General features: G+C 62.0%; 220 protein-coding genes, 5 tRNA genes, 1 other RNA gene and 2 pseudogenes (1 of these 228 running past the window's edge). 104 read left to right on the plus strand and 124 right to left on the minus strand.

All coding sequences use genetic code 11. The annotated features are described in order from the left end of the window. The first annotated feature begins 729 nt into the window (after window positions 1-729). The 3 genes from ribB to ACSSV3_RS09350 all read left to right on the plus strand — a co-directional run bounded on the left by ribB (window position 730) and on the right by ACSSV3_RS09350 (window position 3,448). Window positions 730-1,977, plus strand: a complete 1,248-nt coding sequence (ribB, locus tag ACSSV3_RS09340; protein ID WP_354324960.1) for a 3,4-dihydroxy-2-butanone-4-phosphate synthase — start codon at window positions 730-732, stop codon at window positions 1,975-1,977. A 6-nt stretch (window positions 1,978-1,983) separates the two neighbouring features. Then, window positions 1,984-2,406 (plus strand): 6,7-dimethyl-8-ribityllumazine synthase, encoded by a 423-nt coding sequence (ribH, locus tag ACSSV3_RS09345; RefSeq protein ID WP_354324958.1) that lies wholly within the window; start codon window positions 1,984-1,986, stop codon window positions 2,404-2,406. A 514-nt stretch (window positions 2,407-2,920) separates the two neighbouring features. After that, window positions 2,921-3,448: a MarR family winged helix-turn-helix transcriptional regulator gene (locus tag ACSSV3_RS09350; protein WP_354324956.1), complete on the plus strand. Its 528-nt coding sequence runs from the start codon at window positions 2,921-2,923 to the stop codon at window positions 3,446-3,448. Between the two features lie 13 nt (window positions 3,449-3,461). Here the strand turns inward: ACSSV3_RS09350 and eno are convergent, their stop codons facing one another. Next, window positions 3,462-4,748, minus strand: coding sequence for a phosphopyruvate hydratase (eno, locus tag ACSSV3_RS09355; protein ID WP_354324954.1), 1,287 nt, complete (start codon window positions 4,746-4,748; stop codon window positions 3,462-3,464). Between the two features lie 156 nt (window positions 4,749-4,904). Between eno and ACSSV3_RS09360 the strand changes: the two genes are divergently transcribed. The 5 genes from ACSSV3_RS09360 to ACSSV3_RS09380 all read left to right on the plus strand — a co-directional run bounded on the left by ACSSV3_RS09360 (window position 4,905) and on the right by ACSSV3_RS09380 (window position 7,223). Next, entirely contained in the window at window positions 4,905-5,540 is a 636-nt protein-coding gene (locus tag ACSSV3_RS09360) for a hypothetical protein (RefSeq protein WP_354324952.1), read from the plus strand. A 29-nt stretch (window positions 5,541-5,569) separates the two neighbouring features. After that, window positions 5,570-6,004, plus strand: a complete 435-nt coding sequence (locus ACSSV3_RS09365; protein ID WP_354324950.1) for a phage holin family protein — start codon at window positions 5,570-5,572, stop codon at window positions 6,002-6,004. Further along, on the plus strand, window positions 6,001-6,366 hold the full coding sequence (locus ACSSV3_RS09370) for a hypothetical protein (protein ID WP_354324948.1): 366 nt from the start codon (window positions 6,001-6,003) through the stop codon (window positions 6,364-6,366). The genes ACSSV3_RS09365 and ACSSV3_RS09370 overlap by 4 nt, the downstream gene beginning before the upstream one ends. After that, window positions 6,363-6,908 (plus strand): hypothetical protein, encoded by a 546-nt coding sequence (locus tag ACSSV3_RS09375; protein ID WP_354324946.1) that lies wholly within the window; start codon window positions 6,363-6,365, stop codon window positions 6,906-6,908. Before ACSSV3_RS09370 ends, ACSSV3_RS09375 begins: the two co-directional genes overlap by 4 nt. 84 nt (window positions 6,909-6,992) lie before the next feature. After that, on the plus strand, window positions 6,993-7,223 hold the full coding sequence (locus ACSSV3_RS09380) for a DUF4170 domain-containing protein (protein ID WP_354324944.1): 231 nt from the start codon (window positions 6,993-6,995) through the stop codon (window positions 7,221-7,223). A 138-nt stretch (window positions 7,224-7,361) separates the two neighbouring features. Here ACSSV3_RS09380 and greA read toward each other — a convergent pair whose 3' ends face one another. The 5 genes from greA to carA all read right to left on the minus strand — a co-directional run bounded on the left by greA (window position 7,362) and on the right by carA (window position 13,336). Beyond that, window positions 7,362-7,838, minus strand: coding sequence for a transcription elongation factor GreA (gene greA / locus ACSSV3_RS09385; protein ID WP_354324942.1), 477 nt, complete (start codon window positions 7,836-7,838; stop codon window positions 7,362-7,364). A gap of 116 nt (window positions 7,839-7,954) precedes the next feature. After that, a complete protein-coding gene (gene carB / locus ACSSV3_RS09390; RefSeq protein WP_354324940.1) occupies window positions 7,955-11,281 on the minus strand; it encodes a carbamoyl-phosphate synthase large subunit in 3,327 nt (1,108 codons plus the stop codon). Then, a complete protein-coding gene (locus tag ACSSV3_RS09395; protein WP_354324938.1) occupies window positions 11,281-11,646 on the minus strand; it encodes a hypothetical protein in 366 nt (121 codons plus the stop codon). The genes carB and ACSSV3_RS09395 overlap by 1 nt, the downstream gene beginning before the upstream one ends. Further along, the gene (locus tag ACSSV3_RS09400) at window positions 11,643-12,020 is read right to left on the minus strand and encodes a hypothetical protein (protein WP_354324937.1); all 378 of its coding nucleotides are present in this window, start codon (window positions 12,018-12,020) and stop codon (window positions 11,643-11,645) included. Before ACSSV3_RS09400 ends, ACSSV3_RS09395 begins: the two co-directional genes overlap by 4 nt. 32 nt (window positions 12,021-12,052) lie before the next feature. Next, window positions 12,053-13,336, minus strand: coding sequence for a glutamine-hydrolyzing carbamoyl-phosphate synthase small subunit (carA, locus tag ACSSV3_RS09405; RefSeq protein ID WP_354324936.1), 1,284 nt, complete (start codon window positions 13,334-13,336; stop codon window positions 12,053-12,055). A 143-nt stretch (window positions 13,337-13,479) separates the two neighbouring features. On the opposite strand from carA, the gene ACSSV3_RS09410 reads away from it, so the two are divergent. The 10 genes from ACSSV3_RS09410 to ACSSV3_RS09455 all read left to right on the plus strand — a co-directional run bounded on the left by ACSSV3_RS09410 (window position 13,480) and on the right by ACSSV3_RS09455 (window position 22,790). Next, window positions 13,480-13,932: a GatB/YqeY domain-containing protein gene (locus ACSSV3_RS09410; protein ID WP_354324935.1), complete on the plus strand. Its 453-nt coding sequence runs from the start codon at window positions 13,480-13,482 to the stop codon at window positions 13,930-13,932. Between the two features lie 181 nt (window positions 13,933-14,113). After that, entirely contained in the window at window positions 14,114-15,973 is a 1,860-nt protein-coding gene (gene dnaG, locus ACSSV3_RS09415; RefSeq protein WP_354324933.1) for a DNA primase, read from the plus strand. Window positions 15,974-16,052: 79 nt separating this feature from the next. Next, window positions 16,053-18,095, plus strand: a complete 2,043-nt coding sequence (gene rpoD, locus ACSSV3_RS09420) for an RNA polymerase sigma factor RpoD (RefSeq protein ID WP_354324931.1) — start codon at window positions 16,053-16,055, stop codon at window positions 18,093-18,095. Between the two features lie 115 nt (window positions 18,096-18,210). Next, window positions 18,211-18,690 carry an RpiB/LacA/LacB family sugar-phosphate isomerase gene (locus ACSSV3_RS09425; RefSeq protein WP_354324930.1) on the plus strand — a complete coding sequence of 160 codons (480 nt, stop codon included), beginning with the start codon at window positions 18,211-18,213 and terminating at the stop codon, window positions 18,688-18,690. Then, window positions 18,687-20,009, plus strand: coding sequence for a serine hydroxymethyltransferase (glyA, locus tag ACSSV3_RS09430; RefSeq protein WP_354324928.1), 1,323 nt, complete (start codon window positions 18,687-18,689; stop codon window positions 20,007-20,009). The genes ACSSV3_RS09425 and glyA overlap by 4 nt, the downstream gene beginning before the upstream one ends. Before the next feature lie 13 nt (window positions 20,010-20,022). Beyond that, entirely contained in the window at window positions 20,023-20,244 is a 222-nt protein-coding gene (locus ACSSV3_RS09435; RefSeq protein ID WP_354324927.1) for a hypothetical protein, read from the plus strand. An 8-nt stretch (window positions 20,245-20,252) separates the two neighbouring features. Then, window positions 20,253-20,714, plus strand: coding sequence for a transcriptional regulator NrdR (gene nrdR, locus ACSSV3_RS09440; RefSeq protein ID WP_354324925.1), 462 nt, complete (start codon window positions 20,253-20,255; stop codon window positions 20,712-20,714). Window position 20,715: 1 nt separating this feature from the next. After that, window positions 20,716-21,480 carry an RNA methyltransferase gene (locus ACSSV3_RS09445; protein WP_354324923.1) on the plus strand — a complete coding sequence of 255 codons (765 nt, stop codon included), beginning with the start codon at window positions 20,716-20,718 and terminating at the stop codon, window positions 21,478-21,480. A gap of 174 nt (window positions 21,481-21,654) precedes the next feature. Continuing rightward, on the plus strand, window positions 21,655-22,269 hold the full coding sequence (rpsD, locus tag ACSSV3_RS09450) for a 30S ribosomal protein S4 (protein WP_354324921.1): 615 nt from the start codon (window positions 21,655-21,657) through the stop codon (window positions 22,267-22,269). A 275-nt stretch (window positions 22,270-22,544) separates the two neighbouring features. Further along, on the plus strand, window positions 22,545-22,790 hold the full coding sequence (locus ACSSV3_RS09455; RefSeq protein WP_354324920.1) for a hypothetical protein: 246 nt from the start codon (window positions 22,545-22,547) through the stop codon (window positions 22,788-22,790). 44 nt (window positions 22,791-22,834) lie between these two features. Here the strand turns inward: ACSSV3_RS09455 and ACSSV3_RS09460 are convergent, their stop codons facing one another. The 9 genes from ACSSV3_RS09460 to ACSSV3_RS09500 all read right to left on the minus strand — a co-directional run bounded on the left by ACSSV3_RS09460 (window position 22,835) and on the right by ACSSV3_RS09500 (window position 30,914). Next, the gene (locus tag ACSSV3_RS09460; RefSeq protein ID WP_354324919.1) at window positions 22,835-23,146 is read right to left on the minus strand and encodes a chorismate mutase; all 312 of its coding nucleotides are present in this window, start codon (window positions 23,144-23,146) and stop codon (window positions 22,835-22,837) included. 53 nt (window positions 23,147-23,199) lie between these two features. After that, the gene (locus ACSSV3_RS09465) at window positions 23,200-25,224 is read right to left on the minus strand and encodes an alpha/beta hydrolase family protein (RefSeq protein ID WP_354324918.1); all 2,025 of its coding nucleotides are present in this window, start codon (window positions 25,222-25,224) and stop codon (window positions 23,200-23,202) included. Between the two features lie 50 nt (window positions 25,225-25,274). Continuing rightward, window positions 25,275-26,411 carry a tRNA guanosine(34) transglycosylase Tgt gene (gene tgt / locus ACSSV3_RS09470; protein WP_354324917.1) on the minus strand — a complete coding sequence of 379 codons (1,137 nt, stop codon included), beginning with the start codon at window positions 26,409-26,411 and terminating at the stop codon, window positions 25,275-25,277. A gap of 118 nt (window positions 26,412-26,529) precedes the next feature. Next, window positions 26,530-27,057 carry an outer membrane beta-barrel protein gene (locus ACSSV3_RS09475; protein WP_354324915.1) on the minus strand — a complete coding sequence of 176 codons (528 nt, stop codon included), beginning with the start codon at window positions 27,055-27,057 and terminating at the stop codon, window positions 26,530-26,532. A gap of 113 nt (window positions 27,058-27,170) precedes the next feature. Next, a complete protein-coding gene (gene queA, locus ACSSV3_RS09480; protein WP_354324914.1) occupies window positions 27,171-28,235 on the minus strand; it encodes a tRNA preQ1(34) S-adenosylmethionine ribosyltransferase-isomerase QueA in 1,065 nt (354 codons plus the stop codon). A gap of 101 nt (window positions 28,236-28,336) precedes the next feature. Beyond that, entirely contained in the window at window positions 28,337-29,071 is a 735-nt protein-coding gene (locus ACSSV3_RS09485) for a peptidylprolyl isomerase (protein ID WP_354324912.1), read from the minus strand. 93 nt (window positions 29,072-29,164) lie between these two features. Further along, window positions 29,165-29,677, minus strand: coding sequence for a pantetheine-phosphate adenylyltransferase (coaD, locus tag ACSSV3_RS09490; RefSeq protein ID WP_354324911.1), 513 nt, complete (start codon window positions 29,675-29,677; stop codon window positions 29,165-29,167). Between the two features lie 27 nt (window positions 29,678-29,704). Further along, the gene (locus ACSSV3_RS09495) at window positions 29,705-30,616 is read right to left on the minus strand and encodes a polyprenyl synthetase family protein (protein WP_354324910.1); all 912 of its coding nucleotides are present in this window, start codon (window positions 30,614-30,616) and stop codon (window positions 29,705-29,707) included. Window positions 30,617-30,620: 4 nt separating this feature from the next. Then, entirely contained in the window at window positions 30,621-30,914 is a 294-nt protein-coding gene (locus ACSSV3_RS09500; protein WP_354324908.1) for an exodeoxyribonuclease VII small subunit, read from the minus strand. Between the two features lie 84 nt (window positions 30,915-30,998). Between ACSSV3_RS09500 and ACSSV3_RS09505 the strand changes: the two genes are divergently transcribed. The 3 genes from ACSSV3_RS09505 to purL are packed head-to-tail and all read left to right on the plus strand — an operon-like array spanning window position 30,999 to window position 34,366. Next, window positions 30,999-31,406 (plus strand): DUF2177 family protein, encoded by a 408-nt coding sequence (locus ACSSV3_RS09505; RefSeq protein WP_354324906.1) that lies wholly within the window; start codon window positions 30,999-31,001, stop codon window positions 31,404-31,406. A gap of 1 nt (window position 31,407) precedes the next feature. Continuing rightward, window positions 31,408-32,082, plus strand: a complete 675-nt coding sequence (locus ACSSV3_RS09510) for a hypothetical protein (protein WP_354324905.1) — start codon at window positions 31,408-31,410, stop codon at window positions 32,080-32,082. Window positions 32,083-32,110: 28 nt separating this feature from the next. Further along, on the plus strand, window positions 32,111-34,366 hold the full coding sequence (gene purL, locus ACSSV3_RS09515) for a phosphoribosylformylglycinamidine synthase subunit PurL (protein ID WP_354324904.1): 2,256 nt from the start codon (window positions 32,111-32,113) through the stop codon (window positions 34,364-34,366). A gap of 42 nt (window positions 34,367-34,408) precedes the next feature. Here the strand turns inward: purL and ACSSV3_RS09520 are convergent, their stop codons facing one another. Then, a complete protein-coding gene (locus ACSSV3_RS09520) occupies window positions 34,409-35,245 on the minus strand; it encodes a Coq4 family protein (RefSeq protein WP_354324902.1) in 837 nt (278 codons plus the stop codon). 137 nt (window positions 35,246-35,382) lie between these two features. Continuing rightward, window positions 35,383-36,267, minus strand: a complete 885-nt coding sequence (serB, locus tag ACSSV3_RS09525) for a phosphoserine phosphatase SerB (RefSeq protein ID WP_354324900.1) — start codon at window positions 36,265-36,267, stop codon at window positions 35,383-35,385. Here serB and miaA point away from each other — a divergent pair. The 12 genes from miaA (at window position 36,260) to ACSSV3_RS09585 (ending at window position 48,685) form a co-directional block, all read left to right on the plus strand. Further along, on the plus strand, window positions 36,260-37,216 hold the full coding sequence (miaA, locus tag ACSSV3_RS09530) for a tRNA (adenosine(37)-N6)-dimethylallyltransferase MiaA (protein WP_354324898.1): 957 nt from the start codon (window positions 36,260-36,262) through the stop codon (window positions 37,214-37,216). The genes serB and miaA overlap by 8 nt on opposite strands. A gap of 133 nt (window positions 37,217-37,349) precedes the next feature. Beyond that, a complete protein-coding gene (gene ilvB, locus ACSSV3_RS09535; RefSeq protein ID WP_354324896.1) occupies window positions 37,350-39,149 on the plus strand; it encodes a biosynthetic-type acetolactate synthase large subunit in 1,800 nt (599 codons plus the stop codon). 26 nt (window positions 39,150-39,175) lie between these two features. After that, window positions 39,176-39,691, plus strand: coding sequence for an acetolactate synthase small subunit (gene ilvN, locus ACSSV3_RS09540; protein ID WP_354324895.1), 516 nt, complete (start codon window positions 39,176-39,178; stop codon window positions 39,689-39,691). Window positions 39,692-39,694: 3 nt separating this feature from the next. Beyond that, entirely contained in the window at window positions 39,695-40,114 is a 420-nt protein-coding gene (locus ACSSV3_RS09545) for a hypothetical protein (RefSeq protein ID WP_354324894.1), read from the plus strand. Beyond that, window positions 40,111-41,130, plus strand: a complete 1,020-nt coding sequence (gene ilvC / locus ACSSV3_RS09550) for a ketol-acid reductoisomerase (RefSeq protein ID WP_354324892.1) — start codon at window positions 40,111-40,113, stop codon at window positions 41,128-41,130. The genes ACSSV3_RS09545 and ilvC overlap by 4 nt, the downstream gene beginning before the upstream one ends. A 70-nt stretch (window positions 41,131-41,200) precedes the next feature. Beyond that, window positions 41,201-41,863, plus strand: coding sequence for a YceI family protein (locus ACSSV3_RS09555; RefSeq protein WP_354324891.1), 663 nt, complete (start codon window positions 41,201-41,203; stop codon window positions 41,861-41,863). A gap of 45 nt (window positions 41,864-41,908) precedes the next feature. Then, complete coding sequence (locus ACSSV3_RS09560; RefSeq protein ID WP_354324889.1) at window positions 41,909-43,057, plus strand: alpha-hydroxy acid oxidase; 1,149 nt, start codon at window positions 41,909-41,911, stop codon at window positions 43,055-43,057. Between the two features lie 76 nt (window positions 43,058-43,133). Continuing rightward, on the plus strand, window positions 43,134-43,598 hold the full coding sequence (locus tag ACSSV3_RS09565; protein ID WP_354324887.1) for a hypothetical protein: 465 nt from the start codon (window positions 43,134-43,136) through the stop codon (window positions 43,596-43,598). A gap of 194 nt (window positions 43,599-43,792) precedes the next feature. Then, entirely contained in the window at window positions 43,793-45,481 is a 1,689-nt protein-coding gene (leuA, locus tag ACSSV3_RS09570; protein WP_354324886.1) for a 2-isopropylmalate synthase, read from the plus strand. Window positions 45,482-45,556: 75 nt separating this feature from the next. Further along, on the plus strand, window positions 45,557-46,339 hold the full coding sequence (locus ACSSV3_RS09575; protein WP_354324884.1) for a DUF2189 domain-containing protein: 783 nt from the start codon (window positions 45,557-45,559) through the stop codon (window positions 46,337-46,339). 188 nt (window positions 46,340-46,527) lie between these two features. Further along, the gene (locus ACSSV3_RS09580) at window positions 46,528-47,589 is read left to right on the plus strand and encodes an amidohydrolase family protein (RefSeq protein WP_354324883.1); all 1,062 of its coding nucleotides are present in this window, start codon (window positions 46,528-46,530) and stop codon (window positions 47,587-47,589) included. Between the two features lie 91 nt (window positions 47,590-47,680). Beyond that, window positions 47,681-48,685 carry an NAD(P)H-dependent flavin oxidoreductase gene (locus tag ACSSV3_RS09585; RefSeq protein ID WP_354324881.1) on the plus strand — a complete coding sequence of 335 codons (1,005 nt, stop codon included), beginning with the start codon at window positions 47,681-47,683 and terminating at the stop codon, window positions 48,683-48,685. Between the two features lie 4 nt (window positions 48,686-48,689). Here ACSSV3_RS09585 and ACSSV3_RS09590 read toward each other — a convergent pair whose 3' ends face one another. The 3 genes from ACSSV3_RS09590 to ACSSV3_RS09600 form a co-directional block, all read right to left on the minus strand. After that, entirely contained in the window at window positions 48,690-49,208 is a 519-nt protein-coding gene (locus ACSSV3_RS09590; protein ID WP_354324880.1) for an AHH domain-containing protein, read from the minus strand. Continuing rightward, entirely contained in the window at window positions 49,209-49,955 is a 747-nt protein-coding gene (locus ACSSV3_RS09595; RefSeq protein ID WP_354324878.1) for a hypothetical protein, read from the minus strand. Between the two features lie 152 nt (window positions 49,956-50,107). Then, entirely contained in the window at window positions 50,108-50,602 is a 495-nt protein-coding gene (locus ACSSV3_RS09600) for a flavodoxin family protein (RefSeq protein ID WP_354324876.1), read from the minus strand. An 82-nt stretch (window positions 50,603-50,684) separates the two neighbouring features. Here ACSSV3_RS09600 and recJ point away from each other — a divergent pair, with 82 nt between their 5' ends. From recJ to phoB, 8 genes are all read left to right on the plus strand, one after another. Further along, window positions 50,685-52,493, plus strand: coding sequence for a single-stranded-DNA-specific exonuclease RecJ (gene recJ, locus ACSSV3_RS09605; protein ID WP_354324874.1), 1,809 nt, complete (start codon window positions 50,685-50,687; stop codon window positions 52,491-52,493). Window positions 52,494-52,585: 92 nt separating this feature from the next. Then, window positions 52,586-52,660 (plus strand) — tRNA-Glu (locus ACSSV3_RS09610). 121 nt (window positions 52,661-52,781) lie between these two features. Beyond that, window positions 52,782-54,041: a sensor histidine kinase gene (locus ACSSV3_RS09615; RefSeq protein ID WP_354324872.1), complete on the plus strand. Its 1,260-nt coding sequence runs from the start codon at window positions 52,782-52,784 to the stop codon at window positions 54,039-54,041. Window positions 54,042-54,156: 115 nt separating this feature from the next. Further along, entirely contained in the window at window positions 54,157-55,542 is a 1,386-nt protein-coding gene (gene pstC / locus ACSSV3_RS09620) for a phosphate ABC transporter permease subunit PstC (protein WP_354324871.1), read from the plus strand. Continuing rightward, window positions 55,539-56,822 (plus strand): phosphate ABC transporter permease PstA, encoded by a 1,284-nt coding sequence (gene pstA, locus ACSSV3_RS09625; RefSeq protein WP_354324869.1) that lies wholly within the window; start codon window positions 55,539-55,541, stop codon window positions 56,820-56,822. Before pstC ends, pstA begins: the two co-directional genes overlap by 4 nt. A gap of 17 nt (window positions 56,823-56,839) precedes the next feature. Beyond that, window positions 56,840-57,607 (plus strand): phosphate ABC transporter ATP-binding protein PstB, encoded by a 768-nt coding sequence (gene pstB, locus ACSSV3_RS09630; RefSeq protein ID WP_354324867.1) that lies wholly within the window; start codon window positions 56,840-56,842, stop codon window positions 57,605-57,607. Continuing rightward, window positions 57,607-58,275 (plus strand): phosphate signaling complex protein PhoU, encoded by a 669-nt coding sequence (gene phoU, locus ACSSV3_RS09635; protein WP_354324866.1) that lies wholly within the window; start codon window positions 57,607-57,609, stop codon window positions 58,273-58,275. Before pstB ends, phoU begins: the two co-directional genes overlap by 1 nt. Before the next feature lie 134 nt (window positions 58,276-58,409). Beyond that, window positions 58,410-59,099, plus strand: a complete 690-nt coding sequence (phoB, locus tag ACSSV3_RS09640; RefSeq protein ID WP_354324864.1) for a phosphate regulon transcriptional regulator PhoB — start codon at window positions 58,410-58,412, stop codon at window positions 59,097-59,099. Window positions 59,100-59,223: 124 nt separating this feature from the next. Here phoB and ACSSV3_RS09645 read toward each other — a convergent pair. The 3 genes and pseudogenes from ACSSV3_RS09645 to ACSSV3_RS09655 all read right to left on the minus strand — a co-directional run. Continuing rightward, window positions 59,224-59,574 (minus strand): annotated as a pseudogene (locus ACSSV3_RS09645) (PHP domain-containing protein); the annotation flags it as partial. A gap of 71 nt (window positions 59,575-59,645) precedes the next feature. Further along, on the minus strand, window positions 59,646-59,975 hold the full coding sequence (locus tag ACSSV3_RS09650) for a PilZ domain-containing protein (protein WP_354324863.1): 330 nt from the start codon (window positions 59,973-59,975) through the stop codon (window positions 59,646-59,648). 366 nt (window positions 59,976-60,341) lie between these two features. Beyond that, window positions 60,342-61,901 (minus strand): amino acid permease, encoded by a 1,560-nt coding sequence (locus ACSSV3_RS09655; protein ID WP_354324861.1) that lies wholly within the window; start codon window positions 61,899-61,901, stop codon window positions 60,342-60,344. Window positions 61,902-62,040: 139 nt separating this feature from the next. On the opposite strand from ACSSV3_RS09655, the gene panB reads away from it, so the two are divergent. Further along, window positions 62,041-62,913 carry a 3-methyl-2-oxobutanoate hydroxymethyltransferase gene (gene panB / locus ACSSV3_RS09660; RefSeq protein ID WP_354324859.1) on the plus strand — a complete coding sequence of 291 codons (873 nt, stop codon included), beginning with the start codon at window positions 62,041-62,043 and terminating at the stop codon, window positions 62,911-62,913. A gap of 29 nt (window positions 62,914-62,942) precedes the next feature. After that, the gene (locus tag ACSSV3_RS09665) at window positions 62,943-64,022 is read left to right on the plus strand and encodes a DUF475 domain-containing protein (protein ID WP_354324857.1); all 1,080 of its coding nucleotides are present in this window, start codon (window positions 62,943-62,945) and stop codon (window positions 64,020-64,022) included. Here the strand turns inward: ACSSV3_RS09665 and ACSSV3_RS09670 are convergent. The 6 genes from ACSSV3_RS09670 to ACSSV3_RS09695 all read right to left on the minus strand — a co-directional run bounded on the left by ACSSV3_RS09670 (window position 63,994) and on the right by ACSSV3_RS09695 (window position 72,938). Continuing rightward, window positions 63,994-64,974, minus strand: a complete 981-nt coding sequence (locus ACSSV3_RS09670; protein WP_354324856.1) for a bile acid:sodium symporter family protein — start codon at window positions 64,972-64,974, stop codon at window positions 63,994-63,996. The two genes, ACSSV3_RS09665 and ACSSV3_RS09670, sit on opposite strands and share 29 nt — an antisense overlap. A gap of 148 nt (window positions 64,975-65,122) precedes the next feature. Beyond that, window positions 65,123-66,607, minus strand: a complete 1,485-nt coding sequence (locus tag ACSSV3_RS09675) for a tetratricopeptide repeat protein (protein WP_354324855.1) — start codon at window positions 66,605-66,607, stop codon at window positions 65,123-65,125. Then, window positions 66,591-67,952, minus strand: coding sequence for a PEP-CTERM-box response regulator transcription factor (gene prsR / locus ACSSV3_RS09680; protein ID WP_354324853.1), 1,362 nt, complete (start codon window positions 67,950-67,952; stop codon window positions 66,591-66,593). The genes ACSSV3_RS09675 and prsR overlap by 17 nt, the downstream gene beginning before the upstream one ends. Then, a complete protein-coding gene (prsK, locus tag ACSSV3_RS09685; RefSeq protein ID WP_354324852.1) occupies window positions 67,952-70,072 on the minus strand; it encodes an XrtA/PEP-CTERM system histidine kinase PrsK in 2,121 nt (706 codons plus the stop codon). The genes prsR and prsK overlap by 1 nt, the downstream gene beginning before the upstream one ends. Window positions 70,073-70,074: 2 nt before the next feature. Beyond that, the gene (locus ACSSV3_RS09690; protein ID WP_354324850.1) at window positions 70,075-71,460 is read right to left on the minus strand and encodes a TIGR03013 family XrtA/PEP-CTERM system glycosyltransferase; all 1,386 of its coding nucleotides are present in this window, start codon (window positions 71,458-71,460) and stop codon (window positions 70,075-70,077) included. A gap of 122 nt (window positions 71,461-71,582) precedes the next feature. Next, window positions 71,583-72,938, minus strand: coding sequence for a helix-turn-helix domain-containing protein (locus tag ACSSV3_RS09695; RefSeq protein WP_354324848.1), 1,356 nt, complete (start codon window positions 72,936-72,938; stop codon window positions 71,583-71,585). Window positions 72,939-73,117: 179 nt separating this feature from the next. Here ACSSV3_RS09695 and ACSSV3_RS09700 point away from each other — a divergent pair, with 179 nt between their 5' ends. Then, window positions 73,118-74,716 carry an isocitrate lyase gene (locus ACSSV3_RS09700; protein WP_354324847.1) on the plus strand — a complete coding sequence of 533 codons (1,599 nt, stop codon included), beginning with the start codon at window positions 73,118-73,120 and terminating at the stop codon, window positions 74,714-74,716. Window positions 74,717-74,877: 161 nt separating this feature from the next. After that, on the plus strand, window positions 74,878-75,063 hold the full coding sequence (locus tag ACSSV3_RS09705) for a hypothetical protein (RefSeq protein ID WP_354324974.1): 186 nt from the start codon (window positions 74,878-74,880) through the stop codon (window positions 75,061-75,063). A 212-nt stretch (window positions 75,064-75,275) separates the two neighbouring features. Here ACSSV3_RS09705 and ACSSV3_RS09710 read toward each other — a convergent pair whose 3' ends face one another. The 4 genes from ACSSV3_RS09710 to efp all read right to left on the minus strand — a co-directional run bounded on the left by ACSSV3_RS09710 (window position 75,276) and on the right by efp (window position 78,338). Next, a complete protein-coding gene (locus ACSSV3_RS09710; protein ID WP_354324846.1) occupies window positions 75,276-76,601 on the minus strand; it encodes an amidohydrolase in 1,326 nt (441 codons plus the stop codon). A gap of 95 nt (window positions 76,602-76,696) precedes the next feature. Further along, window positions 76,697-76,781 (minus strand) — tRNA-Leu (locus tag ACSSV3_RS09715). 165 nt (window positions 76,782-76,946) lie between these two features. After that, window positions 76,947-77,765, minus strand: coding sequence for an inositol monophosphatase family protein (locus ACSSV3_RS09720; RefSeq protein WP_354324844.1), 819 nt, complete (start codon window positions 77,763-77,765; stop codon window positions 76,947-76,949). A gap of 9 nt (window positions 77,766-77,774) precedes the next feature. Next, complete coding sequence (gene efp / locus ACSSV3_RS09725) at window positions 77,775-78,338, minus strand: elongation factor P (protein ID WP_354324842.1); 564 nt, start codon at window positions 78,336-78,338, stop codon at window positions 77,775-77,777. Between the two features lie 171 nt (window positions 78,339-78,509). Between efp and ACSSV3_RS09730 the strand changes: the two genes are divergently transcribed. Further along, window positions 78,510-78,932 carry an elongation factor P gene (locus ACSSV3_RS09730; protein ID WP_354324841.1) on the plus strand — a complete coding sequence of 141 codons (423 nt, stop codon included), beginning with the start codon at window positions 78,510-78,512 and terminating at the stop codon, window positions 78,930-78,932. Between the two features lie 9 nt (window positions 78,933-78,941). On the opposite strand, the gene thiE is transcribed toward ACSSV3_RS09730, so the two are convergent. The 7 genes from thiE to tkt all read right to left on the minus strand — a co-directional run bounded on the left by thiE (window position 78,942) and on the right by tkt (window position 85,873). Then, window positions 78,942-79,589, minus strand: coding sequence for a thiamine phosphate synthase (thiE, locus tag ACSSV3_RS09735; RefSeq protein WP_354324840.1), 648 nt, complete (start codon window positions 79,587-79,589; stop codon window positions 78,942-78,944). 40 nt (window positions 79,590-79,629) lie between these two features. Then, window positions 79,630-80,520 (minus strand): fructose bisphosphate aldolase, encoded by an 891-nt coding sequence (locus tag ACSSV3_RS09740; protein ID WP_354324838.1) that lies wholly within the window; start codon window positions 80,518-80,520, stop codon window positions 79,630-79,632. A 167-nt stretch (window positions 80,521-80,687) separates the two neighbouring features. Further along, window positions 80,688-81,140, minus strand: coding sequence for a PaaI family thioesterase (locus ACSSV3_RS09745; protein ID WP_354324836.1), 453 nt, complete (start codon window positions 81,138-81,140; stop codon window positions 80,688-80,690). Then, complete coding sequence (locus ACSSV3_RS09750) at window positions 81,137-81,571, minus strand: nuclear transport factor 2 family protein (RefSeq protein WP_354324834.1); 435 nt, start codon at window positions 81,569-81,571, stop codon at window positions 81,137-81,139. The genes ACSSV3_RS09745 and ACSSV3_RS09750 overlap by 4 nt, the downstream gene beginning before the upstream one ends. 1 nt (window position 81,572) lies before the next feature. Beyond that, window positions 81,573-82,775 (minus strand): phosphoglycerate kinase, encoded by a 1,203-nt coding sequence (locus ACSSV3_RS09755; protein ID WP_354324832.1) that lies wholly within the window; start codon window positions 82,773-82,775, stop codon window positions 81,573-81,575. A 98-nt stretch (window positions 82,776-82,873) separates the two neighbouring features. After that, complete coding sequence (gene gap, locus ACSSV3_RS09760; RefSeq protein WP_354324830.1) at window positions 82,874-83,881, minus strand: type I glyceraldehyde-3-phosphate dehydrogenase; 1,008 nt, start codon at window positions 83,879-83,881, stop codon at window positions 82,874-82,876. A gap of 15 nt (window positions 83,882-83,896) precedes the next feature. After that, complete coding sequence (tkt, locus tag ACSSV3_RS09765; protein ID WP_354324828.1) at window positions 83,897-85,873, minus strand: transketolase; 1,977 nt, start codon at window positions 85,871-85,873, stop codon at window positions 83,897-83,899. Window positions 85,874-86,126: 253 nt separating this feature from the next. On the opposite strand from tkt, the gene ACSSV3_RS09770 reads away from it, so the two are divergent. The 5 genes from ACSSV3_RS09770 (at window position 86,127) to ACSSV3_RS09790 (ending at window position 88,064) form a co-directional block, all read left to right on the plus strand. After that, on the plus strand, window positions 86,127-86,342 hold the full coding sequence (locus ACSSV3_RS09770) for a hypothetical protein (protein WP_354324826.1): 216 nt from the start codon (window positions 86,127-86,129) through the stop codon (window positions 86,340-86,342). A 6-nt stretch (window positions 86,343-86,348) separates the two neighbouring features. After that, window positions 86,349-86,792 carry a cell division protein ZapA gene (locus ACSSV3_RS09775; RefSeq protein WP_354324824.1) on the plus strand — a complete coding sequence of 148 codons (444 nt, stop codon included), beginning with the start codon at window positions 86,349-86,351 and terminating at the stop codon, window positions 86,790-86,792. A gap of 11 nt (window positions 86,793-86,803) precedes the next feature. After that, a non-coding RNA gene (gene ssrS / locus ACSSV3_RS09780) (6S RNA) lies at window positions 86,804-86,976 on the plus strand. Window positions 86,977-87,234: 258 nt separating this feature from the next. Continuing rightward, a complete protein-coding gene (locus tag ACSSV3_RS09785) occupies window positions 87,235-87,813 on the plus strand; it encodes a 5-formyltetrahydrofolate cyclo-ligase (RefSeq protein ID WP_354324822.1) in 579 nt (192 codons plus the stop codon). Beyond that, on the plus strand, window positions 87,813-88,064 hold the full coding sequence (locus ACSSV3_RS09790) for a DUF2842 domain-containing protein (RefSeq protein WP_354324820.1): 252 nt from the start codon (window positions 87,813-87,815) through the stop codon (window positions 88,062-88,064). Before ACSSV3_RS09785 ends, ACSSV3_RS09790 begins: the two co-directional genes overlap by 1 nt. Before the next feature lie 68 nt (window positions 88,065-88,132). Here ACSSV3_RS09790 and ACSSV3_RS09795 read toward each other — a convergent pair. The 5 genes from ACSSV3_RS09795 to thyA form a co-directional block, all read right to left on the minus strand. After that, a tRNA-Asp gene (locus ACSSV3_RS09795) sits at window positions 88,133-88,209 on the minus strand. A gap of 117 nt (window positions 88,210-88,326) precedes the next feature. After that, complete coding sequence (locus ACSSV3_RS09800; protein WP_354324819.1) at window positions 88,327-89,640, minus strand: dihydrolipoamide acetyltransferase family protein; 1,314 nt, start codon at window positions 89,638-89,640, stop codon at window positions 88,327-88,329. Window positions 89,641-89,647: 7 nt separating this feature from the next. Beyond that, complete coding sequence (locus ACSSV3_RS09805; RefSeq protein WP_354324817.1) at window positions 89,648-90,700, minus strand: alpha-ketoacid dehydrogenase subunit beta; 1,053 nt, start codon at window positions 90,698-90,700, stop codon at window positions 89,648-89,650. Continuing rightward, window positions 90,697-91,992, minus strand: coding sequence for a 3-methyl-2-oxobutanoate dehydrogenase (2-methylpropanoyl-transferring) subunit alpha (locus ACSSV3_RS09810; protein ID WP_354324816.1), 1,296 nt, complete (start codon window positions 91,990-91,992; stop codon window positions 90,697-90,699). Before ACSSV3_RS09810 ends, ACSSV3_RS09805 begins: the two co-directional genes overlap by 4 nt. Window positions 91,993-92,105: 113 nt before the next feature. Continuing rightward, window positions 92,106-93,053, minus strand: a complete 948-nt coding sequence (thyA, locus tag ACSSV3_RS09815) for a thymidylate synthase (protein WP_354324814.1) — start codon at window positions 93,051-93,053, stop codon at window positions 92,106-92,108. A gap of 111 nt (window positions 93,054-93,164) precedes the next feature. On the opposite strand from thyA, the gene ACSSV3_RS09820 reads away from it, so the two are divergent. The 3 genes from ACSSV3_RS09820 (at window position 93,165) to ACSSV3_RS09830 (ending at window position 94,627) form a co-directional block, all read left to right on the plus strand. Then, window positions 93,165-93,241 (plus strand) — tRNA-Pro (locus ACSSV3_RS09820). Between the two features lie 106 nt (window positions 93,242-93,347). Beyond that, window positions 93,348-93,605 carry a hypothetical protein gene (locus tag ACSSV3_RS09825; protein ID WP_354324813.1) on the plus strand — a complete coding sequence of 86 codons (258 nt, stop codon included), beginning with the start codon at window positions 93,348-93,350 and terminating at the stop codon, window positions 93,603-93,605. Between the two features lie 548 nt (window positions 93,606-94,153). Next, window positions 94,154-94,627: a hypothetical protein gene (locus ACSSV3_RS09830; protein ID WP_354324811.1), complete on the plus strand. Its 474-nt coding sequence runs from the start codon at window positions 94,154-94,156 to the stop codon at window positions 94,625-94,627. A gap of 282 nt (window positions 94,628-94,909) precedes the next feature. Here the strand turns inward: ACSSV3_RS09830 and ACSSV3_RS09835 are convergent, their stop codons facing one another. After that, complete coding sequence (locus tag ACSSV3_RS09835; RefSeq protein WP_454184797.1) at window positions 94,910-95,389, minus strand: hypothetical protein; 480 nt, start codon at window positions 95,387-95,389, stop codon at window positions 94,910-94,912. Between the two features lie 219 nt (window positions 95,390-95,608). Here ACSSV3_RS09835 and ACSSV3_RS09840 point away from each other — a divergent pair. After that, window positions 95,609-95,755 (plus strand): annotated as a pseudogene (locus ACSSV3_RS09840) (DUF6445 family protein); the annotation flags it as partial. Between the two features lie 27 nt (window positions 95,756-95,782). Here ACSSV3_RS09840 and ACSSV3_RS09845 read toward each other — a convergent pair. The 6 genes from ACSSV3_RS09845 to ACSSV3_RS09870 all read right to left on the minus strand — a co-directional run bounded on the left by ACSSV3_RS09845 (window position 95,783) and on the right by ACSSV3_RS09870 (window position 101,993). Further along, a complete protein-coding gene (locus ACSSV3_RS09845) occupies window positions 95,783-96,556 on the minus strand; it encodes a sulfite exporter TauE/SafE family protein (protein ID WP_354324809.1) in 774 nt (257 codons plus the stop codon). Between the two features lie 34 nt (window positions 96,557-96,590). After that, window positions 96,591-99,029 carry a TonB-dependent receptor gene (locus tag ACSSV3_RS09850; protein ID WP_354324807.1) on the minus strand — a complete coding sequence of 813 codons (2,439 nt, stop codon included), beginning with the start codon at window positions 99,027-99,029 and terminating at the stop codon, window positions 96,591-96,593. Between the two features lie 103 nt (window positions 99,030-99,132). Further along, a complete protein-coding gene (locus ACSSV3_RS09855; RefSeq protein ID WP_354324805.1) occupies window positions 99,133-99,300 on the minus strand; it encodes a YezD family protein in 168 nt (55 codons plus the stop codon). Window positions 99,301-99,443: 143 nt separating this feature from the next. Beyond that, the gene (locus tag ACSSV3_RS09860; RefSeq protein WP_354324803.1) at window positions 99,444-99,884 is read right to left on the minus strand and encodes an RrF2 family transcriptional regulator; all 441 of its coding nucleotides are present in this window, start codon (window positions 99,882-99,884) and stop codon (window positions 99,444-99,446) included. Between the two features lie 121 nt (window positions 99,885-100,005). After that, entirely contained in the window at window positions 100,006-101,211 is a 1,206-nt protein-coding gene (locus ACSSV3_RS09865) for a type III PLP-dependent enzyme domain-containing protein (RefSeq protein ID WP_354324801.1), read from the minus strand. 224 nt (window positions 101,212-101,435) lie between these two features. Next, the gene (locus tag ACSSV3_RS09870; RefSeq protein WP_354324800.1) at window positions 101,436-101,993 is read right to left on the minus strand and encodes a LemA family protein; all 558 of its coding nucleotides are present in this window, start codon (window positions 101,991-101,993) and stop codon (window positions 101,436-101,438) included. Between the two features lie 68 nt (window positions 101,994-102,061). On the opposite strand from ACSSV3_RS09870, the gene ACSSV3_RS09875 reads away from it, so the two are divergent. Beyond that, window positions 102,062-103,030, plus strand: a complete 969-nt coding sequence (locus ACSSV3_RS09875; protein ID WP_354324798.1) for a DUF3137 domain-containing protein — start codon at window positions 102,062-102,064, stop codon at window positions 103,028-103,030. On the opposite strand, the gene ACSSV3_RS09880 is transcribed toward ACSSV3_RS09875, so the two are convergent. Beyond that, complete coding sequence (locus tag ACSSV3_RS09880) at window positions 103,023-104,216, minus strand: carboxynorspermidine decarboxylase (protein ID WP_354324796.1); 1,194 nt, start codon at window positions 104,214-104,216, stop codon at window positions 103,023-103,025. The two genes, ACSSV3_RS09875 and ACSSV3_RS09880, sit on opposite strands and share 8 nt — an antisense overlap. Window positions 104,217-104,370: 154 nt before the next feature. Continuing rightward, a complete protein-coding gene (locus ACSSV3_RS09885; RefSeq protein WP_354324794.1) occupies window positions 104,371-105,609 on the minus strand; it encodes a saccharopine dehydrogenase family protein in 1,239 nt (412 codons plus the stop codon). A gap of 63 nt (window positions 105,610-105,672) precedes the next feature. Here ACSSV3_RS09885 and ACSSV3_RS09890 point away from each other — a divergent pair, with 63 nt between their 5' ends. The 6 genes from ACSSV3_RS09890 to ACSSV3_RS09915 all read left to right on the plus strand — a co-directional run bounded on the left by ACSSV3_RS09890 (window position 105,673) and on the right by ACSSV3_RS09915 (window position 110,036). After that, entirely contained in the window at window positions 105,673-106,662 is a 990-nt protein-coding gene (locus tag ACSSV3_RS09890; protein WP_354324792.1) for a threonine ammonia-lyase, read from the plus strand. A 75-nt stretch (window positions 106,663-106,737) separates the two neighbouring features. After that, window positions 106,738-107,952 (plus strand): DUF3419 family protein, encoded by a 1,215-nt coding sequence (locus ACSSV3_RS09895; RefSeq protein WP_354324790.1) that lies wholly within the window; start codon window positions 106,738-106,740, stop codon window positions 107,950-107,952. Next, window positions 107,952-108,596: a class I SAM-dependent methyltransferase gene (locus ACSSV3_RS09900; RefSeq protein ID WP_354324789.1), complete on the plus strand. Its 645-nt coding sequence runs from the start codon at window positions 107,952-107,954 to the stop codon at window positions 108,594-108,596. Before ACSSV3_RS09895 ends, ACSSV3_RS09900 begins: the two co-directional genes overlap by 1 nt. A 69-nt stretch (window positions 108,597-108,665) precedes the next feature. After that, window positions 108,666-109,121: an MAPEG family protein gene (locus tag ACSSV3_RS09905; protein ID WP_354324787.1), complete on the plus strand. Its 456-nt coding sequence runs from the start codon at window positions 108,666-108,668 to the stop codon at window positions 109,119-109,121. Between the two features lie 10 nt (window positions 109,122-109,131). Next, complete coding sequence (locus ACSSV3_RS09910) at window positions 109,132-109,560, plus strand: MAPEG family protein (protein WP_354324785.1); 429 nt, start codon at window positions 109,132-109,134, stop codon at window positions 109,558-109,560. 92 nt (window positions 109,561-109,652) lie between these two features. Then, the gene (locus ACSSV3_RS09915; protein WP_354324784.1) at window positions 109,653-110,036 is read left to right on the plus strand and encodes a hypothetical protein; all 384 of its coding nucleotides are present in this window, start codon (window positions 109,653-109,655) and stop codon (window positions 110,034-110,036) included. Window positions 110,037-110,048: 12 nt separating this feature from the next. Here the strand turns inward: ACSSV3_RS09915 and trxB are convergent, their stop codons facing one another. Both trxB and ACSSV3_RS09925 read right to left on the minus strand, forming a co-directional pair. Then, entirely contained in the window at window positions 110,049-111,023 is a 975-nt protein-coding gene (gene trxB, locus ACSSV3_RS09920; protein ID WP_354324783.1) for a thioredoxin-disulfide reductase, read from the minus strand. A 58-nt stretch (window positions 111,024-111,081) separates the two neighbouring features. After that, window positions 111,082-111,897, minus strand: a complete 816-nt coding sequence (locus tag ACSSV3_RS09925; RefSeq protein ID WP_354324781.1) for a tyrosine-protein phosphatase — start codon at window positions 111,895-111,897, stop codon at window positions 111,082-111,084. 173 nt (window positions 111,898-112,070) lie between these two features. Between ACSSV3_RS09925 and ACSSV3_RS09930 the strand changes: the two genes are divergently transcribed. Beyond that, window positions 112,071-112,520, plus strand: a complete 450-nt coding sequence (locus ACSSV3_RS09930) for a response regulator (protein WP_354324779.1) — start codon at window positions 112,071-112,073, stop codon at window positions 112,518-112,520. Between the two features lie 14 nt (window positions 112,521-112,534). Here ACSSV3_RS09930 and ACSSV3_RS09935 read toward each other — a convergent pair whose 3' ends face one another. Further along, complete coding sequence (locus ACSSV3_RS09935) at window positions 112,535-114,178, minus strand: acyl-CoA dehydrogenase family protein (RefSeq protein WP_354324777.1); 1,644 nt, start codon at window positions 114,176-114,178, stop codon at window positions 112,535-112,537. 7 nt (window positions 114,179-114,185) lie between these two features. Then, window positions 114,186-115,352, minus strand: a complete 1,167-nt coding sequence (locus ACSSV3_RS09940) for an acyl-CoA dehydrogenase family protein (RefSeq protein ID WP_354324776.1) — start codon at window positions 115,350-115,352, stop codon at window positions 114,186-114,188. Between the two features lie 373 nt (window positions 115,353-115,725). Between ACSSV3_RS09940 and ACSSV3_RS09945 the strand changes: the two genes are divergently transcribed. The 4 genes from ACSSV3_RS09945 to ACSSV3_RS09960 all read left to right on the plus strand — a co-directional run bounded on the left by ACSSV3_RS09945 (window position 115,726) and on the right by ACSSV3_RS09960 (window position 121,521). Next, the gene (locus ACSSV3_RS09945) at window positions 115,726-118,296 is read left to right on the plus strand and encodes a TonB-dependent receptor (RefSeq protein ID WP_354324774.1); all 2,571 of its coding nucleotides are present in this window, start codon (window positions 115,726-115,728) and stop codon (window positions 118,294-118,296) included. Continuing rightward, window positions 118,296-119,150 (plus strand): hypothetical protein, encoded by an 855-nt coding sequence (locus ACSSV3_RS09950; RefSeq protein WP_354324773.1) that lies wholly within the window; start codon window positions 118,296-118,298, stop codon window positions 119,148-119,150. The genes ACSSV3_RS09945 and ACSSV3_RS09950 overlap by 1 nt, the downstream gene beginning before the upstream one ends. Window positions 119,151-119,243: 93 nt before the next feature. After that, complete coding sequence (locus ACSSV3_RS09955) at window positions 119,244-120,659, plus strand: MmgE/PrpD family protein (RefSeq protein ID WP_354324771.1); 1,416 nt, start codon at window positions 119,244-119,246, stop codon at window positions 120,657-120,659. A gap of 13 nt (window positions 120,660-120,672) precedes the next feature. Next, window positions 120,673-121,521: a nucleotidyltransferase family protein gene (locus tag ACSSV3_RS09960; RefSeq protein WP_354324770.1), complete on the plus strand. Its 849-nt coding sequence runs from the start codon at window positions 120,673-120,675 to the stop codon at window positions 121,519-121,521. Here ACSSV3_RS09960 and ACSSV3_RS09965 read toward each other — a convergent pair. The 3 genes from ACSSV3_RS09965 to ACSSV3_RS09975 all read right to left on the minus strand — a co-directional run bounded on the left by ACSSV3_RS09965 (window position 121,516) and on the right by ACSSV3_RS09975 (window position 124,772). Continuing rightward, complete coding sequence (locus ACSSV3_RS09965; protein ID WP_354324768.1) at window positions 121,516-122,820, minus strand: nucleotide sugar dehydrogenase; 1,305 nt, start codon at window positions 122,818-122,820, stop codon at window positions 121,516-121,518. The genes ACSSV3_RS09960 and ACSSV3_RS09965 overlap by 6 nt on opposite strands. 7 nt (window positions 122,821-122,827) lie before the next feature. Next, window positions 122,828-123,586, minus strand: coding sequence for a glycosyltransferase family 2 protein (locus tag ACSSV3_RS09970; RefSeq protein ID WP_354324767.1), 759 nt, complete (start codon window positions 123,584-123,586; stop codon window positions 122,828-122,830). A 64-nt stretch (window positions 123,587-123,650) separates the two neighbouring features. Beyond that, complete coding sequence (locus tag ACSSV3_RS09975; RefSeq protein WP_354324765.1) at window positions 123,651-124,772, minus strand: hypothetical protein; 1,122 nt, start codon at window positions 124,770-124,772, stop codon at window positions 123,651-123,653. 189 nt (window positions 124,773-124,961) lie between these two features. Here ACSSV3_RS09975 and ACSSV3_RS09980 point away from each other — a divergent pair, with 189 nt between their 5' ends. Further along, window positions 124,962-126,395: an NAD-dependent succinate-semialdehyde dehydrogenase gene (locus ACSSV3_RS09980; RefSeq protein ID WP_354324763.1), complete on the plus strand. Its 1,434-nt coding sequence runs from the start codon at window positions 124,962-124,964 to the stop codon at window positions 126,393-126,395. Between the two features lie 27 nt (window positions 126,396-126,422). On the opposite strand, the gene ACSSV3_RS09985 is transcribed toward ACSSV3_RS09980, so the two are convergent. Beyond that, the gene (locus ACSSV3_RS09985; protein WP_354324761.1) at window positions 126,423-127,217 is read right to left on the minus strand and encodes an outer membrane protein assembly factor BamD; all 795 of its coding nucleotides are present in this window, start codon (window positions 127,215-127,217) and stop codon (window positions 126,423-126,425) included. Window positions 127,218-127,324: 107 nt separating this feature from the next. On the opposite strand from ACSSV3_RS09985, the gene ACSSV3_RS09990 reads away from it, so the two are divergent. Continuing rightward, a complete protein-coding gene (locus ACSSV3_RS09990) occupies window positions 127,325-128,152 on the plus strand; it encodes a hypothetical protein (RefSeq protein WP_354324759.1) in 828 nt (275 codons plus the stop codon). A gap of 104 nt (window positions 128,153-128,256) precedes the next feature. Here the strand turns inward: ACSSV3_RS09990 and ACSSV3_RS09995 are convergent, their stop codons facing one another. From ACSSV3_RS09995 to ACSSV3_RS10010, 4 genes are all read right to left on the minus strand, one after another. After that, window positions 128,257-129,975: a restriction endonuclease gene (locus ACSSV3_RS09995; RefSeq protein WP_354324757.1), complete on the minus strand. Its 1,719-nt coding sequence runs from the start codon at window positions 129,973-129,975 to the stop codon at window positions 128,257-128,259. 351 nt (window positions 129,976-130,326) lie between these two features. Continuing rightward, complete coding sequence (gene lepA / locus ACSSV3_RS10000) at window positions 130,327-132,144, minus strand: translation elongation factor 4 (protein ID WP_354324755.1); 1,818 nt, start codon at window positions 132,142-132,144, stop codon at window positions 130,327-130,329. Between the two features lie 82 nt (window positions 132,145-132,226). Beyond that, window positions 132,227-134,305: a putative bifunctional diguanylate cyclase/phosphodiesterase gene (locus ACSSV3_RS10005; protein ID WP_354324753.1), complete on the minus strand. Its 2,079-nt coding sequence runs from the start codon at window positions 134,303-134,305 to the stop codon at window positions 132,227-132,229. A 191-nt stretch (window positions 134,306-134,496) separates the two neighbouring features. After that, on the minus strand, window positions 134,497-137,283 hold the full coding sequence (locus ACSSV3_RS10010) for an EAL domain-containing protein (protein ID WP_354324751.1): 2,787 nt from the start codon (window positions 137,281-137,283) through the stop codon (window positions 134,497-134,499). 196 nt (window positions 137,284-137,479) lie between these two features. Between ACSSV3_RS10010 and ACSSV3_RS10015 the strand changes: the two genes are divergently transcribed. The 3 genes from ACSSV3_RS10015 to ACSSV3_RS10025 all read left to right on the plus strand — a co-directional run bounded on the left by ACSSV3_RS10015 (window position 137,480) and on the right by ACSSV3_RS10025 (window position 141,999). After that, entirely contained in the window at window positions 137,480-139,177 is a 1,698-nt protein-coding gene (locus ACSSV3_RS10015) for a PHA/PHB synthase family protein (protein ID WP_354324749.1), read from the plus strand. Between the two features lie 130 nt (window positions 139,178-139,307). Next, the gene (locus tag ACSSV3_RS10020; protein ID WP_354324747.1) at window positions 139,308-140,171 is read left to right on the plus strand and encodes an alpha/beta fold hydrolase; all 864 of its coding nucleotides are present in this window, start codon (window positions 139,308-139,310) and stop codon (window positions 140,169-140,171) included. A gap of 61 nt (window positions 140,172-140,232) precedes the next feature. Then, window positions 140,233-141,999: an N-acyl-D-amino-acid deacylase family protein gene (locus ACSSV3_RS10025; RefSeq protein ID WP_354324745.1), complete on the plus strand. Its 1,767-nt coding sequence runs from the start codon at window positions 140,233-140,235 to the stop codon at window positions 141,997-141,999. A 12-nt stretch (window positions 142,000-142,011) separates the two neighbouring features. On the opposite strand, the gene ACSSV3_RS10030 is transcribed toward ACSSV3_RS10025, so the two are convergent. The 6 genes from ACSSV3_RS10030 to plsY all read right to left on the minus strand — a co-directional run bounded on the left by ACSSV3_RS10030 (window position 142,012) and on the right by plsY (window position 148,811). Next, complete coding sequence (locus ACSSV3_RS10030) at window positions 142,012-143,094, minus strand: DUF2855 family protein (RefSeq protein WP_354324743.1); 1,083 nt, start codon at window positions 143,092-143,094, stop codon at window positions 142,012-142,014. Window positions 143,095-143,336: 242 nt separating this feature from the next. Beyond that, window positions 143,337-143,957: a response regulator gene (locus ACSSV3_RS10035; protein ID WP_354324741.1), complete on the minus strand. Its 621-nt coding sequence runs from the start codon at window positions 143,955-143,957 to the stop codon at window positions 143,337-143,339. After that, complete coding sequence (locus ACSSV3_RS10040; protein WP_354324739.1) at window positions 143,954-144,256, minus strand: hypothetical protein; 303 nt, start codon at window positions 144,254-144,256, stop codon at window positions 143,954-143,956. The genes ACSSV3_RS10035 and ACSSV3_RS10040 overlap by 4 nt, the downstream gene beginning before the upstream one ends. A gap of 96 nt (window positions 144,257-144,352) precedes the next feature. Further along, window positions 144,353-146,941 (minus strand): type I DNA topoisomerase, encoded by a 2,589-nt coding sequence (topA, locus tag ACSSV3_RS10045; RefSeq protein ID WP_354324738.1) that lies wholly within the window; start codon window positions 146,939-146,941, stop codon window positions 144,353-144,355. Window positions 146,942-147,028: 87 nt separating this feature from the next. Beyond that, window positions 147,029-148,150: a DNA-processing protein DprA gene (gene dprA / locus ACSSV3_RS10050; protein WP_354324736.1), complete on the minus strand. Its 1,122-nt coding sequence runs from the start codon at window positions 148,148-148,150 to the stop codon at window positions 147,029-147,031. A gap of 76 nt (window positions 148,151-148,226) precedes the next feature. Then, a complete protein-coding gene (plsY, locus tag ACSSV3_RS10055) occupies window positions 148,227-148,811 on the minus strand; it encodes a glycerol-3-phosphate 1-O-acyltransferase PlsY (protein ID WP_354324734.1) in 585 nt (194 codons plus the stop codon). A gap of 116 nt (window positions 148,812-148,927) precedes the next feature. Between plsY and murI the strand changes: the two genes are divergently transcribed. From murI to ACSSV3_RS10080, 5 genes are all read left to right on the plus strand, one after another. After that, complete coding sequence (gene murI, locus ACSSV3_RS10060) at window positions 148,928-149,719, plus strand: glutamate racemase (RefSeq protein WP_354324732.1); 792 nt, start codon at window positions 148,928-148,930, stop codon at window positions 149,717-149,719. A gap of 174 nt (window positions 149,720-149,893) precedes the next feature. Further along, a complete protein-coding gene (gene hemA, locus ACSSV3_RS10065) occupies window positions 149,894-151,114 on the plus strand; it encodes a 5-aminolevulinate synthase (protein ID WP_354324973.1) in 1,221 nt (406 codons plus the stop codon). Window positions 151,115-151,198: 84 nt separating this feature from the next. Beyond that, on the plus strand, window positions 151,199-151,891 hold the full coding sequence (locus ACSSV3_RS10070; protein WP_354324731.1) for a nitroreductase: 693 nt from the start codon (window positions 151,199-151,201) through the stop codon (window positions 151,889-151,891). Window positions 151,892-152,005: 114 nt separating this feature from the next. Beyond that, window positions 152,006-152,608, plus strand: coding sequence for a cytochrome b/b6 domain-containing protein (locus tag ACSSV3_RS10075; protein WP_354324730.1), 603 nt, complete (start codon window positions 152,006-152,008; stop codon window positions 152,606-152,608). Then, a complete protein-coding gene (locus ACSSV3_RS10080; protein ID WP_354324728.1) occupies window positions 152,605-153,147 on the plus strand; it encodes a helix-turn-helix transcriptional regulator in 543 nt (180 codons plus the stop codon). Before ACSSV3_RS10075 ends, ACSSV3_RS10080 begins: the two co-directional genes overlap by 4 nt. A 302-nt stretch (window positions 153,148-153,449) precedes the next feature. On the opposite strand, the gene ACSSV3_RS10085 is transcribed toward ACSSV3_RS10080, so the two are convergent. The 12 genes from ACSSV3_RS10085 to ACSSV3_RS10140 all read right to left on the minus strand — a co-directional run bounded on the left by ACSSV3_RS10085 (window position 153,450) and on the right by ACSSV3_RS10140 (window position 165,686). Further along, a complete protein-coding gene (locus ACSSV3_RS10085; RefSeq protein WP_354324726.1) occupies window positions 153,450-154,634 on the minus strand; it encodes a molybdopterin molybdotransferase MoeA in 1,185 nt (394 codons plus the stop codon). After that, window positions 154,631-155,167: a molybdenum cofactor synthesis domain-containing protein gene (locus ACSSV3_RS10090; RefSeq protein WP_354324725.1), complete on the minus strand. Its 537-nt coding sequence runs from the start codon at window positions 155,165-155,167 to the stop codon at window positions 154,631-154,633. Before ACSSV3_RS10090 ends, ACSSV3_RS10085 begins: the two co-directional genes overlap by 4 nt. 152 nt (window positions 155,168-155,319) lie before the next feature. Next, window positions 155,320-157,374 carry an acetyl/propionyl/methylcrotonyl-CoA carboxylase subunit alpha gene (locus ACSSV3_RS10095; protein WP_354324723.1) on the minus strand — a complete coding sequence of 685 codons (2,055 nt, stop codon included), beginning with the start codon at window positions 157,372-157,374 and terminating at the stop codon, window positions 155,320-155,322. Window positions 157,375-157,460: 86 nt separating this feature from the next. Then, window positions 157,461-157,877, minus strand: coding sequence for a lysozyme inhibitor LprI family protein (locus ACSSV3_RS10100; RefSeq protein WP_354324721.1), 417 nt, complete (start codon window positions 157,875-157,877; stop codon window positions 157,461-157,463). Further along, entirely contained in the window at window positions 157,874-158,665 is a 792-nt protein-coding gene (locus tag ACSSV3_RS10105; protein ID WP_354324719.1) for a heme-dependent oxidative N-demethylase family protein, read from the minus strand. Before ACSSV3_RS10105 ends, ACSSV3_RS10100 begins: the two co-directional genes overlap by 4 nt. 108 nt (window positions 158,666-158,773) lie before the next feature. Next, window positions 158,774-159,784: a biotin synthase BioB gene (bioB, locus tag ACSSV3_RS10110; protein ID WP_354324717.1), complete on the minus strand. Its 1,011-nt coding sequence runs from the start codon at window positions 159,782-159,784 to the stop codon at window positions 158,774-158,776. After that, complete coding sequence (locus ACSSV3_RS10115; protein WP_454184798.1) at window positions 159,777-160,022, minus strand: hypothetical protein; 246 nt, start codon at window positions 160,020-160,022, stop codon at window positions 159,777-159,779. Before ACSSV3_RS10115 ends, bioB begins: the two co-directional genes overlap by 8 nt. Before the next feature lie 132 nt (window positions 160,023-160,154). Next, window positions 160,155-162,320, minus strand: coding sequence for a methylmalonyl-CoA mutase (scpA, locus tag ACSSV3_RS10120; protein WP_354324713.1), 2,166 nt, complete (start codon window positions 162,318-162,320; stop codon window positions 160,155-160,157). Window positions 162,321-162,437: 117 nt separating this feature from the next. Beyond that, on the minus strand, window positions 162,438-163,223 hold the full coding sequence (locus ACSSV3_RS10125) for an enoyl-CoA hydratase-related protein (RefSeq protein ID WP_354324711.1): 786 nt from the start codon (window positions 163,221-163,223) through the stop codon (window positions 162,438-162,440). A 100-nt stretch (window positions 163,224-163,323) separates the two neighbouring features. Beyond that, on the minus strand, window positions 163,324-163,776 hold the full coding sequence (mce, locus tag ACSSV3_RS10130) for a methylmalonyl-CoA epimerase (protein ID WP_354324709.1): 453 nt from the start codon (window positions 163,774-163,776) through the stop codon (window positions 163,324-163,326). Further along, the gene (locus ACSSV3_RS10135) at window positions 163,776-164,108 is read right to left on the minus strand and encodes a Rap1a/Tai family immunity protein (RefSeq protein WP_354324972.1); all 333 of its coding nucleotides are present in this window, start codon (window positions 164,106-164,108) and stop codon (window positions 163,776-163,778) included. Before ACSSV3_RS10135 ends, mce begins: the two co-directional genes overlap by 1 nt. 45 nt (window positions 164,109-164,153) lie before the next feature. Next, entirely contained in the window at window positions 164,154-165,686 is a 1,533-nt protein-coding gene (locus ACSSV3_RS10140; protein ID WP_354324708.1) for an acyl-CoA carboxylase subunit beta, read from the minus strand. Between the two features lie 106 nt (window positions 165,687-165,792). Here ACSSV3_RS10140 and ACSSV3_RS10145 point away from each other — a divergent pair, with 106 nt between their 5' ends. Next, the gene (locus tag ACSSV3_RS10145; protein WP_354324706.1) at window positions 165,793-166,899 is read left to right on the plus strand and encodes an NAD(P)/FAD-dependent oxidoreductase; all 1,107 of its coding nucleotides are present in this window, start codon (window positions 165,793-165,795) and stop codon (window positions 166,897-166,899) included. Window positions 166,900-166,902: 3 nt separating this feature from the next. On the opposite strand, the gene gorA is transcribed toward ACSSV3_RS10145, so the two are convergent. From gorA to pgi, 3 genes are all read right to left on the minus strand, one after another. Further along, window positions 166,903-168,255: a glutathione-disulfide reductase gene (gene gorA, locus ACSSV3_RS10150; RefSeq protein ID WP_354324704.1), complete on the minus strand. Its 1,353-nt coding sequence runs from the start codon at window positions 168,253-168,255 to the stop codon at window positions 166,903-166,905. Window positions 168,256-168,440: 185 nt separating this feature from the next. Beyond that, on the minus strand, window positions 168,441-169,973 hold the full coding sequence (locus tag ACSSV3_RS10155; protein ID WP_354324702.1) for a DEAD/DEAH box helicase: 1,533 nt from the start codon (window positions 169,971-169,973) through the stop codon (window positions 168,441-168,443). A 216-nt stretch (window positions 169,974-170,189) separates the two neighbouring features. Beyond that, window positions 170,190-171,752 (minus strand): glucose-6-phosphate isomerase, encoded by a 1,563-nt coding sequence (gene pgi, locus ACSSV3_RS10160; RefSeq protein ID WP_354324700.1) that lies wholly within the window; start codon window positions 171,750-171,752, stop codon window positions 170,190-170,192. Between the two features lie 49 nt (window positions 171,753-171,801). Here pgi and lepB point away from each other — a divergent pair, with 49 nt between their 5' ends. From lepB to ACSSV3_RS10180, 4 genes are all read left to right on the plus strand, one after another. Then, window positions 171,802-172,644, plus strand: a complete 843-nt coding sequence (gene lepB / locus ACSSV3_RS10165; protein WP_354324698.1) for a signal peptidase I — start codon at window positions 171,802-171,804, stop codon at window positions 172,642-172,644. Then, complete coding sequence (rnc, locus tag ACSSV3_RS10170; RefSeq protein WP_354324697.1) at window positions 172,641-173,336, plus strand: ribonuclease III; 696 nt, start codon at window positions 172,641-172,643, stop codon at window positions 173,334-173,336. Before lepB ends, rnc begins: the two co-directional genes overlap by 4 nt. 109 nt (window positions 173,337-173,445) lie before the next feature. Continuing rightward, the gene (gene era, locus ACSSV3_RS10175) at window positions 173,446-174,354 is read left to right on the plus strand and encodes a GTPase Era (protein WP_354324695.1); all 909 of its coding nucleotides are present in this window, start codon (window positions 173,446-173,448) and stop codon (window positions 174,352-174,354) included. A 13-nt stretch (window positions 174,355-174,367) separates the two neighbouring features. Next, window positions 174,368-174,997, plus strand: a complete 630-nt coding sequence (locus ACSSV3_RS10180; RefSeq protein ID WP_354324693.1) for a hypothetical protein — start codon at window positions 174,368-174,370, stop codon at window positions 174,995-174,997. A 212-nt stretch (window positions 174,998-175,209) separates the two neighbouring features. Here the strand turns inward: ACSSV3_RS10180 and dnaN are convergent, their stop codons facing one another. The 4 genes from dnaN to ACSSV3_RS10200 form a co-directional block, all read right to left on the minus strand. Next, entirely contained in the window at window positions 175,210-176,337 is a 1,128-nt protein-coding gene (dnaN, locus tag ACSSV3_RS10185) for a DNA polymerase III subunit beta (protein WP_354324691.1), read from the minus strand. Between the two features lie 162 nt (window positions 176,338-176,499). Next, the gene (gene fabG / locus ACSSV3_RS10190) at window positions 176,500-177,264 is read right to left on the minus strand and encodes a 3-oxoacyl-[acyl-carrier-protein] reductase (protein ID WP_354324689.1); all 765 of its coding nucleotides are present in this window, start codon (window positions 177,262-177,264) and stop codon (window positions 176,500-176,502) included. Next, window positions 177,264-178,223 (minus strand): ACP S-malonyltransferase, encoded by a 960-nt coding sequence (locus ACSSV3_RS10195; RefSeq protein ID WP_354324971.1) that lies wholly within the window; start codon window positions 178,221-178,223, stop codon window positions 177,264-177,266. Before ACSSV3_RS10195 ends, fabG begins: the two co-directional genes overlap by 1 nt. A 51-nt stretch (window positions 178,224-178,274) precedes the next feature. Continuing rightward, window positions 178,275-179,105, minus strand: a complete 831-nt coding sequence (locus ACSSV3_RS10200; protein WP_354324688.1) for an LD-carboxypeptidase — start codon at window positions 179,103-179,105, stop codon at window positions 178,275-178,277. Window positions 179,106-179,161: 56 nt separating this feature from the next. Here ACSSV3_RS10200 and ACSSV3_RS10205 point away from each other — a divergent pair, with 56 nt between their 5' ends. Beyond that, window positions 179,162-180,589 carry a glutamate ligase domain-containing protein gene (locus ACSSV3_RS10205; RefSeq protein ID WP_354324686.1) on the plus strand — a complete coding sequence of 476 codons (1,428 nt, stop codon included), beginning with the start codon at window positions 179,162-179,164 and terminating at the stop codon, window positions 180,587-180,589. Then, on the plus strand, window positions 180,586-180,855 hold the full coding sequence (locus ACSSV3_RS10210; RefSeq protein ID WP_354324684.1) for a hypothetical protein: 270 nt from the start codon (window positions 180,586-180,588) through the stop codon (window positions 180,853-180,855). The genes ACSSV3_RS10205 and ACSSV3_RS10210 overlap by 4 nt, the downstream gene beginning before the upstream one ends. Before the next feature lie 41 nt (window positions 180,856-180,896). On the opposite strand, the gene ACSSV3_RS10215 is transcribed toward ACSSV3_RS10210, so the two are convergent. After that, window positions 180,897-181,538 carry a glutathione S-transferase family protein gene (locus tag ACSSV3_RS10215; RefSeq protein ID WP_354324682.1) on the minus strand — a complete coding sequence of 214 codons (642 nt, stop codon included), beginning with the start codon at window positions 181,536-181,538 and terminating at the stop codon, window positions 180,897-180,899. Between the two features lie 10 nt (window positions 181,539-181,548). Further along, window positions 181,549-182,496 carry a DUF808 domain-containing protein gene (locus tag ACSSV3_RS10220; RefSeq protein ID WP_354324680.1) on the minus strand — a complete coding sequence of 316 codons (948 nt, stop codon included), beginning with the start codon at window positions 182,494-182,496 and terminating at the stop codon, window positions 181,549-181,551. A gap of 211 nt (window positions 182,497-182,707) precedes the next feature. On the opposite strand from ACSSV3_RS10220, the gene rpsF reads away from it, so the two are divergent. The 4 genes from rpsF (at window position 182,708) to ACSSV3_RS10240 (ending at window position 185,507) form a co-directional block, all read left to right on the plus strand. Then, window positions 182,708-183,073, plus strand: coding sequence for a 30S ribosomal protein S6 (gene rpsF / locus ACSSV3_RS10225; protein WP_354324678.1), 366 nt, complete (start codon window positions 182,708-182,710; stop codon window positions 183,071-183,073). Then, on the plus strand, window positions 183,073-183,297 hold the full coding sequence (rpsR, locus tag ACSSV3_RS10230) for a 30S ribosomal protein S18 (protein ID WP_354324676.1): 225 nt from the start codon (window positions 183,073-183,075) through the stop codon (window positions 183,295-183,297). The genes rpsF and rpsR overlap by 1 nt, the downstream gene beginning before the upstream one ends. 13 nt (window positions 183,298-183,310) lie before the next feature. Continuing rightward, on the plus strand, window positions 183,311-183,922 hold the full coding sequence (gene rplI, locus ACSSV3_RS10235) for a 50S ribosomal protein L9 (RefSeq protein WP_354324674.1): 612 nt from the start codon (window positions 183,311-183,313) through the stop codon (window positions 183,920-183,922). Window positions 183,923-184,070: 148 nt separating this feature from the next. Continuing rightward, a complete protein-coding gene (locus tag ACSSV3_RS10240; protein ID WP_354324673.1) occupies window positions 184,071-185,507 on the plus strand; it encodes an AMP nucleosidase in 1,437 nt (478 codons plus the stop codon). 6 nt (window positions 185,508-185,513) lie between these two features. On the opposite strand, the gene ACSSV3_RS10245 is transcribed toward ACSSV3_RS10240, so the two are convergent. The 21 genes from ACSSV3_RS10245 to ACSSV3_RS10345 all read right to left on the minus strand — a co-directional run bounded on the left by ACSSV3_RS10245 (window position 185,514) and on the right by ACSSV3_RS10345 (window position 202,395). Continuing rightward, window positions 185,514-185,909: a RidA family protein gene (locus tag ACSSV3_RS10245; protein WP_354324671.1), complete on the minus strand. Its 396-nt coding sequence runs from the start codon at window positions 185,907-185,909 to the stop codon at window positions 185,514-185,516. A 36-nt stretch (window positions 185,910-185,945) separates the two neighbouring features. Further along, window positions 185,946-186,851, minus strand: coding sequence for a 30S ribosomal protein S6--L-glutamate ligase (gene rimK, locus ACSSV3_RS10250; RefSeq protein WP_354324670.1), 906 nt, complete (start codon window positions 186,849-186,851; stop codon window positions 185,946-185,948). Window positions 186,852-186,875: 24 nt separating this feature from the next. Continuing rightward, window positions 186,876-187,331, minus strand: coding sequence for an ATP-dependent zinc protease family protein (locus ACSSV3_RS10255; protein WP_354324669.1), 456 nt, complete (start codon window positions 187,329-187,331; stop codon window positions 186,876-186,878). Then, a complete protein-coding gene (locus ACSSV3_RS10260; RefSeq protein WP_354324667.1) occupies window positions 187,328-188,389 on the minus strand; it encodes a Vgb family protein in 1,062 nt (353 codons plus the stop codon). Before ACSSV3_RS10260 ends, ACSSV3_RS10255 begins: the two co-directional genes overlap by 4 nt. After that, entirely contained in the window at window positions 188,347-190,218 is a 1,872-nt protein-coding gene (locus tag ACSSV3_RS10265; RefSeq protein ID WP_354324666.1) for a M2 family metallopeptidase, read from the minus strand. The genes ACSSV3_RS10260 and ACSSV3_RS10265 overlap by 43 nt, the downstream gene beginning before the upstream one ends. A gap of 66 nt (window positions 190,219-190,284) precedes the next feature. Continuing rightward, the gene (locus tag ACSSV3_RS10270) at window positions 190,285-191,046 is read right to left on the minus strand and encodes an alpha/beta fold hydrolase (protein WP_354324664.1); all 762 of its coding nucleotides are present in this window, start codon (window positions 191,044-191,046) and stop codon (window positions 190,285-190,287) included. Next, window positions 191,043-191,525 (minus strand): GFA family protein, encoded by a 483-nt coding sequence (locus tag ACSSV3_RS10275; RefSeq protein ID WP_454184799.1) that lies wholly within the window; start codon window positions 191,523-191,525, stop codon window positions 191,043-191,045. The genes ACSSV3_RS10270 and ACSSV3_RS10275 overlap by 4 nt, the downstream gene beginning before the upstream one ends. Next, window positions 191,489-192,136 (minus strand): 2-hydroxychromene-2-carboxylate isomerase, encoded by a 648-nt coding sequence (locus ACSSV3_RS10280; protein ID WP_354324660.1) that lies wholly within the window; start codon window positions 192,134-192,136, stop codon window positions 191,489-191,491. Before ACSSV3_RS10280 ends, ACSSV3_RS10275 begins: the two co-directional genes overlap by 37 nt. Before the next feature lie 10 nt (window positions 192,137-192,146). Further along, window positions 192,147-192,713 carry an aspartate-semialdehyde dehydrogenase gene (locus tag ACSSV3_RS10285; protein WP_354324658.1) on the minus strand — a complete coding sequence of 189 codons (567 nt, stop codon included), beginning with the start codon at window positions 192,711-192,713 and terminating at the stop codon, window positions 192,147-192,149. A 3-nt stretch (window positions 192,714-192,716) separates the two neighbouring features. Then, on the minus strand, window positions 192,717-193,742 hold the full coding sequence (locus ACSSV3_RS10290; RefSeq protein ID WP_354324656.1) for an aspartate-semialdehyde dehydrogenase: 1,026 nt from the start codon (window positions 193,740-193,742) through the stop codon (window positions 192,717-192,719). 144 nt (window positions 193,743-193,886) lie between these two features. Then, the gene (locus tag ACSSV3_RS10295) at window positions 193,887-196,109 is read right to left on the minus strand and encodes a S9 family peptidase (protein WP_354324655.1); all 2,223 of its coding nucleotides are present in this window, start codon (window positions 196,107-196,109) and stop codon (window positions 193,887-193,889) included. A 182-nt stretch (window positions 196,110-196,291) separates the two neighbouring features. After that, complete coding sequence (gene rplS, locus ACSSV3_RS10300) at window positions 196,292-196,660, minus strand: 50S ribosomal protein L19 (protein ID WP_354324653.1); 369 nt, start codon at window positions 196,658-196,660, stop codon at window positions 196,292-196,294. Then, window positions 196,657-197,535 (minus strand): tRNA (guanosine(37)-N1)-methyltransferase TrmD, encoded by an 879-nt coding sequence (gene trmD, locus ACSSV3_RS10305; protein ID WP_354324651.1) that lies wholly within the window; start codon window positions 197,533-197,535, stop codon window positions 196,657-196,659. Before trmD ends, rplS begins: the two co-directional genes overlap by 4 nt. After that, window positions 197,536-197,841 (minus strand): hypothetical protein, encoded by a 306-nt coding sequence (locus tag ACSSV3_RS10310; protein WP_354324650.1) that lies wholly within the window; start codon window positions 197,839-197,841, stop codon window positions 197,536-197,538. It lies immediately after the preceding gene. A 133-nt stretch (window positions 197,842-197,974) separates the two neighbouring features. Further along, on the minus strand, window positions 197,975-198,724 hold the full coding sequence (locus tag ACSSV3_RS10315) for a TIGR04222 domain-containing membrane protein (RefSeq protein ID WP_354324648.1): 750 nt from the start codon (window positions 198,722-198,724) through the stop codon (window positions 197,975-197,977). 172 nt (window positions 198,725-198,896) lie between these two features. Continuing rightward, entirely contained in the window at window positions 198,897-199,400 is a 504-nt protein-coding gene (gene rimM / locus ACSSV3_RS10320; RefSeq protein ID WP_354324647.1) for a ribosome maturation factor RimM, read from the minus strand. A gap of 122 nt (window positions 199,401-199,522) precedes the next feature. Then, window positions 199,523-200,149, minus strand: coding sequence for a 30S ribosomal protein S16 (gene rpsP / locus ACSSV3_RS10325; protein WP_454184800.1), 627 nt, complete (start codon window positions 200,147-200,149; stop codon window positions 199,523-199,525). Between the two features lie 48 nt (window positions 200,150-200,197). Beyond that, entirely contained in the window at window positions 200,198-201,643 is a 1,446-nt protein-coding gene (gene ffh / locus ACSSV3_RS10330) for a signal recognition particle protein (RefSeq protein WP_354324645.1), read from the minus strand. Beyond that, a complete protein-coding gene (locus ACSSV3_RS10335; RefSeq protein ID WP_354324644.1) occupies window positions 201,636-201,791 on the minus strand; it encodes a hypothetical protein in 156 nt (51 codons plus the stop codon). Before ACSSV3_RS10335 ends, ffh begins: the two co-directional genes overlap by 8 nt. Before the next feature lie 120 nt (window positions 201,792-201,911). Then, window positions 201,912-201,987: transfer RNA gene (locus ACSSV3_RS10340), tRNA-Ala, on the minus strand. 87 nt (window positions 201,988-202,074) lie between these two features. Continuing rightward, complete coding sequence (locus ACSSV3_RS10345) at window positions 202,075-202,395, minus strand: TIGR02300 family protein (protein WP_354324643.1); 321 nt, start codon at window positions 202,393-202,395, stop codon at window positions 202,075-202,077. A gap of 172 nt (window positions 202,396-202,567) precedes the next feature. Between ACSSV3_RS10345 and aroA the strand changes: the two genes are divergently transcribed. The 6 genes from aroA (at window position 202,568) to ACSSV3_RS10375 (ending at window position 208,739) form a co-directional block, all read left to right on the plus strand. Then, entirely contained in the window at window positions 202,568-203,887 is a 1,320-nt protein-coding gene (gene aroA / locus ACSSV3_RS10350; protein WP_354324641.1) for a 3-phosphoshikimate 1-carboxyvinyltransferase, read from the plus strand. Then, the gene (locus ACSSV3_RS10355; RefSeq protein ID WP_354324639.1) at window positions 203,884-204,153 is read left to right on the plus strand and encodes a CBU_0592 family membrane protein; all 270 of its coding nucleotides are present in this window, start codon (window positions 203,884-203,886) and stop codon (window positions 204,151-204,153) included. Before aroA ends, ACSSV3_RS10355 begins: the two co-directional genes overlap by 4 nt. Then, entirely contained in the window at window positions 204,150-204,776 is a 627-nt protein-coding gene (locus tag ACSSV3_RS10360; protein ID WP_354324637.1) for a (d)CMP kinase, read from the plus strand. The genes ACSSV3_RS10355 and ACSSV3_RS10360 overlap by 4 nt, the downstream gene beginning before the upstream one ends. 396 nt (window positions 204,777-205,172) lie before the next feature. After that, window positions 205,173-206,879, plus strand: a complete 1,707-nt coding sequence (rpsA, locus tag ACSSV3_RS10365; RefSeq protein WP_354324635.1) for a 30S ribosomal protein S1 — start codon at window positions 205,173-205,175, stop codon at window positions 206,877-206,879. 119 nt (window positions 206,880-206,998) lie between these two features. Beyond that, window positions 206,999-207,754: a hydroxyacylglutathione hydrolase gene (gene gloB, locus ACSSV3_RS10370; protein WP_354324633.1), complete on the plus strand. Its 756-nt coding sequence runs from the start codon at window positions 206,999-207,001 to the stop codon at window positions 207,752-207,754. A gap of 4 nt (window positions 207,755-207,758) precedes the next feature. Then, on the plus strand, window positions 207,759-208,739 hold the full coding sequence (locus ACSSV3_RS10375) for an NADPH:quinone oxidoreductase family protein (RefSeq protein WP_354324631.1): 981 nt from the start codon (window positions 207,759-207,761) through the stop codon (window positions 208,737-208,739). 64 nt (window positions 208,740-208,803) lie between these two features. Here ACSSV3_RS10375 and ACSSV3_RS10380 read toward each other — a convergent pair whose 3' ends face one another. The 8 genes from ACSSV3_RS10380 to ACSSV3_RS10415 all read right to left on the minus strand — a co-directional run bounded on the left by ACSSV3_RS10380 (window position 208,804) and on the right by ACSSV3_RS10415 (window position 215,387). Further along, window positions 208,804-209,370, minus strand: a complete 567-nt coding sequence (locus ACSSV3_RS10380) for a F0F1 ATP synthase subunit B family protein (protein ID WP_354324630.1) — start codon at window positions 209,368-209,370, stop codon at window positions 208,804-208,806. Next, window positions 209,363-209,857 carry a F0F1 ATP synthase subunit B family protein gene (locus tag ACSSV3_RS10385; protein ID WP_354324628.1) on the minus strand — a complete coding sequence of 165 codons (495 nt, stop codon included), beginning with the start codon at window positions 209,855-209,857 and terminating at the stop codon, window positions 209,363-209,365. The genes ACSSV3_RS10380 and ACSSV3_RS10385 overlap by 8 nt, the downstream gene beginning before the upstream one ends. Window positions 209,858-209,935: 78 nt before the next feature. After that, entirely contained in the window at window positions 209,936-210,163 is a 228-nt protein-coding gene (locus ACSSV3_RS10390) for a F0F1 ATP synthase subunit C (protein WP_354324627.1), read from the minus strand. A gap of 43 nt (window positions 210,164-210,206) precedes the next feature. Further along, window positions 210,207-210,986, minus strand: coding sequence for a F0F1 ATP synthase subunit A (locus tag ACSSV3_RS10395; RefSeq protein WP_354324970.1), 780 nt, complete (start codon window positions 210,984-210,986; stop codon window positions 210,207-210,209). A 53-nt stretch (window positions 210,987-211,039) separates the two neighbouring features. Further along, window positions 211,040-211,375, minus strand: coding sequence for an AtpZ/AtpI family protein (locus tag ACSSV3_RS10400; RefSeq protein ID WP_354324968.1), 336 nt, complete (start codon window positions 211,373-211,375; stop codon window positions 211,040-211,042). Between the two features lie 132 nt (window positions 211,376-211,507). Then, window positions 211,508-211,891, minus strand: coding sequence for a YdbL family protein (locus tag ACSSV3_RS10405; RefSeq protein WP_454184803.1), 384 nt, complete (start codon window positions 211,889-211,891; stop codon window positions 211,508-211,510). Window positions 211,892-211,920: 29 nt separating this feature from the next. Then, entirely contained in the window at window positions 211,921-212,091 is a 171-nt protein-coding gene (locus tag ACSSV3_RS10410; protein ID WP_354324965.1) for a YnbE family lipoprotein, read from the minus strand. Between the two features lie 107 nt (window positions 212,092-212,198). After that, complete coding sequence (locus tag ACSSV3_RS10415) at window positions 212,199-215,387, minus strand: intermembrane phospholipid transport protein YdbH family protein (RefSeq protein ID WP_354324626.1); 3,189 nt, start codon at window positions 215,385-215,387, stop codon at window positions 212,199-212,201. Between the two features lie 37 nt (window positions 215,388-215,424). Between ACSSV3_RS10415 and radC the strand changes: the two genes are divergently transcribed. Then, window positions 215,425-216,195, plus strand: a complete 771-nt coding sequence (gene radC, locus ACSSV3_RS10420) for a RadC family protein (protein ID WP_354324624.1) — start codon at window positions 215,425-215,427, stop codon at window positions 216,193-216,195. A gap of 7 nt (window positions 216,196-216,202) precedes the next feature. Here radC and ACSSV3_RS10425 read toward each other — a convergent pair whose 3' ends face one another. Beyond that, the gene (locus ACSSV3_RS10425; RefSeq protein ID WP_354324623.1) at window positions 216,203-218,422 is read right to left on the minus strand and encodes an FAD-dependent oxidoreductase; all 2,220 of its coding nucleotides are present in this window, start codon (window positions 218,420-218,422) and stop codon (window positions 216,203-216,205) included. A gap of 193 nt (window positions 218,423-218,615) precedes the next feature. Here ACSSV3_RS10425 and purB point away from each other — a divergent pair, with 193 nt between their 5' ends. The 9 genes from purB to ACSSV3_RS10470 all read left to right on the plus strand — a co-directional run bounded on the left by purB (window position 218,616) and on the right by ACSSV3_RS10470 (window position 226,502). Continuing rightward, entirely contained in the window at window positions 218,616-219,926 is a 1,311-nt protein-coding gene (gene purB / locus ACSSV3_RS10430; protein WP_354324622.1) for an adenylosuccinate lyase, read from the plus strand. A 76-nt stretch (window positions 219,927-220,002) separates the two neighbouring features. Next, entirely contained in the window at window positions 220,003-220,404 is a 402-nt protein-coding gene (locus ACSSV3_RS10435; RefSeq protein ID WP_454184801.1) for a hypothetical protein, read from the plus strand. Continuing rightward, the gene (pyrF, locus tag ACSSV3_RS10440; RefSeq protein WP_354324619.1) at window positions 220,401-221,075 is read left to right on the plus strand and encodes an orotidine-5'-phosphate decarboxylase; all 675 of its coding nucleotides are present in this window, start codon (window positions 220,401-220,403) and stop codon (window positions 221,073-221,075) included. The genes ACSSV3_RS10435 and pyrF overlap by 4 nt, the downstream gene beginning before the upstream one ends. 12 nt (window positions 221,076-221,087) lie before the next feature. After that, window positions 221,088-221,723: a phosphoribosylanthranilate isomerase gene (locus tag ACSSV3_RS10445; RefSeq protein ID WP_354324617.1), complete on the plus strand. Its 636-nt coding sequence runs from the start codon at window positions 221,088-221,090 to the stop codon at window positions 221,721-221,723. Then, window positions 221,720-222,934: a tryptophan synthase subunit beta gene (gene trpB / locus ACSSV3_RS10450; RefSeq protein ID WP_354324615.1), complete on the plus strand. Its 1,215-nt coding sequence runs from the start codon at window positions 221,720-221,722 to the stop codon at window positions 222,932-222,934. Before ACSSV3_RS10445 ends, trpB begins: the two co-directional genes overlap by 4 nt. 219 nt (window positions 222,935-223,153) lie before the next feature. Further along, entirely contained in the window at window positions 223,154-223,408 is a 255-nt protein-coding gene (locus ACSSV3_RS10455) for a hypothetical protein (protein ID WP_354324614.1), read from the plus strand. Then, entirely contained in the window at window positions 223,405-224,184 is a 780-nt protein-coding gene (gene trpA, locus ACSSV3_RS10460) for a tryptophan synthase subunit alpha (RefSeq protein ID WP_354324612.1), read from the plus strand. The genes ACSSV3_RS10455 and trpA overlap by 4 nt, the downstream gene beginning before the upstream one ends. A gap of 119 nt (window positions 224,185-224,303) precedes the next feature. After that, window positions 224,304-225,155, plus strand: a complete 852-nt coding sequence (accD, locus tag ACSSV3_RS10465; RefSeq protein ID WP_354324611.1) for an acetyl-CoA carboxylase, carboxyltransferase subunit beta — start codon at window positions 224,304-224,306, stop codon at window positions 225,153-225,155. A 96-nt stretch (window positions 225,156-225,251) separates the two neighbouring features. Next, complete coding sequence (locus tag ACSSV3_RS10470; protein ID WP_354324610.1) at window positions 225,252-226,502, plus strand: bifunctional folylpolyglutamate synthase/dihydrofolate synthase; 1,251 nt, start codon at window positions 225,252-225,254, stop codon at window positions 226,500-226,502. 3 nt (window positions 226,503-226,505) lie between these two features. Here the strand turns inward: ACSSV3_RS10470 and ACSSV3_RS10475 are convergent, their stop codons facing one another. Continuing rightward, window positions 226,506-227,300: the 3' portion of an AmpG family muropeptide MFS transporter gene (locus tag ACSSV3_RS10475; protein WP_354324608.1), read on the minus strand. The gene runs 624 nt beyond the window's last position; 795 of the gene's 1,419 nt are visible here — the last part of the coding sequence; its start codon lies beyond the right edge, outside the window; the stop codon is at window positions 226,506-226,508.

Raw genomic sequence — 227,300 nt, forward strand, 5'->3', positions numbered from 1 at the left:
CCAGCCATCCAAAGCCCTTCGTCTGGAAGGCGGACCCCGACGAAATCATCGCCGCACGTAACCGGGGGTTCCAAACGTTGGAGTCAATCCACTAGGCGCGGTGATGCTTGTTCTAATTCTCAGAGAGCAACACGAGTGGTCACTACTACCGGAAAGGCTGTTTGCAGATCGACCGAGTGTGCCGTCTGTCCTTCCAACAGGAGGCTGGATTGTTCGCTTTCAGAATCTATCCAATCGCAGATCATGGCCAGTTCAAACCGGCTTACTTATTGTTCATGGTGCTGCGCTGTGGCTTTTAACTCCTCGCTCACTTGATGCCAGCATCACGCATTGGTTCTTTTTCGCGTGTATCGGTTTCGGATTTTTGGGATTGATTTACGGATCGGTTTGGAAATATCGGCAGGCCACCTAAGCAATATCCCATAATGGCCGCTTCCAAGTGCCATCTTCCCCCCAACGGCGAAGGGTGGCGGCCACATCGATTATATCGGCACACGACAAGCGGCCCGCCTCAATATCCGGAAGCACCATCACCTCAACGAACAAGTCAAACGATCCGAACATATACGCCTCGCTTACCCTGACCGCGCCCATGCGTTTATTTAGTACCGAGCGCCGTCCGCAGATTCTCCGTTGTCGGTGCTGGCGTTGCCCCTACCGTAGGGATACCGACCGTGCAATGTGTCACGCCATACTTGCAATCACATTTCACTGTGATACTAACATGGCATGAACACATCATCTATCACACGCGTGCGTGAACTCGTCACATCCGGTGCAATGACTAAGGCCGGGCTCGCCCGTGCCGCTGGTCTCCACGCCAACACCCTGCGTGATTGCACCGAGGATACGTGGAACCCCACCGCCGAAACCCTCGCCAAGCTTGAAGGCTTTCTTATCGCGAATGACGAACGCCCCGTGCTCGCCAGCATCGAGGAAATCATCGATGAGGCGCGGAACGGGCGGATGTATATCCTCGTCGACGATGAAGACCGCGAAAATGAAGGCGATCTGATCATCCCCGCGCAGATGGCGACCCCGCAGGCGATCAACTTCATGGCCACGCATGGCCGCGGGCTGATCTGCTTGGCGCTTGCCAAGGCACGTGTCGATCACCTCAACCTGCAACCGATGAGCCGCAACAACAAGGAATCGATGCAGACCGCCTTCACCATCTCGATCGAGGCAAAGGAAGGCGTGACCACCGGCATTTCGGCGGCTGACCGTGCGCGCACCATTTCGGTTGCGATTGATGCTGCCAAGGGGCCTGACGATCTTGTGACACCGGGACACGTTTTTCCGCTGATGGCACGCGAAGGTGGAACGCTGGTGCGCGCCGGGCATACCGAGGCAGCGGTCGATATTTCACGGCTGGCCGGGCTCAACCCTTCGGGCGTGATCTGCGAGATCATGAACGAGGATGGGACGATGGCCCGGCTCGATGATCTGGTGACATTCGCCCGGCGGCATGATCTCAAGATCGGCACGATCCGCGATCTGATCGCCTACCGGATGCGCAATGATCATCTGGTTGAGCGGTTGAACGAACGCGCTTTCACCTCAGATTACGGCGGCCAGTGGCGCATGATCACCTATCGCGACCGGGTGGCCGGTAATGAGGCCTACGTTCTGCAAAAAGGCCACGTCGTGCCTGGCGAACCCACCCTCGCCCGCGTTCACCCGATTTCGGTGTTTGACGATGTGCTGGGCCAGCCCGGCCCGCGAAAACGCACGCTGCAACGCGCGATGCAAGCGATTGGAGAGCATGGCTCGGGCGTAATCGTGATCCTGACTGGGCGCGTGGGCACTGGCGAATGGCAGCACGACGAGGAACTGCGCAATATCGGTATCGGTTCGCAAATCCTTGTTGATCTGGGCGTCAGCGACATGGTGCTGTTATCGAACAGTCGCCCTGATCTCGTTGCGCTTGAAGGTTATGGCCTTACCATCACCAGTCACCAACCCATTCCGGAGTAAGCTTGCATGGCCCGTATCCTGATCGTCGAAGCACGGTTCTACGCACACCTTAACGATATGCTGATTGCCGGGGCCAAGGCCGCGTTGGCGGGTGCCGGGCATGAGGTCGAGGTGCTGACTGTGCCCGGAGCGCTGGAAATCCCCGGCGCCATCGCAATGGCTGCGGAAAGCGGCGGATATGACGGCTTTGTTGCCATCGGCGTTGTGATCCGGGGTGAAACCTATCACTTCGAAATCGTCGCCGGTGAAAGCGCCCGCGCGATCATGGCCTTGACGATGGACGGGATTGCCATCGGCAACGGCATTCTGACGGTGGAAAACGAGGCACAGGCGCTCGAACGCGCTGACCCTGCGCAAAAGAACAAGGGCGGCGAGGCGGCCAAGGCGGCACTTGCGTTGCTCCAGTTGCAAAAGCGGTTCGGGCATTGAAGCGCTGACCCGTAGGGTTCTGGTTTCACGGACATAAACTGTCCCATTTTGACCGACTACGTAGTTTCCCTCTGTTGATTTCCGTAAGCTATTAACGCGATACCCGACCAGATTAAGCTGTTGCTCGCCGGTCGCACGGGATAGCAGTTACGTGCAGCCAGCTTCAGGATATCACAGTGACAAATGACAAAGCCGCGTTATAGGAGCAACCCGACCTGCATCACATTATCGCCAAACTGGAAAAACAGCTCACCGAGCTAGATCGGATGGGTGCTCTTATTGGTGCCGCGCATCTCGATGCGGCGATCCAGCACCTCAGACTTGGACAAACGCGGCGATCAGTGCTATAGATTTAGTCCCAATAAAATCGGGGTCTTACAGGGCCAGATTTACGGCGGGAAAAGAACGCAATGCGTATTTCCCCTTAAAGCCAAGCACGGCTAGCCACGCTAGCTCTGATCCGTGTTCCAACGTAGTTCTTTTGCTTCAACGGCTCCGGCACGGAGACTGGCATATGGATAACCCCATAGCGCCTGACAGCGTCGATTCTGATGGATCGGTCACCGCCGTTTCGGCTTTCAGATTGCAACCGCTGGCAGATGAGCTGGTGGCAATTGCCGCAAGGTTGCGTGATGTGGCTGACTCCGCCCCGGAGGCAGGCACTACGCCGGCCAGCGCACAGGATCGTGCGCCGCGTTCGGATCGTCGCCATCTCGTGCTGGCCCGGAAAACCTATAGCCTGCGCCGCAAACGCGCCGTGATTTTCGGCAACCCCGAATTATTCGGTGAACCGGCCTGGGATATTCTGCTCGACCTCTTCATCGCGCAGGCAGAGGGCAAGCCGGTTTCGGTTTCGAGCGCGTGCATCGGATCAGCTGCGCCAGCGACCACTGGGCTCCGTTGGCTCGGGGTGCTTGCCGATGAAGGGCTGATCGTGCGTGAGAATGACTCCGGGGACAACCGCCGCGTGCTGGTGCGGCTGAGCAACACCGGCGTTAAGGCGATGGAACGGTTTTTTGACGCGGTTGAGGCGAGCCTGTAAGCCCTCCCCGAAGTCAGCACCGCCCGCCGAAACAGCCCTTGCCCGCAAATGCTGCGCTGTCGCCCAGTTCTTCCTCGATGCGGATCAACTGGTTGTACTTGGCAAGCCGATCCGAGCGCGCCAGCGATCCCGTCTTGATCTGTCCGCAATTGGTTGCCACCGCGAGGTCAGCGATGGTCGCGTCTTCGGTCTCACCCGAACGGTGGCTCATCACGCAGGTGTATCGCGCGCGGTGCGCCATATCGACCGCCGCGAGCGTCTCGGTCAGCGTCCCGATCTGATTGACCTTGACCAGCAGCGAATTGGCGAGACCCTTGGCGATACCATCAGACAGGCGCGCGGGATTGGTGACGAACAGATCATCCCCCACCAGCTGAACCTTGTCGCCAATCTTGGCAGTCAGCGCCGCCCAGCCTGCGAAATCATCCTCGCTCATGCCGTCTTCAATCGAACGAATCGGGTAATCGTCACACAGCTTGGCAAGGTAATCGGCCATTTCTTCACCCGACAGGCTCAGCCCCTCGCCCGAGATTTCATAGCGGCCGTTTTTGAAGAACTCGGTGGCCGCGCAATCCAGCGCCAGCACCATGTCCTCACCCGGGGTAAACCCGGCCTTGGTGATCGATTCCATGATGAAATCAAGCGCCGCACGGGTGCTGGCGAGATCGGGCGCGAACCCGCCTTCGTCGCCAACGCTGGTAGCCAGGCCTTTTTGTGCGAGGCCTTTTTTCAACGTGTGGAACACTTCCGAGCCCCACCGCACGGCTTCGGCGATGCTGTCCGCACCGACCGGCATGATCATGAATTCCTGAATGTCGATCGGGTTGTCGGCGTGTTCGCCGCCATTGATGATGTTCATCATCGGCACCGGCAGCAGGTGAGCAGACACACCGCCAAGGTAGGAATAGAGCGGCAGGCCGCGCGCATTGGCCGCCGCCTTGGCGACTGCCAGACTGGTGCCAAGGATGGCATTGGCACCAAGCCGCGCCTTGTTGTGCGTGCCGTCGAGAGCGATCAGCGCAAGGTCGACATCGCGTTGATCCTCGGCATCGAAATTGTCGATCAGCAGGTCGCGGATTTCACTGTTGACCGCTTCGACCGCCTTCAACACGCCCTTGCCGAGATAACGCGCAGCATCGCCGTCGCGCAGTTCAACCGCTTCGTGCGCCCCGGTCGAGGCACCCGATGGCACCGCAGCGCGCCCAAAACTGCCGTCTTCCAGCAGCACATCAACCTCAACGGTAGGGTTTCCGCGGCTGTCGAGAATCTCGCGTCCGTGCAGGTCGATGATGGCGGTCATGTTTGGCTCCGGCAGGAATGTGTTGTAGAATGATAAGACACTTTGCACGGCATGATTCTGCGATTTGCCGCGCGTATGAAGCCCCTAAGCGCCTGATCGAAAGGGCGCAAGCGGGCGGCGCTGAGCAGCAGGACGAAATGGAGATTGGACAACCTTATGGCTGATACGACCCCTCAGAAACCGACTGACCCGAAATCGACCGCCGCGAAGGCGCGCAAGACCCCGGCTAGCCCGGCCAAAGGCGGCGCTACCAAGGCCAAGGGCCCGACCAAGGCGGCACCGCTCAAAACCGCGGCCACCGCCAAAAGCGCTGCCCCGGCTGCTGAAGCGAAAAGCCGTTTCAACGCCGCGCTCGAAGAAGCAAAGGCTGGCGCTGCTGCCCTGCGTGCCGAGGCCGAAACCCGGCTCAGCACTGTCGGCGAACAGGCCAAGGGCAAAGGCACCGATCTGGCCGCCGAGGCCAAGCACTATAGCGAACAGGCACTGAGCAAGGCGGGCGAATTGGCGGTCGAAGGCAAAAAGACCGCCAGCGATGCTATCGCCTCGATCGGCAAAGTGGTGGGCGATAGCGCGGTGCAGATCGACGAGAAGCTGGGCGAACAATATGGCGATTATGCCCGCAAGGCCTCGCGCACACTGGCTGAAACCTCGGCCAAGCTCGAAGCCAAAAGCGTTGAGGAACTGGGCGAAGATGCCCGTGAAATGGTGCGCAAAAGCCCCGGCGTGGCGGTGGGCATTGCCGCCGTGGTCGGTTTTTTCATCGCCCGGCTGTTTCGCGGAAAGCGGGGCTGATCGCGGGTTGGTGCTGGCGGTAGCAGGTCATGGACAATCCCGAACCCGGCCCGCTGCCTTCGCCACAGGATGATAGCGCTGATCCGGCCACAAGCCCGGACGGCGATCCCGGCGAAGACAGTAACAGTTTCGACAGCCTGCGCGATGACATCACCGCGCTGGTCGATGACGCGCGCACCTATGCCGAAGCGGAAATCGTCTTCCAGAAAACCCGCGCTGGTCTGGCGAGCCGAAAAACGGCCCGGGCGCTGGCGCTGTTGGTGCTGGCATTGGTGCTGCTCCACATCGCCCTGATCGCGCTGGCCGTGGGCGCGGTGATCGCGCTGGCTCCGCTGGTGACGATCTGGGGCGCGATTGCGATTGTCGTCGGGGTGCTGCTGGCAGGCGTTGCTGCGCTGGTATGGGCCGCGCGCGGCAATGGCAAGGCCGTGGCGGCGATGTTCGTATCGGACGGTGGCGCATGACCGACCTACCCGATCGCTACATCGAAGACCGCGCGCTGCGCGATGCCGCCCGCGCTGTGGTGCTTGCGGATATTGAGCGGCTGCGCGCCAGTATTGGTGAAGAAGGGATCGCCAGTCGCGTGTCATCGGGGGTCAGTTCGACCATTTCTGGCCGCATCCGGGCCGGCGCGCGCGATGTGCTGGCACAGGCCACGGCGCAAGCCAGCGATCACAAGGGCGCGCTGGCGCTGCTGCTGGGCGCGATCATCCTGTGGTTTTCGCGCGGGCCGATCCTCGATTGGCTCGACGATTTTAACAGCTCAGACGAAGACAGCGAAGCCGAGCCTGCCCCCGTGGCAGCTTCCGAAGGAGACCCCGAATGACTGATCAGCCCAGCATCCTTGCCGATAGCAAGCGCGATAGTCTGCGCGCCCGGATCGAAGCGGCCGAGCGTCGCAATGCCGAACGTTCGCTGGCTGACAATGCCCGTGCGGCGGCGACGGCTGCGGCGGATTATACCCGCGCCCATCCGCTTGCGGTGATCGGCGGCGCGCTGGCGATTGGCCTTGCGATCGGATTGCTCACCCCCCCCGGTCGCCGAGCGGTCAGCAACGCGGCGGCGAGCGCGACTTCCGGCATCAAGACCATGACGGCGCGGGGAGGATCGCAGATCGGGACATTGCTGGGAAAGGCGGCGGTCGGCTATATCATGGCGCTGATCGATGATGCGGTGCAGACCGCCCGCACCGGGCAGGAACGGGCCGGTGAGTTGGGCGATGCCGCATCGGCGCAGGCCCGCAAATTGAAGTCAGGCGCAGCGCAAGCCGCTGGTGCAGCGGCGGGAAAATCGCGCAGTCTGGCACGCGACACCCGCAGCAAGGCCGGGCGCATGGTGAACGACCTGCGCACCAAGACCAAAGGGTAGAAGCCCCCTCCCCAGCTTGCAGACTTGTCCCTGTCGCTCGAAGCGTTAAAGGGGGCACAACCTTCCTCCCCAAAGGCTGATATCATGGCAGAAACCACCCCCGACCAACGGCTCCACCTCGTGATGGGCGGCCGCGTCAAAGACCCGCGCGGGTTTGAATTCCAGGACCCGGAAAGCCTCCACGTCGTCGGCGTTTTCAGTTCTTATGACGCCGCCGTCGATGCGTGGCGCGCTCAGGCCCATCGCACCGTCGACGATGCCGAAATGAAATATGTGGTGGTGCACATCCACCGCTTGCTGACGCCGGAAGAATAAGGGCGCAGGGTTCCCCCTTGCCAATGTTTCACGTGAAACACGCTGCCCGAACGCCCCAAGAAGGGGTCTAGCATGGGTCTAACCCACCTCAACGCCCCCCAAACCCGCGCACAGGCAGGCCGCTGCGCCGACAAGCCCTCAGATGAACTCGATCTTGTCGACGTGGTAGAACCGCTCACCCGATGGCACGGTGACTTCGATATCGTCACCCACCTGCCTGCCGATCAGCGCACGCGCGAGTGGTGAGCTGTAGGAAATACGCCCCTTTTTCGCATCGGCTTCGGTCTGGCCGACGATCTGGTAACGGATCGGCTTGTCCTCTTCATCGAGCAAGGTCACGGTCGCGCCGAAGATGATCTTGTCACCCGACAGGGTCGCGGGATCGATGATCTGCGCCCGGCTGACCATGCCTTCGATTTCGCCGATCATCGCTTCGACCTGGCCCTGGCGTTCCTTGGCGGCGTGATATTCGGCGTTTTCCGAAAGATCGCCATGGGCGCGCGCCTCTTCGATGGCTTCGACGATTTTCGGGCGTTCCTCACGCAGCACCTTGAGGTCGGCAGTCAGCCGCTCATACCCCTCGGCCAGCATCGGAACCTTTTCCATCGTCGCCATCTTTCTGTTCTTTCTCTTCGTTTCTCGGACACTTGACCTGCGATAGAGAAGAAAAGCCTGTTAGCCGCCCGATCCGCACGGCTGAAGGCTCTTTCAATTTCGGGGAGCAGCGTCAGTTATTGGCTATAATAGTCCTGCATTGATCGGACTTCAAGCTGATCGGGATGGATCGCCGAAATCGCCGCCGCCACCGCCACCGATGCGGCCGCCGTGGTGTAATAGGGCACCTTGCCCGAAAGCGCCGCCATGCGGATCGATTTGCTGTCCATCAGCGATTGCCAACCTTCGGTGGTGTTGAAGATCAGGGCGATATCGCCATCGATGATCTTGTCGACGATATGCGGCTGGCCTTCGGCCACCTTGTTCACCCGTTCAACTGGCAGCCCCTGTTCGGCAAGGTAGCTTTGCGTGCCGCCGGTAGCGATGATGCGGAAGCCCTGATCGATCAATTGCCGCACCGCCGGGACAATCACGGCCTTGTCGGTGTTCTTGACCGAGACGAACACCGTGCCTGAACGCGGCGGCACCATGCCTGCGCCCAATTGCGATTTGAGGAAGGCTGCTTCGAAGCTGGTATCAATCCCCATGACCTCGCCCGTCGATTTCATTTCCGGGCTGAGCGCCGGATCAGCGCCGGGGAAGCGTGCGAACGGGAACACCGCTTCCTTCACCGCCATGTAGGGCAGATCGCGCTTGAACGGCGGGAATGCGGCGAGCTTTTCACCCGCCATTACCCGCGCGGCGATTTTCGCGACCGGCTGACCGATGGCTTTGGCGACAAACGGCACGGTGCGGCTGGCGCGCGGGTTGACCTCGATCAGGTAAACATCACCATCCTTCACTGCGAACTGGATATTCATCAGCCCAACCACGCCCAGCGCGTGCGCCAGCGCTTCGGCCTGGCGCTCCATCTCCGCGATAATTTCCGGCGGCAGCGAATAGGGCGGCAGGGTGCAGGCGGAATCGCCCGAATGGACGCCCGCCTCCTCGATATGCTGCATCACGCCCGCGATCCGCACTTCATCGCCATCGCACAGCGCATCGACATCGCATTCGATCGCGTCGCGCAGATATTGGTCGATCAGCACCGGGCTATCCCCCGACACGTTCACCGCAGTAGCGATGTAGTTATCGAGCTGCGCTTCTGAGTCGACAATCTCCATCGCCCGCCCGCCGAGCACGTAGGATGGGCGCAGCAGCACCGGATAGCCGATGCGGGCGGCCACCGCCGCGGCCTCATCGCGGCTGCGGGCTATACCGTTATCGGGCTGGCGCAGTTTCAGCTTGTTCACCAGCTTGGCGAACCGTTCGCGGTCTTCGGCCAGATCAATCGCATCGGGCGATGTGCCAAGGATCGGGATCCCCGCATCCTCCAACGCCTGCGCCAATTTGAGCGGGGTCTGCCCGCCAAACTGCACGATCACGCCCACCAGCTCGCCATTCTGCTGTTCGACGCGCAGGATTTCGAGCACGTCTTCAGCTGTCAGTGGTTCAAAATACAGCCGGTCTGACGTGTCGTAATCGGTCGATACGGTTTCGGGGTTGCAGTTGATCATGATCGTTTCGAACCCCTGTTCCGCCAGCGCGAAACAGGCGTGAACGCAGCAGTAATCGAACTCGATCCCCTGTCCGATCCGGTTCGGCCCGCCGCCAAGGATCACGACCTTGCGCCGGTCTGACGGGGCCGCTTCGCACTCAGGCTCGCCAAAGCTGGGGGCTTCATAGGTCGAATACATATAGGGCGTGATCGCCTCGAACTCGGCGGCGCAGCTGTCGATCCGTTTGAACACCGGGGTGACGCCCAGCTTGCGGCGCAGCGCGCGCACTTCGTCCTCGCTGGTCGCGCCCGCCATGGCTTGCAGCGCATCGTGGAGCAGGCCAGACCGCTTCGCCTGCGTTTCGCCCATGCCCCCCGCCACGCCGACCGAACGCACGGCGAGTGTGGCAAGCCGCTTGTCGGAAAAGCCCATCGCCTTCAACCGCCGCAGGCCCGCCGCATCGCGCGGCAAGCCATCGGCCTGCACTTGCGCTTCGGCGGCGATGATCGCTTCGATCTGGCGCAGGAACCATGGGTCGTAAAAGGTAACGGCGGCGATGTCTTCAACGCTCATGCCTTCGCGGAACGCTTGGCCGACCTTGAGCAGCCGGTCAGGCGTGCGGCGCGACAATGCGGCGGTGATCACGTCGCGCGGCTGGCCTTCCAATTCGGGCACGCGGTTGAAGCCATCAAGCCCCGTTTCCAGCCCACGCAGCGCCTTCTGCATCGATTCGGCAAAGCTGCGGCCAATCGCCATCACCTCGCCAACCGATTTCATCGCGGTCGCCAGATCGGTCGCCGCGCCCTTGAACTTTTCAAAGGCAAAGCGCGGGATTTTGGTGACGACGTAATCGATGGTGGGTTCAAAGCTGGCAGGCGTTGCCCCGGTGATCTCGTTGGTCAGCTCATCCAGCGTATAGCCAACCGCCAGTTTCGCCGCGACGCGGGCGATGGGGAAGCCGGTGGCCTTGGACGCCAGCGCGGATGAGCGCGACACGCGCGGGTTCATCTCGATCACGATCAACCGCCCGTCCTTGGGATTGACCGCGAATTGCACGTTGGAACCGCCGGTTTCCACCCCGATTTCGCGCAGGCAAGCGATGCTCGCATTGCGCATGATCTGGTATTCCTTGTCGGTCAGCGTCAGCGCCGGGGCGACGGTGATGGAATCGCCGGTGTGCACCCCCATCGGATCGACGTTTTCGATGGCGCAAATGATGATCGCGTTATCCTTGCGGTCGCGCACCACCTCCATTTCAAACTCTTTCCACCCGAGCAGCGATTCTTCGATCAGCACTTCGGTGGTGGGCGAGGCATCGAGTCCTTCGCGCACGATCTGGTCGAATTCAGCCTTGTTATATGCAATCCCGCCGCCGGTGCCGCCAAGGGTGAAGCTGGGCCGGATGATCGATGGCAGGCCGGTGCGTTCAAGGATCACGCGCGCTTCTTCAAGCGTGTTGGCGATGCCGCTGCGTGCGCTTTCCAGCCCGATGGCAGTCATCGCATCGCGGAACCGCTGGCGGTTTTCCGCCTTGTCGATCGCGTCGGCCTTGGCCCCGATCATCTCCACGCCATATTCGGCCAGCACGCCCATTTCATCGAGCTTGAGCGCGCAGTTCAGCGCGGTCTGTCCGCCCATCGTCGGCAGCAGCGCATCGGGCCGTTCCTTGGCGATGATCTTGGCGACGATATCGGGCGTGATCGGCTCGATATAGGTGGCGTCGGCGAATTCCGGATCGGTCATGATCGTCGCCGGGTTGGAATTGACGAGGATGACGCGGTAGCCCTCCTCCTTCAACGCCTTGATCGCCTGCGTGCCGGAGTAATCGAACTCGCACGCCTGCCCGATGATGATGGGCCCGGCGCCGATGACGAGGATCGAGGAGATGTCGGTTCTTTTGGGCATTAGTCGCCTTTAAACAGTGCTACCGCGCTAACAAAAAGCGCAAAAAATGAGATCCAATCACTTCTTGGAATTGCAGATATCTTCTCTCTCCATGTCAAAGAGCGGCTGCTTTCCATAAGGTTGTCTGCCAAAGCGATCCCGTCGTCGGTAATGCGCAAGAGAGTTGCACCGGGACGATCATCGTCTCTGACGATTAATGCGAGTCCGTTAGCGTGTAGGCGACGGGCACTCGAAAGACCTTCAGAAGGTCCAAGGTCGCCAATCGCTTGGTTTAAAAGCTGCCCCACTTCCCCGGGGTTTGCTTTGAAGTGATTGCCTTTCCTAAGTGCGATCAAGAGCGCTTTGTCGTGTATATTCAGGTTCATGTCGCCCTCTCTGCAAAACCACGATACACCCAACGAATAGCCAGCCCGACGATGTACAAGAGAAGAGCAACCATAGAACCCTGCCAGGCTCCCCAGATCAGACCGCGATAAGTGGTGCAGCTAAAACGGGCTTCCCAGCCAGCTGGAGCTGGTTCATCAAACACGAAATTTGGGGGTGGCGGAGGAACTCCAGCTTCAGCTTCGCCATTATAAGCGGCGGCATCTGATAGCGTCTCTTGAACCACCCCTTCTTTTGCACATCCTGCATCGTGTTCAATTTTAGTCCTAGATTCATTTCGGTTGAAGACCGTCTGAAAATCACTCTCGGTCGATGCGAGGCCAACGAAAACAAGAATCACGAGTCCCGTCGCCACGATCCAGCTTCGCGCCCAACCCCCGAGCCGCCTCACCCCAGCCCCCCCACAAACTTCTCGAACAGGTAGAAGCTATCCTGCGGACCCGGCGAAGCTTCAGGGTGATACTGCACGGCAAAGGCCCGCTTGCCCTTGATCGCAATCCCGCAATTCGTCCCATCGAACAGTGACACATGGGTCTGCTCGACATTCTCCGGCAGGGTTGCCGCATCCACCGCAAAACCGTGGTTCATCGAGGTGATCTCGACCAGACCCGAAGTCTCCCCCCAGCCCTCGCCAACCCTCTGCACCGGATGGTTTGCGCCGCGGTGGCCCTGGTGCATCTTGATCGTCTTCGCGCCTGCCGCCAGCGCGAGCAGTTGGTGGCCCAGACAGATGCCGAAGATCGGCATGTCAGCATCCAGCAGCGCCTTGATCACCGGCACCGCATATTCCCCCGTCGCCGCCGGATCGCCGGGGCCGTTGCTGAGGAACACGCCGTCGGGTGCCAGCGCCATTACCTCGTCAAACGAGGTCTTGGCCGGCACCACCGTCACCCGCGCACCGGCCTTCACCAGATTGCGGAAAATATTGTCCTTCGCCCCGTAATCGATGGCGACCACGTGGGGTAAATCTGAACCCGTTCGTGCTGAGCCTGTCGAAGCACCGTTCTTTTCCTCAGAAGAAAAGGACGACCCTTCGACAAGCTCAGGGTGAACGGCGGTAATGGCGGGTTTTGACCAAGGTGCGCGGCCATAGCCCTTGCCCAGTTGCCACGCGCCGCCGCCCCACTGCTCTTCAGCATCGCGGGTCACACGCACCGCCAGATCCATCCCCTCAAGCCCCGGCCATTCGCAGGCGCGCTTTAGCAGCGCTTCGATATCGAACTTTCCGTCCGGCGCATGGGCGATCACCGCGTTGGGCGCGCCCGATTGGCGGATGCGGCGGGTCAGCGCGCGGGTGTCCACGCCTGAAAGGCCGATCTTGCCATTGCGGGCCATCCATTCAGCGAATTTCTCGATAGAGCGGAAACTGGAAGGCTCGGTCACGTCCTCACGCACCACGCAGCCGACTGCGCCTTCAACCTTGCTCTCCACATCTTCGGCATTGGCGCCGACATTGCCGATATGCGGGAAGGTGAAGGTGACGATCTGCGCGGCGTAGCTGGGATCGGTCATCACTTCCTGATAGCCGGTCATCGCGGTGTTGAAGCACACCTCGCCCACCGACGATCCAACCGCGCCAAACCCCCGGCCCCAGATCACCGTGCCATCGGCCAGCACAAGGCAGCCCGTCGCCCCGGAAGGTTGCGCGCGGAAAGATGCGGGGTCGGCCATTGGGGGCGCTCCGTTCCAGTAAAAAGCCAGCGATGTTGCTAAGTTTTGCCCGCTAAGCCCCCCAGCCCTCCGCGTCAACCTAGGCGTGGCAGTTGATTTGCGTTAGAGGCGCGGCGCTTCATTCCATCCACAGGAAACACGCCATGATCCGTGATGACATCAAATCCGCCACCATCGCCGCGATGAAAGCGGGCGAGAAAGACCGCACCGCCGCGCTCCGCCAGATTTCCGCAAAGATCAAGGATCGCGATATCGAGGAACGCACGTCTAACAAGCCGACCCCGGATGATGAACTGGTGGTCAGCGTGCTCCAGAAAATGGCCAAGCAGCGGCGCGAATCGATCGAGATGTATGTCGCCGGCGGGCGTGAGGAACTGGCGGCGGTGGAGCGCGCCGAACTCGCGGTGATCGAGGAATTCCTGCCGCAGATGATGAGCGAGGCCGAAACCATCGCCGCGATTGAGGCTATCAAGGCCGAAACCGGCGCTTCCACCATCAAGGATATGGGCACGGTGATGGGCGAACTCAAAGCCCGCCACGGCGCGGTGCTGGATGGCAAACTGGCGAGCGGGCTGGTGAAAGCGGCGCTTTCCTGATCTCTCATTCCGTTCGCCCTGAGCCTGTCGAAGGGCTGCTTTTCCTTTTTAGACGTCGGTTGGAAAAAGAAGGACAGTGCTTCGACAAGCTCAGCACGAACGGATGTTGTTTCCACACCGGGTGCACATGATCCTGGTGCCTCACCTCGACACGAACGGAAACGGGGATCAATAGTCGCCCATGGCCATCACCCCGCAATGGAAGGACGAACTGCGCGCGCGGATCACGCTGTCCACGCTGGTGATGCGCAGCGTCAAACTGACCCGTGCGGGGCGCGAATGGAAGGGTTGCTGCCCGTTCCACGACGAAAAGACGCCGAGTTTCTACGTCAACGATCAGAAACAGTTTTATCACTGCTTTGGCTGCGGGGCGCATGGCGATGCGATCAGCTGGATGGTCGATCACGCCGGGCTGCAATTCATGGACGCGGTCAAGGAACTGGCGGCGCAGGCCGGGATGGAAGTCCCCGCGCCCGATCCGGTACAAGCCAAACGCGCTGAACAGCGCGCCAGCCTGATCGACGTGACCGATGCCGCGCAGGCGTTCTATGTCGAAACCCTCGCCGGGCCGGGCGGCAAGGCGGCGCGCGACTATCTGGAACGGCGCGGGTTCGCACCTGCGGTATGCCGCGAATTCGGATTTGGCTGGGCACCCGATGACCGGCAGGCATTGCCCAACGCGCTCCCTCAATTCGGCGAGGATATGCTCGAAGCGGCCGGGATGCGCGCCGCCAACGAAGCGGGCGAGCATTACGACCGGTTCCGCGGTCGGGTGATGCTGCCGATCCACGATGCGCGCGGGCGGGTGATCGCGTTCGGCGGGCGGATCCTCGACAAGCGAGAAGGCGTGGCGAAATATTTGAACTCGCCCGACACCGAATTGTTCGACAAGGGCCGCACGCTCTACAACCTCCACCGCGCCGCGCCCGCTGCGCGCCAGAGCGGGCGGGTGGTGGTGGTTGAAGGCTATATGGACGTGATCGCGCTCGCCAATGCGGGGATCGCCGATGTGGTCGCCCCGCTCGGCACGGCGCTTACCGAAATGCAGCTTGAGCTGTTGTGGCGCATGGTCGATGCGCCAGTGCTGTGTTTTGACGGCGATGCGGCGGGCCAGCGCGCGGCGATGCGGGCGGTTGCGCGGGCGCTGCCGATGCTGGCACCGATGCGTTCGCTGAGCATTGTGCGGCTGCCGAGCGGGCTTGATCCCGATGATTTGCTCCGCGCGCAGGGCAAGGGCGCGATGGAACTGCTGCTCGATAACCCCGCAAGCCTGATCGAAACGCTGTGGCAGTTTGAACGCGATGCGCAGCCGCTCGCCACGCCAGAGGCGAAGGCGGGGTTGAAGGCGCGGCTGATGGCGCATGTTGAAACCATCGCTGATCCCGAGGTCAAGGGCCTCTATCGCCGCGAACTTGGCGACCGGTTTTCAGCCTTTGCCTATCCGCCGCGCGCGCCGCGCCAATCGCCCCAACCCGGCCAGCGCGGCCCGTGGCGCGGCGGTCAGCCAGTGCCGCAGCGCCTGTCTGATGATGCGCGCGCGCGGCTTTCCGGCATGATGGCGGGCGGCCAGCGCCAGGGCCTGCTCACCGCTGTCATCGCGGGGCTGACCCGCCATCCGCAAGAGATATCCCGCCATGCCGAGGCCCTGTCGCGGCTCGCCCGGCATGACCGCGAAGCCGCACCTTTGATCGAATCGCTGTTCGAACTTGCAGAAACGCTTGATTCGGACGGCGCACTCGCCATATGCAGCGCGCAAGGTCAACCTGCCCCGCCGGCAGATATCCGCTACGCCTTCCTTGATGAAGGCCATGATCCCGGCGCCGCGTGCGAGGAACTGGCTGAAGCTGTGTCGCTGCTGGTCGAAAAACCAGCCTTGGAGGCTGCGCTTGCGGCCACCATTGCCCGTTTCGACAATGATCCGGAAGGGTCGTTTGTCGAACAGACCCGTTTGCGCGCGCAGCTCAGTGCAATTGAAGAACGCCTCAAGGCCTTCGGACGCCGGAAAGCGGCTCCGCTGGCGACGGGTGAAAACACCGCCTGAACAGCGGGTATGGGATTAACGGGCGGCGCCGCGCGACCACACAGCGCGCAACCGCCGGGCAACGGATTGATATTGAAATATGGCCGAAAAAGAAGACGCCCCGCTGATCGATCTCAACGAGGCTTCGATCAAGAAGTTGATCAGCAAGGCAAAAAAGCGCGGCTATGTCACCTATGACGAGCTGAACGAGGCGCTGCCATCGGGCGAGATGAGCCCCGATCAGATCGAGGATGTCCAGACCGCGCTCAGCGAAATGGGCGTGCAGATCGTCGAAAATGACGAGGATGCCGAAGCTGAATCCGATGGCGAGGAGTCTGAGGTCAAAGGTATCGCCGATGACGATAATGATGACGACGACGACGATGATGACAGCGACAAAAAGGGCCCGAGCAAAGACGCGCGGGCGGGCAACAAAAAGCTCGTAACCGGCGAACGCACCGATGATCCGGTGCGGATGTATCTGCGCGAAATGGGCGCGGTTGAACTGCTCAGCCGCGAGGGCGAAATCGCCATCGCCAAGCGGATCGAGGCCGGGCGCGACATGATGATCATGGGCCTGTGCGAAAGCCCGATCACCTTTCACGCCATCATCCAGTGGTCAGAAGCGCTGAACAATGGCGATATGCAACTGCGCGAAATCCTTGATCTGGACGCGATGCTGTCCAAGGAACCGCCCGCCGACAAATTGGCCGAGGGCGCCGAAGATGATGACGACGACGGCGAAATCTCCGAAGCCACCGCCGGCCCGACCATCCGTGAGGACGACGAGGTAGAGGACGAGCCCGAAGCATCCGACGATGATGACGAGGACGGCGAAGGTAGGCCCAAACGCGAAGAGGAAGAGGAGGAAGACAACACCCTCTCCCTCGCGCAGATGGAAGCCGCGCTGAAGCCCGAAGCGCTTGAAACCTTTGCCCGCATCACCAAGCTGTTCAAGGATTTTGAAAAGCTCCAGCGCGACCGGGTCGAAACTCTGGCGGAGGGCGATGATTTCCCGAAAGCCAAGGAAAAGAAATACGAAACCTTGCGCGAAGACCTCACCGCCGAGGTTGAAAGCGTGCAGTTCCACGCGACCAAGATCGAATTTCTGGTCGACAATCTCTATGCCTTCAACCGCCGCCTGACCACGCTGGGCGGGCAGATGCTGCGTCTGGCCGAACGTCACAAGGTCAAGCGTATCGACTTTCTCAACGCCTATGTCGGCAACGAGATGGACGATGGCTGGATCAAGGAACGCGCCAAGAAGGACAAGAAATGGGCCGCCTTTGCCGAGCGCGAAGACGCCGCGATTGAACGCATCCGCGCCGAAATCTCCGATATCGCCGCACAGACCGGGATGAGCCTCACCGAGTTTCGCCGCATCGTCAACATGGTGCAGAAAGGCGAGCGTGAGGCGCGCATCGCCAAGAAGGAAATGGTCGAGGCAAACCTGCGTCTGGTGATTTCGATCGCCAAGAAATACACCAACCGCGGCCTGCAATTCCTTGATCTTATTCAGGAAGGCAATATTGGACTGATGAAGGCGGTCGACAAGTTCGAATACCGCCGGGGTTACAAGTTCAGCACTTACGCGACGTGGTGGATCCGGCAGGCGATCACCCGCAGCATCGCCGATCAGGCCCGCACCATCCGCATTCCGGTGCACATGATCGAAACGATCAACAAACTGGTGCGCACAAGCCGCCAGTTCCTGCACGAAGAAGGCCGCGAGCCGACGCCTGAGGAAATGGCCGCGCGTCTTTCCATGCCGCTGGAAAAAGTGCGCAAGGTGATGAAGATCGCCAAGGAGCCGATCAGCCTTGAAACGCCGATTGGCGACGAGGAGGATTCGCACCTCGGCGATTTCATCGAGGACAAGAACGCGATCATCCCGGTCGATGCCGCGATTCAGGCGAACCTCAAGGAAACCGTCACCCGCGTGCTGGCGTCCCTCACCCCGCGCGAAGAACGCGTGCTGCGGATGCGGTTCGGGATAGGGATGAACACCGATCACACGCTCGAAGAAGTCGGCCAGCAATTCAGCGTGACCCGCGAACGTATCCGCCAGATTGAGGCGAAAGCGCTGAGGAAGCTCAAACACCCGAGCCGCAGCCGCAAGATGCGGTCGTTCTTGGATCAGTAATAATGAAACGCCCCGCTTCGGCGGGGTTTTTCATGTCTCGCACACATCAGCGATTTCGTCGAAAAGCCGCCCCCTAGGGGTGGAGAATCGCTGTCTCAGCGCCTATGTGCCTTGCATGCGTATCGCCATAGCCTCTGACCACGCCGCCATTGAGCTCAAGACCGAGCTTGTCGAATGGCTCATCGAAGACGGGCACGAGGTCGCTGACCTTGGCCCCGAACCGGGGGTCAGCGTCGATTACCCCGATTACGGCTACCGCCTCGCGGAAGTTATCGCCGAAGGGGCGGCGGAATTCGGCGTTGCCTTATGCGGCAGCGGGATCGGCATTTCGATCAGCGTCAATCGCCATCCGCAGGTGCGCTGCGCTCTGGTATCAGAGCCGCTCTCAGCCGCCCTTGCCCGCGAACATAATGATGCCAATTGCATCGCATTAGGCGCGCGGCTGATCGGGAGCGAGATGGCCAAATCCTGCGTCGCCACCTTCCTCGACACCGAATTTGCCGATGCAGGCGACCCTGCCGGACGCCATCAGCGCCGCGTCGGCAAGCTTGGCAAGCCCCCGTTCCTGCCCGATCATATCGAGACCCATCAATGAGCACTGCCCCTGCTGATTTTGCCGCCCGCACGACGACCCTCATGGACGGGTTCTGGCACAATGATCTTGCCACCGCCGATCCGGAAATCGCCGCTGCGGTTGCCAAGGAGCTCGCCCGGCAGCGCGACAAGATCGAACTGATCGCGTCGGAAAACATCGCAAGCCGCGCGGTGCTTGAGGCAGCGGGCAGCGTGTTCACCAACAAATATGCCGAGGGCTATCCGGGTAAACGCTATTACGGCGGCTGCGACTATGCCGATGTGGTCGAAACGCTGGCAATTGACCGCGCCAAGCAATTATTCGGCTGCAATTTTGCCAATGTGCAACCGAACAGCGGCTCGCAGATGAATCAGGCGGTGTTCCTCGCGCTGCTCAATCCCGGCGATACCTTCATGGGACTGGATCTCAACTCTGGCGGACACCTGACCCACGGTTCGCCGGTCAATATGAGCGGCAAGTGGTTCAACCCGGTTTCTTACGGCGTGCGTCAGGATGACGAGCGGATCGACATGGAAGCGGTTGCCGCCACCGCGCGCGAGCACAAGCCGAAGCTGATTATCTGCGGCGGCACGGCCTATTCGCGCACCTGGGATTTCCCCGCCTTCCGCGCGATTGCGGATGAAGTGGGCGCGGTGCTGCTGTGCGATATGAGCCATATCTCCGGGCTGGTTGCAGGCGGCGCGCATCCATCGCCCTTCCCGCATTGCGACATCGTTACTTCGACGACGCATAAATCCCTGCGCGGCCCGCGTTCGGGGATCATTCTGTGGAATGACGAAAAATACACCAAGCCATTGAACATGGCGGTGTTCCCCGGCCTGCAAGGCGGCCCGTTGATGCACATCGTCGCGGCCAAGGCGGTGGCATTCCGCGAGGCTTTGCAGCCCGAATTCAAAACCTACGCCCACCGCGTGGTCGAAAACGCCCGCGCGCTGGCGGCCAGTCTTGAAGACAACGGGTTGAGGATCGTGTCGGGCGGCACCGATAACCATTCGATGCTGGTCGATCTCACCGCAAAAGACGTGACCGGCAAGGATGCTGAAAAGGGCCTCGACAGGGCGTGGCTCACCTGCAACAAGAACGGCATCCCGTTCGACACCCGATCACCCTTCGTCACCAGCGGCATCCGGCTCGGCACTCCGGCAGGCACCACCCGCGGTTTTGGCCCGGGAGAGTTTCGGACCATTGGCAAGTTAATCGCCGAAGTGGTTGATGGACTCGCCAAAAACGGCCCCGAAGGCGATGCGCAGATCGAACAAAGCGTGCGCCAGCGGGTCAGCACACTGTGCGCCGCCTTCCCCGTCTATCCCGGCCTGTGAGAGGGCACCGACCATGAACGAGTCTGATCCCCGCAAGACCCCCGATTGGGTCGAAGATGCCAAGGCTGAAATCTCTGGCATGGCTAAGGAAGGCGTTCACCATCCTTCGACCAAGCCGGTGCTGACCGGCGCGGCGATCGGCGCTGTCGCCGGGATGATCCTGCCGGTGGTGTCGTGGCCGTTGGGACTTGCTGTTGGCGCAGGCTTTGCCTTCTACCAGCGGATCAAGAAGTAACCATCTGAATGCGCTGCCCCTTTTGTGCCCATGATGATAGTCAGGTCAAGGACAGCCGCCCGACCGAGGATAACGCCTCGATCCGGCGGCGGCGGCAGTGTTCGTCTTGCGGGGCGCGCTTCACCACCTTTGAACGGGTGCAACTGCGCGAGGTGGTGGTGGTCAAATCCGGAGACCGCCGTGAACCGTTTGACCGGTCGAAACTGGAACATTCGGTCGCGCTTGCCTGTCGTAAGCGCGGGATTGAACAGGAACGGCTCGATCAGCTGATTTCAGGCATTCAGCGGCAGGTTGAAACCTCGGGTGAGGCGGAAGTGCCATCGGCGCATATTGGCGAGCTGGTAATGGAAGGCCTGCGCCAGATCGATTCGGTCGCCTATATCCGCTTTGCCAGCGTCTACCGCGATTTCTCCGAAGCGCGCGATTTCGAGGAATTCGCCAGCACGGTGCAGGACGCGGCGAGGGACTGACGTGCCAAAAACTGACAGGACTGGCAGCCTCAACACCCCGGTGATCGTGCTCGTGCGCCCGCAATTGGGCGAAAATATCGGCAAGGCGGCGCGCGCGATGCTCAATTTCGGGCTGACAGAGCTGCGGCTGGTGACTCCGCGCGATGGCTGGCCCAATCCTTCGGCTGGCCCGGCTGCTGCGGGGGCGGACATCGTTCTGGAACAGGCCAGGGTCTATACCACCACTGCCGAGGCCGTCGCCGATTGCGCCCATGTCCACGCCACCACGGTGCGCAAACGCGGCGTGACCAAACCGGTGATCGGCCCCGATGAGGCCGGGCGGCAGGTGCACGCGCTGGCCGGACGCCACGCGATTTTGTTCGGGCCGGAACGGTCGGGGCTGGAAACCGAAGACGTGGCGCTGGCCCGCAATATCATCACGGTGCCGATCAATCCCGAATTTGCCTCCCTCAATCTGGCGCAGGCGGTGATTCTGGTGGCCTATGAATGGTCGCGGATGGGGCGCGAACTGGCGGGCGCGGATGCGGCGCTGGTGCAGCCCACGGTCGAAGATGTGCTGCCCCCCGCCCCGCAGGAAGAACTTGACGGGCTGATCGCGCATTTTGAGGAATTGCTTGAACCGCGCGGTTACTTCCTGCCCCGAGGCCGCGCGGAAACGACCCACCGCACCTTGCGCGGGATGCTGACGAAACCGGGCTGGAACCATCTGGAAGTGCGCACCTTGCGCGGCATCCTCACCACGCTGAGCCGCACCCGGCGGGACTGATTGCACCCGCGACAAGGCTTGACCTTGCGCCCCATCCTGCTATGCGCGCGCCTTCGCAATTGGCCCTGCACCCCGGTGAAGCAGTGGCCGCGTCAGGCATCTCGGTCTGGCGGTGCGATGCCGGGTTGAACGCTCACCAATGGGGTGGGCCAGCAAAATTGAAGGATACGACTTATGTCGAAGCGCAAAAGCGCCAAGTATAAACTTGACCGTCGGATGGGCGAAAACATCTGGGGTCGCCCCAATTCTCCGGTGAACAAGCGTGCCTACGGCCCCGGCCAGCATGGTCAGCGGCGCAAGGGCAAAATGAGCGATTTCGGTCTGCAGCTGCGCGCCAAGCAGAAGCTGAAAGGCTATTACGGCGACGTCACCGAAAAGCAGTTCAAGCGCACCTATTTCGAAGCGTCGCGGATGAAGGGCGATACCAGTCAGAACCTGATTGGCCTGCTCGAACAGCGGCTCGACATGGTGGTGTACCGCGCCAAGTTTGCACCGACGATCTTCTCAGCGCGTCAAGTTGTAAGCCACGGACACATTTATGTGAACGGTGTGAAGTGCAACATCGCCTCGCGCCGCGTATTGGTGGGCGACGTCATCAGCCTCGGCAGCAAGGCCAAGGAAATGGCGCTGGTGATCGAAGCGCAAAGCCTGGCTGAACGCGACGTTCCCGATTACGTCATGCCCGATGGCACGGACAAGGTGACTTTCACCCGCGTGCCCAAGCTCGACGAAGTGCCTTACCCGGTGACGATGGAACCGAACCTGGTGGTCGAATTCTACTCGCGCTGATCCGCAGACTTCACGCCAATCGCTTTGCATGGGGCGGCCCTTTGGGGCCGCCCTTTCGCGTTTGGGGAGCGCTTGATACTGATGTCAACACGGGCCTTGAGCATTTCCAGCGCTTGATGCGTCAGTATCTCAGCGCGCTGGTAAAATGGGCGCTGGTTGCCCGCGCTCTGTTTGCATGTTAGCGGACGCAACAAAGGAGACATTAGTTGCGTAATTTTCACGCCCTATCGGCGACCCTGATTCTGCTTGCGTCCGCAACGGCTTTAACCCCCGGTTTGGCCCAATCCGACGGAAGTCAGGAGAATGATTCGAAATCTTCCAGCGAGCCATCCAAGGTGGAGGCCGAGGCGAAGGACGATGAAATGGTGTGCCGCAAAATCGCGTTAACCGGAACGCGGGTGGGGCAGCGGGTCTGCCGGACCAGAGCGCAGTGGGATGCCGTGGCAAAAGCCGCTCGTGAAAGCGCCAACACGCTGAAGGATGCCGGCGGGGTCAATACCACTCCTTCGCCCGGCAATTAATCCGCGCGCTTCGCGGCATTCTCTGACCCTAGGGTCAGGATCTATTAACCCCTGATCCGGTCCCATTCGGCCAATTCATAGGCGATCGAGCCTTCGACAAGCCGTTCCCAGATGTCCGCGATCACGTCACCGGGCAGCCCGCGTGCTTCACCCTCGGCCACGGCGGCGGCGATGACGCTGGCCTTGCGCGCTTCATCCCTCACCGCATCGCGGCTGTCCTTGATCCGGGCGGCGGCGCGCATGTAGCCAAACCGGGTCGCCAACAACGCCACCAATTCACGGTCAAGCGCATCAACCCCAGCGCGCACTTCGATCATGGTGGTGTAGTCTTCAGGGCTTACGCAGGTTTCGTTCATCGCATAGGCCCTAAGCGGTGCAGACCGGATTTGTCGAGTGCCTTCCGGCACATTCAACCGCCGCGGCCAAGCGCCTCATCAAGAAAGCGGCCAATCGTGGCAAGCATGTCGGTGCGGGCCTTGCTGTCGCCAAGTCCGTGCTGGAGATCCTCGTATTCGTGATAGATGACCGGCCGGCCCGCATCCTTCAGCGCTTTTTCCATCGCCTGTGAGTGCCGCACATCAACATTGAGATCGCGGGTGCCGTGGAACAGCGCCACGGGAGCCGCGAATTTTTCGGCATGGCGGAGCGGGCTGCCCGCAGCGACATGCGGCCCCTCCCCGATAAAATCGCTCACCAGGCGGGAACTGGTATAATGGCGGGCGTCGTTCTGGAGGTAGGCCAGATCAGTCACCGGCGCGATAGCCACCACCGCCTTGAACAGTGAGGGATCGAGCACCTGTGACTGTAGTGCGGCATAGCCACCATACGACCATCCGGCGATGGCCAGTTGATCGGGCGCGGCAATGCCTTCGCTGACCAGCCAGCGCCCGGCGTCATTGACATCGCCGATTGCAACATCCCACGCTTTGAAACCGTTGCGTCCGTACCAGTCCTCGCCATAACCTGACGATCCCCGGTAATTGGGCTGGAGCACGGCATAACCGCGCGCGGTGAAGAACTGTACCAGCCAATCAAACCCCCATTCGTCGCGCGCCGCAGGGCCGCCATGCGGCATGACAATGGCGGGCAGGTTCTTGCCATCAGACCCCGGCGGCAGGGTAAGATAGGCCGGGATCTGCGTTCCGTCCGCCGCCGGATAGGTCACCGGCTGCATCCGGCCCATCTTGCGGTCAGCAAGGTCGCCGCGCACCGACAGGATGGGTTCGAGCGTGCGCTTGCCCTTGTCGAACAGGTAAACCATGCCCGGTTGCGTGTCGCTTGAAGCGATCAGCAGCAATTGCTGTTCGTCGCTGCTCGCGCCAACGATGTTGATGATCGGCTGATCGGGCAATGCCTTGCCAAGGTCGGCTGCCAGCTTGGCGAGTTCCGGGCTGAAATAAGTAATCTGACGCTTTTCGGTGGCGAAGCTCGCCCCCACCACCCGGCGCTGACGTCCGATGCGGATCAGCGCGTCAACATCGACATCATCGCGCGCCATCAGCAGCTTGCCCTGCCCGCTGCCATCGAGCGCAAATTCGGCGATGGCATTATAGCCATTGTTGCCGACGAAGCCGATCGCGACGTTGCGACTGCTGTCGACCGACAGCGGCGAGAACCACGCGACGCCCTTTCCCTCGATCGCAAGATTGTCGAACGCCTGCCAGCCACTGCTGCCCTGCGACCGATAGAAATAGTCATACTTGCCCGTCAGCCGCCCGTTTCCATCGTAGCGCGCGCGCACCTTGACCCGCACCTGACCAGTCTCGTCGGCAATATAGCGCTGCGCGGCGGGGTCGGGTCGTTCGCGCGTGCGGCGCTTGGCCGAGGTAACATCAACCAGATCAACGCCCAGCCCCGAATCGCGATTGGCAGTCCGCGTACCGGTGGAAAATTCCTCAACCGATTGGCGTGACATCAGAATTTGGCCCTGTTCGCCGCCGACATCGAGCGCGAGCACATCTCCGCCCTGCTGCACAAAGGCGAGCGCCGCGCGGGATTGCCGTTTGCTGAGTTCCCTGATTTCACCGCCATCGGCGTTGATTGCGAACAGCCGGTCAAAGGGAACCAGAATGCCGTCGCCACCTTTGGCCATGCCTGAAACCAGGCAGACAAGGCGGGTGTCGCTGGCCCATTCGCACTGTTCGAGATCGCCGATCTTCTCGGAATTGACAACAATCTGCCTGACCTGCGCATCGCCTTCCAGGTCAATGACGTTCAGCAGCTCGATGTGTTCCGGCCCGGCGGCGACAAAGGCAATTTTGGTCCCTGACGGCGAAAGCGAAATATCGAGCACGGTTTCGCGCGCGCCGAACAGGGCGGCAACCGCATCCACATCACTACCCTGTGCCGTTGCCGGGGCTAGAGCACCTGCGATACCGCCAAGAACCAAAGCTACGCTAATCGCCAGTCTGCTGGCCCTGCGTTGTATCCTCATGATGATGCCCCCTTATTCGCGGGGCGAGGCTAACCGATCCTGCGCGTGGTTCAACCCTCTTGGCGCAAGTAATCGCGGAGGAATCTTCTGGAGAAGCTGGCAAATCGCCTTTCGGAAATCGCATCGCGCATGGCCTGCATCAAGGCCTGATAGAAGCTGAGATTATGCTCCGTCACCAACATTGCACCCAGCATTTCGCCAGACTTGACGAGGTGGTGGATATAGGCGCGCGTATAGGTGGCGCAGACCGGACAGGTGCAGGACACGTCCAGCGGCGCGGTATCCTCGGCGAACCGCGCATTGCGCAGGTTCATCGGGCCATTCCAGGTGAACGCCTGCCCGTTGCGGCCTGACCGGGTGGGCAGCACGCAATCGAACATATCGATCCCGCGCTCCACCGCGCCGACCAGATCATCGGGCTTGCCCACCCCCATCAGGTAACGCGGGCGGTCGGCGGGGAGCATATCGGGCGCATAGTCGAGCACGCCGAACATCGCCTCCTGCCCCTCCCCCACGGCCAGCCCGCCGACGGCATAGCCATCGAAGCCAATGTCGGTGAGTGCATCGGCGCTTTCCCGCCGCAAGTCTTGATGCAGCGCGCCCTGCTGTATCCCGAACAGCGCGGCGCGGGCGGCGTGTTCCCCTCCGCTGTCAAACCCGTCACGGCTGCGTTTGGCCCAGCGCATCGACAATTCCATCGACGCAGCTATTTCATCGCGCGAACGATCAGCGCGTGGGCATTCGTCAAACGCCATGACGATATCGGAACCCAGCAACCGCTGGATCTCCATCGAACGTTCGGGGGTGAGCATATGCTTTGACCCGTCAAGGTGGCTGCGAAACTCCACCCCCTGTTCGGTCAGCTTGCGCAATTCTGACAGGCTCATCACCTGATAGCCGCCGCTATCGGTCAGGATCGGGCGCGGCCAGTTCATGAAGCGGTGCAGGCCGCCAAGCCGCGCCACGCGTTCTGCACCGGGGCGCAACATCAGGTGATAGGTATTGCCAAGGATAATGTCGGCACCGGTCGCGCGCACGGCTTCGGGCTTCATCGCCTTGACCGTGGCTGCCGTGCCGACCGGCATGAATGCAGGCGTACGGATTTCGCCGCGCTGCATCGTGATGGTGCCGGTGCGGGCCTTGCCGTCGACGGCGTGCAGGGTGAAGGAAAAACGGGGGGAAGTCATCGCGCTCGCGCGCTAGCGCCGCGACAGCGGATTGTCACGCGTCGGCGCGCGGGCGCACGAAAATGGCAGGAGCAGCGTAGGTGCTGCTCCTGCCATAATTTGCCGAGCAGAAGCTGGCTCAGAAGGCGTAAAGCACGCCAATCGTCGCACGGGTGGAATCGAACGCGATGGTATCAACCCCGGCGCGGAACCGGATCGGGCTTTCCCCCAGACCGAATTCGACACCTGCACCGACGAGGTAATCGCCATCAGTATCATCGAGCCCGACCACTGCCGGAGTCACGAAATTGCTGAGGTCAAAGTCGACTTCCTGATAGCCGCCACGCACGAACAGCTTGGCATTGTCACCAACGCGCACACCTGCGCGAACGGCGGCACCATATTCGCTATCAATCGCACCATCGCCAATGTGGAAGTTACCTTCCGCGCCAACAAAGAACGTGTTGCCGACCGGGAAATCGACCCCGGCAATAACGCCGTAAATGCCGCCATCATCATCGGGCAGGCCGATACCAAGATCGTGAATACCCGCCGATGCGCCGATATAGACCTCGGGCTTGGCTTCGGAGTTGGACTGCGCGTGGGCAGCGGCCGGAAGGGTGATCGCGGTCAGCGCTACGAGCGCTGAGAATGCTATTTTAGTCATGTTTTTTCCTTTCATTGACCTGCCGAATGGGGGGAGCAGCAGGTGCCGCAACCCCTAGGAAAAACAGACTTTCTATCGGATGAACCGATAGGCAGGGCGCCGTTCAGTTTCGGCTATTGGCAACTTTCGCCAGCCCTGCCATCAGGCAGCAACAACGAGGAATCGCCGTAGGAATAAAAGCGATAATCACTGGCGATCGCGTAGGCATAGGCTGCCATCATCCGGTCACGCCCCATCAACGCACTCACCAGCATCATCAGGGTCGATTTGGGCAGGTGAAAATTGGTCATCAGCCCATCGACCGCGCGGAACCTGTAACCCGGCGTGATGAAAATGGCGGTGTCCCCCGCGAATGGCAGGATGGTGCCATCCTCCGCCGCCGCGCTTTCGAGCAACCGCAGTGAAGTTGTGCCGACGGCGATGATCCGGCCTCCGGCAGCGCGCGCTGCGTTCAATTGCTGCGCGGTAGCGGCGCTGATACGTCCGAATTCGGCGTGCATCTGGTGGTCTGCGGTATCATCGACTTTTACCGGCAGGAAAGTCCCGGCGCCGACGTGGAGGGTCAGCATTGCCCGGCCAATCCCGCGCGCATCCAGTGCATCGACCAGCCTTTGGGTGAAATGCAGCGATGCGGTGGGCGCGGCGACCGCGCCTTTTTCCGCCGCGAACATCGTCTGGTAATCGTCCCGATCCTGCTCATCGACCCCGCGCCGCGCCGCGATATAGGGCGGTAGCGGCATCGTGCCTGCGCGGTCGAGCAGCACTTCGACAGGCTCATCGCCTTCGAACAATAGCGTGATTGAGCCATCTGGGTGGCGCGCCTCCGCCCGCGCGGTAACACCGCCGCCGAACACCAATTGATCGCCCAGCTTCACCCGCTTGGCATTGCGGATGAACGCCTGCCAGCACCGCAGATCGATCCGCTTGTGCAAGGTCGCGCCGATCCTTGCCTCACCATCAGCGCGGCGGCCTTCGAGCTGCGCGGGGATCACGCGGGTGTCGTTGAACACCAGCACATCGCCGGGGTTCAGCAGATCGGGCAGATCGCTTACCCCGCGGTCTTCGAACGGGGCATCGTGTCCGCGCACCACCAACATCCGCGCGGCATCACGCGGACGCGCCGGGCGCAGGGCAATGCGATCCGTCGGCAGATCGAAATCGAACAGGTCAACTTTCATGGCACGCGCGCCTAGCGCATTCCCGCGCAGTCGGGAACCTTCGGCAGATCAGTGGTAAAACCGCATGAGGCCCCCGCCTTCGCGGGGGATCACGCATATCATCACCCGATTGGCGCACTCAGCATGTCAGCGGAAATCGGAGCCTCTTCCACCGGCGCGGGCGGCGGTGGCGGCGGGATGTTATCGCTTGCAATCGAAGCCTGCAAAATCCGCGTCGGATCAGCCGGTGGCTCGCCCCGATTGATCGCGTCAACCGCATCGATGTTCTCAATCACCCGGCCGAAATTGGTGTAGCGCTTATCAAGGCTGAAACGCGGGTAGAACACGATGAAAAACTGGCTATTGGCGCTGTCTTCATCAGCCGCACGGGCCATCGCCAATGATCCGCGCACATGCGGCATCGGGTTGAATTCGGCCTTAAGGTCAGGAAGCTCGCTGCCGCCCTGCCCCGTGCCCGTAGGGTCGCCGCCCTGTGCCATGAAGCCATCGATCACGCGGTGGAAGACGACTCCATCATAAAATCCGCGCCGCGTCAGTGTCTTGATCCGTTCGACATGGGCAGGTGCCCAGTCGGGCATCAGGCGGATTTTGACACGCTCACCATTCGACAGGTCGAGCACCCAGATGTTTTCCGGATCAACCGATGCGTCATAGTTGATCGGTTGATAGACGCGCGGGGCGGCAACAACTTCCTCACCGTCTTCATCGGTCTCTTTTACATCGTCATCCGGCGCGGCCGCGGAGTCCCCTTCAGGTTGCTCCTGCGCAAACGCCATATGCGGCGCGGCGAACAAAAGCAGGGCGGCAAATGCAGGTTTGAGCGTGGCTGTGATCATTGTTCCATCCGAATTAGGCCCGCCGTGTAGCCACGCCCGGCTGACGTTGCAATGAATGAAGGAATGAAGCGTGACTTTGGAGGCAGGCTGTCCTCAGTAATCGCCTTTCAACCCCAATTCGCGCACTCGTGCAGCAACTTCATCGCGCACCGGCGGACTGACAAACTTGCCAATATTGCCGCCATAATTCGCGATTTCCTTGACCAGTCTGCTGGCGATGGGTTGCAGGCTGACGTCTGCCATGAGGAAGATCGTCTCGATCCGATCATTAAGCTGCCGATTCATGCCCGTCAGCTGGTACTCGTATTCGAAGTCGGTCACCCCGCGAATACCGCGGATCACGACCGAGGCCCCCTGCGCCTCAGCGAAGTCCATCAACAGGGCGTTGAAGCCGACCACCGCGACATTGCCGATCCCGAGCGCGGCAACCTCGCGCTCGACCATCGCCATACGCTCGGCATCGGAGAACATCGGCGTCTTGGCGATGTTGGTCGTGACCCCGATAATCAGGTGATCAACCAGTTTCGCCCCGCGCCGGATGATATCGGCGTGGCCCAGCGTGATCGGATCGAAGGTTCCGGGGTAAATGCCAATGCGGCGTGTCATGGTGTGGTCCTCTCTTGTGCGCTGGGCCTAGCTCTCGCGCTCAACGATGTAGCGAGCGAGCGAGCGCAGAATATCAGCCTCGGCCCCGTGTCCGGCAAGACGAACAACCGCCTGATCAACTAACGCGCGCGCCTGTTCGCGGGCTTTATCGACCCCCATCAGCGTCACGAAGGTCTGCTTGCCCTGCGCTGCATCCTTGCGCAGCGCCTTGCCCGCCTTGTCCGCATCACCTTCGACATCGAGCAGATCGTCGGCAATCTGGAACGCCAGACCAATGTCGCGGGCATAGGCGCGCAAATGGGTTCGGCCCTCTGGATGCACGCGTCCCAGAATCGCGCCCATTTCCACACTGGCGCTCAACAGCGCGCCGGTTTTCAACTGTTGCAGCCGGGTGATGCTGTGCAGATCATAGGTCACGCCCTCTTCATCGGCGGCCATGTCCATCATTTGTCCACCCGCCATGCCGTGCATACCCGACGCTTGCCCAAGCGTTGCGATCAGCTCGCTGCGGATGAACGGGTCTTCGCTGGTATCACTGCCAGCCAAAATCTCGAATGCAAGCGCGTGGAGCGCGTCTCCGGCGAGCACGGCGGTCGCTTCGTCAAAGGCTTTGTGCACCGTTGGCTTGCCACGCCGTAGATCGTCATTATCCATACACGGCAGATCATCGTGGATCAGCGAATAGACATGGATCGCCTCGATCGCCGCGCCTGCCCGCAGCGCCGCATCGCGCGATACGCCGAACAGGCTGGCGGTGCTGACAACCAGCAGCGGGCGCACCCGCTTGCCCCCGCCGATGGCAGCATAGCGCATCGCTTCAACCAGACGCGCACTGGTATCAGCGGGCACGGGCAGCAAGGCATCAAACAGCGAATCAATATCGGATTGAATGTTTGAGATCGCGTCGCTCAGCCGATCCCCGATGGCCCCCACCTGCATTACTTCAGCTTTCCGTGTCGAACGCTTGGGTGCCCGATGTGCGGCCATCAGCGGCAGTGACGATCTTCTCGATCCGCGCCTGCGCCGCATCAAGCCGCCGCTGGCACGCCGCGCGCAAAGCCTCCCCGCGTTCATACAGGCTGATCGACTGATCGAGCGGCACGTCCCCACGCTCAAGCTGCTGCACGATCCCTTCGAGCGCGGCGAGCGCCTGTTCGAAAGTCATCTGCGAGATATCCGGCCCGGCGGCTAGTGATGCGGCCAGTGATGCGTCTGGTGATGTTGTGCCCTCGTCCATACCCGCGAGCATTGACGGGACGTGCGAGCGCGGTCAAGGCTACCGATCAAGCGCGGCAAAATCGAAACAGGAAATTGCACCAATATGCTGAAGTGGATCATCGCCTATGGGACTGCGGCGGTTGCCTTTGGCGTGCTGGATGCGATCTGGCTGCGCTGGGCGTCGGGCAATCTCTATCGTCCGGTGATTGGCGATATCATGGCCAAGGATTTCAACATCGTCGCGGCAGGCGTATTTTACTTCATCTACCTTGCGGGGATGACATGGTTCGCGATCAAACCCGGCATTGAAAGCGGCACAGTGCAAGCTGCGTTGCTCAACGGCATCCTGCTCGGCGCATTGTGCTACGCCACCTTCGATCTGACATCGCAGGCTGTGTTCAAGGTCTGGGCAACGCATATCAGCGTGCTCGACATCCTCTGGGGCGCTTTTGCGACCGGCGTGGCGAGCGCGGTTGCAACATGGGTCGTCCTGCGTTTCGCGCCCGCCTGATATGTTCATCGGTCACTTCGCCCCGGCGTTTATCGCCGCCGCTGTCAGCCCGCAAAGCCCGCGGCTGGGAACGCTATTTGTTGCCGCGCAACTGGTTGACTGGGGTTTTTTCGCGCTAGCGTTGATCGGTGTGGAAAAGTTGCGGGTCGATCCCGAGGCGAGCGTGATGGTGCCGCTCGATCTTTACCATATGCCCTATACCCATAGCCTGATTGGGGCCGGGATCTGGGCGCTGGCGTGCCTTGCTGTGGTGGCGATCCTGCACCGCAATGTGTTTGCCGGACTGATGGCGGGGCTGGTGGTGGTATCGCACTGGCTGCTTGATTGGGTGGTGCACGTGCCCGATCTGACGCTGAACGGGCAACCACCCAAATTCGGGCTGGGGTTGTGGGATTATCCGTGGGTGGCGATCCCGCTCGAACTCGCGCTGACTTTGGGCGCATTCGCATTCTATCTGCGCCGCACGCGCGGGCCTGCGGGGCCGCCAGCGGTGTTGCTGGGCGTGTTGCTGCTGCTTCAGGCGGTCAACTGGTTTGGCCCCCACCCCGAAGCGGCAGGCCCGTTCCTGTTTGTGCAAGCGTTGATTGCGTTCGCCATTCTGACCGCGTTGGCGGCCTGGGTGGGGGAGAATCGCTGGCTCAAGAAACGCGGCGACTTGGCCTTCGCGCTCCAGTAATCTAGGGCGCTGCGCAAGGAGCCCCAGCATGACCGCAATCACCCCCGAAATCGTCGAACAGCACGGCCTTTCGCCGGAGGAATATGCACGAGTGCTCAGCGCGCTGGGGCGAGAGCCGAACCTTGTCGAACTCGGCATTTTTTCGGTGATGTGGTCTGAACATTGCAGCTACAAATCGTCGCGCCTGCATCTGAAGAAACTCCCCACCGAAGCGCCTTGGGTGATCTGCGGGCCGGGCGAAAACGCGGGCGTGATCGACATCGGGGACGGGCCTGATGGACAAAAGCTGGCGGCGATCTTCAAGATGGAGAGCCACAACCACCCCAGCTACATTGAACCCTATCAGGGCGCGGCGACCGGGGTGGGCGGCATTCTGCGCGATGTCTTCACCATGGGCGCGCGCCCGATCGCCAATGCCAATGCACTGCGGTTCGGGCGGCCCGAACATCCCAAGATGAAACATCTGGTGCAGGGCGTGGTCGCGGGAATCGGCGGCTACGGCAACTGCGTCGGCGTGCCGACAGTGGCGGGGGAAACCAATTTCCACCCCGCCTATGATGGCAATATCCTGGTCAACGCGATGACCGTCGGCGTCGCCAATGCTGACAAGATTTTCTATTCCGCCGCCACCGGGGTCGGCAATCCGATTGTCTATGTCGGTTCCAAGACCGGGCGTGACGGGATCCACGGCGCAACCATGGCCAGCGCCGACTTTGGCGACGATACCGAGGCCAAGCGCCCCACGGTGCAGGTTGGCGATCCCTTCACCGAAAAGCTGCTGATCGAAGCCTGCCTCGAACTGATGGCGACCGATGCGATTGTCGCGATTCAGGATATGGGCGCAGCGGGCCTCACCTCCTCTTCGGTCGAAATGGCCACCAACGGCAAGGCTGGCATCCGGCTCGACATGAACATGGTGCCCTGCCGCGAAGCAGGCATGACGCCGTATGAAATGATGCTGAGCGAAAGCCAGGAGCGGATGCTCATGGTGCTCAAACCCGGCAAGGAACCAATGGCCGAGGCGATCTTCCGCAAGTGGGAACTTGATTTCGCGGTGATCGGCGAAGTTACCGATACCGGACACATGGTGCTTGAATTCAATGGCGAAGTCGTGTGCGACATCCCGCTCGGCCCGCTTGCCGCTGATGCGCCGCTGTATGACCGGCCTTATCTCTCCAAAGAAGAATACAAAGTCTGGGCCGGGGTCAAACCGCTCGCCGAAGTGCCCGCCAGCGATGATATCGCGGCTGACCTGCTGGCGATGATGGGCTCGCCCGATCTCGCCTCGCGCCGCTGGATTGCCGAGCAATACGATTCGCAGGTGGGCGGCGATACGCTCCAGACCGGCGGCGATGCGGGCGTGGTGCGGGTGCATGGGACGGGTAAGGCGCTCGCCATCACCACCGATTGCACCCCGCGTTACGTGTTTGCCGATCCCTACGAAGGCGGCAAGCAAGCCATTGCCGAGGCCTACCGCAATCTGTGCGCAGTTGGCGCGCGGCCGTTGGCGGTGACCAATTGCCTCAACTTCGCCAATCCGCAGCGCCCCGAAATCATGGCGCAGATCGTCCACGCCCTCGAAGGCATGGGCGATGCCTGCCGCGCGTTGGATTTCCCGATCGTGAGCGGCAACGTCAGCCTCTACAACGAATCGAAGGCGACCGGCGGCGGCTCTGCGATCCTGCCCACCCCGGCGATTGGCGGGGTCGGCATCATCAATGATCTGTCAAAGATGATGACGATGCATTTCAAACAGGCAGGCGATGCGATCTATCTGGTCGGGCCGGAGTTCTGGGCCAAGCCCGATCCGACCCGCTCGCATCTGGGGCAGTCGCTATGGCTGCGCTTGATCAAAGGCCGCGAGGAAGGCCGCACCCCGCCGACTGACCTGACCATCGAGCGCAATGCCGGCGCGATCATCCACGAATTGATCGCCGATGGGCTGGTCAATGCGGTGCATGATCTCAGCGATGGCGGGCTGGCAGTGGCGCTGGCCGAAATGGCGCTGGCGGGCGGGATTGGTGCGGACGCCGATCTGGCGGGCAACCCCGATTACACCCCCGCGCAGTGGTGGTTTGGCGAGGATCAGGGCCGCTATCTCGTGACGGTGCCCGATGTCGAAGCGTTGAACGCGGCGCTCGCCAAGGGCACACGCGACGAAGACACCGCGCAGATTGGCTTCCAGCGCATCGGCACGGTTGGCGGCGATCATGTGCTGGGCGTGCCGCTCAACGAATTGCGCGCGGCGAACCAGCGGTTTTTTGCAGAATGGATGGAGGGGTAAGAACTGTATCCTCGACCGCTTGCGGAGCGACCGGAGCGCCGCTTATGCAGCGACCAATTCGCCCTCGTCCCGCTTGGTGGCGAGCAGATCATAGGGGTCAATCCCCTCGGCCTGCCAGATGCGGTGACATTCGCGATATTTGGTCGGCTGCGGGATGCGCAAGCTTGCGCGGACATCCTCGAGCGGGCGGGTCAGCAATTCGCGGATCGGCTGCGCCATCAACGACGGCGCGCCCTTGCCAGTGCGATGCGCCTGACGCACGGCCCCAAACACCGGGGCATCGCTGCCCTTCACCATCTTCTTGATATTGGCCGCGCCCGCATAGCCAATCAGCAGGTGCCCCTGACTGGGTGATTGGCCGTGCGTGAACAGCAGCACACATTGTTCGCCCAAGGCATCGCGGCCATAGCCGGTCAGCACGTGGAACAGATCATGCGTGTCGCGCGAACGGTTGATGAACCATTCGACCAGATCGGGATATCTGGGCCGCCCGAGCCGATCGGATTCGGCCACCAGACCCGCTGCAGACAGGCCTTCGGACTCCATGAAATCGCAATAGGCGTGGGCCAGACTGCCCTTGGCAGTGCGCCTCAACGTCGCGTGATCGTCAAGGATTTCAGGCAGGTTCGGTTCGGTGCTGCGCAGGTGTTCGCCGTGTGGCGACATGGTGAAATCACGCACGCGTTCCATAAACCCGCGCGATGGCAGCGATTCGAAAATCTTGAAGACAAGGCTGGTGTCTTCCTTGTCCTTCAGCAGCGCCTGAAAACTGCGCACCGCGCGCAGCGGGCGATATTGCGCCTGCGGGCGATCAGGGTGCCGCAAAACGGTGCCATCAGCAGCGAAGATATTGCTGTATTTGTCTGAAGATGCGGTCATTTGCGGTCTGTTCCTGCGGGTCAGTTATTGCGAGCTATCGATACAGACTGCCAGAGCCTGCTTACATTTGTGTAAATAACAGATTCGCGTCTTGTATCAAAACCCTTTTTGCACCCCATGCCGACGCGCCCCCGAAATCAGACCGCCCGCCAGTCAGAGCGGGGAATGCCGAGCAGGCTCAGCACCGCAGTCAAATCACCGCGATCGACCCGGCCATTGGCAGCACTGCGCGCCTTGGGTTTGGCGCGGTAGGCAAAGCCGTAGGTCGCGGCCGCGATCAGCGGGATATCATTGGCGCCGTCACCGGTGGCCAGACTATGCGCGCCCTCACCCATCGCCGCCAGTTCGTCGCGCAAGACAGCTGCCTTGACCGCGCTATCGGTGATCGGGCCGATCAGCCCGCCGGTGAGCCTGCCGCCTTCAACCGCCAATCGATTGCCCACCACCCGTTCAAACCCCAGCATTTCCGCGACCGGGTCAGCGAAATGGTGAAATCCGCCCGTCACCAGCACCGTTCGCGTGCCCAGCGCCGCCAGCGTTGCGACCAGCGTGGCCGCACCCGGCGTTGGCGTGATCCGCTCGGCAAGGCACTTGCGAATCGCGCTTTCATCGAGCCCTTCGAGCAAGGCGACCCGTTCGCGCAGCGCCGCCTCGAAATCGATCTCGCCCTGCATCGCGCGTTCGGTAATCGCGGCGATCTGCGGTTTGATCCCGGCGTAATCGGCCAGTTCATCGATGCATTCCTGCCCGATCATGGTCGAATCCATGTCGGAAACGAACAGGCGTGGCACCATAATCGGGGCATCGCTGACCAGCATATCGGCAGGCGCAAACACTTGATCAATCGCGCCCAGCACCGCCGCCGCGTCGCCGCCATCAAACTGCAATTCCAGCACATTTCCGCCGTCGGCTGGCAATGCCGCGGCGGTGAGCGGCATCCCGGCCTCTGCCAATTGCACAGCCAGCGTATCGAGACGCGTTTCACATTCGTCCGTCTCTGCTATCAGCCGCGCAATGAGCATTCTGTCTTCTCCATCAGCACCGGTCGCGCTCATCGCAGGGCCGACCGCCAGCGGCAAGAGCGCGATTGCAGTCGCCCTCGCCCATCGTCTCGCACAGGCCGGGCGGCGCGGCGTGGTGATCAACGCCGACAGCGCGCAGGTCTATGCCGATCTGCGCGTCCTGTCCGCCCGCCCCTCCGATGCTGAGATGGAGGGCGTCGAACACCGCCTGTTCGGCGCGTGGGACGGGGCAGAGGCGTGTTCGGCAGCGGCGTGGGCCGCGCGCGCCAAGGCCGAAATCGAAGATTGCCATGCGGCGGGCGCGGTGCCCATTCTGGTCGGCGGAACCGGGCTGTATCTCAGGGTGCTGCTCGAAGGGATTGCCCCGATCCCGCCGATTGATCCCGATGTGCGTGCGATGGTGCGCGCCCTGCCCGATGATGGCGCTTACAAGCTGCTCCAGATCGAAGACCCGTTGCGCGCCACCGAACTTGCACCGGCTGATCGTCAGCGCATCGCCCGCGCGCTGGAGGTCAAGCGTTCGACCGGGGTGACGTTGGCCGATTGGCAAATGGCCAAGGCGGGCGGGATTGGCGATGATATCGACCTGCACCCGCTGGTGCTGATGCCCGACCGAACGTGGCTATATGAAAGGTGCGACCTGCGGTTCGCGGCGATGTTGCAGGCGGGCGCGGTGGCCGAGGTTGAGGCGCTGCTGGCGCGCGGGCTTGACCCCGATCTGCCGGTGATGCGTGCCATCGGGGTGCCGGAAATCGCCGCATTTCTGGCCGATCAGTTGACCCGCGAAGCGATGATTGCCGCCGGGCAGCAGGCCACCCGCAATTATGCGAAGCGGCAATTTACCTGGTTCCGGCGGCAAGTGCCCGAAGATTGGGCGCGGGCGAATATCGGCCATGAATCCGAAACTGTCGATATTGAGCCTTATTTTGCATCATTATTGCGTAATTAATGGTTGACTTATCAGATTGTAACCGATAGCGCCACCTGAAATCGGTCCGGTGCGGTCCCCTGCATCGGGCCGGTTTCTTTGTTAAGGCCGCGCCCCTCGCCGCTAAATCACGCGCATCGCAATGGAGTTTCCCGTGTCTGCCTCGCCAAATTCTGCATCATCGCCGCCCGCCCCCCTCAGCGGCGCGGCCATTCTGGTGCAGAGCCTGGTCGAACAGGGGGTCGAATTCGTGTTCGGCTATCCGGGCGGCGCGGTGCTGCCGATCTATGATGAGCTGTTCGGCGATGCCCATGGGCCGGGGCATATCCGTCACATCCTTGTCCGCCACGAAGCGGGCGCAGTCCACGCGGCAGAAGGTTACGCCCGCGCCACGGGCAAGCCCGGCGTTGTGCTGGTCACATCCGGCCCCGGCGCGACCAATGCGATCACCGGAATCGCAGATGCGTGGATGGATTCGATCCCGCTGGTGGTGATCACCGGCCAAGTGCCAACCGCGCTGATCGGCACCGACGCATTTCAGGAAGCTGACACGGTCGGCATCACCCGCCACTGCACCAAGCATAATTATCTGGTCAAAGACCCGGCTGATCTGGCCGCGACGATCAAGGAAGCGTTCCTGATCGCCACCACTGGCAGGCCCGGCCCGGTGGTGATCGATATTCCCAAGGATGTGCAGATCGCGGTGCCATCGCAGCGTCGCGCGCTGGCGCGGGCGGGCGCGCATCGTTACGCCCCGCAGACCGTCGCCCCGCCCGAACAGATTGTCGAAGCGGTCGAGATGATCGCCAAGGCAGAGCGCCCGATTTTCTATACCGGCGGCGGGGTGATCAATTCCGGGCCTGAGGCGAGCCATCTGCTGCGCCAATTGCAGGATATCACCGGCGCGCCCGTCACCTCTACGCTGATGGGGCTTGGCGCGTTTCCCTCAAAGCATCCCGATTGGCTGGGGATGCTGGGGATGCACGGCACGTTTGAAGCCAATATGGCGATGAACAAGTGCGACGTGATGGTGTGCATCGGCGCGCGGTTTGATGATCGTGTGACCGGCAGGCTCGACGCGTTCTCGCCCAACTCCAAGAAAATCCACATCGATATCGACCGTTCTTCGATCAACAAGACGGTGCCGGTCGACATGGGCATTGTCGGTGATTGCGGCACGGTGCTGGCGCAGATGATCGAGGCTTGGGGCAAACGTCAGGCGCAGGATCTGGGCGAATGGAAGGCGCGGATTGCAGGCTGGCGGGCACGCGAATGTCTTGCTTACCCCGAACGTTCGGCCAAGCATCCTGGCATGATCATGCCGCAAAAGGCGGTTGAGCGGCTCTATGCCCTCACCCACGAACGCGCGCCGATCATCACCACCGAAGTTGGCCAGCATCAGATGTGGGCGGCGCAGTATTTCGGATTTGAAGACCCCAACAAATGGCTCACCTCTGGCGGGCTCGGCACGATGGGTTACGGCCTGCCCGCCGCCATCGGCGCGCAATTGGGCCACCCCGATGCGCTGGTGATCGACATTGCGGGCGAAGCCAGCATTCAGATGAACATCCAGGAACTCGGCACCGCGTCGCAATACCGCCTGCCGGTCAAGGTGTTCATCCTCAATAACGAATACATGGGCATGGTTCGCCAGTGGCAGGAACTGACCTATGAAAGCCGCTATTCGAACTCCTATTCTGACAGCCTCCCCGATTTCGTCCGCCTAGCCGAAGCCTACGGGTGGAAAGGCATCCGCATCCACGATGAAAGCGATCTGGACGAAGGCATCGCCGCCATGCTGGCCCATGATGGCCCGGTGATGGTCGATTGTCTGGTCGCGCAGGATGCCAACTGCCTGCCGATGATCCCATCGGGCGCAGCGCATACCGAGATGATGCTGTATGGCGACGCGGTTGGCGGCACCATGGATGACGAAGCCAAGGCGCTGGTCTAGGCACCGCTTCAGGGAAAGTTTGTAGCATGAAAATCACCGAAGCAGCCTCGGAACGCCACGTGCTCGCCGTGATGGTCGATAATGAGCCGGGGATCCTTGCCAAGATCACCGGGCTGTTCACCGCGCGCGGGTATAATATCGACAGCCTGACCGTGGCCGATATTACCGAAGATCACGCGGTCAGCCGCATCACCATCGTCACCAACGGCCCGCCGCAGGTGATTGACCAGATTGAAGCGCAGCTGGAACGGCTGGTGCCGGTCCACAAAGTCACCGATCTCACCACCGCCGGGCCTCACGTTGAGCGCGAACTCGCCCTCATCAAGGTCACCGGCACAGGCGAAAAGCGCGTCGAGGCGCTCCGCCTCGCCGACATTTTCCGCGCGCGCCCCGTGGACACCACCACTGAAAGCTTCATCTTCGAAATCACCGGCCCGCCCGACAAGGTCGACAGCTTCATCGCGCTGATGCGCGAACTGGGGCTGGTCGAGGTCGGCCGCACCGGGATTGTGGGCATGATGCGCGGGGCGCAGGGGGCCTGAACAGTGCGTAAAGTTATCTGCGTTGTAGGGTTTTTATTGGTCGCTTGCGGACAGACTTCTCAAGAAGAAATCTTCAAAAAAGAGGTTGAGACTGCAATTTTACTCGATCTGAAGGATCCAGATTCGGCTCAGTTTCGCTACGGCCCGTATGACATTTTTCCCGAACTGAAACTCGCGTGCGGGGAGGTGAACTCCAAAAACTCGTTCGGCGGCTATACTGGATTTCAGCGATTTGTTTTCGACAACGGATCGATAGCCTTTCAGGAAGGCGACACTGACGTATTTGTGTCACAGCTGAATAAATGCACCGACGCCGTAAAGAGGCAAACAGAACAGACGCTCAACAACCTTGATAAAACCGATCCAGAGGCCGCAGCTAAATTGCGGACTGAAAACGAACAGACCGGAGAAACTAAGAAATGAAAGTCTACTACGACGCCGACGCCGATCTCAATCTGATCAAGCCCAAGAAGGTCGCGATCGTCGGCTATGGCTCGCAGGGCCACGCCCACGCCCAGAACCTGCGCGACAGCGGCGTGGCCGAAGTCGCCATCGCCCTGCGTGAAGGCTCGGCCACCGCGAAGAAGGTCGAGGCTGCAGGCTTCACGGTGCTGTCCAACACGGAAGCGGCCAAGTGGGCCGACCTCATCATGATCCTCGCGCCCGATGAACATCAGGCCGCGATCTGGGAGAACGACATCAAGGGCCACATGAAGCCGGGCAGCGCGCTCGCTTTCGCGCACGGCCTCAACGTCCATTTCGGCCTGATCGAACCGCCCGCCGATATCGACGTCATCATGATCGCGCCCAAGGGCCCGGGCCACACGGTCCGCAGTGAATATGTGAAGGGCGGCGGGGTGCCCTGCCTGATCGCGATCCATCAGGACGCGAGCGGTGCGGCGCATGATGTGGCGCTGGCCTATGCCTCTGCCGTTGGCGGCGGGCGTTCGGGTATCATCGAAACCAACTTCCGCGAGGAATGCGAAACCGATCTGTTCGGCGAACAGGCGGTGCTGTGTGGCGGGATCACCCACCTGATCCAGGCCGGGTTCGAAACGCTGGTCGAAGCCGGTTACGCCCCCGAAATGGCCTATTTCGAATGCCTGCACGAAACCAAGCTGATCGTCGATCTGCTGTATGAAGGCGGCATCGCCAATATGCGCTATTCGATCAGCAATACTGCCGAATATGGCGACATCACCACCGGCCCGCGCATCATCACGGCTGAAACCAAGGCTGAAATGAAGCGCGTGCTTGACGATATTCAGTCGGGCCGGTTCGTGAAGAACTTCGTGCTCGATAACCGCGCCGGACAGCCGGAACTGAAAGCCGCTCGCAAGCGTGCCGAGGCCCACCCGATCGAACAGACCGGGGCAAAGCTGCGCGCGATGATGCCGTGGATCAGCGCCAACAAGCTGGTCGACAAGGCGAAAAACTGAAAGGCCCAGCGCGGCATATTTGTGTTACATCGGGAATTGGGATTGAGAATCAACAGGAGGCCGATTCCCGATGAAACGCTTTACATTTGCCGCTACAGCCGCCGCCATCCTCGCCGTTGCAACCGGCGGCGTTGTGGCTGCGCCCGCGATCTTTGCGCAGGGCGCATCGCAAATGCCCGGCGTGCAGGACACCGCGCGCGTCACCGCAGGCACCTATGCGGTTGACCCTGCGCACACGCTGGTCGGCTGGAATGTCAGCCATTTCGGCTTCAACGATTATTTCGGCCTGTTCGGCAATATCACCGGATCAATGGTGATTGACCCGGCCAATATCGAAGCCGCGACATTTGATATTGCGATTCCGATTGCCGAAGTGACCCTCGCCAGTGAAGGCCTCAAGAACCACCTGCTGCGCCCGGGCAAGGATGGGGCTGAACCCGATTTCTTCGGCGCAGAACCGGGCATGGCCAAATTCACCTCAACCAAGGTGGTGAAGACCGGCGACACGTCGGCCAATGTGGTGGGCGACCTGACGATCAACGGCAAAACCGCGCCGGTCATGCTGGCGGTTGAGTTTGTCGGCGCAGGGGCCAACCCATTCAACAAGAAAGAAACAGTCGGCTTTCATGCCCGCGCGGTGATGGATCGCACCCAGTGGGACATCAATTACGGCGCTCCGTTTGTGGGCACGGACGTGGAACTGACCATCAGTGCCGCGTTCGAAAAGCAGTAAGCCCCCCTCGACAGCATCCCGGCAATCGGGCAGTCCATCGCGACGATGCGCCTGTCCGATTGCCACAATATCGATGATTTCCGCAGGCTGGCACAGGCGCGCCTGCCCTTCCCCGTTTTCGATTATATTGACGGCGCGGCGGATGATGAATTGACCAAGGCGCGCAACACGGCGGCGTTTGATACGGTCGATCTGGTGCCTGATGTGCTGGCGGGTGTTGGTGAAATCGACACCTCCTGCACCATCCTTGGCCGCCGTTCGGCGCTACCTCTGATGCTCTCCCCCACCGCCGTGCAGCGCGCGTTTCACTGGCAGGGTGAAACCGCCGTTGCCAAGGCAGCAGAGAAGTTCGGCCTGTGGTTCGGCATTTCCAGCCTCGCCACCCGCAGCATCGAGGAAATCGCGGCGCTGACCAGCGGGCCGAAGCTGTTCCAGCTCTATGTCCACAAGGACAAAGGGCTGAATACCCACATGATCGAACGCTGTCAGGCCGCGAAGTTCGATGCGCTGGCATTGACGGTCGACACCATCGTTTCGGGCAAGCGCGAACGGTGCCTGCGCAGCGGCTTCACCACCCCGCCGCGCTTTACCCCGGCCAGCATCATCAGTTACGCCGCCCGCCCGCGCTGGACACTGGATTATCTGCTGCGCGAAAAGTTCCGCCTGCCCAACCTCGATACTCACGTGCGCGAGGGCAGCAGCGAAGCGCTGAGCATCGCGGATTATTTCAACACCATGCTCGACACCGCAATGGATTGGGACACAGCCGCCGCGATCCGCGAACAATGGGGCGGCACCTTTGTGCTCAAGGGCGTGATGAGCGCAGGGGATGCGCGCCGCGCGGTTGAAATCGGCGCGGATGCGATCATGGTATCGAACCACGGCGGAAGGCAATTGGATGGCAGCCGTGCGCCCTTCGACCAACTTCCCGAAATTGTTGACGCCGTGGGCGGCCAGATCGAGATAATCTGCGATGGCGGCATTCGGCGCGGCACCCATGTGATGAAGGCATTGTGCAGCGGCGCGGGCGCGGCATCGGGGGGCAGGCTCTACCTCTACGCGCTGGCAGCGGCGGGTCAGGAAGGGGTCGAGCGCGCTCTAGGCATCCTCAAGGACGAGATCGAGCGCGGGATGCGGTTGATGGGCGTGACGCGGGTGGATCAGCTCACCCATGATCGACTGCGCCAGCGATAGTGCATGGTTGAATGTCATAAATGGGTAACGCAAGACGCGCTTTGACGCTGACGCCGTTTCAACAGGGAACCACCCCATGACCAGTCTTGCCGATATTCTGCGCGCCGCACCCCTCGCCCTCGCCGTCATCACGCTCGGCGCGTGCGGAAGCAATGCCGATCAGCCCGCCAATGATGCCGATAGCTTTGCCGCGCGGATTGGCAGCGGAGAGGCTGGCCCTGCCCCAGCCCCCAACCCTGCCGCGACCGTCGCGCCAACCATCGCTACGCCTCTGCCCGGAGCGGCCCCCGGCCCATTTGCTCCTGGCACGCTGACCGATCCTGCCTCGGCCAATTGCGGCGCAAATCTGATGGGGCCGTTCATTGGCAAGCTCGCCGATCAACCGACGCGGGTGGAAATCATCACCGCGCTGGGCCGCAACGACAATCTGCGCTTTGTCCCCTTTGGCAGCATTGGCACCGTCAACCCCGATCCCACCAACCCGCGCCTTTCGATCATGCTCGATGCGCAGAACATCATCCGCGATGCGCGCTGCGGGTAATTTGCACAGGGACAATCCCGGCTTGCACAGGCAGGGATTATCGGCAAAGAATGAAATCATGACGCGGAACGCATCGCTGCTGCTTCGACTTATGCGCCCTTGGGCGTAGGTTGCCGCGCGCACGGATGGCGCGGCGCCCTTCCCAAGGGTAACTGCCGCAGCTTTCCTATCTCTCCCGCGAAAAGCCTTTTTTCATGACCATGCTCAAAAATCCTGCCGTCAAATACTGCCCGTTCGGCCAGATCAACCTGCCCGACCGCCAATGGCCTTCGCGCCTGATTGATAAAGCCCCGCGCTGGCTTTCGACCGATCTGCGCGATGGCAACCAATCGATCATCGACCCGATGGATGCGGTGAAGAAACGCCGGTTCTTCGATCTGCTGGTCGAAATCGGGGTAAAGGAAATCGAAGTCGGCTTCCCCAGCGCTGGTGCGACCGAGTTCGATTTCATATCCGGCCTCGTCCAATCGGACGCGATCCCCGAAGATGTGATCGTTCAGGTGCTGACCCAGAGCCGCGAAGACCTGATCCGCACCAGCTTTGCCAGCCTTGCAGGCGCGCGCACCGCCATCGTCCATCTGTATAACGCAGTCAGCCCGGCATGGCGCGACATCGTGTTCCGGATGAGTAAGGACGAGGTGAAAGCCATCGCCGTAGCCGGTGCCAAGGTGATGCGCGACGAAGCCGCCCGGCGCCCGGATACAGACTGGCATTTCCAGTATTCACCCGAAACATTCTCCACCGCAGAGCTCGATTTTTCGATCGAGGTTTGTGCCGCGGTGATGGAGGTTCTGGCCCCCACGCCCGAACGCCCGATCATCCTCAACCTGCCCGCCACGGTTGAGGCGGCGACGCCCAACATCTACGCCGATCAGATCGAATATTTCGCCCGCCACCTGCCGAACAGGGAAAGCGCGGTGCTTTCCTTGCATACCCACAATGATCGCGGCACCGGGGTCGCGGCGGCGGAATTGGGGCTGATGGCGGGGGCCGACCGCGTGGAAGGCTGCCTGTTCGGCAATGGCGAGCGCACCGGCAATTGCTGCCTCGTGACAATGGCGCTTAACCTTTACACCCAAGGGGTCGACCCCGGCCTCGATTTCTCCGACATCGACCGGGTGATCGAAACGGTGACCTATTGCAACGACCTGCCCGTTCACCAACGCCACCCCTATGGCGGCGAACTGGTTTACACCGCCTTTTCCGGTAGCCATCAAGACGCGATCAAGAAGGGTTTCGAAGCGCGCGAAACCCAGAATGACGAAGGCTGGCGCGTGCCCTATCTGCCGATTGATCCGGCTGATCTGGGCCGCAATTACGAAGCGGTGATCCGCGTCAATTCCCAATCCGGCAAAGGCGGGTTCGCCTGGGTGCTGGAGAAGGATCAGGGCCTCAAGCTGCCCAAGAAAATGCAGGCCGATTTCTCGCGCCACGTGCAGCAGGTTGCGGATGAGCTGGGGCGCGAATTGAACGCCGCCGATATCTGGGATGCGTTCCGCCGTGCCTATCATGTGCAAACCCACCCCAAGCACTTCCAGCTTGTGCGCTACGAGGAAAGCCGCGCATCCGATGGCACGCGGATATTCGCCGGAACAATCGCGGTGAGCGGTCAGGAACAGAGCGTTTCGGGGCGCGGCAACGGGTTGATTTCCAGCGTGATGGGCACCCTGCGTGAAGCCTTCGGGGTGGATATCGAAGTGGTCGATTACACCGAACACGCGCTGGGAACAGGGACTGACGCGCGCGCGGCGGCTTACCTTGAATGCCGCGCGGTAGATGGCCGCACCATCTGGGGCTGCGGAATCGATGAAGACATCGCCACCGCCAGCGTGCGCGCGGTGCTTTCCGCGGCCAATGCGGCGGTTGTCACGCCCACCTCCTGATCGTCCGGCCGCTTGCGCCGCGACGATTTTGCGCGCAACTATTGCCGGGTTGACCACTGGGAGGAGAGGCCCGCGATGGAGACGCTGGAACAGGACGAGGCTGCGCCCGCCCCCGCACCGCCGCAGGTTGCAGATGATCTGGCCTGGGGCGATCTTGCCCATGCGCTTGCCGCCGGTTGGCGTGATTTTCTGGCCATGCCGCAGTTCGGCCTGTTTTTCGGCGGGGTCTATGTGCTGGCCGGCCTTGCGATTGGCTGGACAGCCTTATCGGCAAGCGAACCTGGCTGGCTGATCCCGGCGATAGCGGGCTTTCCGCTGATAGCGCCGTTCATCGCGGTCGGCTTTTACGAGGCAAGCCGCAGGCGGGAACTGGCAGAGCCGCTGTCGTGGCGCGCAGTGTTCGGCGCGCTCAGGGGCCACGGTGATGAACAGATTCTGTCGATGGGGGTGATCGTATTCGTCGCCTTTTCGTTCTGGATGATCGTGGCGCACGGCATCTTTGCGGTGTTTATGGCGGAAAGCGGAATGGGCGGCGAATCGATAGCGGCGCTCGTCACCCCGGCGGGGCTGATGATGCTGGCGGTGGGCAGCGCGGTCGGCGCGGTGATGGCCTTTGCCTTTTACGCGATGACGGTGATCAGCCTGCCGATGCTGGTGGAACGCCAGGTCGATTTCCTCACCGCGATCATTGCCAGTTTCAAGGTGGTGCGCAGCAATTTTGCCGTGATGATCGGCTGGGCGGCGATTATCGCCGCGCTGTTGTTTGCGGCGATGGTGCCGGTATTCCTCGGCCTGCTGGTGGCGTTACCCGTGCTAGGCCATGCCACTTGGCATATTTATCGCCGCGCCGTGATCTGATTTCCTACCACAGCCCGCGCCGTTATAGAATGGGGCATGACGCAGCGCCTTTTTCACCTTAGGGATGACCAAAATCACTGGCGCGGGCGCGCTTGGGCGGGGCATATGGCAGGGCCGCTTTTTACGGCCAGGACTGTGTCACATGTGTCTCCAACACACTGCGTGTGCGCCGGGCAAGGGAGAGAGCAATGACACCTGCGAATCGCAACGCCGAGGATATCCTCGAACCCGATTTGGCGATCATCGACCCGCACCACCACCTGTGGGATCTGCGGCCGATGATCCCGATGTTTCCCGAGCCGCACCATCCCTTTATCGCCACACTGGTCGATAATGCGCACTACACCTTCGATCAGCTCAACGCCCACCTCGCCAGCGGGCACAACATCATCGGCACGGTCTTCATGGAATGCGGCGCGTTTTACAACGCGGCCTATGGCGATGCGTTGAAGACGGTGGGTGAGGTGGAATTCGTCAATGGTGTCGCGGCGCAATCGGCGAGCGGGCTGTATGGGCCGGGCCGGGCCTGCGCGGGGATTATCGGCCATGCTGATCTGACGCTGGGAAGCGGCGCGGGCGAAGTGCTCGACGCGCTCACCACGGTCGCCCCGCACCGGTTCCGGGGCATCCGCCATCAAGGCGCGTGGGATGCTGACCCGCAGGTGCTCGGCCCGCCATTCCATGCACCGCAAGGGCTGTACCGGGACGCGACCTTTCGCGCAGGGTTTGCCGAACTGGGCAAGCGCGGGCTGACGTTTGATGCCTGGGTGCTCGAACCGCAGCTACCTGACGTGATCGATCTGGCGCGCGCCTTTCCCGATCAGCCGATCTGCCTTGACCATTGCGGAACGCCGTTGGGGGTGGCGGCTTACAAGGGCAGGCTGCACGAAAGGTTCGACATCTGGCGTCGCCATATCCACGAGCTTGCACAATGCGAAAACGTGGTGGTCAAGCTTGGCGGGCTGGCGATGGCGTTCTGCGCCCTGCCCGAAGATGGCCCGGCAGCAGGCCACGGGTCGGAACACCTCGCCGCCTTGTGGCGTCCCTATATCGAAACCTGCATCGAAGTCTTCGGGCCGCACCGCGCGATGTTCGAAAGCAACTACCCGGTCGATTACTGGGGCGCGGACTATGCGGTGCTGTGGAACGCCTTCAAACGCCTCACCCGGTCAGCCAGCGCGGACGAAAAGGCTGCGCTGTTTGCGGGGACAGCGGCGCGGTTTTACGGGATCGAAGACCTGCTCGCCTGACGCGCAAGCTCTTTTCCAAATTGCTACTTGGCAGCCCCGCAACCGGCGTTAGAGACGGGGCCTGCAAGAATTACGTTTTCAGGAGAAACCGATGCCGCTTCCCGCCCCGTTTGATTGCCTGCGTCTTCCGCTGATCGGATCGCCGCTGTTCATCGTTTCCGGGCCGGAACTGGTTATCGCGCAATGCAAGGCCGGGATTATCGGCAGTTTCCCCGCGTTGAACGCCCGCCCGCAGACGTTGCTGGATGAATGGCTGCACCAGATCACCGAGGAACTGGCCAAGCATAACCGGATGCACCCGGATCGCCCGGCTGCGCCATTTGCGGTCAACCAGATCATCCACAGAACCAATGACCGGGTCGAAGCCGACATGGCCACCTGCGAAAAATGGCAGGTGCCGCTGGTTATCACCTCACTCGGCGCGCGTGAGGAGATTTTCCAGGCGGTGCGCAACTGGGGCGGGATCACGATGCACGACGTGATCAACAACCGCTTCGCCATGAAGGCGATCGAAAAAGGTGCCGACGGGTTGATCCCGGTCGCCGCCGGGGCTGGCGGTCACGCGGGCGCGTTGTCACCCTTCGCCTTGATGCAGGAAATCCGCGAATGGTTTGATGGGCTGGTGGCCTTATCGGGCGCGATTGGGCACGGGGCGAGCATTCTTGCGGCGCAGGCCCTGCGCGCTGACTTTGCCTATGCCGGAAGCGCCTTCATCGCCACCAAGGAAGCCAACGCCACCGAAGATTACAAGCAGGGCATCGTCGAAGGTTCGTCAGAAGGCATCATCTACTCCAACCTGTTTACAGGCGTGCACGGCAATTACCTGCGCTCATCGATCGAAAAAGCGGGGCTTGATCCTGACAACCTGCCCGAAAGCGATCCCAGCAAGATGAACTTTGGCAGCGGCGGCAACACCAAGGCCAAGGCGTGGAAAGACATCTGGGGTTCGGGCCAAGGCATCGGCCCGATCAAGCAGGTCGGCAGCGTTGAAGACCTCGTCGCCCGGTTTGAACGCGAATACCACGCCGCCAAAGCGCGGATGCTGGCCAATTCGGATTATACCGCGTGGGCCGCGCTCATCGAAGCTGCGGAATAGGCGGCTATTTCGCCAGCCACAGCGCCTCGGCCATTGTGTCGAGTTCGCTGAAGTCAAATCCGGTGCCGAGCGGGTCGTTGCGACTGAGCATCACCCGTCGGCGTTCGGCCAGCAATTGCCGTCGCAGCGCGCCTTGCAGCACGCGCAGACGCAGCAATGCTTCGGTCAGCGCCAAATCGGCATCCTGATGGCGCAGGTGTGACCAGCGCTCCTCAATCCGCCCGACCCGCGCCATCACCACTTCATTGTAACGCCGGTGCGGCCCGCGATGCAGCGGCATCCCGGTGCGGATCGCCGCCCGTTCTGTTGCTGGCAGCAACAGTCCATTGGCGCGGAAATCTTCAAACCCGACGCGGCTTCGCCCGACGGCTTCGAACAGCCCTCCGAAACACCGACGCGACAATAACTGCCGCGGCAGCAGGTGATGGCGTTGCAGGCCGGGGTCATATCCCGCCGTACCGGGACAATTGACCGAGCGAAAAGCAATCACGGCAGTGGAAGCGGTGCGACCCAAAGCCTTCATCTATTCGCGCCGCACTATGATCAGCGCGGGATCGCGCGAAGGGCGTAGCACTAACCGGGTTCCGTCGGGCGCGATGATCCGTTCATCGTTGTCCAGTCTGCCTGCGAGCACAAACTGGTTCACGAGCCGGATCCCGAGCCGCGTTGCTGCCACCCGGTCGGCGCTCAAAGGCGGTTCAATCCGCAGTTCCTGTCCGATCCAGAAATCGAGCCCTACGCTGTGCAGCGCACCATCCGCGCTTTGGGCAAAGGCAGTGAGGCCGAGCGCGGGAAACGGCCCGCCATCAAGCCATGCGGAAATGACCGATTCGAAAAACCGCCGCCCGATTGCGCTGCGCGACGGGGCCCAGCACACCGCCGCAAGATCATCGAAACACAAGGCCAGATCACGCGCCAGCGCCAGCATCGCCCGCACCACCGGTAAGCTGCGCCCACCAGCCGCAATATGCGGCCCCGGTATAACCGAAAGCGCATCGTAGCTGGCAGCGGTTGGCATTTCAGCCAGATCAAAACGATGTTCGATGACCGGGAAAGCGCCTGGCTGACCGGGGGCAAGTCCGCTGAGATCAAAGGTCAGGCCGTCACACAATAATTCAGCCCAAACCATCTGATCGGGCCAAGCCGCCGCATCCAGCAGATCATCATCACTGATAGGGTCATGGCTGAGGTCAACCGCTTGCTGGCGCGCGGCAAACGCCCTGATCGCATCGCAACTGGGCCGTTTGCCCTTGGCAAACAGCAGGTGCAATTGTGTGATATCGGCACGCTGCGACTGTGAAATTGTCCAGCCCCCTATTCTAACGCGCCCGAAAGAGCCAAAATACTTTCATCAACTTAGGCGAGTTTACAGCCCATCGTCGAGTCCTCAATCAGCAGACATATCCCGTTTTGGATCAATCGCTAAAACACGCCAAGACGCAAGCCCTCAGCCAAGGCCTCCCCCATTTCATGACACTGTTGCAGAACCTCGTCCGGCACCTGTTTCGGCGCGGCGATGGCCTCGGGCGTTTGCGCGTCAAGGTTCACGATCAATGGCTCAGCTACCCGGCGCAGACGCCATCCGGTCGCGATCCGGTCAATCTGGCGCTGCGCCCCCTCCCCATCCGAACCAGCGGCGATCAGCGTGGCATAGGGCCGCCCTTCGATCCGACCGAGCACCGGGTAATAGGCGCGATCAAACATTTCTTTCATCAGCCCGCTCATGCTCGCGAGGTTTTCTGGGCAACAGAAAATGTAACCATCGGCCGACAGCAACATTTCGGGCAATGCGTCAGCGGCAGTCACCAGCAACCCGGTCGCGCCCGCGCCCTCAGCCACCGCGCGCGCCATCGCCGCACTTGCGCCGGTGCGGCTGTGCCAGATGATCAGCAGGCTGGGCGCGGTGTTTGATGACATGGCGCAAGACTTCCCCGCACGCCTGTCGATTGTCAATCGCATCCGCCTGTCGGTTGTGCGGGGATTGGGCTAGGAAGCAGGCATGGCCACTATTTCCCAACCATCCCCCGCGCTCGCCCCCGTGCTTGGCGTCACGTCATCGCTTTCGGGCAAGGCGTGGCGGTGGCGCGGCGGCAATATGGAGCTGGATGACGGGCAGGCAGCAAGCGCGCACGGGCTGGATCGCACGATCCTCGATCAATTGCTGCTGACCCGCGGTGTGGCCGACGATGATCTGGAACGCCACGCCCGCCCGACCATGCGCGCGTTTCTGCCCGATCCGTCGGTCTTCCGCGACATGGACACCGCCGCCGAACGCCTCGCGCAGTGCGTCATCACCGGCGAGCAGGTGACGATCTACGGCGATTATGATGTCGATGGCGCCACCAGCGCGGCGTTGCTGGTCGAACTGCTGGGGCAATTGGGGCACACGGCGGGCTATTACATCCCCGACCGCCTGCTTGAAGGTTACGGCCCCAGCGGCGAAGCGCTGGTCAAACTAGCCGAAAGCGGTTCGCGGCTGATCGTCACGGTCGATTGCGGCGCTATGGCGCATGAAGCGCTGGGCATGGCGCGGGATGCGGGGGTGGATGTGATTGTGGTCGATCACCACAAATGCTCGGCCGACCTCCCGCCCGCCGCCGCGCTGGTCAATCCCAACCGGCTTGATGAAAGCGACGTGGGCGCGGCGCACGGCCATCTGGCGGCGGTGGGCGTGGCCTTTCTGCTTGGCATTGCGCTGGTGCGGAATTTGCGCGCCAAGGGCTGGTTTGCTGATCGGGCTGAGCCTGATCTGATGGGGCTGCTCGATCTGGTGGCGCTGGGAACCGTGGCCGATGTCGCCGCGCTCCACGGCCTCAACCGCGCATTTGTGGCGCAGGGACTGAAAGTGCTCGCCCGGCGCGACCGGATCGGGATGGCGGCGCTGATGGATGCAAGTCGCCTTACCCGCGCACCGCAGGCCAGCGATCTCGGCTTTTCACTCGGCCCGCGGATCAACGCGGGCGGGCGGATTGGCGAATCGACTTTGGGTGTGCGGCTGCTGACCACCACTGATCCAGACGAAGCCCGCGCCATCGCCGCGCAGCTCTCTCAGCTGAACGAAGAACGGCGCGCAATCGAAGCCGAGGTGCAGGAAGCCGCCGAAGCGCAGCTTGCCGGGCAGCACAATATGGCGGTGCAGGTATTGTCAGGCCACGGCTGGCATCCCGGCGTGATCGGGATTGTCGCGGGGCGGATCAAGGAAAAGACCGGCAAACCGGCGGTGGTCATCGCGCTCGATGATGCGCAGGGCAAAGGCTCGGGCCGGTCGATCAGCGGCGTTGATCTGGGCGCGGCGATCATTGCGGCGCGTGAGGCGGGATTGCTGGTCGCGGGCGGTGGTCACGCGATGGCGGCGGGGTTGACGATTGATCCTGCCCGGCTCCCCGATTTTGCCGAATTCCTCGACACGCGGTTGGCGCGCGATGTCGATCATGCTCGCGCCGGTCAGGCGATGCTGCTCGATCTGGCGCTGACCCCCGGCGGGCTGACCCCTGAACTGGTTGAAACGCTGGAGGCTGCCGGGCCATACGGGGTCGGCTGGCCCGCCCCACGCATTGCGGTTGGGCCGGTGCGGATCATCAAGGCGGACATCGTCGGCAAGGATCACCTGCGGTTGATCGCGTGCGGCATGGACGGGCGCAGTTTCAAGGCGATTGCCTTTCGTGCGGGCGAAACTGAAATGGCGCAAACCCTGCTTCACCGCAGCAATGGGCGGCGTTTTCACCTTGCGGGCCGCGTGAAGCTTGATGACTGGGGCAACCGTCCGGCGGCTGAACTGCATCTTGAAGACGCCGCTTTCGCCGATTGATCGCAGCGGTGGGTGTTTTTCCGCGCGGGCAACCAAACGGGACTTGACCGACCCCATCCACCCCCCTAAGTGCGCGCTCTCGCAACCGAGATGGCCCCTTCGTCTAGCGGTTAGGACGCGGCCCTTTCACGGCTGAAACACGGGTTCGATTCCCGTAGGGGTCACCACTTCCGTTGCGGATGAACAGGGCGGCAGGCTTAGGCTTGGCCGCCCTTTTTCATGTCCGCGCCTAATCTGTAGCGCGCCTGCTTCCCACCACCCGCGCAAGGTTGTAAGGGGGCTCTCATCATGGGCAGCGGCCAGAACATCCCGATCGCCGGCATCCTGCTCGCGGCTGCTACCTTTGTGGCTATGCTGTTGACCGGGGTCGATCCGGTGATTGCCTTGGCAGTGGTGGCAGTCTGGGTTGGCTCGCTGCTGGTGGCCGGGGGACGACCGCCCGAACCACCCAAGGTCAAGGTGAAGCCAAGCGTCACGGTCGATTCGATTCGCGACCTGATCGAAAATTCTTCCACCCCGCTGCTGATTACCGAACGCAGCACCATCGCCATCGCCAACCGTGCCGCGCGCAAGCTTTTGGGCCCGCATGTTATCGGCCAGGACGCCCGCGTTGCGCTGCGCCAGCCCGAAGCGGCATCGCTGCTCAACGAAAACCGGGAAGGCGAGGCGATTGTTCGCGGGCTCGTGCGGCGCGGCGATATCTGGCAGATCAACCGGCAGGCAATCGATGATCGGCTGGCGATGCTGGAATTCATAAGCCAGACGGCCGAGGCCGATATCAGCCGCGCGCACACCGATTTCGTCGCCAATGCCAGCCACGAATTGCGCACGCCGTTGGCCGCGATTCTGGGCTATGTCGAAACCCTGCGCGAAGGCGATGGCGGCATTGAAACCACCACCGCGCAAAAATTTCTCGGCATCATCGAACGCGAAGCGCAACGTATGCAGGCGCTGGTCAGCGATCTGATGAGCCTGTCACGGGTCGAGGCGGAAAAGCATGATCTGCCGACCGAGCGGATCGACCTGCTTCCGCTGGTTGAACGCGCCGCTCGCGACGCTGCCGGATCGAACCGCAGCGATCGATTGCAGATGGAATTGCACGCTGACGTTTGCGTTTTGGGCGATCGCCAGCAGCTAGAGCAGGTGGTGCGAAATCTCGTCGACAATGCGCTTAAATACGGTGCTCCTGACAAGCCGGTCACTGTGGCGCTCGATCTGGGGCAGGCTGGCCACGCGCGGATTACGGTGGCCGATCAGGGCGAAGGTATTGCGCCTGAACAGATCCCGCACCTGACCCGCCGGTTTTACCGCACAGATCCGGGGCGCAGCCGCGCGTCAGGTGGCACCGGGCTAGGCCTCGCCATCGTCAAGCATATCGTGGAACGCCACCGTGGACGGCTCGACATCACCAGCGAACTTGGCGTAGGCACAAGCGTGGTGTTGCGGATTCCTGTGGCCGAACCAGAACCGGAACCGGACGCCGAAAATTACGCCATTCATGACAATGATGTAACCCCGCACGAAGCTGAAACCCAACAACTGTCATAGTAGTGTCTTATTTCTTCAACATGCGCTGGGCATGACATAATCGCTGGGGCTTCGCGGCTGTGCCAGCTCGTTTCAATAAATTGCGCACCCCGTGCAGGAACCACAGGTCTGATTGATGTCGCCGATCACGTTGATCCTGATTGCTATGGGGCTAGGCCTTGCAGGTTGGCTTTCCGGCCGGGCCAAGGCGTGGAGCTTCCAATCGAGTGACCCGGCGCTGCGCTCAGCCTCGCGTCCGGTCTATCATGCCTGGTATGTCGCATTGTGGGTGGTGATCCCGGTTCTGGCATTCATCACCATATGGTCGGTGCTGGCGCCGCAACTGGTGATGCAATCAGTGCTGGCGTCGCCCGCCGCGGCCCAGCTTCCCGCCTTCGGGTTTGAACGCGACGCGTTTATCGGCGAAGCGCGCGCGGTGGCGCAGGGCACTGCGCCGGCAGTTTTCAATGTCGAGGCCGAAGCACTGGTCGCCCCGTTCAGGGAGGCGATCAGCCGCTACAAGATCATCGGCATAATCGTGACTGTGCTGATTGCTCTGGCTTGCGGCGGGCTTGCCTTCCTGCGGCTGCGCCCCGATTTCCGCGCCCGCACCCGGGTTGAACGCACGGTGATGATGATCCTGCTGCTGGCCTCGCTGGTGGCGATCCTTACCACGCTGGGCATTTTCGGCAGCCTGGTGTTTGAAACCTTCCGGTTTTTCACCTTCGTTTCACCGGTGGATTTCCTGTTCGGCACTTTCTGGGGGCCGGATACGATGGTCAGCCCCGAAGCGACCGACCCTTCGCGTTATGGCGCGGTGCCATTGTTCTGGGGGACGATTTTCATTGGCGCGATCATTGCGATGATCGTGGCGATCCCGCTTGGCTTGATGAGCGCGATCTACCTTACCCAATATGCCCACCCGCGCGTGCGCAGCTGGGTCAAGCCGTTGCTGGAGATTCTCGCCGGGGTGCCGACGGTAGTTTATGGCTATTTTGCCGCGCTGACGCTGGCTCCGATGATCCGCGATGCCGCCGTCGCAATCGGCATCACCAGCGCCTCGACCGAAAGCGCGCTGGCGGCCGGTATTGTCATGGGGGTGATGATCATTCCCTTCGTATCATCGATGGCAGATGATTCGATGGCGGCCGTTCCCGGTGCGATGCGCGATGGCAGCCTGGCGATGGGGGCGACCAAGTCCGAAACCATCCGCAGGGTGCTGTTCCCAGCTGCCCTGCCCGGCATTGTTGCCGGGATCATGCTGGCGGTCAGCCGCGCGATTGGTGAAACCATGATCGTGGTGATGGCAGCATCGCCTGCCGCCAATCTCACCGCCAATCCGCTTGAACCAATGTCGACCGTGACGGTGCAGATCGTCAAGCTGCTGACCGGCGAACAAAGCACCGATCACCCCGCCACGCTCAGCGCCTTTGCCTTGGGATTTGTGCTGTTCATGGTGACACTAGCGCTGAACTTCATCGCCCTGCGCGTCGTCAAGCGTTTCCGCGAGGCCTACGAATGAGCAGCATTGTCCTCCCCACGTCAGACGTGAATGCCGATTCCTCGCGGCCAACGCGCACACCCACGTTCGAAAAACGGCTCGCCAAGCGGTACCGTGATGAACGCAACTTCCGTCTGCTCGGCCTTGCTGCTGTCGGGTTTTCGGTGGCGGTTCTGGTGTTCCTGCTCGGCAATATGCTGGTGAACGGAATCGGCGGGTTCCAGCGCGCCGAACTCGCTGTCACCATCGACTTTCCCGAAAGCGGAATAAGCGGCGATGCAGTATCGCTGACGGCGCCCAGCGCGACGCAGACGCTCGAAATGCAGGGCCTGCCCGATGTGGTGGCGTTCTATGCCGAACAGCAACTTGGGCCGGATGCAGCCGCTGAGCTGTCATCGGAAGGCTGGCGTGATCTGGCCGCCGCGCTGGCCGCCGATCCCACGCTGATTGAACGCAGCGCGACGTTTCAACTGGCGTCTTCCTCGGCGCTGGCGGCCGGAATGCGGGGTGAAGGCCCACTGGAAATGCAGGCATTGGCTGCACGGTTGGTGAACGAAGGTAAGCTTGCGCGGAATTGGGACTGGGGCTTCCTCGCCCGTTCGGATGCGACCAGTCCGCAGGCGGTGGGCATATGGGGGGCGCTCAAGGGCACCATGCTGACGATGTTGGTCACGCTGGTGCTGGCCTTCCCGATCGGGGTGCTGTCAGCGCTTTACTTGGAAGAATACGCGCCCAGAAACCGCTGGACCGACCTGATCGAAGTGTCGATCAGCAATCTGGCTGCTGTGCCATCGATCATCTTCGGCTTGCTTGGCCTCGCGATCTTCCTTTCGCTGTTTCCCAACCTGCGTTCCGCCCCGCTGATCGGCGGGATGACGCTGGCACTGATGACAATGCCGGTGATCGTGATTTCGGGGCGCAACGCGATCAAGGCGGTGCCACCGTCGATCCGCGACGGCGCGCTGGCGATTGGCGCTTCGCCGGTGCAGGTGGTGTTCCATCATGTGCTGCCGCTGGCGATGCCGGGGATGCTGACAGGAACGATCATCGGCATGGCCCGCGCGCTGGGTGAAACCGCGCCGCTGCTGCTGATCGGAATGCGCGCCTTTGTCGCCACCCCGCCCGATGGCTTCACTTCGCCCGCCACAGTGCTGCCGATGCAGATTTTCCTGTGGTCTGATGAAATTGATCGCGGCTTTGTGGAACGCACCAGTGCAGCTATTATCGTGCTGCTGGTGTTCCTGCTCGCCATGAACGGCCTCGCTATTTACCTCCGCAACAAATTCGAGAAACGCTGGTGACTGTGATCCATCCCAATATGACCGACGAAAGCGCCAAAATCCGCGCGCGCGACGTTTCGGTCTTTTACGGCGACATCAAGGCGATTGACGAAGTGTCGATCGACATCTCGCCCAATTACGTCACCGCCTTTATCGGCCCGTCGGGCTGCGGCAAATCGACGTTTCTGCGATGCTTCAACCGCATGAACGACACGATCAGCACGGCCAAGGTGAGCGGGTTGATCGAGCTTGATGGTGAGGACATCCACGCCGACCGGATGGACGTGGTGCAACTGCGCGCGCGGGTCGGGATGGTGTTCCAAAAGCCCAACCCTTTCCCCAAATCGATTTATGAAAACATCGCCTATGGGCCGAAAATCCACGGCTTTGCCGAAAAGAAGGCCGATCTTGATGTGGTGGTCGAACGTTCGCTTACCCGCGCGGGGCTGTGGGACGAGGTCAAGGACAGGCTCGACGATTCGGGCACCGCGTTGTCGGGGGGGCAGCAGCAGCGCCTGTGCATCGCGCGCGCCATCGCGGTTGACCCGGAGGTGATCCTCATGGATGAACCGGCAAGCGCGCTCGATCCGATCGCGACCGCCAAGATTGAGGAACTGATCGATGAACTTTCTGGCCGATACGCCATCGTGATCGTCACCCACTCGATGCAACAGGCCGCCCGCGTCAGTCAGCGCACGGCATTTTTCCACCTCGGCAAGATGGTGGAATATGGCCCAACCTCGGATATTTTCACCAATCCGATCGAAGAACGCACCAAGGACTATATCACCGGAAGGTACGGCTGATGGCTGAACATACCGTCAAGGCCTTCGACGAAGACATCACCCGGCTGCGCGGCCTGATCGCGGAAATGGGCGGGTTGGCTGAAGTCGCCATTGCCGAATCGCTTGATGCGCTGGTGCGCGGCGACGTGGCGCTGGCCGAAAGCGTTGTGGCCCGCGACAAGCGCATCGACGCGCTGGAGACCGAGGTTGATAAGCTGGCGGTGCGAATCATCGCCTTGCGCGCGCCGATGGCTGATGACCTGCGCGAAGTGATCGCTGCACTGAAAATCGGCGGGGTGATCGAGAGGATCGGTGATTATTCCAAGAACATCGCCAAGCGGGTCGGCATGATCGAAGGTCGCGGCCGTTTTGAACCGCTGACACTGCTGCCGGCAATGGGCGAGTTGGCGGGCGATATGGTGCACGACGTGCTTACCGCCTATGCCGCGCGCGATCCCGATCTGGCCCGCGAAGTGATCGCCACCGATGCCAAGGTTGACGCCTTTTACAACAGCATTTTCCGCAATCTTGTCAGCCATATGGTCGAAAATCCTTCGACCATTTCGAGCGCAGCACAGCTATTGTTCGTCGCCCGCAATATCGAACGCATCGGCGATCACGCGACCAATGTGGCGGAAATGGTGCACTTTGCGGCGACCGGTGTCTATCCGCCCGAAGGGGACCGGTGAAAGTAAGATATGACGGGCGATGCGTAACGCCCGTGTGGAAAACTTGTCGCATTCCGTTTCATCAAACTGTCGCGTAGATGACACATAGCACTTGTCAGCGCCCGTCTGTGCGGGCTTGAGGAGGCATCTTGCCCATGTCCGCTGCCAAATTACTGCTGGTTGAAGATGATCCGGCGCTGTCCGAATTGCTCGAATATCGTTTCCAGAACGAAGGCTATTCCGTCCGTTGCACAGGCGATGGCGACGAGGCCTTGATTCTCGCCAGCGAGGAAGTGCCCGATCTCATCATCCTTGACTGGATGATCGAAGGCACCAGCGGGATCGAGGTTTGCCGTCGGCTGCGCCGCGACAAGGAAACCGCACACGTCCCGATCATCATGCTGACCGCGCGCGAGGCTGAGGATGACCGGGTGCGCGGGCTCGAAACCGGGGCGGATGATTACCTGACCAAGCCGTTCAGCCCGCGCGAACTGCTCGCCCGGGTGGCGGCGGTGATGCGGCGTATCCGCCCGGCGCTGGCGGGTGAGACGATCGAGGTTGGCGATCTCAAGCTTGATCCGGTGGCGCACCGGGTGCAGCGTCGCGGCCGCGCGCTGCAACTGGGGCCGACCGAGTACCGCTTGCTCAAGTTCTTCATGGAAAGCCCGAGCCGGGTGTTCAACCGCGGGCAATTGCTTGACGGGGTGTGGGGCACCGGCTCCGACATCGAGTTGCGCACGGTCGATGTCCATATCCGCCGCTTGCGCAAAGCAATCGGGATCGACGGCGCGAAAGACCCGATCCGCACGGTACGATCTGCCGGATATGCGCTTGAGGCGAGCTGAAGTTTACTCGCTAACCCTAATGAAAATCGCGTGATTTTGGCAATATCCGGTGGTCGCGCGGGTGGCCGCTTGGCCCGTGCTCGAACATCAAGCGGTTGGCCTCGTCGGCGCGGGCCAGCGGAGCGCTCAGCAGATGCATCCGCCCGGCACTGATGAGGCGGCATAACCGGCCATAGGCGGCACGATCTTCAGGATAAGCGAGAAAGGCCAGCCCCTCCACCGTCTCGATCCGGCAGCCGATCACCGGGCGCAGCTTGAGCGCCTTCGCCTCGGTATGCAGGCGCACCACGCCTGCCAGTGAATTGGCATCGGCCAGCCCGATTGCATCATAACCGTGGGCGTGCGCGGCCAGCACCAGATCAGCCGCGTGCGACGCGCCGCGCAAAAAGCTGAAACAGCTGACGATTCCGAGTTCGACAAAGGCGCTGCGCAGGGGCAGCACATCATCAGGGGTTTCGATCGTTTTCTGGGGCATTGGGAACCTTAGGGAACACCTTTATGTTCCTTATATGTTCCGCGCCAAATGCAAAGCTTGCAAGTAGGTAGTCAGACCCTGCGGCGTTGCGGGGCAGCCAGCTTTGCGCCGCCCTGTTCACACAGATAATCGATCACAGCGGGATGCATTGCGCCTTCGAAAGCGACGCCCGCGATTGGCCCTTCAATCCAGGCGATGTTGCCGAGCGGCGCGTTGATGCCGTTCACCCTCATCGTCACCCGGTCGCCCATCTCGGCAAATCCCGGTTTTCCACGGATCTTGCAACCGCCTTCGGACAGGTCGATCAGATCGACGAACACCACGCGCGAGCGCACCCGGCTTTTCACCATCAGGCTTATCGGTCGGCGATCAGACGCCCGCGGGATCGAATCGAGGTTCATGGTCTGAACTTCGCATAAACACGTAAAGGAACTCTAAGCAGGCCTATAAGGAGGCTTAAAGGCAACACCTAGGCTCAGGGCCCTAGGCATACAGCCCCGTGCAGAAACCAATCGGGCACCCCGCCGCGCCCGTCGCCTGCGATCCCTTGGCGGTAAATCCAGTAACGCCAGTCGCCAGCGCGATTCCGGGGGTACGCGAAGCACAGCGCGGGCAGATGAAAGGTGCGAGGACATAGCTGAACGACTCATCTGTTCATATTATGTTCCATTTGTGAGCTTGGCAATCGCTTCGTCAACCAACAAAAAAGGGGCGCCTGAACCAGGCGCCCCTCTAATTGTCTCAAACGGCATTGATCAAAAACCGGATTAGCCCTTAGGCAGGAGTGTTTCCTCTCCCAGCACATCATCAACCACTTCCACGACCCCGCGTCCCAGATGACTGCGGCTGCGGCCATAGGCGACATACATGAGCACCCCGGCCACAGTCCATGTTGGCAATACGATCATTGCTTCGAACGGCAGATTGAAGAACAGGAACAGACAGCCTGCCATCGCCGCAGGGGCAATGACCCACAAGCCCATAACCCGGAATGGCCGCTTCACATCAGGCCGCTTACGCCGCAGCACCATCACCGCCAGCGCGACCATCGCAAAGGCGTACAGTGTTCCGGCATTGGCAATGTCAGCCAGCTTGCCCACCGGCAGGAACGCGGCACCAACCGCCACCGCCGCGCCGGTGATCATCGTCACCACATGCGGGGTCTGCCACTTGGGGTGAACCCGGCTAAGCACATCGGGAAGCAAGCCGTCACGGCTCATCACGAAGAAGATGCGGGTCTGCGCAAACAGCAGCACCAGGATCACCGATGGCAAGGCAATGAACGCGGCATAGCCCAGCGCATTACCGATCCCCGAATAGCCGATCTGCCGCAGCACATGGGCCAACGCTTCATCCGAACATACCAACGCAGCGGAATAGGCCGGCATGGCGCATTGCCGTGCAAGTTCTTCTGAACCGGCCGGGAACGGAACGCCGCCCGGGCCCATGATCGGCTGACCACCAATCGTGCCAATCGCCCCGGCTGCCACCAGAATGTAGAACACCGTGCAGAACAACAGCGAACCGATCAGCCCGATCGGAACGTTGCGCTGCGGGTTTTTGGTTTCTTCAGCTGCGGTCGAAACCGCATCGAAACCGACATAGGCGAAGAAGATCGTCGCCGCAGCGCCGACCGCGCCGACACCCGTGCCCCAACCGCCAAAAACGCCAGCCGGCAGGAACGGGTTGAATTTATCCGCATCAACTTCGGGCAGGGTCAACACGATGAAGATCGTGAGCGCAGTCACCTTGATCGCCACCAGCACCGCGTTGACCTTGGCGCTTTCGCTGGTGCCGATCAGCAGCAACCAGGTAACCAGCAGTGCGATCACGAAAGCAGGAAGGTTGATAATACCTCCCTCGACCCCGCCAAACGCCAGCGGCCCACCCGAAAGCGCGGCTGGCAGGTGTATCCCGAATGTCTCATTGAGGATTGTGCCGACGAAATAGCCTGACCACCCCACAGAAACGGCGCTCGCCGCGATCGCGTATTCGAGCACCAACGCCCAGCCCACTGTCCAAGCGAGAAATTCGCCCATCGTCGCATAGGTGTAGGTATAAGCCGAACCCGATACCGGAATGGTCGAGGCGATTTCAGCATAGCATAAAGCCGCGACAATACAGATCAGCCCCGCAATGGCGAAGGCCAGCATCAGACCCGGCCCGGCTTTCTGCGCCCCCGCAGATGTCAGCACGAATATCCCGGTGCCGATGATACTGCCGATGCCGAACAGCATCAGTTGCAATCCGCCGAGCGTGCGCTTGAGCGATTTCTTCTCCGCTGCTGCGAGGATCGCATCAAGCGGCTTTACCCTGTCAAGAAACATCTGGAATAAATCTCCCACTGATCGCAAGCAGATCCCCCGCGCGATCGTCGGGGACGGAAGCTAGCGTAACACCGGCGCAACACAAGTCGAAAGCGCGCTCTTTCCCCAAGCGCAGACAATCGCTAGACGCGGGGACATCATGTCAACGACCTTCCAGCTAGATACCAGCACCAGCCGTGCCAACCCCACCCCGCAGCCGATGCGGCGGTTTACCGTTCCCGGCATCCGCAACCGCAAACAGGATGGGGTGACGGCTGAACCGCTGGTGATGCTCACCGCCTATACCGCGCGGCAGGCGCAATTGCTTGATGCGCATTGCGATCTGCTGCTGGTCGGGGATTCGCTGGGGCAAGTGATCTATGGCCTGCCCTCGACCATTCCGGTGACGCTGGAGATGATGGCAAACCACGGCGCAGCGGTGGTGCGCGGTTCCTATCATGCGGTGGTGGTGATCGACATGCCGTTCGGCTCTTACGAAAGTTCGCCGCAGCAAGCGTTTGAAAGCGCAGCTTTCCTGCTCAAACAGACCGGCGCGGCTGCGGTAAAGCTCGAAGGCGGGGCAGCGATGGCACCGACCATCGCGTTCCTCAACCAGCGCGGCATCCCGGTGATGGGCCATGTCGGCCTGACCCCGCAGGCGGTCAATGTGCTCGGCGGATATGGCGCGCGCGGGCGTTCCGACGCCGAGGCCGAGAAGATCGTCAGCGATGCTAAGGCGCTCGACGACGCCGGGGCCTTTGCCATCGTGATCGAAGGCGTGGTTGAACCGATCGCGATTGCCGCAACCAAGGCGGTGTCCTGCCCCACCATCGGCATTGGCGCTTCGGCGCAGTGCGATGGGCAGGTGTTGGTGACTGAAGATATGCTCGGCATGTTTGAACGCGTTCCGCGCTTCGTGAAACGCTACGAAGACGTCGCCGGATTGATCGACCGCACCGTTGCCCGCTATGCCGATGAAGTGCGCAGCCGCGCCTTCCCCGGCGAAGAACAGACATATCAGCCCAAGGGCTGACCCTCTCCTATTCAAGGCCTCTTTCTGTCATGCAGACTTTGCTGCGTTTCTACACATTTTCGCTCGGCTTCACGGCTGTCTGTTTTGCGCTGGCAGCCTATTATGGCTGGGTCAGCAGTGGCAATCTTGCGGGGATGCTGTCGGTTCTATGGATCGTGTTTGTGCTCTCGATCCTCGAAATCTCGCTCAGCTTTGATAATGCGGTGGTTAACGCCACGGTGCTGCGTGAAATGGACCCGGTATGGCAGCAACGCTTTTTGACTATCGGCATCCTGATTGCGGTGTTCGGGATGCGGATCGTGTTTCCGATCGCGATTGTTTCAATCGCGGCGCAGATCGGCCCTTGGGATGCGATCCAACTCTCACTTGGTGATCCGCAGGAATATGAGCGTATCGTTTCAAGCGCACATATCGGCATTGCCGGGTTTGGCGGCGCGTTCCTTGCGATGGTCGGCCTCAGCTTCTTCTTCGATTCTGACAAGGAAGTGCACTGGATCGCATCGGTCGAACAGGCGATCAACCGCTTCTCGAACGTCCCGGCGGTGGAAATCGGATTGGTGCTGTCACTGGTCTATGGCGTTTCGACAATGCTTGCCCCCGATGATGCAAACACATTTCTCACCGCAGGCATCCTCGGCCTTGTCACCTATATCGGGGTGAATGCGCTGGGGGCGATCATCGAACAGCGCGAAGCCGCCAAAAAGGCCAGCGGCGCTATCGTGCGGTCAGGGTTAGGCGGGTTTCTGTATCTCGAAGTGCTCGACGCCAGCTTCAGCTTTGACGGCGTGATCGGGGCGTTTGCGCTGTCGAACAACATGATCGTGATCGCCATTGGCCTATCCGTAGGCGCGATGTTCGTGCGCTCAATGACGATCCATCTCGTCAAAGCCGGAACGCTGGCGCAATATCGCTATCTTGAACACGGCGCGTTCTGGGCGATTATCGTGCTGGGTGGGATCATGCTGATATCGGCGCGCTATCACATTCCTGAAACCTTCACCGGATTGATTGGCGCGACCCTGATCGGGCTGTCGCTGGGGTGGTCAATCCGTCACAACCGGGCGGAACGCCGGGCCGAAGCTATTGGGCAGTCCGCGCCAGACGCGTAGCCAGCGGCGCGGCCACCACCAGTTGCGCAAGGTGATAGAGTAGCAGCGGGGCAATCACGAACCCGGCGCTGGCGGGTGGAAACAGAATAGCAGCGAGCGGCGCGCCGATGGCAACGCTTTTCTGCGACCCTGCGAACAGAAATGCGATCCGGTCAGCGCGCGGCAGGCCCAGCGCGCCGCCGCTGCCCCATGCCCCGGCCAGCGCCAACCCCAGCATCGCCAGCACCAGCCCGATCAGCACCAGCCAATCGGCAGGCGCAAACATCGCGCCCAGCCCGTGCTCGACCGCGCCGGAGAACGCGACATACACCGCCATGCCGATCACCGCCCGGTCAAGCCACACGATGCGCGCACGGTGGGCGGTGATACGATCGAACACGCGATCCTGTACCACCTGTCCGATCACGAACGGCAATATCAGGATCAACCCGATCCGGATGATCGCCTCACTGCCGATCTCGCCCGCGCTGCCCCCGCCCAGCAGTGCGAACAACGGCGCGCTTATAAACACCCCCGTGATATTGATCAGCGCCGCGCCGACCACCGCCAGCGCCACATTGCCATGCGCCAGACTGGTATAGGACGTCGCCGATTGCACCGTTGATGGCAGGCTGCCAAGATAGACAAACCCCAGCGCCACCAGCGGCGGCAAGGCGTTTCCTGCAAGGCTAGCAAACCCCACCCCCGCCAGCGCCATCGCGCCAAACACGAACAGCATCAGCGGCGCGAAATAGCGCCAGTTGGCCAGCCCGCGCGCGATCTCGCCGCGCCGGATGCGCATTCCGTTGACGAGGAACAGCACGAATATCCCGCCATTGGAAACGGCACTCGCAAAGCGGCGCGCTTCTCCGGTGGCGGGCAGCAACAGCGCCAGCGTGGTCGCCGCCAGCAACACGGCGACCATCGGATCGCTGAATAATGGCAGGCGCAGGAGGGATCGAGGTTGGGACATTGGCAAGCCGCCCTGCCCCGCGCTTGCCCGCTTGTCGAGCCTGTCGCTAGAGCGGGCTGCGTTAAATCTGACGCAGGTCGCCCGCTCTAGCTTTTGTTGTCGCATCGTAAAAAGCTGAAAACCGGTTCCCACTTTTCAGCACGATGCTCTAATGCTGCGCCAAGGTGCCCGGCCTGATGTGAGCCAGCAACCGGGCGAAATGCTGCGCATCGGCGGGCCGATTCAGCGCCCGAGCGGCCTCCACGCGCAAGCTCAGCAGCGCAGGATCATGCCCGCCGCCCAGCCTGATCGCATGGTCGAGCAACATTGCAACCCGCGCCCAGTCCCCCCGTTGGGCTTGGACATCGGCCAATTCGACCAGTCCGCTTATCGCCAATGGCTCGCCCGCAACATGACGCGCCAGTAAGGCATCGGCTGCCTCCGCGTCTCCGGCCATGCGCGAGGCAAACGCGATCTTTCGGGTCATCGGCCAAGGGCGTTTCACCCTGGCGGCCAGCGCATAGGCGGCAAGCGCCGCACGAATATCTCCCGCGCCATAGCTGGCATCACCGGCAAGGCTCGCCACATCTGCCGATGCCGCAAAGCGAACGCGCAAATCCTGCGCCTGCGCCTGCGCGCCTGTCCAGTTTCCAGCCAACGCATCGGAACGCATCGAAGCGGTTGGCGGCGGCAGGCCGGGACGATCTGCCAGTGCGATCGGTGTGCGCCGCGCGCCGCCATAGGCACGCGCCAGCAGCGGTGCCGCTCGCGCCCGGTCGCCCAGTCGTTCATGCGCCCGCGCCACCAGCATGATGAGATAGGGCGAGGCTTCTGCCAGCTGCGTTTCGGCACTGAAACGCGCAACCAGATCCGCCTCGCGCCCCGCCAGCAGCAAGGCTCTGGCGAGCAATTCGCGCGCACGGGCGTTGCCCGGTTGGCGCGCGGTCAGCGTTTCAAGCGTCACGGCTGCGCTATCGTAATTGCCGTTGGCAAGGCTCAGCACCGCGTCAAGCTGCATCGCCGCAGGCACCTCGCGCGCGGCCAGCCCGCTACGCTGCAACAGGCTGCGGGCGAGCGCGGGGTTATCGCCGCGCGCGGCCAGCACGGCTTGCAAATAGAACACCCGCGCATCATCGGGCGCAATTTCTGCCAGCCTGCGAACCGCCCGTAGCATCGCCCGGTTGCGTCCGCTATCGCCAAGCGTCGCCGCGTATTCGGCCCACACCTCGGCATTATGCGGATCAGCTGCCAGCGCCGCCTCGAACCACGCCAGCGCCTTGGCTGGCCCATGCGCATCGCGCACCATCAGCGCCCGCATCAGCAGTGCGGGCGCGTGACGGGGGCCAAGTTCCAGCGCACGGTCTGCCGCTTCGAGTGCGGTGAAATGTTCGCCGCCACGAAACCGCAGCCGGGCAATCGCAACCCACAGATCAGGATCATCGGGCGCAAGCACGCGCGCTGCGTCAAGCTTGCTACCCGCTTCGGCCAACGCGCCCTGCGCCATTGCCGAATCGGCATCGTCCAGCAGGATCGCAACCGCCGGATCGCGCATCGCGGATGGGTCTGGCGCACCCGTGTCGCCCTCCCCCGCACAGCCCGTCAGCGTCAGGATCAGAGCGGCTAGCGCAGCGCGGGTTTCACGCCTGCAAATCATACTGCTTGAGCAGGTCATAAAGCGTCGGGCGGCTGACCCCGAGCAGCTTGGCGGTGCTGGAGATATTGCCTTCACTGCGCGCAAGCGCGTGGCGGATCACCCGGCGATCCGCTGCCTCCCGCGCGGCTTTGAGGTTGAGGACATTGGCGTCTTCCTCCTCCGTGCCAAAATCGAGGTCATCGGCATTGATCAGCTTGCCATCGGCCATGATCACCGCCCGTTTCACCCGGTTTTCCAGCTCGCGGACATTGCCCGGCCAGTCATGCGCATCAATCGCGGCGAGGGCATCGGGAGCAAAGCCGGTGACGCCGGGGTTCATCTCTGCGGCGAAGCGTTTGAGGAACACTTTCGCCAGCAGCACCGGATCGCCGTGGCGTTCGGCAAGGCCGGGAATGCGCACCACGATTTCGGCAAGCCGGTAAAACAGGTCTTCGCGGAAAGCCCCAGCCGTGATCATGCTTTCAAGATCCTGATGGGTGGCACAAACAATCCGGGTGTTGACCGCAATCGCCTTGCGTCCGCCGACGCGTTCGATGGTGCGTTCCTGCAGGAACCGCAGCAGCTTGACCTGAAGGGGGAGCGGAATGTCGCCGACCTCGTCAAGGAACAGCGTGCCGCCATTGGCGCTTTCGATCTTGCCTTCGGTGGTCTTGATCGCCCCGGTGAACGCGCCCTTTTCATGCCCGAACAGCTCGCTTTCGAGCAGGTTTTCAGGGATAGCCGCGCAGTTAATCGCGACAAACGGCCCGTCAGCGCGGTCGCTGGTATCGTGCAGGCCTTGGGCAAGCAATTCCTTGCCCGTCCCGCTGGCACCCAGCAACATCACCGACACGCTGGTTTTGGCGACACGTTCGATGGTGCGTGCGACCTTGACCATTTCTGGCGCGGCGGTGATCAGGCGGCCAAGCACGGTCTTGTCGGCGCTGTTGCTGGCAATCAGCCTGCGGTTTTCCTGTTCGATTGCGCGTAGGTTGAACGCGCGCCGGACGATCAGGCCAAGCGTCGCGATATCAATCGGTTTCTGGTAAAAATCATAGGCCCCGCGCGCGATCGCCTCCAACGCGCTTTCACGCGCGCCGTGGCCGCTGGCGACGATTACCTTGGTGTCGGGCTTCAGCGCCATGATCGCATCGAGCACGGCAAAGCCTTCGCTGGTGCCGTCGGGATCGGGCGGCAGGCCGAGATCGAGCGTGACCACGCCGGGAACCTCCGCCCGCAAGGCTGCGAGCGCGCTGTCACGGTCACCCGCGATCACGACTTCGAAATCATCATAGGCCCATTTCAGCTGGGCCTGCAGGCCGGGATCATCCTCGATCACCAGCAGTACGGGTTTCTTGTCAGACATCAGGCGACCTCTTGTGATGGTGGTTCAGGCGCAGTTTGGCCGGCCAGCAGCCGCGCAGCCTCGGCAATCGGCAGCGTCACGGTGAAGCGCGTGCCCAGCCCTTCGCGCGATTCCACCGCAACCCGCCCGCCCATCGCCTTGACGAGTTCGCGGGCTTCAAACGCGCCGATGCCGAACCCGCCCTGTTTCGATGATGTGAAGGGTTTGAACAGGCCGGTGCGGACGAATTCGGGGGTCATGCCTTCTCCAGTATCAACCACTTCGATAACGCCATGCAGCCCATCTCCAGCGACATCGAGGAACACCGGCGCGCCCACTTCACTCGCATCAATCGCGTTCTGAACCAGGTGGATCAGCGCTTGTTCAAGACCTTCGCGGTTTCCCATCACCTCTACTGGCGTCTCTCGGGTCAGCATTACCGGGTGCACCGTGCGGAACCGCTCGGCAATCGCGCGAGCAAGCGCAGCAAGATCAATCGGCGCAAGATCGTGCACCTGTCCCGATCCATAGCGGCCCAGCCGAGCAAGCAAGGCCGAAAGCTTATCCGCCGAATTGCGCAGCGTAACCAGCATATCGGCGCGGAACGCGGGGTTATCAGCGTGCTTTTCGGAATTGGCCGCCAGCAGCGACAACTGGCTGACAAGATTCTTGATATCGTGCATCACAAACGCGATGCGACGGTTGAATTCGTCGAACCGGCTGGCGTCCATCAAGGCCTGTTGCCCGGCCTGTTCGGCCAGATAACTGGCAAGCTGCTGACCTGCGACGCGCAGCAGATCGAAATCTTCCCAGTCAAGCTGGCGTTCAATTCGCGGCCGCGCGAGCACAATCGCACCCACCAAGCGATCAAAATGGAGCAACGGCACCAGCGCCCACGCATCCTCGGCCTCGATCAGCCACGCAGGCACCAGCGGCAGTTCCCCGTGATGATCGATGCCCCCGCGCGCCTCATCGAAGGCGAGCACCAGGTTATGCTGTTCGATCAGGCCCGAAAACCCATAATCTGCCGCCGCGGCAGGCACCGCAATCGTCGGCCAGTTCCAGCGCGCGGTCAATTCCAGCAGCGCTTCTTCGTTAGGCATCAACAACAGCCCTGCCGGGCTTTCGGTAATGTCAGCCAATGCCTTGATCGCACGTTCGTGCAAACTTGCGGTGCCTGCCCCGGCGTGGCCGATGGTGCGGGTAAAGCGCAGCCATTCCTCGCGGTAATCGTAACGGTGCTGGAACAGATGCTTGGTCGCCATGACCCGCAGCCAGCCCCTGACCCGCGCCGATGGCAGCGCGATTCCCGCACCGACAATCGCCAGCACCACAAACATGATCTGGCTCACCCGGGCGATATCTCCGCCGATCAGCGCCAGTGATTTGGTCACCAGCACCATCAGCGCGAAGTAACCGCCGATCAGCAACAGCGAGAGGGTTCGAAAAGTCACCGCGCGCGACGGATTGAACTGCACCCGCGGCCCTGAAGCGTTCATGCCAAGTGCAAACAGCCCCGCCATGATCCCGGCAAACAATCCGCGCAGATCCGTAAGCCCAGCCGGGTTTTGCCCGCTGAGATAGCTGATCGTGCTGAGATTGAGATCATAGGCAAAAATGCCGGCCAGCGCGATTCCTGTCCAGCGCAGGATCGGGCGTAGGTTATTTGCCGCCCCGGCATAGAGATTGTGAAGCAACATCAATGCCCCAATCGACACCAGCATATCTATGATGAGGCGCACTTCAAACGCCGCGCGGGCGATGCCGGGAACTTCGCTCGCCCGCCACTGGAACAACAGCACCACGGGTTGCAACAGTTGCACCAGCACCAGCGCAATGATCACCGGGCGGATAGGTTTGAGGCTGTCGGCTCGTCCATCAGCAGAGAACAGGCAGAATATCGCCGCGATCAGCGCCAGATTGCGGGCCATTGCCGCAGTGATTGCAGCACCGTGGTCTGGCCCAAGCCCGGCTGTCAGCGAACACCACACGGCGCTGCACCCAGCCGCCGCGAGCAACGCGCCGCGATCCGGCCGCGCACGCTCACCATGCTGCCACAACCACAGCATTGCGCCCGCGCTCAACACCGCGCCCGCCAGCCATGCCAGCGATGTCGCCAAAGGCATGATGGTGCCGGCCATGATCACCGTGCACCCTCCGGCCACAGGATCACGCGCATAGTCTGCAACAGAATCACGAAGTCGAGGAAGGGCGTATAATTCTTGGCGTAATAAAGATCATATTCCAGCTTGCAGCGGCTGTCTTCAACCGACGCGCCATAAGGATAATTGATCTGCGCCCAGCCGGTGATGCCGGGTTTGACCATGTGCCGTTCGCCATAGAACGGGATTTCTTCTTCCAGACTTTCGACGAAAGACGGCACTTCGGGGCGCGGGCCGACGAAACTCATCTGGCCTTTAAGCACGCTCCACGTCTGCGGCAGTTCATCGATCCTGACCTTGCGGATAAACCGGCCAAGCCGGGTGATGCGCGGGTCGTTTTCCTCGGCCCACTTGGCCCCGTCTTTCTCGGCATCGGTGCGCATTGACCGCAGTTTAATCAGCGTGAACGTCTGACCAAACAGACCCACGCGCTGCTGACGGAAAAACGCCGGGCCTTTGCTGTCGATCTTCACCAGAGCCGCAAACAGCGCAATAAGCGGGAGCGTCAGCGCGAGCAGGATGACGCTCGCGGTGATATCGAACACGCGCTTGACCGCGCTCGAAAACATCCGCCCACTGGAAAACCCGTCAGAAAAAATCAGCCAGCTGGGATTGATGGTGTCGAGATCGACGCGCCCGGTCTCACGCTCGATAAAGCTGGAAAAATCATTGACGTGGACGCCCTTGGTCTTGATCCGCAGCAGGTCTTTCAGCGGTAGGGCATTGCGGCGTTCCTGCAGTGCCAGCACCACTTCGCTCACGCCGAGGTTTTCGACGAACCGGCCCAGATCGTGGATCGCCGAACGCGGGATCGCTTCTTCGACAACACGCGTGTCGTCGCTCATCGCGATAAAGGCGACGATCACGAAACCGGTTTCGGGTTTTTCGGCCAATTCGCGCAGCCGCTGCGCCCGGTCGCCCGCGCCCAGCACCATTACCCGGCGGCGAAAGGCGGAGGAGCCGAGGAAGCTGTTGAGCAGCAAACGATCCGCCACCAGCACAAGGATGGCGAAGCCCATCGTGTAAAGCAGCGTTGAACGCCAGAACAGGTCGCTCGGGATGATAAAGTCGATCACCGCCAGCGTGATGATGCCCAGGCTGATCGCCACCAGCACCCGCGCGCCCGCAAAGCGCAAACTGCGCAGCGCATTGGGGCCGTAAACACCGACCGAAATCATCGCGAGCCAGATCACCGCCGCAGTCCCGATCAACGCAATCCACCGATCGGCGAGGCTGCCCACATCCATGCCGATCTGATGCGCGCGCAATTGCCACGCCGCTTCGCTCGCCAATATCAGCAAGCCGAGATCAAGCAGACCGAGCAGCAGCACGGCGTGTGGGATATAATGCTTGAACAGGCGGATCATGACAGGGCGGGCCTTTGGTGCTTGGCTGCGCCCGGTTTTAACGCTGAGACCTTAAGTGTCGGTAAACTTTACACCGTTTACTGACTCGCGGTTTTCTGCTGCATATGACGGTTAATACCGCGTCAGGAACCGGGCCGCAGTCGTGGTAATACGCTCGCCAAACGTGCCGGTGCGGGCGTCAGGCATTCCGTCCGCCCACAACGCAGGCAAGGAGTGCCCAGCGGCACCGCATCCGCGCGGTCCAGAGAAACACCGCGCGCGTGGGCCAGATCGCCCGCGAAGCGCGCTTCGATCCCCAGCACCACGGAGCTGCGGCCCGCGCACATCACCCCGTCGCCATCGACCGTGCGGGTGATGGTAAACCAGTGCCGCGCCGTGCCTTCGCCTTCCCCGAAAGTCACTGCCTGCGTCAGCACCGTGCCGGGCCGTTCAAAAGCCGCGAACGGCACCCATGCTGGCCATAGCGCGCCTTCGAGCGGGTAAATCGCGCCGCTGCCGCCCGCCGTGAAGTGGGTCAACCGTCCGGCGCGATCAATCGTGGCGGTGAAGAACGGCAGCCCGCGCTCTCCCACCCGGCCCAATGTGGTCAGGCGCTGCGCCACCTGATCAAAGCTGACAGCAAAGCGGCGTTGCAGCACTTCCAGATCATATCCGGTCGCCTCGCAAGCCCGCATAAACCGGCGGTAAGGCAGCAGCAGCGCGCCCGCCAGATAGTCGCTGATGTGCTCACGCAAATGGTCGCGCGCTTCGGTCGATGCGAGGTTCGCACCTGCCACCAGCGCTTCAATCGCCTCACGCATTTCGAGCGTGCCGACCTGCCGCGCAATCTGGAATCGCCGCGCCGCGCCGGGCAGCATCTCGGACAATTGCAATTGGCGCGCATGCAGGTCGAGCCGGTGCACCTGCCCCGGCATCACCTCTGCCGGGAGGATGCGCACCGACAACTGGTGCCTTTCGCGCAGCCGTTCGCTCAGCGCGGCGCTGATTTCCCCGCGCGACAGGCGCAGTTCGTCAGCAAGGGCTTCGGCGGCGTGATCGAGATCGGCAAAATGGTTCTGCCAGCGTTCGATCACCCGGCGCGCAGCCGCGGTGGCATCTTCGGCCTCGGCCCGCCCACCACTTCCACTACTGTCATAAAGCCGAGCAAATGCTGCTGCAATCTGGGGGGCGGCGGACAGGAACTCCTGCACTTCCTCGCGGTCGATTCCCAGATCGGCAAAGCGTTTATCCGCCATCCGCCGGATCAGCCCGTCGATGCCGCCAATCGCATCGTCCTCACGCAGGGAACGCGGGTCAAAATCAAACCGTTCGATCACCCGCACCAGCACTTTCGCCGATAGCGGGCGCTGATTGCGTTCGATAAGATTGAGATAGGATGGAGAGATGCCCAGCGCGGATGCCATCGCGGCTTGGGTAAAGCCTTCGCGCTTGCGCAAGCGGCGCAACGCCGGGCCAGCGAGGAGATTGGTGTCGGACATGGTCACGCTGTAAATAACTTTACTGATTTACACAAGATCAGGGCCAAAAGTCCGCATAGCCACACGATTTTCTGTAAGTTTTCCTGTTATGCTGCGCCGCACCATGGCACAGCCTGCTCATCCGAAGGTGCAAGCCCTACCAGGCCCGCACCACTGCCCAGAACGGACAGGAGAAGCATATGACCTACCACAACACCATCACCCACATGCGCGACATCGTCGCCGCCAATGGGCCAAGCTGGGCCGCAATCGATCCCGAAAGCGCCGCGCGCATGGCGACCCAGAACCGTTTCGCCACCGGGATCGACATCGCCAATTACACCGCCAAGATCATGCGCGCCGATATGGCGGCCTATGATGCCGACCCGGCGCAATACACCCAGTCGCTGGGCTGCTGGCACGGCTTCATCGCGCAGCAGAAAATGATCGCGATCAAAAAGCATTTCGGCACCACCAAGCAGCGTTACCTGTATCTGTCGGGCTGGATGATCGCCGCGCTGCGCAGCGAATTCGGCCCGCTGCCCGATCAATCGATGCACGAGAAAACCTCGGTGCCTGCGCTGATTGCCGAACTCTACACCTTCCTCAAGCAGGCTGACGCGCGCGAGCTTGGCGGGATGTTCCGTGCGCTCGACGCGGCCCGTGCGGCAGGTGACGCGGTCGAAGCCAAGCGGCTCGAAAACGCGATCGACAATTACGAAACCCACGTCGTGCCGATCATCGCCGATATCGACGCAGGCTTCGGCAACGCCGAGGCGACCTATCTGCTCGCCAAGAAGATGATCGAGGCAGGCGCCTGCGCGCTCCAGATCGAAAATCAGGTGTCGGACGAAAAGCAGTGCGGCCATCAGGATGGTAAAGTAACCGTGCCGCACGAGGATTTCCTCCAGAAAATCCGCGCCTGCCGCCATGCCTTTCTCGAACTGGGCGTGGACGACGGGATCATCGTTGCCCGCACCGATTCGCTCGGCGCTGGCCTGACCAAGCAGATCGCATTCTCCAAGGAACCGGGCGATCTGGGCGACCAGTACAACGCCTTCCTCGATGCCGATGAAGTTGACCCTGCCAACATAACCAATGGTCAGGTGTTCATCAGCCGCGATGGCAAGCTGCTCGCGCCCAAGCGCCTGCCTTCGAACCTTTACCAGTTCCGCCCCGGCACCGGCGTGGACCGCGTGGTGCTCGACTGCATCACCAGCTTGCAAAACGGTGCCGATCTGCTGTGGATCGAGACCGAAAAGCCGCACGTCGAACAGATCGCCGAAATGGTTGATCGCATCCGCGAAGTCGTGCCGAACGCGAAGCTCGTCTACAACAACTCGCCCAGCTTCAACTGGACGCTCAACTTCCGTCAGCAGGTGTTCGATGCCTGGGCCGAAGCAGGCAAAGACGTGTCGGCCTATGACCGCGCCAAGCTGATGAGTGTCGATTATGACACCACTGAACTGGCCGCCGAAGCCGACGAGAAGATCCGCACCTTCCAACGCGATGGTGCAGCGCGGGCGGGGATTTTCCACCACCTCATCACACTGCCGACCTATCACACGGCGGCACTCAGCACCGACAACCTCGCCCGCGAGTATTTCGGCGAACAAGCGATGCTGGGTTACGTAAAGAACGTGCAGCGTGAAGAAATCCGTCAAGGCATTGCCTGTGTGAAGCACCAGAACATGTCCGGCAGCGACATCGGCGATGATCACAAGGAATACTTCGCCGGTGAAGCCGCGTTAAAGGCCGGCGGCGCGCACAATACGATGAACCAGTTCGAGGCGGCATAAACGCAGCCTCACCGCAGGTGGAATGCTGCATGGCCGCAGATGACGGTCAGCAGCAAGAGGATGCCACATGACAGCCAACCGGAAATCGCGCTTGCCGCCTTCCGGTTGGCTGCCGAAACGCCTAAGCGCGCAAGGGTGCAAGCCGCCCGAGGAGACTGATGATGAGCGATACTGATACCCCCAAGACCGAGCCCGCCCGCGCCCGCGCGCTGCTGTCAACGGCCGACATGAAGCTGCTGCGCCGCGCGCTGGAAAGCCACGCCCGCGCGACCGAAGACCGCGAGGAGCTGGCGAAGATCAACGCGCTGCACCACCGGCTCGGCACCTACGTGCCGGATTCGGAATAACCCCGTTCAACAATTCTCCTGGGGAGGAGAAACGGCCGCCGGAATGCTCCTTCGCTGGGGCGATCCGGCGGCTGAATTTTTTTAAATGTGCCGATGCCTACGAACTGAAGCACAATCGGTTGCGCAGCAACCGCAAGGGCGACCGGCCGCCCGCAGCGACCAAAGGGAGCGAGGATTTCGCATCGCGGAAGCGATGCGGAACACAAAAACTCCTATCCCCCAGATTTCGCCATCAGATCAAGCGTGGTCGCGGTCAGCGCCTCAGTTGCAGTCGCGATCACCACCGGGGCGTCGGGTGCCCAGAATGGTGAGTGGAGCGAGGGAAGTTCGATCTCGCCGCGTTCCGATTTCGCCCATTCGCCCGGCCGCACACCGCCAACCCAGAAGATCAGCGATTGGACATTGTCAGGATCAGCGCGACGGAACTGGCTGAAATCCTCACCCCCCATCACGCTCGGCGCTTCAAACACGCGGCCTTCGAACCGGGTTTTCAATCCTGCCATGACCTGATCGGTGAATTCGGGGTTGTTGTATGTCGCCGGGGTATAGGGATCTGACACAGTGACCTTGGGCAGCTTGTCGTCGGGCATTCCGGCGGCCAGCGCCTCTCCCCTGGCGATCCGGGCGATCCCGTCGAGCAGCTGCTTGCGCGCCTCGTCGGTGTAGCTGCGCACGGTGATTTGCAGCCGTGCTTCATCGGGAATGATGTTGTGCTTTGACCCGGCCTGAAAGCTGCCGACTGTCACCACCCCCGGTTCAAGCGGGTTCAATTCGCGGCTCACCAGCGTTTGCAACCGGCTGACGATGCTGGCGGCGATCACGATCGGGTCTTTGGCGGTATGCGGATAGGCACCATGTCCGCCGACGCCGGGAACCACCACATCGACGCTGTCGACATTCGCCAGCGCAAAGCCTTTCGAATAGGCGATCACCCCAGCAGGGGCCTGCGCCGCATCGTGGAAGGCCAGCACGTAATCAGGCTTCGGGAAACGGGTGTAAAGCCCGTCTTCGATCATCGCGAGTGCGCCTTCGCCGATCTCCTCGGCCGGTTGCAGGATCATCACCAGCGTGCCCGACCATTGATCGCGGCGTTCGGACAGCAATTGCGCGGTGCCGATCCAGGCCGCCATGTGGGTATCGTGGCCGCAGGCGTGCATCACCCCGGTTTCGATCCCGGTGGCAGGCACCGCGCGGCGCGTTGAGGCATAGGGCAGCCCAGTCTGTTCGATCACCGGCAATCCGTCCATGTCGGCACGCAGCATGACGGTGGGGCCATCGCCGTTCTTCATCACCGCAACCACGCCGGTTTTGCCGACGCCTTCGGTCACTTCAAACCCCAGCGCACGGGCGCGGGCGGCGAGTTTCTTGGCGGTTTCAAACTCCTGGAACGACAATTCAGGGTTGGCGTGCAAATCCTGATAAAGCGTCACCAATTCGGGCAGATCAGCGGCCACCGCTTCGCGCAAATCGTCAGCCTGCGCCGGTGCCGCCAACAGCGTCAGCGCGCTTGCCCCGGCTAGGATTGTCTTTAACCGCATAACGTTCCCCTCAATGGCAGGGCTCGAACGTGACCCTTGGCGAAGGCTACCCAATTTCGTGGGGCCTGCACAAGCGGTTTATGGGAAAGCGGCGGTGGTGCCCCTGGCCAGACTCGAACTGGCACTTCTTTCGAAACTCGATTTTGAGTCGAGCGCGTCTACCAATTCCACCACAGGGGCGCCTGCGCGGGAGCGGGCCTGTTAGCGAGGTGTGCGATCCGCATCAAGCGTCAAGCGGCATTGTTTCACGTGAAACATTGGTCTGGATGGGGCCTAGCAGGGGTCTAAGTGGGGTCTAGCAGGGGTCTAGCGCCACCTAGGCAGGATCTGGAGCGCTCGGAAACCTTACCGCAGCGCCCCCGCCAACAGCTTATGCAGCCGTGAATGCAGCACATCATTGGCCGCCAGCACCTGATCAGCATGGATCGGGGCTGACCGCCCGCGGAAATCGGATACGAATCCGCCCGCCTCGCGCACCAGCAGGCACCCGGCTGCGGTGTCCCATTCCGACAGGCCGCTTTCCCAGAACCCGTCAAACCGGCCCTGCGCGACGTAAGCCAGATCGAGCGAGGCGGCGCCGAACCGGCGGATGCCCGCAACCTCCGGGCCAATCGCGCCGAAAATCCGGCTCCATTCGGCAAAGTCACCGTGTCCGAAGAACGGCACCCCGGTGGCCACCAGCGAATCGGCCAGCCGTGAACGCGCCGAGACCCGCAACCGCGCGTCCTGCAACCACGCACCGCGCGATTTTTCCGCCCAGAAGGTCTGATCGGTGATCGGCTGATAGACCACGCCCGCCACCACATCGCCCCAGCCGCTGCCATCGGGCTTGGGTTCCTGCGCGGCGATGGAAATCGCGAAATGCGGGATGCCGTGGAGGAAATTGGTGGTGCCATCAAGCGGATCGACGATCCAGCGCGGCATTCCGGGATCACCTTCGATCACGCCGGCTTCCTCCATCACGAAGCCCCAGCCGGGCCGCGCGGTGAGCAGTTCGTCATACAGCGTGCGTTCGGCGCGGATATCCGCCTTGCTGACGAAATCAGCCGGGCCTTTGCGGCTTGCCTGCAAATGTTCGACTTCGCCGAAATCGCGCCGCAAACGCCCGCCCGCCTTGCGCGCGGCGCGTTCCATTACGCGGATCAGGCCGGAAATAGCTGCCATCAGTTTTGCTCAGTTCGCCTTGCCGACATAGGCCTGTTCATAGACATCGACGATGATCCGCGTGCCGCTGCCGATATGCGGCGGCACCATGATCCGCACGCCGTTATCGAGGATCGCGGGCTTATAGCTCGACGAGGCCGTCTGCCCCTTCACCACCGCGTCCGCGTCGACAATCGTTGCTTCGATCTGCGCGGGCAGTTCGACCGAGATCGGCCTTTCGTCCCACAGTTCAAGATTGACCTGCATCCCGTCCTGCAAAAACGGGCGCGCATCGCCGAGCAGATCGCCGGGCAGCGTGATCTGTTCGAAGGTGTCATTGTCCATGAACACCAGATCATCACCCTCGGCATAGAGGAACTGGAATTCCTTGGTGTCGAGCCGCACGCGCTCAATCGTGTCGGCGCTACGGAACCGCACGTTGGTTTTGCGGCCATCCTGCAGGTTCTTCATTTCGACCTGCATATAGGCCCCGCCCTTGCCCGGCTGGGTATGCTGGATCTTGGCGACCTTCCAGATGCCTTTTTCATATTCAAGGATATTGCCGGGGCGAATATCGACGCCGCTGATCTTCATGGGGCTATTGGCCTTTGTGCAAGGAAGTGGTGAGAGCGCACCGCGCCGAAACGCAAGCGCCCGAAAATGATGCGCGCCCATAGCCGAGCCTGCCCGTCCCGGCAAGCGCGGGCAGAAGCCTGCTGAAAGGCTTGGCCTTCGCCGCTGCTGGCTGATAGAGGCGAACCCATCATGAAGACCCGTTACATTTTCCTGCTGATCATCAGCGCCGCTGCCGCCGCCGCCTTCCTGCCGGGAAGCGCCTACGGGCAGGATCGCGCAAAATCACTCCCGCCTAACCGCGACGATAGGCCTTCGTCCGGGGTGCTCGGCATTCTCCAGCATGGGAACTACGAATGCGCGCTGCCGGGTGATGCCGGCAGTGTGGCCTTTGATGTCGTGGCCGAAGAAGGCTTTCGCATCGGCGCCGCGTCAAGCTACGTCAACGCCGAAGGCAACGGGATTTACCTGATGCGCGGGGATGAAGTGTTGTTCACCCGCGGCCCCAAGAAAGATCAGCGTTTCCGGCGGCTTGGCGATAACACCTTGCAAAAATTGAATGCCGACGGGAGTCCGAGCAAGCTGATCTGCACCCGGCTCGGCTCGACGTTTTAGCGCGCCGTTTCAACGCGATTCGGCGATCGCCTTGGCGAAGGCTTGCACAGCAGCGACTTCGTCCCCGCCCCATACCGCGCCCGACACGGCGAGAAAATCTGCGCCAGCCTCTATCAGCGGGGCGCAATTGTCGGGGGTGATCCCGCCAATCGCGACGCAGGGAATTTCGAAGATCTGGCTCCACCATTGCAGCAGTTCGAGGTCAGGCCGTTCAGCGTCCGGCCCTTTATCCTTGGTGGTGGAGGGATAGAACGCGCCGAATGCGACATAATCGGCCCCCGCCTCGCCCGCATCCATCGCCTTGTGGCGGCTGGCATGGCAGGTCACGCCGATCTGCGCCTCACGCCCCAGTTCTTCGCGCGCTTCGCGGGGTGATCCATCGTCCTGCCCCAGATGCACACCATCCGCCTTCAACCGCTTGGCCAGCGCCACCGAATCGTTGACGATAAAGGCGACATCATGCGCGGCGCAGATCGCCTGCAAGGGCGCGGCGAGCGCGGCGGCTTCGTGGTTGTCGAGGCCCTTCACCCGGAACTGGAACGCGGTGACAAGCTGGCTTTTCGGCCCCTTGCCCGCCGCCAGCGCGCGTTCGAGCCGTTCGGGAAAGTCGCCGGTCACATCAAGCGGCGAAATGAGATAAAGCTGAGTTTCGGTCATGCCATGCGCGCTAATCGCTCGCGCGGCATCTGTCACCTGTTCAACCGGCGACGCTGGCGCTGGCGATCTGGTCGATGGCCTTGCCCAGCACCGCGTCGAATTCCTTGTCCGACTGACCTTTTCGCAGATCCTGCAACAGCCCGCGGCTGAAGCTGGCGATCATGCCGGGGTTCCGGGCTAGCTGCGAACAGGCATCATCGGTCGAAAATCCGCCCGACAGCGCGACCACGCGCAGCACCTTGGGATGCTGCGTCAACGGCGTGTAAAGGCCTGCGGTCGCCGGGATCGACAGCTTGAGCATCACCTGCTGGCCATCGGGCAGTGCTTCAAGCTGCCTGGAGATTTCGGCCAGCAGCATCGCTTCCCCGGCGGGGCGATCGGCGGCGGTTATGTCATATTCGGGCTCTAAAATCGGCATCAGCCCAGCGGCAATGATCTGCCTTGCGACGTCGAATTGCTGCGCCACGATGGCGGCGATCCCGGCCGGATTGGCGGATTTGATGACCGACCGCATCTTGGTGCCGAACATCCCGGCTGCGAGGGATTTTTCGAGCAGTTCTGGCAGTTTGGTCAGCGGCTTCATCAACTGCACGCCATCAGCCTCATCCGAAAGGCCTTGATCCACCTTGATAAACGGTACGATCCCGCGCGCCTTCAGCGCATCGCCGGTCGATACCCCGTCAACCACACCGTCCATCGTTTTTTCAAACAGAATCGCGCCGATCACCTTGCCGCTGCCGAAACAGGGCGATGTGATGACACGCGCGCGCATCGCGTGGATTTGCGCGAACATTTCATCTTCGCTCGACCAATCGCCATCCGCGACACCGTAGCCATGCAGCGCCTTGGGGGTGGAACCACCCGACTGATCGAGCGCGGCGATAAAGCCCTGCGCTGAGGCAATACGATCAGTCATGGTTTGCAAGTTCATTGCGGCGTTCTCCGATGACGCAACTGGGTGGGCGGGACTTGTTTTCGAGGTTTCTGCATACCTATGCATAACTCTCGTAAGTGCCCTTAGCGACGAGATCGACGCGCTGCAATATCAATGCTGCATCTGCACACAGGTGGATTGCGCGCGGAGCTACCTCGCAGCGATCAACGTCGCGACAAGCGCCTGATAATGCCGGTAAAGCTGAGCGCAGGCTGACCATCGCCTGTCACCATTCCGCGCACAAAGATGGTCTTGCCCCCGCCGCGGGTCACCTCACCGCGCGCCTCAACCAGCGCGCCGGGGTTGACCGAACCGAGGAAATCGCCCGCAAGGTTGAGCGTAACGGCATGATCGCCGGCCAGTTCATCGGTGGCGATGGCAAACAGCGCGAAATCGGCAAAGGTCAGCAGGCAGCCGCCGTGCATGAACCCGCCGCCGTTCATGTGCCGCGCTTCGGCACGGAAGGCGCTGACATAGGAACCATCCGGCTCGCGCTTCATGAAGAACGGGCCGGAACGGGTTTCGAACGGATCGCCCTGCCAATATCGCCACCCGGAAAATTCGCCCGTTTCCACCGTTGTCAGCGTGCCGTAGCTGGTTTCAACTGCCTCGCTCATGCCTGTTTCCACAATTGCAGGCCGCGCACTGCATCGGCGATGCGGTCGCCCTCTTCCAGCCGCGCGAGGCTCATGTCGTTAAGGTTCCAGTTGCGCGAGATACTGCCGCGCCGCCACAGGGCGGACAAAAGGAAAGGCCCTGTCCACACCTTCCCGCCAAGGCGCAATTCAAGCTCCGCTCCGGCGATGAACCATGCGCTCTTGCCATGCTGGCGAACGAACACTTCGCGAAAGGCGAATTTGGTGCAGGCAAAGCCGCGCTCCATCGCGGCGATAAAGCTCGGCCGGTCGAGCAATTGCGGTGGCAGCGTGCCGACCATGAACATGAAATCGCGCGCGGTCAGTTTCTTCATCGCCTTGGCATCGCCCGCCACCCAGGCGCGCATCGCGCCCAGCGCCAGCGCCTCGATCTCGGCACTAACATCGGCCATGTCAGGCCTCCAGCGCGGCCACGCCGGGCAGGACGCGGCCTTCCATCCATTCGAGGAATGCCCCGCCAGCGGTTGAAACATAGGTGAAATTATCGCCCGCGCCCGCTTGTGCCAGCGCCGCAACAGTATCCCCGCCGCCCGCCACGCTGATCAGTGATCCTTCCAGCGTCAGCGCCGCCGCAGTCCGCGCCAGCGCCACGGTGGCCGTATCAAACGGTTCGGTTTCAAACGCGCCCAGCGGCCCGTTCCACACCAGCGTGCGGCAGGTCTTGAGCACATCGGCAAGCGCTTCTGTCGCCTGCGGGCCAAGGTCGAGGATCATCTCGTCATCGGCGACTTCATGGACGTTGCAAGTGCGCAAGGATGCCGGATTGGCGGCGAATTCCTTTGCTACGACAACATCATAGGGCAGGTGAACGGTGCATCCGGCATGATCGGCCTCGTCCATGATCCGGGTGACGGTGGCGGCCAGATCATGTTCGCACAGGCTTTTGCCGACATTGACCCCGCGCGCGGCGAGGAAGGTGTTGGCCATGCCCCCGCCGATGATCAGGTGCTGAACCTTGCCCACAAGGTGTTCGAGCACGGCGAGCTTGGTCGAAACCTTCGCCCCGCCGACCACTGCCGCGACCGGCGTTTCGGGATTGCCAAGCGCGGCATCCAATGCCTTCAATTCGGCCTCCATTGACCGCCCGGCATAGGCAGGCAGGTGATGCGCCAGCCCTTCGGTGGTGGCATGGGCGCGGTGTGCGGCGCTGAAGGCGTCGTTGACATAGAGCGTGCCGTGCGCGGCAATCGCCTGCGCCAGCGCCGGATCATTGGCCTCCTCGCCCGGCCAGAAGCGGGTATTTTCGAGCAAGCCGATATCGCCGCCGCGCAGAATACCGATCGATTGTTCCACAACTGGCCCGGTGATTTCGGGGATGAACATCACCTCCTTGCCCAGCACATCCTCGACATCGCCCACCACCATGCTGGTCGACAGCACCGAGGAACGCTGCCCGCCCGGACGCCCGAAATGCGCAAGCAACAGCACCTTCGCGCCCTTGCCCGCGAGTTCGAGGATGGTCGGCTTTACCGCCACGGCCCGCGTCAGATCAGTGGCCGATCCATCCTTCATCGGCAGGTTGAGATCAACGCGCACCAGCGCGACCTCGCCGGTCAGGTCAGCGGGCAGATCATCGAGAGTCTTGAACTTGGCCATCTTATTCACCCGTCATTCCGGCGTAGGCCGGAACCCAGAGGCTCCGGCCACGCTCATTCGCTCTGGGCCCCGGCCTGCGCCGGGGTGACGAAGCTCGCTTACAAAAACTTCGCCATCACTCCGGCGGTATCGACCATCCGGTTGGAAAAGCCCCATTCATTGTCATACCAGCTGACCACGCGGGCCAGTTTGCCATCCATCACGCTGGTTTCGAGGCTGTCGACCGTCGAACTGGCGGGGTAGTGGTTGAAATCCGAGGACACGAGCGGCTGATCGGTGAAATCCAGCACGCCCTTCATCGGGCCATCGGCCGCCGCCTTCAACGCAGCGTTGATTTCATCAACACTGGTTTCGCGGCTGGGCACGAACACCAGGTCGACCATGCTGACATTGGGGGTCGGCACGCGCACTGACGATCCATCAAGCTTGCCCTTCAGTTCGGGTAGCACCAAACCAACCGCACGCGCCGCGCCGGTGGTGGTCGGGATCATGTTCTGCGCCCCGGCACGCGCCCGGCGCAAGTCCTTGTGGATCTGATCGAGCATCTTCTGATCGTTGGTGTAGGAATGGATCGTGGTCATGAACCCGCGTTCGATCCCGATCACATCATTCAGCACCTTCGCGACCGGGGCGAGGCAGTTGGTGGTGCAGCTGGCATTGGAGATGATCACGTCATCGCCCGTCAGCGTGTCGTGATTGACCCCGTAAACAATGGTCTTGGACACGCCGGCCGCGGGCGCGGAAATCACCACGCGCTTGGCACCGGCAGTAATATGCGGGCGGCTGGCTTCGTCGGATTGGAAGAACCCGGTGCATTCGAGCACGATGTCCACGCCCATCGCGGCGTGCGGCAGTTTGCCCGGATCACGCTCTGCGGTGACGGCGATACGTTTGCCATTGACGATGATCGCATCGCCATCGGCGGTCACTTCGCCAGCGAAGCGCCCATGCACTGTATCATAAGCGAACAGCAGCGCATTGGACTTGGCATCGGCCAGATCATTGATCGACACGAGATCGAGATCATGGTCATCGCGTTCGAGGATCGCGCGCGCAACCAGACGTCCGATGCGACCAAAGCCGTTGATGGCAACTTTTGTAGCCATGATAAAAACTCCTGCTTAGTTGTTCAGTTTATTCTGGATTTGCGGAACAATTGTGTCAGCGATGAGGCCGAAATGGGCGAACAGGTCGCCCGCCGGGGCCGAAGCGCCAAAGCTGTCGATCCCGATATTCAGCCCATCGCGCCCGGTGTAACGCTGCCAGCCAAAAGTGCTTGCGGCTTCAATCGAGACGATCAGCGCATCATCGGGCAGGATATCGGCGCGGTAGGCTGCGCTTTGTTGGTCGAACAATTCGGTGCAGACCATCGACACCACATCAGTGCCCACGCCCGCCGCTTCAAGCTGCGCGGCGCATTGGGCCGCCAGTGAAACTTCCGATCCGGTAGCGATGATGACGACCTTGCGCGGGGCAGCCGCCGATTGGATCCGGTATCCGCCGCGCGCCGACAGGTTTTCACCCGGCTCAAGCCGCAATTGCGGCAGGTTCTGACGGGTCAGCGCCAGCACGGTCGGGCGGTCTTTCTGCGCCAGCGCGATTCCCCAGCATTCGGCAGTTTCCACCGCATCGGCCGGGCGCATCACCAACAGGTTCGGCATCGCCCGCAGCGACGCGAGGTGTTCAATCGGCTGGTGCGTCGGCCCGTCTTCACCCAGCCCGATGCTGTCATGCGTCATCACGTATATCACGCGGCAATGCTGCAAGGCCGAAAGCCGGATCGCACCGCGTGCATAATCGGTGAACACCAGAAAGGTGCCGCCATAGGGGATCACGCCGCCATGCAGCGCCATCCCGTTCATCGCCGCGGCCATGCCAAATTCGCGGATGCCGTAATTGACATAACGGCCCGCGTAATTGTCACGGTTAAAGGTAACGATTCCGCCGGCCAGCGTGTTGTTCGATCCGGTCAGATCGGCGCTGCCGCCGATGGTATCGGCCAGCGCCGGATTGATCGCCGCCAACGCGATTTCGGACGCCTTGCGGGTGGCGATTTTCTGCGGGGCGGCGATCAGGCCCGCGATGTGGTCATCAAGGTTGAAACCTTCGGGCAGGTCGCCCGCCATGCGGCGTTCAAAATCCGCCCGCTGCGGGGACGCCGCTAGCCGCCCCGCCCATGCCCCATGCGCCGCGCGGCCCGGTTCGGCTGCCCGGTGCCAATCGGCGGCGATGTTGCCGGGGATCACGAAAGGTTCAGCCGTCCAACCCAATTCGGCGCGCGCAGCGGCAACCTCTGCCGCGCCGAGCGCCGCACCGTGGGTGGCGCTGGTGCCCTGCTTGTTCGGCGCGCCCTTGCCGATCACTGTGCGGCACGCGACCAGCGATGGGCGCGGATCGGCCTTGGCCTCAGCCAAAGCGCGGTCGATATCGGTAAAGTCATGCCCGTCGCACTCCGTCACGTGCCATCCGGTCGCAGCATAGCGCGCCTTGATGTCCTCGGACGTGGAAAGGTCAGTCGCGCCGTCGATGGTGATGCGGTTATCGTCCCACAGCACGTTCAGCCGCCCCAGCCCAAGGTGCCCCGCCAGCCCTATCGCTTCGTGGTTGATGCCTTCCATCAGGCAGCCATCGCCCGCGATCACCCATGTGCGGTGGTCGACGAGAGCGTCGCCATAAACGGCGTTCAGGTGCCTCTCGGCCATCGCCATGCCCACTGCCATCGCCACGCCCTGCCCCAGCGGGCCGGTGGTGCATTCCACCCCATCGAGCAGAAAGTTTTCCGGATGGCCCGCACACGGACTGCCCAGCGTCCGGAAATTGCGAATGTCATCAATGGTCGGCGCGGCATAGCCTGACAGATGCAGCAGGCTGTAAATCAGCATTGACCCATGGCCCGCCGACAGCACGAAACGATCCCGGTCAGCCCAATGCGGCGCGGCGGGATCAAACTTCAGGTGCCCCGTCCACAGCACGGTAGCGACATCGGCCATGCCCATCGGCATTCCCGGGTGGCCCGAATTAGCGGCCTCTACGGCATCCATCGACAGGGCGCGGATGGCATTGGCCATGGGTTGAAGGCGGGCGACGTCGATGCTCATGAGCGCAAAATTCTCCTGCTGCGGCACCGCAAACTGATGCGGCACGGCCCGTTGCCCGCCCGGGGACAAATCTTGCAGTGCAGCGCGATTCGATGCCGGAAGGTGGCCGCCGTGCCATTGCCGAGCCGCCGGGGTAGGTCAACCTTGCGTCGCTATACCGTGATCGCGGCCCGCGCGCGCCAATCGCGCCCACTTATCAACAGCCTCGCCCAAACCTTTGCGTGGCCTTCGCTATCTTGGTAATGTCATTTATATGACCGCCGATCGTATCGCGACCGCCATAACGCGTATCGAGGCTGCAATGCAGCGGATCGACGCCGCGCGCGAAGCGGGGGCGAAGTCAGGCGTGGCGGCTGGTGCTGGCTCAGCCCGGGTGGTCGAACTGGTCAACAGCCATGAAAAACTGCGTGAACACGTCGCGGAAAGCCTTCGCGAACTTGACGATCTTCTGGGCAAGCTGGAGGAATAGCGCGCGATGAGCACCGTCACGCTCACCATCGGCCCCAAAAGCTACACCATCACCTGTGCTGAGGGTGAGGAAGCGCATATTTCAGCGCTGGGCGCGATTATTGCGGAAAAATATGCACAATTGGGGGCTGCGCGCGCGCCTCTGGAGGCGCAAAATCTGCTGTTTGCCGCGCTGTTCCTTGCCGATGAACTGGCCGAGGTTCGGAAAGGCAATGCCCCCTCACCAGCGCCCGCACCTGCGCCTGACCAGCAAGCGATAGAGGCCCTGCGCGCGGCGATTGCCCAGCTTGAAGATGATCTTGCCGCCGCGCGCGAAGCTGCAGATGCGCCAGATGCCGACCTGTCCGGAGGCGCAGACGCGTCCGATGCGCTTGCCCAGCAGCTCGAAGCGCTGGCGACCTGCGCTGAAGCCACGGCAAGCGCGCTTGAAGCGGCGGCTGCAAGCGCCTAGATACTAACATGGCGGGACTGCCCGGCACGAGCCGATTGAATATCCCTGAGGCTATAAGCAATCCAATGGGAACTGTCCCTGCCCTTGCCTACTGGTTCGTCCGGGAGGTTTGGGCATACGGCGCCCACCTGACGTAAGACGCGTCAGAGGATTTCTAGCGCAAACGACCCATGGTGGTTCCGCCACGTTTTTGTTCAGCCTCAAGCGCCGGCGCGCGCATCCGCGCGCTTGGCTTTCCTGCGGGGGCCCGGCCCCTTTGGGGCCACCCCTTCGGGCGGGCGGTCGCCCTTGCGGGCCGTTGGCCCGTTTTTGTTGCCCTACCGCTTCGCTGCTTGAGTGCGTTTTTTGTTTTCGATCCTCGCTCATGCTGGCTGCGCCAGCTTCGCTGCGGGCGGGCAGTCGCCCTTGCGGGCCTTTGGCCCGAGGGCTACCGCTGCGGCGCATGATTGATCCAACCAAATCCGACCTCCGCCGCCAATTGCGCGCCACGCGCCGTGCGCACGTTGCTGCGCAGCCGGATGCGATCCGCGCGTTGTTGTTCCACCGGCCACCTGCTCCGGTTGTTGCGCAAATCGCGCCTGATGCGGTGATCGGTCTGTATCATGCCGGGCCGGACGAGGCCCCGGCGCATGGCTATGCCCGGTTCTTCCACGATGCGGGCCACACTATCGCCCTGCCGCACTTCACCGCGCACGACGCCGCGATGACCTTTCGCCGTCACAGCGACCCCTACGACGATAGCGACCTTGCCCCCGGCCCGTTCGGCATGATGCAACCCGGTGCGGAGGCAGAGCCGCTCACCCCCGACGTGCTGTTCGTGCCGTTGATCGGCTTTACCGCCGCGCTTGATCGTTTGGGCCAAGGCGGCGGGCATTATGATCGCTGGCTGGCAGAACATCCCGGCGCGCAAGCGATCGGGCTGGCATGGGACGCGCAAGCTTGCGACACCCTGCCGAACGAGCCGCACGACCGGCGGTTGAATGCGGTGATAACTCCCACCCGGATTTACGGAAGCTTCTGATGCGTGAAACCCCGACCTGGCGAATTCCGTTTGGCATCATTGGCCTGTTTATCGCGCTGATCATCTACGCCGTGATCATCGCGCGCTATGCCCCCGGCCTGATCGGTCAGTGGAACGGCCTTGCGCAAACGGTGGTCTATGTGGTGCTCGGCCTGATCTGGCTGTTGCCGCTCAGGCGGTTCCTGATCTGGATGGAAACCGGGCGGTGGAGCGCGCCGCAGGGGGCGCAGACAAAAGAAAAGGCGGACTGACGCCCGCCCCTATTCAATGTTCTGTTCGATGTCTTGATGTGAAGCCACTTGACCCTCTGCGAGGAAAGTGGCGCGAGTGACGGGACTTGAACCCGCGACCTCCGGCGTGACAGGCCGGCGCTCTAACCAACTGAGCTACACCCGCGTATTTCATTCCGTTGAGCGTTCAGGCGATGCCATCCCGTTCGTTGGAGCAGCGCCATTAGGGCTGGCTTCGAAAGCTGTCAACGCTCTCGTCACCAGCCTTGCCGCGAATTTTTCATCAATCCACCAGCAGCAGTGCCGGAGTTTCGATCAGCCGCTTGATCCCCTGAATAAAGCTGGCGGCATCGTGCCCGTCGACCACCCGGTGATCGCAGGAAATCGAGATGTTCATCAGCTTGCGCTTGGCGATTCGTTCCCCGCCCATGCCATCAGGCACGAACATCGGGCGTTCGACGATGCGATTGGGGCCGATGATCGCCACTTCGGGCCGGTTGATCACCGGCGTGGTCGCCACCCCGCCCAATGGGCCGAGCGAGGTTATCGTGAGCGTTGAGCCCGACAGTTCTTCGGACGTTGCCTTGCCGGTGCGCGCGGCTTCGGCCAGGCGGCCAATTTCCCGCGCCAATTGCCACAGATTGCGGCTTTGCGCGTCGCGAATCACGGGCACCATCAGTCCATTATCGGTCTGCGCCGCCATGCCCAGATGCACGCTGCCATAACGCGTCACCACGCCCGCTTCGTCATCATAGCGCGCGTTGATCATCGGGAAGTCCGGCACCATCTTGCAGATCGCGGCAATCAGCAGCGGCAGCATGGTCAGCTTGGGCCGATCCCCGCGCGCGGCATTCAGTTGCGCGCGCAAGGTTTCCAGATCGGTGACGTCGCATTCCTCGACATAGGTGAAATGCGGAATGTTGCGCTTGGCGGCCGCCATGTTCTGCGCGATGCGTTTGCGCAGGCCGATGACCTTGATCGCCTCATCACTGCGCGCCTGGCCCGCCGGGGCGAAGCCACTGCCGGCGTTGTAAGCGAGAAAGGCATCCAGATCGCCGTGGCGCACACGGCCATCCTCGGCAGGCTTTACCTGCGCCAGATCAACGCCAAGGTCGCGCGCGCGCTGGCGCACAGCGGGGGAGGCGAGGACTTTGGCCTCTCCCCCTCCCCTTGGGGAGGGGGTTGGGGGGTGGGGGTTCGAGGGTGCGGGGGGACGACGCACCATTTCAGGCGTTGAGCCCCCATCCCCAACCCCTTCCCCTTGGAGAAGGGGCTTTTCAGGCGCATCGGACATTTCGTCTTCGATCTGCTCGGCTGCGGCCTCAGCCTCAGCCTCAGCCTCCTCCGAAACCTCGCCCTCAACCTCGATCACCAGCAGCATCGCTCCGATGGCGATCACATCGCCAGCCTCGCCTGCAACCTCGGTCACAATGCCTGCCACCGGGCTTTCAATGTCGATCGTTGCCTTGTCGGTCATCACGTCGACAAGGTGCTGATCCTCCTCGACCCGATCGCCGATCTTTACGTGCCATTCGACGACTTCCGCCTCGGCAACGCCTTCGCCCACGTCGGGCATATTGAATGTGAACTTCGCCATGGTGCGCTTACTCGCTCAAAAGCTTGTCGATGGCCTCGCCAATGCGGACTGGGCCGGGGAAATAGGCCCATTCGAGGCTGTGGGGATAGGGCGTGTCAAACCCGGTCACACGTTCGACCGGGGCTTCGAGATGGTAGAAACAGCGTTCCGTCACCAGCGCCGACAATTCCGCGCCGAAGCCGCTCGTGCGGGTCGCCTCGTGCACGATCAGACAGCGGCCGGTTTTTTCAACCGAAGCCTCAATCGCCTGAATATCAAGCGGCACCAGCGTGCGCAGGTCAAGGATATCGGCATCAATGCCCTTGGCCTTGCACACTGCCTCGGTGACGTGAACCATCGTGCCATAGGCGAGCACGGTCAACGCCTCACCTTCGCGCACGTGCCGCGCCTTGCCCAACGGGATGCGGTAATAGCCTTCGGGCACCACGCTATCGGGGTGTTTCTTCCACGGTTCGACCGGCTTGTCGTAATAGCCGGAAAACGGCCCGTTATAGATCCGCTTTGGCTCAAAGAAGATCACCGGATCATTGTCTTCGATGGCCGCAATCAGCAGTCCCTTGGCATCGTACGGGGTCGAAGGGATCACGGTTTTCAGGCCCGAGACATGGGTAAACAACGCCTCGGGGCTTTGGCTGTGGGTCTGCCCGCCAAAAATCCCGCCGCCGAACGGCGAACGCACCGTCAGCGGCGCGATGTAATCACCCGCCGAACGATAACGCAGCCGCGCGGCCTCGGAAATCAGCTGATCGAGGCCGGGATAGATGTAATCGGCAAACTGGATTTCCGGCACCGGGCGCAGGCCATACGCCCCCATCCCCACCGCCGCGCCGATAATCCCGCATTCGCTGATCGGGGTATCGAACACGCGGGTTTTGCCGTGTTTGGCCTGCAAGCCTGCCGTGGCGCGGAATACCCCGCCGAAATAGCCGACATCTTCGCCCATGATGATCACATCGGGATCGCGGGTGAGCATGATATCGAGCGCTTCGTTGATCGCCTCGATCATGTTGATCCGGCGTTCTACAGTCGCTTCGGTCATGGTGTCAGGGCTCTCGCTCATCCGAACGGCCTTTCGCTGCCGAATTTGGTGATGCGTTCGCGGATTGCCTGATCTGCCTGTTCTTCAAGGTGCCAGGGCAATTCCTCGAACACATCTTCGAACATGGTGTGGAACGGGTGGTGCAGGCCGTGGCCGAGGATGCCGTTCTTTTCGGCTTCCTTGGTGGTGGCTTTGACCAGCTCAGCGCATTCAATGTCCATCGCCGCCTGCCGGTCCAAATCCCATTCACCAATCGCAATCAGGTGCTTTTTCAACCGCATCACCGGATCGCCGAGCGGCCATTCCTCCCGTTCCTGCGCGCTGCGATAACCGCTGGGATCGTCCGAGGTAGAGTGCCCTTCGGCGCGGTAGGTGAAATATTCGATCAGTGTCGGCCCATGATTGCCGCGCGCGCGGTTGGCGGCCCATTGCGCAGCGGCATAACAGGCAAGCGCATCATTGCCGTCTACCCTTAGCGCGGCAATGCCATAGCCCAGCCCGCGCGCGGCAAAGGTGGTGCGTTCGCCGCCCGCAAACCCGCTGAAGCTGGAAATTGCCCACTGGTTGTTGATCACGTTGAGGATCACCGGCGCGTTATAAACGGCGGCAAAGGTGCAGGCGGCGTGGAAATCGCCCTCTGCGGTGCTGCCCTCACCCACCCAGGTCGCAGCAATCCGGCTGTCGCCCTTGATCGCGCTCGCCATCGCCCAGCCGACCGCCTGCGGGGTCTGCGTGGCGAGGTTGCCCGAAATGCTGAAAAAGCTGTGCTCGCGGCTTGAATACATGATCGGCAGCTGGCGGCCTTTCAGCTTGTCGGCCCGATTGGAATAGATCTGGTTGATCATATCCAGCATCGGATATCCGCGCGCGATCAAGATGCCCTGCTGGCGATAGCTGGGGAACACCATGTCATCGCTCGCCAGCGCCATTGATGACGCAATCGAGGTCGCCTCTTCACCGGTGCACTTCATGTAAAAGCTGGTTTTGCCCTGCCGCTGCCCGCGAAACATCCGTTCATCAAAGGCGCGCACCATCGCCATGTGGCCGAGCATCGTGCGCAGGGTTTCGGGATCGAGCCGGGGGTTCCACGGCCCGTGCGCCTGATGATCATCGCCCAGCACTCGCACCAGACCATAGGCCAGATCGGCCATCTGCGACGGGTGGCAGCTTTCATCCGGGCGCGGCTGCGCGCCGGGGCTACCCACGTCGATATGCGAGAAATCGGCCTTGTCGCCGGGGCGATATTTCGGTTCGGGAACGTGCAGCGCGAGCGCCGGGCGGTTGGTGTCAGCCGGGTTTGCAGGTTCAGCCATCGGGCGCTCTCCCCCTTGCCTGGCACCGTGCCCAAAGCCGGTGCAATCATTGCTAGGAAGTGTATTTTTATTTCAACGCCGGGGAGCGGTCAAGCGCGGTGCATCATCCCGCCTCATACCGCAACAGGGGCGCTGATCGGGGGCAGCGGCGCGTAATCATGCACCACGAAATCATCGATCCGGTAATCGAATATTGTTTCGGGGGTGCGGGTAATTTCCAGCGTCGGGCGGCCCTGCGGCTGGCGAGTGAGCTGCTCCTCGATCAGATGCGCGTGGTTGAGATACAAGTGCACATCCCCGCCCATCCACACCAGCTCACCGGGAAGCATCCTCACCTGCTGCGCGATCATCCGCGTCAGCAACGCCGCCGACCACAGGTTAAACGGCAGGCCCAGCGCGACATCGCAGCTGCGCTGGTAAAGCAGGCAATTGAGCCGTGCAGCGCTCCCTTCTTGGGCGCCATCCCCCGCAACATGAAACTGATAGGTCTTGTGGCACGGGGGCAGCGCCATGCGGTCAAGCTCGGCCACGTTCCAGCCTTCGATAATATGGCGGCGGCTGCCGGGGTTGGTGCGCAGGCTTTCGATCACGGCCGCGACCTGATTGATGCCCTCACCCTGTTCATACAGCCCGTCAGGCCGATAACGATAGGTCGGCCAATCGACCCACTGCTTGCCATACACCGGGCCAAGTTCGCCCCAGCGCAGCGCGAAGGCTTCGTCAGCGGCGACGCGCGCGACAAAATCATCAAGACTGATCGCATCGCCCGTATCTTTAACGTAGCGCGCGTGCGGCCATTCGTTCCAGATTTTCACTCCTTGCAGCACCAGCGGGCGGATATTGGTGCTGCCGGTCAGAAACCAAAGCAATTCCCGAGTCGCGGTTTTCCAATAGACCCGCTTGGTCGTCAGCAGCGGCATCGCACCGCCCGCCAGATCGAACCGCAGCACCGCCCCGCACACCGACCGCGTGCCGATACCGGTGCGATCGATCCGCTCGCTGCCAGTTTCCCAGATGGTGCGCATCAGATCGAGATATTGCTGTTCGGGATGGTCAATCATGACCTGTGCCTAGCGCGAAATTGCCCGCTTGCCACCCCGCTCATCCACACCTATAGGGCGCGCCTTGCCTCGACCTGCGTGGGGCAATTTTCCGCGCAGGGCCGACACGGTCGGGGAGTAGCTCAGCCTGGTAGAGCACTGTCTTCGGGAGGCAGGGGCCGGAGGTTCGAATCCTCTCTCCCCGACCAATTATCCTTCATTGCATTGAAAGATAGCCTTGCGCATCCGCGCAGGGTGGTGCGCAGCACTGCGGCCGAATTGGCGAGCGAGGCCTCCCCTTCAAGGCGACCATTGATGCGCAGCATCACTGTCCCGCTTTGCTGCATCACCAGCGGGATAAGCTGCGTGCCTGTCAAACTGCCGATCCATTGTGTGCCACCCGCATTGGCGCGCCGCAGGGGAATATTTACCAGCCTGCCGGAAAAGTTCCACGTCATCGTCAACGCGTTGTCGCGTGCGGGTTTGTTGAGCAACATCGCCATGAACGGCTTGCCGCCTTCGCAATACAGGCTGAGAGATTCGATGTTTGGCGATCCCGCCGCGCTCACATAAGCAATCGGCGCGCGCCCCTGCACCGGAACCACTTCCCAAGGCGTTCCGGGCAGCGCCACTGCCGTTTCCGGCGGGCTGTTGTCCAACATCGTTTTGATCTCTGGCGCGACCGGCATTCGCCTGCCCGTGGCAGGGGGATAGACAGTCAGCTTGCCCCGTTCCCAAAGGCCTACCTGCACTTCCCGGCGGGCCGGGTCGATCATGACATAGGCCTGTTCTTCGCCGCCTTGATGCGGCGCGTTGCCTGACAGGTAAAAATAGTTCCCGGCGCGCTGCAATGGCGAAACGACTGACAGATTTTTCCGCAGTGCAGCCATTTTCGGGCCCATCCGCGATTTCAAAACGGCGGCCACGGCACCCTTTTCAAACAGGTCGATATTATCCTTGGCGTAGCTGCCCGGATATTTGCCGACAAGGCTGGCGAGGTTGTTCCATTCCGCAGGGATGCCTTGCACGGCAACCGCCACTTCCGGCTGCGGCGGCGCTGGAGTGCCCGCAGGAGCGCTGCCTTGACAAAGAGTGAACAACCCGCCGCCGGTGAATGACGCATGGAACGGATCGGGGCGCTGACCCGGCGCAAGGTCGGGCTCAAAGCGGATGACCCCCGGCTTCTCGTCATCGTTGACGAACATCAGCACGCGGCCAAAATCATTATTGCTTACCGGAAAGGGGAAGAAAACCGACATGATGCCGTCATAGCGCTGACCCATAAAGGTAAGCGCATATTCCACCCTCGGGGGCTTTACCTCGCGGCCATTGGCGCGGAACGTCATGCCCTTTTCATCAATGGTCACGCGCGGTTCTTTTGCGCAGTCACCGCGCGGGGCGTAGCTTCCATAAATATGGTCGATGCCCTGATCTTTGAAACTCGTCAGCGGAAGCGCCTGTGCACTTGCGGCTGCAAATGCGCCCAATGCACAAACGCCAAGGGCCGCGCTGACCCGACCAATCGTGGATGGTTTGAAAGGATGCCAATCCATGCCAATTCCCCCCGGAACAGACGTTTCCCAAAAGCCCGCTGACTCGCAACCGGATCAGAGACTGCACCAGCGCGATAACGCAAGCGCCCCATTTTGTCGCGCCTGTTTTGGGCCTTGGCGCTCACCGCGTCCGCACTCGCGCTGAGCCGGGGGTTTGGGGCGTGGTCAACTCGCAAGCGATCAAGATGGGTAATGGGCGGGAAGCTGCCAATCCGCGCACATCGTCACCCCCGCGCAAGCTGGGGCCTTGGGCTTTCAAGCGCCGTGTTTGCCGCCTGAGATCCCAGCTTGCGCTGGGATGACGGATAGTAGCGGGTTTTGGGCTTAGCGCGGATTGGGGGGATTGTCTGTGCCGCGGCAGGAGATCACCTTCTCGCCCGCCGCGAAACCTTCCACGCCGGTCATGTCGTAGGCTATGGCGTAGAAGCCTGCTGGCATCGCTCCCGATGGCAAATCGACGTTGAGTATCGTCGCTTTTCCGAGCTTGCGCCCAGCTTCAGCTTGACCTGCATCAGAATCGCCTGCGTTCAAGATCACGCCTTGCCCGTAGGCGCGATTATATGAGTCCATTGCAAGGATGGATAAAAACAGATTCCGATCCGCACCGCCGCACAGCGATGGGTCAGGCCTGACCGATGGCTGCCCTTCTCTGCACGCCGCGTTCTGCATCAGACGCACGTGATACCCTGCAGCATCCCCGTCAGTATCCGAACGCAGCAGCGCAAACAGCACCTTGTCATTGGGAAGAGGCACGGCAACAGCCTCGCCTTGCAAGCCATACCGCACCCCGCCCGCATCGCCCATCCGCACGCCCGTGCTCATGGTCGATTCCAGTACGCTTGCCCGGTTGCAAGCAAGGTTTCCGATACCCCTGCAGATATTCCAGCCATGAACCCCGCAACGATGGTGACAGGCGTGCGACACGTCCATCCTTTATCAATGCCAGCAAGCAAGGGAGTGCTCCCGGGCGTCAGTTCGAACGGCCCCGTGTAAAGATCGCCGATCGCTTCGGGCGCGCAGTGTATCCCGCATATCGATGATGTCGCACCGGGCAGCTATGCCATGGTTCATTATCTGGCCCACACCGCATTCGGCGGAACCGCATTTTACCGTCAGCGAAGCACTGGTTTTGCACAAATTGCAGCAGCGCAGCACCGCGCATATGCTGCGGCGTCTAAAACAGTTTCCGGAGCGGTTCTAGCCGAGCAGCCATGCCCTGTAGATGCTGTAGCCACTGGTCACGATCAGCACCACAGCGACCGCAATCAGCAAGGCGCGCGGCTGCACGCGGCTGGCAAGGATCGCTCCGAACGGCGCGGCGATCACCCCGCCGATGATCAGCCCGACTGTTATCAGCGTGAAGGCAGCAAAGCCGAGTGACGCGATAAATGCGATCGAGATCGCCAGCGTGAGCAGGAATTCGGCCGAATTGACCGTGCCGATCACCTTGCGCGGATCACCGCCTTGAATCAGCAGGTTGGAGGTGACCACCGGCCCCCACCCTCCGCCGCCTGCTGCGTCGAGAAATCCGCCTGCCGCCGCCAGCGGACGGGTATAACGCGGGTCTTCGAACCGGGGCTTCGACAGGCGTATGGCCCGCCACAGCAAGTAGAACCCGATGCCGGTAAGATAGAGCATCACGAAAGGGCGGGCAGCCGCGGCATCAATGCTCGACAGCAGATAAGCCCCGGCGACCCCGCCCAGCACGCCAAACGGCACCAGCCGCCAGAACAATCCCCAATCGACATTGCGATGCCAGATATGGCTCGCCCCCGAAGCCCCCGTGGTGAACAGTTCGACCAGATGCACGCTCGCCGAAGCCGTGGCGGGCGGCACGCCGAGCGCGCTCACCAACAGGGTTTGGGTGATCACACCGAACGCCATGCCCAGCGCCCCATCGATCATCTGTGCGGCCATGCCGATCGCGATGAACGGCGCGATGGTGATGAGCAGCTCGGTGAAATCAGGCATGAGGTATGTCCTCTCTGTGAAACGGACGGAAAGATCAGAAACGGGTGCTGATTGTTCCGCCCCAGGTGCGCGGATCGCCCGGCAGCCCTGCGATCAGACCGGTCTGGCCCGGCCCGACAAACAATTGCTGGAAGAAGTTCTTGTCGAAGGCATTCCTGACCCAACCAAAGATGTTGAGCCCGGAATCGGTTCGGAAGCCAAAGCGGAAATTGGATAGGTGATACCCTTCGATCCGCGTCGCCTCGGACGGTGAGGCATTGGAGAAAAAGTCTGACCGGGTGCTGCCATCATAGCCAAGGTAGACCTCACCATCGCGGTCAAGCAGGCGCACCGGGACATTGCCCTCGGCGCCGAACGAGAAAGCCACCTTGGACACGCCCGGCAGGCGCTGGCCGGAAATGTCGCAGTTGGCAGGACTGATCCCGCCGGGCGTGCCGGGGGCGGATGGGGTCTGGCCCGGCGCGGCAGTGGTGCCGCCGCGCAATTCGACCGGGCATGGCGCGTCGACGAAGCGGACATATTTCGCATCGGTGTAGGCACCGCTGATGTAAGCGTTGAACCGTTCGCTGGGCCTGATGGTGAAATCTGCCTCAAGCCCTTGCGAGCGGACCTTATCCGCATTTGCCAGAAACCCGCGCAACACGCCGAACTGGCCATTGGTCACGGTCGCCTGAAAGTCGCTAATGTCGGTGCGGAATGCCGCGAGATTGAGCGTCGCGCGGCGACCCCAGAATTGCGTTTTCAGCCCCAATTCGAAGTGATCGACTTTTTCCGGCAGGATCGAACCCGCTTCTTCGATCGGCACGCCATTGGCATCGGTGGGCAGGCCATTTTGGTTGATCCCGATGGTCTTGAAGCTGCGCGCATAGGTGCCGTAGGCCCGCACATCGGGCGCAAGTTCATAGTTCAGCGTCAGATCATAGGTGAGGTTCCAGTCGGTATCCTTGGGCCCGCTGACTTGCGGGGTAAACACCGCCAACTGCGCTCGGCTGCGGGCATCGGTTTCGGTTCCGAGCAGTTCGGTGCCATCCCCGGTAAACACGCGCCGCTGGAAAAAGCCCTCTTTCTCATCATAATTTAGCCGCACGCCGGGCTGAATCGTCAACGCGTCTGTCACCCGCGAGCTCAACTGCCCGAACAGCGCAAGGCTGGTGCTTTCGAGAAACTGCGTGTTGCGCGCAGTGAGCCCGTCAAGCACGGTGGGATCGTTCGACAGCGGGTTGCTCGGGTTGATCGTCCAGCGGCTTGACGCTGGCCCGTGCCCTTCCAGTCCCTGTGTGTCGATCCGCTGATCAAAGGCGAAAGCCCCGACCACAAAGTCGATCTTATCGCCATCATAGGCGTAGCGGAATTCCTGCGTGTATTGATCCTGCTGCGACGGGTTCTGCGACAGAGTCACGATCGGCAGGCCGGTAAAGTCACGGTCGTTCTCGGGCTTCCAGTCCCACGTCCGCCATGCGGTGATTGATGTGAAGGTGCCCGGCCCAATGTCCCAGTTGATGCGCAAAGCAAGCCCGCCGATCGTGTTGCCCGCGTTGAGGTTGGCATCGAGATCGCTCAGCCGATCAAATGGGTTTGTGCTAGGCGGTGCATAATTTTGCGCGGCGGCAAGCGCAGCAAACTGCCGGTTGAGCGGGCGCTGGGTGGATACGGTGCGCACGAACACCGATCCGCAGCAATTGGCATCCTGCTTGTTATAATCACCCGCCAGCGTCACCCGCAGATTATCATTGGGCTGCCACAGCAACTGGGCGCGCAGGCCGATATTGTCGAGGCTCTGGAGGTCTTGCCCCGTGGTCACATTGAACAGGGTGCCGGTCCGGTCGGTCGTGGACACCGCAACGCGCGCGGCCAGTGTATCCGACAGCGGGCCGGAAATGGCGGCGCGCGCCTGCTTGAAGCTGAAATTGCCGACGCTCACCTCGGCGCTGCCTTCCAGATCGAAGGTCGGTTGTTTAGTCCTGATGTTGATCGCGCCCGCTGTGGTGTTTTTGCCATAAAGCGTGCCTTGCGGGCCGCGCAGCACCTCCACTTGGTCAATATCGACAAAGTCGAACGTGGCTGAGGCAACGCGGGCGTAATAGACATCGTCGATGTAGATGCCGACGCCCTGTTCGAACCCGTCGCTGGTAAGCCCGAATGGCACGCCAAGCCCGCGGATATTGACCGCGGTGTTGCGCGGGTTCGACGAAAACAGCTGAAGCGTCGGGGCGAGCTGCTGGACGCGGTCGATATTGAACGCCCCGGTCGATTCGATCTGCGGGCCGCCGATGACCGATATGGCGAGCGGGATTTCCTGCGCGGTTTCGGAACGGCGCCGCGCGGTAACGATGATGTCGTTGCCTGATGAGGCCTGTGCTTCTGAGCCGGCATCATCGGACGCCGCCTCGTCCTGCGCGAAGGCCGCAGCGGGAGTGATCGCGGCCAACGCCGCGCCAAGCAGCAAAGTGCAGCGGAGAGAAATCGGATACATGGTTTCGCCTTTGCAAGCGGGCATGCATCCGGTGGTCCGGTCTGCGGGTCCCTGTTTGTGTTAAGTTCATGGTATTGGTGATGATCGGCTGCGGCTGGAGCCGTCAGTCGTTCAGACGCTTTCTTTCGGTCACGTCGATCTGCATCACCCGGCCGTCATGGACGGTAAGCTGGATTGCGCCATAGCGCAGGCGCGACAGCGCTTCGCTGACCACGGCCAGCGCCTCGGGCAAAACCCCCTCGCGATCACCGTGTTTCTTGTCATGGTCCATTATCGGGCCTTTCCTTGCGCGAATTGCGTTTGCAGCGCAGGAATTAAACCCAAGTGAATTAATTGACAATAGGGTAAGGCAAAAGATTTTCTGTCCGGCGGTGAAAGGTTGGGTTTGTAGGCCGGAGCGATTGAAAGCTTGGCTCAGGTGCCGTCCTGGGAAAAGGGCGCCACCGGCATAATCGGATCAGACAACCGAATGGCGTCAAGGATCTGGGCAGTCCGGTCGCGCACATCCAGCAGCAAGGCGCGCGTCCGGCATTCGCCTTCGTCTAGGCAATTCTTGCACTTTTCATGGGCATAGCGACTGGCGCAGGGCACCAGCGCGAGCGAACCGCGCATATGGCGGATCAAATCGCCATAGGTGATGTCCACCGGAGCAATCGCCAGCCAATAGCCCCCATCACGTCCACGGCGCGAAGCAACGAGACCGTAGCGGGTAAGTTCGGACAGGATCACGGTCAGGAATTTGGCCGGGATGTTCTGCTTTTCGGCGATGACGGCGAGCTGAATCGGGCCCTCGCCGTAGTGGTCGGCAAGATGCTGCATCGCGCGAATGGCATATCGGGTTTTCTGCGACAGCATGGCCTTTTATCCATCTGCCAAGTAGGCAATGAGGTCAAGTCGCTCCACAAGCGACCCTGGCGCGTCACGCTCAATGACCGAAACGGGGTCGAAACCATCCCGCAGCGCGGAACGGCATCCCTTACCGCAAGCTCACCACGTTATCGCTGGCTTCGCGCACGCGGGTGCCGTTGAACAGGCTCATCATCGGCTCGTCGGCCACGGTCACCACCTGCGCCGCGCCATAGCCGTTGAAGCCGGTTTTCATCGCGGCACCATACGCGCCTATCATGCCGACTTCGATGTAATCGCCCGCCTGAATGTCGGCCGGCAGCGCGAAGGGGCCTTTCATGTAATCGGCATCGTCGCAGGTCGGGCCGTAGAAGGCGAAATCCGCGTCGGCTTCGATCAGATCATCCTCAAGCGCGCGCACCGGGAAGCGCCACGCGACGTGCGCGGCGTCATACAGCGCGCCGTAGGCACCGTCGTTGATGAAGAGTTCTTCGCCGCGGCGCTTGTTCACTTGCACGATCATCGAACTGTATTCCGCGCTCAGCGCCCGGCCGGGTTCGCACCACAGTTCGGCGTTATAGGCGATCGGCAACGCCTCGAAATGCTTGGCGATGATCGCGAAGTAATCTTCCATCGGCGGCGGTTCGAGGCCGGGATAGGCGCTGGGAAAGCCCCCGCCCACGTCGATCATGTCGATCACCACCGATGCTTCCGCAATCGCGGCGCGGGTGCGGTCTAGCGCCTGCACGAAGGCGAACGGCGTCATCGCCTGACTGCCGACATGGAAACACACGCCCAGCCAGTCGCAATGCTGGCGGGCCTGCTGGAGCAGCCCAGGCGCTTCGATCAGGTCGCAGCCGAACTTGCTGGCCAGCGAAAGCTCCGAATATTCGGACGACACCCGCAGCCGCACGCACAGGCGCAGGTCGCGCGGCGCTTCGCCGGTTTCGGGATGGCGGCAGGCGTCGACGATCTTTTCCAGTTCCTCAAGCGAATCGAGGCTGAAGGTGCGCACGCTGTGCTGGAAATAGGCTTCGCTGATCGCCGCCGGGGTCTTTACCGGATGCATGAAGCACAGCACCGCCTGCGGCAAAATCGCGCGCACCAGCCGCACTTCGGCAATCGAAGCGACATCGTAATGGGTCACGCCTGCATCCCACAGCACAGAAATCAAATCAGGCGCGGGGTTGGCCTTCACCGCATAGAGCACCTTGCCCGGAAACTTCTCGACGAAGAAACGGGCGGCGCGCCGCGCGGCGTGCGGGCGGTTGAGAATTACGGGTTCGTCCGGCGAAAGCGCGCGAACTACAGCCTGAGCGTCGGTATAGATGTGCAACTCAAGGGACCCCCGAAACGGTTTGTGAAAACCATAAAACGACAAGCTGCCTTGCGGTTAGGAAGTCCCCTTGGGGCAGCGGGAACGGCGCAAATAGGGCTTGCGGGCCGAATTGCAATCGAAAAATGGGCCGCACCGGGGCGGAATGTTGCTTTTCTGAGGCAACCCTACAAACACGACCGGAATGTGACTTAAACCTGCGGATTTTGCAGTTTCCCGCGCGTTCAGAAGGTTACGCGCGGCACCTGATCGACGCTACCCTGTTCGCTGTCATCGAGCCGGTGGAAATCCGCCTCGGCGAAACCAAGCGCGCCGGCAAACAACACAGCCGGGAACGATTCGCGCGCGCTGTTGAACCGCGCCACGGCAGCATTCAGCGCCCGGCGGGCAGCCGCGAGCTTATCCTCGACATCGCCGAGTTCGGTCTGGAGCGACTGGAAATTCGCGCTCGCCTTAAGATCGGGATAGGCCTCTCCCAAAGCCAGCAGATTATCGAGCGCGACCCGCAGCTTTTGCTCGCTGCCTGAAGAAGGCTCGCTATTTGCCGCCGCATTGCGCGCGGCGATCACTGCTTCGAGCGTTGACGCCTCATGTCCGGCATAGCCTTTGACCGCCTCAACCAGATTGGGGATCAGATCATGGCGTTGACGCAGCTGCGCATCGATATCGCCGATGCCTTGCCGCACACTCTGCCGCAGGCCGACGAGATTGTTGTAGATCCCGATCACCAGCAAAGCCAAAAGGGCTACGACCGCTAAAACCACCCAGACCATAAAATCCATTGTAACCCCCTTTAACCACTATCCGCTACTATGGAGCCGACAGGTTAAAGAATCTCGCGGGAGACGCAATGCGCACCAACATTGATACCCTAATGCAAGGTCAGCTGGGCGAATGGCTCGCAGGGCAGGCAGAGATGCGCGCTTCGGCAAAGGCAAAGGCCAGCGCGCGCTGGGTGTGGGGCGCGGTGATCCTGCTGCCCGCGCTCGCGTTCGTGTGGTTTGCCCCCGACCTGCCAACCGGGCTCAAGGCACTGATGACCTTCGGCGGTATCATGTTCGCCGGTATCTGGGGTTATCAGCCGATTGCCGAAGCGAAAAAGGCGATCAAGATCGGGATCAATTCGGCCATCGCGGAAAGCTTCGGCGTTTCTTACGACCATGAAGTTGAACCGGGCGCGGAGTTTGAGGCGGCCAAGACCTATGGCTTGGTTCCCGATTTTGACCGTTCCGGTTTCGAGGACCGCTGGCATGGGACTCTCGAAGGGCACAGCTTCAACCTTTACGAAGCGCACCTCGAAGAGCGCCGGGGATCGGGCAAGAACCGCCGCTGGGTGACAGTTTTTCGCGGGGTGATCATCCAGATGGGGTTTGGCCGGCCGTTCCGGTCAACCACCCTGCTGCAACGCGCAGGCAAGCATCGCAAATGGCTCGGGCTTGGCGGGGCAAGCGAGTATGTGAGCTTTGATGGTCATCGGCTGGACAAGGTGGATCAGGTGCACCCAGCTTTTGGCGAGGTGTTCACGCAGTTCAGCGATGATCAGGTCGAGGCGCGCGTGCTGGTGCACCCCGGCTATGTCGAACACCTGTTGCGGCTGGAAAGCGCTTTCGGCGCGAAGGAGCTGCGCGCCTTGTTTCGTGCAGGCGAGGTGATCATCGCGGTCGAAGGGCGCAACCTGTTCGAAAGCGGCGCGATTGACGCCAGCGGCGATCATGCCCGCGCCGAAGAAGCTGCGCGCCAGTTCAGCGCGCTGGCGGGGCTAGCGCTGGCAATCAACCAGAACGAGCGCGGACGGGTGCTGAAACCCGGCTCTAGCTGAGGCGATCCCTGAAATCGGCGTAATCGAACCGTTTGATGCAATCGAGCGCGTCGCTTTCACTGTCCCACATCCAGATGCTCGGCAATTGCACCCCGTTGAAGGTGTTGGTCTTGACCATCGAATAATGCGCCTGATCGAGAAACGCGAAACGTGCGCCGGGCTCCGCAGGCACCGGCAGGCGGTAATCGCCGATCACGTCGCCCGCGAGGCAGGATGGCCCACCCAACCGGATCGGGATCAGGTCGGGGTCAGCGATTTCGCCCAGCATGGCGGGGCGATAGGGCGCTTCGAGCACATCGGGCATATGGCAGGTGGCCGAAATATCGGTGATGCCGACGGGAACTTCGTTGAACATCGTATCCAGCAGCGTGCCGACCAGAATCCCCGCGTCGAGCGCGACTGCTTCGCCCGGTTCTAGGATGATCTGGCATCCGGTATCTTCGGCCGCGTCTTTCAGGAACTCCACCAGTTCATCGCGCTGGTAATCGGCCCGCGTGATGTGGTGGCCGCCGCCCATGTTGATCCATTTAAGCTGGCCGAAGAACGGCTCGATCACGTCAAACACCCGGTCCCAGGTGGCCTTCAGTGGTTCGAAATCCTGTTCGCACAGATTGTGAAAATGGATGCCCTCGACACCCTCCATGTGTTCTTCGGTCAGCTGGTCGAGCGGGAAGCCGAGGCGTGATCCCGGCGCGCTGGGGTCGTACTTGGCGACCTCGCCGGTGGGCACTTGCGGATTGATGCGCAGGCCAATGCTGACGCCCGCTCCGTTGGCAGCGGCGTGATCAAGGATCAGCCGCGCGCGTTCATGCTGGCCGGGGGAATTGAAGATCACGTGATCCGACAGGCGGCAGATTTCTTCTAGCTCCTCCGGCTTGAACGCGGCGGAATAGGTGGCTATTTCACCGTCGTAAAATTCGGACGCGAGCCGCGCTTCCCACAGGCCGGAGGTGGAGACGCCGTCAAGATATTCCCCGATGATCGGCGCTGCCGACCACATCGAGAACGCCTTCAATGCAGCGAACACCTTGATATCCGCACCATCAGCCGCCGCCGCATCGCGCACGTCCGCCAGCACGCGGCAATTGGCACGCAGCTTGGACGCGTCCACCACGAAAGCGGGGCTATCGACGCGCGACAGGTCAAAATGGGCAAAGGCGCCCGGATCACCGGCTTTGGTTTGCATTTTCACTCACTCTCGTTCGTCATTGCGAGGAGTCCCGAACTCGTTTCGGGGCGACGCGGCAATCCATTGTCTGACGCTGCAATCACGCGAGATGCCCGAAGCTGGATTGCTTCGCTACGCTCGCAATGACGAAGTGGCGTGAGCCTTGTCAAAATCAGAACCCGACCGGCCCGGCCATTTCCTCGACCGTCCACGGCAATCCGTGCGCGTTTAGCATTTCCGTGAAGGGATCGGGGTCCATTTCCTCCATATTGAACACGCCTTTCCCCTGCCAGTCACCACGCACCATCATCGCCGCGCCGATCATCGCAGGCACGCCGGTGGTGTAGCTTACCGCTTGGTTGCCGGTTTCCTCATAGGCTGCTTCATGCGAGCAGATGTTCTTGATGTAGAATGTCTTCTCGCCGCTGCCGTCCAGTGCTTCGCCTGTCGCGATCACGCCGATATTGGTGTTGCCCTTGGTCGTTTCGCCCAGCGATTCGGGCTTGGGCAGCACCGCGGCGAGGAATTGCAGCGGGATGATGTCGCGGCCCTGATACTTCACCGGATCAATCCGCGTCATCCCGACATTCTGGAGCACGGTGAGGTGGGTGATATATTGATCGCCAAAGGTCATCCAGAACCGCGCGCGTTCCAGTTCGGGGACGAACTTGGCGAGGCTTTCCAACTCCTCGTGATACATCAGGTAGGCGTTCTTCTTTCCTACCGCTTCGAAGTCGAATTCGGTTTTGACCTGCATCGCCGGGGTTTCCACCCACTCCCCATTCTCCCAGTGGCGCGCAGGGGCGGTCACTTCGCGGATGTTGATTTCGGGGTTGAAGTTGGTGGCGAAATGCTGGCCGTGATCGCCGCCGTTGCAATCGAGAATATCAAGCTGGCGGATGGTCTTGAGCTTGTGCTTCTTGAGCCACATGGTGAACACAGACGTCACGCCCGGATCAAAGCCCGACCCCAGCAGCGCCATCAACCCTGCATTCCTGTAACGGTCGTGGTAAGCCCACTGCCAGTGATATTCGAACTTAGCCTCGTCCTTGGGTTCGTAATTGGCGGTGTCCATGTAATCGACCCCCGCTTCAAGGCAGGCGTCCATGATCGGCAGATCCTGATACGGCAGCGCGAGATTGACGACTAATTCTGCGCCGGTCTTGCGGATCAGGTTGACCATCGCGGGCACTTCTTCAGCGTCGATTTCATAAGTGGCGATGTCACGCCCGCAGCGTTCCTTCACCGAAGCCGCAATCGCATCGCATTTCGATTTGGTGCGGCTGGCCAAGTGGATTTCAGGGAAAATATCCGCGTTGAACGCCATCTTGTGGACGCAGACCGAACTGACCCCGCCCGCACCGATGACGAGGACTGGTTTGGGAACCGTGCTGGATTTTGCTGCCGACATGATAGGAACCTTTCGTAATGCGAATCTTGCGCTGCGCTTACGCGAATGAATGGATGGGGACAAATGATCCAGGCTGATGTCAGAATACCGACCGGCGAAGGGGTTGTCGCCGCCGCCGATGCGATTGCGGCGATCCTGCCGCCGACGCCGCTGTTGCCGGTGACGATCAATGGCGTGCAGGCCTGGGCAAAGGCGGAAGTGCTGCAACCCGTCGGCGCGTTCAAGATCAGGGGCGCGTGGTGGCGGTTGATCAACCTCTCGCCGGAAGAACGCGCGGCAGGCGTGGTGGCGGTATCATCGGGCAATCATGCGCAGGGCGTGGCGTGGGCAGCGCGACGGTTGGGTATCCGCGCGGCCATCGTGATGCCGCATGATGCCCCGCAGGTGAAGCTCGACAATACCCGCGCGCTCGGGGCGGAGGTAGTGCTGTATCAGCGCGCTCCCAAGGAACAGGGGGGCGAGGATCGCGATGAAGTGGCCGCCAATTTGATCGCAGAGCGTGCCAAAGACGCAAAACCCACACTGGTTCACGCATTCGGCGATCCGTGGGTGATCGAAGGGCAAGGCAGCGCCGCGATTGAGGCCGCCGCGCAACTTGGCCGCGCGCCCAGCCGTATCATTACCTGCTGCGGCGGCGGCGGGCTGGCAGCAGGTCTCGCATTGGGTGCGCCGACAAGCGCGATTCACCCTGTCGAGCCCGTCGGCTGGGACATGGTGGGTCAGTCGATGGCGACGGGTGCAATCGTCCACGCCGCGCCCGATGCGCCCAAAACCATCTGCGACGCGCTGCAACCCAATGCGACCAAGCCGCTCAACCTCAGCCTGCTGCAAGGCCGGGCCGAGCCGGGGGTGGCCGTAACCGATGCCGAAGTGCGCGATGCGCAGCGGTTTGCCTTTTCCCATCTGCGACTGGTGGTTGAACCCGGCGGCGCGGCGGCGCTGGCAGCGGCGCTGGCGGGCAAGGTGCCGGTGGACGATGGCACGGTCATCATGCTGACCGGCGGCAATGCCGATCCGGCGGCGTTTGCCCGCACCCTTGCCGGGGCTGGCTAGCTGTGGATACCGTCACATTGCCGACACGCGGGCAAAATATGGCAAGGGTCTCACGTGACACAGGAACCAGACCACATGGCCACACAGGCAAAGCGCATCATCGAAGACGCGGTGATCCGCAAGGATGCAAGGATGGGCGATAAACTGTTAGACAAGGCATTTGCGCTGGCGTTCAACGGCCTCGTCTATGCCCAGATCTGGGAAGACCCGGTGGTCGACATGGAAGGCCTCGCCATCCAGCCTGACAGCCGCGTGATGTGCATTGCGAGCGGCAGTTGCAACGCATTGTCCTATCTCACCGCGAACCCCGAAAGCGTGACGGCGGTCGATCTCAACCACGCCCACGTGGCGCTGGGGCGGCTCAAGATCGCGGCGATCAGGCATCTGCCCAATTACGAACGCTTTCACCGCTTTTTCGCCCATGCCGATCACAAGGAAAACAACGCGGTCTATAAATCCATGATCGCCCCACACTTGGACGCGGAAAGCCGCGCCTATTGGGAAAAGCGCGACATTCGCGGACAAAGGCGCATTTCGTATTTCACCAAGGGCATCTACAAAAAGGGTTTGCTCGGCAATTTCATCGGCCTCGCCCATGTGTTTGCCAAACTCTACAAGATCGATCTGGGCAAGGTGCTTGAAGCGCAAACGCTGGAAGAACAGCGCGATGTGTTTGAACGCGAGTTGGCCCCGTTATTCGAAAAGAAGTTCATCCGCTGGCTGACCGATCAGCCCGCCTCGCTGTTCGGCCTCGGCATCCCGCCCGCGCAATTCGAGCATCTCGCCGGCGATCAACGCATGGCCGAAGTGCTGCGGCGGCGGCTGGAAAAGCTCGCCTGCGATTTCGAGGTGAAGGACAATTACTTCGCCTGGCAGGCATTCGGGCGCGGATATAGCCGGGCCGAGGGCGCGCCGCTGCCGCCCTATCTGCAGCGCGCCAATTGGGAGGTGATGCGCGAACGGATCGGGCAGATCGACGTCACCCGCGCCAATATGGTCGACTGGATCGGTGAGCGGGACGAGGCCAGCATGGATCGCTTCGTGCTGCTGGATGCGCAGGACTGGATGAACAACGCCCAGCTTGACGGATTGTGGAGCCGGATCACCCGCGCCAGCCGCCCCGGCGCGCGGGTGTTGTTCCGCACGGCGGCCGAACCCAGCCTGCTGCCCGGGCGGCTGAACGATGCGATCCTGTCGCGGTGGCGTTATCTTGAGGAAACCTCCGCCGATCTCACCCGCCGCGATCGTTCGTCGATCTATGGCGGCGTCCACGTTTACGAGTTGGCCTGATGGCGAACGCAGGTGCGCCTTCGGGTCATGCCGCGCTGATGGACGAGGTTTATCGCGGGCAGCGGCATATTTATGATTTCACGCGCAAATATTACCTGTTTGGGCGTGATACGCTGATCAAAGGTCTGGCGGCGCAGCCGGGGATGCGCGTGCTCGAAATCGCCTGCGGCACCGGGCGCAATCTGGCCAAGATCGGCAAAGCGTGGCCGGGCGTGCGGCTCTACGGCCTCGATATTTCGGCGGAAATGCTCAAAAGCGCGCGCGCCGCCTTGGGAGCCGAGGCACGGCTGGGCGAAGGCGATGCCTGTTCGTTTGACGCAGCGGCGCTGCTGGGCGAACCGCAGTTTGACCGGGTCGTGCTGTCCTATTCGCTGTCGATGATCCCCGATTGGCAAGGGGCGCTGGATCACGCCGCAAGCCTGCTGGCCCCCGGCGGCGCGTTGCACGTGGTGGATTTCGGCGACCTAACGGGCCTGCCGCGTCCCTTCGCCGGATTGCTGAGGGCATGGCTCGCCAAGTTCCACGTCGCACCGCGCGATGACATGGGCGCGGTTGCAGTGCGCATCGCCGCCGCACGCGGTCTGCAGCTCACCAGCACGCGCGGCGCGCTCGGCTATTTCCAGCTGCACGTCCTGGCCGCATAATAGGTGCAATTGACAATCCATCGCCGCGCTCGCAGGTATCGGCTGGAACTTTTGAGAGGGGATCCGACGATGCAAGCGCAAATGCTCGCGCCCGCTGCCGTGCTGGTGGTGTGGACTTTGATAGTATTGTTGTGGATCATTCCCGCGCGGTTCGGGGCGATTGCCAAGATTGAAGATAAATCACTGCTCGCCGCCAAACCGGGCGCGCGCGGCAGTGATCTGGAAGGCGTCATCCCTGACAAAGCCAACTGGCCCGCGCATAATCACACCCATCTGCACGAACAGCCGACGTTGTTTTATGCGACGGTGCTGATCTTGGCGGTAATGGGGCCGGGCGCGCTCGATGTGACGCTGGCATGGGTGTATGTCGCGCTGCGGATTGTGCATTCGCTGTGGCAGAACCTCGTCAACGCGGTGCCGGTGCGGTTTGCGCTGTTCCTGGCCAGCACGATCGCGCTGATCGTTCTGGCAGTACGCGCGGTGATGGCGACGTTGCTGGCCGACCCTTCCGCATTGCCGGTTTAAGGAAAACACCATGATCGGAATGGATATCTTGCAGCCCGTCGTCGCGCTGCTGGCGTGGACGATGGTGATGTGGCTGTGGATGTATGCCACCCGCATCCCGGCGATGAACGCCGCCGGGATCGACTCCAAGAACCTGATCGGCGGCGACGGGGGAAGCCTGCGCGCCAAACTGCCCGATACCGTCAGCTGGAAGGCGGACAATTACAACCACCTGCACGAAGCGCCGACGCTGTTTTACGCGGTGGCAATCGTGCTGGCGATCATCGGACAGGGCGACGGGTTCAACACCATGCTCGCCTGGGCCTATGTCGCCCTTCGGGTGGCGCACAGCATCGTGCAGGCGACGGTAAACCGCGTGATCGTGCGGTTTGCGCTGTTCGCCCTGTCATCGCTGGTGCTGATCGCGCTGATCCTGCACGCCGCGCTGGCGGTATTCTAAGGTCAAGACCCGATAACCCGCGCCGTTTGGCATTGCGACTGCCTCAGGCTCGGATAATTACCGCAAACGCTCAAAAAAGGGAGCAAGTCATTATGTTAAAGCAAAAATATCGTTTTGGTGTGCTACTTGGTGCACTTGCACTTGTTGGTTGCGGTGAAAGCGATTTTTCCAGAGGTGTGTGGACATCTCCCCAAATGGCCGAATTCACGTGCCGTGGAAATTTAATGGTGCTTGGGGTCGATAGCGACCGCGTTCAACTTGCGTCCCTAGGATCCGTCGCGGAAGAATGGCCAAACCTCAAGACCCAATTCAGAGAGGGGGGATCTGTCATTGTTAAGGGCCGCGCCGGCGACGTTTTCAGATTCAGAGACGAAGGCGATGGCACAATAACACTTGAAGAAGCCCCGGATACCTTGGAGGCATATTTCATAACACCAGCGGAGTTGGTCAATTGCGCGAACTTCAAACAAGGTTAGCTTGCGATAACCCTACACGGCCACCTTGCTAACCTGCTCTTTTCCGTAGGACAATGAGGCGAGATAGCGTTCGCCGTCGAGCGCCGCCATGCAACCCATCCCTGCTGCGGTGACCGCCTGCCGGTAGACATGATCGGTCACGTCCCCGGCTGCAAACACGCCGGGGATCGCGGTTTTCGGGGTGCCGGGTTCGGTCAGCAGATAGCCGCCTTCGTCCATCGGTAGCTTGCCCTTGAACAGTTCGGTCGCAGGCGCATGGCCGATCGCGACAAACGCACCGTCCACTTCGATGGTGGACGCCTCACCCGTCGCCGTATCTTTGAGCGCGAGGTGGTGGAGCATGCCATTATCGCCAGCCACAAAGCTTTCTACTGCCTTGTTCCACAGAACTTTAATCTTGGGATTGGCGAACAGGCGTTCCTGCAGGATCTTTTCCGACCGCAGGCTGTCACGGCGGTGGATCAGGGTCACGTCGTCGGAATGGTTGGTGAGATACAGCGCCTCTTCCACCGCCGTATTCCCGCCGCCGATCACCGCCACCTTCTTGCCGCGATAGAAGAACCCGTCACACGTCGCGCAGGCGGATACGCCTTTGCCGCCCAGTTCCATCTCACCCGGAATGCCCAGCCACTTGGCCTGCGCGCCGGTGCAGATCACCAGAGTTTCGCCAATATATTCATCGCCGCTGTCGCCAATCGCGCGGAACGGCGGGCCGTTTTCGAGGTCAACCGAAACGATGGTGTCCCACATCATCCGTGTGCCGACGTGTTCGGCCTGCGCCTTCATTTCCTCCATCAGCCACGGGCCTTGCACCACCTCGCGAAAGCCGGGGTAATTTTCGACATCGGTGGTAATGGTAAGCTGGCCGCCGGGCTGAAGTCCTTGAACAACAATGGGTTTCAGCATTGCGCGCGCGGCATAGATCGCAGCGGAATAGCCCGCCGGGCCGGAACCGATGATCAGCATTTTGGTGTGGTGGGTGGCCATTACGATTTGCCTTCCAGTGAATAACAGACCCGCGATATGGGAGCACGCAGCGCGATTGTCACGCCACCAGCTTTGCTCTGAGGCGCTGTTTCCGCGCCTCATCCACACCTAATTTCTGCGCGAGATAGGTGTCGAGCGAACCGTAATCGCGCGTTATCTCTGCAATATAAGTATCTATATACTCTGGTAAAACGCCCATAAGATTGTGCAACGCCTCGGGCTCGATGGCGCCATAATACGCCTCCATCCGGGGGAGCGACTGGCGTTCGAGCACATCGCGGGTGGGAGCATCATTGGTGCGCAGAAATTCGGCCACCACATCATCGTGGTGGACGCCGAGCGTGTGGAGTAGCAGGCTGGCGGCGATCCCGGTGCGGTCTTTTCCGGCAAAGCAATTCACCAGAGATCCGCCTTCACGTTCATCCAAAGCATTGAAATATCGCGTAAACATCGCAATCATCGCAGGGTTGACCGGCATCCGCCGATACACCGCCAGCATCCGCTGCCGCGCCTTTTCGGGGGTCATCACCACCTGCCCGCCGCCGCCTTCGTGGGGTGGAGAATTGGTTGTTTCACCATCAAACACAATCACTTGCGCGGCAAAGTTCGGATGGCGTCGACATGGAAAGCCCTCCCGCTCGCTCACCCCGCGCAGGTCGATCACCGTGCGGATATCAAGCGCGTGGATCAGCGCAAGATCGGCGTCGCTCGCCTCCATATGCTGGCCCGACCGGAACAGCACCCCGCTGCGCACCCGCGCCCCGCCGGGCACTGCATAGCCGCCATAATCCCTAAGATTATGAATGCCTTGCGTAATATAAAACGGGCCGGATCGGGCAATGTTGGGCGGATCGCCAAGGTTTTCACGAATCATCACCCCGACACTGACAGGGTGCCAAGACGGGGGCAAGGCCGGTCTAAGAGGGGTCTAGGTGGGGTCAAGCCAGGGTCTAGGGAACTCTACGAGGGGTCAAGCCAAGCCCGCCGGAACCCGCCATAGTTAATGGTGCATTTTCCAACACACCCACTTCGCAAAAGCCCGCACCTATGGCCCGAATCCTGATTGCCGATGATGATGAACTGATCGCCGGACTCGCCAGCGAAGTGCTGATCGATGCCGGCCATGCCTGCGGCTGGGTGACCAGCGCCGAGGCAGCGTGGGATTGCGTGCATCGCAAGCGGCCCGACGTCCTACTGCTCGATCAGGCGATGCCGGGCGAATCCGGCCTTTCGCTGCTGCGCCGCTTGCGCATTTCGCCGTTGCTGTATGATTTGCCGGTGGTGATGTTCACCACCATCAGCGGCGAGGAGGATGAGGCGCAGGCGATTTATGCCGGCGCGCAGGATTTCCTGACAAAACCGTTCGATCCGTTCGTGCTGGTCACGCGGATAAACCGGCTGCTGAAACGCCGTGGGGATCGCCCGCGCCATGTTGATCTTGTCCACGCGGTGCTGGCCCAGCCGGTCACAACCCAGCCGTTACGGCGCGCGATTTAAGGCGCCCCCTCCCGCTATTGTTGGCCGCCCAACAGGCCGCGGCCGATCACCTGCGCCTGAATCTCCGCCGCGCCTTCGAAGATGTTGAGAATCCGCGCATCGCACAGCACCCGGCTGATCGGGTATTCCAGCGCATAGCCATTGCCGCCGTGGATCTGCACGGCATTATCCGCCGCGCTCCATGCCGCCCTCGCGCCGAGCAGTTTGGCCATCCCCGCTTCGATATCGCAGCGCGCACCGCGATCCTTGGCCCGCGCGGCATAGTAGGTCAGTTCGCGCGCCATCACGATTTCTACTGCCATCAATGCCAGCTTGTCCGACACGCGCGGAAACTGCGTCAGCGCCGCGCCAAACTGCTTGCGCCCCTGCGCATAATCGAGCGCCAGATCAAAAGCGTTCCACGCCACACCGATGGCACGCGCGGCTGTTTGAATGCGCGCGCCTTCAAAGGTGCGCATCAGCTGTTTGAAGCCCTGCCCTTCCGCCCCGCCCAGCAGGCCATCCGCGGCGACCGCAAAGCCATCAAACCCCAGCGCATATTCCTTCATCCCGCGATAGCCGAGCACGGCAATCTCGCTGCCGTCGATCCCGGCATCGGGGAACGGCGCGGCTTCGCTGCCGCGCGTCTTTTCCGCCAGCAGCATCGAAAGGCCCGCATAGCCGGGGCGCGAGGGGTCACTGCGCACCAGCATCGTCATCAAATCAGCGCGCGCGGCGTGGGTGATCCAGGTTTTCGCCCCCGTAACCCGCCAGCTGCCATCGGCCTGCCGTTCGGCGCGGGTGCGAACGCTGGCAAGATCGCTGCCGGTATCGGGTTCGGTGAACACGGCAGCGGGCAGGCACGATCCATCGGCGATACGCGGCAGAAACCGCGCCTTTTGCTGCGGCGTGCCATTGGCCGCGATCAGCTCGCCTGCGATTTCGGATCGCGTGCCAAGCGATCCGGCACAAATCCACCCGCGCGACAATTCTTCGGACACCACCGCCATCGCCAGCTTGCCCAGCCCCAGCCCGCCGTGGTCTTCGGGGATGCAGATGCCGAACACGCCAAGCGCGGCCATTTCCGCGATCACCGCATCGGGGATCAGCGCATCGGCAAGGTGCCACTGATGCGCGAAAGGCGTAATTTGCTGCGCGGTAAAGGCGCGAAATTGCTGACGAATCAGATCGAGCGTTGCGTCCCCCAATCCCTCATCCGGGCGCACGCCATCGGCCAGCAATGCAGTAAGCGCGGCGCGGGTATCGGGCGTGCTGCCATCGGCCAGCAGGCGCGCAACTGCCGGATACGCTGACAGCGCGCGCGCCTCAGCCCCGGTGCCGAACGCCGATGGGCGCACCACCTCGCTCGCGCTCATCGGCAATCCGCTGGCAATCTGCGCGAGGTATTCGCCAAACCCGATCCGCAGTGTCAGTTCTTCGGCCTCGCCAAACTGCCCCGCCGCATCGGCCCGCACGGCCCAATCGAGCGTCGCCTCCAGCGCAGCGATGCTTGCCGCGATCCACGCAAAGCCATGCACGCCGTGCTGTTCGCGCGCCATCAGCGCAGGCTGCGGCGCGCCGTCAGGGGCAACCGCGTACAACACTGCTGCCCGCACCGCCTCGGCATAATCGCGCGCCGCGCCAAGGCTGGCGCGCGCTGTATCAATCCATTCGCTCATGCCCGGATCATTCCCGCGTGCCCAGCAATTGGCGCGCCACCACCCAGTTATGCACCTCGCTTGGCCCGTCATAGATGCGCATGGTGCGCAGTTTGTTGGACATGAGGTAAAGCGGCAATTCGCGGGTCATCCCCATCGCGCCGAACATCTGCATCGCGTGATCGACTATCTCGTAAGCGCTTTCGATACAGAAGCTCTTGATCATCGAGATTTCGCTGCGGGTATCGCGGCCTTCGTCGATTTTCCACGCGCAGTCATAGGTCATCAACCGCATCGCGTGGATTTTGGTCGCGGCGTCGCTGATCCAGTTCTGCACCGTCTGACGCGCCGATAATGGCTTGCCAAAGGTGGTGCGCTGCGGGGCGTAATCCACCATCATGTCGAGCGCGCGGCTGGCCATGCCGATCGCCCATGATGCCATCTCGATCCGCCGCGTGCCCAGCCGCACCTGCATCGGCGCAAACCCCTGCCCGCGCGTGCCGAGCAGTTTCCACCCCGGTACGCGGCAATCCTCCAGCACGATTTCATAGGTCGCGGTGCCATCGATCATCGGGATCTTGCGCAGCACGTTGAAGCCGGGGGTATCACGGTCAACCAGAAAGGCCGACATCGCGTTGCGGCCATTGGGGTTCTTGTCGGTCACGGCCATCAGGATGGTGAAATCCGCCTCTGCCCCGCGGGTGATCCAGATCTTGCGGCCATTGATGATCCAGTCATCGCCGTCCTCAACCGCCAAGGTGGTCATGCCTGCCGGATCGGCCCCCGCGCCGGGTTCGGAAATGCCGATGGCAGAGATGGTCTCGCCGCGCACATAGGGTTCCAGATAGGCGGCGCGCTGGCGTTCATCGGCGGCGACCATCAGCATCCGCAGATTGGGGGAATCGGGCGGCAGGGTATAGGGCACAGCGGTGCGGCCCAATTCCTCGTTCACGCCAACCATCGCCACCATCGGCAGGTTCATGCCTCCGACTTCCTCGGGCGCGTCGAGCCCCCACAGGCCCAATTCGCGCGACACCGCATCAACCGCAGCGGTTTCCTGTGGGGTGAGATAGCTGCCCTGCCCGGCGGATTCGCGCGCCAGCACGCTGGCTTCGAGCGGCATCAACTGGTCGCGCACAAACTTGCCGACCAGATCTTTCAACATGGTGTGTTCGTGGCTGAGATCAAAATTCATCTGCGGTGTGTCCCCGGCTGCGGTTGGATGCCATGCCCCCTGACAACACACAATCCGGCGCGTGTCACCCGCAGGATTGCGCGGTGGAGGTAAAAATTGGGGGGTGCACGGGGTCGCTGTCAATTATTTGTCGTAAATAAAACCTGACAGAAAACTTACAGAATTGTCATTTTTGACTCACGTTGAAACAATAGTTTGCCATTGCTGCGATCAGTCATGAATGATCCGGCATTCAATTTCATAAAACATTCACTGATTTGCCACGCCTGCGCAAAAATAGCCGCATAGGTGCCCCTGCGTATTCGGAATGTCGGTTCAACCGGCAGATAGGGGAAATCAGATGAAGGCCTATTTATTTGCAGGTGTGTGCTCAGTGGCGGCCCTTGCGGCCCAGCCAGTCTATGCGCAAACGACCGATAATGCTGACGATCTTGCAGAAACCGACGAAGGAATCGTCGTCACCGGCTTTCGCCAGAGCGAAGAGCGCGCGATTGAGGCCAAGCGCAAAGTCTTTGTGGTCAGCGATGGGGTTTCGGCTGATGACATCGGCCGCCTGCCCGATCTCAACACGGCGGCAGCGCTGCGGCGCATCCCCGGTGTGGCGGTGCGCAATGACCAGAACGAACCGCGTTTCGCGGTGATACGCGGTCTGGCACCAACCTATAACCGCACCCAGATCAACGGCGCGATCGTCGCCTCGGCCGACCTTGGCGGATCGCGCACGATCCCGCTCGACGTGATCCCCTCATCCATCGCCAGCGAAATGGCGGTGCTCAAGACCCTGACCCCCGATATGGACCCCAACGCGATTGGCGGGATCATCAACATCAAGACCAAAAGCGCGTTCAGCGAAAGCCGCCCGTTCCTGACCGGCACGGCGGCCTATACTCTGTTTGAACAGCAAAATGATGTCGAGCGTGATGCCCTGTCGTGGCGCGCCAACATGACCGGAGGCACCCAGTTGGGTAGCGATGATCAGTTCGGCGTGGTGCTCGCGCTCGATTATTCGCGCCGCAATTATGACATCACCCAGTTCGAAACCGCCAACCCCAGCTTCAATGAATTCACCGCCGCCGGCACGCCGACCACACTCGGCAGCCCGACCGGCAATGGCATAGCGGTTCCGCTGGAACGCCGCCTGTTCCTGTATAACAACGTGCGCGAGAGGTTCGGTTCGGCCTTGTCGCTGGAATGGCAGGCCAACCCCGATCTCTACATGCGGCTGTTCGGCACCTTCAACCGGTTTGACGATGATGAAACCCGCCACGAAAACCGGTTCCAGCAGCGCGGCAATATCACCAATCAGACCCCGACCAGCGGCACCTTTGAACGCGCCCGCAACCAGATAGGGCTGAACACGCCGCAGCAACGCCAGGAAATCTGGAACGCGCAGTATAATCTGGCCTGGGGCGGCGAAGGCCCGTTGCGGGTGGATGTGGACGCCATCTATTCGGGCGCGCATGGCCGCCAGCGCAATGCGTCCGAAGCCTTCCGCACGCCAACCGGCACCGATTTCGGGTTCAATTTCGACAGCAGCGATTTCTTCTTCAACTTCTTCCCGATCAACCCGAGCGCGATTGCCGATCCGGCCCGCCACATCCATGTCAGCCGCAATGAGACGCTCGCGACCGTCGATCAGGATGTGTATGAATTGCGCGGCGCGTTGACCTATGCACAGGAAAGCGGCAGCTTTGATTACGAAGTGAAGGCTGGCGGCCTCTATCGCCGCACCGATCACGTCAGCGATCAGGATCAGACCACCTTTACCGTCGATCCGGCCTCGGGCCTGGTTTACACGCTCGACGGAGCATTCACCCGCAATCCGATGGAGGTAATCGGCGGACAGCGGTTTGATCTGGTGGTTGACCGCACTTTCACCACTGCGTTCTTCAACGCCAACCGGTCTTCGTTCCGCGCGGTTGAAAACAATATCGTGTCCGACTTTACCGTGGACGAGGATATTTACGCCGGTTTCCTTCAGGGCCGCGTGACCACCGGCCCGGTAACGCTGCTGGGCGGATTGCGTTATGAACGCACCGAAACGTCGAGCGCCGCATCACGCGTGGTCAACGGGGTGATCGAACCGGCCAATGCCGATGGCTCCACCAATGATTGGCTGCCCAGCGTCCATCTGCGCTGGGATGTCACCGACGATTTCGTCATCCGCGCGGCCTATACCACCACCATCAGCCGTGCCGATTTTGGCAGCGTGACCGCCGCAGAAACCGTCAGCTTTGCCACCGGGACGAGGCCCACGGTCAGCCGCGGCAATCCCGGCCTCAGCCCGCGCAAGAGCGACGGGCTTGACGCGTCGCTCGAATATTTCACCGGCAATGGCGGGCTGGTATCGCTCGGCGTGTTCTACAAGGATATTTCGAACGAGATTTTCACCCTCACCGTGGTGGAAACGCTCGATGTCGGGCGTGGGCCGGAAGAGGTTGAAATCTCGCAGCCGTTCAATGCCCAAAGCGCCGAATTGCTGGGGGTTGAAGCCGCTATCCAGCAGCCGTTGACCTTCCTGCCCGCGCCGTTTGACGGGCTCGGCGTCAACCTCAACGCCACCTATGTCGATAGTGATCTGACCGTGCTGACCGCCGCCGGGCCACGGAACCGCGGGTTTTTCTTCCAACCCAAATGGACGACCAACGCTGCGATCTATTTTGACAAGGGGCCGATCCAGGCGCGCGTCGCCTATAATTACACTGGCGGCTATCTGGAAACGATCAATTCCACCATCCCCGATGCCGACCAGTTCTGGAAATCACGCACCACGGTGGATGCGCAATTGCGCTATCGCCTGACCGATAATGTCGAAATCTTTGTCGAAGGCGAAAACCTGACCGATAGCGGGCGAATCGAACTCACCGGGCCGAACCGTGATCTGTTGCAGGAAGCGGCGGAATTTGGCCGGGCGTTCTCTATCGGCGTATCGGCGAAGCTGTGATGCGGGGGTTGATTGTACTGGGCGCGCTGACCGCCCTCACCGCCCCGGCCCACGCGCAGGACAGCGATGCTGAGCAGGTGCGCCCGCCGGTATCCGCGCCTGCCACCGTGTTGCACAGCTGGCAGGCACCCGAGGCGCGGCAGGGCGCGGCGGTGGATGATGCGCATTTCTATGCCATCACCAACGCGCGGATCGGCAAATATCGCCGTTCTGACGGGGCGAAAGTCGCCGAATGGGTGGGTGATGCGGATGCCGCACGCGGCGGGCGGCGCATCGTGCACATCAATAGCTGCGCGGTGATCGCGGCTGAGCTGGTATGCGCCCATTCCAACTTCCCGCATCTGCCGATGGCGAGTTCGGTTGAGGTGTTCGACACTGCCACCTTGCGCCATATCCGCTCGATCCCGCTGGGCCTGCGCGCGGGATCATTGACCTGGCTGGTTCGGCACGAAGGCCATTGGTGGGCGGGCTTTGCCAATTATGGCCAGCGCGGCGGTGAGCCGGGGCGCGATCACCGTTTCACCCGGATCGCGCAGTTGGACGACAATTGGCAGGAAATTGCCAGCTATGCCCTGCCCGCCGATGTTCTGGCGGCGCTCGCCCCGATGAGCGCATCGGGCGGCGCATTCGGGCCCGATGGCTTGCTGTATCTGACCGGGCATGATGAACCTGAAATCTATCAGCTGCGCTTGCCGCAACAGGGCGCCGTGCTCGAATGGGTCGGCACAATCCCCGCGCCGCTCGCCGGGCAGGCGTGGGCGTGGGATCCCACATCGTTGGAGGGGCGCTGGCGGATTTTCGGGATCAGGCGCGCGACATCCGAAGTGATCGAATTCCAGCTTCCGGACAGGTGACGTTACCGGCGCAATGCTTGTGCAATGAGCGCGGCATAGCTATCGGCCCTGCGACTGTGCACAAACGGGCGCAACCGGGCCGAGGCGAACAACGTGAACACCAATCCGCTTGATATCTATGGCGCATGGATTGCTGACGTGCCGGATCGCTGGCCTGACGATGCGCGCGACTGGGCGCACCGCGAATTTGTCGATACGCTGGCGGTGATGGTGCCCGGCGCGGCAGAACCGGTGGCGCACAAACTGTTCGCCACCCTCGCCCCGTGGGGCAGCGGGCCTTGCACCGTGATCGGTCAGCCGCAGATGCTGGCTGCACCGTGGGCCGCGATGGTCAATGGCACGATCGCCCACGTGCTCGATTTCGATGACAATTTCGATCCGCCAAAGGCCCACCCCACCACCGTGCTGCTGCCCGCGATCATGGCGATTGCCGAGCAGGAACGGCTTTCGGGCGCGGCCTGCATTGATGCCTATATTGTCGGGCTGCAAATCCTTGGGCGGATCGGACAGGGGCTGAACCCCGCGCACCGCAACCGCGGCTGGCACGCCACCGCCACCGTCGGGGTGATGGGGGCCACGGCGGCGGTAGCGCGGCTGATGAAGCTTGACGCCGCCGCCTGCGCGCGCGCGCTGTCGATTGCCACCAGCATGTCGGCCGGGTTCATGAGCCAGTTCGGCACCGAGATGAAGCCAGTTCACGCCGGGCTGGCGGCCAAGGGCGGGATCATGGCGGCCAGCATGGCGCGCGCCGGGATCACCGCCGGGCGCGATACGCTGGACGGGCCCACCGGGATGAACCGGCTGATGGTGGGGCCGGATTACGAAGAATTGCGCGATACCATCACCCATATCGAACATGGTCAGAACCTGCGGTTTGAACTCGACAATGTGGGCGATCCGCTGCTGATCACCGCGCACAAGTTCCGGGTGAAGCGGTTTCCCACCTGCGGCGCGATCCACCGCGCGATGGACGGGGTGCAGCACCTGATGCAGACCCACGGGTTTGGCGCTGATGCCGTCGCCAGCGTGGATCTGCATATGCCGCGCGTGCATTTCAACAATGTCTTCTACACCGATCCGCAAACCCCGCTGGAAGCGAAGTTTTCCGCCGAATATGCGGTCGGCTGCATCCTTGCGCGCGGCGATTGCACGCTGGCGGATTTCACGCCTGAACGGGTGATGGGCGCCGATGTGCGCGGCCTGTTCCCGATCATCCACCGCCACCCGGTGGACAGGCTGGAGGGCGAATTTCCAACCGAGGTTCACATTACCCTCAAGGATGGGCGGCGCTTCACCTCGGTCAATGAATGGCCGCTGGGCAGCAAGGCCGCGCCGTTTACCTGGGCGCAATATTGGGGCAAGTTTGACGCCTGCAGCGCCGGGGTCATCACCGCGCAGGCCCGCGATCATCTGCGCGCCGCTCTCGAACAATTCCCCGCCCTTGCCGACGCGGGCGACGTGATGCGCCGCGCCGGGCAGGCCTTCGCCCCGCCCGCTGCCAACGGATAAGACAGGACAGATCATGCCAAGCCAGACAGTTACGCATCCCCAAACGGCCGGGCAAAAGCCAGCCGTGCTGGTGATGGCCGCCAGCCGCCGGGGGGTGGATGATCCGGTCGCAAAATTGCAGGGCAAGGCGCACAAATGCCTCGTCGAGATCGACGGGCAGGTGATGCTCGAACGGGTGCTGGAAGCGCTGATCGACAGCGATTGTTTTGATCGCATCCACGTCTCGCTCGACACGCCCGATGTGCTGGAGGCGACCCCGCGGATGCAGGCATGGGCGGCGGCCGGCACCACGGTTTTCGTCGCCGCGCGCGGTAATCTGGCGGACAGCGTGATCGCGGCGGTTGAAGAAATCGACAACCCGCTGCCGCTCGTCATCACCACCGGCGACAATGCGCTGCACACGCCCGAACTGGTACGCGATTTCGTGAACGGGTTTCTGGAATGCAGCGAAGACGTGGCGCTCGGCCTGTCGAGCGAGGAAGTGGTGCTGCGCGAATTCGCCAATTCAGGTCTGGCGTTTCACCAGCTCAAGGATGGGGGATCATCATCGTGCAACCTCTATGGCCTGCGCAATGCCCGCGCGCTGAGCGCGGTGAAGGTGTTTGAAGGCGGCGGCCAGTTCGGCAAGCGGCATATGCGCATCCTGAAGGCATTCGGGGTGTGGCCGTTTGTGCTCTACAAGCTGAAACTGACCACGATGCGCGGGCTGATTACCGCCATCGGTCGGCGGTTGGGGGTGACAATGGCCCCGGTGATGCTCGATTACCCGTTCGGCCCGATCGATGTCGACCACAAGCATTCGTTCGAGATTACCGAGGCCGCGCTGATCCGCCGCCGCATCGCCGCTGAAAAGGCTCTATAAGCGCTGATCAGCAGCGCCCTTCGGCAGCGCGGCTTTGACATCATACAGTGCCGCCCCCGGCTTACCCAGCGCGCGAATGGCCTCTGCCCCCATCGCGACAATATCGCCGTGCGCCACTGCAAGGATGATCCCGTCATATTTGCCGGGTCCCAGCGTGGTCAGCGGGCGGATGCCATATTCACGCTCGCATTCATCGCCATCGACCCAGGTGTCATAGACATCGGCGGCAATGTCGAATTCACGAAGGTGCTCCACAATGCTCGCCACTTTGGTGTTGCGGTGATCGGGGCAATCTTCCTTGAAGGCAAAGCCCAGCACCAACACCCGCAGATTATCGCGCAATAACCCCTTGCGCCCCATCAGGCGGACGAACTGGTTGACCACATATTTGCCCACGCGGTCATTGATCCGGCGCCCGGCCAGGATCACTTCGGGGTGGTGGCCGATTTCTTCGGCCTTGTGGGTCAGGTAATAGGGATCAACCCCGATGCAGTGCCCGCCGACCAGTCCGGGGCGCACCGCCATGAAGTTCCACTTGGTGCCCGCCGCCTCCAGCACTTCGGTGGTGTCGATGTCGAGCAGGTTGCAGATCATCGCCAATTCGTTGGCGAGCGCGATGTTGAGATCGCGCTGGGTGTTTTCCATCACCTTGGCCGCTTCGGCCACGCGGATCGAGCTGGCCCGGTGGGTGCCTGCCGTCACCACGCTGCGATACAGCGCATCGACGAAATCGGCCGCAGCCGGGGTCGATCCGCTGGTGATCTTGAGGATATCGGGCAGCTTGCGCAGTTTATCGCCGGGGTTGATCCGTTCGGGGCTGTAACCGCAGAAAAAGTCGCGATTATAGGTCAGGCCTGACAGTTCTTCCAGAATCGGCACGCAAAATTCATCGGTGCAGCCGGGATAGACCGTGCTTTCATAAATCACCACATCGCCGCGTTTCAGCACCATACCGATCGCGCGGGTGGCGCTTTCCAGCGGGAACAGATCGGGATGGTTGTGATCATTCAGCGGGGTCGGAACGGTGACGATGAACACGTTGCACGCCGCCATGCTGGCCCAGTCGAGCGTGAAATCAAGCTGGGTCGCGGCGGCCAGTTCTTCAGGCGAGGCTTCGCGGGTTTCATCATGCCCGGCGCGCAGGTTTTCAATCCGTCCGGCGCGAATATCGATCCCGACTGTCGGGTATTTCTGTCCGAAGGCGACCGCCACCGGCAGGCCGACATAGCCCAGCCCGACGACCCCGATCCGCGCTGCATCCAGCGTCAGCGGAAACCCTTGCGATTCGTGCTGGCTCATCGGCGTGTCAGCGTTCGGTGGTTTGCAGCGGCCAATAGCCGGACAGGATGCGTTCACCACCCTCCCCGCGCTCAACCTCGGCGATCACACGCTTGCCAATGCCTGACAGATTGCCTTCGTGCATCCGGTAGGAAAACAGCGCTTCGGGGATATGCAGCCCCTTCCAGCCATTGGCGATGATGCGTTTCCACTTGTGGTGTTTCGTCCCCTTGCGGATGGTTTCATCATAGGGGGCGGTTTCCATCACCGGCGCAGCCAGACACATCGCCGGTTCGGGAATGAAGGAATAGCGTTCAATCAGCGCCGGATCGAACGCGGTCGAGCGGCCCCGGTCAAGCACTTCGCCGGTCTGCGAAATCAGCGTGCAATCGGAATAGACGATGGCAATGGCAGGGTCTTCAGCCCGCGCAGCTTCGAGTTCAGCTATCGTCCGTTCTGCATAGCCGGGGCTGAGCAGATCGTCGGAATCATGGATCACGAAATAATGCCCGCGCGCATGGGGCATCCCGCGATTGAGCGCGCCCAGTTTGCCGACATTTTCGGGCAGTGCGATCAGCTGGGTCGAAAACAGCCGGTCGGCTGCCGCATCAAGCGCGGCGCGGATGACCTCCACCGAATTATCGGTGCTGGCATCATCCACCACGATCAGTTCGATCGGGGCATAGGTCTGATCGGCAATGCTGGCGATGGATTCGCTGACAAAGCGGGCGTAATTGTAGTTCGGGATGACGACGCTCAGCAGGCCGTCGGGGAGAGTTTCGGTCAATGGGTGTTCCACTTGTCAATGGGGCCGCGTGGCGCGATGGCGCGCTTTAGCCCGATTACGGCGATTATGCCAAGGCCTGCGCGCGCGGAAAGAGATTTGCGGGCGATGAATCGAGCTGCGCCAGCGCATCGCCGCAGATTTCCGCCACGCGCCGCCGGTCTGCTTCGGAAATGGACGCACGCTTTTGCGCGCTGTCCGATGTGAACTGCTGCTGGTTGTTATCGTCTTTGGAATGGAAGTTGAACTGTTCGAGCATCAGCGCAAGCTGGTCTGCATCGGGCCTGAAATTCAACCCGCGCGCCAGAATATCAGCGAATTTTTCGGGCTTGATGTCGGTGTAATTCACCAGCGCCGCCCGCCCTTCCATCTGCGCGGCAAACCGCAAATATCGGGCAAAGCAATGCGCCAGATATTCGATTTTATCCATCGCTGCGGTGCTGCGCCAATCCTGCCCGGACAGGAATCCGGCCTGCCGACGCCCCTTGGCCCACACCACGGCAGAGGTTTCACGCAGCACCGAGGCGATGACTTCCACCGGATCGCGATAGAGAAACAGCGCCGGAACCTGCGGAAACGCTGCCAGCGCAAAATCCATATACAGCGTGTTCCACGAAATGAACTTGATGAACGCGCGTTCTTCCTGCGCAAACCGGCGGCGGGTCATCGCTAGCACCAGATTGCGAAACGCATGCAGATTTTCCGCGCTTGGGACGGCATCTTCGGCCCAGTCGCGCGTGATCGTGGCCCAGAACCCGCGCTGCAACGGCGCGCCCTGATTGATCACCAGATGGCGCGGGCTGCGGGCCAGCGCCTTGCCGGTCAGGGTCGAACCGCAGCGCGAAATGTGGAACATGAAACCGCTCGGATCGATCGGATCGGCAAGGATGCGGTCGTCCTGCAAAATTGCAAAATCGGTGACGAAAGACGCACGCAAAACGCCCTGCTCGGCCAGCGTGCTGATGGTGAAAATATGCTGCCATTCGCGATAGGGATAATCGCCAATGTCAGCCCAGAACACCTTGCCACTGCCGCCGCTGTCAACCTCGGGATCAATCGCAACCGGGATCATTCCCGGCGCAGCGTGGATCGCCGCAATGGCATCCTCTGCGCCGAGGGTGCGGCTGGCGATCCCCGGAATCAGGCCGGAGACCACTTCGTGATCGGGCAAGGCGTAAAGAGCGGTCAAAGAAAATCCGTCGGCTGGGTTGCATCATCCGCAGCTTCGCGGACACGCGGCCCTAAGGTTCGCGCCGCCGCGCTGTCAACCGCTGGCGCAATAATCGCGCTCGGCCCTTTTCAAGTCCGGGCAAAATCGGCACAGCACCACGCGAACAGCACAGCGGGCTTTTCACGCTGGCGCAGCAGGCAAGGCGACATGACGAAACTCTTTTCGATGCTCAACCCCGATGCGATTGACGATGCAGGCGGCCTGGCGGTGATGAACCCGGCCACGGGCGCGCTGCTGGCCAAGGTGCGCACCTACTCCGCGCAGGAAATTGACGGCATCATCCACGCCGCTGAAGCCGCCCGGCGCGATTGGGCAGGCGAAACCGCACGCGTGCGCGCCGCCCGGCTGCGCGACTGGTTCAACCTCATCGTGGCCCAGCGCGAACAGCTCGCGGAAATCTGCACGCTCGAATGCGGCAAACCGCTGGCCGAAGCGCGGGCCGAGGTCGATTATGCCGCCAGCTTCGTCGAATGGTTCGCCGAAGAGGCCCGCCGCGCTTACGGCGAAACCATCCCCAGCTTTGCTCCCGGCAAGGAGATTCTGGTGCGCAAGGAGCCGGTCGGCACCTGCGCCGCGATTACCCCGTGGAACTTTCCGCTGGCGATGATCACCCGAAAATCCGCCCCGGCGTTGGCAGCGGGTTGCGCGATGGTGATCAAACCGTCCGAACTCACCCCGCTCTCCGCGCTCGCGCTGGAAGCGCTGGCGCATCAGGCCGGCATTCCCGCCGCAATCCTGCGGATCGTGCCGAGCAATCAGCCCGCCGAAGTCGGCCAGCTGTTCTGTTCGCACCCGGTGATCCGCAAGATCAGCTTCACCGGATCAACCGCGGTGGGCAAATTGCTGCTCGAACAGGCGGGGAGCACGGTCAAGAAAGCCTGCATGGAACTGGGCGGCAATGCACCGTTTATCGTGTTCGACGATGCCGATCTGGATGCGGCGGTGGACGGTGCGATGATCGCCAAGTTCCGCAACGCCGGGCAGGCCTGCATCGGCGCCAACCGCCTGCTGGTGCAGCGCGGGGTGCATGATCGCTTTGCCGCCGCGCTGGCTGAGCGCGCAGGCGCACTGAAGGTCGGCAACGGGATGGATCCTGAAAGCCAGATCGGCCCGCTGATCAACACCCGCGCGCTGGAAAAGGTCGAACGGCTGACCGATGCCGCGATGGCGAGCGGGGCCAGCCGGCTGTGCGGCGGCGGCAGGCACAATGCCGGGGCGCAGTTCTATACCCCCACCGTGCTGACCGGGGTAACGCAAGCCATGGACATCGCGCAGCAGGAGGTGTTCGGCCCGGTCGCCTCGATCATCCCCTTTGCCGACGAAGCAGAGGCGATCCGCATCGCCAATGACACCCGCTCCGGCCTCGCCAGCTATTGCTACACCAGCGACCATGCGCGCGCGTGGCGGGTGATGGGGGCGCTGGAATACGGGATGGTCGCAATCAACGAAGGGTTGCTCGGCACCGAAGTCGCGCCGTTCGGCGGGATCAAGGAATCCGGTTTGGGCCGCGAAGGATCACGCCACGGCATGGACGAATATCTCGAACTGAAATATGCCCTGATGGGCGGCTTGCGGGGCTGAACTCGCTGCGAAGGCTCGGCTGATGGCCTAGGAGGCGGTCACGTCCTGCGCGTGCTTGTCGATCAGCTTGAACGCGCGTTCGTACCAAACGCTGCCGGGATAATTCGTCCCCAGCACCGCCGCATATTTGACCGCTTCGTTAGGCAGGCCAAGCGCGAGGCTGCTTTCGGTCAGGCGAAACAGTGCCTCTGGCGTGTGGCTGGTGGTATCGAATTTTTCGACCACATTGCGGAACCGCATATCGGCGGCCAGCCACAGGCCCGAACGCTGGTAATGCCGGCCGATCTCCATTTCCTTGCCCGCAAGGTGATCGGCCACCAGATCCAGCTTCAACCGCGCATCGGCGGCATATTCGGTCTGGGGAAAGCGGCGGTTGACTTCGCGCAGCGCGGTCTGCGCCTGCTCGGTGATTTTCTGATCGCGGTTCACATCGCTGATCTGTTCGTAATAACTCAGCGCGATCAGGTAATGCGCATAGGGCGCATCCTTGTTGCCGGGGTGGATCGACAGGAACCGCTGCGAATTCTGGATCGCCTTGTTGTAATCGCGCGCGATGTAATAGCTGAACGCACTCATCAACTGCGCCCGGCGGGCCCAGGGGGAATAGGGGTGCTGACGCTCCACCTCATCAAACAGCGCCGCCGCCTGCAAGGTGTTGCCCCGGTCAAGCCGCCGCTGTGCCTCGGCATAAAGCGTTTCGACATCGCGCGCGACGTAGGCGACGTCCTTGCCCTCGGTGCTGCCAGCGCAGGCCGACAGGGTGGCAAAGGTCGCCGCAATCAAGGCTGCGCGCGCGATACGGGAGGGGAGTGTGGTTGTCATGCGAAGCCCTATAACCAGCCCCGCGCTGAACGCCAAGTGAAGCTGCACACCATGTGCGCAGCCGCCCACATTTTCCTACCTTGAGGTTTTGTGCTGCACCTTACCCCATGACCAGACGATCAGACCCCCGCACCGCCCGCCTCCCCGTTCCAGTGGGAGAGCTGCCCGCCTTCAACCCCGTCCCGCGCCAATGCGAACGCCACGACGGCTGGACACCGCAGCGCCAGATCGCCTTCATCGAGGCGCTGGCCGATACCGGATCGGTCGCGGCGGCGTGCAAGGCGGTCGATATGAGCCAGCCCGGTGCCTACTACCTGCGCCGCCAGCCGGGGGCGGAGGAATTCCGCGCCGCGTGGAACAAGGCGCTCGACCTCGGCGTGCAGCGGATCGAGGATGTGGCGATGGACCGCGCGCTGAACGGCGTGGAGGAACCGGTCTATTCCTATGGCGCACTGATCGGCACCCGCACCCGTTACAACGACCGGCTGCTGATGTTCATGCTGAGAAACCGCGCCCCGCACCGCTTTGCCGATGGCGGCAGCAAGGCAATGAACGCGGTCGACGCGATGCAGGTCGAACGGCTGAAAAAGCAATGGCGCAAGGAATGGGAGAGCGAAAGCGGCAACCTCTCACCCGAAGAAGCGCGCGCCAGCATCGACCGCAAAATCAACGCAATCCGCTGCCGGGTGGAGGCCAAGCAGGCCGCCGCATGGGCCAAGCTGTCAGACGAAACGCGCGCCGCATGGGCGCGGTTTGCGGAACTGCGCAACCGCGACCTCGAAGCCGCCGCCGCCAGCGAAGCCGAACGCGCGCTGGTCAACGTCACTCCGACGCACGACTGGCCCAACATGGAACCGCCGGGGCCGAGAAAGCCGCCGGAGCCGAGACCGCCGAAGACGGTTTGGACGTTGACGGATGATGGGTTTGGGCCGTGATGCGCGGTAATCCTCCCCCATTGGGGGAGGGGCGGATGCGGGTGTTCTCGACGGTAGCAAGGCCAAGCTGCAAGCCGGTGCGCACCATCCCCAACAGTGGCAAATTATCCTTTATTGTTCGCGAGTTCGCGCGCCTCCCGCAAATCAATTTTTGCTTTTTGGCCATGACGTTCCATCATGTGCAGCAGATTGGCCCCGTTCATCAATGTTATGGGCTTGCCGTTAGCAAAGCTATAGGCGTCAGGCCCATAGTCGGCAGTTGTCACCAATATGCCTCGTGACGCGCCTTCGTTCATTACTGTCCCGTAAAGGTCACGAACGGCCGAAACACCAACCGTTCGAGTATATCGTTTCGCCTGAATGACGATCTTGCCACCCGTAATCGGATCGGGATCAAATGCGACAGCATCGACCCCGCCGTCACTGCTTGATTGAGTCACTTTGACCTCGCCTCCACGGGACTCGAATTCGCGCTCAAAGAGTTCGCGCACCAAATGTTCAAAGTCCTCCCAGGAGATAGAGGCAAGGTTCGTTTCAGAGTTTATCGTCGATCCGACCTCACGAGCTTCAATAAACCGGCGATCCTCTGTATCCATCTCCATCACTGGCGGAATAGCAACCAAGGTTGAGAGTGATGCTGCCGAAACCCCCTTAAGCGATTTGAAGCATACCTTCGGCTCGACACGAGCGAGGTCGATTGCGGAAAAAATTTGCTTTCCAACCAATACAGAAAGAATGCAAACTCGTTGCTCAACCCCTTTTGCGGGATCAACGAAATTTACAAAACCATTGAACAGAATTTTTTCAATATTGTTGAATTCATCCGCTTCGAATATTTCGTGTAAGGTTCTTAAGCAAATCTGATAACATACTTTTTCGAAATTATTCTTCTTGTCCCTTTCTGAAATATGGCTTTCTCGCAATTCACCCGTCACCTTTACGAACTTGACTTGTCGCACACTCGGGAGTGCATCCGGTGCGGGCAGATCGTAAGCCAACTTGATGAGCTTTTGCTCACTATTATATTGAATTAAATATGATTTTTCAAATAAGCCCCTGTAGTCTGACGCCTCAAGCACCAAAGACGCATGCTCGATGACGGCATCCTCGTTACCTTGGGCGACTTCGGTTTTTAGGCGATCAACTTCCGCATGTGATGCAGCCTGCTCAACCTCAAATTGCTCCCTTTTTGCCGAGTGGTCAGCCCAAAAGGTAGCCCTGCTTGCCTCCCATGCGACGATTGCATTTGCGTGATTGGAGGCACGCTGCTTTTCACGCACCTCCCAATCGGAAATTGTCGCTTGGTGGCTCTGTTCAGCGGCCGCAAGGAGACTTGATTTCCGCCCAAAGACGACATCAAAAAAGCCTATCTTCGGCTCGCTATAGACAGGTTTAACCTCAGGCCGAGAGGTGGGTTTTGAATCTGGAAATGACTTAGGATAATTATATTGACTCTTATCCTTTAATTCTTCCCAATTAATACGATCATCAACATTGAGTGTATATTGAAGAATTGTATCGAGGCCATCTAACTTATGAATTGCGTCTGCCGTCATTTCTTCAGCAGCAGCGTGCCCAGCAACAATGTTATTTTTCTTGGTCAGATGCTCGAATTTATCATCCCATGACGCCATAAGCGCGTCCATTTTGCTTTGCAGGATGAAAATTTCGGGTGCGCTCACTTCCTTGTGAACGTTGAGATGCTTGTGACGAACGTCAATATAGTAACGAAGAATGCGGTCACCACGCGCACTCCACTTCACATTCAACTCACCTACGACGAGGTTTTCCAGGTTTGTGGAATGAATGGTGATGCCCGCCATATTCGCCCCGCTTCAATATGTTAATGGTTATACGGAAGCTTAGAGCAGACTGTGCTGGCCCTCAAGTGCGCTTGTGCGCACGTCGCCCTCCGGCTCGCAGAAGGGGGAAGTGCGACCACTCTTTAAAAAACCGTTCGTGCTGAGCTTGTCGAAACACTGCACTTTCTTTGAACCGAGGAAAGAAGTGAAGGACAGCCCTTCGACAAGCTCAGGGCGAACGAGACGTGGGGTTACTCCTCCCCCATCCGCAGCGCAGCAATAAACGCCTCCTGCGGAATGCTCACATTCCCCCCGGCCTTCGCCGGGGCAGGCCGCCGTTCGGGCGCTCCCGCATCCTCAGAATGAGAGAGATCACTCTTCACCCATACGTAGAGCGGCAATGAAGGCTTCCTGCGGGATTGAGACGTTTCCATACTCCCTCATTCTCGCCTTGCCCTTCTTCTGCTTGTCGAGCAGCTTCTTCTTGCGCGAGATGTCGCCGCCGTAACACTTGGCGGTCACGTCCTTGCGCATGGCGGCGATGGTTTCGCGGGCGATTACCTTGCCGCCGATCGCCGCCTGAATCGGGATTTTGAACAGGTGGCGCGGGATCAGGTCTTTCAGGCGTTCGCACATCCCGCGGCCGCGTTCTTCCGCCACGTGGCGGTGGACGATCAGCGATAGCGCGTCGACCGGCTCTCCATTGACGAGGATGTTCATCTTCACCAGATCGCCTTCACGCGTGCCGATCTGTTCGTAATCGAAGGAGGCATAGCCTCGCGAAATTGATTTCAGCCTATCGTAAAAGTCAAAAACCACTTCGTTGAGCGGCAATTCATACGTCACCTGCGCGCGGCCACCGACATAGGTGAGTTCGGTCTGGATGCCGCGCCGATCCTGACACAATTTCAGGATGCTGCCGAGGTATTCGTCGGGCGTGTAGATCACCGCCTTGATCCACGGTTCCTCGATCACGTCGATGCGGTTCACGTCCGGCCAATCGGCGGGGTTGTGAATGTCGATGGTCTTGGCATCCTCGGTCTTGGTATGGCCAAGGTGGATGCGATAGACCACCGATGGCGCGGTGGTGATGAGGTCGAGGTCGTATTCGCGGGTCAGGCGTTCCTGAATGATTTCAAGGTGCAACAGCCCGAGGAACCCGCAGCGGAAACCGAAACCGAGCGCGGCGCTGCTTTCCATCTCGAAAGAGAAACTCGCATCGTTCAGCCGAAGTTTGGCGATGCTCTCGCGCAGTTTTTCAAAGTCCGCCGCGTCCACCGGGAACAGCCCGCAGAACACCACCGGCTGCACTTCCTTGTAGCCGGGCAGCGGGGTGTCCGATCCGTTTTTGACCGTGGTGATGGTGTCGCCGACGCGGGCCTGCTCCACCTCCTTGATCTGCGCGGTGATGAAGCCGATTTCGCCGGGGCCGAGTTCATTCAGGTCGGTGCGCTTGGGGGTGAAGCAGCCCACGCGGTCAACCAGATGCTGCGTGCCGCCCTGCATGAAGCGGATGTTGAGGCCCTTGGTCAGCTTGCCGTCGATCACCCGCACCAGGATGACCACGCCGAGGTAGGGGTCATACCAGGAATCGATCAGGCTGGCGGTGAGCGGGGCGTCAATCTTGCCCTTGGGCGGGGGGATGCGGGTGACGACGGCTTCGAGCACGTCTTCGATCCCGATGCCCGATTTGGCGCTGGTGAGCACCGCGTCGGATGCATCAAGCCCGATGATCTCCTCGATCTCGGCCTTGACCTTTTCGGGGTCGGCGGCGGGCAGATCGATCTTGTTGATGACGCAGACGATCTCGTGGTCGTGTTCAATCGACTGGTAAACATTGGCGAGGGTTTGCGCCTCGACGCCCTGCGCGGCGTCAACGACCAGCAGCGCGCCTTCGCACGCGGCGAGGCTGCGTGATACTTCGTAGGCGAAATCGACGTGGCCGGGCGTGTCCATCAGGTTGAGCTGATAGGTGTCCCCATCCTTGGCGGTGTAGTTGAGCCGCACGGTCTGGGCCTTGATGGTGATCCCGCGCTCTTTTTCAATGTCCATGTTATCAAGCACTTGCTCGGACATTTCACGCGCAGTCAACCCGCCGGTGAACTGGATCAGCCGGTCAGCCAGGGTGGATTTGCCGTGGTCAATATGGGCGATTATCGAAAAATTGCGGATTTTGGAGAGGTCGGTCATCGCCCGCGACTTAGCGCCGGGTCAAACAGATGTCATTCGAGAAAAACGCAACACCTTGCGCCTCAGGCCGGGCGCCCCGATGCTAGCCCAGATCGGCGCGGGGCGGCATGGCGTAACCGAACTTGGGAATTGCTCCGCTTTGTTCGATCCCGTGAAAGTTGCCGGGGCCAAGCGCCGCGAGCGGCGAACCGGCGGCGGCGATTGCATAGGGTGACACCCGGTTGCGCGTGCACAGCCCGCCCGCCCCATCTTCGATCAGCGATTGTTCGAACTCCAGCCCCTGAACATCGCCATTGCTGCGGATAACAGTCGCCACCGCCAACTGCCCGCCGCCCAGATCGACAACGAATTGCGTTCCTTTCGGCACGTCCGCCAACCCCTGGATCAAGGCCCCAGTCTTGGACAGGTTGCGCAGAGTCACTTCGTAGGCGTAATCATCATGGATGACTTGAATCTTGCGGAACACCGTTCGCCGCCGCGCGCGGCGGGAGCGGTCGGCACCGGGCACGATCTTCCACGTGCCCCCGGCCATTTCCTCTTCGATGGTATCGTAATCGACCGGTTCGCTGAAGATCGGCCCGCCAAGATAGCGAACCCCGCAATCCTTGAGCGATTCGAGCAAGACCGCGCTTTCGATGCCGTTGGCGATGGTATCCATCTGTAGCGCCCCGGCCAAAGCGACGATGGCGCGCACCAGTCCCAGCTCGCGATTATCGTCCCGCCCGGCTTCGGCCACCAGTTTTTCATCGATCTTGATCGAATCAAATGGCGCCCGGCGCAGGTAAGCAAGCGAGGAATAGCCGCTGCCAAATTCATCGAGGGTCAGGCGCACGCCCAATTTGAACAGCGCGGCGAGCGCGTGATCGACGATGTTGGCATCGCCAAAGAACACCGCTTCGCTGATTTCAAGCTCAAGGCGAGCAGGAGCAATGCCTGCTGCGTTCACAGCCTGCGCCACGTGTTCAACGAAATCGTCGGCAAGAAAAAGCGACACCGGCACATCGACTGCCACCCACACGCTTTCAGGCCATAGCGCGGCGCGCTGGCACGCCTCGGCGACGGCCCAGCGGCCGACATCGCCGGCCAGGCTCGAACCTTCGACGATTTGGGCAAACTCCTCCTCGTCGATGATCCCGCGCTCGTCATGATCCCAGCACACATGGGCTTCGAGCGCGCAGACCGATTGCGAGGCTGCGTCGACAATCGGTTCGAACCGCAGAAACAATTGTTCCTCGCTCAGTGCAGTCCCAAGGTTCTGCTCGAGCCGCCTGCGGAAGATCGTTTCGTTTTCAAGCTCGCCAGAGAAAAAGCGATATTGCGCGCGCCCGCCGTTCTTAGCGGCATAAAGCGCAAGGTCGGCGGAACGCACGACCTCTTCCCGGGTGACACCATCATGCGGCGCAATCGCAATCCCGACCGATGCGCCGATGACGCAGCGCCCTTCTTCGAGGCTGTAGGGCTGGCGCACCATGGTAATGATCTTCATCGCCAGATCGCCCAGCACGCCGCGATCGTCGATATCGGGCAGCATGACCTGAAATTCGTCGCCGCCCAACCGGCCAATCTCGCATTCGCGATCAATCGCCCGCCCAAGCCGTGCGGCGACCTGTTTGAGCAGTTCGTCACCCGCCGCGTGGCCAAGCGTGTCGTTAACCTGCTTGAAGCGATCGAGGTCGATCATCATCACCGCGCAATTGCGGCGCGCAGCCTTGAACGCGGTTAGCGTCGCATCGATATGCTGCGCCATGCGGTAGCGATTGCTAAGGCCGGTGAGCGTGTCAAACCGCGTCAGGCGTTCGGTTTCCGCCTCGCGGTGATATTCATCGGTAATGTCCGCGCCGGTGCCACGAAATCCGGCAAACTGCCCGTCCGGCGTAAACAGGGGGTGCCCCGCCAGCCGCAGCACAGCGCCGCCCTGACGCCGCACGGCGTGCACTGCCATTCCGGAAAACGCCTTGTGTGCGGCCAGCATCAGCGGCAACGACTTGCCGCGCCCTTCCCGGTCTGCGGCTGTAAAAATCGAAACCAGCGGCTGACCCAGCAACTCGTTGAGAGGCAGTTCCAGCCGGGATGCAATCGCACTTGAAAGATAGGTCAGTTGGCCGCTGGCATCGCTTGCCCAGAACCAGCCAAGCCCGGATTGTTCAAGTTCATCGAGCATAGCCAAACGATCGCCATCGGACAGAGCCGAGGCGACCGGAGCACGCAGCAAACGCGATGCTGCACTGTTGCGCAAAGACAAGAGACCCTTGAGGGACATCTCGTGCAAGACCTCCAAACATCGAATGCGACAACCATGCGTGGCCGCCAGTCGTCATTCGGCAGAGGTAAACCCCGATGGTTATTTTTATCCTAATTTGCTTGCTTAAAGATTGCCCCTCTGCGCCGCGAACCCGTGGCTTGCGTGACACTTGGCAAATGGTCGGCGGATGGGGTGCCTTTACCATGCGAGGGGCCGAGCGCCTCAAACGAGCCATCGGCGCGGCGTTTGAGCGGTTCGTGGAATTCCACCCCGGCGCGGCTTTCGCGCGCCCAGCGAACTTTGCCGGCAACCATTTGGCCCGGGCAAAATGCGATCTGCACCTCGCATCCCTCCGGCACATTCCACAGGCCATCGATCATCGCGCCGCTTTCGGCAATATTGCGCAGCGTCGCATCGTGCCGAACGCCATTTTCCAGCACCACGACACGGCGCAGCAGGTTCTGACGAGGGGCGCGCGCTGATTGCGGGCCATCTGGCTGAACGGTGAGGTTGCCCGACGCCAGCACGGCCGCATCGTCAGCAGTCATCGGCTTGAAATAGATATGCCCCTGCACGTGGCTGCAACCCAGCAGCCGCACCAGTTCCAGTTCGTCAAGCGTCTCCACCCCTTCAGCGGTGGTTTCCATGTGCAGCGCCTCAGCCAGACTCGTGATCGAGGCGATGATCGCGCCGTTGCGGCTGTCTTGATCGGTCGCACCTTGCACAAAGCTACGATCGATCTTGATCTTGTCGAACGGCGCTTTCTTGAGATAGCCGAGCGATGAATAGCCGGTGCCGAAATCATCGAGCGCCAGCCGCACCCCGACGCGCTTCAACGCCGCGAACATCGCATCGGTTCCAGCGTTGTCGTTCAGAAACACGCTCTCGGTAATTTCAAGTTCAAGCCGCGATGGCGCAACCCCGCTATGCGCCAGGGCATTGGCAACGATGGTGGGCAATTCCGGGTTGGCAAATTGCAACGCCGAAATATTGACGGCGCAGCGGATCGGGCTGGGCCAGCGCGCAAGATCGGCGCAGGCGGTGCGCAGCGCCCATTGTCCCAGCCGATCGATCAGGCCCGCATCTTCGGCAATCGGCACGAACTTGGCGGGTGAAAGCCAGCCACGCGTGGGGTGGTTCCATCGCATCAGCGCCTCAAACCCGACAATCTTCTCGGTCGCGGCGCAGACCACGGGCTGGTAATGCAGGTCAAGCTCGCCGCGAACCATCGCGTCGCGCAGATCCTGTTCCAGCTCGGCGCGTTCTTCGGCTGCGGCGTGGAGATTTTCGGCAAAGAACCGGAACACACCGCGCCCCGCGTCCTTTGCGGAATAGAGCGCCAGATCGACATTGCGGATCAGTTCTTCGCTGGTCGAACCATGCTCGGGCGCGAGCGCAATCCCGACCGATGCGCCGATCACCACGCTTTGCCCCAGAACCGCATAGGGTTGCGACAGCGCAGCGATAATCTCGCGCGCGATATGGCCAAGTGTGGTGCGATCCTGCTGGCCGGGCACGATGACCTCGAATTCATCCCCACCCAGCCGGCCGCACCGTCCCGCGCCATCAATCACCCGTTCGAGCCGCTGCGCCACCTGTTTCAGCAAGGCATCGCCCGCCGGATGGCCGAGCGTATCGTTGACCTGTTTGAAGCGGTCAAGATCAAGCATCAGCACGGCGCAGGCCCGTTCACGCGCGCTCGGCGCGGCAAGGATCTGTTCAAGCACCTGGCTCATCTGCACCCGGTTTGCGAGCCCGGTCAGCGAATCAAAATGGGCCAATCGCGAAACTTGCTGTTCGCTGCGACGCTGTTCCGTAAGATCGGTGCCGTGGCCGCGAAAGCCGCAGAAATTCTTGTAGGAATCATATACCGGCCGCCCAGTCAGCGCCCACCAGCGTTCTTCGTTATCGGTCGCGGCGCGCAGTTCGACATCACGGAAAGCGGAACGCGCCGACAGGTGAAAGGAAAGCGTGCGCGCGGCATCATGTGTTCCGGCGCCGGAATGGAAAATCTCGCTCAACGGAAGCCCGCACAGCGCGTCGGCAGTCTTTCCCAGAGCCAGCGCGGCCCTGGGCGAAATATAGGTGATCAGACCGCGCCGGTCGATTTCCCAGAACCAGCCCTGCCCCGTCTCCTCAAAGCTGCGCAAGATATCCTCGGCCCGCGCGGCGACACGTTCACGCGCCTCACGCTCCAGCCTATTCCGCTCGGAAACTGCCCATTGGAACCGCGCGATCAACGCCAATGCGATTGCCGCACCGGTCAGGGCAGCAAATGTCAAAGCGCCGGGGGCAATGACAGCAAACCCCGCCCAACTGGCAATCTTGGCGAAAAACAGCGACGTGATGCGCGCCTTGAACAACAAGGCCGAAGCCGCGTTGATGCACAGCAGCGTTGCCGCCGCCCATTGCCACGGCAGGCCCTCGCCTACCCACGACGCCAAGGCATAGCCCGCGCAGGCCATTGGCAGCACAATTGCCGCCAGAACAACCAGCATACACGCAGCGTGCGATCCCTCGGCCTTGCGCTCAATCGCGGCAAACAGCGGCCCGCAGGCGATCATGGCCACGGATACCAGTGCCGCTGCGCCCGTCGTTGCCGATGGCAAACCCTGCGCCACGCCAGCCGCGACCGCAAACGCTGATAGCAGACACACGGCCATGCCGCCGGACTGAAGTGGCAGGTTGAACAGGCGACGCTCCGCAGGCAATGTAATCGCGCGGGTCAGCCCATCGAGTTGTTCGGTGCGATTGCGATCAAACCCGCGTCGTTCGCTGCGTCCGCGCAGGTTAACCTCAATCGGCTCATTGGTTAAAACATCGCGGATTCCCGGCGCTCCGCCGGAGGGAACAGGGTCGACAGATTCGACTTTTCGATTGAGCTCCCCGACCATCATCGAGAATCTGCCCAAAACCTTTGAGAGAAGCGTTAATCGCAAAGGTAAACATTTTGTGGACGCGAACGAATCTGATCAGTCATCACCGCCTGCGCGCGCTTGCAACTTGGCGCGGCTCGCGCCATTCTGCTGAAAATGGCTCCGTTAACCGATGGCACGCCAGGCCAGCGGGCGGAAGCCAGACACGGGGGAACCTATGGCACGCAGCGAAGTGAAGCTCGAAAACGAAGCAGCCCAGTCCACCAATGCGCTTGGCCCGCTGATCGGTGTGGCGCGCGAGGATTTCGTCAGCGCGGTTGCGCTGCTGCTGCGCGAAACCGCATCCGATCCAACCCGGTTGATCCGCCACTCTACCGCGATGGCTCAGGACATGGTCAAGATTCTGACCGGCAAGAGCGAACTGGCGCCCGATCCCAAAGACAAACGGTTCATGGACCCGGCCTGGGCCTACAACCCGTTTTTCCGCGCCGGGGCGCAATATTACCTTGCGGTGCAAAAAGGAATGCGGGGCTGGCTGGACGAACTGGAACTGGATGAACTGGAACGCAACCGTGCCAACTTCATCGCCAACATCATCCTTGATGGCCTGTCGCCCACCAACACCCTGGCCGGCAACCCGACCGCGCAGAAACGGGTGATCGATTCAGGCGGCCTGTCGCTCATCAAGGGGTTACAGAACGCCTATCACGACATCGTCCACAACAAGGGCATGGTCAGCCAAGTCGACAAGCGCCCGTTCAAGCTGGGCGAGAATGTCGCAACGTCCAAAGGCGCGGTCGTGCTGCGCACCGAAATGATGGAGCTGGTCCACTACGCGCCCACCACCGACGAAGTGTATGAAATCCCGCAGCTGACCATCCCGCCGCAGATCAACAAGATGTATATCAACGACCTCAGCCCCGATAAGTCGGTGGTGAAATGGCAGGTCGATAACGGCATCCAGACCTTCGTCATATCATGGCGCAACCCGACCAAGGAGCAGGGCCGCTGGGGCATGGCGGATTACGTCCATTCCTGCCGCGAAGCGATGGAGGCGGTCGCAGCGATTACGGGCGCGAAGAAGGTCAATGTTTCGGCCGGGTGTTCGGGCGGACAGACCGCCGCGATGGTGGCGAGCAAGCTGGCCGCCGAAAAGTCCGACCTGCTCGGCACGCTGACGCTGATGGTGTGCGTGCTGCACCCGAAGGCAACCGACATCGAAGCCGGGTCGCTGGTCAGCGAAAACGGCATGAAACTCGCCCGCCAGCGCGCCAGCAAGGCCGGTGTGATCAAAGCCGATGATCTGGCGCGCGGCTTTGCATGGCTGCGCCCCAACGACCTGATCTGGAACTACGTCATCAACAACTACCTGCTCGGCGCCGATCCGCCAGCATTCGACGTGCTGTTCTGGAATGCGGATGCCACCAACCTTTCCGCCAGCCTGATGGGCGATTTCCTCACCGTGTACGAAACCCTCGCCTTCACCAAGAAAGGCGAGGTCGAGATGGTCGATCACAAGATCGATCTCAGCAAGGTGACATCCGATCTGTTCATCCTTGGCGGGGTGACCGATCATATCACCCCGTGGAAGGCGACCTATCGTTCGACCCAGCTGTTCGGATCGAAGGATGTGACCTACGTACTCAGCCAATCAGGGCATATGCAGGCGATCCTCAACCCGCCGACCAATCCCAAGGCCAAGTATTTCGTGCAGGCGAAAAAGGGCAAGCTGCCCGCCACCGCGGATGAATGGCTGCAAGGCACCGAAGAGGTCAAAGGCAGCTGGTGGCCGCTGTGGATGGAATGGGTGCAGGCGCGCTCGGGCAAGAAAAAGCCCGCACCCACCGAACTGGGCAACAAAGCCTATGCCCCAACCGATCCGGCACCGGGACTCTACGTCCGCGAAGAAGTCTGATATTGCGGTGCAGCGCAAATGCTGCCTAACGGGCAGCACAGGCGCGAAATTATTATCGGCTCGCTCGTTCAAGGATTGACGAACGCGCCTGACCCGCGCCGCAGCAGGCGCACAGAAAGGACTGGTTTTCGTGGCCAATGCAATGGACGGCGCTGTCGTCACAATGGAACAGGTTGGCGGCCGGACGCTACGGGTTGCGGCATGGCGGCTGGATATGCCGTCGGACCATCTGCCAGTTCTGTTCTTCAACGGCATCGGCGCGAATATCGAAGCGGTCGCCCCGCTCGCCGCAGCCATGCCCGAACGCGGCTTCATCATGTTCGATATGCCGGGCACGGGCGAATCGCCCGATCCGCTGATCCCCTACAACCCCTTCACCATGAGCTGGACGGCGGCGCAGCTGCTGGGGCGCTATGGGCTTGATCAGGTTGATGTGATGGGCGTTTCATGGGGCGGCGCGCTGGCGCAGCACTTTGCGCTCCAGCACCCCGGCCGCACCCGGCGGCTGACGCTGATTGCGACCACGCCGGGAATGCTGATGGTGCCGGGCAACCCCGCCGCCTTCACCAAAATGGCCGATCCGCGCCGCTATATTGATCCCGAATTCATGAATGAACACTTCGCCACGCTGTATGGCGGGGTCGACAAGGACGGGGCGGAACACCAGAAAGACAGCCATATCGGCCGGTTAAAGCCCCCTTCCCCGCGCGGGTATATGTATCAGCTGATGTGTATGCTCGGCTGGACCAGCCTGCCCGCCCTGCCCTTCATGTCCAAGGAAACGCTGATCATGATGGGCGAGGACGATCAGATAGTGCCCGTCATCAACGGCAAGATTTTGAAAGCGATGATCCCCAAATCGCGGCTGGTGACATTCGCGGGCGGCGGGCATCTGTTCCTGCTGACCCACGCCGATGAAAGCGTCGCCGCGATCCGTGCATTCCTGAATGAACCTCACACGGAAAAGGAAGCGCGGCGGATGGCTGCGGCATAATCCCGCCGCTGGACAGCACGCCCGCTTTGCGACATTCTCCCGCGCAAACGGGAGAGAGAATATGGCGCAATTTGATCTGATCATCCGCGGCGGCACCATCGTTGATGGCAGCGGCGCACCGGGCTTTGTCGGCGATGTTGCCGTGAAAGACGGGCTGATCGCTGCGGTCGGGCAGATCGCGGGCAGCGCCGATCAGGAAATCGACGCGACCGGCAAGATCGTCACCCCCGGTTTTGTCGATATTCACACCCATTATGATGGGCAGGCGACCTGGGACCAAGAAATGGCCCCGTCAAGCTGGCACGGGGTGACAACCGTGGTGATGGGCAATTGCGGAGTCGGCTTTGCCCCCGCCAAGCCTGACCGCCACGAATGGCTGATCAGCCTGATGGAAGGGGTGGAGGACATTCCCGGCACCGCGCTGGCCGAAGGGATGACGTGGGATTGGGAAACCTTCCCCGAATATCTCGATGCCTTGGAAAAGCTCCCCCGCACGGTCGATATCGGCACCCACGTGCCCCACGGCGCGGTGCGCGCCTATGTGTTGGGGGAACGCGAACAGCCGGGCGCCGTGCCCACGGCCGACGACATCGCCGCCATGTCAGCCATTGTCGAAGAAGGCGTGCGCGCCGGTGCGCTCGGCTTTTCCACGTCGCGCACGGTGCTGCACAAATCGGTTGATGGCGAGCTTGTCCCCGGCACCACTGCTACGCCCGAAGAACTGATCGCGATCGGCAAGGCGATGGGACGCGCTACCGCAGCAGGTGGCCACGCGGTGTTCGAAATGGCGAGCGACCTGAAACGCGAATGGAACGAGTTCGAATGGATGGGCAAGCTCAGCCGCGAGGCCAGGATCCCCGTCACCTTCGCCGCGCTGCAATCGATCGCCAAGGAAATCCCGCTCGACGAACAAATCGCGCTGATGCGCGCCGAAAACGACAATGGTGCCAATATCGTCGCCCAGATCGCGCTGCGCGGGAACGGCATCATCATGGCGTGGCAGGGCACGGTGAACCCCTTTGCCTTCCGCCCAAGCTGGCAGGAAATCAAGGAATTGCCGTGGGAAGCGCAGAAGGCGAAACTGCTCGATCCCGCGTTCAAGGCGCGGTTGCTCGCTGAACCGAATGATTACTCCGCCGCGCCGCAGGATATCCTTGGCGTGGTGATGGTCATCTCCCAAGGCTGGGCGCTGCAATATGAAATGGACCCCGATTTCGATTACGAGCCGCAGGCCGATGCCAGCATCAACGCCCGCGCCGCTGCCGCCGGGGTTGATCCGCAGGAATATGCCTATGACCTGTTGTGTCGTGATGACGGCAAGGGCTTCATTTACCTGCCAATCCTGAACTACGCCGATGGCAATCTCGATTTTCTTGTGCCCCTCCAGCACGCCGATGACACGGTCAATTCGCTGTCCGATGGCGGCGCGCATTGCGGGACGATCTGCGATGCGGCCTCGCCCACCTTCATGCTCGAACATTGGGTGAAAAGCCGCAAGCGGGGGGCAAGGATCGGTCTGGAACAGGCAATCAAGCGCCAATGCCGCGATACGGCGCTGCTTTACGGGCTGGAGGATCGCGGGGTCATCGCGCCGGGCTATCTTGCCGATCTCAACGTGATCGACATGGATCGGTTGAAGCTCGGCAAGCCGTGGCTGGCATTTGATCTGCCCGCTGGCGGAAAGCGGCTGCTGCAAAAGGCCGATGGCTATGTCTGCACCATCAAGAACGGCATGGTGACGTTCCGCGATGGTGCGTGGACGGGCGCGACCCCCGGCGGGTTGATCCGTGGGCCGCAGCAGGTGGAACTGGCCGAAGCGGCGGAGTGATCCGCCGCTAATCTAAGGCTCGATCACGATCCCCTTGGCCGGGTCGACCTTGCCCGCCAGCATTTCGAGGAACACCGCGCGCGCCGCTTCGAGGCCCTTGTGGCGCTCAATCGCGATGCTACCGTCCGCTGCCGCAAGAAATTCGCGCCACGCCGATGCGACCAACTTGCCACCTTCCTCGGCCCCGTGCGCCTTGAAAAAGGCAACCGCGTGATCGGGCGCGAAAAACAGCGCGGGCTTTGGCCCCGGTAACGGCGCGCCGCCGCCCAGAGTGGATCGGGCCTCAACATGGGTCGCGCCGACCAGCGCGGAATGGGCGAGGTTTTCGCCAAAGTGTCGGTGCAACCGCGCCAGCAGATCGGCATTGCCGGCAAAATCAACGCTGACCGTGGATGCACGCGGCAGGCTTTCAAGGTCATCATAGGCGACCACCTGATCGTAAAGCCCGCTCGCCGCGACAAATGCAACATTGCCGTTCGATGTCAGCCCGATGCGCCGCACCCCCGGCGATAATTGCCGCGCCACGCTAGCCAGCCCCATCGCGGTTTTGGACGACGCGCTGGTAACGAGCAACTGCTGCGCCCCGAACCACCCTTGCGCCCGCAGGAAATATTCGATCAGGAACCCGGTACGGAACAACGGGCCAAAGATCATGCGCTCGCCTTCGTGCGCCGGATCATGTTCGGGATCAGCCGCAAGCCGCGTATAGCTGTTGTAAACCGGGCTCATCGGCTGGCGATAATCGGTTGTGTCGAGAAAGCCGCCCGCGCTCACCCTGCCCGGCAATACATCAAGGTGGCTGGCCATCGGCAGGTAGCCATAGACCCGCTCACCCAGCGTAAAATCGGGATGGCGGCTTTCGATCACCCGCGCATGGCCCCACATCGGAACAATGCCGAACCCATCGGGTGCGGGGAAGAAATCCCAGTATTTGAACCCGTCACCCACCACGGCATAGGTGATGTTGTTGGCGGTGACCGAGAAACTTTCGACCGCCAGCCGAACCGCGCCTTCAGCAAGGGGTGCGAAGGGCAGTTCGGCTAACACGGCGTCGCTCAGCGCGGATTTGCGGACGTGGACTTGGGTGGTGGTCATTGGTTTTCTCCTAAGCCCAGCCTGCATTTTATTGTTCAAAATTACAAATGTCGCGGCTTGCCGATTGTTGGAAACCGCTAACCCCGATGCGGCATTGATGGGAGTTCACGGATTGCCGCGTCCCCCGGATCAAGCCCGGTGTCTTCGCAATGGCGATGGTTCGTTATCCCGGCGCAGCTAGATAGGTCGGCTGTTTTCCGCACTGGGCCCCGGCCTGCGCCGGGGTGACGAATGGTGATGAGTTACCCCCGCGCCAGCTTTTCAAGCTTGGCCTTCAGCGCGGCCTCGTCGAACGGCTTGACGATGTAATCGTCGGCCCCTGCGGCGATGCCATCATGAATGTCCTTGGCCTCGCCGTTCGATGTGCAGAACACCACCACCGGTTCCTTGGGCGTGGGGATGGCGCGGAGTTTCTCCACGAACTCGATCCCGTCCATTTCCGGCATGTTCCAATCGGTCAGCACCAGATCGGGCATCGATTTCTTGCAGCGCGCCAATGCTTCTTCGCCGTTTTCCGCCTCGATCGGAACATAGCCGAGGCTAAGCGCGATTTTGGAGGAAACCTTGCGAATCACGCGGCTGTCATCGACGATCAGACAGGTTTTGGCCGTTGCGGCTGGCGCGGCGGAGCCCGCATAGCGATCGCGCATCGCCTTGGCCGCAGCGACGATTGAATCGGTGTCGTCAGCGCCCGCCATCGGCGCGGTGGGTGCGCGGGATTGCATTTCGTCATGCTGCGCGGCGACCGGGGCGGCTTCCCGCGCGGCCTCGCCCTGTGCCAGCTTTTCAGCCAGCGTCTTGCCTTCGATGCCGGTGCGGCGGTTGGGGCCGGAATTGCGCTTGATCAGATTTTGCACGTTCATCGCCCCCCGCCCAGCGTCGCGAACCCGGCTTCATGGCCACGCGCGGCGAAATCATCGGAGTAGGGATCTTCTTCGTCGAGCGTGCCGACACCCTCGCCCGGGGTCATGCGGATATGCAGGTAAGGCATCCACACATCGCCGAACTCGGCCTTCTGATACCACACGTCGAGCACATCGTAGCTCGCCCACATTCCGTCGGGCGCGCGCAGGCGGATGCCCTCACCGATACGCGGCACCGCAGCAAAGCGGATGCGATCCTGCGTCTGGTGGGTTTCGTTCTGGACTTCGATTTCTATCACGGTGCGGTCCCTGGTCCTGGGACTCGGTGATAGGTCGCAAAGCTTTATGATTTACCAACGCGGCGCGAAAGGCAGTGATGGCCGCCCGCGCCCGCATCAATCCGTCGCCGGAGCCGCTTTCTTTTTGGCAGGGGCTTTCTTTTTTGCAGGCGTTTTCTTCGCGGCGGGCTTTTTGGCGGCAGCCTTTTTCGGGGCGGCTTTTTTCCTGCCCTTTTTGGCTGGCGGGCCTTTGGCAATGCGCGCGTCGATAAGGGCGATGGCGGCGTCAATCGTCACATCTTCGGGCTTTGTGTCTTTGGGAATCGTGGCGTTGGTGGTGCCGTCGGTGACATAGGGGCCATAGCGACCCGGCATCACCTTGATCTCGCCCCCGCTGGTGGGATGCGCGCCAAGTGTGGCGATGGGTTCGGACGCAGCGCGGGTGCCTGCGCCCCGGTTGGCGGCCTGTGCCAACAGATCAACCGCGCGGTTCATACCGACTTCGAACACCTCGCGGGTATTGGTCAGCTTTCCGTATTTGCCATCGTGGCGGAGATAGGGGCCATAACGCCCGATATTGGCTTCGATTTCCTTGCCGGTGTCAGGGTGCGCGCCGACAATGCGCGGCAGGTCGAGCAGTTTGACTGCCCAATCGAGGTCGAAATCGTCGAGATCCTTGGGGATGCTGGCGCGTTTGGCGTCCTTGCCCTCACCCATCTGAACGTAAGGGCCGAAGCGTCCGGTCTTGCGATGAATATCTTCGCCGGTTTCGGGGTGCTGGCCCATCACGCCATCATCCGCGCCGTCCGCGCCCTCGCCGCCCGGCTGAGCAAAGCGGCGGGTAAACTTGCATTCGGGGTAGTTCACACAGGCCACAAACGCGCCGAACTTGCCACCGCGCAAGGACAGGCGGCCATTGGCGCGGCCTTCGCTGGCGCAAAGCGGGCAGGCGCGCGGGTCGCTGCCGTCTTCGCTCGGGGGGAACAGGAAGTCTGAGAGGTATTCGTCCAATGCCTCGGTCACTTCCGAGGGCAGCTTCTCCATCACCTCGTCGGCCTTGGGCTTGAAATCCTTCCAGAACCGCGCGAGCACCGCCTTGTAATCCTCGCGCCCATCGGAAACGATGTCGAGTTCATCCTCCATGCCGGCGGTGAAATCATAGGCGACATAGGTGGGGAAGAACCGTTCGAGAAAGGCGGTCAGCAAGCGGCCGGATTCTTCGGCGAAGAAGCGGTTCTTCTCCATCCGCACATAGGCCCGGTCGCGCAGGGTCTGGATGGTCGAGGCATAGGTCGATGGCCGCCCGATGCCGAGTTCTTCGAGGCGTTTGACCAGCGACGCTTCGGAAAAGCGCGGCGGCGGCTGGGTGAAATGCTGGGTCGCATCGACGGCGCGCTTGGCCGGGCAATCGCCCGATTTCATCACGGGAAGCAGGCTGCCGTCCTCGTCATCGCTATCGTCGAAACTTTCCTGATAAACCGCAAGGAAGCCGGGGAAGCGCACCACCTGCCCGGTGGCGCGCAACTCGTGCTGCCCGGTCGCATCGCGGAAGGTGACGGTGGTGCGTTCCAACTGCGCGGTCGCCATCTGGCTCGCCATCGCGCGTTTGAAGATCAGGTCATACAGCTTGCCCTCGTCACCGCTCGCAGCGCGTTCGCGGGTGAAATCGGTCGGGCGGATCGCCTCGTGCGCTTCCTGCGCGTTCTTTGCCTTGGTGCTGTAGAAACGCGGCTTTTCGGGGCGGTAATCTTCGCTGAAACGCGCGGCGATGGCATCGCGCGCGGCCATAATCGCGCTCATATCCATCTGCACGCCGTCGGTCCGCATATAGGTGATCGCGCCCGCTTCATACAGCGATTGCGCCAGCCGCATGGTGTGCTGCGCCGAGAAACCCAGCTTGCGCGCAGCCTCCTGTTGCAGCGTCGAAGTGGTGAACGGCGGCGCGGGATTGCGTTTGAGCGGCTTGGTTTCGACGCCTTCGACGGTGAAGCGCCCTGCTTCAACCGCGGCCTTAGCTTCCATGGCAATGCCGGATGCGCCGAGGCTCAGCTTCTCCAGCTTCTCTCCGCGGAACTTGACGAGGCGGGCATCAAACTCGGTGCCATCGTGCATCATCCGTGCAACGACGCTCCAGTATTCATCCGCACGAAATGCCTCGATCTCGCGCTCACGCTCGACGATCAGGCGCAGCGCGACCGATTGCACCCGGCCCGCGCTTTTCGCGCCGGGCAGCTTGCGCCACAGCACCGGCGAGAGGGTAAAGCCGAACAGGTAATCGAGCGCGCGGCGGGCGAGATAAGCGTCAATCAACGGCTGATCGAGCTCGCGCGGTTTCGCCATCGCTTCGGTCACGGCGGTTTTGGTGATCGCGTTAAAGGTGACGCGGTCAACCAGCGACGGCACGCTTTTGCGCTTCTTCAGCAGCTCCAGAACGTGCCAGCTGATCGCCTCGCCCTCGCGATCAGGGTCAGTCGCCAGCACAAGCCGGCTTGCGCCCTTGGCCGCATCGGCGATTTCCTTGAACCGGCTCTGCTTGTCGCGGTAAAGTTCCCACTCCATCGCGAAATCGGCGTCCGGATTTACGCTGCCATCCTTGGGCGGCAGATCGCGGACGTGGCCGTAGGAGGCGAGAACCTTGAAGTCCTTGCCCAGATATTTCTCGATAGTCTTCGCCTTGGCGGGCGATTCAACGATGACAAGCTGCATGATAGTGCCGAGGTGTCCCTTACGTGTGTACGCGCGAGGGTGGAGCGCGGCCTCATACGGCGTCAAGCGGGTTGTGCAAGAGGGAGCTTACCCCGCCCGCCGCACCAGCCCGCCCGCTTCGCGCGCCAGATCGCCCGTCAGTTCGAGTTCGAGCAGCGCCATGTGCACCGCCGCCGCGCCGCTGCCCGATTGGCGGATCAGCTCGTCAACGCTGACCGGCGCGTTGGAAAGCAGCGCGGCGATGGCGTCGGTGCTGGCCGCATCCCACGCGGCCTCAGCCAGTTCGGCATAGTCGAAATCCGCTGCGCCTTCACTCACCCGAAAGCGGGATCGCGGCGCGCCGGTGAAGCTTTGGAGCAGTTCCACCACCTCATCGGGCGTCTGCACCAGCACTGCGCCTTCGCGGATCAACTGGTTGCACCCCAGCGCGCGCGCATCGAGCGGGGAGCCGGGGATCGCCATCACCTCACGCCCCGCCTCACCCGCCAGCCGCGCTGTAATGAGGCTGCCCGATTGCGGCGCGGCCTCGATCACCAGCGTGCCGGATGCGAGGCCAGCGATGATGCGGTTGCGCGAAGGGAAATGCCGCCCGCGTGGCTCGGTGCCGGGGGGTTGTTCGGCGATCAGCAGCGCCTCTGCCGCGATGCGTTCCTGCAAGGCTTCGTGCTGCGGCGGATAGGCGATGTCGATCCCGCTGGCGATCACCCCGATGGTGGCGCGAGTGTGGTGGCCCAGCGCGCCTTCGTGCGCCGCGCCGTCGATACCGCGAGCGAGGCCGGAGACGACGGTGAACCCCGCCTCCGCCAAGGCCGCACCAAAATCACGCGCCAGCTTCACCGCTGCCGCGCTGGCATTGCGCGCCCCGACCAACGCAACGCAAGGCTGCGATGCGAGTGCCAGCTTTCCCCGGCAGGTGAGGATCGGCGGAGCAGAATCGAGTTCGGCCAGCAAAGCAGGATAATCGCTCTGATCGTGGAACAGGTAACGCGCACCCGCCTTGCGCACCGCCGCCACCTCACGCTCGATGCTGTCGGCAGGTGCAGGGCGATACGGCCCGCGCCCCCTGCTGGCGAGATCGGGCAAGGCATCCAGCGCCGCTGCCGCTTTGCCGAACCGCGCGATCAATTGGCGATAGCTGACCGGGCCGATATTGGGCGAACGCAGCAGGCGAATCCGCGCAAAGGCTTCGGTTTGGGTCAATTCAACCATCTGCGATTCCCCGCGCAGGCGGGGACCTCCTTCGAGTTCACGCAAAGTCGCAGGAGGTTCCCGCCTTCGCGGGAATTCACGGCGTTTTCTTCCCCACCCGCGGCTCCTCACCGCGCATCAACCGTCCGATATTGGCGCGGTGCTGCACCAGCACGATGGCGGCGATCGCCAGCAGCGGGACGATGACCTGCGGATAGCCCAGTGCCCACGCCGCAACCGGCGCGGCAATCACCGTCACCATCGACGATACCGAGGATATCCGGCTGAGATACAGCGTCGCGGCCCAGATCGCGGCGCAGGCCAGCATTGCGGGCCACGCCAGCGCCAGCAACGCGCCCGCCGCGCTGGCGAACCCCTTGCCGCCCTTGAACGCCAGCCACGGGGTGAAGCAATGCCCCGCCACCGCCGCGACAGCTGCGATACCTTCCGTCCCCGGCCAGAAATGCCCCGCCACCAACACCGGCACCGCCGCCTTGGCCGCGTCCAGCAGCACGGTTGCCGCTGCCAGCCCCTTGTTCCCGGTGCGCAGCACATTGGTCGCGCCGATGCTGCCGCTGCCGATATTGCGCACATCGCCAAGCCCCGCTGCGCGGGTCAGGATCAGGCCAAACGGGACGGAGCCAAGCGCAAAGCCCAGCAAAGCGGCGAAAAACAATTCCATAAGTCCTCATCCCGCTCATGCCGAGCTTGTCGAAGCATCGTATTTTCTTCTAATGCTGCGATAGTAGCAAGAACGACCCTTCGACAAGCTCAGGGTGAACGGTAATAAGGATTTTCGTGCCATCCTCCCCCATCCTGCTGTTCGATTCCGGTGTTGGCGGACTGTCGGTTTATGATGCCTTGCGCAAAGTCCTGCCCCACGCCCCGGTGATTTACGCCGCTGATCTGGCCGGCCTGCCCTATGGCACCAAGACCGAGGCGCAGATTGCCGCGCGGGTTTCTGGCCTGCTGGGGCGGATGGCGGAACGATACCAGCCGCGCCTCGCCTGTATTGCCTGCAACACCGCCAGCACCATCGCGCTGGGCATGGTGCGCGATGTGCTGGAGATTCCGGTGGTGGGCACGGTGCCCGCGATCAAGCCCGCCGCTGCGCTCACCAAAACCGGCACCATCGGCCTGATCGGCACTGACGCGACCATCCGCCAGGCCTATGTCGATGATCTGGAGGCACGGTTTGGCAATGGCACGCGGTTGCTGCGCATCGCCGCCCCCGGCCTGGTCGCTGCGGCTGAAGCGAAACTGCGCGGGCACGGTGTCGATCCGGCATTGATCGCGGACATTCGCGCGCGGCTTGCGGCGATGCCCGGCGGCGATAGGATCGATACGTTGGTGCTCGCCTGCACGCACTTTCCGCTACTGGCCGATGAACTCGCTGCCGCGTTTGGCGACCAAGTGGCACAGGTTGACGGCGCGCAGGGCATCGCGCGGCGCATCGCAGACCTGCTTAAAGGACAGGATTTCGCCGCGAGCGGCCCCAATCGCTTTATCACCACCGGGCCGCTCTCAGGCGCAGCCGGGCTGGAGGCCGCGCTCACGGCACGCGGGTTCGGCGCTGCGGAGGCGTTCTGAACACCGCCGATTCCCTTGCGAAACGCTCGCAAAGATCGTGGTGGCAAAACCGATTACCCTGACCTAAAAACCCGCGAAACATTTACTCCACTTGTGGGTTATGAACGCAAACGTTCGGAACAATGGGCGGGACGGATCATCCATCCGCACCGCCCGCAACACAAAGAGCCGCGTGTGAATTACGATCAGATTTTCGACCAGGCGATTGACCGCTTGCACGAAGAAGGCCGCTACCGGGTCTTTATCGACATCATGCGGAACAAGGGCGCCTATCCCAACGCGCGCTGTTTCCACGGGCACAACGGGCCGAAACCGATCACGGTGTGGTGTTCCAACGACTATCTGTGCATGGGCCAGCACGAAAAGGTGATCGCCGCGATGGAAACCGCGCTGCACGATGTTGGCGCAGGGTCGGGCGGCACCCGCAATATCGGCGGCAACACCCATCTGCATATCGAGCTGGAACGCGAACTGGCCGACCTGCACGGCAAGGACGGCGCGCTGCTTTTCACCTCGGGCTATGTCTCGAACGATGCGACGCTGTCCACGCTGGCGCGGTTGCTGCCGGGCTGCGTGATTTTCTCGGACGAGCTGAACCACGCCAGCATGATCGCAGGGATCCGCAATTCGGGCTGCGAGAAACGGGTATTCCGGCACAATGATGTCACGCATCTGGAAATGCTGCTCGCCGCCGAAGACCCTGACACGCCCAAACTGATCGCGTTTGAAAGCGTTTATTCGATGGATGGCGATGTCGCCCCGATCCACGCGATCTGCGATCTGGCGGATAAATACAACGCGCTCACCTATATCGATGAAGTTCACGCGGTCGGGATGTATGGGCCGCGCGGCGGCGGGATTTCCGAACGTGATAACGCCGCGCACCGGATCGACATTATCGAAGGCACGCTGGGCAAGGCGTTCGGGGTGATGGGCGGCTATATCGCGGCGAGCACCAAGGTGATCGACTGCATCCGCTCCTATGCGCCGGGCTTCATCTTCACCACCTCGCTATCGCCTGTGCTGGTGGCGGGCGTGCTGGCATCGGTGCGGCACCTGAAAGAGAGCAACGTCGAGCGCAACGCGCAGATGCGCGCCGCCGCGATGCTCAAGCTGAAATTCGCCGAGGCTGGCCTGCCGGTGATGGATTCTGTCACCCATATCGTCCCGCTGATGGTGGGCGATCCGGTGCGCGCCAAAAAGATCAGCGATATCCTGCTGGCCGAATACGGCGTCTATGTGCAGCCGATCAACTTCCCCACCGTGCCGCGCGGCACCGAACGCCTGCGCTTCACACCCGGGCCGCATCACAGCGAGCCGATGATGGACGAGTTGACGAGCGCGCTGGTGGAAATCTGGGACAGGCTGGAGCTGGAACTGGCCGAGGCGGCGTAATCCCGCCCGCGCCGTGCCGTAACGTCCTTTGACGCGCCGCGCGGCTGGGCTAGGCACTCTCCCGATCAGATTCGGGAGAATATAGTGAGCGGGACGCCAGATCAGACTTACGCCGAGGTCGTTCTCGGCCGCCGCAGCATTCGCGGCTATCTCGACAAGCCGGTGCCGCGCGCGCTGATCGAGGAAGTGCTTGCCCTCGCGATGCGCTCGCCATCGTCAATGAACACCCAGCCGTGGCATTTCCATGTCATCACCGGCGAGCCATTGGGCCGCATCCGGCGCGGCAATACCGAACGGATTTTGGCGGGCGAGCCCGACAGCCGCGAATTTCGCCGGGGGGAGCCATTCGCAGGCGTCCACCGCGACCGGCAGGTTGAGGTTGCCAAGCAATTGTTCGGCGCAATGGGGATTGAACGCGATGATAAACCCGCCCGGCAGGACTGGGTGCTGCGCGGCTTCCGCCAGTTCGACGCGCCGGTCTGCGTGATCGTCACCTACGACCGCGAATTGTCCGGCAGCGATGATACCGCGTTTGATTGCGGCGCGGTAACAACCGCGCTGGTCAACGCGGCGTGGAGCCGGGGTCTGGGCTGCGTGATCAACAGCCAGGGCATCATGCAAAGCCCGGTCGTGCGCGAACACGCGGGCATCCCCGACGATCAGGTAATCATGAAAGCCGTCGCAATGGGCTGGCCCGACCCGGATTTCCCCGCCAACGCCGTCGTGTCCTTGCGCAAAAGCGTTGACGAAGCCGCGCGGTTTGTGGGGTTTGACTGATCGCTCTGGCGGCATAAGCACCTGCTTATTGGCACCATCTAAGCGCCGCTCCAATGGAAGCGGGCGCGGGTAGCGTTCAGGTTTCCTTTGCAACCGACTGCAAAGGAACCTGTGATGACCGTACACACCCCGACCCGCCGCTGGGATCCGCTGGTAAAAATCACCCACTGGGGCGTGGCTGCGGTGGTGGTGGTCAATGCGCTGATCGTTGGCGAAGGTTCGATCGCGCATATCTATGCCGGCTATATTCTGGCGGCGTTGCTGGGCCTGCGCATCTTATGGGGCTTTATCGGCCCATACGCCGCGCGGTTCAGTTCGTTCACGCCCAACCCGGCCAAGGCATTTGAGCATATTGGTGACATCAGGGCGGGCCGCCACGAAATCCACAAATCGCATAACCCGTTGGGGGCGTTGATGGCCTATGCGCTGTGGGCCTGCCTTGCGGTGATTATCGCCAGCGGTATCGGCATGGCCGGAGCGCCGCCTGCCATCGACGCATCAGTCAGCCCTGCCGATTTCGTTTCGGATGAATACCGCGAAGCCGCCGACAGCAGCAAAGGCGAGGAAAGCGCGGCCACAGAATTGTTCGAAGAAGTGCATGAAGTTGCCGTCAACCTTCTCTATCTGCTCATTGCGCTGCATATTGGCGGCGTGGCCTTCGAAACCGTGCGCAGTGGCAAGCGCACGCTCACCGCGATGCTGCCAGGAGGAAAGTGACCAGCACCCTCAAACCAACCCCGCAACGCGGCGACCACCGGATCGCGGTGGTTGGCGCGATCGTGGTGGTTCAGGCGATTGCGGCTGTGTTCTTCATTGCCGACGCAGCGGTTGATATCGCGTCGGAAGAATGGGGTCTGCACATCCTTGCCGAAGTGCTGATCGCGCTGGCCTTATTGGCCGGGGTGGCATTGGGGGCGTGGCAAACCCGGCGGATGATCGAGATCGCACAGCGCAACGAACAGGCCCTGCAGGTTGCGCGCGGCGCAGTCGCCGAGATCATGGCCAGCCGGTTTTACGCATGGCGTCTGAGCGAAGCCGAAACCGAAGTCGCTCTGTTTGCGCTCAAAGGCTTCGAGACAACCGAAATCGCCGAACTGCGGCAAGTTGCCGAAGGGACAGTAAGGGCGCAGTTGACGTCAATCTACGCCAAGGCGGGGGTCTCATCCCGCCATGCGCTTTCCAGCCTGTTTCTCGAAGACCTGATCGAAGTGTCCGCGAGCAAAGGCGGCCCGCCAAAATGCAGGGATGCAGATTAACCCCAAGGTTCGATGCGCCTGACTCATCGACCCTTCGTTAAGTCCGTGCGGCATTCGAGCATGTCCAGCGCGTGATGTGTCAACATCTCGGCGCGCTGGTGTTACGCGGGCTTACCGCATGATCGCTGGCTTCGCACGCGGGTTGCGCCGCGCATCGCCTGTTTCTGGATGGCGGCAGGGATCGATGAGTTTCTCGACCGTGTCGAGGCTGAAGGTTCGCTCGCCTTCGCGGAAACAGGCCGCGGTGATCGCTGCCGGGGCGACCGCGAGCGTGCGACGTATGGACGCGGTCGCAATATGTTTCAGAAATCGAGCGCCATTACCGGATCGCCCGCTTCCGCTGCGGGGGAGCCGGGCGGACGGCGGATTAGCCAGTCGGCCCGCGCCAGCGCCGCCTGCGCGCCGCTATCCTGATTGGTGATCGGTTCCAGCCCCGCCTCGCCCCAGCGCGCACGAAGGAAAGTCTCACGATCGCCGGTGGCGGTGATACTGGCCGCCAGCGGAATTGTCCGCCAAGCCAAGGTTTCGCGCAAGCATTGCCCCTGCAAACCCGCCAGCAGCGGCACCAGAAACAGGCGCGCTGTAACCATTGCCGAGGTCGGATTGCCGGGCAGGCCCAGCACCCATTTGCCCTTTGCCCGCCCCAGCCACACCGGCTTGCCCGGCTTCAGGGCGACCTTGGAAAACAGCACTTCCAATCCGTGCGCTTCGAACATCGGCTTGGCAAAATCGCGCTCGCCCACCGAAGCGCCGCCGGTGACAATCACCACATCGGCCTGTTGCAACATCTCCCCGGCCAGTTGTTCAAGCGCTGGCAGACTGTCCTGCCCGATCATCCGGGCGACCACCCTGCCCCCTGCCCGTTCCGCCATGGCAGCCACGCCGAAGGTCACACTTTCGGGAATGGCATCGGCCCGCAGATGCGCCATGCCCGGCGGTGCCAATTCATCACCGGTGCCGATGATTGCCACGCTGGGCCGTGCGGCAACGGTGACGCTCGCCCGGTCGGCAGCCGCCGCAGCAATCATCGCGCGCGGGGTAAGGCGGGTGCCCGCTGGTAACAGGATATCGCCTTCGCAAATGTCGCTTCCGGCCGCGCGCACGTGCCCGCCGGGGCCATAGCCATCGGCAAAGCACACGTCATCGCCTTCGCGGCTGGCGTATTCCTGCATGATGCAGCGATCGGTGCCCGCTGGCATCGGCGCGCCGGTAAAGATGCGCACAGCCTCACCCGGCCTGACAGGCTTGGCGAAGCTCGCCCCCGCGCGTGCCTCCCCGATGACGCGCAGAACCGCACCGGGGCGCGTGGCCGCATCCGTGACCGCATAACCATCCATCGCGGCCGTCGCGGTGCGCGGGTAGGTGCTGCGGGCGATCAGCGGCGCGGCGAGCACGCGGCCCGCCCCCTCGGCCAGCGGCATTTCCACGCTTGCGAGCGGCGTGACCGCACCTTCGAGCAGGGCCAGTGCTTCATCAACGCTGATCACGCGCAAACGACCCTGAGGCGCGGCAATGCCCCCGCAATCGAGCACGGCTTGTGGCGACTGTCGAATTCCAGTTCGAGCAATCCATCCCACGCATCGCGGCACGCCCCCGTCGATCCCGGCACGCAGAAGATAAAGGCATCGCCCGCCTGCCCGGCAAAGGCGCGTGATTGCATGGTGGCGACGCCCACGCTGGTCAGGCTCTTGTTGTGGAACGCGACGGAAAATCCGTCCATCTCGCGGCGCAGCAACGGCTTGACCGCTTCGGGGGTGTTGTCGCGCGGAGAAAAGCCGGTGCCGCCGGTGGTGAGGATAATTTCGATCTGCGGACGCGAGAGCCAATCTTGCAACTGCGCGCGGATATCAGCGATCTCATCCCTCACAATCGCGCGGTCGATCAGCCGGTGCCCCGCAGCCTGCAAGCGATCGCACAGCAGCGCGCCCGAGGTATCGGTTGCCAGACTGCGGCTATCCGAAATGGTCAGCACCGCCATGCCGAGCGGGTGAAACATCGCCTCTGTGTCAATTCCAGCCATCAGGCCTTAGCCTCCTATTGATGCAAGATGCGGGGTTGCCCCGCTATTACCATCATGCAGGCGATGCGGGGGAGCCTTGGTTGCAACAAGCCCGCGAATATGCGCAATCAACGGCTGCGGATTCACTCGCCCCCGCCCGCAGGAAGCTGGTGCTACTCCAACTCCAGAATCACCGCGTCGACCGCTAGGCTTTCGCCTTCTGCTGCGTTGATCTTCGCTATCACGCCTTCCTTTTCGGCGCGCAGGATGTTTTCCATCTTCATCGCTTCGACCGTAGCGAGCGGCTGACCCGGCTGCACCGTTTCGCCTGCCGCCACGTGCAGCTTCACCAGCATCCCCGGCATCGGGCAGATCAGGAAGCGCGACAGATCGGGCGGCACCTTTTCGATCATCAGCGATTCGTGCCGCGCCAGCCGCAGCGGCAGCACCAGTGCAGTATGCGCCGCGCCGCGCGTCGTGACCTTCCAGCGGTTGCCGATCCGATCGACGATCAGGCCAAAGCGGACTTCATCGCCATCCCCCACCTTGCCGGTGGCAGTCGCTTCCACCATGCCGGGCAACCAGTCGCAGGTGCCGTCCACCCGCACCCCGTCAACCATGGCATGGCCATCGCCCAGAACCACCTCGAACCGCTCATCTCCCAGCTTCACCAACCATTCGCCGGAGACCGGCAACGGCCCGTCAAGCTGGCCCGAAATGTGCCGCGCGCGCGCCTGCAGGCTGAATTCGTTACCCGCACACACGGCGGCGAGGATGCGGCGGAAATCCTGCGAAGTCGCGGCCCCGTGGAAGCCATCAGGATATTCCTCGGCGATGAAGCCCGTCGTCAACTCGCCCGCACGAAAGCGCGGGTGCTGCATGATCGCGCTCAAAAAATCGACATTGTGCCCCAGCCCCTTGATGCGGAAATTGTCGAGCGCCTCGATCTGCAAATCGGCTGCTTCGTCGCGGGTGGGTGCCCATGTAATCAGCTTGGCGATCATCGGGTCGTAGAACATCGACACCTCGCCGCCTTCGTATACGCCGTCGTCAACTCGCACCGAGCCATTGCCGCGCGCCACCCCGCGCCGCGCCTTGCCTGCGACGGTTTCATCTTCGCTCCATCCGGGCAGCGGCGGCGAATAGTGCACCAGCCGCCCGGTCGAGGGCAGGAACCCGCGATAGGGGTCTTCGGCATAGACGCGGTTTTCAATCGCCCAGCCGTCAATCCCGATATCATCCTGCGTCATGCTGAGCTTTTCGCCGTAAGCGACGCGGATCATCTGTTCGACCAGATCAATCCCGGTGATTGCTTCGGTCACAGGGTGTTCGACCTGCAAACGCGTGTTCATTTCGAGGAAGTAGAAACTCTCCCCGCTCGGGTCGGCGCCGCTGACGATCAGTTCGACCGTGCCCGCCGAATAATACCCCACCGCGCGTGCCAAGGCGACGCATTGCTCGCCCATCGCCTTGCGCATTTTTGGCGTGACAAACGGCGACGGGGCTTCTTCAACCACCTTCTGGTGGCGGCGCTGGATCGAGCATTCGCGCTCGTTCAGGTAAAGGATATTGCCGTGCTGATCGCCCAGAATCTGGATTTCGATGTGGCGCGGGTTGAGGATGAATTTCTCGATGAACACGCGGTCATCGCCGAAGGAATTAAGGCCTTCGCGCTTCACGCTTTCAAAGCCTTCGCGCACGTCGGCCTCGGAATAGGCGAGCCGCATTCCCTTGCCCCCGCCGCCGGCGCTGGCCTTCATCATCACCGGATAGCCGATCTCGTCCGAAATCCGCACCGCGTGCTCGGTATCGTCAATCTCGCCGACAAAGCCGGGGACGACATTGACGCCCGCCTGCATCGCCAGTTTCTTGCTTTCGATCTTGTCGCCCATCGCGGCGATTGCGCCCACGGGAGGGCCGATGAAGGCGATGCCTTCCTTCGCCAGCGCCTCAGCGAAAGATGTGCGTTCGGACAGGAAGCCATAGCCGGGATGCACGGCCTCGGCCCCGGTCTGCTTGGCTGCGGCGATGATCCGTTCCGCGATCAGATACGATTCAGCAGCAGGCGAAGGCCCGATATGCACCGCCTCGTCAGCCATAGCCACAAACGGCGCGCGGGCATCGGCATCGGAATAGACCGCGACGGTCTTGATCCCCATTTTCCGGGCGGTGGTAATGACCCGGCAGGCGATCTCGCCACGGTTGGCAATCAGGATTTTCGAAAACACGGCGGAACCTCTCGTACAAACGCGTTATCTTGTCACCGGGCTATGCCGCCTGATGGCGCAGCCTGCAAGCTAGCGGATTTGAGGCTTCAACCCTCGGTTTCGACCAGTTCGCGCAATTGATCGGTGCGCATCCGGGTGAGCCGCGCCTTGCAGGTGGATATCAGCAATGGTTCCAGGCTGCCGCCGCGTGCATAGTACCCCTCAACCCGGCAATGCGCGTCGCGGTAGCGCAGCCAGCCGCGCTGGGATTCGAGCAGGCTTTCGAAATAGCCTTCGCGGGTGTCGCGTTCACCCGCACCGTGGGCCACAAATGCGGCATCGCGGGCCTTCATTGCGGCGGCGGTGATCGGCCACTGCGCATTGAGGCGTTCATCCGCGACTTCGAAATCGCGCGCGGCGCACCAGTTCATTTCCTGCTGCATGATCGGATCATCGCAGCTCCAACCGGGCACGGGGGCTTCAGCGGCTTGCGCGAACAGCGGGAGTAGCAGCGCGGCGATCATGGCGCGTTCCTTTGGGCAAAACCGATCAGGCTATCAGCGTAGGCGGGCGCGCCGCGCCTGTCACCCTCCCCGCTGACGAGGGTTTGCACCGCCTTCCCAAGCATGGCGATATTGGCGGGGGAGAGGTTGCCGAGCGGCTCAACGTAAATGCCGATGCCGAACAGGATCGCGCCCGTCTGCGGCAGCCGCCGCAGCGTCTGGCGTTCGGAGCGGACAAACAGGGTTTCGCCAGCGTTCTCGGGCGTGACATGGGCGAAGGCCTCTTGCGGCGGGCGGTCGGGCAGCCAGCGGCGTTCTCCCGTCGCGGCGATGAACCAGTTGCAGCGGGCATAGATCGGGCCGGGGCGCAGGGTTGCCATGAAGCGGTCGACCCCGGTGGCGAGTTGCTCCTCATAGCCCGCGATGGGCGCATGGAGCGCGCGCAGGGGCAGGCCGATTTTGTCCGCCGGGTGCCAGTCCGATGGCCATGCGACCGCCGCACCGATCAGGCGATACACCTCCTCGCCTTGGCGCTTGGTGAGCAGGCACAGGTCTTCGTGGGTGGCGAGCGCAGCTTCGGGCAGCGCGCCTTGGGTGCCGAGCATCGCCGCCAGCTCGCGGCCCGGCGCGTGAGCCTCGGGGGTGAGTTGCACGCCCTGCGGCCATTGCGCAAAGCCTTCTGCCCGCGCCGCAAGGTCAGGCGCAGGCTGGAGCCAATCGCGCTCCTCCAGCTTGACCAGCCCCATGCGCAACTGCCCACCCCCGCGCGCCTTGGGGAGCAGGGTATCGACGGAGAAACCCAAACTCACCCTAATCCGTCTTGCCGGACTTGATCCGGCATCCCGCTATCTTTGTCCCCACGTGCCCGAAGGAAGCGGGACCCCGGATCAAGTCCGGGGCGACGGATGGGCGCGGGTTCACGCCCCCACCACCGCCGCCTTGCATGCCCGTGCAGGTTCCTCACCCTTGAGCGCGGTCAGCCCCAGTTTGGCAAACAGCGCGCCATCGCTGTCGTCACCCGCATTGGGTGCGGTCAGCAGCTTGTCGCCGGTGAAGATCGAATTCGCGCCTGCAAGGAAGCACAGCGCCTGAGTCGCCTCGGACATCGATTCGCGCCCCGCCGACAGCCGCACCATCGAACGCGGCATGGTGATCCGCGCGACGGCGACCGTGCGGACGAACTCGATATCGTCGATTTTGGCGAGCGGGGTGTCCGCTAACATATCGCCCAGCACCGTGCCCTTCACCGGCACCAGCGCGTTGACCGGCACGCTTTCGGGATGCTGCGGCAGGGTGGCAAGCGTGTGGATGAAACCCACCCGATCCTCGCGCGTCTCACCCATGCCGACGATCCCGCCGGAGCAGACATTGATCCCCGCCTTGCGCACGTGATCGAGCGTATCCAATCGGCACTGGAAATCGCGGGTGGAAATCACGCGCTCGTAATATTCGGGGCTGCTGTCGATGTTGTGATTGTAGTAATCGAGCCCCGCCTCGGCGAGCATTTCGGCCTGATGCGGTTCGAGCATCCCCAGCGTCATGCAGGTCTCGAGCCCCATGTCGGCTACGCCCTTCACGATCTCCACGATCGCGGGCATGTCGCGGTCCTTGGGATTGCGCCACGCCGCGCCCATGCAGAAGCGCTGCGAGCCCGCATCCTTCGCCTGCGCCGCACGCTGCAGCACGGCCTGCACGTCCATCAGCTTGGTGGCTTCGACGCCGGAGTCCGCCTTCACCGATTGCGAGCAATAGCCGCAGTCCTCAGGACACCCGCCGGTCTTGATGCTGAGCAGGGTGCACAGCTGGACCTCGGTGGCGGGGTGGTGCGCGCGGTGTATGGTGGCGGCCTGAAACAGCAACTCGGTGAAGGGCAGGTCGAAGAGGGCCGCGATTTCGGCGCGGGTCCAGGTGGTGCGGATTTCAGTCATTTGATGCTTCACCGACCTTCTTGATGATTTTCCGCGCAAACCAATGAAACACGAAGACGCATATCACCGCGTAGATAATTGCCGGCAGCGAGCCGGACAGCCAAATTCCCCATTTTGATGGCTCGACGTTTCCCGTGATCTGCTGCTGGATTCCAATAATCCCCTGCACGGTCAACCAGAACAGGACTGAAAAGATTGCAAAACCAATCGAGACCAAACGAACGAAACGACCCATCACTCCACTACCTCCTTCGTCGTTGCGAGGAGCCGCAGGCGACGCGGCAATCCAGATACCGCCGTATCCTCGCGGCGCGACGTCAGAAGCTGGATTGCTTCGCTTCGCTCGCAATGACGAGGGAGTAGAACGACCCTACTCCGCTGCATCGTCCAGCCCCTCGCCCCCCAAGTCTCCGGGCGGCGGCATGTTGTGGCCGAGCAGCACCAGAATATCCGCCGCGCATTCGACCACGTTGCTGCCGGGGCCGTAGATCCCCTGCACCCCCGCCTCGCGCAAATAATCGTAGTCCTGTGGCGGGATCACGCCGCCTGCCGTCACCTTAATGTCGCCGCGCCCGGCTTCGCGCAGGAGCCGGATCAGTTCGGGGATCAGGGTCTTGTGGCCTGCCGCCAGCGAAGACGCGCCGACCACGTCGACGTCCTTCTCCAGCGCCATAGCGGCGCTTTCTTCAGGCGTCTGGAACAGCGGGCCGCTGATCACATCGAAGCCCATGTCGGAAAACGCCGACGCGATCACATTCGCACCGCGGTCGTGCCCGTCCTGGCCCATCTTGGCGATCATGATGCGCGGCGCGCGGCCCAAGCGGCGGCCCACGGCTTCGACGCCGTCCGTCACTTGCGCCCATCGGCGGTCGAATTCGTAGGCGCTCTTGTAAACGCCGCTGACCGGCGCAGGCGTGGCATCGTGGCGGCCGAACACCTCTTCCATCGCCGAGGAAATCTCGCCCAAAGTGGCATCGTGGCGGGCGGCTTCGACGGCGAGGGCCAGCACGTTCTCGCCCGCAGCGCAGCCCGCCGTCAGCGCCGCCAAGGCCGCCCTGCACGCCGCCTCGTCGCGCCCTTCGCGCACCTTGGCGAGCCGCGCAATCTGGCCGGTGCGCACCTTCTGGTTATCGACCTCCAGCGTCTCCATCGGGTCTTCGCTGTCTTTGCGATATTTGTTGACCCCGACGATCACCGTCTCGCCCTTGTCCACGCGGGTCTGCTTTTCCGCCGCCGCGCGTTCAATCGCGGCCTTGGGCGCGCCAGTCGCGACATAGGCGGTCATGCCGCCTGCGGCGTCCACATCGGCCATCATCGCCTCGGCCTCTGCCACCAGCGTCGCGGTCAGCGCCTCGATATAGTGCGAGCCGCCGAGCGGATCGACCACATTGCAGATGCCGCTTTCCTCTTGCAGCACCAGCTGGGTGTTGCGCGCGATCCGGGCGCTGAAATCGGTGGGGAGCGCGATGGCTTCATCGAGCGCATTGGTGTGGAGCGACTGCGTGCCGCCCAGCACCGCCGCCATTGCCTCCACCGTGGTGCGGATGACGTTGTTGTAGGGGTCCTGCTCCTGCAAGCTGACGCCGCTAGTCTGGCAGTGAGTGCGCAGCATCTTGCTACGTTCGTCCTTCGCCCCCAACCCGTCCATAACGCGATACCACAGCGTGCGCGCGGCGCGCAGTTTGGCGATTTCCATGAAGAAGTTCATGCCGATGCCGAAGAAGAAGCTGAGGCGGCCCGCGAAGGCATCAATATCCAGCCCCGCCGCCATCGCCTTTTGCGCATATTCCTTGCCATCAGCGATGGTGAAGGCGAGTTCCTGCACCGCCGTCGCCCCGGCTTCGTGCATATGGTAGCCCGAAATCGAAATCGAATTGAATTTTGGCATGTTGGTCGAGGTATAGGCGATGATGTCCGCAATGATCCGCATCGAAGGTTCGGGCGGGTAGATATAGGTGTTGCGGACCATGAATTCCTTAAGAATGTCGTTCTGGATCGTGCCCTCAAGCTTATCCTGCGCCACACCCTGACGTTCGGCTGCGACGATGAAGAACGCCAGCACCGGGATCACCGCGCCGTTCATGGTCATGCTGACGCTCATCGCATCGAGCGGGATCTGGTCGAACAGAATCTGCATATCCGCGACCGTATCAATCGCCACCCCCGCCTTACCGACATCGCCGACCACGCGCGGGTGATCGCTGTCATACCCACGGTGGGTGGCAAGGTCGAAGGCCACCGAAAGGCCCTTTTGCCCCATCGCCAGATTGCGGCGGTAGAAGGCGTTGGATTCCTCGGCGGTGGAAAAGCCCGCATATTGCCGGATCGTCCACGGACGGCCCGCATACATCGAGGCTTTCACCCCGCGCGTGAAGGGCGCGAAGCCGGGCAGGCCGGGGTCGAACCCGGCATGATCCTCCGCTGTGTAGAGCGGTTTTATGCCGAAACCTTCGGGCGTTTGCCACGTAAGGTCGCGGCCTTTCACCTCTTTATCGGCGAGGGCTTTCCAGTCAGCGAGGGTGAGTTTTTGGGTCATGTCTATACAATCCCGTCATGCTGAACTTGTTTCAGCATCCATGGCGCGGCATCCGGCCAAGGCTGGTGGGGCAAAATGGACCCTGAAACAAGTTCAGGGTGACGAAGTGGGGGAGGCCTACTCCCCCTTGAATTCCGGTTTGCGTTTCTGGAGGAACGACATCCCGCCTTCCGTTGCATCGGCTGTGCCGCCAGCAACGCGCTGCGCTTCTGCCTCGGCTAACAGCACCATTTGCAGGTTGGTGTCGAGCGCGACTGCGATGTTGCGTTTCATCTGGGCGTAGGCAATCGTCGGGCCGTTCGCCAGTTTGGTCGCGAGCGCGCGGGCATCGGTCATCAGGTCGGCATCATCGACGCATTTGTAGATCAGGCCCCATTCCTCGGCCTGTTCCGCCCCGATTTTCTCGCCCAGCATCATCATGCGGGTGGCGCGGGCGCGGCCGATGGCGCGGGTGAGCAGCCAGGTCGATCCGCCATCGGGGACAAGACCGATATTGACGAAGGCTTGGAGGAAATAGGCGCTCTTCGCGGCGATGGTAAAATCCGCCGCCAACGCCAGCGAACAGCCGACACCAGCCGCCGGGCCGTTCACAGCGCAGATCACCGGCACGCTCGCGCGGATCAGATGGCTGATCGCGGGGTTATAGTGATTGTTCAGCGCCTTGTGGCTACCGCCCTTGCCCGTCACCACGCTGTTATCACCGCGCGCAGACAAATCCGCGCCCGAACAAAAACCCTTGCCCTCTCCCGTAATCAGCACCGCGCGCGCGTCCCCAAGATCATAAAACGCCAGCCCGATTTCATCGGCCATTTCCGGGGCCATGGCGTTAAGGCGTTCGGGGCGGTTGAGGGTGATGGTCAGCAGCGGGCCGTCACGGGTGACGCGGATGGATTCGTAGGACATTTTTTCAACCTTTCTCATTTTCGTCATTCCGGCGAAGGCCGGAACCCAGTCCCGCCTTACCGCTTCTGGGCCCCGGCCTACGCCGGGGTGACGAGGTAAGTTAATTCGACCAATGCGCATCCTCGCGCGGCGTCTCCATGATCTCGGTCAGCATGCCGCCCATGTCCTTGGGATGGACGAAAAAAATCGGGGTGCCGTGCGCGCCGATCCGCGTGGGGCCGAGGATGCGCTTGCCTTGTTCCTCGAACTCGGCGCGGGCCTCGGCGATGTCGGGTACTTCAAAGCACAGGTGATGCTGCCCGCCGAGCGGGTTCTTGGCGAGGAAGCCGGCGAGCGTGGAGTTTTCCCCCAGCGGCTCGATCAGCTCGATCTGGGTGCCGTTCATCGCCCCGTCCGCACCGGGGGTGTCGACGAAACAGACCTTCACGCCCTGCTCCTCAAGATCGAACGGCGTATGGATCTTGGTCGCGCCCATGACGTCGCGGTAGAACGCGATCGAGTCCGCCATGGAGGGCGTGGCGACCCCGATGTGGTTGAGACGGCCGAGTTTCATTAGCCTGCCTTCCGACAAGGAAAAGCTCGTGCCAGCGCCTCACCCACTAGTACGTTAGCTGTTTCGGTTCCTCTTTCGTAACGGGTCGCAAGATATCTGCGGACGATGCCCCGCAGCTCTGCGCTTGAGACTTCCGAGTAAATACAGAAGATACCGTTTGCCGCGACGTTCTCTGATCGCAAACTTTCATGATCAATTACACCGTGGATATAACCAACGCAGAGCGCAAGGTTCACCTCATGTGAGATTTCGGTCGATGGCGTGTTGCAAACTACATTCAACTTTTCAGCGGTCGTGGCAGATGCTGGCGACGCAAACGCTATTGCGCTCATCGCTGCGGCTGCGGCCAAGAATAACTTTCGCACCAAACTTATCTCCTAGAGCGGAATATTGTCATGCTTCTTCCAAGGGTTCTCCAACTGCTTCGTCCGCAGCTTCCTTAGCCCCAGCGCGATCCGTCGCCGGGTCGAGTGCGGGTGGATCACCTCGTCGATATAGCCGCGCGATGCCGCCACAAAGGGGTTGGCGAAGCGGTCATCGTATTCCTTGGTCTTCTCGGCGATCTTTTCGGGGTTGTCGCGGTCTTGGCGGAAGATGATCTCCACCGCGCCCTTGGCGCCCATCACTGCGATTTCCGCCGTCGGCCAAGCATAGTTCAAATCGCCGCGCAGGTGCTTGCTCGCCATCACGTCATAGGCGCCGCCGTAAGCCTTACGGGTAATGACGGTGATTTTGGGCACGGTCGCCTCGGCATAGGCGAACAGCAGTTTCGCGCCGTGCTTGATGATCCCGCCCAGTTCCTGCGCGGTGCCGGGGAGGAAGCCGGGGACGTCGACAAACGTCAGGATCGGGATTTCAAACGCATCGCAGAACCGCACAAACCGCGCGGCTTTCTTCGATGAATTGATGTCGAGGCAGCCGGCCAGCACCATCGGCTGGTTCGCCACAACGCCCACCGTGCGCCCCTCAACCCGGCCAAATCCGCACAGGATATTGCCCGCGTGCGCCGGTTGGATCTCGAAGAAATCGCCTTCGTCCAGCACCTTGGCGATAACTTCGTGCATGTCATAGGGCTGGTTGGCATTGTCGGGGATCAGCGTGTCGAGGCTCGGCTCATCGCGGTCCCACGCATCACCGACCGGCAGCACCGGGGGTTCTTCCCGGTTCGACAGCGGGAGGAAATCGACAAACCGCCGCGTCGCCAGCAGCGCCTCGATATCATTGTCATAGGCGAGATCGGCCACAGATGTCTTGGTAGTGTGGGTGATCGCCCCGCCAAGCTCTTCCTGCGTCACGACTTCGTTGGTGACGGTTTTCACCACCTCTGGCCCAGTGACGAACATATAGCTGGAATCCTTCACCATGAAGATGAAGTCGGTCATTGCGGGCGAATAGACCGCCCCGCCCGCGCACGGCCCCATGATGAGGCTGATTTGCGGCACCACGCCGCTGGCCAGCACATTGCGCTGAAACACCTCGGCATAGCCGCCCAGCGAAGCGACGCCCTCCTGAATCCGCGCCCCGCCCGAATCGTTGAGGCCAATCACCGGCGCGCCGACTTTCATTGCGGTGTCCATCACCTTGCAGATTTTCTCGGCATGGCGTTTCGACAGGCTGCCGCCGAACACGGTGAAATCCTGGCTGAACACGTAAACCAGCCGCCCGTTGATCGTGCCGCTGCCAGTCACCACCCCGTCGCCGGGAATGCGCTGGGTTTCCATGCCGAAATCAATGCAGTCGTGTTCGACGTAGGCATCAAGTTCCTCGAACGAGCCTTCGTCGAGCAGCACGTCCAATCGTTCGCGCGCGGTCAGTTTACCCTTGGCGTGCTGGGCTTCGATGCGCTTGGCCCCGCCGCCCATGCGGGCAGCTTCGCGGCGGCGTTCCATTTCGGCGATATTGGCAGACACACTCAGGTCCCCTGTTGTTTTCCGGTTCCAGATGCGTTGCCTTAGGCGACCGGCAGCGTCAACGTGGCAAAAATGGCGGCAATCATGCAAAGGCAAGTATCATATCATGGTGCAACAGGCGGACATGGTGGTGATCGGTGGCGGGATTGCGGGGCTATCGATGGCTGCGCGGCTGGCGCGGCATGGGCGGGTGGTGGTGCTGGAAGGCGAAAGCGCACCCGGATACCACGCCTCGGGCCGCAGCGTCGCCTTTGCGCATTACGGGTTGGGCGAGCGGATCGTGCGGACGCTGACCGCGCTGAGCCTGCCCGACCTGGCGGCCCACGCTGCGCGGCACCCGGCGCTGCATATTGCTTCGGCAGAGCAAGCGGCGGCGCTCGATGCGCTGGAGGATGTGCATCGGCAATTCGGCTGCGACTATGCGCGAATCACGCCGGATGAGGCGCGCGCGCTGGTGCCGGTGCTGAAGCCCGAAGCCTACGCCGCCGCGCTGGTCGATCACGGGTCGCTTAAGCTGGACACCAACGCGATGTTACAGGCCCACGTGGCCGATCTGCGCGCCCACGGTGGCGATCTGGTATGCGGCGCACGGGTCAACGCGATCACGCACGAAGGCGGTGGCTGGCGGGTCGCAACATCGGCGGGAGCCTTCACTGCGCCGCTGCTGATCAATGCAGCGGGCGCATGGACGGATGAGATCGCGCGGATGGCAGGCGTCACCCCCATCGGCATCGAGCCGCGCCGCCGCACGGTGATTTCCTTCGCCGCGCCCGAAGGCGTGGACGTGCGCGCTTGGCCCTTTACCAAGACTGTCGGCGAAGGCTTCTACCTGCTCCCCGAAGGCCGGGGACAATTGCTGGCGTCCTCGATGGATCAGACCCCCAGCGCCCCTTGCGACGCGGCGGCAGAAGAACTGGACATCGCCATCGCGGCTGACCGGGTGGAGCAGGCTACCACGCTTGCAATCAGGCGCATCAGCCATAGCTGGGCGGGCCTGCGCAGCTTTGCACCCGACGAATTGCCGGTGATCGGCCACGCAGCCGGCGCGCCGGGGTTTGTGTGGTGTGCCGGCCAAGGCGGGTTCGGCTTCCAGACCGCGCCCGCGCTGTCACGGATTGCGGCAAGCGCGGCGCTGGGCCTGCCCTTCCCCGAAGATTGCGCGGCGGCGGGCCTTGCTGCGGAATTGTTCAGCCCGGCGCGGTTGGGGGCATAACCGCTATTTAAACAGCACCAGTTCTTCCGCCATCGTCGGGTGGATAGCAACGGTCGCGTCGAAATCGGCCTTGGTCAGGCCCGCCTTCACCGCCACCGCCGCCGCCTGCATGATCTCTGGCGCTTCGGGGCCGATCATGTGCAGCCCCACGATCCGGTCGTTCGCGGCATCGACGATCATCTTGTAAAGGCTGCGTTCGTTGCGCCCCGACAAGACGTTTTTCATCGGGCGGAAATCGGCATGATAGACCTTGATCGTGCCAAGAGTGTCGCGCGCTTCGCCTTCGGTCATGCCGACCGCAGCGATGGGCGGATGGCTGAACACCGCGCTGGGCACGCAGGAATGATCGACCGCGTAAGGTTCAACCCCGCCGAACACTGAATCCGCAAACGCCTGCCCTTCGCGGATGGCGACCGGGGTGAGCTGCACGCGGTCAGTCACATCGCCGACAGCATAGACATAATCGACATTGGTGCGGCTGAAAACGTCAACCACAATTTCGCCCCTGCGCCCGGTGGCAACGCCGATGTTGTCCAGCCCAAGGCCTTCGATATTGGGCACACGGCCCGTCGCCACCATCACCGCGTCAAACACCCGCGCATCCTGCCCGGTCAGCTTGACCAGCAGGCTGCCATCATCCTGCCTTTCGACAGATTCGAATTCTGTGTGGAAACAGAATTCGATCCCCTTGGTCAGCGAGATTTGCAGCAAGCGGTCGCGCACGCTTTCATCATAGCCCCGCAAAATCGTGTCCGAACGGTTGGCGATCGTCACCTTGCTGCCGAATGCGTTGAAGATTCCGGCAAATTCATTGGCGATATAGCCCCCGCCCACGATCAGGATGCGGCGCGGGATGGCGTCGAGATGGAACGCCTCGTTCGAGGTGATGACGTGCTCATTTCCGGGAAAGTCCGGAACCATCGGACGCGCGCCCGTGGCGATCAGGATATATTTGGCGGTGATGACCTTGCCGCTCGCCAGCGTGATCTGATGATCGCCGGTGATGGTCGCGCGTTCATCATAGACAGTGACATTGTGGTTGCTGAGCGTCTGGCCATACAGGCCTTCGAGGCGGCTGACGTCGGCTTGCACGCTGTCGCGCAGCTTGACCCAGTCAAAGCCTTTGCCCTCGATCGTCCAGCCGAATTGCTTGGCGTCTTCCAGATCCTCGGCAAAATGCGCGCCGTAGACGAGCATCTTCTTGGGAACGCAGCCGCGGATCACGCAAGTGCCGCCGACCCGGTATTCCTCGGCCACCGCGACCCGCGCGCCGTGCGCTGCAGCGACCCGGCTGGCGCGCACGCCGCCCGATCCTGCCCCGATGGTGAAGAGATCATAGTCAAATTCGTCGGCCATTGCGCTGCTCCCGTAGGTCACGGGCCGCATATGGCGAAGCGCGTCGATGGCGGCAACCATCGACGCGCAAAAAGCTGTAATTTCTTTTATTTAGAGCATCGTGCTGAAAAGTGGGAACCGGTTTTCAGCTTTTTACGATGCGACAACAAAGGATGGAGCGGGAAGGCCACGGCCCCCCACAGCAATCAGGCGTTGACCGAGCGCGGACGACCGCCCCCGCCGCCGCCGGGACGACCACGGCCACGGCCGCGATCACCGCCGCCTCCGCCATTGCCAGACGGACGCGCACCGCCGCCGGGATGACGGCGATCACCACCGCCGCCATTGCCGCCGGGACGGCCTGATCCCGTGGCCTGCTGCGGCTTGCGATCACCTTGCGGACGACGCTCCCCATCAGCGCGGCGTTCACCTTGCTGCGGGCGACGTTCGCCATCCGGGCGGCGTTCTCCCCGATTTTCACCATGAGGCTTGCGATCACCCTGCGGACGTTGGCCGAGCGGGCGCGGGTTGACGCGCTTCATCGGAACACGAGCGGCAGGCTTGGTCGGCCCTTCGCCTTCCACCACGGCGCGGAAATTATCCGGCAGCGGCAAGCGTTCCAGCTCTGCGCCGGTGACCTTGCGAATATCCTTGAGATAGGCGCGTTCATCCTCGGCACAAAAGGCAATCGCTATCCCGTCCTTGCCCGCGCGCGCGGTGCGCCCGATGCGGTGGACATATTGTTCGGCCACGTTGGGCAGTTCGTAGTTGATGACGTGCGAAACGTCCGGAATATCGATCCCGCGCGCGGCCACGTCAGTCGCGATCAGCACCGGCACGCGGCCCTTGCGGAATTCGTCGAGCGCGCGCTGGCGTTGCGGTTGCGATTTGTTGCCGTGGATCGCGTTGGCCTCGATCCCGCCTTGCTCCAACCGCTTCACCACCCGGTCCGCGCCGTGTTTGGTGCGGGCGAAGATCAGCACGCGTTCAATCGCGCCGGGAACGGTATGCCGCCCCTTGAGGATCATTTCGAGCAGGGACAGCTTTTCGTCCTGCTGCACCATGAACAGATATTGGTCGATGCGCTCGGCGGTGGTGCTCTGCGGCGTGACCGAAACCTGCACCGGATTGTTGCAGAACCCGCTCACCAGTTCCTTGATCGCCTTGGGCATGGTCGCGCTGAAAAACAGCGTCTGGCGATCCTTGGGGGTGATGTCGCGGATCTTGCGCAGTGCGTGGATGAAGCCGAGGTCGAGCATCTGATCCGCTTCGTCGAGCACCAGCACTTCGATCCCATTGAGGTTCAGCGCTTTCTGATCGATCAGATCGAGCAAGCGGCCCGGCGTGGCAACGAGGATATCGGTGCCGCGATGCAGCTTGTTACGATCCTTGCCGACGGACGTGCCGCCGACGATGCATTGCACCTTGAGGCCGGCGAGCGCGCCGTAATCCTTGGCGCTATCGGCGATCTGCACCGCCAATTCGCGGGTCGGTGCCAGCACCAGCATCCGGCAGGATTTGAACGGGATCTGCTTGTCGGATTCGCGCAGCCGGTCAATGCTGGGGAGCATGAACGCGGCCGTCTTGCCGGTGCCGGTCTGGGCAATGCCGAGCAGATCGCGGCCCTTGAGAACGGCCGGAATGGCCTGTTCCTGGATTGGGGTGGGGGTAGTATAGCCCTTCATATCAAGGGCCTGGAGCACGGGCTGCGACAGCCCGAGTTCAGCAAAAGTCGTCATGTAGATAAAACTCGCAAATAATCTGCGGCGCGCGAAACCCATAGCGGGCGCGCGGCGCGGGGGTTGAAACCGCCCGCGTGAAAAGGGAAGTCTTGGGTAGAACCGAGGCGCGGCCGGGGCGGATGCTTTTAGTTTTCCGCCGCTTCACGCATGGCTAGCGCGCTTCGATGGGGGCCATGTGGGCGCGGAGCCTCGGAAAGTCAAGCAGTTCCCGCGCTACCCCAACCCCGCCGCCGCCATCAGTGCCTTCGTCGAGGGATCAAACTCGCCCTCTCCGCTGTCGATCTGTTTGGCGATGGCCTTGCCCAGTTCCACCCCGAACTGGTCGAAGGGGTTGATCCCCATCAGCACCGCGCTCGCAAAGGTGCGGTGTTCGTGGAATGCGATCAGTGCGCCCAGTGCCGCCGCGTCGCAATCGTCGAGCAGAAAGGTGGTGGAGGGCCGATCACCCGAATAGGCGCGCGCCGGATCGTCTGACGGCTTGCCCGCCATCAGCGCCGCGCCTTGGGCAAGGCAGTTCATCAACAGCGTGCGGTGATGCGCCGGGTCCAGTTCATCCCCCGGCGCGATGCTGGCGATGAAATCGACCGGGATCAGGTGCGTGCCCTGATGCAGCAGTTGGAACACGGCATGCTGCGCGTCGGTGCCCACCCCGCCCCATGTCACCGGCGCGGTCGGCCCGTCCACGGGGGTGCCATCCACGGTCACGCTTTTGCCGTTGGATTCCATCTCCAGCTGCTGAAGATAGTCGGGCAGCAGCGCGAGGCGTTCATCATAGGCGAACACCGCGCGGGTCTGGCAGCCCTTTAACCGGGTGTAGAACTGATCCACAAACGCCGCGAGCAACGGGGCATTGGCGCGGCCTTCGGTGTTGCGGAAGTGATCGTCGACCGCCTTCGCGCCGGCCAGCATCGCGCGGAATTCATCCATCCCCACCGCCAGCGCAATCGGGAACCCGATCGACGAAAACAGCGAATAGCGCCCACCCACGCTTTCGGGGAACGGCAGCACGCGGGTTTCATCGACGCCCCATTCCACCGCCTTTTCGGGCGCAGCGGTCAGCGCGATCACCCGCCCGCCGGGGTCTTCCACACCGTTATCCGCCAACCACTTCAGCGCGCTGTTCGCATTGGTCAGCGTTTCGATGGTGGTAAAGGTTTTGGACGCGAGCGCGATCAGCGTCGTTTCGGGGTCGCAGGCAGCAAACGCCTGTTCCAGCGCGAGGCCATCAATGTTCGACACCACATGGACATCGACCAGCGCCAGATCGCGGGTCAGCGCGTCAATCGCCAGCGCCGGGCCGAGCGCCGATCCGCCGATGCCAACCGCGATGCAGTGGCGAATTTCGCCCAGCGCACCTTCATGGATCGCCTCAACCAGCATCCCCATGCGCGCGAGCAGCGCTTCGGCTTCTTCGACCTGCGCAGGCGTGCCGCTGCCGCGCAGCGCGCCGTGGGTCGCGGCGCGGCCTTCGGTGACATTGACGATCCCGCCATCGAAGAGCGCATCGCGCGCAGCCGCAAACCCGCGCGCCTCGGCCAAAGCCTCAAACGCGGTCAGCGCGGCATCATCCAGATGGGTTTTGGAAAAATCGATCCTCATGCCCGTTTCCGCCGCGCTGCCGGGCGCGATTGGCCAGCTGATTTGCTGGGTCAAGGCTGCGGGCCGCGCCGGATCAGCGGCGAACAATTGGCCGAGCGTGCGCGGTTCCAGCGAACGCAGCCGCGACCAGGCCTCGCCCACTGCTGGCTTGCCGTTTGCTTCGCCCGATCCGTTCATCACTGTTCTCCTTTGCGCAGGTGTGCGGAGCCGAGTAAGGGCATGGGCGATGGATGTTAAGACCCAATCTCTCGGCAATGTGTTGCCCGATAATGCCGACGCGGCGGCGCCTGCGCGCGATAGCTGGGGCAGTTTCGTCTGGTTCCTGGCCAAACTGCTGCTGGTGGTGCTGGTGTTTCGCACCCTGGTGTTCTCGCCGTTTTCGATCCCGTCGGAAAGCATGCTGCCCCGCCTGATGAACGGCGATTACTTGCTGGCGGCCAAGTGGCCCTATGGTATTTCGCGCCATTCGTTGCCCTTTGATCTGCCACTGCCCGATGGCCGCCTGTTCGCCAGCACGCCCGAACGCGGCGATGTGGTGATCTTCAAACACCCGGTCGACGGACGTGATTATATCAAGCGGGTGATCGGCCTGCCGGGTGATGCGGTGCGCATGGTGGGCGGGCAGGTGGTGCTGAACGGCACACCGATACCGCACGAACCTATGGCTGATGCGCTGATTGCCGAATCGCCCAATACCGGGTGCGCATGGGGCCGCGCGCCTGTGCAGTTGGATGATGGCAGCGCGGCCTGCCGCTACGCCCGTTTCCGTGAGACTTTGCCGGGCGGCAAAAGCTACGAAGTGCTCGATTTCGGGATGACCCCGGCTGATGCGCTTGCCCCCGTCACAGTCCCGGCGGGCGCGCTGTTCGTGATGGGCGACAATCGTGACAATTCGCGCGACAGCCGCTTTCCGGCAGCCGCAGGCGATGCGGTGGGATTTGTTCCGCAAGACCTGCTGGTGGGCCGCGCCAGCATCATCGTGTGGTCGACCGATGGCAGCGCCGATTGGGCAAATCCGTGGACCTGGTTCACCGCCGCACGCTGGCACCGGATCGGAGACGCACTGTGAGCGCGCTTGACCCGGCGACGCGTGAATGGCTCGAAGCACAAGGCTTTGCCGTGACGGATGAGGCCGCCTGGATCGAGGCGCTGACCCACGGCAGCTTCAACGGATCGGGCGGCGCGGCGGCGGTAACTTCCAAAGATTACCAGCGGCTTGAATTTCTGGGCGACCGGGTGCTTGGCCTGTCGGTGGCGAGCTGGCTATTCCGCGCGGGCGACGCGCCCGAAGGCAAGCTGTCACAGCGGCTCAACGCGCTGGTCAGCGGCGCCACTTGCGCACGGATTGCCCGCGCCATCGGCCTGCCCGCGCATATCCGGTTGGGCAAGCAAGCGCGCGATGATGGCGGGGCGGATAGCGACAAGATCCTTGGCGATGTGATGGAGGCGCTGATCGGCGCGTGTTTTGTCCAGCACGGGTTCGATACCGCGAAGGCGGTCATCTACCGCCTGTGGGCGAGCGAGTTGGAAGGCGACTTGGGCAGGTCGAAACATCCCAAAAGCGCGCTGCAGGAATGGGCCGCAGGCAACCGCCGCGCCACCCCCGTTTACGAAGTGGTGGGGCGCAGCGGGCCTGACCACGCGGCGCGATTTACCGTGCGGGTCAGCGTCCGCAATGTCGGTGAGGCCGAGGCCACCGCCACCAACAAGGGCGAGGCTGAAAAGCTGGCCGCGAAGGCTTTTCTGGAGCAATTCGGTTGAATGATTTAGTGAATTTGCCACATCGAAACCGACAGGTTTCGCAAGGCCAAGCGGCCGCCCGCAGCCGCTTTGGAGCGAAGCGGAAAATCAGCGGCGAGGAAGTCATGAAATGACCAAACAAAAATGTGGCATGATCGCCGTGATTGGCGCGCCCAATGCGGGCAAATCAACTTTGGTGAACCAGCTTGTCGGCCAGAAGGTCGCCATCACCAGTGCCAAGGCGCAGACCACCCGCGCGCGGATGCTGGGGATTGCCTTGCACGAACTGGCAGGCACGCGGGTGCAGATGATTCTGGTCGACACCCCCGGCATCTTTGCCCCGCGCCGCCGGTTAGACCGCGCGATGGTAAGCGCCGCGTGGGAAGGTGCCGAGGCGGCGGACGCGGTGCTGCTGTTGGTCGATCCGATCAAGCAACGCCGCCACGAATTGGAGCCGCTGCTGGAGGCGTTGGCGAACCGCCCTGAACGCAAGATTCTGGTGCTCAACAAAGTCGACCGCGCCAAGAAAGAACCCCTGCTGGCGCTGGCGCAGGAACTGGCGGGCAAGGTCGATTTTGCCGAAATCTATTTCGTTTCCGCGCTGAATGGGGACGGCGTGCCCGAGTTGAAAGACGCGCTGGCGGGCATGATGCCCGAGGCTGAATGGATGTATCCCGAAGATCAGGTGTCAGACGCTTCAGAACGCCTGCTCGCCGCCGAAATCACCCGCGAACAGCTTTACCAACAGCTCCACGAAGAACTGCCCTATGACAGCGCAGTGCGGCCCGAAAGTTACACGGTGCGCAAAGACGGCAGCATCGAAATCCACCAGCAGATCGTGGTCGCCCGCGAAACCCAGCGCGCCATCGTGCTCGGCAAAGGCGGCGCGCGGATCAAGGCCATCGGCGAAGCGGCGCGCAAGGAATTGTGCGAGGTGCTGGGAGTAAAAGTGCACCTGTTCCTCCACGTCAAACAGTCGGAAAACTGGGCCGAGGACAAGGAGATTTTCGAGGAAATGGGGCTGGATTGGGTGCGGTGATGGGGTCGTGACTATGCCGAACCAGAGCCAAAACTCATTGGAGCGCTACATCCGAAAGACATCGGTTTACTTCATCCGTAGCGCATACGCGGTCGAGGTTACGCCTTGGACCACGAAAACCGATGTGGAAGCAGCCCTTTTTTTGCGGGGTGTGATTGTTTCAGCGCACGCGAGTATCGAAACACGCCTTGCTGAAGCCTGTGACCGCTTTGCTCAGTTTGAGACGGCTCAAGAGACCGTCAAAATCCCCTATTCCTTGAAAGACAAAATAAGCTACCTTCAACGCTTCTTTCGCCAACCACCTTTCGATAGCCATAAAATGACGGCTGAACGTTTCTTTCAAAGAGTTTTATCGGGAGCAGAGCTTCGGCATCAGATTGCCCACGCTAGAATGGAAGTCACAGATATCAGGTGGGGAGTGGATTTTTACGACTTCGTCACCCCCAAGAAGATGCCAACCGAATGCCGGCACTTGCGTCTATCTGTTGATGTGCTTGAAAAGGAAGCTTGGAGAGCAGCCCGCTTAAGCCGAATTTGTCAAATGCTATTGGGGCACTTGGACAGTCTTGATATTCTACCACCCTTCATTCCAGACGACTTCAACCGTCGATCAAAGGCTGCGTTCGAGCAGTCGATGCAGTGAAAAGCGTCGAAATAATCACCCCCGCCCCAGCTTCTCCATCCCTACTTCGTCATCGCGAGGCCCGCAGGGCCGTGGCGATCCATTAATCGAGGCGTACATTCAGCGGCCAAATTGCCACGGATCGCCGCATCCCCCGGCCCAAGTCCGCCGACCGCGTCTCCGGCGTAAAGCCTGTCCTCAAAGCCAGCCGCCATCGCGGAGCATTCAAACGGTCACACCCGCATCGGCATCAGCACATAGAGCGCCGGGCTTGCCTCGTTTTCGCGGATCAGCGTCGGCGCGCCTGCGTCGGCCAGATGCAGTTCGACCGTGTCGGCATCGATCTGGCCAAGGATGTCCTTGAGGTAATTGGCGTTAAAGCCGATCTCCAACGCTTCGGCGCGGTATTCTGCTGCCAGTTCCTCAGCCGCGGTGCCGTTATCGGGCGATGTCACCGACAGCGTGACGCGGTCCTGATCCAGCCCGATCTTGACCGCGCGGGTTTTCTCCGTCGCGATGGTCGCCACGCGGTCAACACCGGCGAAAAACAGTTTCGGATCGACTTTGAGCAGCTTGTCATTGCCGGTCGGGATCACGCGGCTGTAATCGGGGAAGGTGCCGTCGATCAGCTTGCTGGTCAGCACCACCCCGCCTTCACCGCCCATGGTGAAGCGAATCTTGCTGGCCGACAGGTCGATCAACACGTTACCATCGAGCGCTTCTTCGAGCAGCTTGCGCAGTTCGCCCACGGCTTTGCGCGGCACGATCACATCGGGCATCCCGGCGGCGCCTTCGGGCCGCGCCAAGGTGAACCGCGCGAGCCGGTGGCCATCGGTGGCGGCGGCTTTCAGCAGCGGTTCGTTTTCATCGGTCACGTGCAGGAAAATGCCGTTGAGGTAATAGCGCGTTTCCTCGGTCGAAATCGCGAAGCGGGTGCGGTCGATCAATTCAGCCAGCACGCGCGCGGGCAGTTCAAAACTGGTCGGCAGGTCGCCTTCGACGATCACCGGGAAATCATCGCGCGGCAGAGTCGGCAGTTTGAAGTTCGAACGGCCCGCCTTGACCTCAAGCCGGTTGTCGCTGGTGGTCAGGCTGACCTGACTGCCTTCGGGCAGTTTGCGCGCAATATCGAACAGCAGATGCGCCGACACGGTAATCGCGCCTGCCTGTTCGACCGACGAAGCCGACATTGATTCGACCACCTGCAGATCAAGATCGGTCGCCATTACGCGAACATTGCCGCCGTCGCTGGCGTCGATCAGCACGTTCGACAGGATCGGAATGGTGTTGCGCCGTTCAACCACCGACTGCACGTGGGAGAGGCACCGCAGCAGGGTCGCGCGTTCAATCGTGGCCTTCATCGCTTGTCCCTATCGTTCCCTTGTGTGGCAGAAGGACGAAGGAATCGCCCTCAAGCGCCAGAAAGTGCGTAAAACCTTAGCGCCGCTGACAATACGGGCAAGTTGGCGGCTTTGCGAGGGGCGTTTCCGCTGGGGATAAGGGGCCAAAACACCGCCCGCTGATCAGCCCAGCATCGCCATCCCGCCGTTTACGTGCAGCGTTTCACCCGTGACATAGGAGGATTCGCGGCTGGCAAGAAACGCAACCGCAGCGCCGATCTCGCTGCCTTCACCCATGCGGCCCATCGGAATGCGGCCATTGATCGCGGCCTGTTGTTTTTCATCGAGCGCTGAGGTCATCGCGGTGCGGATGAAGCCGGGGGCGACGCAGTTGGCGGTGATCCCGCGGCTGGCGACTTCCTGCGCAAACGCCTTGGTCATGCCGGTCAGGCCAGCCTTGGCCGCGCAATAGTTCATCTGGCCCGGATTGCCGGTCGCGCCGACCACGCTGGTGATGTTGATGATCCGCCCGAACCGCGCCTTCATCATCGGCTTGGCCGCGGCGCGCATCAGGCGGAACGCGGCTTCTAGGTTGATGCGGATCACCTGATCCCATTCATCATCCTTCATCCGCATCCCCAGATTATCACGCGTGATCCCGGCGTTGTTGACGAGGATGTCCATCGTGCCGAGCGTATCGAGCATCGCCGGGATCAGTTCTTCGACCTGAGTAGCGTTCCCCAGATCGCAGGTAATCTCGACATGGCCATCGTGATCGTGATGCGGATAGGATTCGTTGAGTTCATCGCGAAACGCCCGCAGTTTGGCCGCGTTTGATCCCGACAGCGCAAGCCGCGCGCCCTGGCTGGCGAGCGCGTGGGCGATCGACGATCCGATCCCGCCGCTCGCACCAGTGACCAGCGCATTCATGCCCTTGAGTGAAAACATCACACCAATTCCTTCGCAAACGCTTCAATATCCTGCATCGTCACCAAGCTTGCAACCTGCGCTTCGCGGTCGATCCGGCCAACCATCGGGCCGAGCACCTTCCCGCCCAGTTCGACGAAGCTTTCCACCCCATCGGCGCGCATGGCAAGCACGCTTTCGCGCCAGCGCACCCGGCCAGTGACCTGTTCGATCAGCAATCCGAGTTCTACTTCGGGATCGGTGACGCGCGCGGCGGTGACGTTGGCATAGAGCGGCAGGGTGAAGGCCGCGGGCGGGGTTTGGGCCAGGGCCTCAGCCATGCGTTCGGCGGCGGGTTGCATCAGCGCGCAGTGGAACGGCGCGGACACCGGCAGCAGGATGCCGCGCTTGATCCCGAACTCCTTGACCAGCGCGACGGCGCGCTCAATCGCCGCGGTGTGGCCGGAAATCACCACCTGCGAAGGATCATTGTCGTTCGCTACCTCACAAACGCTGATTGCGCCTCCCGCGTGGGGCCCCTGCGCCGCGGCCTCAGCCAGCGCCTTGGCCTGATCAATATCCGCCCCCAGCAGCGCCGCCATTGTTCCTTCGCCCACCGGCACGGCGGATTGCATCGCCAGCCCGCGCAGTTTGAGCAGCCGTGCGGTGTCGGAGAGGCTGAACGCACCAACCGCACACAGGGCGGTGTATTCGCCCAGCGAATGGCCCGCGACGCAGGCGCCGTGTTCGGTCAGTTGCACACCGAAATCGCGTTCCAGCACCCGCAATGTCGCCATCGCGTTGGCCATGATCGCAGGCTGCGCATTTTCGGTGAGGGTCAGGTCGGCTTCCGGCCCTTCGCGCATCAGTGCTGAAAGCTTTTGCGACAACGCCTCGTCCACCTCGCCAAACACCTCGCGCGCGGCCGCGCTTGCGTTGGCGAGATCTGCCCCCATGCCGATTTTCTGGCTGCCTTGACCCGGAAAAATAAACGCGCGCATCATGTGATCCTGTGCTGGTTTTTGGCCCCATTCTTGGTTTGGGGCGCGCGGTTAAGTCCGCGCGGGCGGGCTGGCAAGTCCGAAGGGCACAACCCTGTTGGCAGAATTGTGCCCGATCAACGCGCGCCCCAGATAGGGAATGCCCGCGCGCGAACACCAGAAACGGGCGATATCTTCTTCGTTCTGGCCGAATTCGACATAGTTTTCGGGCACGTCGGTGATCGCGCCCAACCGCAGCCCGGCAAGCCGGGGAAGCGTTCCGGCGAGATGAAAAAACATCCGGTCGATCGCGTAAAGGTGTTCGGACACCTCCTCAACCATCACCACATGGCCGGTCAGGTCAGGCATCAACGGCGTGCCCGCCAGCATTGCCAGCGTGATGAGATTGAACGCGGCAGCAGGCGTGGTGCCATCCAGGCTCGGTTCAATCCCGCTGGTATCCCCGCCGAGCCAGTCCAGCACCCGCCGGATCGCCGCGCGCCCACCTTCCGAACGCGCGCTGACCGGCATCGAGCCATGGACGCTCTGCCCGATTCCGGCGCGGTAGAGCGCCGCCAGCAGGTATCCGCAATCGGAAAAGCCGACATAAGTCTTGGCCCGCGCGGATGCGTTCATCTGTGCAACCGCAGCTTCGGCAATGCGGTTTGAACCGTAACCGCCCTTGGCAAACCATACGACATCGAACGCCGGATCATTGGCGCATTCGAGCAGCGCGGTCAGTCGCCGCAGATCATCCCCGGCAAAATGCCCGGCCCGTTCAAAAGACTGATCGTGAAACGTCACGCGGTGCGAGGGATATTCCGCCGCCACCAGCGCCAAGAGCGCATCGCGGTGCTCATGGGTGATCGGGGTCGCAGGCGCACAGATCGCGATATTCGTCATGCGCGGCAACCTATGGCGCTTGTCAGTGATGGCGCAAGTCAATAACCACGCCTGCTATGGATAACGGGATCGAGCCAGGGACGCAGCCGGAGCGCCCGCTATTCTTTTGCGGCATTGGCGGATCGGGGATGCTGCCGCTGGCGCAGATTGCGCGCGGGCTTGGCTATCGGGTCGCCGGATCGGATCGCAGCCGCGATCAGGGCCGCACGCCTGAAAAATTCGCATGGCTGGACGCCAATGATTTCGCGCTGTTTCCGCAGGATGGCAGCGGCATTACCTCCTCAGATCAAGTGTTGATCGCGTCAGCCGCGATTGAGGACAGCGTGCCCGAAGTCGCCCGCGCGCGCGAACTTGGCTGCGCACGATTGAGCCGGGCGGAGCTGCTATCGCAGTTGTTCAACCGCGCCGCGTGCTCGATTGCGGTTGGCGGCACCTCGGGCAAATCGACCGTCACCGGGATGATCGCGTGGATCATGCACCACGCCGGACGCGATCCCACGGTGATGAACGGCGCGGTGATGAAAAACTTCATTACGCCTGCCGATACCTATGCCAGCGCAAAAATCGGGCAAGCCGATATGTTCGTGAGCGAGGTCGATGAAAGCGATGGATCGATTGCGCTTTACCGCCCAACCATCGGCGTGCTGCTGAATGTCAGCCTCGACCACAAGAGTATCGAGGAACTGCGCGTTCTGTTCGGGGATTATATCGCCGCATCGCAAACAGCGGTAATCAATCTCGACAGTCCCGAGGCTGCTGCGCTTGCGGCGCGCGCGCGCTCCGCAGTTACCTTTGGCATCACCGCGTCCGGTGCCGACATTACCGTGGAGCCGGATTCGATCGAACAGGGCGCATTCGGCATTCGCGCAGTCGTGATCGACAACCGCAAGCGCGAGGTGCTCCCGCTGATCCTGCCGATGCCGGGCCTGCACAATCTTTCGAACGCGCTGGCAGCGATTGCCACGGCGAGCGCCGCCGGGATCGGCGTTTCCCAGGCCGCCTTTGCCTTGCGCAGTTTTGCAGGATTGGCGCGGCGATTCGATGTGACCGGCACCAGTGCGCAGGGCATCACGGTGATCGATGATTTCGGCCATAATCCGGAAAAATGCGCGGCCACCTTGCGCACGCTGAAGGCGACGCCCGGACGGGTGATCGCGTTTTTCCAGCCGCATGGCTATGGCCCGCTGCGCCAGATGGGGGCGGAACTGGCGCAGACCTTCGCCCGCGAATTGGGCGCGGATGACCTCACGATCCTGTGTGATCCGGTCTATTTCGGCGGGACGGTTGATCGCAGTGAAGGCAGTGAACGGATCGTCCAACTGATCGCGCAGGCCGGCGGTAAAGCCGAACACATCCCGGCGCGCGAAGATTGCGCGCAACGCATCATCGCCATTGCCCAGCCCGGCGACCGGATCGTGGTGATGGGCGCGCGCGATGATACGCTGACCCAGTTCGCCCAATCAATCCTCGCCCGCTTGCCATGACGCTTTATCGAAATGCGGTGCGCCACGCATGGCGGATGATTGCGGCGTTGGTGATTGCGGTGCTGTTGGTGGTGGGGGTTGACCGGTTTTACGGCCATTCCACCATCGCCTTTGCAGCGGCGATCATGCTGCTGTTGATCGCCAATGCCCCGATGCTGCGGTTTAACTGCCCGCAATGCGGCAAGAACGCGTTCTTCCGGGGAATCCTGGTTGTCCTGTGGCCCAATCGGAACTGCACCCGCTGCGGGCATGATCTGGATACTTAACCGACCGGCCGAAACCACGGGTTCCGGCACCATCACAAAGGCTATTTTTCGAGCGTCAGGCGCCCTTCCCCCTCCCGCGCGATCGCCCGCTGGTATGCGGGGCGCGCGGTCAACCGGGCGCGGTAATCCTTGAGGCTTTGCGGCACGCCATCATCCAGCCCCACGCTTTCAGCCAAAACCAGCGCATAGCCGACGCAGATATCGGCCACGGTAAAGCGATCAGCGCACAGGAATTCGCGGGCTTGAAGCCGCTGTTCAACCTTCACCAACCGCTTGTGGAACCACTTGGCATAGGCGTGCCCAGCCTCGGCCCAGCCCTTGTCCTTCTCGAAGATGGCAAACCGCATATAGACCGTCTGCGGAAAGGTGATCGTGGCATCGGCGTGGTATGTGTAATCGCAATATTCGCCGTAATCGCGTTCCCCCGGCGCGATGGCCAGCGGGGTGTAACCATCGCGGGTGGCAAGGTAATGCGCGATGGCGCAGCTTTCGGTCATCCGCGTGTCGCCATCCACCAGCAGCGGCACGGTGCCCAGCGGGTTCAGTTCCAGAAACTCTGGCGCCAGATAGCGCGGCGGAAACGGCAGGATGTTGAGGTCGATATCGACACCCGCTTCCTCTGCGGCCCATGTCGCGCGCAGGCCGCGTGACCGGGCGCAGGTGTAAAGGGTTGGCTTTGTCATAAGTGCAGACCTAATGCCCCTCACCAGCGCCGACACCCAGCACTTTGTGCAGGATAAAGGCAATCGCTGCGCCCAACACCAGCCCGATCGCCGCCGACAGCGCGGCATAGGTCAGCCAGCCTGCCACCCCGCCCAGCGCCCCGGCAGCAGCGGCCACAGCGCCCTCTGCCCCGTGGATAATGTCATAAATCGCATGGAAGCCCACTTCGTGGGTGCCGTGGACGATGATCCCGCCGCCAACCCACAACATCGCCGCCGTGCCCACCACCGACAGCGTGGTCAGCAGCCGGGGCACGAACCGCAGCAGGAAATGGCCGATGGACTGCTTCCAGCCATCCACCTGTCTGGTCAGGTGCAAGCCGATGTCGTCGATCTTCACGATCACCGCCACAGCGCCGTAAACCGCGACGGTCACGACGATGGCGACAAGCGCCAATGCCAGCCCGCGTTCCCACCACACGTCAAGGTCAATCGCCGCGAGCGTGATTGCCATGATTTCCGCCGACAGGATGAAATCGGTGCGGATCGCGCCGCCCACCCGCTCGTTTTCGAACGCCACCGGATCGGTGATTTCGTCCTCAAGCGTTACCCCGTGTTTGGCCTGCCCCAGCTTTTCCAGCACTTTTTCAGCGCCTTCGTAACACAGGAACGCCCCGCCGATCATCAACAGCCAGATGATCGCTCCCGACAGAAACTCCGACAGGATCAACGCGCCCGGCAGCAGGAACAACAGCTTGTTTTTCAGGCTGCCCTTGGTGATTTTCCAGATGATCGGCAATTCACGCGCCGGTGAAAGCCCGGTGACGTAACCCGGCGTGACCGCCGCATCATCGATGACAACGCCTGCGGTCTTGGTGCCAGCCTTGCCCGCAGCAACGCCGATATCGTCAATTGAGGCCGATGCCGCCTTGGCGATCACCGAAATATCATCCAGCAGCGCAACCAGTCCTGTAGGCACGTTCCATCCCCCTCAACGCGAATCGCGTTATCCAAACCCTGCGCCTGCCCGTCCGCTTCATCGCCGACAAGTCTTGCAATCACCAACGAAAGCTGTAAGGGGCCGCGCTTCGCATGGGAACCGCCCAGCGATGTATCGAAGAAAGCCGGAGGGGCCCCGTTCAGTCGGAACGGATCAGCCAGCGATCGGCAGGGAAGTGAAAGGACGCGAGATGGCTCTTTACGAGCACGTCTTTCTCGCACGTCAGGATCTGAGCCAGGCTCAGGTTGACGCGCTGGCAGCGCAAGCTACCGAAATCATCGAAGCCAACAGCGGCAAGGTCACCAAGACCGAAACCTGGGGCCTCAAATCGCTCGCCTACAAGATCGAGCGTAACCGCAAGGCGCATTTCGTGTTGCTCAACATCGATGCCCCCGGCTCGGTGGTTGCAGAGCTTGAACGCCAGACCCGTATCAACGAAGACATCATCCGCTACATGACCATCCGCGTGGACACCCACGAGGAAGGCCCCTCGGTAATGATGCGCAAGAACGACCGCGAGCGTAAGCGCCGCGAAACCCGTGAGGAGCGCGACTGATGGCCCGCCCGTTTTTCCGCCGCCGCAAATCCTGCCCGTTCGCGGCCAAGGATGCCCCCCAGATCGATTACAAGGACGTGCGCCTGTTGCAGGGCTTCATGTCCGAACGTGGCAAGATCGTGCCATCGCGCATCACCGCCGTTTCCGCCAAGAAGCAGCGCGAGCTCGCCCAGGCGATCAAGCGCGCGCGCCAGATCGGGCTGCTGCCCTTCATCGTGAAGTAAGAGGAGAAAGAACATGGATATCATTCTCCTCGAACGGATCGAGAAGCTTGGGTCGATTGGCGACGTTGTCAGCGTGAAGGACGGCTACGCCCGCAACTTCCTGCTCCCGCAGAAAAAAGCGCTGCGTGCCAACGACGCCAACCGCAAGGTGTTCGAAGCCAACCGTGATCGGCTTGAAACCGAAAACGCCGAACGTCGCGCCGGTGCTGAAAAGCAGGGTGAAGCCGTGGCAGGCGCAGAAGTGGTGCTGATCCGCGCCGCATCGAATGCGGGCCAGCTGTATGGCTCGGTCAGCGTGCGCGACATCGTTGCCGGCCTTGCCGATCAGGGTCACACCGTTGACAAGCGCATGGTCATCCTTGGCGCGCCGATCAAGAATATCGGTATGCACAATGTCACCATTGCCCTTCACCCCGAAGTGCGCGTGACGGTGAAGGCCAATGTTGCGCGGTCGGACGACGAAGCCAAGCTGCAGAGCGAAGGCGTGGACGTTCTGGCGCAGATGTTCGAAGACGAACAGCGCGAGATCGAAGAACAGGCCGATGCCACCCGCATCGACACCAGCCTCGAACCGGGTGAAATCCCCGCCGAATTGCTGGAAGAACGTGACGGCGACGACGCCTGATTGCTGGCGGCCTCAAGGCCACCACACATCACGCCACACATAACAAGGGCGCGGGGATCGGATCGATCCTCGCGCCCTTTTTGTAAACGGGGTTGGCCCGCGTCCAGCCTGACTTTGAACTTTCCCTTCAAGGAGCTATGCTGCTGCCATGATCGATATTCCCAGCATTCTCGCCCAGCTGCAGCAGCATTATGACCAATCCGTGCGCACCTTGCGCGACGATGTGATCGCCTTTGGCCGGGCAGGCACGATTCCGCCGCAGCGCAAGCGTGAGGATGGCAGCTATTCCTATCCGCAGATCACCTTGCGCTATGCCGGAATTGGCGCCCCGGTTGATCGCAGCCGGGCGTTTGGGCGGCTGGAAATGCCGGGCACCTACGCGACCACCATCACCCGGCCCGATCTGTTCGCCGGATACCTCACCGAACAGCTGCAACTGATCGCCAGCGAATACGAAATCGAAGTTTCGGTGGGCCGTTCGCGGCAGGAAATCCCGTTCCCCTACGTGCTTGATGGAGAGGCGGGTGCGGCGATGGTCGGCATTTCCGCGCAGGACATTGCGAAACACTTTCCCTCGACCGATCTTGCGCTGATCGGCGATGAGCTTGCCGACGGGATCGAGCTTGACGACGCGCGCGACATGCCGCTGTCGCTGTTCGATGGCCTGCGGACAGATTACTCGCTCGCACGGCTCAAGCACTATACCGGCAGCGAAGTCAGCGATTTTCAGGACTTTATCCTGTTCACCAACTATCACCGCTATGTCGATGAATTCGTGAACTGGGGCGCGCAGCAGATCGGCACGGATGGCTATGTCGCGCTGACCGGGGCAGCCGGGCTCGATATCCGCGAACCCGCTGCGAACGCGCAGGATCAACTCAACGACACCGCGTGGCGCCGCCACCAGATGCCCGCCTATCACCTGATCCGTGAGGATGGGCGCGGGATTACGCTGGTCAATATCGGCGTCGGCCCATCCAACGCCAAGACGATCTGCGATCACCTCGCGGTGCTGCGTCCGCATGCGTGGCTGATGATCGGCCACTGCGGGGGCTTGCGCTCCACCCAGAAGATCGGCGATTTCGTGCTCGCCCACGCCTATTTGCGCGATGATCACGTGCTCGATTCGGTGTTGCCACCCGAAATCCCGATCCCGCCGATTGCCGAAGTGCAACAGGCCTTGGCCGGGGCGGCAGAGGCGGTTTCTGGCACGCAGGGGGCCAATCTCAAACAACGGCTGCGCACCGGCACGGTGGTGACGACCGATGATCGCAACTGGGAATTGCTCTATTCCAGCAGCGCCAAACGTTTTTCGCAAAGCCGCGCGATCGCCATCGAAATGGAAAGCGCCACCATCGCCGCGCAGGGTTATCGCTTCCGGGTGCCCTACGGCACGCTGCTATGCGTCAGCGACAAGCCGCTGCATGGCGAAATCAAGCTGCCGGGGCAGGCCAACCAGTTCTACGAAGAAGCCATCGCCGCGCACCTGCAAATGGGCATCGTGGCGTGCAAACGCCTGCGCGACGAAGGCGACCGGCTGCATTCACGCAAATTGCGGGCGTTTAACGAGCCGCCGTTTCGGTGAGTATGGTCAGGCGACCGCCGTTGCCTCCAACTCGATCATAATCGCGGGGTCATACAACCGCGCCACTCCTAATAGAGTGCAGGCAATCTGCGCACCTGCCTCTATGTGCAACGCAGTCGTCTGCTCCGCAGTCGCCATGAAGGCATCAACATCGGTGGTGTAGATATTCATCCGCACAAGATTGGCCGGAGTCATACCCGCCGCGTCAAGCGCATCCACGAGGCAGGCCCACGCTGCCTTGTATTGCGCCACGATATCGCCCGGATGCAGCGCCGCGCCGTCCGCGTCCGAAGCGGTCTGCCCGGAGAAATAGACCGTGCGGCTGGCCCCGCTGACCTCTACCGCATGGTTCAACCCAAAGTGCTGAAGCCACGGCGTCGGATTGTGAGTTTTGATCTGCATTTTTCTGTCCCCTCCCTGTCAAATATCATGCCAGACCTAACCCGTCCCCTTGGTCTTGGTCTGCCCATCCTTGGCATTGGCCGCGATGAAATCCACAATCATCCCGGCGATATCCTTGCCGGTCGCGCTTTCGATGCCTTCCAGACCGGGCGACGAGTTCACCTCCATGATCACCGGGCCGTGATTGCTGCGCAGCATATCGACCCCGCACACGTTCAGTCCCATCCGCTTGGCCGCGCGCACTGCGGTTGAGCGTTCTTCGGGGGTGATCTTGATCACATCCGCGCTGCCGCCGCGGTGGAGGTTTGAGCGGAAATCATCGGGCGCGCCGGTGCGCTTCATCGCGGCGACCACCTTGCCCCCCACCACCAGCGCGCGGATATCGGTGCCGCCCGCTTCCTTGATGAATTCCTGCACCAGAATGTTGACGTTGGCCCCGCGAAACGCCTCGATCACCGATTTGGCGCTGCTCATCGTTTCGGCCAGCACCACGCCGATGCCTTGGGTGCCTTCGATCAGCTTGATCACCACCGGCGGGCCTTTGACCGCGCGAATGATCTCCTCTGCCTGCTTGGGGTCGTTCGCATAGGCCGTCAGCGGCAGGCCCAGCCCATGCTTGGCGAGAATCTGCAAAGACCGCAGCTTGTCGCGGCTGCGGCCAATCGCGACGCTTTCGTTCAAAGACCAGCTTCCGCGCATTTCAAACTGCCGCAGAATCGCGAGGCCATAATTGGTGATTGATGCCCCGATGCGCGGGATCACCGCGTCATAGGCCTCAACCGGCGCGCCATTATAGAACACCTGCGGCCGGTGGCTGGCGATGTGCACGGTGCAGCGCAGCGTGTTGAGAATGTCGAGCGTATGACCGCGCGCCTCCGCCGCCTCTTTCAGGCGCCGGTGCGAATAAAGATTGGCATTGCGCGCCAGCATCGCGATTTTCATGGGATACCTTTCAGTTCCGGCATTCTACCGGACGTTGCGCCCCTTATCCCCAATTGCCGGTGATTGCAGCCACGAATGTCCGCTATCAACCACCATCCTTCGTCTTAGTGCGGTGCGCCCGATCAGCATCGGGAATTGCATCTGGGAACGATCCGCCAGGCTGATTTCCGCCCGGAAGGTGAGATTACCGATGGTCAGCGGCGTCTTGATGACAAACCGTTCCTGCCGATCGCCATTGGAACTGGTGATGCCGCGAATATCGACGTGCACCGCCTCGCATTGGTGGCGCACGCCGCCCCAATCGACCGCGAACCGGACGAAGCGTTCGCCGTCACGCGAAAAATCGTCGAGCACGATGGCCTGCAACGACGAAGTGCGCGCGCCGGTATCGATCTTGGCCGGAATATCGTTCAGCCCAAGTTCGGGCAGGCTGACAAGTTCGCGCCAACCCACCACCGGCAATGTGCGAAGGCCGTTCAAGGCAGGATCGCCATCCCGTCTCCGCCTTCGCCAACCTTGAGGCGGCGCAGCACCATGCCGCTGGCGTAATCAACCTCGGCCACGGTATCGCTGGCGGTTTCAGCAACGTAGATGCGCTCCCCGTCAGCCGACCACAGGATCGTCACCTGAAACCGCGCCTGCGCTCCCTCAGCGCCGGCAACGGCGATGGTGCGGATCACTGTGGCACTGGCGGTGTCGATCACGCTGAGGCTGCCATCCTGCAGATCAGAGGTGATCGCCACATCGCCCTGCGGCCTTACCGCAATGCGCAGCGGGAACCGCCCGGTCGCCGCCGTCTCGCGCACTTCCATCGTCACCGGGTCAAGCGCGAAAGCCTGATTAGAACCGCGCGCGGATACCCATAGCGTGCTGCCATCGGGCGAAAGCGCGATGCCCTCGGGCTGTTCGCCCACCGCCACCGACAACGGCGCGCGACGGGTCAGCAGATCAACCCGCGTGACGGTGCGCGAGCCAAGATCAGTCGTCCATGCAATGCGCGCATCGGGCGACACGGCGAGCATATGGCTGCCGTCTTTCCCGGTGCCGAATTCAAACAACTCGCGTGCATCGTCCAAGGGATTGCGAATCCAGAATAGTGATCGCCGCCCCTCAGCCGTCACATAGAGATCGCCGTTATCGTGCCAGACGATCCCGTGCGGGCGGGCATTGTCACCCAGTTCGATGCTGACCGCAGGTTCAAGACTGCCGGTGTCGAATATGTCCACGCTCGTCCCGCCATAACAGGCGAGCGCGACGTGGCGGCCATCGGGCGAGGTCGCGAGTTCGTGCGGGTTGGTGCAGCTGGGCAGGCGCAACACTTCCTTGCCGGTGGCCAGGTCGACCTTTGACAGGGTGTTGCCGCGCTTGGCCGCGACAAACAGCGTGGGCGGCATTTCCCCCGCCGCCGCCGCTGTCTGCGCAACCTCGGCCATCGGCGCGCAGGCGGTCACCGCCAGCAGCGCGCCCGCCGCGATGATGCCGCCCCCGCTACGCATCACCAGCCCGCCTTCTCGCCCTTGTTCTGTTCTTCCAGCCATTTCATCAGCGGGGCAAAATATTCGACCATCGCGGTGCCGTTCATCTGCCGTTCGCCAGTGAAGGCTTCGAGCGCATCGGGCCACGGCTTGGACGCGCCCATTTCGAGCATCGCGTTCAGCTTCGCGCCGACATCCTTGTTGCCATAGAACGAACAGCGGTGCAGCGGCCCTTCCCATCCGGCGGTATCGCAGGCGGCCTTGTAGAACTGGAACTGCAACAACCGCGCGAGGAAATAGCGGGTGTAGGATACGTTGCCGGGAATGTGATATTTCGCGCCCGCATCGAACCCGTCGGCGCTGCGCTCAACCGGGGGGACAACGCCCTGATATTCAGCGCGCAGGTCGTTCCAGCCGGTGTTGGTCGCGGTTTCGGGGATGCTGCCATCGAACAGCCCCCAGCGATAACGATCCAGCAGCAGGCCAAACGGCAGGAAAGCCACCTTGTCCATCGCCTGACGCAGCAACAGCCCGATATCCTTGTCGGCGCTGGGCACCTGATCGGGTTTCAGCATATCGATCTGCACAAGATATTCGGGCGTGATCGACAGCGCGATCATATCGCCGATCGCTTCATGGAAGCCATCATTCGCGCCGTCCATATGCAGCAGATCCTGCTGGTTATAGGCGCGCTGGTAGTAATTATGGCCAAGCTCGTGGTGGATGGTGGTGAAGTCGTCGGCGTTCTGTTTGATGCACATCTTGATGCGCAGATCATCGACATTGTCGATGTTCCAGGCCGAGGCGTGGCACACCACTTCGCGGTCAGCCGGCTTGGTGAATTGGCTGCGTTCCCAGAAGGTTGCAGGCAGCGGCTCGAAACCCAACGAGGAGAAGAACTGCTCGCCCACCTTGGTCATGCCAACCGCGTCAAGGTTCTTCTGCGCGATCAGATCGGTCAGGTCATAGCCGATATCGCCTGCGCCTTCGGGGGCGACCAGCGGATAGATATTGCCCCATTCCTGCGCCCACATATTGCCGAGCAGATCGGCGCGGATCGGGCCGGTGCGCGGCTGCACTGCGTCGCCATACTTGTCGTTCAACTTCGCGCGAACATAGGTGTGGAGCGCGATATAGAGCGGTTTGACCTCCTGCCACATCCGCTCGGTTTCGGCAGCGAATTGATCCGGGCTCATGTCATAGCCCGAACGCCACATCGCGCCCAGATCGGCAAAACCAAGCTCCTTTGCGCCTTCATTGGCGATGCCGATCATGCGGGTGTAATCTTCGCGCATCGGCGCGCCGACATTGTCGTGCCAGCTCGCCCACATTTCCTGCAGCTCTTCGGGCGACCGTTCGAGATTGCCCATCTCGGCCTCGATATCCGATCCGTTGATCGGTTCGCCGTTCAACGTCCCCTTGCCGCGCCCATAGGCAGACCCCAGTCGGGTGGCGATATCGTTCATTTCCTCAGCCGCGCCGGGGGTGCCAGGCGCGGGCATGGAAATGCCGTTGCGCAGCATATCCAGCTTGCGCGCGGTTTCATCGTCCAGCCCGGCGACCTGCGCATAGCGTGCGGCCTCGTTGGCGTAGGCGACCCGCTTCAAGGTCAGCTGCGCGCCATATTTGGCCGCCATCACATCGCTGTCATGGTTGATATAGGTCGCGTTGAGCCACGAGATATGCCCATATTCTTTCGAAAACGCAGCAAGGTCCGCCTCAACTGCGGCGATCCACGCCTGCGCGCCTGCGGGCGTAAGCGGATATTGTGCACTTGTTTGTTCGGCAGTGTCCGGCGTTGCTTGCGCGGCGAGCGGCGTGGCAGCGGCAATCGCAAGTGCGGCAGCAGCGCCCTTGAGCATCGGGCGCAGCAGCGGGGTAGAAAGTTTCATGGCAGGGGTTCCCATAAGTCGATTCAATGACAATGGGACGCGGTGTGGACTGCCACGCCGCCTGAATCAAGCCATCAGAAAGCGCACAATCCCCTCACCCAGTTCAGGCTTGGTCGCCGAATCGAGGTGCCCGCCGGGGATTTCGGCATAGGTCGCGTTGGCCAGCAGCGCGGCGAGATCCTGCGAAGAGCCATTATCCTCATCCCGATCGCCGCTAATCACCAGCGCGGGGCAGGTGATGTTGGCAAGAGTGGCAAGGTCAAGATCCTCAAACGCGCCCAGCAACAGCCGCGCCGCCGTCCGGTCAACGCCTTGGGATTTGAGGAACTGGCGCGATAACCACGCCGGATCATCACGGGTGATGGTGTCGAATTCGTCGATCACGCGGGTAAAGAACCCCGCGCGCCGTTTCCAGTCGGCCAGGCCCGATACACCCATCCCGGCGATTACCAGACGGCGCGGGGCGAACACGCCAGTGGCGCAGCCATGCACCGCCGTGCGCGCGCCCAGCGAAAAGCCGCCGAGGTCATATTCACCCTCACCCAGCCCCAGATGATCGATCAGCGCGGCTATATCGCGCACCAGCACTTGGCGTGGGTAGGCAGCCGGATCGTGCGGGGCATCGCTATCGCCGTGCACCCGGAAATCGGGCATGATCACCCGAAACCCAGCCGCTGCCAGCCGCGCATCGTGGCCCCACTTGATCCAGTTCATCTGTGCGGAGGAAAACAGCCCGTGCAACAGGATGACAGGCCGGCCCTCGCCCGCCGTGTGGACGGCGATGCGGGTGCCGTCGAAGGAGGCGAAGTGATCACTACGGATGTTCATGCCAGCCCCACAAACTGCACCCATTCCTGCGCGCTACGCGGCTGTTCGTCCATAACCTCTGCGCCTTCCGGCAAACCAATCCAAGGCTGCTTACTCTTGACCCAAACGTGCGCAGCCGGAACGAAGGACGCGCTATTGTCGAGTGTTCCACATCTCAGGCTTGCCATTCCTTCCCGAGAATCGTTCGTCGCGTAGATCCGCGCCTTGCACTTCGCACAACCAAAGATACGCGAATGCGCGCCGCTTGGTTGGCGATATTCGCCCGTGTCGAGTTCGCCAGTAATTTCTAGGTCGGAGAGCGTAAACAACATGTGTTCGGAAAACGCGCTACCCGTGCGGCTCTGACAATCGGTGCAATGGCAAGCATAGGGATTGAGGCGCACACCGGGATTGAGTTTGTAACGCACAGCGCCGCATAGGCACCCTCCCAGCAATTCGCCCTTCATCGCCGCGCCAACCCCTGCTGCTCCATCCGCCATTTGACCATGTCGATCCGGTCCTGCCCGAAAAACGGTTCGCCTTCGAACACCAGTGTCGGCACGCCCCAATGGCCCGCTGCTTCCAGCGCGGCCTGATTGGCGGCGATTTCTGTGTCGAGCGCATCCGGCTCAGCCGCGACCTCGGCTTCGAGCTTCGCCCAGTCCAGCCCGGCGCGCGCGGCTGCATCGGCAAGGTGCGAACCCTCGTGCCAATCCACCGCCCCGCCCCAGATCAGCTGCGCGGCCTCATGCGCGAACACCAGCCCCTTGCCCTGCCGCGCGGCGGCCTGCGCAAGACGGGTGATCCGGCGGATATAGGGTTGTTCGGCGGCAATCTTGCGGGTCGCCATGTCCTGAACAATCGGATCGGGGCGCGGCGGGCCGAAGGGAATGCCATGGAACTGCGCCACACGAAACATATCGCGCATTGTGTAGCCCAGCCAGTTCGGGTGGTTGCGCTCAAAGAAATCGGGCTGACGCAGCGCCAGCGGATAGACCGGGCGCAGCGCAATTTCGAGGTCATATTCCTCGGTCATCGCGCGATACCGCCCGACCGACAGATAGGAATAGGGCGAGCGGAAGCTGAAATAAAGTTCGGCGTTCAATGTCATGCGTGTGACCTCACCGGAAAAAACATTGCGTGCCTGCATACAGCATCGCCACCGCATCGACTTCAATAAAGCCACCGATCCGATCCCCGAGCGCAAATTCTTCGCCAAGGGTGCTGTCAGCGACCGGCGCGAACCCCGGCGCGGCCTGCGCCGCGCTGCGCGGGCTGCCCAATTGCACATTGCCTGCCACACGGACGGTTCCGCTCGCCGGGGCATCGCCATCCTGCGCGCCGTGCCAGTTCCAGCCGACCAATCGGCCTTGCTGGAAATGCGCGGTCAACCCGCCGGCAAAATCGGTAAAGGTGATCGGCCCCGCGCCGCATTCGTCGTTGGAACCGGTGCGCAATGGCGCGCCCAGCGCCCGCGCGAGCGCGGCCTCAACCTCGGCCTGACCGGCAGCGAAAAAGAACGCCTCCGGCCCAGCGGCCAGCCCTTCGGAACGCAGTTCGACGACATTGGCGGGCACAGCCTGCACCGCCACGTCGCCCTGCTGCCGTTCAGCCGGGCTCGGCACATCGCCGCTGTCACAGCCAGCAAGGGCGAGCACGCCAGCAAGGGTAACAACAGCAAGCCGCATCGTTTACGCCTTCTTCAAATGCCGCCGTCCTAGCAGTTCCGCAATCTGCACCGCGTTGAGCGCAGCGCCCTTGCGCAGGTTGTCGGACACGCACCACAGGGTGATGCCGTTTTCGACCGTCGGGTCTTCGCGCACGCGGCTGATGAAGGTCGCGGCGTCGCCGACGCATTCGACCGGGGTGATATAGCCGCCGTCCTCGCGCTTATCGATCAGCATCACGCCGGGGGCTTCGCGCAGGATATCCATGGCTTGCTCAGCGCTGATCTCGTTTTCGAACTCGATATTCACCGCTTCGGAATGGCCGACGAACACCGGCACCCGCACGCAGGTGGCGCTGAGTTTGATCTTGGGGTCGAGGATCTTCTTGGTTTCGACCATCATCTTCCATTCTTCCTTGGTCGAACCATCATCAAGGAAACTGTCGATGTGCGGGATCACGTTGAAGGCGATCTGCTTGGTGAACTTGGAAGGCTCCACCGGATCACCGACAAAGATCGCGCGGCTCTGCTGGAACAGTTCGTCCATGCCCGCCTTGCCCGCGCCGGACACCGATTGGTAGGTCGAGACAACCACCCGCTTGATCGTGGCGAAATCGTGCAGCGGCTTCAATGCCACCACCAGCTGCGCAGTCGAACAGTTGGGGTTGGCGATGATATTGCGCGCGGTGTAGCCATCGATCGCGTCGGGGTTCACTTCGGGCACGATCAGCGGCACGTCCGGGTCCATGCGGTAAAGCGAGGAATTGTCGATCACGATGCAGCCCGCAGCCGCCGCCTTGGGCGCATATTCCTGCGCCGGGCCGGAACCTGCAGCGAACAGCGCGATGTCCCATCCGGCCCAGTCGAAATGCTCGATATTCTTGCATTTGAGCATCTTGCCGGTGTCACCGAATTCGACTTCGCTGCCGACCGAACGACTCGATGCGACGGCTGCCACCTCGTCGCACGGAAACGCGCGCTCGGCGAGCACCTGCATCATTTCGCGCCCAACATTGCCGGTCGCGCCGACCACTGCCACCCGGTAACCCATCTCGACTCCTGACCATCATTTCCGCCAGCCCGTCACCCTGAACTTGTTTCAGGGTCTATCCAGCCGCACACACCGAGGCTCTATGGTGCGGGATGGATGCTGAAACAAGTTCAGCATGACGAATAGCTATGTTTTGCCTCGCACCTATTCCGGCGGCGTCACCCCGTGGCTTTCCAGAAAGCGGAAAATACTGTTCCAGACGTGCGGCCCGACCTTCTCTCCCGACACGCGGTGGGTGTAGCCGGGATAGAGCATCATTTCGAACGGCACGTTGTTTTCCTGCAGCACGCCGATGAGTTCCGACGAGTTTTCAAACACCACATTGTCATCCGCCATGCCGTGGATCAGCAGCAACGGATCGCTGATTTTCGTGGCATCGGGAATGGCGCTGGCCTTTTCGTAAGCCTCTGGCACCTCACGCGGATCACCCATGTAGCGTTCGGTATAGTGGGTGTCGTAAAGTTCCCACCGCGTCACCGGCGCGCCCGCGATGCCCGCCGCATACAGGCCGGGGTCAGCCTGCAACTGTTTCAGCGTCATATAACCGCCATACGACCAGCCGTAGATCGCGATCTTGGCCGGATCGACGAAATCGAGGCCTTTCAGAAACTCCGCCCCCGCCTTCTGGTCGCGCACTTCGACCCCGCCCATCGCGCGGTAGATCGGCTGTTCAAAGTCCACGCCGCGATTGGCCGATCCGCGATTGTCGAGCACGAAGTAGATATAGCCCTTGTCGACAATCGCCTGTGCCAGCGCCCCGCCCCAGCCTTTCGTCACCATCTGCGGCCCCGGCCCGCCGTAATGGCTGAAGAACACCGGATAGCGCTTACCCGGCTCCATCTTGGGTTTGATCATCATCCAGTGCAGCGGGGTTCCATCCTCAGCGGCAATCGTGCCGTATTCGGGGGTGGTGCGCCCGGCGAGGAAGGGCGCATAGGGATGTGTCCCCGCAACCGCGTTCTCCTCGATCCAGGCGACGCGCTTGCCGTCTGGCGTCACCAGATAGGACTGCGGCGGTTGATCGGGCTTCGACCGCGTGATGTAGAGCATTCGCGCTGCCCCATCCATGCCTGCCGCATTGGTGAAGGCGGGGTCGGTGAGCAGTTCGGTTTCGCCCGTTCCATCCAGCCGCGCGCGATAAATCTGTTGGGTGAGGACGCCCGCCGTCGCCTGATAGGTGAAGGTTCCCGCCGCCTGATCAACCCCGACCAGCGCGGTGGTGGGCGATGTGCCGCGCGTCAACTGCGCCCACTGCCCATCGGCATAGCGATAGAAATGCCCATAGCCGCTGCGCTCGGACCACCACAGCAGGCTGCCGTCCTTGAGGAAGCGGTAATTGTCCGACAGGTTCACCCAGTAATCGGGGCGCGCGGCTTTTTCGGTGAACAGCACCATGCTCGCGCCGGTCGCCGGGTCAACCCGCAGCACATCGATCCGCGTCTGAGCGCGATCCTGCCGCTGGACATAAATCGCGCTGCCATCGGGCGCCCAATCGACGCGGGCGACGTAAATATCGAGATCGAGGCCGAGATCGACCTTCACCTGACCGCCCCCATCCGGGTTCATCACGAACAGTTCAACCACGGCATTATCGGTGCCCGCCGCCGGGTAGCGTTGATCGAACACCTTGGTGCCCTTCGCCCCGATCGCCGCACGGGTGACGATACCGACGCTGGCTTCATCGGTGCGCTGAACCACGATGCGGCTGTCATCGGGCGACCACCAGTAACCCGCCAGCCGCGCCATTTCTTCCTGCGCAACGAATTCGGCTTCGCCCCAGCGGATGGTGTCGCCTTCCTGCGGGGTGATCGGCACAGCCTCACCGCCCACCGGGCCGACCCACAATCGCCGGTCGCGCACGAAACTGACTAAACCGCCCCGGCTCGACAATTTGGGGTTGAGTTCGGTGCCCTCGGTATCAGTCAACTGGGTGACGGTGCCATCCAGCCTAGCGAGAAACAAATCTCCGTCCAATGGCACCAGCACGCCAGAACCGTCGCTGGCCCACTGATAGTTGATGATCCCTTTCAGACTGCCAACCCGCGCGCGTTCACGCTGCATCTTTTCGTCTTCGGACAATTCGCGGCCGCTGCCCAAGCCTTGCGAATCGACCAGCATCCGCCATTCGCGGGTTTGGATGTCAAAGCCCCACAGATCGTAGCGGTCGCGATCATCGGCGCGGTTGCGCAGCAGGGTGAGGAAGCGGCCATCGGGCGACAGCTTCACCTGACGCGGCGCAGGGCCATCAAGGCCGGGGCTGGCGAACAGGCGTTCGAAGGTGAGAGTGGGGGTGTCAGTGGTCATCGCGTCCTCCGCGAACGCAGGGAAACTGAGCAAAACCGCAGCAGCAGCCAGTATCGAACGCATCCAAAGCTCACCTCGTCATTGCGAGCCGCCCGAAGGCGGCGCGGCAATCCAGTGGCGGACGTCGCCGCGCTGGATTGCTTCGTCGCTGTGCTCCTCGCAATGACGAGCGCGAATGGCAAGGGTCACAAAGCAAAAGGGCGGCACCTTGCGGCACCGCCCCGAAATTTGCTGGCTGGAAAGCCTTACGCCTTGGGCGTGTTGTCGCGCCGTTCAACGATACGCGCGCTCTTGCCGGTGCGGCCGCGCAGGTAATAGAGCTTCGCACGGCGCACCACGCCGCGGCGCACCACGGTGATGCTTTCAACGATCGGCGAATAGAGCGGGAAAACGCGCTCCACGCCTTCGCCAAAGCTCATCTTGCGCACGGTGAAGTTTGAACCCATGCCGCGGTTCGAACGGGCGATCACGACGCCTTCGTAGTTCTGAACACGCTCACGGTTGCCTTCCTTCACCTTCACGCCAACGCGAACGGTGTCGCCTGCGCGGAAAGTCGGGATGTCCTTGCCGGACTTGGCGATTTCTTCGGCTTCAATCTGCTGGATCAGGTTCATGGCCTGCGTTCCTTGTCTTTTCGCTGCGCGCCAGAGGCAGGCTGGACCCGAGCGCCCTCATGGCGCTCCCACAAGTCCGGCCTGCGTGACCGTGTGTCTTCCTCGCTACGCAGCTTGCGCCAAGCAGCGATTTTCGCATGATCCCCCGATCGCAGCACTTCGGGGATCGTGCGCCCTTCCCATTCCTGAGGTCGGGTGTAGTGCGGGTATTCGAGCAGGCTTTGTTCAAAGCTCTCCTCATCCCCGCTGGAAGCCGCGCCCATTACGCCGGGAAGCAGCCGAATGCAAGCGTCAAGGATGGTAAGCGCAGCCATCTCGCCGCCGGACAGGACGATGTCGGCAAGGCTGACCTGTTCGATCTCCGGGCGGGCGTCGAACAGGCGTTCGTCAAAGCCTTCAAACCGCCCGCACAGGATGATGACGCCGGGGCCGCTGGCGAGTTCGCGGATGCGGGCTTGGGTGATCGGTTTGCCGCGCGGAGTCATGGCGAGGATGGGGCGCAGATCCTCCCCGGAACGGGGAGGGGGACCATTCAAGGCCTTGGCCGCAGAATGGTGGAGGGGACTCTCGACCGGGCGCGGCGCCTGAGGCGACTCCCCTCCGTCAGCCGCCTGCGGCGTCTGCCACCTCCCCGTTCCGGGGAGGATGGCATGGTCCAAAGCCCGCGCCAGCACATCGCACTTGAGCACCATCCCCGCCCCGCCGCCTGCGGGCGTATCATCGACGGTGCGGTGCTTGTCGGTGGCAAAGTCGCGGATTTGCACCGTTTCGCAGGCCCACTTGGCCTCGGCCAGCGCACGGCCCGCGATAGAATGCCCAAGCGGCCCCGGAAACATCTCGGGATAGAGCGTGAGGATGGTGGCGGCGAAGGTCATTTAGTCGAAGACCGAATAATCCGGTTGGGCCGGTTTGCGTCTCGTCATTACCAGCGCGAGCGGGAAAGCTACAGCCGACAAGATTGCCGTGGCCACAGCGACCCCAACAATCGAAACAATTTCCGCACCCTCATCGATAAGCGCAGCATACGCTGGGATAGTGATCAAGACACCGAGTGTGGCCGCCGCATAGAGCGCCCGGCGGGCGGGCGAGCTTCGCTTAAAAGCAAAATTCGCGATAAATCCAAACAGCAACGCCAACCCTGCAAAGACGGCGAATCCCATAAACCACGAAATCAGTACCATGCTACACCCTCGCCCGCCTGCACAATTACGCGCACATCGGGGGCAAATTGACCGATATTGAGCTGAACTCTGTTCATCCCCGCCGCTTACGCGCAGCGCTTAGCTACCGCAACCGCCGCCGCCGTAACTGCAGCTACGCCTTGCTGGCCTTGTGGCGCAGCGCATGAACGGGTTCCCACGGGGTGCCGACCAGCACTCCGGTGCCGAACAGCGCCACGGCCATCGCCGCCTCACCGGCTGGCGGCGCGCTGCGCAGGTGCGGCGCATTGGCGCGCAAGTCCTTCACCGCCTCGATCCCGGCGGCGGTGCGCCGGTCGAACCTGACCCAGCGGAACACTGCCAGTGCCACCGTCAACACCAGAAGCGCCGCAAGATACTCGGTCGGCTCGCTCAGGGTGCTTCCGGCGCGCAGACGGTAAATGCCGAACGCGAGTAACGCGCCGAAGGGGGCAATCGAAAGCCAGCGCAGGCGATTGAGCTGATCGGGCCGCATCATCATCCCCTGACGTCGCAGCCGGGCCGCCACCCGGATGGCGTGAGCGGCAAGAAGATCCTCGGCCTCAGATCGGCTGAAAGGTTCGCGCAGCCCAAGCAGCGCCCGCCCCGCAGGGCTTGCGGGCAGGCCCGGATCGGTGACGCCAAGTGTGCCCTTGCCGGAATCCTTCAGCCCGCCGCGCGCGTAAAGATCGGCGATCACCGAATCGGTATGGGTGGCGCGCCCTCCTGCCAGCATGGCGAGGTCTTCGGCATCAGGCGATTCGCCGCGACGCCCGGCGGCGCGCAGATGCGCCGGGATCCAACATGCCGCACACGTGCACAACACCAGCAGCATGATATAAAACAGCAGGAAATCGCTGCCCGTCCAGGACGAGAACAGCTGCATTCTATTAACCTTCCTGCGAGCCAACCCGTTACGAAAACGAGAAAGCCCGGCGCCAGCGCGACCCGGCGTGGAAGGAAGATACCATCAGACAGGTTAATAGGCACCTGATATGGGCTGCTGTGCAGTTGGGCGGCAATGCGGTGCCACAAAGCGCCGTTTGTGCCGGCAGCGCCTATTCCTCGGCGTAAGCGTGAGCGATCACCAGCCGTTCTGCATCCCATGCAATCACCGCTGCCGGGATCATCGGCACCATGAAGGTCTTTGGCCCCTTTTCAGGCGCCGGTTCGCGGGTGATTTCGATGATGTCGGTCGCGCCGAAATTTTCGATCGCGAGCACGCGGCCAACTGCCTCGCCCGTGTCAGTCACAACCGGCAGGCCAAGCAGGTCAGCGTGGTAAAATTCGCCCTCAGCCAGCGGCGGCAGCGCCTCGCGCGGCACGGTCAGCGCGGTGCCGCGCAAACGTTCGGCATCGGCGCGGCTGCTGCATTCGGCAAAGCGCGCAACGCCGCCGCCCTTGCCGTCATCGCGGATTTTGAGCAGCGTCAGCGCGCCATCGTTGAAACTTTTGTGATGGGAGAGCGCAGACACGCCCTCCCCGAACAGCTTCAACCGCACTTCGCCCGCCACCCCATGCGCGCCCGCGATGGCGGCAAGGGTGATGGGTTTGCCGGTCATATCCCACCCCCGTTCGGGCTGAGCCGGTCAACGCCCTGCACTTCTTCCGGCAAACTTGCCGAGGAAAAATGCAGTTCTTCAACCGGCTCAGGACGAACGGAGTTTGGCATCAGCGATCAGCCTTAGGCCTGCTCTTCGCCAGCGGCTTCGTCCGCAACGGGAGTTTCCTCAGCGGCAGCAGCTTCTTCTGCTGCGGGCGCTTCTTCTGCGGCGGGCGCTTCTTCTGCGGCGGGCGCTTCTTCAGCGGCAGCGGCTTCTTCAACGGCAGCTTCTTCTGCAACCGGAGCTTCTTCAGCGGCGGGCGTTTCCTCGGCAGCCGGGGCTTCCTCAGCGGCGGGCGCTTCTTCAACGGCCGGCGCGGCAGCTGCAGCCTTGGCTTCTTCTTCTGCAGCGCGAGCGGCTTCTTCGGCCTCAACGATCTTGGCGGCCTTTTCTTCGGCGCGATCCTTGGCCTTTTCGCCCGGTTCACCCTTCTTCGGGTTCACGCGCGCTGCGCGCTCCTTGATACCGGCGGCGTCAAGGAAACGCGCCACACGGTCGGTCGGCTGCGCACCAACGCCAAGCCAGTAACGCGCGCGATCTTCGATCAGCTTCACCCGTTCCGGGCTGTCCTTGGCCAGCAGCGGGTTATAGGTGCCGATCTGTTCAAGATACTTGCCGTCGCGCGGACTGCGGCTGTTAGCAGCCACGATGCGATAATAGGGGCGCTTCTTGGAACCGCCGCGTGAAAGCCGGATGGAAATCGACATGGAATTTTACCTTTCGAATTGAATTGATGAAAAACGTTGAAATCAAACTTATTTCTTATTGCGCGGTGGGCCGCCAAGACCGGGCAAACCGCCCCCGGAACCCATTCCGCCAAAACCACCGGGGCCGCCAAGGCCGGGCATCCCGCCAGCACCGCCGCCGCCGAACATTGACGCGAGGCCTTTAAGCCCGCCCAATTTCTTGATCTGTTTCATGGCGCGGGCCATTTCCTGATGCATCTTCAGCACCTTGTTGACCGTCTGCACATCGGTGCCACTGCCCGCCGCAACCCGCTTTTTACGCTTGGCATTCATCAGATCGGGATTGGCGCGTTCCTTGGCGGTCATCGATCCGATGATCGCTTCCATATGGATCAGCACCTTGTCGTCCATGCCCGAATTGGCCATCGCGGCCTTGGCCTTCTTCATGCCCGGCATCATGCCAGCGAGCATCCCCAGCCCGCCCATCGACCGCATCTGCTTAAGCTGCATCGCGAGATCGCTGAGGTCGAACTTGCCCTTTTCGATATTGCGGGCGAGCTTTTCGGCGTCTTCTTCCTTGATCGTCGCGGCGGCGCGTTCGACCAGGCTGACAACGTCGCCCATGCCAAGGATGCGATCAGCCACGCTGGCGGGGCGGAACGGTTCAATTGCGTCGAGTTTCTCACCCGTCCCGGCAAACTTGATCGGCTTGCCCGTCACCGCGCGCATCGAAAGCGCCGCGCCGCCGCGTGCATCGCCGTCCATCCGGGTCAGCACCACGCCGGTCAGCGGCACTTCGCCGCTGAAGCTCTGCGCGACGTTGACCGCGTCCTGACCGGTAAGCGAATCGACCACCAACAGCACTTCGGTGGGGGCTGAAACGCTGGCGACGGCCTTCATTTCGGCCATCAGCGCATCATCAACGTGCAACCGGCCCGCGGTATCGAGCAGCAGCACGTCAAAATTCTGGAGCCGCGCAGATTCCATCGCGCGGCGCGCAATATCGACCGGCTGCTGGCCCGCGACGATCGGCAGGGTGGCAACCTCAACCTGTCCGCCCAGCACCGCCAGCTGTTCCTGCGCCGCCGGACGATTGACGTCGAGCGAGGCCATCAGCGCTTTCTTGCCGTGGCGTTCGCGGATCAACTTGGCGAGTTTCGCGGTCGTGGTGGTCTTGCCCGAGCCTTGCAGGCCGACCATCATGATCACCACTGGCGGCTTGGCGTCGAGGTTCAGCCCTTCGGTTTCCGCCCCGCCCAGCGTTGCGATCAATTCGTCATGAACGATCTTGATCACCTGCTGACCCGGCGTGACCGAGCGCAGCACGTCCTGACCCACGGCCTTTTCAGTGACCGCATCGATGAAACGGCGGGCAACCGGCAATGCAACGTCAGCTTCGAGCAGCGCGATCCGCACTTCGCGCATGGCATCGCGCACGTCCTGCTCACGCAGCGCGCCGCGGCCTTTCAGCTTGTCAAATACGCCGCCTAAACGGTCGGACAGCGTGTCAAACATAACGATGCACTCCGCCGACTGAGGCCGCTTTTCTGTGATCGGCGCGTTTGCGAACCGGAAAAGCGGTTCCCACTTTTCCTGCAAACACGCCACGGCCTTTCAGCTTGTCAAATACGCCGCCTAAACGGTCGGACAGCGTGTCAAACATCGCCAGCAACTCCTTGCGAACGCAGCAGCATCCGCATCATGCGAAAAACGCCGGCGGACGAAACCTCGTCGGCCAGCGTTGCGGACTTCACCATCGAAGCACCGACTTTGTCTGAATGACTGGTGGAGCCTAGCGGGATCGAACCGCTGACCTCAACACTGCCAGTGTTGCGCTCTCCCAGCTGAGCTAAGGCCCCGAACCAGTCATCATGCGAACCCGGCTTTGCGCCCAGTTCGCGGGAGGCGGCCATTATAAGGGCCGCCCGCCGTTTGCAAGAGAGAAATCAGGATTCGTGCTCGTCGTCGTCCCCGGTGGTGGCAACACCCAGATCATCGTCACCGCCAAGATCAACGTCATTGTCGGGCGAATCGCCGTCCTCGTCGAGATCCTCAAGTTCGTCGTCGCCGCCAAGATCGGCGTCAGCTTCGACGTCTTTCTTCTTTTCTTCCTCGAACGGAATCGGCTGCTTGGATTTGAGCACGGGTTCGGGCGACCACGTCTCTCCACATTCGATACAAGTCACCGGGGCATCCTTGCCCAGATCGTAGAATCGTTCCCCGCACTTGGGGCAGGTACGCTTGGTACCCCATTCAGGCTTCGCCATTATCATTCCTCAAAACACGCCGACCCCAAGACAAGGGCGGGCAGAACGGCTGAAAAATCGTTGGTGGATTGATCAAGAAATTGGGTTCCGGCAAGCCCTTTATCAAGAGCGCGGCCAGTATGCGCGGCGCGCCTTGCCAGAAGCGCGGGGCGCTGTCAAAGACCGCCGCCATATGACCAGCCATACCTTTGCGCCCTCAGCCCCGCTTACGGGCACTATCCGCGTTCCCGGCGACAAGTCGATCAGCCACCGCGCGTTGATGTTTGCCGGGCTAGCTGTGGGTGAGAGCCGGATCACAGGCCTGCTCGAAGGCGAGGACGTGCTCGCCACGGCGGCGGCGATGCGGCAGTTCGGCGCGCAGGTGGAACGCACGGTGGACGGCGTGTGGACAGTCCACGGAGCGGGCGTGGGCAGTTTGCTCGAACCCAAGGCCGCGCTCGACATGGGCAATTCGGGCACGTCGACCCGGCTGTTGATGGGGCTGGTTGCCAGCCACGCGATCACCGCGACCTTTGTCGGCGATGCCAGCCTTTCGGGCCGCCCGATGAACCGTGTTATCGCCCCGCTGGCGCAGATGGGCGCTTCGATTGAGGCTTCGGCGGGCGGTACCCTCCCGCTGATGCTGCGCGGCGCGGCGCCTGCCGTGCCGATCACCTACCGCCTGCCGGTGGCGAGCGCGCAGGTCAAAAGCGCGGTGCTGCTGGCGGGCCTCAACACCCCCGGCATCACCCGCGTGATCGAACCGGTGCCAACCCGCGACCATACCGAGCGGATGCTGGCAGGCTTCGGCGCGCGGCTCGAAGTGGGCGAGGACAGCGGCGAACGTGTTATCAGCATTCACGGCGAAGCAGAGTTGAGGCCGATGGACGTGACCGTTCCCGGCGATCCCTCCTCCGCGGCGTTCTTCATGGTCGCGGCGAGCATCGTGCCGGGCAGCGATCTGACGATCCTGAATGTCGGCATGAACCCGACCCGCGCCGGATTGCTGGCAGTGCTGCGCCAGATGGGCGCGGATATCGAGGAACTGAACCCCCGCGAAGTCGGCGGCGAGCCGGTTGCCGATCTGCGCGTGCGGCATTCGCTGCTGACCGGCATCGACGTCGATCCCGGACTCGCACCCAGCATGATCGATGAATTTCCGGTGCTGTTCGTCGCCGCAGCACTGGCAAACGGCACCACCCGCACCACCGGACTGGTCGAACTGCGGGTCAAGGAGAGCGACCGGCTCGCCACCATGGCCGCCGCGCTGACGCTGGCTGGCGCGCGCGTGGAGGAGCACGCAGACGGCCTTACCATCCACGGCACCGGCGGCGAGATGTTGCGCGGCACGCCCAGCGGTGCGAGCGTCGCCACGCGGCTCGATCACCGCATTGCCATGAGCATGGCTGTGGCGGGCCTTTTCTCAAGGGATGGCGTCGAAGTGGACGACACCCGTCCTATAGCGACCAGCTTCCCGACATTCGAAACAATGCTTGCCGAAAGGACTTCATGACCGATTACATCACCCCCTTGGCCGCCGATCTGATCGGCTTTGCTGGCAGTTTCTGCATCGTCGCCGCCTATGCCTACAGCAATGTGGTGAAGGCCATGAACATGGTGCTTTTCAATCTGGTCAATTTCATCGGCGCGGCGCTGCTGACCGTTTCGCTAATGGTCAATTTCAACCTGCCAACCCTGGTTCTGGAAATCGTGTGGATGGGCATCGCATTGTTTGGTCTGACACGGGCATTGCAGGGTCGACGGAAAAACCCGGCATGATCATTGCCGTCGACGGCCCCACCGCATCGGGTAAGGGCACCATTGCCAAGGCGTTGGCCGATCATTTCGGGCTGCCGCATCTGGATACCGGGCTCCTCTATCGCGCAGTGGGACGGCAGGTGGCGCTGAACGGCGGCGATCCTGATGATCCCGCCGATGCGCTGGCCGCCTGCGTCTTTTCCGATGCGCTGCTGGACGATGATACCCTACGCTCGGAAGAAGTTGGCGGCCTCGCCAGCCGCGTGTCGGTGCATCCGGCTGTTCGCCAAGCGCTGTATGAACGCCAGCGCGCGTTTGCCACCCAGCCCGGCGGCGCGGTGCTGGACGGGCGCGATATCGGTACCGTGATTGCACCTGATGCCGACGTGAAGCTGTTCGTCACCGCCAGCGTCGCGGAACGCGCGCGCCGCCGCTGGCTTGAACTGCAAGGAAGAGGGATCGATGCAGCGCTTGCCGCAGTCGAGCGCGATATTGCCGCCCGTGACGCCCGCGACATGGGCCGCAACGATGCTCCTTTGCTCGCCGCGCCTGATGCGCTGGTGATCGATACCACCCACCTTGGCCGCGATCAGGCGATTAATGTGGTGGTCGACGCCGTTTGCACGCGTTTGGGTGCGTCCTGAAAGGGGCTTTCCTACGCGCCGCCGATGCAGGAAAGTCCTGGCAGGGCACGTCCGCCCATCTTCGTCGCGATGCAGCTTGTCCCGACCCCATGCGGCGGCCAGCGATATTTTTGCGTTCTGAACAGTGTAACATGTGTCTCCTACATATCGGACTGCGAAGCCCGCATCCGGGCGGGATCGGGGGAAAATCCTTGCATTTCGCGCCGCTCTCGCCTAGGCGCGCGTCCGTTCTCGCAATCCTTACGGTTGAAGGACCTTCGCGTTTTCGCATTCGGCGACGCGGAGAACTCGGCCTCTTGCCCTGCCAGCCCCCGCAATGGTGCGTGGGAAGCAGTTTAAGACCCCGGAAAAACCGGTGGCCGGTAGCACAACGAATAAACAGGACTGACCTGACTTATGGCAACCCAAATGCCCACCCGCGCCGATTTCGAGGCGATGCTTAACGAACAACTCGGCGGTGCCGGCGAAGACGGTTTTGAAGGCCGCGTCGTCATGGGCACTGTCACCGCGATCGAAAACGGCTTTGCCGTGATCGACGTTGGCCTCAAGAGCGAAGGCCGCATTTCACTCAAGGAATTTTCACGCGGCGATGACGACCACGGCCTGACCGTTGGCGGCGAAGTCGAAGTGTTCGTCGACCGCGTCGAGAACGCTGACGGCGAAGCGATGCTGAGCCGTGACCGCGCCCGCCGCGAAGCCGCGTGGGACAAGCTGGAAAGCGAATTCGGCGAAGGCAAGCGCGTCGAAGGCCGCATCTTTGGCCGGGTCAAGGGCGGCTTCACCGTCGATCTTGATGGCGCAGTGGCGTTCCTGCCCGGCAGCCAGGTCGATATCCGCCCGGTGCGCGACGTGCAGCCGCTGATGGACATGCCGCAGCCGTTCCAGATCCTCAAAATGGATCGCCGCCGCGGCAATATCGTCGTATCGCGCCGTGCCGTGCTCGAAGAAACCCGCGCCGAACAGCGCAGCGAATTGATCAACGACCTCGTCGAAGGCCAGATCATCGACGGCGTGGTCAAGAACATCACCGATTACGGTGCGTTCGTTGATCTGGGCGGCATCGATGGCCTGCTGCACGTCACCGACATGAGCTACAAGCGCGTCAATCACCCCAGCGAAGTCATCAATATCGGTGACACCGTGAAGGTGCAGATCGTGCGCATCAACGCCGATACCCAACGCATCAGCCTCGGCATGAAGCAGCTCGAAAGCGATCCGTGGGATGGCGTGGCCGCCAAGTATCCGGTTGGCGCGAAGCTGACGGGCCAAGTGACCAACATCACCGAATACGGCGCCTTCGTCGAAATCGAAGCTGGCATCGAAGGCCTTGTCCACGTTTCGGAAATGAGCTGGACGAAAAAGAACGTTCACCCCGGCAAGATCGTTTCGACCTCGCAGGAAGTCGAAGTCATGGTGCTCGAAGTCGATAGCGACAAGCGCCGGATCAGCCTCGGCCTCAAGCAGGCCCAGCGCAATCCGTGGGACGAATTTGCCGAAAAGAACCCCGTTGGCGCGGTGGTCGAAGGCGAAGTCAAGAACGCGACCGAATTCGGCCTGTTCGTCGGCCTCGATGGCGACGTCGATGGCATGGTTCACATGTCGGACATCGCATGGGGCATTTCGGGCGAGGATGCGCTGGCGCTTCACCGCAAGGGCGAAATGGTCAAGGCCGTGGTGCTCGATGTCGATGTCGACAAGGAACGCATCAGCCTCGGCATGAAGCAGCTTGAAAAGGGTGCGCCGACTGCCGAAGGCGCCTCCACCGCAGGTGCGCTGCGCAAGAACCAGACCGTTACCGTCACTGTGCTCGAAGTGCGCGACGGCGGGCTGGAAGTGCAGGTTGGCGAAGACGGTGCGACCGGCTTCATCAAGCGCGCCGATCTTGGCCGTGACCGTGACGAACAGCGTCCTGACCGTTTCCAGGTCGGCAGCAAGATCGATGCGATGGTGATTGGCTTCGACCGTTCGAAGAAGCCCAACTTCTCGATCAAGGCGCGTCAGATCGCCGAAGAAAAGGAAGCCGTGGCACAGTTCGGTTCTTCCGATTCGGGCGCATCGCTGGGCGATATCCTCGGCGCCGCGCTGAAGAAGAAGGAAGATTGAGGTTAGCGGTGCGCTCCTGCGCAAGCAGGAGCCGCCTTTAAGCCTGATCGAAAGGCCCGCCCGCTCAATCGAGCAGGCGGGCCTTTTCCTTTGGCAGCTGGGCCTGTAAGGTCAGCGCCATGATCCATGTTCACCAATTCCCATGCCTTAGCGACAACTACGGCTACCTCGTCCACGATACCGACAGCCATCAAACCACGGCGATCGACACCCCTGACGCCAGAGAATATCTGCTACAGGCCGAACTGAAAGGCTGGCGCATCACGCAGATCTGGAACACCCACTGGCACCCCGATCACGCAGGCGGCAATGAAGCGATAATGGCCGCGACTGACTGCACCATTACCGGCCCGGCAGAAGTCGACGGCAAATTCCCGATCGATCGCATCATCGCCCACGGTGACACGGTAAAACTGGGCGCGGTCGAAGCGCAGGTGATCGACGTTTCCGGCCACACCAACGGCCACATCGCCTATTACCTTCCCTCTGCGGGAGTCGCGTTCGTCGGTGACAGCGTCTTTGCATTGGGCTGCGGACGCATGTTCGAAGGTGAGCCGAAGCAGTTCTGGGACAGCCTTTCGCGCATCAAGGCCTTGCCGCCCGAAACCGTGCTGTATTGCGCGCACGAATACACCGCATCGAACGCAAAATTCGCGCTCCATGCCGATCCTGATAACACCGCCTTGCAGGCCTATGCCGAAGAAATCGCCGCCAAGCGCGCGCGTGATGAATGGACAGTGCCAACCACGCTGGAACGCGAATTGGCGACCAACCCGTTCCTGCGGGCTGATGATCCGGCGTTAATGGCCAAGTGGGGCGGCAGCGCTCCGCATGAAACCTTTGCAGCGCTGCGGGCGGCGAAGGACAATTTCTAGCACCATGCAGGCCCTTCGGGTCGAGTGCCTTTCAGACGACCTTTCCGGTGTCACTCTTGCTGACGTCCCTGCCCCTATCCGCGCGCCCGGCGAGGTGCTGATCCGGGTCCGCGCGGCGTCGCTCAATTTTCCCGATCTGCTGATGACGCAAGGGGGCTATCAGTACAAACCCGCACCGCCCTTCACCAGCGGGCTGGAACTGGCGGGCGAAGTGCTTGAGGCCGAACCGGCCAGTAGCCATGCCCCGGGTGATCGGGTCATGGGCGGCAACAAAACGGGTGCCTTTGCCGAACTTGCCAGTATCCCGGCGGACAAGTTGTCTGTGATGCCGCAGGGCATGGACTTTGCCGCCGCCGCTGCGATGGGTGCTGCCTATGCCACCGCCTATACCGGGCTGGTTGAACTGTGCGGCGTGAAGCCCGGGCAATGGGTGCTAGTGCACGGCGCAAGCGGCGGGGTAGGACTTGCCACCTGCGACCTCGCCCGCGCTCTTGGAGCCCGTGTGATTGCCTCCACCGGCAGTCCCGACAAGCGCGAGCGCATCGCGGCCCTTGCCCGCCCTGATGCGATGCTGTTGGCCGAGGGTCGGTTCCGCGAACAGGTCGCCCAGATTACAAACGGTGCGCTGGCCGACATCGTATTCGACACTGTCGGCGGCGACGTGTTCGACGAATCGACCCGCTGCGTTGCCTTTGGCGGCAAGCTGGTTGTGGTCGGCTTTACCTCAGGCCGGATCGCGGAAATTGCGACCAATATCCCGCTGATCAAGGGATTCAGCATCATCGGGCTGCGCGCTGGAGAGTACGCGCGCCGCTTCCCCGAGCGCGGGCGGGCGGTGCAACAGGCCATCACCGCGCTGGCCGAGGCCGGGACAATCACCCCCTCGATTGATCGCATCCTGCCGCTTTCCCGCTGGCGCGAAGGCTTTGCGGCGATGGCGCAGCGCGAATTGGTGGGCAAGGTGGTGTTTGTGCCCGGCGCGTAGCCTCTCGAACGAAAAAGGGCGGCCACGACGGGCCGCCCTTTTCACAATGCAATTTCAGATGCACTCAGAGCGAGGCAATCACTTCGTCGGTCAGCGTCCGATCTGCCGCGCTGTCGTGACGCGCGGCAATCAGCTTGCGTGATGCAGCAGCAGAGGCGGTCACAGCGCGCGCCTTGACCTCGGCAATCGCGGCACGTTCGGCGGCGGCGATCTTGTCTTCGGCCATGCGCTGACGGCGCGCGACCATCGCCGCGCTATCGGCTTCAGCCCGCGCGAGGATCGCGTCAGCTTCGGCCCGGGCGCCATCAAGCAGCACTTCGGCGTCCTTTTCGGCGCTGGCGATTTTGGCGGCGTATTCATCGCGCAGGGCCTCAGCCTCGGCGCGCAGCGTCTTGGCTTCTTCCAACTGCGTGCGAATTACGGCGATTTTGGCATCTAGTCCGCCAGCGATCATGCCGGGGACTTTCTTCCACACCATGATCACGATCAGCACCAGCATCGCTAGTGCAACGATCTGGAACGGCGCGAGGCCGAACAGTTCGGGCTCTGCATGAGCGCCCGCAGGCGCGTGATCGACTTCGACCACAGCCTGCGTCGCATCAGTCGGAAGTGCTGCGATCGGATTAGCCATGAGCCATTGCCTCCTTGACCGCCTTGGCTGCCGCAGGCTTCGTCACTGAAACGCCTGCGAGCCGTTTGACGATATCCTGCGCAGCCTCAACCGCTACATCCTCGATCTCAGCGAGCGCATTCTTGCGCGCTTCGGCGATCTCGGCCTCGGCCTTGGCCAATTTGGTGTCGAGCCGTTTTTGCGCGGCGGCGAGCTTCTTTTCGGCCTTGGCTGCGGCGTCGGACTTGGCCTTCGCGACCAGTGCCTGCGCCGCAGCCCGGTTGTCATTTTCGCGCTTGCGCCACGCCGCTTCCTCGTCGTCCGCTCTGGCGCGCGCAGCCTCGGCAACGGCCAGATCGGCGGCGATCTGACTGTCACGGTCGGCAACCGTGCTCATGACCTTGGGAACCATCCCGCGGCCAACGACAAAAAAGGTGAGGCCAAAGAACACCAGCAACCAGAATATCTGGCTGGCATAGGTGTCCGCTAGCTGGGCTATCTGGGGCATTGGGCTACGTCCCGGAACAAAAGCGCTAAGTCAGGCGGGCCGATCCGGTTGCGAACCGGCCCGTAAGATGTCGTATAATCAGGCGACGAAAATCAGGATCATCGCCACCACGAAGGCGAGCAGGCCGAGCAGTTCGGTCACAGCGAAGCCGACGAACAAGCGGCCCTGCTGGCCATCTGCGGCGCCCGGATTGCGGAGCGCGCTCGACAGGAAGCTCCCCCAGATATTGCCCACGCCGATGGCGGCGAGGCCGGTCCCGATAGCAGCGAGACCCGCACCGATGAGCTTTGCAGCTTCCATATCCATATCATTGATTCCTTTCGGTTCTTAATTCGTAAGCGTTGAGGGATTAATGCAGATTTTCTGCATCATTTATGTAGAAAACAGTGAGCAGCGCGAAGACATAGGCCTGGATGCCCGAAACCAGGATTTCCAGCGCGCAGATGCCGATCATCAGCAAGAAGCTGGGCAAACCAACCACCCCGCCCCACAATGCGCCGGCATTGGAGCCGTCAATCACAAAGCTGGACAGAACTTCGAGCAGCACATGGCCCGCCATCATCGCGACAAACAGTCGCAGCGCGAGGCTGAACGGGCGCAAGATGAACGAGAACAGTTCGATCACGAAGATCAGCGGCACCATCAGTAGCGGCGTGCCGTGCGGCACGAACAGGCCGAAGAAGTGCAGCCCGTGCTTCCAGAAACCGACCACCAGCACGATCGAAATCGTGATCAGCGCGAGCACCCCGGTGACGGTGAAATGGCTGGTGAAGGTAAACGGATGCAACCCAACCACGCCCAGCGGCAACAGGCCAAGAATGTTGGCAAACAGGATAAACATGAACAGCGAGAAGACGTAGGGCACATATTTGCGACCGGCATCGCCGATATTCGCCTGAAGCATGTCGTCGATGAAGCTGGTGAAAAACTCCACCGCCATCTGCCAGCGCCCCGGCACCAGCTGGCGCTTCATTCCGCCAAGCACAAAGCCGAACAACACGATCGTGGTGACCAGCATCCACGCCGCACTGTTGGTGAAGGAAATGTCGAATCCGGCCAGTTCCAACTCAGCCAATGGCTTGATGGTGAACTGATACATCGGATCAACTTTGGCCGGTTCGGCTGCCACAGCGGCTGACACTTCGGTTAGGTCCCTAAATTGTTGATCATCCGGCCCGCTGATTAATCCTCTTGCGGAGGATCGGCGGGCCGTATGTTCGCCATCCGAAAAATATTCCTGAAGGCCACGATTATTCCGATGAATAATCCGGTCAACAGTCCCCAGGGCAGGGTTCCGGCAAAATGGTCAATGACCCAGCCAAAAACCAGACCGCCGAGAATCCCTCCGAGCAAATCCGCAAGCACCCGGCTACCGCTGCGATAATTCGCATCGGGAGCGGAAACCTGCGGCCGGTTGCGTTCATCTTCACGCTCGCGTGCGGCCTTCAGCCGCGCTTCGAGCGCATCGATCCGCGCATCCTCCTGGATAGGTTCTCGGGCGGGTTCCTCATCGCTCATGCCGGGCTCCGTAAGGGAAAGCCAAGCCACGCGCAACACGGTGCCCGCCGAGGGCGCCGTCCCCTTAGAAGGGGGGCCCAATAGTGTCAACATGGGGGCGTTCTTGATTACCGAGATAAGAACGCAAACAGATTACGGGCAGCGCGCGTCGCGGATCGGGGCAGCGTCTGTGCGGGTCTGCCAGCTACCATCGGGAGTGCGATATTTTTCACCCGGGGTGGTGCGCGCGACGGCCTGACAACCGGCGGTCAGCGCATAGGCTTCCAACGTGGCGTTGTTTTCCTTGGCCTTTTCGGCATAAACCGCGCGGCGTTTGATGTTGATATCATCCACCAGCCGCTGCAACGCCGGGTCAGCCGCGCCGACAATCCCAAGGTATCCATCGGCCTGTTCGCCGACCTTGCCCGCAGCGCGTGCGGCGGCATAGGCAGGATCGCGCTGCGCCTGCGCCGGTCCGGCGGCAAGGCCGAACACCGTCAGCGCGGCGATTCCGGCTAGCATTGCATTGCGCATCATCATTCCTCCTGATCGCAGCATCTTCCGGTTCAGAAGATGTCCGCGTTTTCATCAATCGTATTGGCGGCGTCTTGCGCCAGCCGGTAAATCACTTCCTGCCGGATGTTGATGTTGAGCTCGATCACGATCGGTTCGTCCGGGGCGGCGATATTGATGCAGCCGCCCAGCCCTGCCGAAAGGATCGCAGCCCCGGCCATCATCGCCCGGCGTGAACGTCCTGTGCCTTGCCGCGTCATCCGCGCTTGCCCTCCCCGTGTTGCGTTCGGGGATGTGGCAGCGCGCGCTGTTGCGGTCAATTCGATGTGCGTCATGGCTGATCTTCGCTTTCAGGAAGTTGAACAGGTTTTGCAGCAGGATTGGCGGGAACGAACCGGCCACCTTCGGCCTTGAGCAGCCCGCGATCGACCGGATTGCCGAGGAAATCGACATCCCACAATGATCGCACCATCGTGGCCAATTCGTAGAAATTTTCCGAACGGACGTTGACCTTGAAACGGATCGGCAGCTTTGCCAGGCGGCGTGTGACAAAGTTCTGGCTGGTGCCTTCCCCCTGCCGCACACCGTCAAAATCGAAATTGGTGATAATCTCACCCGCCAGATCGCCGTTCAGGCCGACGCTCATCTGCCGGTAATCGAGCGAGCGCAGCGCCGAAAAGGCGTAATTGCCCATCGCGCCGAGGTCTTCGTAGGTGAGTTCGCCAATATAGGCGACATTGCCGCCGGGCGCGCGGCTGACCACCAGGCCGCCGATGATCCGTCCATTGCCATCGGTATCGAACACAATCGGCACGGTGCCATCAAAGGTACCGGTCGCACCGAGATTGGTGAGTTCCATCTGCGCCACAAAAGTGGCGGCATCCAGACCGATAATCTCGAACACGTAGCGGCGTTCTTCCGGCTGGCTGAAATCCATTGCCAGCGGGTGCATCCGCAATTCGCCGCCCATGAAGGGGAAGCGCGCGTCTTCAAGGTTGAGCAGCGTGCCGTCCTTGACTTCAAACTGCACGGAGCCATCGAGCACTTCGATCCCCGGATTGATCGCGGCGATGCGCACACGCTGATCGGGTGCGGTGGTGAGGTTGAGCAGGTCGGTGAACCGCACCTCGCCCGCAAGTCCCCGAACCGGGCCGAATGCCGCGGCGAAATTGACGCCATCGCTGGCAAAGGTGCCGTTGCTGGTGATGTCATCGCCAATCCAGTCGATCCGGCCATCGCCGCTGACCGAGCCATCGGCAAACGCGATCACCCCCTTGGCAAGATAGGACAGGTCTTCGGGCTGGAGGCTTTTGTCGAACACGATGCCGGGAACAGATAGCCGTGCGTTCCCGCGTGCGGTTTCAAGTTGGTGGGTGATTGCCACCGATGTCACCACTTTGTCTGACGCGGGGTGGCGCAGCGTCGCGTCGGCGGTGATCGCGTTGCCATCGAACAGCAGGCTCGCACCGCGCGCGATAAGCGGTTCAAACCGGGGTTCGCCTTCTACGACGCGGTCGGTCAAGGTGAACGCGCCGTCTCCCACCCGCAACACGCCATCGGAAAATGACCAGCGCCCGGCCAGCGCGCCGATATCGAGCGGGACGACCTCCATCTGCGCCGCACCGCCCGCAAATTCGCCGCTGATTTCGCCTGTCAGGCTGCCGGTGAGGCTGGCAGCGGACAGACGTATCTCGCTGCCGGGCGAGCCGATCTGCGCAGCCAACGCGGAAATAGCGAAGGGCGAAGGGTAGCGCAGCATCACCGCATCAGCGGCAAGGTTTGCAGGGCTATCGCCAAGGGTGCCGGCCAGCGCGAGTTTCCCCGTGCTTGCGGCCAGCCTGAGGTCAGTATCATAAGCCAGCATCGGCCCGCCGCCTTCGGGGCATAGCGTGATCGCCTGACCAGCAAGCCGCAATCCGGACAGTGCCAACGCGCCGAACCGCACCGGCATACACCGACGGCCCACCGCAAGCCCGCCACGCGCCGACCAGGTGCCCTCCATCGGCAAGGTGAGGTCAGTTACGCCGCCGCTCGGCAAATCGCCGCTCGCGGTGATCAACCCGGCAAAGTCGATGACGCCGCCGCGCATCTGCCGCAACGTCATACGCGGGATCGCCAGCCGGTTCGCGCCCGCCGCGTAGTCCGCCATTGCCAGCCGCAGCGTCCAGCCATCTCCCGGCTCCTGCTCGATCCGGCCATTGATGCTGGGCAGGCCTTCGCCGCCCGCAAGGATATTGCCGCGCAGCCCGGAAAGCCCCTCACCCGCGATCCCGGCATTGATCTGCGACAGCGCCAGCACCCGCGTGCCCGCGCGGCTGGTCAGCGCAGCTTCGGGGACGATCAGCGCAATCTCGCCGCGCTTGTGCCGCACAATCGCCTCGGCGGAGAAGCGCGATCCGGTCAGCGCATCATCCACCCCGCCCCGCGCCTTGGCGAGCAGTGGGGCCAGCAACGTGCCTTCCAGCCCGCGCTCGGCAGCGGCAAGGCTGGCGGTGAGATCGGCGGCAGGAACAAGCCCCGCACCGCGCAAGGTGCCTTCCCACTGCCCCCGGCTGGCATCGCTCGGCCCGCGCCACGCGCCATCGGCGGATAGGCTCGCCAAACGGCCCTGCGGCGCAGTGACATTGGCAAGCGCAAGATCATGCGCGATTGCCAAACCGCTTTCGCCCCAGTTTATCTTGGCGGTGCCGGACAGGGCCTCGCCTGAAACCCCCGCCATGGCGATTCCGCCACCCTCGACGACAAGATCGGCTTCGGCTCCGGCAAAATCGCGCTTTAATGACAGCACGGTGCCGATATCGGCGCGCGCCATGCTGGCCCCGCCGCAAGCGAGATCGCCGATCCGCAACGGGCCGGAAAGGCTAGGCGCGCCGCTTGCCATGGTCAGCTGGCCATAGAGCGTCGCGCGCTCCGCCCGGCAGCCTTCAACCCCGATCCCCGGCGCGGTTGCCGCGAGCGTTCCGGCAAAGCCATCATCGAGCCGCCCCGCCCCGTCGAGCGTGATGCCCACCGCGCCAAAATCACTTTGGATCAGCGCGCGTGCATCATTCACCACCACATCAATTGCGGGCAGCGCAGGCGGTTCGACGCTATCGGTAAACACCAGCGGATCAAGCGCGCCGAGGCTGAATACGCCGTCCTGATAGGTGCCAAACACCCGCGTGCCGTCCAGCGTCACCCGCCGCACCTCCGGCCCGGCCCAGCCCACGCCAAGTTCCACCACCATCCGCCGCGCGGTCAGATCAGGACGCGCCGGATCGCCCACCACCAGATTTTCGATCACCTGCATGCGCGGGCCGATGGCGATGATGTCGTAAGTGGCCGGCACGCCATTGGCGGCGAGATAATCGTCGATAAAATCGCTGGCGATGCGTTCCCGGTCAATCCATGCTGCGCTGCCCGCGACCAGCGCCGCAATCGCGCCGCCAGCAGCGATGCGGGTACGCCAGCGGCGCGGCCAGAACCACCGCCGCGCGCCATCCTGGGCACTCTCTATCTGCTGCTCATCCGCCACCGGCATCGTCCCCAACCCTTGCGCGCATCATCGCTCAAAGGCAATGAGCAGGCAGGATCAATTCCTGCCGGGGGTCGCATTGCCGGAAGCTGAAGACCATTTCGATTTTGGAGGCGAACCGCCTGCCCGTTCGGACGCGGGTAAATCCGCAGGCGACGGTCACCGCGCGCGCCTGCGCGAACGGTTGCTGAGCGGCGGAGCCGAGGCGCTCGCGGATTACGAAGTGCTCGAATACCTGCTGTTCGCCGCGATCCCGCGCGGGGACACCAAACCCATCGCCAAGGTGTTGATCACGCAGTTCGGCAGCCTTGCAGGCGTGCTTAACGCCGATCCCAAGGCGTTGCAGCGCGTGAAAGGCGTGGGCGAGGCCAGCGCCGCCGCGATCAAATCGGTCAGCATCGCGGCGCGGCGCATGACTCGCGGCGAAATCATCAAAAAGCCGGTGCTGGGTTCCTGGCAGGCGCTGATCGATTACCTTACCACCGATATGGCGCATCTGACGGTGGAGCGCGTGCGCATCCTTTACCTCGACACCAAAAACCGGCTGATCGAGGATCATCACCTTGGCGATGGTTCGATTGACGAGGCCGCGATCCATCCGCGCGAGGTGATACGCCGGGCGATGGATCTGGGGGCGGCAGCGATGATTCTGGTGCACAACCACCCCAGCGGCAGCCCCGAACCCAGCCGCGCCGACATCCAGATCACCCAACGCATTGCTGAGGCCGGACGCCTGCTCGGCGTGACTGTCCATGATCACGTCATCATCGGTCGCGAAGGGCATGTCAGTCTGCGGGCGAAGGGGTTAATTTAGAGGGTGCTTAATCATCCTCACCGGTGATCAGGCGCACGCCCGAATGCTGCGCGAAGAAACTCCACGCCCAGTTAATCACTACCGTGACACGGTTTCTGGTGCCGGTGAGAAAGCCGATATGCACTAGGCCCCACAGCCACCACGCCAGCGCGCCTGACAGCTTGAACGCGCCAAAATCGGCCACCGCCGACTTGCGACCGACCGTCGCCAGACTGCCTTTATGGCGATAGCGAAACGGACCGGGGCAAGGCTTGCACAGCAATTCGGCTTCTACCACGCGGCTGACATAGGCACCCGCCTGTTTGGCAGCCGGGGCAAGGCCGGGTACCGGGTCACCATTCCATGCATTGCTGCCGGCGGTATCACCGATAGCAAAAATATCATCGATGGGTTTGCCATCCTTGTCCAGCACCCGCATCAGGTCATTCACCAACACTCGGCCAGAGCGATCATCCTTGGCACCCAGCCACCGTGCCGCCGGTGATGCGGCAACGCCTGCCGCCCACAGCACCGTTTCGGTCTCGATCACCGTATCGTCGCCGATCCGCACCTGCGCTTCGGCAATTTCGGTCACGCGACTGTTGGTGCGGATTTCAACGCCCAGATTTTCCAGCGTTCTGGTCGCCCGCTGCGACAGGCTTTCCGGAAATGACGGGAGAATGCGCGGGCCGGACTGAACCAGAATGATCCGCGCACTGGCCGGGTCGATCATGCGAAATTCGCGCGCGACGCTGACTTTAGCGAGTTCGGCAATCGCGCCGGCCAGTTCAACCCCGGTCGGCCCGGCGCCCACGATGACAAAGGTCAACAACCGCTCCACCCGCGCCGGATCGCCAGCGGCTTCGGCGAGTTCAAATGCGTTGAGGATTTCTCCCCGCACCGCCACCGCGTCCTCGATGGTTTTCAGGCCCGGCGCATAGGGGCCCCATTCATCGCGCCCGAAATAGCTGTGCGTCGCACCGGTCGCCAGCACCAGACGGTCATAGAACAATGTGCAATCCTGATCGAATGTAACCGTCCGGGTGGCGGGATTGATCGCATTCACCTCTCCCTTGATCACGCGGACATTGCCATCGCCCTTGAACATGCTGCGGATCGGTGTGGCGATGTCTGCCGGATTCAGCGTTGCCGTGGCAATTTGATACAGCAGCGGTTGAAACAGGTGATAATTGCGCTTGTCGATCAGAGTTATCCGCACCGGCAGACGTTTAAGCTTGGCCACGGCTGCAAGCCCGCCAAACCCGGCACCCACCACCACGATATGCGGCCATCTTTCAGGAATATCGGCATAGGCGCGATCAAACAGGATGTTCTTGTCGAGCCACGCCAGAATAGCCCTATCAAGCGACAGGAAACCTGCCCCCTTGGCCTCGTAAATTCCGAGAAACAGGAACGGAAACAGCGTAACCGCCGGATGCGCGCCGATGATCATGTAGGCGAGGATGAGTGGGAACAGGGTATAGGAAACGATCACCGCGCCAAATCCGGTCAGGAACAGCACTGCGAATATCACCGCCAGCCAGCCCGGAAAACCGGCAAAGATTGTGGTTGGCAGCCACGTCTGAACTGCGACCGAGGGCTGAATCAACTGCGCATGATTGAGCAAGCTGACCGCAATCCAGACGCGCGTAATCGCCATGATAACTGGAGCGAGGCGCTCGCGCGCAAACTCCGATGCCACAATCGCCGGACGCGCCAGCGGCAAGGCGCTTTGCTTGATCCCTCCGGCCACCGCGCGGTCAATCGAGATCACCCCAGGCCCGTGGAAAACATACCAGATCAGAATCGCGCCAGCGATCAGGTTGCTGGTTGTGGGGATGTAAACCGCCTGACTGACAATCGTCAGCGCCGCCATTGCCAGCGCCGCCGGACGGGTCATAAACCCTGCGATAAGCAGCGCCGGGCCGATCAGTTCGATCGCAAGACCGGTTGTCGCAGCGCTCACCGGGTCCATCCAGCCAACTGGATATTCATTCGCCGCAAGGAAAACCGCGCCGTCCCAATTGCTCAGTTTGACCAGACCCGACCGCAAAAACCACATGGCAATCAGAAACCGGATTGCCACATCGCCGAACGGCCAGAACGCTTCGGTCCCATCAAGATACCATTTGACCCAGCGCCGCATGGTGACGCGGACAAACGGCGGATAGCGTTCTTCCTGAAGTTTCTGGGCAACGGTGTTAGGCGCGGTCGCCCCGGCTACGGATTGCTGGGCTGACCTTGGCATTACATATTCCTCCGGTCTGAGCCTTCGCGCCGGACCGTAGAGGCGTTACAACTGCGGCACAAGAATCAGGCTGATGCGTGGACAGCGCCTTTCCAGCGGCGCGCGCACCCTTGCCAATCAAGCCCCGCCGCAATAGCGCCCCACCCGGCGCCCGTGCGCCGCCACTGCCCCGTCTGGAAGGAACGTCCCAACCATGGTCCCCCGCTATGCCCGCCCGCAAATGACCGCCTTGTGGGAACCCGAAGCGAAATATCGCATCTGGTTCGAGATTGAGGCGCACGCCACCGAGAAGCTCGGCGAACTTGGCGTGGTGCCGCCATCTGCCGCCAAGGCGCTGTGGGACTGGTGGGCAACCGACCCGGTGATTGATGTTCCCGCCATCGACGCAATCGAGGCGGTGACCAAGCATGACGTGATCGCCTTCCTCACCTGGGTGGCCGAGCAAGTCGGTGATGAAGCGCGCTTCATGCATCAGGGGATGACATCATCGGACGTGCTCGACACCACTCTGTCGGTGCAGTTGACGCGCGCGACCGATATTCTGATCGCCGATACCGACGCGCTGCTGGCGGCGATCAAGACCCGCGCGATGGAGCACAAATACACGCCGACCATCGGCCGCAGCCACGGTATTCATGCCGAGCCCGTCACCTTCGGGCTGAAACTGGCGCAGGCCTATGCCGAATTTGACCGTTGCCGTGCGCGGCTGATCGCGGCGCGGGCGGAGATTGCGACTTGCGCGATCAGCGGCGCTGTTGGCACCTTTGCCAATGTCGATCCGGCGGTTGAGGCGCATGTCGCCGAGAAACTCGGCCTCGCCATCGAACCTGTTTCCACGCAGGTGATCCCGCGCGATCGCCACGCAATGTATTTTGCCACGCTCGCGGTGGTGGCGGGCAGCATTGAACGGCTCGCGGTCGAAATCCGTCACCTGCAACGCACCGAGGTGCTGGAGGCGGAGGAATATTTCTCCCCCGGCCAAAAGGGATCGAGCGCGATGCCGCACAAGCGCAACCCGATCCTCACCGAAAACCTGACCGGTCAGGCGCGCATGATCCGCGCCTATGCCCTGCCCGCGCTGGAGAATGTCGCGCTGTGGCACGAACGCGATATTTCGCATTCGTCGGTGGAACGCTTCATCGGGCCGGATGCGACCATCACGCTCGATTTCGCGCTGGCGCGGCTGACCGGGGTGGTTGAAAAGCTGCTGATCTATCCCGAACGGATGCAGAAAAACCTCGATGCGATGGGCGGCCTCGTCCATTCGCAGCGGGTATTGCTCGCGCTGACGCAGGCAGGCGTGAGCCGCGAGGATGCCTATGCTCTGGTGCAGCGCAACGCGATGAAGGTGTGGGAATCGGACGGGAAACTGTCGCTGCTCGATCTGCTCAAGGCTGACAGTCAAGTGACGGCGGCGCTTTCGCCTGCCGAGCTGGAGGAGAAATTCGACCTCGCCTACCACTTCGCCCAGGTCGACACGATCTTCGCGCGGGTGTTCGGGTAAGATCGGCGATGCTGGACTCGGGAGCCAAATCGCCTAGGCTTGGTCAATCAATGGGCCATTGGGAGAGGCGTGCCTCGTGAAAATCCTTCGCACCATCATCTGGATACCAATTGCAGCCTATCTCGCTTTGATTGTTGGCATCAATTGGGGCGAGCCACAAAGGGTCAGGATCTGGATGACCTCTAGCGATGCCATAGGGGCGGACTGGCCCGTAGGATTCATTGTGATTGCCTTCCTTATGATCGGGGCAGTGCCAACATACCTGTATCACCGGAGTGTGCGATGGACCCTAGAAAGACGCATCCGGGCGCTGGAAAATTCGCTCAAGAACATGGCGCTGGCGCGGCAGGCCGAAACGGCAGTGCCAAACGCGGCACCAATCGTGGACAGCCCTGTGGATAAGGCAGGGGCAAAAGCGGGAGAGCCCGCCGACCCGTTCAACCCGTCAAACCCCGGCAGCGCGGGGGACGGCAAGTGAGCAATCCGATCTTCCTCGCGCTCGATATTCCGCAGCTGGAACCAGCCAAGGCGCTGCTATCCAAGGTCAAGGCGCATATTGGCGGGGTCAAGCTGGGGCTGGAGTTTTTCTGCGCGCACGGCAGCCACGGGGTGCACGAAATTGCGCATATGGGCCTGCCTATCTTCCTCGATCTGAAGTTCCACGACATCCCCAACACCGTCGCTGCGGCGATGCAGGCGATCCATGTCTATCAGCCCGCGATTGTCACCGTCCACGCCAGCGGCGGGCGCGCGATGATGGAGGACGCCAAAGCGGCGGCGGCCGATGGCTGCAAGGTGGTGGCCGTCACCACCCTCACCAGCCTTGATGCCAATGATCTGACCGCCACCGGGGTTTATGGCAGCGCCGAAACGCAGGTGATGCGGCTGGCCGAACTCGCCCATGCGGCCGGATTGGACGGCGTGGTGTGTTCGGGACAGGAAGTCGGCTTCGTGCACAAGGCGTGGAAGGACGGATTCTTCGTCGTCCCCGGCCTGCGCCCCAACGGCGGCGGCACCGGCGATCAGAAACGCGTCGTCACCCCCCGCGCCGCGCGCGACAATGGCGCGAGTGTGCTGGTAATCGGCCGCCCGATCAGCCGCGCGGAAGACCCGGTTGAGGCGGCGCGCGCGATCGAGGCGACGCTTTAGCGGCGATTGCTTATGCCCACTACAATCAAGATCTGCGGGGTTTCAACGCCCGAAGCGCTCAGCGCCTGCATCGCCGCGCGCGCCGATTGGTGCGGGCTGAATTTCTATGCCCCCTCCCCGCGTTATGTCACCGGCACGCAGGCCGCCCGGCTGGCCGAGGTATCCGGCACCGCGATCCGCCGTACGGGCGTGTTTGTCGATGCCGATGACGCGGCAATCGGTGATGCGGTGGCAGCCGGAAGGCTCGATGCAATTCAGCTTCACGGCGATGAAACGCCCGAACGCGCCGCCGCCGTGCGGGCGCGGTTCGGCTTGCCCGTATGGAAAGTGCTGTGCGTGGCGAGCGCCGATGATATCGCGCGCGCTGATCGATATGCCGGGACGGCGGATTTCATCCTGTTCGACGCCAAGACGCCCAAGGGCGCGATGCCCGGCGGCATGGGGCTGGTGTTCGATTGGTCGCTGCTGCGCCAGTATAAGGGCGCGCTGCCGTGGGGCCTTGCAGGCGGGCTGACCCCGGTCAATGTTGCCGAGGCGGTGCGGCTGACCGGCGCGCCGTTGGTGGATACATCGTCGGGCGTGGAAAGCGCGCCGGGCATCAAGGACGTGGACAGAATCGCCGACTTCTGCAAAGCGGCACGGCTATGAACACGCACCCCAATTCCTTCCGCACCCAGCCCGATGATCGCGGCCATTTCGGCCAGTTTGGCGGGCGCTATGTCGCTGAAACGCTGATGCCGCTGGTGCTCGATCTGGAGCGCGAATATCGCAAGGCGCAGGCCGACCCGGCGTTTGCCGCCGAGTTCGACGACTTGCTGGAACATTACGTCGGCCGCCCCTCGCCGCTCTATTTCGCGCCGCGCCTGACCGAGGAGTTGGGCGGCGCACAAGTGTGGTTCAAGCGCGATGAGCTCAATCACACCGGCGCGCACAAGATCAACAATTGCATCGGCCAAATCCTGCTGGCGATGCGGATGGGCAAGACGCGGATCATCGCGGAGACTGGCGCGGGCCAGCACGGCGTGGCGACCGCCACCGTCTGCGCGCGGTTCGGCCTGCCTTGCGTAATCTACATGGGCGCAACCGACGTGGCGCGGCAGGCTCCCAATGTGTTCCGCATGAAGCTGCTCGGCGCGGAAGTGATCCCCGTCACCAGCGGCGGCGCGACGCTGAAGGACGCAATGAACGAAGGGCTGCGCGACTGGGTCGCGAACGTCCACGACACATTCTACATCATCGGCACGGCGGCAGGCCCGCACCCCTATCCGGAGATGGTGCGCAATTTCCAGAGCGTGATCGGCACAGAAGCGCGCGCGCAGATGCTGTCCCGTGTGGGCCGCCTGCCCGATCTGCTGGTCGCCTGCATCGGCGGCGGTTCCAACGCGCTGGGGCTGTTCCACCCGTTCCTCGATGATGCGGACGTGAAGATGCTCGGCGTGGAAGCGGCGGGCCACGGCCTCGACGGTAATGAACACGCCGCCAGCCTGCTCGGCGGATCGCCTGGCGTGCTTCACGGCAACCGCACCTATTTGTTGCAGGACGAAGACGGCCAGATCACCGAAGGCCACTCGATCAGCGCCGGTCTCGATTACCCCGGCATCGGCCCCGAACACGCATGGCTGAAGGAATCGGGCCGCGTCGATTACACCGCCGTCACCGATGACGAGGCTTTGGAAGGCTTCCAACTGCTCTGCCGCACCGAGGGGATTATTCCCGCTCTCGAGCCAGCCCACGCGATTGCCGCCGTGAAGAAGGTCGCGCCGACCATGCCGAAGGACAGCATCGTGCTGATGAATCTGTGCGGGCGCGGCGATAAGGACATCTTCACCGTGGCTGAGAAGCTGGGAGTGGAACTTTGATCTCCATCCCTCGTCATTGCGAGGAGCCGAAGGCGACGCGGCAATCCAGAGCGACCGACCGCCGCCCCGGATTGCTTCGCTACGCTCGCAATGACGAATCATTCGCCGTCATCCCGGGCTTGACCCGGGATCCCGCTGCCTCTCTCCGCAGCGACGCAGTAAGCTGGACCCCGGATCAAGTCCGGGGTGACGAAGGTTTTGTAGGGTGCGCGTGAGATCGTGACCAAAGCCCGGGCGAAAATTCGGAAGAAGCGACGCCGCGAGCATAGTGAAGAACCGCAAGTGCCAAGCTGGGGCCCGGGACTCCTTCAGTTCATCGTCATGTTCACGATCATGGCGCTGCTGAAAGGTCTTTTGTCCAGTGACGGTTTCAGCGGCAAAACTTTCCTCTGGGCCATCCTTGTTGCCGCCACACTGACCGCGATCAACGAATGGCAAAGACGCCGCAAAAAGGCCAAAGTGAAAAACCAATGACCCGCCTCACCTCCACCTTCGCCGTCCGCCAATCCGCGCTCGTCTGCTTCATCACCGCAGGCGATGGCGACACCGCGGCCAATCTCGATGCGCTGGTCGAAGGCGGCGCGGATGTGATCGAGCTCGGCATGCCCTTCACCGATCCGATGGCTGATGGCCCCGCGATCCAGAGCGCCAACCTGCGTTCACTCGGCGCAGGCACCACCACTGCCGACGTGCTGCGCTACGCCACCGACTTCCGCGCCCGGCACCCTTACGTGCCCCTCGTTCTGATGGGCTATGCCAACCCGATGGTGCGGCGCGGGCCGGAGTGGTTTGCCGATGCCGCCGCCGCTGCGGGCGTTGACGGCGTCATCTGCGTCGACATTCCGCCCGAGGAGGACGACGCACTCGGCCCGGCCCTGCGCGAGCGTGGCATCGCCCCGATCCGCCTCGCCACGCCGACCACCGACGCGGCGCGCCTGCCGCAGGTGCTCGCCGGGTCGGAAGGCTTTCTGTATTACGTTTCGGTCGCCGGGATCACCGGTAAACAGCAGGCTGTGCAGGCCAGCATTGAAGAAGCCGTGGCGCGGCTCAAGCAATCGACCGATCTGCCCATCGCCGTCGGCTTCGGCGTGCGCACGCCCGAACAGGCCGCCGCGATCGCCAAGGTGGCGGATGGCGTGGTGGTTGGCTCAGCCTTGGTGGAAATCTGCGGCGAATATGGGGCGGATGCTCCGGCGCACCTGCGCAAACTCACCGCCGCGCTGGCCGACGCCGTTCACACCGCCCGTTAATTTCGTCATTGTGAGCATAGGCAATCCATGAACAGACATCGCAGCATATGGTCACGACGCGTCATGGATTGCTTCGCCTACGGCTCGCAATGACGACCAAAAGAGTTTAGGACACCCCCATGAACTGGTTCACCCGCGTCCGCAATTCGCTCGGCTTTTCGTCGGGGAAGAAAACCACAGAGAAGGATCTGTGGATCAAGTGCCCATCCTGCCAGGAAATGTTGTTCGTGGCAGAGTATGAGGACAACCTCTCTGTCTGCCCGAAATGCGAACATCACGGGCGGATCGGCGCGGATGCGCGGCTGGCGCTGCTGATGGATCCGGGGTTCGAGGTGCTGCCTCTGCCGAAAGTCACCGAAGACCCGTTGCAGTTCAAGGACACCAAGAAATACACTGATCGGCTGAAGGCCGCGCGCGCCGCCAATCCGCATGATGATGCCTTCGTGGTCGGCTCCGGCACCATCGAAACCCGCCCCGCCGTGGTCGGCGTACAGGATTTCAGCTTCATGGGCGGATCAATGGGCATGGCCGTGGGCCAGGCGTTCTGCGAAGGCGCGCAAAAGGCGCTCGATCGCGGCTGCGCTTACATTGTGGTGACGGCGGCGGGCGGGGCGCGGATGCAGGAGGGGATCCTGTCGCTGATGCAAATGCCGCGCGCGACCGTGATGACCCGGCGGCTGAAGGCGGCGGGCGTGCCCTATATCGTGGTTTTGACCGATCCGACCACCGGCGGCGTGACTGCAAGTTACGCGATGCTTGGCGACATTCACATTGCCGAACCGGGCGCGCTGATCGGGTTTGCGGGCCAGCGGGTGATTCAGGACACGATCCGCGAACAATTGCCCGAAGGTTTCCAGCGTGCCGAATATCTGCACAAGCATGGCATGGTCGACATGGTGGTGCCGCGCCGCGATCTGAAAGCGACGCTGGCGCAAGTGCTGGATTATCTGCAACCGGTGAAGGCGGCGTAATGTTCAACGTCACCCCAGCGAAAGCTGGGGTCCGAGGCTTCGTGCGCGGCGCTCGCCGCTTGAGACCCCAGCTTCCGCTGGGGTGACGAGGTGGGGATGAAAGACTTCGGCACCTCGTCTGACCCCGGCGTTCAGGCGCAATTGGATCGGCTCGCGCGGCTCAGCCTGCCGCAGGGGCGGCTTGGCCTCGACACCATCCGTGCGATGATGGAGCAGCTCGGCAATCCCCATCGCAAACTGCCGCCAGTGTTCCACGTCGCAGGCACCAACGGCAAGGGTTCGACCTGCGCGTTTCTGCGGGCGATGCTGGAGGCGCAAGGCTACCGCGTCCACGTCACCACCTCGCCCCATCTGGTGCGCTATAATGAACGCATCAGGCTGGCGGGGGAGCTGATTTCCGACGCAGCACTGGCGGCGGTGCTTGAGGAGGTGCTTGATGCCAGTGAACAAGGGGGCGAAGGCTTCGGCCCCAGCTTTTTCGAAGTTACCATCGCCGCCGCCTTCCTCGCCTTTGCCCGCACGCCTGCGGACGCCTGCGTGGTCGAAGTAGGGATGGGCGGGCGGTTCGATGCGACCAACGTGCTCGAACCAGACGCGCTCGCCGCCTCCGGGATTGCAGCCCTCGGCCTCGATCACGAACGCTTCCTGCTCGCGCCCGAAGATGGCGTGCCGCACGAACCAATGGCGCGGATCGCGTTTGAAAAGGCGGGGATTGCTAAGGCTGGCGTGCCGCTGGCGACGATTGGCCAGCCGGAAGTTGAAATGGCAGCGATCCGCGCAGTGGCGGCGGGCGTGGGTGCGCCAGTGATTATCGCGCGCAGTGCCCCTGACGTGCCGCTCGCGCTTCCCGGCGCGCACCAGCGGGTGAACGCCGGATTGGCCGTAGCAATGCTGCGCGCGCAAACCGCATTGCCAGTATCGGACGCGGCGATGGCTGCGGGATTGGCGGGAGCGCGCTGGCCCGCGCGGATGCAGCACCTTGGCCCCGGCCCGCTCACCGGCGGACGCGAAGTGTGGCTCGATGGCGGGCACAACCCTCAGGCAGGCGCGATGCTCGGCGCGCATTTCGCTGGTCAACGCCTGCATCTGGTAGTCGGGATGATCGAGAGTAAAGACCCCGGCGCGCTCACCACCCCGCTCGGCCCGATGCTCGCCAGTATCACCGCAGTGCCGGTGCCGGGGCACGATTGGCACCCGGCAACAGCGTTTGGCCCACAGGCACGCCCTGCGTCAGACCTGACGACCGCCTTGGCTGCTATCCCCGATGATGGCCTGCCAGTGCTGATCGCCGGATCACTCTACCTCGCGGGCGAGGCGCTGCTGTTGAATGATGAGGTGCCAGACTAGACGCTACTCTGCCGGACTCACGCCCGGTTTCGCGTTGACTGCTTCGGGCGGGTCACTGCTTTCACCGTCACCAGTCTGGCGTACACTTTCCACCACGAAGCCCTTGCGCCACAGCATCCACAACAGCAGCATCCCCGGCGCAGCAATTACCACCGTAAATGTCCAGAACCCCACCCAGCCGAGGTTTTCGGCGAGATAGCCCGACGGCGTCGCCAACCATGTTCGCCCAACCGCTGCAAAACTTGAAAGCAGCGCAAACTGGGTCGCCGTGTAAGCGAGGTTCGACAAGCCCGAAAGATAGGTCACGAACACCGTCAGCCCGATCCCGCTCGTCAGGTTCTCAGTCCCCACTGCAATCGCCAGCATCAGCGGCGAATGGCCGACAATCGCCAGAACCACGAACAGGAAGTTCGACAACATCATCAACAAACCCGATATGAGCAGCGCGCGGCCCATCCCCAGCCAGGCGATAAATGGCCCACCCAGCGCCGATCCGACGATCAGCGCGCCGAAGCCTACGAATTTGTTGATGGTGATGAATTCGGTATCGCTGAAGCCCAGCTCAACGATCATCGGGTTGAGCATTCCCTGCCCCATCGCATCGCCAACCTTGTAGATCAGCACAAACAGCAGTATCAGCGCCGCTCCCTTGCGGCCCAGAAATTCGCGGAACGGGTTGACCACGGTTTCAGTGAGCCAGTTGAAAAAGCTCTGCCCGGCAGCGCGCGCCGCGTTCGGATCGAACCGCCCTGCCCCGGCCCACAACGCGCCCAATATCGCGGGCAGGACAAGAAAGCT

Source organism: Porphyrobacter sp. MBR-49 (assembly GCF_053628655.1).

Bases quoted from the DNA above. Each gene is read 5' to 3' on its own strand.
- ACSSV3_RS10270 (WP_354324664.1), bottom strand. From the start codon at position 191,046: ATGAACATCCGTAGTGATCACTTCGCCTCCTTCGACGGCACCCGCATC.
- bioB (WP_354324717.1), bottom strand. From the start codon at position 159,784: ATGACTGAAATCCGCACCACCTGGACCCGCGCCGAAATCGCGGCCCTC.
- ACSSV3_RS10385 (WP_354324628.1), bottom strand. From the start codon at position 209,857: ATGCCCCAGATAGCCCAGCTAGCGGACACCTATGCCAGCCAGATATTC.
- ACSSV3_RS09800 (WP_354324819.1), bottom strand. From the start codon at position 89,640: ATGGCGAAGTTCACATTCAATATGCCCGACGTGGGCGAAGGCGTTGCC.
- ACSSV3_RS09675 (WP_354324855.1), bottom strand. From the start codon at position 66,607: ATGATTTGCAGGCGTGAAACCCGCGCTGCGCTAGCCGCTCTGATCCTG.
- ACSSV3_RS09895 (WP_354324790.1), top strand. From the start codon at position 106,738: ATGGCCACACAGGCAAAGCGCATCATCGAAGACGCGGTGATCCGCAAG.
- ACSSV3_RS09380 (WP_354324944.1), top strand. From the start codon at position 6,993: ATGGCAGAAACCACCCCCGACCAACGGCTCCACCTCGTGATGGGCGGC.
- ACSSV3_RS09460 (WP_354324919.1), bottom strand. From the start codon at position 23,146: ATGAACGAAACCTGCGTAAGCCCTGAAGACTACACCACCATGATCGAA.
- pgi (WP_354324700.1), bottom strand. From the start codon at position 171,752: ATGAACGGATCGGGCGAAGCAAACGGCAAGCCAGCAGTGGGCGAGGCC.
- ACSSV3_RS09890 (WP_354324792.1), top strand. From the start codon at position 105,673: ATGATCCAGGCTGATGTCAGAATACCGACCGGCGAAGGGGTTGTCGCC.
- ACSSV3_RS10400 (WP_354324968.1), bottom strand. From the start codon at position 211,375: ATGAGCGATGAGGAACCCGCCCGAGAACCTATCCAGGAGGATGCGCGG.
- ACSSV3_RS09500 (WP_354324908.1), bottom strand. From the start codon at position 30,914: ATGGACGAGGGCACAACATCACCAGACGCATCACTGGCCGCATCACTA.
- trpB (WP_354324615.1), top strand. From the start codon at position 221,720: ATGAACACGCACCCCAATTCCTTCCGCACCCAGCCCGATGATCGCGGC.
- ACSSV3_RS09770 (WP_354324826.1), top strand. From the start codon at position 86,127: ATGACCGCCGATCGTATCGCGACCGCCATAACGCGTATCGAGGCTGCA.
- ACSSV3_RS10005 (WP_354324753.1), bottom strand. From the start codon at position 134,305: ATGCTCGATGAACTTGAACAATCCGGGCTTGGCTGGTTCTGGGCAAGC.
- ACSSV3_RS09510 (WP_354324905.1), top strand. From the start codon at position 31,408: ATGTTCATCGGTCACTTCGCCCCGGCGTTTATCGCCGCCGCTGTCAGC.
- eno (WP_354324954.1), bottom strand. From the start codon at position 4,748: ATGACCGCCATCATCGACCTGCACGGACGCGAGATTCTCGACAGCCGC.
- ACSSV3_RS09690 (WP_354324850.1), bottom strand. From the start codon at position 71,460: ATGATCCGCCTGTTCAAGCATTATATCCCACACGCCGTGCTGCTGCTC.
- ACSSV3_RS09370 (WP_354324948.1), top strand. From the start codon at position 6,001: ATGACCGACCTACCCGATCGCTACATCGAAGACCGCGCGCTGCGCGAT.
- ACSSV3_RS10030 (WP_354324743.1), bottom strand. From the start codon at position 143,094: ATGACCACCACCCAAGTCCACGTCCGCAAATCCGCGCTGAGCGACGCC.
- ACSSV3_RS09790 (WP_354324820.1), top strand. From the start codon at position 87,813: ATGCGTGAAACCCCGACCTGGCGAATTCCGTTTGGCATCATTGGCCTG.
- ACSSV3_RS10285 (WP_354324658.1), bottom strand. From the start codon at position 192,713: ATGCGGCTTGCTGTTGTTACCCTTGCTGGCGTGCTCGCCCTTGCTGGC.
- ACSSV3_RS09465 (WP_354324918.1), bottom strand. From the start codon at position 25,224: ATGAGGATACAACGCAGGGCCAGCAGACTGGCGATTAGCGTAGCTTTG.
- dprA (WP_354324736.1), bottom strand. From the start codon at position 148,150: ATGGTTGAATTGACCCAAACCGAAGCCTTTGCGCGGATTCGCCTGCTG.
- ACSSV3_RS09700 (WP_354324847.1), top strand. From the start codon at position 73,118: ATGACCTACCACAACACCATCACCCACATGCGCGACATCGTCGCCGCC.
- ACSSV3_RS09930 (WP_354324779.1), top strand. From the start codon at position 112,071: ATGGCCCGAATCCTGATTGCCGATGATGATGAACTGATCGCCGGACTC.
- ACSSV3_RS09650 (WP_354324863.1), bottom strand. From the start codon at position 59,975: ATGAACCTCGATTCGATCCCGCGGGCGTCTGATCGCCGACCGATAAGC.
- glyA (WP_354324928.1), top strand. From the start codon at position 18,687: ATGAGCACTGCCCCTGCTGATTTTGCCGCCCGCACGACGACCCTCATG.
- ACSSV3_RS10260 (WP_354324667.1), bottom strand. From the start codon at position 188,389: ATGGCTGGAAGAACAGAACAAGGGCGAGAAGGCGGGCTGGTGATGCGT.
- ACSSV3_RS09365 (WP_354324950.1), top strand. From the start codon at position 5,570: ATGGACAATCCCGAACCCGGCCCGCTGCCTTCGCCACAGGATGATAGC.
- ACSSV3_RS09785 (WP_354324822.1), top strand. From the start codon at position 87,235: ATGATTGATCCAACCAAATCCGACCTCCGCCGCCAATTGCGCGCCACG.
- rpsR (WP_354324676.1), top strand. From the start codon at position 183,073: ATGGCCCGCCCGTTTTTCCGCCGCCGCAAATCCTGCCCGTTCGCGGCC.
- ACSSV3_RS09845 (WP_354324809.1), bottom strand. From the start codon at position 96,556: ATGCCTGATTTCACCGAGCTGCTCATCACCATCGCGCCGTTCATCGCG.
- ACSSV3_RS10445 (WP_354324617.1), top strand. From the start codon at position 221,088: ATGCCCACTACAATCAAGATCTGCGGGGTTTCAACGCCCGAAGCGCTC.
- recJ (WP_354324874.1), top strand. From the start codon at position 50,685: ATGGCCACTATTTCCCAACCATCCCCCGCGCTCGCCCCCGTGCTTGGC.
- ACSSV3_RS09825 (WP_354324813.1), top strand. From the start codon at position 93,348: ATGCGCAGCATCACTGTCCCGCTTTGCTGCATCACCAGCGGGATAAGC.
- ACSSV3_RS09855 (WP_354324805.1), bottom strand. From the start codon at position 99,300: ATGGACCATGACAAGAAACACGGTGATCGCGAGGGGGTTTTGCCCGAG.
- plsY (WP_354324734.1), bottom strand. From the start codon at position 148,811: ATGGAATTGTTTTTCGCCGCTTTGCTGGGCTTTGCGCTTGGCTCCGTC.
- ACSSV3_RS09950 (WP_354324773.1), top strand. From the start codon at position 118,296: ATGCGGGGGTTGATTGTACTGGGCGCGCTGACCGCCCTCACCGCCCCG.
- ACSSV3_RS10210 (WP_354324684.1), top strand. From the start codon at position 180,586: ATGACGCTTTATCGAAATGCGGTGCGCCACGCATGGCGGATGATTGCG.
- ACSSV3_RS09505 (WP_354324906.1), top strand. From the start codon at position 30,999: ATGCTGAAGTGGATCATCGCCTATGGGACTGCGGCGGTTGCCTTTGGC.
- ACSSV3_RS09940 (WP_354324776.1), bottom strand. From the start codon at position 115,352: ATGAATTTTGATCTCAGCCACGAACACACCATGTTGAAAGATCTGGTC.
- ACSSV3_RS10215 (WP_354324682.1), bottom strand. From the start codon at position 181,538: ATGACAAAGCCAACCCTTTACACCTGCGCCCGGTCACGCGGCCTGCGC.
- ACSSV3_RS09935 (WP_354324777.1), bottom strand. From the start codon at position 114,178: ATGAGCGAATGGATTGATACAGCGCGCGCCAGCCTTGGCGCGGCGCGC.
- ACSSV3_RS09720 (WP_354324844.1), bottom strand. From the start codon at position 77,765: ATGGCAGCTATTTCCGGCCTGATCCGCGTAATGGAACGCGCCGCGCGC.
- rplI (WP_354324674.1), top strand. From the start codon at position 183,311: ATGGATATCATTCTCCTCGAACGGATCGAGAAGCTTGGGTCGATTGGC.
- ACSSV3_RS09695 (WP_354324848.1), bottom strand. From the start codon at position 72,938: ATGTCCGACACCAATCTCCTCGCTGGCCCGGCGTTGCGCCGCTTGCGC.
- efp (WP_354324842.1), bottom strand. From the start codon at position 78,338: ATGAAGATCAGCGGCGTCGATATTCGCCCCGGCAATATCCTTGAATAT.
- ACSSV3_RS10180 (WP_354324693.1), top strand. From the start codon at position 174,368: ATGCCGAACCAGAGCCAAAACTCATTGGAGCGCTACATCCGAAAGACA.
- ACSSV3_RS09980 (WP_354324763.1), top strand. From the start codon at position 124,962: ATGACGAAACTCTTTTCGATGCTCAACCCCGATGCGATTGACGATGCA.
- nrdR (WP_354324925.1), top strand. From the start codon at position 20,253: ATGCGCTGCCCCTTTTGTGCCCATGATGATAGTCAGGTCAAGGACAGC.
- ACSSV3_RS09745 (WP_354324836.1), bottom strand. From the start codon at position 81,140: ATGAGCGAGGCAGTTGAAACCAGCTACGGCACGCTGACAACGGTGGAA.
- ACSSV3_RS09915 (WP_354324784.1), top strand. From the start codon at position 109,653: ATGTTAAAGCAAAAATATCGTTTTGGTGTGCTACTTGGTGCACTTGCA.
- ACSSV3_RS09750 (WP_354324834.1), bottom strand. From the start codon at position 81,571: ATGGCCGATGTTAGTGCCGAGATCGAGGCGCTGGCGCTGGGCGCGATG.
- ACSSV3_RS09410 (WP_354324935.1), top strand. From the start codon at position 13,480: ATGATCCGTGATGACATCAAATCCGCCACCATCGCCGCGATGAAAGCG.
- ACSSV3_RS09860 (WP_354324803.1), bottom strand. From the start codon at position 99,884: ATGCTGTCGCAGAAAACCCGATATGCCATTCGCGCGATGCAGCATCTT.
- ACSSV3_RS10425 (WP_354324623.1), bottom strand. From the start codon at position 218,422: ATGCCAAGGTCAGCCCAGCAATCCGTAGCCGGGGCGACCGCGCCTAAC.
- gorA (WP_354324704.1), bottom strand. From the start codon at position 168,255: ATGGCCGACGAATTTGACTATGATCTCTTCACCATCGGGGCAGGATCG.
- miaA (WP_354324898.1), top strand. From the start codon at position 36,260: ATGAGCATTCTGTCTTCTCCATCAGCACCGGTCGCGCTCATCGCAGGG.
- coaD (WP_354324911.1), bottom strand. From the start codon at position 29,677: ATGACACGCCGCATTGGCATTTACCCCGGAACCTTCGATCCGATCACG.
- ACSSV3_RS09875 (WP_354324798.1), top strand. From the start codon at position 102,062: ATGCGCACCAACATTGATACCCTAATGCAAGGTCAGCTGGGCGAATGG.
- ACSSV3_RS10125 (WP_354324711.1), bottom strand. From the start codon at position 163,223: ATGTCCTACGAATCCATCCGCGTCACCCGTGACGGCCCGCTGCTGACC.
- lepB (WP_354324698.1), top strand. From the start codon at position 171,802: ATGGATGTTAAGACCCAATCTCTCGGCAATGTGTTGCCCGATAATGCC.
- ilvC (WP_354324892.1), top strand. From the start codon at position 40,111: ATGAAAGTCTACTACGACGCCGACGCCGATCTCAATCTGATCAAGCCC.
- ACSSV3_RS10275 (WP_454184799.1), bottom strand. From the start codon at position 191,525: ATGGCGGATGGAGCAGCAGGGGTTGGCGCGGCGATGAAGGGCGAATTG.
- ACSSV3_RS10035 (WP_354324741.1), bottom strand. From the start codon at position 143,957: ATGAACGTGCAAAATCTGATCAAGCGCAATTCCGGCCCCAACCGCCGC.
- ACSSV3_RS09900 (WP_354324789.1), top strand. From the start codon at position 107,952: ATGGCGAACGCAGGTGCGCCTTCGGGTCATGCCGCGCTGATGGACGAG.
- ACSSV3_RS09965 (WP_354324768.1), bottom strand. From the start codon at position 122,820: ATGAGCCAGCACGAATCGCAAGGGTTTCCGCTGACGCTGGATGCAGCG.
- ACSSV3_RS10195 (WP_354324971.1), bottom strand. From the start codon at position 178,223: ATGCGCGCGTTTATTTTTCCGGGTCAAGGCAGCCAGAAAATCGGCATG.
- accD (WP_354324611.1), top strand. From the start codon at position 224,304: ATGAACTGGTTCACCCGCGTCCGCAATTCGCTCGGCTTTTCGTCGGGG.
- ACSSV3_RS10240 (WP_354324673.1), top strand. From the start codon at position 184,071: ATGATCGATATTCCCAGCATTCTCGCCCAGCTGCAGCAGCATTATGAC.
- ACSSV3_RS10345 (WP_354324643.1), bottom strand. From the start codon at position 202,395: ATGGCGAAGCCTGAATGGGGTACCAAGCGTACCTGCCCCAAGTGCGGG.
- ACSSV3_RS10205 (WP_354324686.1), top strand. From the start codon at position 179,162: ATGGATAACGGGATCGAGCCAGGGACGCAGCCGGAGCGCCCGCTATTC.
- panB (WP_354324859.1), top strand. From the start codon at position 62,041: ATGTCAACGACCTTCCAGCTAGATACCAGCACCAGCCGTGCCAACCCC.
- ACSSV3_RS09755 (WP_354324832.1), bottom strand. From the start codon at position 82,775: ATGGCCAAGTTCAAGACTCTCGATGATCTGCCCGCTGACCTGACCGGC.
- rimK (WP_354324670.1), bottom strand. From the start codon at position 186,851: ATGAAAATCGCGATGCTGGCGCGCAATGCCAATCTTTATTCGCACCGG.
- prsK (WP_354324852.1), bottom strand. From the start codon at position 70,072: ATGGCCGGCACCATCATGCCTTTGGCGACATCGCTGGCATGGCTGGCG.
- ACSSV3_RS09655 (WP_354324861.1), bottom strand. From the start codon at position 61,901: ATGTTTCTTGACAGGGTAAAGCCGCTTGATGCGATCCTCGCAGCAGCG.
- ACSSV3_RS10200 (WP_354324688.1), bottom strand. From the start codon at position 179,105: ATGACGAATATCGCGATCTGTGCGCCTGCGACCCCGATCACCCATGAG.
- ACSSV3_RS10360 (WP_354324637.1), top strand. From the start codon at position 204,150: ATGATCATTGCCGTCGACGGCCCCACCGCATCGGGTAAGGGCACCATT.
- rpsD (WP_354324921.1), top strand. From the start codon at position 21,655: ATGTCGAAGCGCAAAAGCGCCAAGTATAAACTTGACCGTCGGATGGGC.
- trpA (WP_354324612.1), top strand. From the start codon at position 223,405: ATGACCCGCCTCACCTCCACCTTCGCCGTCCGCCAATCCGCGCTCGTC.
- scpA (WP_354324713.1), bottom strand. From the start codon at position 162,320: ATGACCCAAAAACTCACCCTCGCTGACTGGAAAGCCCTCGCCGATAAA.
- topA (WP_354324738.1), bottom strand. From the start codon at position 146,941: ATGCAGCTTGTCATCGTTGAATCGCCCGCCAAGGCGAAGACTATCGAG.
- ribH (WP_354324958.1), top strand. From the start codon at position 1,984: ATGGCCCGTATCCTGATCGTCGAAGCACGGTTCTACGCACACCTTAAC.
- rpoD (WP_354324931.1), top strand. From the start codon at position 16,053: ATGGCCGAAAAAGAAGACGCCCCGCTGATCGATCTCAACGAGGCTTCG.
- phoU (WP_354324866.1), top strand. From the start codon at position 57,607: ATGGCTGAACATACCGTCAAGGCCTTCGACGAAGACATCACCCGGCTG.
- rplS (WP_354324653.1), bottom strand. From the start codon at position 196,660: ATGAACCTGATCCAGCAGATTGAAGCCGAAGAAATCGCCAAGTCCGGC.
- ACSSV3_RS10315 (WP_354324648.1), bottom strand. From the start codon at position 198,724: ATGCAGCTGTTCTCGTCCTGGACGGGCAGCGATTTCCTGCTGTTTTAT.
- ACSSV3_RS10375 (WP_354324631.1), top strand. From the start codon at position 207,759: ATGCAGGCCCTTCGGGTCGAGTGCCTTTCAGACGACCTTTCCGGTGTC.
- greA (WP_354324942.1), bottom strand. From the start codon at position 7,838: ATGGCGACGATGGAAAAGGTTCCGATGCTGGCCGAGGGGTATGAGCGG.
- ACSSV3_RS10025 (WP_354324745.1), top strand. From the start codon at position 140,233: ATGGCGCAATTTGATCTGATCATCCGCGGCGGCACCATCGTTGATGGC.
- ACSSV3_RS09705 (WP_354324974.1), top strand. From the start codon at position 74,878: ATGAGCGATACTGATACCCCCAAGACCGAGCCCGCCCGCGCCCGCGCG.
- ACSSV3_RS09870 (WP_354324800.1), bottom strand. From the start codon at position 101,993: ATGGATTTTATGGTCTGGGTGGTTTTAGCGGTCGTAGCCCTTTTGGCT.
- tkt (WP_354324828.1), bottom strand. From the start codon at position 85,873: ATGAGCATCGACGTCGCCCGCCTTCAACCCATGGCCAATGCCATCCGC.
- ribB (WP_354324960.1), top strand. From the start codon at position 730: ATGAACACATCATCTATCACACGCGTGCGTGAACTCGTCACATCCGGT.
- rpsP (WP_454184800.1), bottom strand. From the start codon at position 200,149: ATGTCGATTTCCATCCGGCTTTCACGCGGCGGTTCCAAGAAGCGCCCC.
- lepA (WP_354324755.1), bottom strand. From the start codon at position 132,144: ATGACCGACCTCTCCAAAATCCGCAATTTTTCGATAATCGCCCATATT.
- mce (WP_354324709.1), bottom strand. From the start codon at position 163,776: ATGAAACTCGGCCGTCTCAACCACATCGGGGTCGCCACGCCCTCCATG.
- ACSSV3_RS09590 (WP_354324880.1), bottom strand. From the start codon at position 49,208: ATGAAGGCTTTGGGTCGCACCGCTTCCACTGCCGTGATTGCTTTTCGC.
- ACSSV3_RS09810 (WP_354324816.1), bottom strand. From the start codon at position 91,992: ATGGCTGAACCTGCAAACCCGGCTGACACCAACCGCCCGGCGCTCGCG.
- phoB (WP_354324864.1), top strand. From the start codon at position 58,410: ATGTCCGCTGCCAAATTACTGCTGGTTGAAGATGATCCGGCGCTGTCC.
- ACSSV3_RS10015 (WP_354324749.1), top strand. From the start codon at position 137,480: ATGGCACGCAGCGAAGTGAAGCTCGAAAACGAAGCAGCCCAGTCCACC.
- rpsA (WP_354324635.1), top strand. From the start codon at position 205,173: ATGGCAACCCAAATGCCCACCCGCGCCGATTTCGAGGCGATGCTTAAC.
- ACSSV3_RS09710 (WP_354324846.1), bottom strand. From the start codon at position 76,601: ATGCGGTTAAAGACAATCCTAGCCGGGGCAAGCGCGCTGACGCTGTTG.
- ACSSV3_RS10100 (WP_354324721.1), bottom strand. From the start codon at position 157,877: ATGATCGCCGCGCTGCTACTCCCGCTGTTCGCGCAAGCCGCTGAAGCC.
- ACSSV3_RS09960 (WP_354324770.1), top strand. From the start codon at position 120,673: ATGCCAAGCCAGACAGTTACGCATCCCCAAACGGCCGGGCAAAAGCCA.
- ACSSV3_RS10075 (WP_354324730.1), top strand. From the start codon at position 152,006: ATGACCGTACACACCCCGACCCGCCGCTGGGATCCGCTGGTAAAAATC.
- carB (WP_354324940.1), bottom strand. From the start codon at position 11,281: ATGCCCAAAAGAACCGACATCTCCTCGATCCTCGTCATCGGCGCCGGG.
- queA (WP_354324914.1), bottom strand. From the start codon at position 28,235: ATGAAAGTTGACCTGTTCGATTTCGATCTGCCGACGGATCGCATTGCC.
- ACSSV3_RS10265 (WP_354324666.1), bottom strand. From the start codon at position 190,218: ATGAAACTTTCTACCCCGCTGCTGCGCCCGATGCTCAAGGGCGCTGCT.
- fabG (WP_354324689.1), bottom strand. From the start codon at position 177,264: ATGTTTTCACTCAAGGGCATGAATGCGCTGGTCACTGGTGCGAGCGGC.
- ACSSV3_RS09555 (WP_354324891.1), top strand. From the start codon at position 41,201: ATGAAACGCTTTACATTTGCCGCTACAGCCGCCGCCATCCTCGCCGTT.
- tgt (WP_354324917.1), bottom strand. From the start codon at position 26,411: ATGACTTCCCCCCGTTTTTCCTTCACCCTGCACGCCGTCGACGGCAAG.
- ACSSV3_RS10295 (WP_354324655.1), bottom strand. From the start codon at position 196,109: ATGCGTTCGATACTGGCTGCTGCTGCGGTTTTGCTCAGTTTCCCTGCG.
- rimM (WP_354324647.1), bottom strand. From the start codon at position 199,400: ATGACCGGCAAACCCATCACCCTTGCCGCCATCGCGGGCGCGCATGGG.
- ACSSV3_RS09600 (WP_354324876.1), bottom strand. From the start codon at position 50,602: ATGTCATCAAACACCGCGCCCAGCCTGCTGATCATCTGGCACAGCCGC.
- ilvN (WP_354324895.1), top strand. From the start codon at position 39,176: ATGAAAATCACCGAAGCAGCCTCGGAACGCCACGTGCTCGCCGTGATG.
- serB (WP_354324900.1), bottom strand. From the start codon at position 36,267: ATGCTCATTGCGCGGCTGATAGCAGAGACGGACGAATGTGAAACGCGT.
- ACSSV3_RS10245 (WP_354324671.1), bottom strand. From the start codon at position 185,909: ATGCAGATCAAAACTCACAATCCGACGCCGTGGCTTCAGCACTTTGGG.
- trxB (WP_354324783.1), bottom strand. From the start codon at position 111,023: ATGGCCACCCACCACACCAAAATGCTGATCATCGGTTCCGGCCCGGCG.
- ACSSV3_RS09485 (WP_354324912.1), bottom strand. From the start codon at position 29,071: ATGATCACAGCCACGCTCAAACCTGCATTTGCCGCCCTGCTTTTGTTC.
- radC (WP_354324624.1), top strand. From the start codon at position 215,425: ATGAGCAGGCAGGATCAATTCCTGCCGGGGGTCGCATTGCCGGAAGCT.
- prsR (WP_354324853.1), bottom strand. From the start codon at position 67,952: ATGTCTGACAAGAAACCCGTACTGCTGGTGATCGAGGATGATCCCGGC.
- ACSSV3_RS09360 (WP_354324952.1), top strand. From the start codon at position 4,905: ATGGCTGATACGACCCCTCAGAAACCGACTGACCCGAAATCGACCGCC.
- ACSSV3_RS09520 (WP_354324902.1), bottom strand. From the start codon at position 35,245: ATGACCGCATCTTCAGACAAATACAGCAATATCTTCGCTGCTGATGGC.
- purB (WP_354324622.1), top strand. From the start codon at position 218,616: ATGGTCCCCCGCTATGCCCGCCCGCAAATGACCGCCTTGTGGGAACCC.
- era (WP_354324695.1), top strand. From the start codon at position 173,446: ATGACCAAACAAAAATGTGGCATGATCGCCGTGATTGGCGCGCCCAAT.
- ACSSV3_RS09565 (WP_354324887.1), top strand. From the start codon at position 43,134: ATGACCAGTCTTGCCGATATTCTGCGCGCCGCACCCCTCGCCCTCGCC.
- pstB (WP_354324867.1), top strand. From the start codon at position 56,840: ATGACCGACGAAAGCGCCAAAATCCGCGCGCGCGACGTTTCGGTCTTT.
- ACSSV3_RS09850 (WP_354324807.1), bottom strand. From the start codon at position 99,029: ATGTATCCGATTTCTCTCCGCTGCACTTTGCTGCTTGGCGCGGCGTTG.
- ACSSV3_RS10310 (WP_354324650.1), bottom strand. From the start codon at position 197,841: ATGGTACTGATTTCGTGGTTTATGGGATTCGCCGTCTTTGCAGGGTTG.
- ACSSV3_RS10405 (WP_454184803.1), bottom strand. From the start codon at position 211,891: ATGATGCGCAATGCAATGCTAGCCGGAATCGCCGCGCTGACGGTGTTC.
- ACSSV3_RS09730 (WP_354324841.1), top strand. From the start codon at position 78,510: ATGAAGACCCGTTACATTTTCCTGCTGATCATCAGCGCCGCTGCCGCC.
- carA (WP_354324936.1), bottom strand. From the start codon at position 13,336: ATGGCCGACCCCGCATCTTTCCGCGCGCAACCTTCCGGGGCGACGGGC.
- ACSSV3_RS09830 (WP_354324811.1), top strand. From the start codon at position 94,154: ATGGAACGGATCGGGGCGCTGACCCGGCGCAAGGTCGGGCTCAAAGCG.
- ACSSV3_RS09495 (WP_354324910.1), bottom strand. From the start codon at position 30,616: ATGCAGGTGGGGGCCATCGGGGATCGGCTGAGCGACGCGATCTCAAAC.
- ACSSV3_RS09910 (WP_354324785.1), top strand. From the start codon at position 109,132: ATGATCGGAATGGATATCTTGCAGCCCGTCGTCGCGCTGCTGGCGTGG.
- ACSSV3_RS10335 (WP_354324644.1), bottom strand. From the start codon at position 201,791: ATGTTTGACACGCTGTCCGACCGTTTAGGCGGCGTATTTGACAAGCTG.
- ACSSV3_RS09670 (WP_354324856.1), bottom strand. From the start codon at position 64,974: ATGTCCCAACCTCGATCCCTCCTGCGCCTGCCATTATTCAGCGATCCG.
- dnaN (WP_354324691.1), bottom strand. From the start codon at position 176,337: ATGAAGGCCACGATTGAACGCGCGACCCTGCTGCGGTGCCTCTCCCAC.
- pstC (WP_354324871.1), top strand. From the start codon at position 54,157: ATGTCGCCGATCACGTTGATCCTGATTGCTATGGGGCTAGGCCTTGCA.
- ACSSV3_RS10090 (WP_354324725.1), bottom strand. From the start codon at position 155,167: ATGGCTGGAATTGACACAGAGGCGATGTTTCACCCGCTCGGCATGGCG.
- ffh (WP_354324645.1), bottom strand. From the start codon at position 201,643: ATGTTTGACACGCTGTCCGACCGTTTAGGCGGCGTATTTGACAAGCTG.
- ACSSV3_RS09775 (WP_354324824.1), top strand. From the start codon at position 86,349: ATGAGCACCGTCACGCTCACCATCGGCCCCAAAAGCTACACCATCACC.
- ACSSV3_RS10280 (WP_354324660.1), bottom strand. From the start codon at position 192,136: ATGACATTGAACGCCGAACTTTATTTCAGCTTCCGCTCGCCCTATTCC.
- pstA (WP_354324869.1), top strand. From the start codon at position 55,539: ATGAGCAGCATTGTCCTCCCCACGTCAGACGTGAATGCCGATTCCTCG.
- leuA (WP_354324886.1), top strand. From the start codon at position 43,793: ATGACCATGCTCAAAAATCCTGCCGTCAAATACTGCCCGTTCGGCCAG.
- thiE (WP_354324840.1), bottom strand. From the start codon at position 79,589: ATGACCGAAACTCAGCTTTATCTCATTTCGCCGCTTGATGTGACCGGC.
- ACSSV3_RS09885 (WP_354324794.1), bottom strand. From the start codon at position 105,609: ATGTCGGCAGCAAAATCCAGCACGGTTCCCAAACCAGTCCTCGTCATC.
- thyA (WP_354324814.1), bottom strand. From the start codon at position 93,053: ATGATTGACCATCCCGAACAGCAATATCTCGATCTGATGCGCACCATC.
- ACSSV3_RS10155 (WP_354324702.1), bottom strand. From the start codon at position 169,973: ATGACGACTTTTGCTGAACTCGGGCTGTCGCAGCCCGTGCTCCAGGCC.
- ACSSV3_RS09665 (WP_354324857.1), top strand. From the start codon at position 62,943: ATGCAGACTTTGCTGCGTTTCTACACATTTTCGCTCGGCTTCACGGCT.
- ACSSV3_RS09995 (WP_354324757.1), bottom strand. From the start codon at position 129,975: ATGGCGGGCATCACCATTCATTCCACAAACCTGGAAAACCTCGTCGTA.
- ACSSV3_RS09615 (WP_354324872.1), top strand. From the start codon at position 52,782: ATGGGCAGCGGCCAGAACATCCCGATCGCCGGCATCCTGCTCGCGGCT.
- ACSSV3_RS09560 (WP_354324889.1), top strand. From the start codon at position 41,909: ATGCGCCTGTCCGATTGCCACAATATCGATGATTTCCGCAGGCTGGCA.
- ACSSV3_RS09805 (WP_354324817.1), bottom strand. From the start codon at position 90,700: ATGAGCGAGAGCCCTGACACCATGACCGAAGCGACTGTAGAACGCCGG.
- ACSSV3_RS09985 (WP_354324761.1), bottom strand. From the start codon at position 127,217: ATGACAACCACACTCCCCTCCCGTATCGCGCGCGCAGCCTTGATTGCG.
- ACSSV3_RS09435 (WP_354324927.1), top strand. From the start codon at position 20,023: ATGAACGAGTCTGATCCCCGCAAGACCCCCGATTGGGTCGAAGATGCC.
- ACSSV3_RS10010 (WP_354324751.1), bottom strand. From the start codon at position 137,283: ATGATGGTCGGGGAGCTCAATCGAAAAGTCGAATCTGTCGACCCTGTT.
- ACSSV3_RS10470 (WP_354324610.1), top strand. From the start codon at position 225,252: ATGAAAGACTTCGGCACCTCGTCTGACCCCGGCGTTCAGGCGCAATTG.
- ACSSV3_RS09925 (WP_354324781.1), bottom strand. From the start codon at position 111,897: ATGATTCGTGAAAACCTTGGCGATCCGCCCAACATTGCCCGATCCGGC.
- ACSSV3_RS09425 (WP_354324930.1), top strand. From the start codon at position 18,211: ATGCGTATCGCCATAGCCTCTGACCACGCCGCCATTGAGCTCAAGACC.
- ACSSV3_RS09575 (WP_354324884.1), top strand. From the start codon at position 45,557: ATGGAGACGCTGGAACAGGACGAGGCTGCGCCCGCCCCCGCACCGCCG.
- ACSSV3_RS09905 (WP_354324787.1), top strand. From the start codon at position 108,666: ATGCAAGCGCAAATGCTCGCGCCCGCTGCCGTGCTGGTGGTGTGGACT.
- rpsF (WP_354324678.1), top strand. From the start codon at position 182,708: ATGGCTCTTTACGAGCACGTCTTTCTCGCACGTCAGGATCTGAGCCAG.
- ACSSV3_RS09835 (WP_454184797.1), bottom strand. From the start codon at position 95,389: ATGGGCGATGCGGGCGGGGTGCGGTATGGCTTGCAAGGCGAGGCTGTT.
- ACSSV3_RS10380 (WP_354324630.1), bottom strand. From the start codon at position 209,370: ATGGCTAATCCGATCGCAGCACTTCCGACTGATGCGACGCAGGCTGTG.
- gap (WP_354324830.1), bottom strand. From the start codon at position 83,881: ATGGCTACAAAAGTTGCCATCAACGGCTTTGGTCGCATCGGACGTCTG.
- ACSSV3_RS09585 (WP_354324881.1), top strand. From the start codon at position 47,681: ATGCCGCTTCCCGCCCCGTTTGATTGCCTGCGTCTTCCGCTGATCGGA.
- trmD (WP_354324651.1), bottom strand. From the start codon at position 197,535: ATGACCTTCGCCGCCACCATCCTCACGCTCTATCCCGAGATGTTTCCG.
- ACSSV3_RS09350 (WP_354324956.1), top strand. From the start codon at position 2,921: ATGGATAACCCCATAGCGCCTGACAGCGTCGATTCTGATGGATCGGTC.
- ACSSV3_RS09375 (WP_354324946.1), top strand. From the start codon at position 6,363: ATGACTGATCAGCCCAGCATCCTTGCCGATAGCAAGCGCGATAGTCTG.
- dnaG (WP_354324933.1), top strand. From the start codon at position 14,114: ATGGCCATCACCCCGCAATGGAAGGACGAACTGCGCGCGCGGATCACG.
- gloB (WP_354324633.1), top strand. From the start codon at position 206,999: ATGATCCATGTTCACCAATTCCCATGCCTTAGCGACAACTACGGCTAC.
- ACSSV3_RS09475 (WP_354324915.1), bottom strand. From the start codon at position 27,057: ATGACTAAAATAGCATTCTCAGCGCTCGTAGCGCTGACCGCGATCACC.
- ACSSV3_RS10410 (WP_354324965.1), bottom strand. From the start codon at position 212,091: ATGATGGCCGGGGCTGCGATCCTTTCGGCAGGGCTGGGCGGCTGCATC.
- ACSSV3_RS10290 (WP_354324656.1), bottom strand. From the start codon at position 193,742: ATGGGTTACCGGGTGGCAGTGGTCGGCGCGACCGGCAATGTTGGGCGC.
- aroA (WP_354324641.1), top strand. From the start codon at position 202,568: ATGACCAGCCATACCTTTGCGCCCTCAGCCCCGCTTACGGGCACTATC.
- ACSSV3_RS09740 (WP_354324838.1), bottom strand. From the start codon at position 80,520: ATGAACTTGCAAACCATGACTGATCGTATTGCCTCAGCGCAGGGCTTT.
- ACSSV3_RS10390 (WP_354324627.1), bottom strand. From the start codon at position 210,163: ATGGATATGGAAGCTGCAAAGCTCATCGGTGCGGGTCTCGCTGCTATC.
- ACSSV3_RS09580 (WP_354324883.1), top strand. From the start codon at position 46,528: ATGACACCTGCGAATCGCAACGCCGAGGATATCCTCGAACCCGATTTG.
- ACSSV3_RS10145 (WP_354324706.1), top strand. From the start codon at position 165,793: ATGGTGCAACAGGCGGACATGGTGGTGATCGGTGGCGGGATTGCGGGG.
- ACSSV3_RS10355 (WP_354324639.1), top strand. From the start codon at position 203,884: ATGACCGATTACATCACCCCCTTGGCCGCCGATCTGATCGGCTTTGCT.
- purL (WP_354324904.1), top strand. From the start codon at position 32,111: ATGACCGCAATCACCCCCGAAATCGTCGAACAGCACGGCCTTTCGCCG.
- ACSSV3_RS09990 (WP_354324759.1), top strand. From the start codon at position 127,325: ATGACCAGACGATCAGACCCCCGCACCGCCCGCCTCCCCGTTCCAGTG.
- ACSSV3_RS10415 (WP_354324626.1), bottom strand. From the start codon at position 215,387: ATGCCGGTGGCGGATGAGCAGCAGATAGAGAGTGCCCAGGATGGCGCG.
- ACSSV3_RS09880 (WP_354324796.1), bottom strand. From the start codon at position 104,216: ATGCAAACCAAAGCCGGTGATCCGGGCGCCTTTGCCCATTTTGACCTG.
- ACSSV3_RS09395 (WP_354324938.1), bottom strand. From the start codon at position 11,646: ATGAACCTGAATATACACGACAAAGCGCTCTTGATCGCACTTAGGAAA.
- ACSSV3_RS10135 (WP_354324972.1), bottom strand. From the start codon at position 164,108: ATGAGCGCAATAGCGTTTGCGTCGCCAGCATCTGCCACGACCGCTGAA.